Here is a 230686-nt window from a genome sequence, read left to right as displayed (position 1 = left end):
GTGCGCGGACCACGTCCCTGCTCCGAGCGGCGCCATGGCGGCCCACGCTCCCACGACCGGGGACCGAGGAAGCACATGCCCGGCATCGACCTGAACTACTTCATCCGGCAGGCGAACAAGCTCACCGAGAAGATCGAAGAGCGGAAGAAGCAGCTGGCGGAAGAGACCGTCGAGGCGAAGTCCGGCGAGGGCCGCGTGACGGTCGTCGCCAACTGCGTGCAGGAGATCCGCAGCATCAAGATCGACAAGAGCGCCATCGACCCCAACGACCCGGGGATGCTCGAGGACCTCATCACCGCCGCCGTGAACGCTGCCCTGGCGAACAGCCGTCAGCACATGAACGCGGAGCTGGCGAAGATCTCCGGCGGCGTGAAGATCCCCGGCATTAATTAAAGACGGATGACCCCCGATCCGCTGAATCGCCTGGTCGCCCAGCTCGCGAAGCTGCCGGGCATTGGTGAGAAGACCGCCCAGCGCCTCGCGTTCCACATCCTGCGGGCGCCGGGCGAGTTCGCCGTCGACCTCTCGCAGGCCATCCGCGAGGTGAAGGAGAAGGTGCACCTGTGCGTGCGCTGTTTCTCCCTCACCGACTCGGAGCTGTGCGGCTTCTGTCGAGACAACCGCCGCGACGAGCGCGCCCTGTGCGTGGTGGAGACGTACTCGGACCTGATGGCGCTGGAGCGCACCCGCGAGTTCAAGGGCCGCTACCACGTGCTGCACGGCGTGCTGTCCCCGCTGGAAGGCGTGGGCCCGGAGCAGCTGCGCATCAAGGAGCTCTTGCAGCGCCTCAACGACAGCCGGGTGGAGGAGATCATCCTCGCCACCAACCCGGACATCGAAGGCGAGGCCACCGCGCTCTACCTCACGCGCCTCCTCAAACCCATGGGCCTGCGGGTGACGCGCATCGCCCAGGGCCTGCCCATGGGCGGCGACCTGGAGTTCGCGGACCAGGCCACGCTGGCCAAGGCGCTGTCCGCCCGACGCGACCTGTGACGGCTGCGCCCTTCCATCCCGCGCGCTGAACGCGGGACGGGGCGCCGCACAGCGGCTACTGCGTCACCTTCCACGAGAACGGCATCAGCACGGTGACCTCCTGGTCACGATGCGCCGGGAAGTGCAGGTTCTCCGCCTGCGTCTCCAGGCAGCGGCCCACCGCCGTGGACGCCAGCGGCCCGCGCGTGCCCGCGCGCACCTTGCCGGAGGACACGATGGTGAGCTGCACCTGCACCTCGCCCGAGGCCGCAGGCAGGTCGGACTTGTAGCGCTCGAAGCAGCCGGTGATCTTCGAGCGGCCGCCGGACACCACGCGCTGGATGTCGTCGATGTCCAGCGTCACGGGCCCCTTCACCGCCGGCTTCGTCCCCTGCTTGCGGTGGCGTGTCCGGTCCGTCCCTTCGTCCACGGGGGGCGCATCCGTCGCGGACTTCGCCACCGCGTCACCGCCCGGCGTTTCGTCCTGCACGTTGCCCGCGGGCGTCGTTCCCGCGGGAGGCAGGGACTCCACCTGCGTGGGTGCGCCCTCCGGCGTGCCCTGCGCCGCGACCGCCGGAGTCTGCGGTGGGGGCGTCGGAGCCGCGTTGGCCACGGGCCCGGGAGGTGGCTGCGCCGGGACGTGAGGCGTGACGGTTGCCCCCGGCCCTCCGGGCTTCGCGATGACGAACGCCGCGCCCGCGGCCACCAGGGCCACGCCGCCCACCACTCCCATGAGCCAGCGCCGGGACGCGGGCTTCGCGGCGGGCGCGCCCGGCACGACCTCCGGCACGGGAGCCGGGGCCTGCACGGGGGCCGCCGGGTGCTGCTGCGAGGTCAGCGCCTTCACGCCCGTGCCGCTCGGGCGGGACACGTGCTGCCCGTAGGCGTTCGTGCCAACGCCGGCGACAGGCGGCACGACGGCCGTGGAATCGGGGTCCACCGGACGCGCGGCGGAGAGCGTGGCCATCGTGGGGATGCGCGTCTTCTCCGTGACGCGCTCCTCGCCGAAGTGGTTGCGCAGGAACGTACCCAGCGCTGGGGCGCCCGCGGCGCCGCCCTGGAAGCCCTCGGCGAAGGACTCCAGCGCGAGCGCGAAGTCCTCCGCCGTCGCGTACCGGTCCTCCTGCTTGAAGGCCATGGCCTTGAGGATGATGTCCTCCAGTCCCTGCGGCAGGTCCGCCCTCAGCGCGCGCGGCTTCTCGAACTCGCCCTGCAACAGCGCGTTGAGCACCGCCAGGTCGTTCTCGCGGGAGAAGGGCCGCACGTGCGTGACGGCCTCGTAGAGGCTGACGCCCAGCGAGAAGACGTCCGCGCGAGGGTCGACCTCCTTCCCCTGCGCCTGCTCCGGCGCCATGTAGATGTACTTGCCCTTCACCACGCCGGTGCGCGTCTGCACCAGCCGCGACTCGGCCTTGGCGATGCCGAAGTCGAGCACCTTCACCTGGCCCTGGTACGTCACGTACAGGTTGGACGGGGACACGTCCCGGTGCACCACGTGCAGCGGCTGGCCCTGCTCGTTGGTGAAGGTGTGCGCGAAGTGCAGGCCCCGCGCCGCGTCGATGAGCACCCGCAGCACCACCGGCAGCGGCACGTACTGGCGACGGCGGCCCGCGAGCCGCAGCGTCGTGGAGAAGTCCTCGCCCGCGAGGTACTCCATGCAGATGTAGTAGCAGCCGTCCGTGAAGCCCAGCTCGTGGATCTGCACGATGTGCGGATGCGACAGCTTCGCCGCGAGCCGCGCCTCGTCGCGGAACATCTCCACGAAGTCCGGGATGGCCGACAGCGAGGGCAGCATCCGCTTGAGCACCACGTTGCGCTCGAAGCCATCCGCGCCCAGCAGCTTGGCGAGGAAGATCTCCGCCATGCCGCCCTCGGCCAGCTTGCGCACGAGCACGTACTGCCCGTAGGGCTGGAGGAGCGTCGCGGTGGACGCGCCGGCGGGATCCGGAATGGGAACGTTGGGCTGAGCCATCCCTCAAGGTCCTCGCGCTTTCAGGGTGCGCACCGTGAGTACGTCCGGGGCACCGGGGCGCGTCATCTTAAACACCAGCAGGGGGGGCATTCCCATGGGGGGCACCCACGTATCAAAGCGGTGCTTGGCGTCCAGGGGCACGTCCCGTCCGTTGATGGACAGGCGAGCACTCACGGGCGCCACGCCCGAGGCCCGCACCTTCTCCGCCGCGACGGTCCCCTGCCGCGGGCTGTCCACCACCAGCCCCACCACCGAGTTGTCGTAGACGAGCTCCAGCTTGTTCATCCGCCCGCCCTTGAGCGCCGCGCCCGCCTGCGACAGCGGCGTGACGGACCACAGATAGCTGCCCTCGCCCAGCGCGCCCGCCTCCAGCGCCGCGCGCGGCTCCGACACCGTGCGCTGAATCACCGGCGTCGTCAGCGAGCCCGCCTTGTACACCGCCACGCGATAGGTACGGGCCTGCGGCTCCTCGCCGTAGGTGAACGTCACCGCGGGGGGCTTGTCCTGGTAGAAGATGGTCGTCTTCTCCGGCCCCTCCGGCACCACGTTGCGCACGCGCGCGAGCGCGCTCGTGGGGGACTCCGGAGCGAAGCGGATGCTGCCCGCCCCCAGTTGCGTGCCGTCGTCCTTGCGCGCCCGCCAGTACAGCGTACCCCTCGCCAGCGCGGACACGTTGACGGACGCGCGGTGCACGCGGCCCCAGAGCACCGGGCGCTTGAAGGCCGCGTCCTGCGCCGCCTCCACCACCGCGTCGCCCTCGCCCGGCCAGGTGAGCGCCACCTCCGAAAGGCCCCGATGGAAGATCTCCGTCCCCTCGCCCGGACCCACCGCCACCACCGCCTCCTCCAGCGGCTCCACCTTGGCGTTGCCGTCCGTGCCCACGGTGGCGCGCTCACCGGCGCGCAGCTCCTGGCGCGCCTCGCCCCGCCGCAGCGTCACGTCGCCCGTGTGCGCCGCCACCTGCATGCCGGCGTCGGTGCGGCGCACCTCCAGCCGCGCGCCGCCCCCGGACTCCACCGTCATCTCCGGCAGCACCACGCGGCTCTCGCGCCCCATGGCGAGCTGCACGGCCAGCAGGCCATGGAGCAGTTGGACGCGAGCCTCGTCGATGGAGCCCTTTTGTCCCGCGCTCTCCAGCACCGCCTCCGCGCCCGGCGCGAGCGTCAGCACCGTGCCGCTGTCCTTGAGCGTCAGCACGGTCTCGCCGCCCTGTGTCCGCACGCCGTCGCCGAAGGCCAGCACCTCGCCCTCGCGGCGCACCTTGCGCCAGCGGTTCGTGTCCTTCGGCTTCACCTCCGCGACGCCGGACGACGCACGCACCGTCACCGGGATGGGCGCCAGCTCCACGATGCGCGGGGCCGAAGGCGTCACCTGCGCGCGCTCGCGGGTCAGGTCCACCGCGTCGCCCTGCGCCGCGCGCAGCGTCTTTCCATCCTTGGAGACCAGCTCGATGGCGCCCAGCTTCACCTCCACGTGCGCCGAGTCCTCCGCCACCGCGACCTTCACCTCCGACGGCTCCGGCCCCACGCGCGTGAGGCCGAAGGGGGTGAGGATGTTCAACGTCACCTTGGAGCCCGCGCTGTCGGCCTTCGCCCCCGCGGGCACGCGCGACAGCACGATGCCGCGCTCCACCTTCATCACCACGCCCGTCGCGTCCGAGCCCAGCGCGAACCGGCCCTCGCTGCCCACCTCCACCGTCCGGTCGCCCGGGAAGCGCACCGTCGCGGAGCCGTGCTCACCGGTCTCCACCGCGTCGCCCGCGAGCAGCGGCCCCTCCACCGCCGGCCCCACCTTGCCGCCGCGCTCCAGGCGCACGTCGCCGGACAGCCCTTCCAGGCGACCGATGGGGACGACGGCCCCCGCATCCACCTCCACCGCCGCCGGTGGAGGTTTCGGCGCCTCCTCGCGTTCACACCCCGAGCAGCCGGAGAGGAGGACGAGCAGCGACAGCGCCAGGATGCGGACAGGGCTCACTGAAACCTCGACGACGGACGGGCGTCGCGGCACTGCCGCGCGACTCACCGGCCCCTCGGGAACAAATCGACGTTGAGAATGGCCTGCTCACCTTCGCGCACGGTGACGGTCTTCACCTGGGGCCGGTGCCCGGGGGCGGACAGGGTGATGCGGTATGTGCCGCCGCGGACGCGCGCGGTGAAGGCGCCGCTCTTGTCCGTGCGCGTGCGCACCCTGGCCTGAGGGATGCTCACCGTCGCCACCAGCGGCTGGCCGCTGCGGGCGCTGCGCACCTGGCCCACCAGCGTGGCCTGCTCGCCCTTGCGCTCCTGCGACAGCACCACCACCAGCTCCGACGTCTGGCCCGCCACCACCACCGCCGCCTCTTCCGTGGCGCGGAAGCCCGGCGCGGACATCGCCACGGCCACGGGGCCCGGCGCGAGCCCCTCCAGCAGCACCTCGCCCACCATGTTCGTGCGCAGCCGCGCGGTGCCGGAGACGACCTGCACGTCCGGAACGGGAACGCCGTTCTTCCCCTGCACCACCTTCACCTTGAGCGAGCCCGTGGTCGGAGCCTTCTTGTGCAGGCGCAACTGGACGGGCGCGCTCTCCGAGCCCTCCACGCTGACGGTCGCGGTCTCCGTCGCATCCTCATAGCCGTCCACGCTCGCCTGCGTGGGCTGCGCGCCTTCGGGCAGCAGGACCCGCAACTGTCCTTGGGCGTCCGCGACCAGGTCCTCGTTCGTGCCCGGCGTCTTCAGGGAAGGCACACGCACACGCGCGCCAGGCAGCGGTGCGCCCGTCTCCGCGTCCACCACGCTCAGCGCGACGAAGGCCTGGCGCGGCCCTTCCACGGGACGTGCCGTCCGCCCCATGCCGCCCAACGCCACCTCGAAGCCCAACCCGATGCGGCGCATCCGCTGCTCGGAGCGCAGGCCGCTGTCCTCCAGCTCCAGGGTGTCGTGCGCCTGCTGCACGTCCAGCAGCAGCCGCCCCGTCCAGCCGTTGCGCTGCACCACCGGATACAGCAGCGCCGCGCCCACCACGTAGCCGGACGACGCCGCCTTCAGCCCATCCGCCGCGTGCGCGGACACCGTCAGCGGCACCTCACCGCGCGCCTCCAGTTGGAGCTTCGCCGGCAGCGACACCAGCACCCGCCCTGAAATCAGCGCCGCGTGCCGCACGCCCCGCTGCAACACCGGCGCATACGAGTACCCGCCGAACAGCGGCAGCTGCGCGAAGCCGTAGCCCACGCCCAGCTCCAGCCGCGCCGGCCCCAGGAACAGGCGCCCGCGCGCGCCCACCGAACCGCGCACCAGGCTGCCGCCCGTCACGCGCGACGACGCGCCCGCGTCCTTCAGGTCGAACGCCTCGCGCTGGAGCTCCACCTGCCCGCCCAGGTGTTCGCCCGCCCAGCCCATCAACGACAGCGCCAGGTCGTTCGGCGTCAGACCGGAGTAGGTGAGCCCGGGCCCTACATCCACCTGCTCGCCCTGCCGCGAGGACAGTCCGTAGCGAAGACGCAACGATGCGCGCTCGGGCTCGAGGACCTGTGCACGGGCAGTCCCAGCGCAGGCGAGTGCCAGGACGAGGACGGTGAGGCGCGGGAGGATGGCGGTGAGGGGGCTCGGGCGGCGCAAGGCCCGGGAGAGTATAGAGAAGGTGGGCAGGTGTCCCAACCCGCGATCCCGTCATTCCTTCAAGAACCGGCGCGGATCACGGCTGGCTTCTTGCTGGAGTGGAACTGCTTTGCTAAGCATGACGGCGGTCGGTAGCGCCTCGTCTAACCTCCGGGATTCACTCCAGAAACATCGGAGCGCCGCCGTGCGCGGGGCGAGCGAACGCTGAGGAGCGCATACGCCCATGGGCACGCAACTGGTGATGTACGAAGAGGAGTTCACCAAGATCAACGCCGTTTGCGACCGGCTCACCAAGGACGCGAACGCGAAGGTGGTCTTCCTCGTCGACAAGAACGGCCAGCTCATCTCCTCGGCCGGCCAGACGCAGAACATCGACACCACGTCGCTCGCGTCGCTGACGGCCGGCAACGTGGCCGCCATGGGCGGACTCGCGAAACTCATCGGGGAGAATGAGTTCCCCAACCAGTTCCATGAAGGGGCGAAGGACAGCCTCTACATGACCATCGTCGGAAGCCGGGTGGTGCTGGTCGTCATCTTCGACAACCGCACGAGCCTGGGTCTGGTGCGCCTGCGCATCAAGAAGGCCAGCGACGAGCTGACGAAGATCTTCGAGAGCCTCGTGAAGAAGACCGACAGCCCCGGAGCCGGTTCGCCGTTCGCCGAGATCTCCGACGACGATATCGACAACCTCTTCAGCGAGTAACCCGGGAAGCCATGTCCTTCATCAATTACTCATCCCGCGAAATCAACTGCAAGATTGTCTATTACGGGCCGGGCCTCTGCGGGAAGACGACCAACCTTCAGTACATCTACAACAAGACCGCGGCGGACACGAAGGGCAAGCTCATCTCCCTCTCCACGGAGACGGACCGCACGCTCTTCTTCGACTTCCTGCCGTTGTCGCTCGGTGAGATCCGCGGCTTCAAGACGCGCTTCCACCTCTACACGGTGCCCGGCCAGGTGTTCTACGACGCCAGCCGCAAGCTCATCCTCAAGGGCGTGGACGGCGTGGTGTTCGTCGCCGACAGCCAGATCGAGCGCATGGAAGCCAACATGGAGTCGTTGGAGAACCTGCGCATCAACCTGGCGGAGCAGGGCTACGACCTGAACAAGATTCCGTACGTGGTCCAGTACAACAAGCGCGACCTGCCCAACGCGGTGACCGTGGAGGAGATGCGCAAGGCGCTCAACCCGCGGAACATCCCGGAGTACCAGGCGGTGGCGCCCACGGGCGTGGGCGTGTTCGACACGCTCAAGGCCGTGGCCAAGCTGGTCCTCACCGAGCTGCGCAAGGGCGGCTGAAAGTCCGCCTGCTCCCCTGCCCGGCGGGTCATCCCCTACCGGGCAGCCCCCCGCAAAGGATGGTATGACCTCGTGCCGTCGGGCAGAGCCGCCTTCCGAGGTCGTACCGTGCGAGTCGCATCCGCCACTCTCCGTCTCCTCGCGCTCTTGAGCGCTGGCCTGCCCGGGTCGGTGCTCGCGCAAGGTGCGTCCCCCTCCCCTGCTTCCGCGCCTCCGGCCGCCGCGGCCCCGGCCGCCAGCACGCCGCGGGCCTCCCCGGCCGCGCCCGCGACGCCGGGAGAGCAGACCGCGGACGAGGCCTTCACCTCGCGCGTGAAGACGCTGGAGGAGCAGGTCGTCGACCTGAAGGAGAAGATCTACCGCTCCAAGGCGCGCCTCCTGCTGCTCCAGGAGTCGGTGATGGGCGGCGAGCTGTCCACCGGCGCCCGCGCGGTGCTGGTGCACAAGAACGAGATGGGCAATGCCTTCCAGCTGGAGTCGGTGGTGTACGCGCTGGATGGCGCGCCCATCTTCACCCAGGTGGACACGCAGGGAGACCTGAACCGGCACCAGGCGCTGGAGGTCTTCAACGGCCGCATCGTGCCGGGCCAGCACCAGCTCGCGGTGCGCCTGGTGTACCGGGGCAGCGGCTACGGCGTGTTCAGCTACCTGGAGGGCTACAAGTTCAAGGTGCAATCCAGTTACACCTTCAACGCGGAGTCCGGAAAGGTCACCACGGTGAACGTGGTGGGCGTGGAGAAGGGCGGCCTCACCACGGACCTGAAGGACCGGCCCGCGGTGCGCTACGACATTGAAGTGGCCAAGGACACGCGCGCGAACCGGCCGGCGGGTCCCAGCGTCGTCCCCGGCGCCGCGACGGAAGGCGCTCCGGGCATGCCGGCTCCGGCCACCACCTCCAGCGAGCCGAAGTAGGGAGCGCCAGGCCGTGACCGCGACGCTGCACGCCCTGGCCCTCGCGCTGTCCCTCGGGGCGGCGCCCGCACCGGCGCCCGCGCAGGCCTCCAAGCCGGGGGCCGCGCTGCCACCCATGCCCGCGTCGTTGAGCACGCGCGCGGCGTCCGTGGAGGCGGTGGAGGCGCAGCTGCGCGCGGCGGAGCAGTCGCTGCGCTTCGTGGAGACGCAGTTCACCGAACGCCCGGAGCCGAGCAGCACCGACTCGCAGCTCAAGCGCTTCTCCGAGGGCGAGGTGTATTCGCTCTTGGGGGACTGGGCCGCCGCGTCGGTCCTCTTCTACGACCTGGTGAGCGATCCGGACTTCAAGGCGAACCCTCGCTACCCGGAGGCGGTCTTCTACCTGGCGGACGCGCTCTACCAGCAGAAGAACGACATCGGCGCGCGGGTGTACCTGCGCGACGTGCTGTCCCTGCCCCTGACGCCGCAGCGCTACAAGGAGGCGGTGAGCCGCTACCTCGCGGTGGCGGGACGGCTGCAGCAGTTCGACGGCATCGACGCGTACGTGGAGAAGGCGCGGGAGCTGTCGGGCGGCGTGCTGGCGCCGGACATCGCGTACGTGCACGCGCGCGGCACCTTCAAGCGCATGGACCTGACGCCGGAGGAGCACCAGCAGCGCTCGCGCGCGCTGTTCGCTCCGCTGGCGCAGGTGCCCGGCCCCTTCCGCGCGCAGGCCGTCTACCACCTGGGCGTCTTGAGCGTGCAGAGCGGGGACTACCCGGCCGCCATCGCCGAGTTCCAGCGCATCGTGAGCACCGGTCCGGACGCGGTGGTATCCACCGGCATTCCGGAGGCGGAGGCCCAGCGCTTCCGCGAGCTCGCGTTCCTGTCGCTGGGCCGGCTGATGTACGAGACGGGCCGCTACGACGAGGCGCTGGACCACTACGGCCAGATTCCGCGCGAGAGCGACCGCTTCCCGGAGTCGCTGCTGGAGGTCGCTTGGACGTACGTGCGCAAGCAGGACTTCACGCAGGCGAAGAACGCCACGGACATCCTGCTGCTCGTCGCGCCGGACTCGCAGCTCGCGCCCGAGGGGCGCATCCTCCAGGGGCACCTGCTCCAGAAGCTGCACCAGTACGACGAGGCGCTGGAGACGTATGACGGCGTGGCCAACATGTTCAGGCCCGCGCGCGACAAGGTGGACGCGCTCCTGCGCGTGAACCACGACCCGGTCGCGTACTTCGACAACCTGCTCGCGCGCAACGAGCGCTCGCTGGACGTGAGCACGCTGCTGCCCCCGCTGGCGCTGAAGTACGCCTCCACGCAGAAGGAGGTCGCGGACGCGGTGCGGATGGTGGGCGACCTGGACAGCGGCCGTCAGGGCGCGGGCGAGGCGAAGGCCATCGCGGAGCGCATCCTGGAGGCGCTGGACGCGCGCGGGCTGGAGGCCTTCCCGGAGCTGCAGGAGGGCTACGTCCGCTCGGAGGCCGTGGACACCGCGCTCACCGCCGTGGAGCAGTCGCTGGTGCAGGCGGAGGCCCAGCTGGTGGAGGAGAAGCTGACGCCCGCCGAGCGCGAGAAGCTGCTCGTCGCCCAGGGCGCGCGCGAGGCCCAGCGGCTGCGGTTCGCGGCGCTGCCCACCACCAACAAGGAGCTGGAGGAGCGCCGAGCGCGCATGCAGGCGAAGGTGGACGCGGTGGACCGCGAGGCCTTCCGCGTGGGCTACGAGCTGCAGAGCCTGCACGCCAACGCCGCCGCCATCCGCAAGTGGGTGGAGGACACGCGCGACGAGCGGCAGGCCGACCCCGCCGAGGAGCGCGAGTTCCTGGTGCAGCTCCAGGCGGAGATCGCCACGCTGAGGGACTTGCAGGCGGAGCTGGACCGCACCCGCGCCCGGCTCGCGAGCGAGCGCCAGTCCACGGACACGTCCCTGGAGGGCGAGGCCGCCATCCGCGCCCGCTACTCCGCCGCGCTCCAGCAGGAGCACGCCGTGCTGCGCGCGGGTGAAAGCCGCCTGTCCGGCGAGGACACGCGCGTGCTGTTGCGCATGCACGCGGTGCGCTCGCGCATCGACTCGCTGCGGGGCCGCGTGGCGGTGGCGCGGGTGGCGCTGCGCTCGCGGCTGGAGCACCGCGTGAAGTCCATCCGCGACAAGGTGCGCGCGGAGCAGGTGCTGCTCCAGGGCTACGAGCAGGAGGTGGCCGCCGCGTCCGGCGACGCGCGCAACCTGGTGGGCCGCATCGCCTACGACAGCTTCCGCCGCGTGCGGCAGCAGTTCTACGACCTGGTGCTCAAGGCCGACACCGGCACGGTGGACGTGGCCTTCAGCCGCACGCAGGACAACGCCGCGAACATCCAGAAGGTCGCCAGGGAGAAGGCGGACGCGCTGCGCGCGCTCGACCTGGAGTTCAAGGACGTCCTGTCGTCGGAAGGGGGGGACTGAGAGCCCATGCGACGCCCCGCCCTCGCCCTCCTCCTGGCCCTCGCGCCGCTGGCCTCGCACGCCGCGAAGGCCAAGGCCCCCAGTCAGGCCGTGAAGAAGGCCCCACCACCCGCCGCCCCCGCGAAGGCCCCACCCGCGCCCACGGCTCCGCCCGCGCCCACCTCGCGCTACCTGGATGGCCTGGGCCACACGCCGGAACAGGAGCAGCTGCTGCGCGACGTGAGCCGCGCGCTGGAGTCCTACGAGGCGGAGTCGCGCGACTTCCACCGCGAGGTGAAGCAGTTGGTGGAGCGGCGCTACCAGCAGAAGCGCGCGGCGCTCAACAACGCCTACGAGAAGACGCTCACCGCGCTGGAGTCGCAGGAGCGCACGCAGCGGCTGGACGCCATCGCCCGCTTCGAGGACTTCCTGCGCCGCTACCCGGACGAGCCTCGCGCCACGCCGGACGTGATGTTCCGGCTGGCGGAGCTGTACTACGAGCGCTCCGCGGACGAGCACCAGCTGGCGCGCAAGGACTACGCGGAGCGCGTGCGCACGCTGTCCGACGAGGCGCTGGCGGAGCTGCCGCCGGAGCCGGAGGTGGACTTCACGCCGTCCATCGGGCTGTACCGCACGCTCCTCTCGCGCTTCCCGGACTACAAGCTCAACGACGGCTCCCTGTACCTGCTGGCGTACTGCCTCAACGAACAGCACAAGGACGAGGAGAGCCTCGCCACCTACCAGCAGCTCACCACGCGCTATCCCCAGAGCCGCTTCGCCACCGACGCGTGGACGCGCATCGGCGAGTACTGGTTCGAGGACGAGTCCGACCCGGAGGCGCTGCGCAAGGCCGCGGACGCGTACACCGCCGCCACGCGCGACACGGAGCACCGGTTCTACGACAAGGCCCGCTACAAGCTGGCCTGGACGTACTACCGGATGGACTGGTTCGAGGAGTCCGTGGACAGCTTCCTGCTGCTCCTGGACCACTACCAGTCCCACCAGCAGTCCGGCAGCAAGGCGGACGAAGGCGACCTGCGCTCGGAGGCGCTCCAGTACATCGCGCTGTCGCTGGCCGACGAGACATGGGGCGGCGTCGCCAAGGCCCGCGACCTCTTCGCGAAGCGCGGCGGCCGGCCCTATGAGGCCGAGGTGTACCGCCGGCTGGGGAACGTCTACTTCGACCAGCTCCGCAACGAGGAGGCCATCGCCGCGTACCAGCAGGTGCTGGCCACCGACCCGCTCAGCGCGGACGCGCCGCGCCTGCAGCAGCGCATCGTCCAGGCCTACGAGCGCGACCGGCGCATGGACCTGTACGCGCTCGAGTCGGAGAAGCTGGCCAACAGCTACCTGCCCGGCGGCGCCTGGTACGAGAAGAACAAGGACGACCCGAGCGCGCTGTCGCACGCGCAGACGCTCGCCGAGCAGAGCCTCTACTCCGCCGCCGCGTACCAGCACCAGCAGGCGCAGACCTTCCAGAAGGAAGGCAAGGACGCGGAGGCCAGGGCCACCTACGCCTCCGCCGCGCACACGTATGGCTCCTACCTGGAGCGCTTCCCGCGCAGCAAGACCGCGTACGCGATGCGCTTCTTCCACGCCGAGTCCCTCTTCAACTCGGACGCGTACGGCGCGGCGGCGAAGGAGTACGAGGCCGTCCGCGACTCCAACCAGGACAACACCTACCGCCACGTGTCCGCGCACAACGCGGTGCTCGCCTGGAAGGCGCAGCTGGACGCGGACGTGAAGGCGGGCCGCGTGCCGGAGCGCAAGCCGCTGCGCGCCAGCGAGCGCCCCAAGGACAGCCCGCATGCGCCCGTGCCCCTGACGGAGACGGAGGCCGCGCTCGTGAAGGCGTCCGACGCCTACGTGGCGCTGCTGCCCGGGGAAGAGGCCGCGCCGGGCATCGCGTACCAGGCCGCGGAGCTGTTCTACACGCACGACGACTTCGCCCAGGCCCGCCCCCGCTTCGAGCGCGTGGTCCAGACGTATCCGCGCAACCCGGTGGCCGGCTACGCCACCAACCTCATCATCGAGTCCTTCCTCATCGACCAGGACTGGAAGAGCGTGGAGGAGGTCAGCGCGCGGCTCGCCAGCAACGCGCAGGTGGTGGATCCCTCCAGCGAGCAGTACCGCGAGCTGATGAAGTTCAAGCTCGCCGGCCGCTTCAACCTGGCGGATCAGCTGGCCACGCAGAAGCGCTACGACGAGGCGGCGAAGAAGTACCTTCAACTGGTGGAGGAGGCCCCCCGCCACGAGTTCGCGGACAAGGCGCTCAACAACGCGGCGGTGGCGTACGAGGAGCTGCGCCGCTTCGACTCCGCGATGAAGCTCTACGAGCGCATCTACCGCGACTACCCGAAGTCGCCCTGGGCGCACACCGCGCTGTTCCGCGTGGCCCTGAACGCGCAGAAGTCCTACGACTTCGACAAGGCCGTCACCAGCTACCAGAAGCTGGTGAAGGACTACCCCAAGGCCGAGGAGCGCGAGGCCGCGCTCTACAACGCGGCGTCGCTGCTCGAAGGCCAGCAGCGCTACGCGGAGGCCGCGGCCGCCTTCCAGCGCTGCGTGGAGCTGTACCCCCACGGGAAGAACGCGCCGCAGAACCAGTACCGCGCGGCCCGCATCCTGGAGAAGTCGGGCGACACGAGGGGCGAGCTCCAGGCGCTGGAGGCCTTCGTCCGCAAGTTCGCCACCAAGGCGGAGCAGGTGGAGCTGGTGGTGGACGCGAAGCGCCGCATGGGCGACGCGTGGAAGAAGCGAGGCAACGCGAAGGAGGCCCAGCGCGCGTACGCCAGCGCCGCGGATGAGTTCGACCGCCGCAAGCTGAAGCCGGACTCGCACCCGCGCGCCGCCGAGGCCGCCGCCTACAGCCGCTTCCAGCTGGCCGAGCTGGAGTTCCAGCGCTTCGACGCGATGAAGCTCAGCGGCGCCGGCAAGGCGCTGGAGAAGAGCTTCAACAAGAAGACCGAGGCCGTGAAGGCGGTGGATGCCGCGTACGCGAAGGTGCTGCCGTACAAGCAGCTGGAGTGGTCGCTCGCGGCGTTCTACCGGCGCGGCTACGCCCTGGAGCGCTTCGCCGCCACGCTGCTGGACGCGCCGGTGCCCCCGGAGGTGAAGCGCCTGGGAGACGACGCGGTGCTGACGTACCAGGACATGCTCACGCAGCGCACCGTGGCGCTGGAGGACCGCGCGGTGGAGAGCTACGCCGCCACGCTCAAGGAGGCCCGCAGCAACCACGTCTCCAACGAGTGGACGCGCCGCACGCTGGAGTCCCTCAACCGCTTCCGCCCCAAGGAGTACCCCGTCCTCAAGGAGGCCCGGGGGGCGCTCGCGACGGAGGCCGTATATCCGGATGGCCTGCTGGGCAGCCTCGCGGCCCCCGCGCACGTCGAGCCCGACAGGGCGCCCCAGCTGACGGAAGGGGGCACGCCATGAACGCGGGCCGCGGGTTCGCCCTCACCGGGCTCGTGCTCTGGCTGTCCGCCTGCGCCTCCGGTCCGGAGACGCGCAAGGACTCGAAGCTCACCGGGCCGGAAGCCGGACCGGCCACCGCCGTGAGCGCGTCCCCGAAGGCTGGCGGCGACGCGAAGGCCGACGACGCGAAGACGAAGCCGGAGCTGGCTCCCGTCGCGAAGTCGCTCGCCGGACCGGAGCGGGACTTCACCCGCGCGGTGGAGGTCGCCCGGCGCGGCGAGCTGACCATCGCGGAGACCGCGCTCAAGACGCTGCTGGAGCGGTCCCCCAAGCTGGGCCCCGCGTGGACGAACCTGGGCATCGTGCAGGAGCGCCAGGGCCGCTTCCCGGACGCGGAGCGCTCCTACCGGCAGGCGCTCGCGCTGGAGCCGGACCAGGAGGCCGCGTGGGACTGCCTGGTGCGGCTGTCCGCGCGCACGGGCCGCGCGGCGTCGCTGGAGGCGGAGCTGCGCGAGGCGCTGGCGAAGCAGGACTCGGTGGCCCGGCGCACGGCGCTGGCGCTGAACCTGCTCTTGCAGAAGAAGCACCCCGCCGCCGTCGCGGAGGCCCGCCGCGTGCTCCAGGTCCGTGAGCAGCACGTGCCCGCCATGCAGGTGCTCGCGCAGGTGTACGCCCGCGAGGGCAAGTACGAGCTCGCCTCCATGGTGCTGGGCAACGCGCTCGCCATCGACGCCGAGGACGCGGCCACCCTCAACGCCCTGGGCCTGGTGCACCTGGGCCTCAAGGAGCGCCCCCAGGCGCTGGAGCGCTTCCGGCAGGCCATCGCGCTCCGGCCGGACTTCGCCGAGGCGCGCAACAACCTGGGCACCCTCCTCAACGAGGGCGAGGACTACGCCGGCGCCCGCGGGGAGCTGGAGGCCGCCGTGCGGGCCGCGCCGGACTTCGCCGCGGCCCACCTCAACCTGGGCAACGCGTACCGGGGCGAGGGCGACTTCCCCCGCGCCCTGGCGGAGTACGAGCGCGTGCTCCAGCTCCAGCCCGACACGAAGGACGCGTACTTCAACCTGGGCCTGCTCCACCTGGACCTGGAGCCCGCGGGCATGGACACCCTGGAGCGCCTCCAGAAGGCCGCGTCCTTCCTCCAACAGTACCAGGCGAAGGGCGGCACCGACGAGCGCACCGCCCAGTACCTCAAGGACGCGCAGAAGGGCATCGACCGGGAGACCCGCCGCCGCGAGCGTGAACGGAAGGAAGGCCTGAAGAAGCCCGCCGAAGCCACCAAGGCCCCCGAGGCAAACCCGACCCCTGCTCCGCCCCCAGGGCCCCCTGCCCCGCGGCCGGGGGCCTCGGGTAAGGTGTCCCAAGACGTCCGGTAGCCCCGACCTGAAGCCATGCGCCCCGCCCTCTTCCTGCTGCTGCTCGCCGTCGCCCGTCCGTCCTGGGCGGAGGACTCCGCGTCCACGAAGAAGGCGGCGGACGGCGCGACGCCAGCGCCCCAGGCTCCGGCGACGAAGAAGCCCGCCAGGGCCATCCGCCTGGAGGCCATCAAGGTCGAGGGGCGCATCCAGAAGCCGGAGGCCTTCTATTTCCTCGACCGCTCCAAGCCGAGCTTCGACGACCTGAACCGCACGGAGAGCTTCGTGCCCAAGGTGGTCCAGAGCGTGCAGCAGGACCCCTTCTAGTTCCATGGCCCTTCAAACCCGCCCCAAGCTGCTGCGCGTCGGCGTCATCCAGGACGGGCGCATCGTCGAAGAGCACCACCTGCTCCACGACTCCGTCACCATCGGCGAGGACGCGCGCAACACCATCGTCCTGCCCCCGTCGCAGGAGCGCCCGCCGCGCTTCAAGGTGCTGGAGAGCCGCGGCCAGCAGTTCCACCTCATCATCGACGAGCACATGCAGGGCCGCGTCCACCTCGGCTCGTCGGACGTGGACTTCGACGCCCTGCGGACGCAGGGGCTCGCCACCCGCCGCGCGGACGACACCTTCGACCTGCCCCTGCAGGAGAGCGCCCGCGGCAAGGTGGACCTGCCGGAAGGCACCCTCTTCTTCCACTTCATCCCCGCGCCCCCGGAGGGCGCGAAGCCCGCCCTGCCTCCGGAGCTGAAGGCCAGCCCGTGGCGTACGGTGGACCGGCTCTTCTTCGGCATCCTGCTGACGATGCTGGCGCTCTACGTGCTGAGCGTCGCGGTCATCGCCGCCCAGCCCGCGCCGGTGGAGGCGGAGGTGGAGCTGGACCAGTTGGAAGACCGCTTCGTGCGCGCCATCATCCCGCCCCAGCCCGCGAAGGTGGAGGAGCCCAGGAAGGAGCCCCCCAGCGCGGAGAAGAAGCCGGACGAGGCGAAGGCCGCCCCGAAGAAGCCTGCCTCCGCGGACCCGTCGCCCGCGCCCGCCAACAGCGCGGAGCGCCGGCAGCAGGTGGAAGCGAAGGTCGCGGGCACCGGTCTGCTCAAGCTGCTGGGCGGCAGGGGCCCCGGCGGCGGGGACGCCATCGCGGACGTGCTCGGCAACTCCGGCAGCGGCGCCAACGTGGCGGACGCGCTCAAGGGCGCGACGTCCGGCGGCGCCCTCGCGCTGGGCTCCGGCGGCGGCAACGGCATCGCCAATCCGCAGGGAGACACCGGCGGCAAGGTGGCGGCCATCGGCGCGACGCAGACGTCCGGCGCGGGCACCGTCGACACGGGCCGCAAGCAGGCCGTCAAGGCGCCCCAGGTCGTGGACGCGGTGCCGGAGGTGGACAGCTCGGAGGTCAACTCCAAGGCGCTGGCCCGCTTCATCCAGGGCCGCAAGGTGACCATCCAGCGCTGCTACGAGAACGGGCTCAAGCGCGACCCCTCCCTCAAGGGCAAGGTGATGGTCCGCTTCAACCTCACTCCCGAAGGCCGCGCCAGCGACGTGGAGGTGGAGGAGTCCACCCTGCGCTCCGAGGAGGTCATCAGCTGCATAAAGACCACCATCCGCGGCTGGACGTTCCCTTTCAAACCGAGCAGCGAAGTCTCCGTCAGCTACCCGTTCATCTTCTCGCCAGGGGAATAGGCTCGACCTCCCGGACCTTCCGGAGGCACCGGAACCGCGGGGAGCACATGGAGAAGCTGGCCGTCATCGCCACATCCCCTCTCTTCGAAATGCTGGCCCCCGCCGAACTCGCCCGGCTGGCGGAGCTGGCGCGGCTGTACCGCTACGCCCATGGCGAGGTGGTCTTCGAGGAAGGGGACCTGGGCGACAGCCTCTTCGTCATCGTCCGCGGCCAGGTGGAGGTGGTGCGCCGGGGCCCTGGCAGCGTGGTGAGGCCCCTCACCGTCCTGGGCCCGCCGGAGTTCTTCGGGGAGATGGGCCTCATCGACAAGGACCACCGCTCCGCCACCGTGCGCGCCCTGGGCGAGGTGGAGCTGCTCCAGCTCACCGCGCAGGATTTGCGGACCTTCCGGCTGGCGCACGCGGACGGCTTCACCTTCATCGTCGTGAACATCGCGCGCAGCCTGTCCGCCCGCCTGCGCGAGGCCAACGCCCGCCTGGCGCCCCAGGAGTGAGCGCCGTCCCCTGAAAACCGGACTCCGGGGCGGTGGGGCATTGCGTTGACACCCCCCTGCCTCGCTCCTACGCTCGACTCTCGAAGATTGGGAAGGGGCCGGAAGGACTCGTGAGGCGCATGCGCACCCTGGGAATGCTCGCCGTGGTCGGGGGACTCGTCACCTCCGGGATGGCGCTCGCGCAGACGCCCGCGCCGCTGCCCCGCCCCGCTCCGCCCGCGCTGGACAAGGCCGGTGACGTGCCGGACAGCCAGAAGCTGGAGCGCAGCACGCAGGCCCTGGGCGGCATGCGCGAAGCGCTCCGCCAGGTCTTCGAGAAGGTCGAGGAGGCGCGGCGCACCAAGGACGTGGTGAAGCTCAACTGCGCCAATGAGAAGCTGACGCAGATCAAGGGCCTGCTGCGCATCTCCGAGCAGGCGGACGTGGCCCTCCAGGAGGCCGTCAGCAAGAGCGAGGCGGCGCCCGGCGAGCACGAGTTCACCAAGGTGATGATCGCCCAGCAGAAGGTGGGTCAGCTGCGCTCGGAGGCCGAGGAGTGCATCGGCCAGCTCGCCTTCCGCACCGACGAGAACCTCTTCGTGGAGGTGGAGGAGCCCGACAACCTCCCCGGCGGAGACCCCACGCGGCCCCCGCCGCCGCCGAACCTCCTTGTCCGGCCTCCGCCCGCGAGCCCCGTGGACTGAGTGGCTGCCGCCCGCCACCTCCCGCGGTCCCGCCCCTGGACCGTTTGTTCCGGTGCGGGAACCCGCGTGCTATGCCGGCCGTCACACCACCTGGAGTGCTTCTGACACCATGACGCAGCCTGGGACATTCCGTCTGGCCCTCGGGGCCCTGGCGCTCGCGGCGCTGCTGCCGCTGACGGCGTCGGCACAGGCCTTCGTGGGCGGACGGGCTCCGGGCGGCAATGGCCTCAAGGTGGGCAACGGGCGGCTGCACCCGACGCTGGATCTGGAGACGCGGCTGGACAGCGGCGTGGGCTACTTCCGCGACGCGGGCTCCGGCCCCCTGTCCCCGGACCTCTCCGGAGAGCTGGCGCTGCACATCCGCCCCGGGCTGATGCTGGACGTGCCGTCGCCGAAGCTGGCCGTCGCGCTGCGCGGCAACCTGGACTACGTGGCCTACACGGGCCTGCTCACCGCGGGCTCCGGCGCGGCGTCCCACCTGGAGGGCGCGGCGGACCTGGCGCTGCGCTTCGACCAGGAGAGCACGCTGTCCGTGGAGGTGGGCGACGAATTGACGCGCTCGGACCGCACGCGCACGGCGGCGCTGGGCGCGGGCATCCTCAGCCTCTTCAACGAGGCGCGCGTGAAGGCGCAGTGGAAGCCCGGCGGCGGCGCGCTGGAGGTGACGCCGTCCCTGGCCTACGCGATGGAGTTCTTCGAGCCCCTGGGCGGCACGACGCCCGTGGGCTGCACCGACGCGGCGTGTGATCCGCTGGCCGCCAGCCAGTTCAACTACGGCAACCTGCGGCTGGGCGCGGAGGGCCGCTGGCGCTTCCTGCCCAAGACGGCGGTGGTGGTGGACACGGGCCTGGAGTACCGGGGCTACTTCAACGACACCACCACGCCCAGCGCGGCGCTCCTGCACGCCATGGCGGGCGTGTCCGGCCTCGTGTCCCCGCGCATCACCCTGACGGCGAAGGCCGGCTGGAGCCAGAACCTGGGCTCGGGCGGCGGCGGCACCATGGTGGGCCAGGTGGAGGGCACGTACCTCTGGGGCCCGTCGCTCACGGTGAAGGGCGGCTACCTGCGCGCCTTCGAACCGGTGGCCGCCTACGGCACCTTCCGCGACGACCGCGTCTACGCGGAGGGGCGCTCCGTCATGGGCGGCCGGCTCGCGCTGCACGCCACGGGCGCGCTGGACTTCCTCTCCTTCGCGGGCGGCCGCAGCGACACGCTGGTGACGCTGGACCTGGGGCCCGAGTACCAAATCCGCCCGTGGCTGGTGGGCGCGGTGGGCTACATGCTGGGCACCCGCTCGTCGTCGCTCGGCGCCGCCGGCCTCAACTACACCCGCCACGAAGGCTACGCGCGGGTGTCCGTCTCCTACTGAGGCTCGCGCCCATGCGTCCCTCGCGGCTCACGCTCCTCGTTCCGGCCCTCCTCGCGGTGCTGTGCGCGTGCCACGCGGACACGCGCCCGCCGCCGCCTCCGCCCACGCCGGCCTCGTCCACGGAGGCCGCGGCGACGTCGGGCGGCAACCTGGGCCCTGGCGACGTGGTGGAGGTGCGCGTCTTCCAGGAGCCCGAGCACTCCGGCACCTGGCGCGTGTCGCCGGAAGGCACCATCGACTATCCGCTGTGCGGCAAGGTGGCGCTGTCCGGCCTCACCGCCAGCGCCGCGGCGGATGCGCTGCGCGACTGTCTGGCGCGCTACCTGCGCCGCCCGCAGGTGTCGGTGCTGGTGCGGGAGTACAACTCGCAGAAGATCTTCGTCTTCGGCGAGGTGCAGAAGCCCGGCACCTTCCCCGTCACGGGTGAGGTGTCCATCATCCAGGCCATCACGCTGGCCGGGGGCTTCACCAAGCTGGCGGCGAAGAACAACACGCTCGTCACGCGCGTGGTGGACGGGCAGGAGCGCAAGATTCGCGTGCCCGTGGAAGACATCGGCGTGGGCCGTGAGCGCAACTTCCTGCTCCAGGCCGGCGACATCGTCTTCGTGCCGGAGAGCTTCTTCTAGTCGCGCGACGTCCAGCCGATTTCGTGCAGGAAGCGCTGGGCCTGGGCCATGAGGTGGGGCGCCAGGTTCGCGCCGCTCGCCAGCACGTCGCCCTTGCGCACGTCGAAGGGCTTCCCGTCGATGTGCACGATGACGCCGCCGGCCTCCGCCACCAGCAGGCCGCCCGCGGCGATGTCCCAGGGCTTGAGGCCGAACTCGAAGTAGCCATCGAAGCGGCCGGCCGCGACGTACGCCAGGTCCAGCGCGGCGCTGCCGGTGCGGCGCATGCCCTGCGCCAGGAGGATGAGCTGGGTGAAGAGGCCCACGGGCAGGTCCGGCCGCTCGCGCACGTCGTAGGGGAAGCCCGTGCACAGGAGCGCCCGCTCCAGCGTGTCCGTGGGGCTGGCCTTCAGGGGCACGCCGTTGAGCGTGGCGCCCTCCCCCTTCGCGGCGGAGAAGAGCTCGTCGCGCATGGGATCATAGACGGCGCCCGCCACGGTGCCTCCGGGCCCCTCCACCGCCACGCTGACGCAGAAGTGCGGCACCTGGTGCGAGTAGTTGGTGGTGCCATCCAGCGGATCCACGATCCACCGGAAGGTGTCACTGCCCTGCGACGCGCCGCTCTCCTCGGCGAGGATGGCGTGGCGCGGGTGGCGCGCCCGGATGAAGTCCAGGAGCGCCTCCTCGGAGGCGCGGTCCGCGTCCGTCACCAGGTCGATGCCGCCCTTGAACTCGATGGTGCGGTGCTGGGGGAAGCGCTCCCGGAGGAGGCGGCCCGCCATGCGCGCGCCCTCCTCCGCGGTGCGGCGCAGCGCGGCGGGCTTTTCCGGGTCCAGGGCCATGGTCGCGTGTCCTTCGGTGCGCTTCAGGAGGCGGGCTCGGCGAGCAGCTTCTCGATTTCCGTCTGGAACTGCTGGAGGAACTCCTCGGCGAAGCCCTCGTGCACGTGCCGGATGACGCCCTTGCGGTCAATCAGGAAGGTGGTGGGCATCAGCCGCACCTTCAGCAAGCTCTCGGCCACCAGCGCGTTGGAGTCCAGGAGGACGGGCAGCTCCACCTTCGCCTCCTCCAGGAAGGGCGGAATGGCGCGCACGTCCTCGTCCACGTTGAGCGCGTAGACCTTCAGCCCGCGCGCGCCGTACTCCTTCTGGAGCTGCGCGTACATGGGCAGCGCGTCCCGGCAGGGCTCGCACCACGTGGCCCACACGTCCAGCAGGACGACCTGTCCCCGGTCGCTCTTCAGGTCATACGTCGAGTTGTCCGGGTAGCGCTTCACCTGGAAGACGAGCGGCTGTCCCGGAGCCTGGTTCGACGACTTGAGGGCGGAGGCGCTGGAGCGCGGAGCGTCGCTGGTGCGGTCCGTGAGCGGCGGCAGCGACGAGGAGGACGGCATGGCGCAGCCCAGGGTGAACGCCAGGGCGCCCAGCGAGAGGAGGAACGGACGGCGCATGGCTTCAGGCCCCCTTCCCCGCCCGGGTCTTCAGGGCGGTGAGCAGCTTGTCGATGAAGCCCCCGAAGGAGCCGTTGCTCATGACGAGCAGCACGTCGCCGGCCTTCGCCTCGGAAGCGACGCGGTCCACCAGCGCCTGCACGTCGGTGGCGCCGTCCGCGGCGATGCCCTGGCCCTTCAGCGCTTCGATGAGCCTGGGGACGTTGAGCTCCTCGCCCTCGGGCACCTTGTCGTGGCGCTCGGGCACCTTGAGGCTGGCGCGCGTGGCGCCGGGGAAGGCGTGCGCGTAGTCCTCCTGGTGGATGTTGCGGCGGCTGGTGTTGGAGCGCGGCTCGAAGATGGCCCACAGGCGCCGGTCCGGGTAGCGGTGGCGGATGGCGGCGATGGTCTCCCGCACGGCGGTGGGGTGGTGCGCGAAGTCGTCCACCACGAGGATGCCATCCACCTCGCCGCGCACCTCCTGGCGGCGCTTCACGCCCTGGAAGGTGGACAGGCCCTGCTGGATTTCAGCGAACGTGAGGCCCAGGCCGCGCGCGGCGGCGATGACCGCGAGCGCGTTCTCCACGTTGTGCGCGCCGGACAGGGGCAGCGTCACGGCGCCCAGGTCCTGGCCCTTCTCGATGACGTTGAAGCGCGCGCCCTTCGGGCCGAAGGCGAGGTGCTTCGGCGTGTAGTCCGCGTCCGCGCCCTCCCTGGCCACGTAGGTGACGACGGGCGCGGTGCCCCCACGCGCGATGCGCACGGCGTTGGGGTACGCGGCGCAGACGACGAGCTGGCCGTCCCCGGGCACCAGGCGCACGAACTTGTCGAAGGTGGCCTCGTAGTGGGGCAGGTCGCGGAAGATGTCCGCGTGGTCGAACTCCACGCTGGTGACGATGGCGGTGCGCGGGCGGTAGTGGAGGAACTTGGAGCCCTTGTCCCAGTAGGCGGTGTCGTACTCGTCGCCTTCGACGACGAAGTGCGGGCCCTTCCCCACGCGGTAGTTGCCCGCGTAGTTCTGGGTGACGCCGCCCACGAGGAAGCTGGGGTCCCTGCCCGCGGCCACCAGCACGTGGGCCATGAGCGAGGACGTCGTCGTCTTGCCGTGCGTGCCGGCGACGACGACGGAGTGCGAGCGGTCCAGGAAGAGCGTGCCCAGGGCGGCGGGGAAGCTCATCTGCGGGAGGCCGCGCTCGCGCACGGCGGTGGCCTCCGGGTTCACGCGGCGGATGACGTTGCCGATGATGACCAGGTCCGGCTTGGCCGAGTCCAGGTTGGCGGGCGCGTAGGGCGTGCTGACGGGGATGCCCCACGTCCGGAGCATGTCGCTCATGGGCGGGTAGACGTTCTCGTCGCTGCCGGTGACGTCGTAGCCGGCGGCCTTGAGCATGCCGGCGAAGGAGCCCATGCCGGTGCCGGCCACACCCACCAGGTGGATGCGGCGCACGGACTTCGGGTCGAGGGTGTCGAGGACGTTGCCGTTGTCGTCAGCCATGCTGCGGTTTCCTCAGGGGAGGACGTGGAGGTCGAGCGCCTCCACGACGAGCTCGTGGAAGGCGGGGCGGAAGTCGCGGATGCGCAGGTCCTGACGGCCCTGGACCACGCGGTTGGTGATGAGCGCGACGACGAGCGACCGCCTCAGGTCCACCCAGAGGCTGGTGCCGGTGAAGCCCAGGTGGCCCACCGCGCCCGGAGGCGTGTCGCCAATGAAGCGGCCCGCGCTGGAATGGCCCTTCGACGGAGAGTCGAAGCCCATGGAGCGGGTGCTGCCCTCCACCAACGGGTCGGTGGCGAGCGCGCGATGCCACAGGGGGCCAGGGGCAATCGCGGAGTGCCGGCCCGCGGCGCCCTCCAGCACGGCCTGTCCGAAGCGGGCCACGTCCACGGCGGTGCCGAAGAGGCCCGCGTGTCCCGCGACGCCGTCCAGCACCCAGGCGTTGTCGTCGTCCACTTCGCCCGGGCGGGACGGCTGGGACGGCACGTCCTTCCACAGCGACTCCTGGCCGGGAGCGGGCTCGCGAGGGCGCATGGCGCCGGTGGGCGCGGTGGTGCCGTCCGCGGGGAAGTCGGTGAGGCGGTGGAAGCGGGCCCTCAGGTCCAGCGGCTCCGCGACGTGGCGGTGGAAGAGCACGTCCAGCGGGGCGCCGCCGGCGCGGGCGAGGATGTCGCCCAGGAGGATGAAGCCCACGTCGCTGTACGCGGACTTCGTGCGGATGGGCGCCTCCAGCGGCGTGGCGGCGGCGGCGTGGAGGACCTCCGCGTGGACCTGGGCGCGGAGGGACGCGGGGCAGGCCGCGTCGAGCAGCTCCGGGTGGGCCTTGAGGGCGTCCGCGAAGAACGGGACGAAGGGGGGCAGGCCGGAGCGGTGGTAGAGCAGATCCGCGACGGTGACGCCCGCATCGCCCGCGGGCGAGCCGGGGAAGTAGCGGGACACGAGCGTGTCCGGGCCCACCTTGCCCTCGGTCCACAGGCGCAGGAAGAGCGCGGTGGTGGAGAGGACCTTGGTGAGGGACGCGAGGTCGAAGCGCGTGTCGCCCTTCGCGTTGCCAGCGACGCCGCCGAAGACCTGCACGCCCTTGTGGAGCACCACGGCCTGGGCGGCGGGGAAGATGCCCAGCTCCACGCCGTCATCGAGCACGGCCTGGAGGTTGGCGATGGGGTGTTGGCTCATCCGGGGCTCACCGCGCCTTCGAGGAAGGTGAGGCGCGCGGCATCCGCGTCCAGGCGCACGTGGGTGCCCAGGGCGACGGGGTAGTTGATGGGGCCATGGCCGATGGGGAAGCCCGCGGCGCAGGGCAGCTTCGCGTCGCGAGCCAGCTCCCGGAGCACGTCCGCGCTGGAGTAGTTCGCGTCCTTCTCCTCGCACGCGGTGAAGTCCCCCAGGACGATGCCGCGCACGCGGGAGAAGACACCGGCGAGCCGCAGGTGGGTCCACATGCGGTCGATGCGGTAGGGGCGCTCGGTGACGTCCTCCAGGAGGAGCACGGCGCCATCGAGCGGCGGCAGGTACGGCGTGCCCAGGAGCCGGGAGAACACGGACAGGTTGCCGCCCACGAGCGTGCCCTCGGCGGTGCCGGGGACATAGGTGGCGTTGCCGGTGAGGGGCGGCGGGGCCTCCGGGGATTCGAGCAGGCGGAAGAGGGAGTCGTGGACCTGGGACGACTGGCGGCCCAGCTGCGTGAGCACGGGCGCGTGGAAGGACACGCGGTGCAGGGCCTGGAGCGCGCAGTGGATGGACGTCAGGTCGGAGAAGCCGGTGAAGGAGACGGGCCCGGCCTTGTCGAGCGGCAGCTCCGGCAACAGGCGCGCGCTGCCATAGCCGCCCCGGGCGCAGAAGATGGCGCGGGTGGAGCGGTCGAGGAACGCCTGGGACAGCTCTGCCTGGCGGCGGGCGTCATCTCCGGCGAGGTAGCGATGCGAGGCGCCGATGTCGGGTCGGACGACGGGGGCGTATCGCTCGGAGAGGATGCGCAGGCCGGCCTCGAAGGGAGCCTGTTCGAAGGGGCCCGCGGGGGCAACGACCTGCACCGTGTCGCGGGGACGGAGCGGAAGGGGCTTGAGCCAACGCACGAGCGCTTCATAGCACCCGACACAGGGGCGACACGGTGTTTCAGGGAGCCTGGGGTCCGAAGCGTTGAGTACCGCAGGACGGGGGAACGAGGCTCCGTGGAGCGCTCGTCCGCCCGCTGGCCACCCTACCCTTCCGCGCTGCGTTCGAGCACCGCCGCGAAGAACCCATCCGTGCCGTGCCGGTGGGGCGTGACGAAGAGGAACCCGTCCTGGAGGCACGCGTCCGGAAGCCATCCGGAGCCCGGCCGCACCGCGCGGAAGCCAGGGCGGGAGCGAAGGAAGTCCGCGACCACGTCCTGGTTCTCCGAGCGGTTGACGGTGCAGGTCGCGTAGACGACCCGGCCGCCGGGGCGCACCACGTCCCCGGCGCGGGCCAGGATGTCGCGCTGGACGGAGGTGTACCGGGAGAGCGAGTCCGGGGTGAGCCGGAAGCGGAGGTCCGGGCCGCGGCGAAGCGAACCCAGCTCCGAACAGGGCACGTCCGCGAGGACTCGGTCGGCGTTGAGGCCCGGCGACGGAGGTGTCCGGATCACCTGGACGCGGGTGAGCCCGGCGCGGGAGGCGCGTTGCAGGAGCCGGTCCAGCCGCTCCGCATCCGGGTCGTAGGCGAGCAGCCGGCCGGAGTCCTTCATGGCCGCGCCCAACTGGAGCGTCTTGCCCCCTGCCCCGGCGCAAAGGTCCAGCACGGTCTCGCCGGGCTGGGCGTCCACGAGGAGCCCCAGGAGCTGGCTGCCCTCGTCCTGGACCTCGAACAGGCCCTCACGGAGGGAGGCCAGGCCATAGAGGTTGGGGCGGGGCCCGTCGACATGAAGGGCCAGCGGGCTCCAGGAGCCGGGGCGGGTCGCGACGCCCTCGGAGGCAAGGCGAGCGGCCAGGTGCTCCCGGGAGGTGCGGGCCGGATTCACCCGGAGCGTGATGGGCCCCGGGACGTTGAGGTGGGCGCAGAAATCCTCCGCCTCCGCTCCCAGCTCACGGGAGAAGTGGTCCGCGAGCCAGTCCGGCAGCGAGGCCCGGAGCGCCAGCGACGGAGGCTCGCCAGTGCGCAGAGGCACCGGCGCCGGGAGCCCGGCCCAGGCTGCGGCGTCGGCGGCGGGGACACCCACGAGCCCATGCAGGAGCGCGAAGAGGAGCTGGGAGGGAGGCGCATCCGGCGAGTCCAGGAGGAACCCCAGGCGGCGGCGCCAGAGGCCCACGTTGAAGACAGCCTCCTTCAGCGCCTGCCGTCCCTCACGGGAGAGGTCGCGGTGGGCGCGCAGGGTCCGGTCGAGGACGCGCTCGGCGGGGTCGCCCGAGAGGACGCGGTCAAGCGCCCCGGACACGACAGGGCTCAGTCCCTGGAGCGCGGGCCAGGGCTGCGAGATAAGGCGAAAGATCGGATCGAACAGGACAGTTGACAGGGCAGGCTCGGTTCTCTAGAAGTCGCATCCGTCGCGGCAACGCACCGCCGTGACGGGACATATTCCCCGATAGCTCAGCTGGTAGAGCGGGTGACTGTTAATCACCATGTCCGTGGTTCGAGTCCACGTCGGGGAGCCATTCAAGCGGGGTCGCGGAAACGCGACCCCGCATCTTTTAACAGCGGCCCCTGAGAGCAATCTCCGGGGCCGTTGTCTTTTCTCCCCTGATTCCCCGAGGGTTTGCGCGACGGCGAGCATCGCGCGCGCCGGGACGGCGTTCGCGCTGAGAGCGCCGCGAGCGTGAAGACGAGCGCGTCGAGCGCACGCGGGACGGCGTTCGCGCTCTCTTCTCGGGCCCACGGGGAGAGAGAAGCCGAGACGCGGTTAACAGCCGACCCTCGGTTTCCGGGACAGTGACCGGGCGATCAACTGTCCACGCGGGGGTGGGACTGTTGATCATCGGGGCGCGGTCAGGCGCGAGCTGCGCGTCAGCGGCGTTCAAGCAGTGCCTCCAGCGCCGCCGACGTTCTCGAGTCGACCGCGACAGGTTCCTGCTCGAGCCACAGGCCGCGGCTCGCGAGGTCCCGCACGAGAGCCGGCGATTCGCCGAGATCGAGGTCCTCGGGCCACACACCCGGCAGCCCCTTCGCCTCAACAAGCTCGTTCCAGAACTCCGGCACGAACCACCGCAGGTCAGAACGGAGCGCACGGAGATGCCGAAGGATGCGGACGCCGTTGGGGTCGAGGTCGCCGAAGTGGACGACTGGCACATGGACGAGGCGCTCGAGAAGTCGAGCGACCGTCGCCGTGTCCCATCCAGGCACGTGCACCAGCAGCCAGCCATCGACGGCGCGTAGATCGCAGAACGCGCCGAGGTTCTCGACGAGCAGCGCTGCGCGGATCGTTCCTTCGAGAGCGAGGCCTGCGCTGAGGGCACGTTCCGGGATCGACACCTCGCCGAGGACAGCCGCAACTGCCGCGAGGTCGACTCGCCCCTGTGGCGTGAGCGCGATGAGACCCTGCGGTGGTCGGAGCCGTACCGAACCATCGTGCGTGGCCTCCGCGTCGCCGAGCGCGGCCAGGCGGCGACCCGTGAGTGCCGCCTTCGAGTGCGGCGCGACGAGTGCGGCCGCCGTTCGCCGGTTGAGCTGGTCTGGAAGCTGCGGCAGCCCCTCGGCGCGCTGCGCGTCTTCGAGCTCGCTCCAGCCGTCGGGTGTGGGCGCGAGCCCGCGCGCCGTCAGCGCTGCGAGCACCTCGCCCCATTCCGGCCAGACGCGCCCGAGGAGCGCGACGAGCTCGTGTCTTCGTTCCTCGACAAGGCCGACCTCGTCACGTCGCCCCGTGCGGCGGGTCCAAGGTAGTTCGTCGAGGGCATCCCAGGCGGATGATTGCGCGCGTCGTCGCTTGAGCGAGCCGCGAACGAGCAGCTCCAAGAGAGCGAGACGGGCTGCGTCGGATCTCCAGTTCACGCCTCGGCCCTCGTTCGCCGGCCGCTGACGAGCACCTCCTCACGCCCGTCGGCGGTCATCTTGCGGACGAGCCGATAGGTGGTGTTGCCCTCTGCGCGAGCGACCTCTGGCGCGGCGATGAGGAGCTGCAGATCGAGCGCCTGGCACAGGTCAAAGAGCACGCCGAGGTTGTCGTGCGAAAGGCGGTTGGCCTCGTCGAGGAACAGGAAACGGAGTGAGCCGTGCGACTTCTTGCCCCGAAGGAGCATGGCATCGCGTTCCCACTCCGTGAGGACGACCATCATGAGCGCAGCGCCGACGCCGATCGCCTCGCCCGTCGAGAGTCGGCCGGGGTTCGCGATCTCCCAATCGGCGCCCGCCTTCCGACGTACCTCGACCTGCAGGTGAACATACTCGCGATAGTCGAGCAGCTTCTGACCGCCGGTGCGTCCTCCACCGAAGCGCTGGAAGATCTGATCGAGCGCGTCCTCGATCGGCATGTCGGCCTGGAAGAGGAGCGTCTGAGCGGCGCCGTCGCGAAGCGCTCGGAGCACCTGCTCCATCTTCTCGACCGCGTTCTGACGGACCCGAATTCCCTGGATGCTGCCGAAGCTGACGCCCTCGAGGTTCTTGTTGAGGCGGTTGACCTGCGTGCGCGCCTTACGAATCTGCACGTCGATGCCGCGCGCGACGTCCTCGCTCGCGCCACGGAGGACGGTCTCCTGGCTCTTGAGCCGTTCCTCCAACGCCGAGAGCTGATCGCGCAAACGCAGGAGCGCCTCGCGAGGGTCGTCCACTTCGGCGACCTGCGCCGGCAGACGGCGACGAAGCCAGTCGCGCACCGTGAGCCACAGGTCGAGGACGCCCGCGGCGAACTCGCCCTCCGAGGGGGCGCGAAGCGTCTGCAGTTCCGCCAGGAGCTGCGCGCCACCTTGGGCTCCGCGCAGTCGCTCGACGAGGAGCTCTCGCCAGGTGTTGGCCTTCTGCACGAGGTTCACGTGGCCGCGGACATCGGCGAGGTCTCTCGGTGCTTCGGTGAGGAGGACACCAACGACCCCGAACTTCGCCGCGCGCTCGCGAAGATCGTCCCAGCGCTTCACGGCAGGCTCGGCCTCGCCACGCTCCTTGGCGAGCTTCTCCTCGGCCTCCTCAAGACGGCGGGCAGTCTCGCTGACGCTGCCCTCCTGACGACCTTTCGTGGTCAGCAGCTCCCGGTGCCTGGTGTCGTGACTCCGATGTTCTTCGTCGAGACGCGCGACCTCCTTCTCCGCTACCGCAAGCGCTTCGTCGCTCGGATCAGGAATCCTGAGCCGGTCGAATCGCTCTACCGCCTGCGTGTGCGTGTGCGTCGCGGCAAGCCGCTTCCCGTCGGCATCTTGGAATGCGGTGAGTGCGGCATTGAAGCTCCGTTCCGCGTCCTTCGCTTCGCGCTCGACTGCAGCTCGGTGCTGCTCGGCCTCCTGAAGCTGCTGCTTGATCGCAGGAACGAGAGCCTGCTCCTTGGCCAGCCGCGCGGGCGCGTCCTCCCAGGCCAGGGCCTCAACGTTCGACTGCACGTACTCGAGCGCATCGATGCCCTCCTTCAGTCGCTCGCGCCGATTCGTGAGCTGCTGCAGTCGCTCGCGCAGCCGGACCACGTCCTCGTTCGTAAGCGGCACCTGTCGCAGAACGGTCTGATGACGGTCAACGAGCTCGGCGTTCGCCTTGTGTCGAGCCACTAGCTCCTTGGCCACCCGAGCTGCGTGAAGATCGTGTTCCAGCGACCGGGCGCGTTCAGCGAAATCAGGTGGATCGAGCAGCAGCGCTTCGCCGAGCAGGACGCGTAGACCGTTCACGCGAGGTCGCACCGTTCGCGCTGCCTCCGCGTGCCCCACACTGGCGGCACGATGAATCCCGAGCTGGGCCTCGGCCTCGACGATCGAGCGCTTCACCTCGGCCAGCGCAGGAGCCGGATCGCCAGCGAGCCACACCGCATGGCCCGCCAACAGCGCCTCGCCGTCGGCAACAAGGCGTTCGAGATGTCGGCGTCCGACCCTCACTTCTTCGAGCTCGCGAGCCTTCCGATCCGCTTCACGATTGAACTCGGCGGCACGGGCCTCACGAGCTCGGCGCCCGAGCCGTGGATGCGAGGGGATGCGCGAGACGCGGAGGGCGATCCCGTCCTCCACGGCGACGTCTCGGTCGCCAACGTCGATCGGGCTGGTTGCCGAGGCGAGTTGCTCAAGGTCCGCGTCACGCGAGACGAGCAGTACGTTCGCAAGCGCGTCGGACCTCACGTCGAGGGTGCGGGCTGTCGCCTTCGGATCGTCGACTACGAGCGCCTGGGCAAGAGGGCCCAAACGCGCCTCCAGACGTCCCGCTTCGTCCAGCCCGACATCCTCGAAGCTCCCCGCCACCAACTCCGCGCCGAGCTGATCCTTCAGCTTCAGCAGCTCGGGCGCGAAAGGACCACCTTGAGCCAGGAGGTCGCGAGCCTGCCGTAGCAGCGCCTCGTGCTCCTCGCGCGCGACGTCCTCGGCCTTTCGCGTTTCCACGAGTCGTTCGCCGAGTGTGGCGCGGGCGGTATCCAGCGTGGCCCGGCTGTCCACCGGGGTGCCAAGGTGTTCGGCGAGACGGGCCGCGCGCTCCGCGAGAGCGCGGAACACGGGCTCGCGTTCGACGAGGGAACGACGGCGCGACTCCAGGTCCTTCAGGTCTCGTTCGAGCTGCTGGGCGGAAGCCTTGACGGCGCGCTCTCGATCTTCGTGGTCCTTCAGCTCGGTTTCGGCTTCGCCAAGAAGTCGCTCGACGAGCTGGCCAGCGGGTTCGTTTCCGACGACGACCTCAAGCGCCTTCGCGCGTTCGCGCACGCCCGACTGTCGCGTGGCCTGCCTGCGTGCCTCCGCGAGATCGTGCTCGAGCGAAGGAAGCCGGCCGGCGAGCTCCGAGCGAGCTCGGTGTTCCTGGAGGGCTGAGAGGGCAGCCTCGTATGCCGCGTCCAGCGCGACATCGCCGTCGACGAGGGCTCGCAGTGCGGCCATCACCTTGGAGTGTTGCGCTCGATGAGCTTCCGCGTCGTCGAGGCGCGTCCTTGCATCACGGCGCTCGTCGTCGACCACGGCCAGCTCGTCACGAGCGCTGGAGACGCGCTCCTCTAACGTGTGCACAGGGATGAGCACACCACCAAGGCTCTCCTCGGCCTCGCGCAAGCGGCGGGTCGATTGACGATAGGCGTCGGCGCGGCGGTGCAGCTCCTCGAGCCCCTGCTGGAGGTCTGCGAGACCTCCAGCGGTGCGCGTGTAATCATCCTCCGCGCGCCGAAGCGCATCCCGCTTGGCGCCGCGCTCTGCTTCGGCCGCGTCGCGCTTCGCGCCAGTCGTCTTCGCGAGCTCTTCTGCCCGCGTGAGCTGGGCGACACACTCAGCGAGATGCTTCGCCGCAGCGAGCGCTTCGCGCAATCTCACGTGCCAAGCACGGGCCGATTCGAGGACTTGGCCGATCTCGCCCCTCCGACGCTCGAGGGCATCGATCGCGTTGAGGGTCTGCGCGAGGGCCTCCTTGGCGTTATCGTGCGCCTCGGCGGCGGCCGCCTGCGCGGCTTCAGCCTCTTCGACGCGACGGGTGAGCTCCTCTGCTCGCTCTCGCGTGGCGATCAGGGCCGCTGCAAACATCGTCTGGCCTGCCTCGAATACCCCACCGATCTCCTGCTCGAGGCGACGCGCCTCCTGGACCTCGGTCCGCGTGCGCCGGCATGCGTCGAGGTTGGCGCGCATGCGCTGGAGCGTGTCGGCGAGCCCGCCCTCTTCCTTGAGGAGGAACGAGCGCAGCTCCGAGGTGAGCGCTCGGGAGATGCCGCCGGTCATGCTGGTGCGGAGCATCTCGTTCAGCTTGTTGCGCTCCTCGTCGGTGCCGAGACGAAGCGGCGTGACCCCCTGATCGAAGAGCGCCGCGAAGTAATCTCGCGCAGACGTGAAGGACTGCAGTCGGCCGCCGAGGCGCACCGCATTCTCACGAAGCTCCTGCAGCTCGGGCACGGCCTCGTTCTCGCCCTGCTTCACGAGCAGCAAGTCCTGGAGTCGAACGTCGGCTTCCAGACCGGAGACGATGAACGGTGTCGGCTCGACGGAGGGCTCGCCCTTCCTCTCGAGGTGGACGCCCGCGACGAGTCGACGCTTGCCCGGCAGCGCAAACTCGACGACGGCGTACGAGGGACGTCCCGATTCTCCGAGTCGGCCCCAGATGCCCTTGTCGCCTCCGGTCGCTCCGGTCTCGCCGAGGTTGGTGAACCGCAGCCGCGACATGTCAGGCAACAGCACGACGTAGGCCGCGATCATCACCGTCGTCTTGCCGGCGCCGTTCGCGCCTTCGAGCGCGGTCACATGTCGATCGAGCCCGTATCGGGCGTAAAACACGCCCTTCCAGTTGACCAACGCCAGAGCCTCGGCGGTCGTTCGTGTCATGGCGTCGGCTCCTCATCGAGGCTCGCATCCTCGTCGGACGCCTGTTCGCCGTAGTCGAGGACAACTTCGCCGACGCCTACGAGCCGCTCGAGCGCGACGCTCCGATCGCCGAGACCGCGCACCGGCTCCGCGAAGCGCATCAGCGCGGGGCGAAGACGCAGGCGTGTGTCATCGAGGACGTCGACGAAGCCCAGGTCGGCGAGGCGGCGCAGGGCGTCGCCGACCTTCGTCCGCACGGCCTCCGCTGCAATGCGCTCATCGTACTTGCCCCTGCGAGCCCTTCGCGGGTCGAGGGTACGCACGAGGACGTCGGTGCCGAGCAGAGCCGACAGGCGTTGGAGGAGCGCCTCTCGCCCGACGATGCCGCCGTGCTGGAGCGTCGCCGGATCGAGGTAGAGCAGCGCGAGAGTCTGCCCGACCAGCATCTCGCCGGCCGAAAGCTGGCGTCGCCCGAGCCGGTCACCTGACGGCAACAGGTAGAAGTACCCGTCGCTCTGCTGGATCAGCTCACAGCCGAAACGCCGGTAGAACGCCTCGAGCAGCGCTTGGGCGTCGACGAGGTACTCGTACATCGTGCCGTCGTCGCGTCCGATGTGTCGCCCACGCCGCAGCGCGAGGTCGACCTCCGGGTAGTGCTCGTCATCGAGCGCCTCCTCGAGCGTGTGGAAAGTCGTCGCGCTCAAGGCGTATCCCTCCCGTCGACCGTCCAATCCTCGACCTCGAGCCGCGAAAGCACGGGTGCCCACGGACGCTCGTGCTCGCCATGAACGCGGGCGAGGCGACCGACAGCGTCGGCGACGCGGCCGGCCGCGGCGTAGTGCAGCGACTCTGGCAGTTTGGGCAGCACCCGCGAGGACACCTCCGCGAGCGTCGATGCACCTGCGTCGATGGCCTGCGCGACCAGCGCCTCGATGTCGGCGTGAACGTTCTCGGGCTCGACCCACTCGGGATCGGCTTCGCGCTCCGTGCGCGGCCTCGCGACCGGCGGACGCTCGACGCGTGCCTCGAGCGCACGCAACAGCCGAATCGAGGGCGCGTGCGCGACGAGAAGGAAGAACGGGGAAGTCGGCCAAGCGGCGGTCTGATCTCGCAACCGCTGGCTGAGCGCTCGGTCGGGATCGAGCCGCACGACGTCGCGCAGATACCGGTGGACGTACTGGTAGTACTCCGACCATGCCTGCTGCCGCGCGCTACCCCACGCCGCAATCCGATCGACGTGCTCGATGACGCGCTGGACGGTCTCCTCGGCTTCGCGGTTCTCGGCCGCCGTGGCGAGCCCCTGGATCTCGAGCAGGAGCGCGACGAACAGGTGTGTGTCGCGCAGGAGGATCTCATTCAGCTCATTGAGCGTGCTCGTCGTCGTGTCCAGCAGGAGCTGGCAGCGGTCGACGGCACTGAACCAGTCCGACTGGAGCAGCTTGGCGATCTCGGCCTGCACTTCCTCCTGCTGCGCATCGAGACCGCGCTGCCGGCGCTCGATGCCGGAGACGAGCTCGGAGACCGTGACCCGGAGCGGTCCAGACACCTTGCTTTTCCACGTCTCCGTGTCCGTGGCCTTCTTCGCGGCCGCGAGCACCTCCGCGAGCTGCGCGCTCAACGTGCCCGTCAGCAGGGTCAGGCTCTCACGGGTCAGGGCCTCATCCGTCAGGAAGTACTGGACGACAGCCGCCGCGAGTGTCGTGAGCGCGTAGTCGCCCGCGCGCACAATGCCAGCGCCATCGACGCGCGCGAGCATGCGCTGCTCGCGGAGCCGCTGGATCGCGTGCGTCGCCCGCTTGCGCGGGTTCTCGGCGCCGGGCTCCACCACGTCGCAGACCTGCTCAAACATGTCGATGAGCACGTCCTCCTCGAAAGAGGCCAACGCCGCCTTGTCGGCGCGCAGGTACAGTCCCGCGAGGAAGCAGAGATCGACCGTCTTGAGGTCGAGGTTCACCTGGTCGCGTGCGAGCGACGCGATGACGCGGTTCGGTTCGTTGGAGGGGGGCGCGGCGGTCACGAGTCCCCCTTCGGCAGAGAACGCGCGGCCCACAGTGGCGTCGTCGTCTCGCTCATCGCGCGGACCTCACTCCACCAGCGACTTGAAGACGGCGTCCGACGCGTCCTTGTAGAACTCGATGTTGATCTTGGTCCACAGCTCGTCGGGGAGGTCGTTGAGCTGGCGCCGGGCCGCGACGGGCATGAGGAGCGTCTGCGCCTGCTTGTCGACCGCCAGCTCCGCAATCCTCACCGCGTTGGGGATCATCTCGATGGAGCCGCCGAGGTTCAGCGCACCGACGACGATGGTTCCGCCGCGCGTGTTGCGCCCGAGAAGCGCGCCGCAGAGGGCGACGAGCACCGGGACGCCGAGGCCCGCGCCGGCCTTGTCGGCGTCGAGTGCACGCATCTGGATCGAGAACTCGTGCTCGCGTGGGTTGCGGTCGCCGACGAGCTCCTTGGCGCGCGTGTAGAGGTTCTGCTCGCCGACCTTCACGCTCTCGCGGAACGCGGGTGGCGTCGGCTGGTTGAGCACCTTCACGCCTGCGCCTGGTCCGCTGGCGACCTCGAGGCGGTAGAGGCCCGGGCCAGCGTCAGGGCTGGCGGGGCTCACTGCCCAGACCTGGCCGGGCGGGAGCGGATCGCTCTCGATGGCCTCGTCGCTGTGCAGCTCGGGCGTCGAGACGAACTGCTCCACGCCTTCGGGACCGACGATGTAGCTGAAGTGCGTGTTGCGGAACTCGCTCTTGAAGCAGCGCTTCTGCTGCTCCTTCACGCGCCGCCGCGATTCGAGGGCGACGCGCACGATCCACTCGAGGTCCTCGTCAGGTACGGGCGCTTCGGGATCGGGGAAGAGCAGCTTGGTCAGCCCGCTCACCGTCTTGTTCACCGCCTCGATGTCGCGGCCGGAGAGCGCGCCGCCGAGGTGCACGCGCCCTTGCATCACCGAAACGCGGTTGCCCGAACGCAGCTTGCTCCAACACTCGCTGAGGAAGTCGCTCACCAACCCGAAGTGGTCGGTGAAGTGGTCGTTGGGGTTGAGCTTCGGGAAGTCCCACCCGGGCACGAAGGCGTGCAGGCGGTCCATGAACGCCGTGTCGTTGCGCATCTCCGGCGGCAACGGGCTGAGCAGGTGCGCCACGCGCTGCTGCTGCTCGACGTCCACGTCGAAGTTGCCGACCATGACGATGCCACCTTCGGCGCGGATGTTCTCCTTGCCCCGGCTGAACTGCCCCGAGGCCATGTAGCCCTTCATGATGTTGACGCCGTCCTTCTGGTCGAAGGAGACGCCCGACACCTCGTCGAAGCAGACGACGTCGTACTGGCACACGAGCCCGCGCTGGCCGCTCGCGTTGTTCACGAACATCTTGGCGACCGTCGCCTTGCCGCCCGAGATGAGGTGCGCGTAGGGCGAGATCTGCTGGAAGAGGTGGCTCTTTCCGGTGCCGCGCGGACCGAGCTCGACGAGGTTGTAGTTGCGCTCGACGAACGGGACCATGCGCAGGATGGCGACGCGCTTCGCGCGCTCGGAGAACGAGGCAGCCTCGAGGCCAATCGAACGAATCAGGAAGTCGATCCACTCCTGCGTCGTGAACGAGCGGCGCGCCTTGGCCAGCACATCGAGCACGTCCGACTTCGACATCTGGATCGGGCGCATCGACTCGATGGAGAACGGGCGGCCTCCCTGCTCCTGCGCGGCGACGCCGTCGTAGGCGAGCGTGACCTCGGCGTAGAAGCCGTCGGTCAACATGCGTTCGTTCTCGCGCACGAGCTGGTCGTCGATGAGCACGTCGCGCAGCGCGAGGCTCGGAAGCTCGGCGAGGAAGCGGTCGTTCTTCGCGTCCAGGCGCGCCTTGATGATGTCGATGAGCTTGACGCTGCCGCTGTCCTTCGCGCGCGCCTTGAACAGCTCCTCTTCACCCGTGCGCACCGTGCGGTCGCGGAGCTGCTTCTCGACGATCTGGAGTCCCTCCGCGATCTCCTTCTCGTCGGTGCTGGCGCAGTAGCGGCCGAGGAGGAACTCGACCACGTAGGTCGGCACCGGGTACTGGCGCGCGTACTTGCGAACGAGGTCCTTGCGAACGAGGTAGCCGTCGAAGACCGCAGCCGCCTGCTGATCGAGATGGTCGAGGGTCATGGTCATGATGCTTCTCCGACGGTCGTCGTCTTGCGGTCGAGCACGTTGCCGGCGCCATCGACAACGACGATCGTGGCGGCGTGGCCCTCGTGAGCGTCATCGGCCACTGCGAGGCTCGCTTCGCCGGCTGGGCCAACCTCCTTGGACGACGCGGCGATGCTCGTGTTCGCCTGTTTCCAGTTGGTACGCAGGTCGACGCGCACGGTGGGATCGTTCGTCGTGACCGACACGCGGCAGCGCATGCCGCGCCAAGTGATGGCGGTGATCAACGCGGAGGTGCCGCCGCCGCCACGCTCGACGATGAGCTCGGGGACGATGCACTCCTGCGGGCTGATGCCGCCGTGCGAGTACTCGGTGTTCGGGGCAAAACTCCCGACTCCCGGCGGCGACGCGATGCGGACGTGCGTGTTCCAGTGCCACGCGTGGACGGGCACGGACGGCTTCGCGTCGCCCTTCACCGTGGCCGCGCGCGACCACTTCGTCGTCGTGAGATGCGAGGGAACCGCGACGTGCGGGAGGCCACCGGGCATGAGCAGCCAGCCGTGGTCCGTCACAATGCGGAGCCGCGTCCAGCCGGCGTCGATGAGACCGGTCACCTGGTCGAGGAGCATCTCGAGCTCGTTGTCGATCTGCCCGGCGAGGCGCGCACCGAGCTTGTGCCCGAGCTCGTCGAGCTTCCCCGTCTCCAGCCATCCGCCCGTCGTCCCTTGCTTCGGCGGGCGGATGTCCTCGCCAAGCAGATCAATTCCTCGTCCCGCCATGTCGTCGCGCAGCCGCTGCGCGGTCGCGGCTTGGGGGCTGTTCTTGAAACGAGGGTTGAAGTCGACGATGTCCTCGCCGCCTTCGAGCTTGTCGTGAGAGAGCGTCGCAAACGGCTTCGCCGTGGAGGTGACCGTGGGCAGCGGTGCGAGGCGGTGATTCAGTCGCACGCGATAGCCCTTCGCTTCGAGCCGCTCGGCCAGCATGCCGGCGACGTCGTAGCGGAGGCCGTCGGCGAACATGAGGCACGCGTCCTTCTCGTGCTGGCTCCCCGTGACCTTTGCGCGCACGGCGTTTTCCGCGCCGTCGATGAGGCCCTGGAAGTGGCGCGCGGAGGCATCGAGCCACGGGAGGTAGAGCGCGCGCACGACGTTCTGGATGAGCGCCATATCAGCGGGCTGCTTCACCGAGGCGAGGGCTTCGAGCGCAGCGCGGTCGCAACGCCAGCCGTCGTTCACGTAGGCGGTGACCGCGGCGTCGATGGTGGCGCCGCCCAGCGTGTTGGCCGCCGCCGCGGCGAGCTTCGCCAGAGGCGCGAGGGCACAGGCCAGCGGGCTCTCACCGAGCTCGGCCCAGACCCACTCGCGCCGCTTGCCGTGCGCGGCTTCGAGTGCGGCCACCTCCGCGAGCGCAGTGGCGTGGGGCTTGTTCGCGAGCGCCTCGAGGCCCGCACGTAGCGCCTGTTCGGACTTGGAGTTGCCGCCCGCATCGCGCTCGCTCCCGCGATAGAGGAGCGGCGTGGCGGTGTCGCGCAGGAGCTTGGCGACGTCGGGATAGAGCTTCGGAGCCTCCTTGAAGCGCTGCCAGACGTTCGCCCACTTGCCGCTACCCTCCACCAGCGCGTTCGCCGCGTCGGCGGGTGACTTCTTGTCCGGGTCGAACTTGAAGTCCGAGTTGCACACGCCGCAGAACGCCTTCCAGCGGGCTTCGCCCTCGGTCTTGCGAAGCCCATCGCCGATGCCCATCCAGCGCAGGAGGTCGCGGGTGGGATCGCTGACGGCGAGGCGATCGAAGTCGTCGGCTTCGAGGCGATGGCCGCGAAGTCCGTCGAGCGGCATCTCGGCGAGGAGCGGCAGGCTGCGTTGCGCGGCCTCGCGGGTCTTGGCGTCCTGGGCCACGTCGAGCTGGAGCCCGTCCTCGGAGACGAGGAAGGCCTCGACGGTCCAGTCCCGCCCGTTCTTCTGGTGCCAGACGCGGCCTCGGTACTGGAGCTCGACGACTGGCTGCAGCTCACGCGGGCACTCGTCGCCTGCGCGCAACGACTGACGTGCCACGCCGGGCAGGTAGAGGATCGGCACGACGCCGGGCTCGAGCGCGACGTCTTCCAGAACGCGGTCGACCACGCAGCGCAGCCAGATGGCCGGTCCCGTGCGCTTGGCGGCGTCGTAGGTGCCGAGCACGAACAGGTGCGGCAGTGCGGTCTGCAGGCGCGCGACGAGGGCCGCCCACTGCTTATCGGCGTCGGCCCAGAGCAGCGCAGCCGGCGCGGCCTCGCCCTCGCCGCTGCGCAGCGCGTGAAGAAAGGACTTCTCGAGCTGGTCGAGGAGCCCCTTCGCGTGCGGCGGGGGGCTGGTGCTGCGACGGCGAGAGGTCGAGGAGGTCACGACTTGCCTCCCTTGGCGCGCGCACGCGCGGCGAGCTTCGCGGCGCGCGTGTAGTGGAGGTCGTTCCAGCGAACGCCGTCGAACTCCTTGCTTCCGAAGAAGTCCGAAGATTGCCCGTCCCATGACCACAGCCACGGGAAACTTTCCTTGTCCCTTTGAGATTCATTCCCCTTGTCACGTCCCCAGCGCACAGCGAGAGCGACTCGTAGAATGCATGCGTCCTTCGCTCGCGCCCCCAGTGGCCTCGCCGTCACAAACGGGCGCAGGTTCACGCGCACGCCATCGTCCATGTCCGGTTCCCAGCCCACGGGCTGCTGGTGCAGCGGCTTCCAGCGGACGAAGAGGTCGTAGGGTGGTTCGCCTTCGAGGATCTTCTCCAGCTCGCGCTTCAGGTGCTCGGCGGCGGCGACGCGCCCGTCGGCGCCCTCGACGCCCTCGACGCCCGCCTTCTGATCCGCGCGCTGCCGATCTAGCCAGTCGCCGAGGTAGGTGTGCGTGAGCTTGTCGAGGATGCGGCGCCCTTCTCCGTTCGGGGCCGCGAGCTGGTGGTAGTTCACGAGCGCGGAGAAGCCGTCTTTGCGACCGTCCCAGATCTGCCAGACGAAGGGCCGCTGTTGAAAGAGCGTGCAGTGCTGCTCGAAGAAGCCGTCGCGAAGCCAGTCCTCAATCGATCTGCCCGTGAAGTTCGCTTCGGCGAGTAGCTCGTTCAGCTTCTGCGCGGACCACTCTGCTCCGAAGGCATCGGAGAGGAGCGCTCGCACCCGCTCCGCAGCAGCCGCCTCCCCACGTAGCGACGGCAGGCAAACGATGCCGTCCTCGTCGGCGTGGCGAGAAATAGCGTCCTGGTGAATCGGGTCTGCATCGGGGAACGCAGCGCCTCGCATGCGAGGCCACTCGTACCCGACGAGGCGCGCGACAGCGACTTGCAGTGTTGAACGAGAGCCTCGCGGATGTCCGTCATGAAGCCACTGTGTCGGGTCGTCAGTTGATGGCTTGGGAAGCCCAAGAGGAAACCTCGCGGCGGCTTCCTGCTTCCAGCGCTCCAGTTCGAACGGCACCTTAACGAGCGTGCCGTTCGCCACGATGACCTTTCGGTCCAGAAGGCGAACCTTCGCAGCGAACTCGTCGCTCGTCACGTAGCACCACATCGCGGGAATCAGCTTCTCGTCTTGAGGAACAAGGGCTGCTACCGACTTGTCGTGCTTCTCTCCGGTGTACAGCGTGCAGCGAAGCTCACTCGAAAGACTCACGACGATGCCGCGACGTCCCCATGCCTGCTGGCCACTCTGATCTTGGTTATGAATCTGATCGCGATCGGCCTGAGTCATGCCGCGCACGCGGTTGATGCTTGCGTCCCAAGCCACGACGTGTTCACGCCCAGTCCAGGGCCTGGTCTCCTCGACACTGCCCTGTTGATACGCCCACCGTGCGTCGGGCCCCGGCAGCTCCCAAAACTGCCGTCCGTAGCGAGAGTAGTCGCCGGTACCCAGCCCGAGGAACGAGGCTGCACAGCGTCCGAGAAGCGGCAGGGAGTCGTGACGTTCTAGGGTCAGCCGTGCATCTGGATTTGCAAGCTGGTCCTTTTGCGCGACCAGAAACACGGGATCGGCCTGAATGGCCGAGGCCTTGTCCTTCGGCTCGCGCCGCTCTGCGGCGTCGAACGCCATGAGAGTATCCTCAGTCACCGGTGCTCGAAGCTCGACACCTGCGAGCACAACATTGACGACTTCGCCGCCAATCGTCTCAAACGCTCGAGGACCTAGCGCGGCGAGGAACGCCACTCGCGACTCGCGAAGCAGGTTCTCTCGAAAGCGCTTGTAGCTCTTGAGGAACATCCAGTTCCGCGGTGCGACGATCGCTGCCGCACCGCCGTCTTCGGTGAACTTAGCGATCCGCTCAATGAAGCACGTCGCCAGATCAGCCTTGGCTGCCGAATGAAAGCGCTCGCAGTATTCGGCGAGCTGCGGCACCTGATCTCCACGGCCAAGGTACGGCACGTTCGTGGCTACCAACGTGTAGTGCTCTGCGAGGAGCGATGCCGCCTTGGCGATCCCCTGCGCGACGACCGCCAGCTCTGCGTCGTCCGACTCCTCAGACGCAAGCGCCGACGAGAGTAGCCCACGGATCTTGTCAAAGTTCGCGACGAACAATTCACCGCCGACGCGACTCGGGTCGATGAGCGAACCGAGCGTCGGCGCCTGGCGGAACAGCTCGTAGAGCTGCTTCATCGCGTTCTCGGCCGAAGCGTCGCCTGCCGCCAAAGCCGTCCACGCGGAGACCGGAGCATTGATGCCGAGCCCCGCACACGCGAGGTTCAGCGCGGGCAGCGGCCGGTAACCCGCGAGCTTCCACGCCGTGAGCCCGACGTTGAACGCGGCGATCTGCGTGCAGCGCGGGTCGAGCTCGAGGCCGAAGAGGTTGTCGCGCAGCACGGCGTCGACAGCCTCTGCGACCGAGAGCTTCTCCTCCTCGCGTCGGAGCGCCACCAGCATTGGCAATGCGAACGCGAGGAAGTGCCCGCTGCCCATGCACGGGTCGAGCACGGTGAGGTCCTTCGCGGCCGTCGGCCAGCCTGGGAACGTGCCGGCAGCGGGCCGCCAGACGTCGCCCTCGCGCACGAAGCGGAGGAAGTTCCACTCGATGCCCTGCACCGCACACGCGGCGCGAAGCTCGTCTTCCGACGTGGCCGAGCGCGCGAGCTCGGGCTTCGCCGTCAGCACCTTGCCCGCCCACCACGCGCCTAGCGTGTTGTGCAGCAGGAAGAGGACCATGTAGTCCTCGGTGAAGAGCTGCGTCACCGCCGGCAGCTCTTCGGAGCCAATCTTGTTCGCAGACGCGTTGACGGTGTCTTTCTGCTCGGCCTGCCAGAACTGGTAGACCCAGCCGAGGCTGTCGTCGGCGATGAAGACCTCGCGCGGCAAGCCTTCGAGGATGGCCTCCAGTTCCTGCCGCTTCTCGGGCGGCAGCGCCACCTCGAGCACCGGGTCGCCCGCGCGGAAGATCTGCGGGAGCATGCGCTGCGCGAAGTCGCTCGCGAGCACCAGCCAGTCCTTGCTCTGCTCGCGCGCCAGCTCCCGGCACTCGTCGAGCGAGAGCGCCATGCCCGACTCGGGCTCGACGAGCAGATCGTTCTCGGCGAGGAAGCGCGCGAACAAGAGGCGATGCCAGTGCTCGTACGCGCACTCGCCGGCGAGCCGGTCGATGCTCTGCGTGCCCTTCTTCTCGTCGAGCTTGTCGCCGAGCTGGCGACCGTGCGCGCGCAGCCGATTGCGCAGCTTGCGCTGGTCGGGCGAGAGCGCCGACCACGGCTCGTGGTGGCCCACGGCGAGCTGCTCAACGGCCTGTCGCGCGCCGGCCTCCGCCACGCGGCGGGCCTTCTTCACGGCGTTCTCGAGCTCTCTTCGGAGGTTGCGGTCGAGCGATGCCATCTGGATTCCTCAGCTCACGAGCACGGGGCCATCCTTGATGGCGACGACGAGGGACTTCTTCTGCCGCTCGAGCCAGGCGTCGACGTCGGCCTCGGTGGTCAGGGTCGAGCGCTCGATGGAGATGGCGCGCACCTTCGGCTCGAGCAGCTTGGCGGCCTGCTCCAGCGCCTTCTGCACGCGGCCCGGAACGGCATCGGCCTCGGCACGACGCGACGACAGCGACTTCGTGTCGAGCGCCGACGCCAGCGCTTCATCACTCGGCACCGACAACTGCCCGGCGGGCGTGAGGCCAACGCTCGCGAAGATCGCCAGGCGCTCGGAGTCCGAGAGACTCTGCCAGACCGAGCTCGCCTTCAGCGCGGTCAGTCCCTTGCCGAGCTCGGTCTCGTATGCGGCGTGGGTCTCGAGCAGCGCCTTGCGAAGCGCGTCGGCGAGGCCGGAGCGAAGCGGCGCCACGGGATCAGTCGGCGCGAGCAAAAGCCGCTGCGCGCATACTGCCTCGACCTGCTTCAAGAGGTCCTCGGCTGCTGCGAGGCCCTGCGCGTGCTTCACGAGCCGTCCGACGAGCGCCCACGTGGGCACGCGCGCGTCAACGAGCTTCTTGGTGGCGGTCCAGTCGGCGATGCGCTTCTCGAAGGCCTGCGCGTTGTCGCGGATGCCCGCGAGCTGGTCGTTGCCTACGCGCGCGCGGATATCCTCGATGTCGGTGACCGATGCGGGTGCGGGCAGCGGTGCATCACCGCCGGTCGCACGGCCGAGGGCGGCGAGCTGCTCGAGGAAGACAGGAGCCTTCGCCAGCTCCTCCCCCGCCTTGCAGCCCACGCCGAGCGCCTGGAACACCTTACGGATGGCGAGCTTCTCGGTGACCGAGAGCGTGATCTTCTCGACGCGGAACTCGGCCTTCGAGATCTTGTTCTGGTCGAGCTGCCCCGGCGCGAGCACCGCACCGTTCAGCGTGGCCGAGACGTGCTGCGTGCGGTGCAGCGCAATGAGGGCCGCGTCGATGGCGTCCTGCGGCCAGCCATAGGGGCTCGCGCGCAGCACCTTGCGGACATCGATGCCGACCTTGCCAGAGCCGATGATCGAGAGCACGGCCTTGCAGACTGGGTGTTCTTCCGTCGCGACGGTGTGGCCCACGGGCTGGAGCGGCTGGTCCGCGCCTTCCTTCGCGCGCTTGATGACCGTCTCCCACGCGGCGTGGTCGGCCTCCTTGAACCGCGGGAAGAGCCGCACGAGCGCGGCGTTGATTGCCTCGCGAACGCGCTCCTCGAGCGTGGCCTGCAGCAGTTCGGAGCCGCCGCCCTGGAACACCTTGGCGTTGGCGACCACCTGCTTGATGAGCTCGTCACGCTGGCGGACAGCGGCGTTGCGGCGGCTCTCCATGCTGTGCTTCGCCTCTTCGCCCTCGCGGGTCGTGGGCGTGCCCTTGGCGTCGATGGTCTGCTGCGCCGCCTCGGCGTCGACGATCAGCTTACGCAGCTCGTCAGCCGCCTGGCGCGGCAGGAAGACGAAGACCGTGGGGCTGTCGGTGCCCGCCGCACGCGCGGCATCGAGCAGCTCCTTCTCGCTGGCGGACCAGCCGTCGCGAATCCACAGCGGCACGCTCTCGCCGTTGCCGGCGGGCGGCGTCTGGTCACGCGAGACGACGACCTGGCGGGCCTCCTTCGCGGCGCCCTGCACGACCTTTACCGTGCGGATGACGCGATCAGCTTCAGCGTAGATCTGCTGGTCACGACGGATCTGGATGTCGGCGTCGTCGTTGGCGAGCTTGCCCTGGCGGCGGCGGAACTCGGCGTCCCACTCGGCGCCCTCCTTGGTCTGGAGACGGTACTCGTCACCGACCTTCATCAACGCGCCGCTCGACGCCAGCTCCTCGAGCAGCGTCTCGACGGTGCTGCGCAGCTTGCCGTTGTCGGCGAGAAGGTCGTCGACGAGCAGATCGGCGATGTGCTCCTTCGAGGCACGCACGCCGATGTCGGAGCCTGCCTCGCGCGGCAGCCGGCTGATGAGGAACACGAGCCCGCAGATCCGCCGCGCGAGCTTGCCCTTGTCGGATCCGTCCTTCGAGAGATTGATGATCCGCTCGTTGATCTCGCGAAGCAGCACGCCCGTGTTGACCATCTCCGGGGCGAGCGCCTCGAACAAGTCATCGCCCGGAATGGTCGCACCGAGACCACGGTCCGAGAGCCGCGCGACGGCGTCGTGGATGATGCGGAGCTGCGAGCGGAGCTGGCTGTGCGTTCCGGCCGCGTCGACCGCGCGGAAGCAGTGCTCCCAGAAGCGGCGCCGCACCGGCAAGAGCGGGTAGTCGTCGACGATGACATCGCGGTCCTGCGCGCTCTCACCGATGCGCGTGCCCTGGAGCTGGCGCGAAACCTCGCCGCCGTGCTTCTCCAAGAAGTCCTTCACCGTCGAGATCGATGCGGCCTTCTTCTGCAAGAGCACCTTGCGAATGACGGCCTCGACGTCCTGGTCGGAGAGCTGGACGCGGATGGTGTAGCGGTCGGTCAGCTTCTGCAGCTTAGGCGTTGCGGTGAGCGCGCTCTGGCCCGAGGCGACGACGAGCACGTGGCTATCGAGCTGCTTCGAAAGCGCTTCGGTGACCTCGGTGACGAGGGTGGAGCGGTCGTTGGAATCGCCGATGTACTGCTGTACCTCGTCGAGGACGAGCAGCGTGCAGGGCGTACGTCCGTCCCGGCCGACGAGCTTCAGCACGCGCTTGATGGCGGTGAGGAACTCCTCGGTCGTGATGTCGGTGCTACGCGGCGGGAACTGCGCCTTCAACGTGTTGCGCGCCTCTGCCTCGGTGGACGCGAAGCCCGGGTCGCACGTGAGAAGCGCGTTGGCGATGTGCTTGCTGACGTAGAGGTTGTTCAGCTCGGACGGCCACTGCTTCCCCGCGCCTTCGACAGCGCCCTTCACCTTGTCGAACCAGCCCTGGTCGTGGAGCCACAGGCAGAACTGCGCCTGCGGGTACTGGTCGGGCAGGCCGACGCCGCGCAGGAGCACCGCGAGGATCGTCAGGCGAACGTGATCGGTAGTGCCGCTCGGGAGGGCGCCGGCCGCCGCGAGCAGACCGCCCGCGCGCTTGCCCGCGGTGTCGAGCTCGCGGAGCAGCTCACGCAGCTCGTCCGGCATCGACGGCACGAGGCTGCGCGCCGTGGCGCCGTCGGGGAACTTGGTGTCCTGCCAGAGGTGGCAGGCCATCTTCAGCAGGTGAGACTTGCCGCTGCCGAAGAACCCGCTGACCCACGCGGCCTTCTGGCTCGTCGACGTGAGGTTCGCGAGGAACGACTTCAGGATCTTGATGATGCCTTCGGCGTACTGGCCCTCGCACACGAAGGTGGAGAGCTCGCCACGCAGCTCCTCGAACACCTTCTCGTTCGACTTGTCGGCGATGCGCGCCTGGCCCTGGTTGACTAGCGGATGGGTGGAAGGGTCTCGCTGAAGGACGTCTTTGATTTTCATGCTGCACCGCCGGCGCTGTGGATAGAGATCGGGACCGCCATGTAGTTCCAGCCGTCACGAGCATCGAGCAGCCGGTAGTTGTTCTGCTCGAGCGTGCCAGGGAAGAACACGACGAGGCGCCCACGCACGTCGCGCTCGACGCCCTTCAGCACCTCGGAGACATGGGTGAAGCCGTAGAGCGAGCCCGCGCCGAACACTGCGACGACGGAGGTCTCGGTCACGTCGGGCGACGTGAGCACCGCGCGAATGCGGCCGGCGACGTACTCGGGGAACTCGCCGGTGAGCTTCAACTGCAGGTCGTCGGGCGACTCGAAGTACGCGTCGCGGTACTCGTCAGCGGCGAGCCATGAGGCGAAGGCGTTGGTGAGGTCGACCTCGTGCCAGTCGTGGCCGGCGGCCTTGGTGCGCGTCTCGAACTCGCCCTTGCGAGCTCGGAGCACCCGCTCGAGCTCTTTGTCGTAGGCCACCATGACCACCCGCTGCGCCCCCGCGACGGTGCGCTGCCAGGGCGTTGCGATGTGCTGGCCGTAGAGATCTGCGAGGTCTTCGAGTCGCGCCATGCGGTCACTTCCTCCCGAGTCCTGGGTCGAGCCGGTCGAGCCCGAACTCGACGACGTCCCCTGCGGTGCGCAGGTCGATGAGCCCGATGCGCTTGGCTTCGAGCGCCAGCGTACGAGCAGAGGTGGCCGTGCAGTCGAGCGCTGCGATCCACCCCGTGGTGAGGAGTTCCTCGCCGCGGAAGCCAGCGGCGTTGCCGAGCCACAGCGCGAAGGCGACCGCCGTGGGCGGCGCGCTCACGCACTGGCGGTGCTTGAAGGTGCGGCCGGTGAGGTGGCCGGTCTGCGTCCAGGAGCTGGAGACGTTGCGCACGACCTTGTCGAGCGTGTCGTCGTTCATGCGCTCGCCGACCAGCTTGCGAAGCGCCTCGCGAATGGGTGCTCGCTGGATCTCGATGCCGGCGTGCTGCGAGAGGACCGGGCCGGCCGACGCCATGAAGAGCGGATCGCGCGCGAGTGCGGCGAGCATGGCGAGGAGCGGGCGCGCATTCGGGTCTACGTCCCAGAGCCCACGCAGCACGCGGAACACGACGACGAAGGGATCGAGCGCGTAGAGTTCGCCGAGGCGCTGGTTGGACAGGCGGCGAGTCGAAGCGGTGGGCTTCTCAAGGCAGTTGCCCTCGATGATGGCCGCCGCATAGGCGGCGCGGTCGGCGGCGCCCGGAGCAGCAGCGAGGACGGCCTCGAGCTCGGTGAGCATGAGGGTCCGACTTGAGTGGGTGCCCTTGTCGCCGAAGCGGAAGCCGAGCTTCGCCGCACCCGCAGGCAGCCCTGCCGGTGGGAAGAACTCGATCGCTTTGACCTCTGCAAGGGACATGGTGAACCCGCCGGCAAACTTGCCGGCACTGAAAGTGACAGAGTGGTGTTCTGATGTCAAGACATGCCTCCAAGCTCGCCGGCAAGTTTGCCGGCGAGAACTTAAAGAGTGTGACGCGGCCTGTCATGGCAAGCCGAGCGCGCCTGAAATCGTGAGGAGTTACCCGCGTGAGGCGCCGCTCAGCTTCGCCCACGCCGCCCGCTGCTCGGCCCACGTCCCCGCGTGGGCCACCGCCCGGAGGGTACGCTCGGCCATCGGCTCTGCGCCGTCCACGGCTTCGAGGGCGAGCACGGCGTCGTGGAGATCAGGCGCCAGAAGCAAGAGGTCGAGGAGCTGGGTCACCCGCGCCCGCGTGAGCCCCAGCTTCCGGGCCACGTCGGCCCGGTCGGCGACGGCGCCCCGGTCGATGGCGGCCTGCAGGTGGTGCGCGAGGGCAAGCTGCTGGGCGACCTTGGCCGGCCGGCGCACGGGCTCGGGCTTCGCGGGCGGTGGCGTCGCGGCGAGCGTGACGCTCCGGCCCTTGCGGCGGAAGAGCGGCTTCTCGATGACGTGGAACTCGTCGCCCTCGGCGTCCGTGTTCTTCCTCGCGGAGTTCCCCGTGCTCTGGGCGTCGGTCATGCGGCCTCCTTCGCGCTCGCGGCGACATCGAAGTTCACCAGCTCGACGCGGCACATCCCGGTCCCCTCGTCGACGCTGACCTTGGCGACGAGCGCGCGCAGCAGGCGCCCCTGGTTCTCGGGCGTCATGTCGCCCCACACCTTGCCGAGGTTGCGAAGCGCCCCGACGAACCACTCCCGCTGGCTCTCCACCAGCTCGAGGTTCAGGGCGTCATCCTCGAGCGCGCGAAGCTTGCGCTCGCAGTCGTCGAGTCGCGCAGCTTCGTCGCGCAGCTTGGCCTCGACGAGCTCGCGCGCGCGCCCCTCGAGCCGCACCACTTCGTCGGTCAGCTTCGACGCGGCGGCCGAGGCATCGGCGATGTGCGCCGACAGCGCCTTGCGCACCTCGACGAAGGTCGAGCGCTCCTTCGCGACGCGCGCCGCCAGCTTGGCGTGGATGCGCTCGGCCAGCGTGCCGTCGGCGGTCGCCTCCATGAGGCGCTCCACGACGAAGTCCTCGAGGGCGAGCGCGGGCAGCGGCCTCGCGGAGCACCGGTCCGTGCCGTACTTGTCGCGCGTCGAGCATCTGTAAAATCGGTACGTCTTCCCGCTCTTCTTCGTCGTCGAGCCCGGGCACATCGCCTCGCCGCAGAGCCCGCAGCGCAGGAGCCCGCGCAGCACGTACTCGGGGTTTGTGCCGGTCACGCGGAGCTCGCGGCCCGCCATGCCGAGGAGCTTCTGAGCCTGGCGGTAGGTGACGTCGTCGATGAGCCGAGGATGCTCGCCCTCGTACAGCTCCTCGCCGTACATCATGCGCCCCGCGTAGAGGGGGCTCCGCAGCACGCGCGCGATGCTGTCCTTGCTCCAGAGCGGGCTGCCCTTGCGCCCATGCTTCGAGGCACGCGGCAGGAGTCCGCGCTTGTTCAGCTCGCGGGCGACGATGGCCATCTGGCGGTGCGCGAGGAAGAGCGTGAAGGCCTCGCGCACCACGTGGGCCTCGGCCTCGTTCACGACGAGCTTCTTGTCCTTCGCCGAGTAGCCGAAGGGCACGGGTCCACCCGTCCACTTCCCCTTGCGGCGCGCACCGGCGATCTTGTCGCGCGTCCGCTCGCTGATCATTTCCCGTTCGAACTCAGCGAAGGACATCAACATGTTCATCGTCAGCCGACCCATGGCGTCGGCCGTCGAGAAGTTCTGCGTGATGGAGACGAAGGACGCGCCCGCGGTGCTGAGGCGCTCCATTACCTTCACGAAGTCGAGCAGCGAGCGCGAGAGCCGGTCCACCTTGTAGACGACGATGACGTCGACCTTTCCGGCGTCGACGTCGGCCAGCAGCCGCTGGAACGCGGGGCGGTCGATGTTCGCGCCGGTGAAGCCGCCGTCGTCGTAGCGCTCGTCGACGAGCGTCCAGCCCTGCTGCCGCTCGATGTACGCGAGGCACGCCTCGCGCTGGGCATCGAGGGAGTTGAACTCCTGCTCGAGGCCCATCGTCGTCGACTTGCGCGTGTAGATGGCGCAGCGCTTCGTCTCCGGTGCCGGCGCGCTCGCTCGCTGGCGCTGCTTGGTCATCGCGGCTCCTTCGACGGTTCCGGCGTGGGCTCGCCCTCGTCGGGCTTTGCGGCGTCGCGCTCGACGACGGCGAGGAGCCGCTCGAGGTTCGCGTTGAGCCGCGCGAGCTCCCGCACGAGCGACGGCATCGTCGACTCGTAGAAGCGGTGGCCCATCTGCGTGCGGAAGAAGTCGCTCATGCCGCGGACTCCTCGCGCGCCGACTCGCCGCGCTTCTTGAGCCCGAAGAAGAGGAACCCGTTCCAGCGCGTGCCGGCGATCTCCGTGGCGATGGCAGACAGCGACTTGTACCGCTGCCCCGCGTACTCGAAGCCCTCCGCGCAGACCGTCACCTCGTGGGCCTTGCCGTCGAAGACGCGGCGCAGGACGGTGCCTACGGGCGGCACGCGCGGGTCCCGCGGCTCGGTCGGCTGCACCACCTGCAGCGCCTCCGTCGGCGCGGGCGCGTCGCTCGCGGCGTGGCCCTGGCTCCGACGCATGCGCCAACGCTCCGGCATCTGGTCGCCGAGCTGGTGGATGCGCGCGAGCGCGCCCTGCGAGAGCCCGCCCTCGGCCAGCTCCTGGATGCGCCATGCGAGGCGCTTCTTCAGGTAGTCCTTGTTCCGCGTGCGCGTCGGCTCGCCGTAGAGCTCGCGCCACTTCTCGGCGAGCTGGCCGACGCTCATCGTCTCGAGCGCCGCGAGCTGGGTGGGGACGTCATCGAGCTCGCGCATCGCGGCTCGGGCTCTGGCGGTCGTCTTGTTGGTCATCGTGCCTCCGTCGTTCGCGCGCGCACCGTGCTCGCGCGTCGTCGGCATGACGGCTTCTTCCCCGGTAGAAGACAAGGCGAGAGCCGGAGAGAGCGCGGACGTCACGACGCACCTCCGTGCGCGGCCGCGCGCCGGGCGCGCTGCTCCTTGCGCCACATGTCGAGGAGGGCCTCAGCGAGGATGTCGGCGGCCTCGTCGAGGCGGCGCTCGACGTCGGCGCGGCGCTCCTCGGCGCTCTCCGTGACGGCTAGAGCCGCGTGCGGCGGCGTCGTCGGGGTGGTCGCGTTCACGGGTGGGAAACGCGGGCCTGGCGCGTGCGGTGGGACAGGGAGATCGTCCAGCGAACGATTGCCCCCTTGACTGCCCCTACCTGTCTAGTATTTAGGCAACAGTACATCAGGCCCTACTGCTGAGGTGCTGAGCGAGGACACGTGAAGGAACGCTTTGGAGAACGCATCCGCCGCAAGAGGACTGAGCTGAAGCTCGGTCTCCGCGAGACAGCCACAAAGGTCGGCATCTCGCCCACGTACCTGTCGCGCATCGAGACGATGGAAGAGAAGAGCCAGCCAGCCGAGGACGTCATCCGCAAGCTGGCGACGCTGCTGAACGACGACTTCGACGAGCTGATGACGCTCGCGGGCCGCGTGTCCGAGGACGTCGAGAAGGTCATCAAGGCTGACCCCACGATGCCGGAGTTCCTGCGCACCGTCGGCGAGAAGAACATCTCCGGCGCGGACCTGATGAAGCTCCTCGACGCACAGCAGAAGAAGGGGAAACGGTGATGTCGACCAAGGTCCCGTTCCTCTCGGACGCGCAGATCGAGAGCGCCGCTCAGGAACTGCTGCGCCGGTACGCCAAGTGGAAAGGCGAGGCGCCTCGCCCGCCAATCCCGGTCGACGCGATCGCCGAGGGTGTCCTCGGGCTCAGCCTCGAGATGGGCGACCTCCGCACGAAGCTCGGCAAGCCCGACGTGCTCGGCGCGACGTGGCTCGACGACGCGCTGGTGGTCATCGACTCGTCGCTTGAGGGCAACGAGGGCCGCTACTGCTTCACCCTCAGTCACGAGCTCGGCCACTGGCAGCTCCACCGCCCGCTCCGCGAGATGGACAAGGTCACGTTCCCGCTCTTCTCGCGCGAGCCCGGTGCCAAGGCCACCGCCGCCATCGTCTGCCGCGACGGCCAGCGCGACCCGGCTGAGATCCAGGCCGACAAGTTCTCGGCGTTCCTGCTCATGCCCGCGAGCGACGTACGCGCGGCGGTGAAGCACGTGAGCGGCGGGCCGCTCGCCATCGACAACCTCCTCGCCCGCAAGAAGGCTGACGAGCGCATCTCCGAGCTGCGCGACTTCGCGTCCGAGGTCATCGCACACGGCGGCTTCACCAACGTGTCGAACCAGGCGATGCAGATCCGCCTGGAGACCCTGAAGCTCGTCGTCGACGGCGCGCAAGGACGGCTCTTCTGAAGTGTGGGGGGAGCGGTTTCGTTCGCTCTCGATGTCCCCTGTTTAGGCAACAGTCACCCATCCGGAGAACGCATGGCCAACCGCGAATGGAACCCGAAGTCCTTCTTCCGCCACCTCACCCCCGACGCCCTCGAGGTCCTGCTCGAGTGGGCCGCCGTCGAGCTCGTGCTCGATGGCCAGGGACCGGTGGGGGAGCAGGTCTATCGCGCGTGGAAAGCGCTCCCCGAGACCGAGCGGGTGGCGCTCGAGACGAAACTCCTGCCGGTCAACGATCTGTGCGGGCCTCACGCGCGCCCCTACCTCGAGCGGCTCGCCTTGCAGGTCTGGACCAACGGGCACTCTCACCTTGTCGAGGAAAGCCGCGCGTGGTCGGCGCAGGATCTCGCGGTGCGCCTGTTCGTGGCCGATGAGCCGCTCTTCCTCGAGGCGCACCAAGCCCACGTTCTCGACATGATGGAACACCTCACGGAGTTCCACGGGCGCTACGCGGTGTCGCTGAAGCCGACCGCGCAGGCCAAGGCGGACATGAAGGCAGCGATGGCGAGCCACTTCCGCGAGACCGCGTTCGGCGCACGCTGCCAGGTCGAGGATTTCGCCAACGACGAGAAGTTCGCGCTCTTCATCTACCACGAGGACGAGGTCGCCCCCTTCGATCGCTTCAACGACAAGGGCGTGGTGGAGCCGGACTGGCAGCGGCCTGTTGTGCGGCTCGCGGCTGTCTTCCAGTTCGAGACGTCGACGCTCCTCGTGAAGGCGCCGCGCGTGGCCGAGCGCGAGAAGCTGCGCGACCTGTTCGCCCAGCTCTTCATCGGTGACACGAGCTACTTCGAGGACACGACCAAGAGCCCGAAGTTCTCGTTCGACCCGCTGCGCGACGACGACTTCGACTTCCCGGTGCGCGGCTTCGACAAGATCGAGGAAGTCTCAATCGTGCGCGTGGTTGCGAAGCCGGCGAGTCGCGACGTCAAGCGCGTGACAGTGGAGATAAAGGCGGGCTTCACCGTGCTGGGCGTGCGCTTGCTCCTCGAGGAGCACGGCGTGAACCTCGCGAGCGACGAGATCCACGGCGTCCGGCTGCAGTTCCGCTTCGAGGGCAAGGGCCGTCAGAAGTACCGCACGGTCAGCCTCTTCAACCCGAACAGCTCGAACCTGAACGACACGGAGCGCGACCGCGTCATCCGTCGCTACCTGAAGGAGTGGGGCATCGATGCCAGCGGACGACGTTCTCCCCTGGACGCTGCTGCTGTCGAAGCTGCGGCTCAGTGACGACTCGCGCGTCTCGTACGCCGAGGTCATGGCCGCAGGCGCGGAGCCGGTGCTCTGCGTCCGCGAGCGCGTCCTCGAGTACGGCAAGGACGACGACTACGAGCCGCCCGGCTGCGAGCGCGGCTGCCTGCCGAACTTGAACTACGACCTCCGCGCCTCGGAGAAGCTCGTCGGGGTGGCGTGCCCCGAGGAACCGCCCTGCTGGCCGGGCTGGACCTGGGTCGAGCGCACCGAGGTCGAGGGGCTGCGGTGCCGCGCGAAGGACGTCTTTGCGAAGCTTGCCGCCCAGAACGGCCTCGCGCCGCTCACGGGCAAGGTGCCCAAGCCATTCCTCGGCGTCGGGCTCGTGCGCCGGCGTGGGCTCAACGTGGCCGTCGTCTGGCTGCGCGCACCGAAGCTCGGCTTCGAGCAGCTCTGTCGAGGCACACGCGCCGAACTGGGCGTCGACGGGATGATCGTCCTGGTGGCGAAGAAGCCCCCGACGGCGCTCACCACCGTCGATAGGATCGTCCCCTTCGAGCTCGCCCTCGACGCGCGCGGAGGCATGGACCTGGCCCGCGCCATCGACGAGCTGACGCCCGAGTACCGCACGCAGGTCATCGAGGACCCGATGCTCGACCTCGACTACGTGCGGCTCCGGCTCGCGACGCGTCCGGGCGATCGCCACGTCGTGGAGATGAACGGCCACGACTTCGGCGGTTTCCGCAAGAGCGACCTGAAGTTCCTGCGCCTGCTGCTGCTCGCGGCGGCCCGCAAGAACGGCAAGGACGACGGGTGGATCGACAAGTCGCGCCTGCGTGACGGCAGCGACAAGGACCCGGCGCTCAACGACCTGCGCGCGGACCTCGGGAAGTTCGACATCCCCGGGCTCGGCGAGGAGGAGCGCAAGGCCCTGCTCCGCGTACAGCGCGGCGAAGGCCTCGTCCGCCTCGGCATCCCGCCCGAGAACATCGAGCTCGACGAGTCGCTCGCGCAGCTCGAGTTCGTGGCCACGACCACGACGAAGAAGAAGGACGGCACGAAGGGCAAGGCGACGAAGAAGCAGGAGGAGGGCCTGCAGAACGCCTCCACCCTCCTCCGCGACTGCCGCCGCCTCGGTGCGCCTGGGGACGCCGAGGCCGTGAAGACCCCGGCTACGAGTCGTCGCGCCAGCCGTGGCGGGACTTGAGGGTCTCGCGGAGGCCGCCGCCGCCCCCTTCGTCGGGCGTCGGGAAGTCGTCGGCCGTGACGACCTTGGTCTTCGCGAGGTCGACGAGCACCGCGCGGCGGCGCCCCTCGCGGCCGTCGAACAGCACGCGCTCGCTCTCGACCAGGACGAAGCCACCTTGCTTCTTGTTCTCGAGGATGAGGCGTCGCAGCGCCTTCAGGTCGACGACCTCTCCCTCGTAGTCGATGCGCTTGCAGTGCGCGCGGAACGCGTCGTACGCGCTCTCGAGGTGGATGGCGAGGTTCCCCGCGTCGAACACGTAGTGGACGCGGTGCTTGAGGTGCCCCTGGACGGCCATCACGCCCAGCATCTCGAGGAAGTGGTCGAGCGCGTTCTTCACGCCCTGATCGGTCTCGAGGACGTCGTCGAGCACCGCGTTCACGGCGGCCTCGACGCCGAGGTCGTCGGGCAGCTCGCAGCCGCAGTGCTTGGCGAACTCCTCGAAGAGATGCACGCCGAGCAGCATCGCGGTGAGGTTCTCCGCGATGCGCACGGGCACCTTGCGTCCGTCGAGCAGCGCCTTGGCGACGCCGAGCGCCACCGCGAGGTCAGCGTCGAAGTCGCGCCCGAGGCAGAACTGGATGTACCTCGGCGCGAAGAGCACGAGGTCTACCGAGCGCAGCTCGCGGTAGGCCTGCTTGTGGCCAGTCTGCTCGTCGAGCGTGGTCTTCTCCGGGTTCGCGGCGATGATGCGCTCGAGCAGCGCGGCCTCCGTGGGGCGCGTCTCGCCAGCGACGCAGACCGGCGCCTGCAGGTGGTAGCTGTTCACCTTGAGGTCCGGGCGCCCGCGCTCCTCGGTTTCGCCCCGGTAGAGACGGCGCAGGTAGCGGTGCAGCGTGTTGAGCCGCTGCCGCTGCATGTCGTAGGGCTTGTACTCGTCGATGAAGATCGGCACCGAGCGCGTCGACGTCAGCAGCTTCAGCAGCGCGAACTCGGTCTCCGTCGCGCTGTAGGGCTCGGCGTCGCGGATACCGAACAGCGGCCACATGATGTCGATGCAGAGGCTCGACTTGCCCGAGCCCTGCGTGCCCCACACGAACAGCGTCGGGAACGCGCCCACCGCCTTCATGAAGCTCGCCTTCATCGGCGTCGCGAAGAACCAGCCGAGCACCGGGAGGATGACCTCGGGCTTGTTCACCTGCGGCAGGCAGCGGAAGACGACGGCCGCGACCTCCAGGAACGTGTCCTCGTCGCTCTTCACGTAGGAGACGCGCTTGTCGAGCGACGCGCCGCTCGGGACGTAGATGACCGGCGACGGCTCGAGGAAGCCGTCCTTGCCGATGGCGCAGTCGGGGCCGAGCCAGACGTGGTGCTCGCCCTTCTTGTACTCGCCCAGCATGTTCGAGCCCGGTCGACGAGGGACCGGTCGCCGAGCGAGCACCCGGAGCAGACCCTGGACGTTGTTGTCGCTGCCGGTCCACTGCAGGTCAGCGGATGGGAGCTGGCGAATGAGGTCGCGCTTGCTGTGGAACGCCGTGAGCGGCAGCCGCAAGCCCGGAACCTTGCCGCCCTTGTCTGTGAGCGCGTCGCCGAGAATGAGCTCGCCGTCCTCGGTGACGACGCGCATCGTCGGCTCGATGGTGAACGACGAAATGACCTTGGTCTCGCCGCGCGCGGTCATGCAGTAGTAGCAGGACGCGTCCTCGAAGATCGCGCCCTCCATCTCCTCGTCGCTGCTCTCGGGCTCGGCGCGCTCATCGTCGTCGCGCGCCGGCGCGGTAGTCACGCGGGCGACAGCCTTGCGCAGGTCCTTGGCCTTGAGCCCGAAGCGCTTCTCGACGACGCCGAGGTACTTGCTCTGCACGGATGGACCGCGGTGCGCGATGGCGTCGAGGATGGGCTTCAGGCGGTACTCGAGTTCACGCGCGGGCGTGTCGCTCGGTACAGCCTCGATGGCCTTCTCGATGTCGAAGACGACGTCGTAGAGCTCGCACCGCGCGGTCGGCTCGCGGTTCACGCGGCAGTAGCCGAGGTTCTGGAGCGAATGGCACGGCGGGGCGATCGAGCCGTCCTCGCGAGCGGTCGCGAGCACCTTCTCGTGCGCCTTCTTGATGTACGCGACACCGTCGCGGCCGCGCAGCTTGCCCAGGCCTCGCCGGTCGTCCTCGAGGACCAGCTCGGTGATCTCGTCGAGGCCCAGCCCCTTATGCGCGAAGAAGCGCACCATGTTGAAGATGGCGACGCTCCGGTCCTCGGCGCCCTGCTCCCAGAGGCGCTGGACCGGGCCGCACATCTCGACCGGGTGCTCCCAGTCGTACTCGCCCTCCGGCGTGCGCTTTGCCTTCGCGGAGCCAGGTGCCGGCGCGTTCCCAAACACCGGGAGCGTCAGGCGGGCTGCGGCGGCCGGCAGCTCGAGCGCGGGGTCGACGTCGAGGCGGGCGAGGAGGGCGGCATCTGCGACGCGCTCGAAACCGGAGAGCCCTGCGCTGACGCGGTGGGGACGGTCGCCCAGGCCGTCGCCCTTGTGGCTCACGGTGCCGATGACCTTGATGATGCGGGCGACGTCGTGGATGGAGTCGACGTGGACGGCCTCGCTCTGCACGCGCTCGCGAACCGTCGCCTCGAACGCCTTGAGCCCCGCCTGGAGCCGGTCACGGCGGTCGCCCTCCAGCGCTGTGGGCGGCAGTGCGAACCAGAGCTGCGCGCCGTTGCCGCTCATCATGAGGCGCGGGCGCACGAGCCCCTCGGCCTCGCACCACGCCGAGGCCTTCTCGGCCGCAGCGATCGCCAGCGCGAGCTCGGCGTCGGTGCTGGCGGTGTCCTTCGGGCGCACCGGATCGAGGTCGATGACCGTCGCGGTGATGACCTCGATGTCCTTGCGGCCGACGCCGGTCTTGAGCGGGCGCACGACGTTCGGCGCCGCGTCGAAGAGGCGCCTCGGGCGTGGCTGGATGCCGACGTAGACGTTGCCGGCCGCATTGGTGCGCACGCACTCGCGGACGAAGGCGTCCTCGTCGTCAAAGAAGCCGATGCCGATGATGCCGCCCGCTGGCCGGATGACGCGCACCTCGGAGACGCCGTGCGCGCCGTGGGCGAGCCAGCGCCAAGTCGACCGGATGCTGCTCTCGTCGGGAGCGAGCGCGCTCATGCGGCTCCCTTGCGCGTGCCGAGCTTCGACGCGGGCACGCCCAGGACCTCGGCGTAGAGCTTCCGCCGTTCGAGGTGGTGGCGACGTAGCAGAGGCACCTTGCGGTCGACGAAGTCGAAGAGCGCGGCGTCCGTCTTTTCGGCGTGCGGGCGCATGAGGCGGCCGAGGCGCTGCACGGTGCGCCCGCGTGCCCGGCCCGGGTACGCGAGGAACACCCGCGAGAGGCGCGGCAAGTCGAGCCCCTCGTCGGCGAGGCTGGTGGCGACGATGACGGGCAGCTTCCCGGCGCGGGCCTCATCGAGCAGCTCCTTGCGGACCGCGCGTTTCACCTCGCCGGTGAGGACGGCAGCCGCGACGCCCTGGGCGGCGATGGCGTCGGCGAGCGCGTGGAAGTGGTCGATGCGACCGGAGAGCACGAGGCAGACGTGGCCTGCGCGGGCCTCTGCGACGACCGTCTTCACGATGAGCGCGTTGCGCGCCTCGTCGCTCGCGACGGCGGCGAGCATCGGCGCGTAGTCCTCGGGGCCCGTGTAGAGAAACGAGAAGCCCGTCTCGATGCTGTGGATCTCTGGGACGGTGAGCACGCCGGCCGCCACGAGTTCTTCGTGCGTGACCGTGACGAGCCGCGCGCCGAGGAACAGGTCGAGGAGCGCGGTCAGCCCGTCCTCGCGCTCGGGCGTCGCGGTGAGCCCGAGCCGGTAGCGCGCGGGGCAGCGGTCAACGACCGAGTGAAACGTGCTCGTGGCGACGTGGTGCGCCTCGTCGAGGATGAGGAGGCCGAAGCCCGCGAGGAAGGAGTCGAGCTTCGCCGGTTCCCAGCGCACGAGGGCCTGGATGACCGCCACCGTCACGGGCGCGGGGTGCGCCTCGCCGTCGCCGATGAGGCCCGCGTCGAGGCCGAGCTTGCCCTTCAGCTCCCCGAGCCACTGCTCGGCGAGGTCGAGGGTGTGCACGAGGATGAGCGTCGGGGTTCGCAAGCGCGCGATCGCGCCCATGCCAACGCGTGTCTTGCCGCCGCCGCACGGGATGACGACCGTCCCCTGCGTGACCTTGGCGAGCTTGTCGACGGCGGTCGACTGGTAGTCGCGCAGCGGGGAGTCTCGCGCCAGTTCGAGCTTTGCCTCGGGCAGCACGCGCGCGTCGTCGCAGGCGACGATGAGCCCGTCCTGCGCGGCCGCGCGTCGGAGCGCATGGATGGCGCCGCGCGGGAGGCGCAGCTCGCCAGCTCGCTGCTCCACGAAGCACACCGTCTCGAGCTCGGCGCCGGGGTTGAGGCCGAGTCGCAGGCGATCGAGGTAGGCGGGGTTCGGGAAGGACAGCATCCGTCAAAGGCGCTCGACGACCTTCGGCGGCACCTCTCGGACGTCCAGCGTCAGCGCCGCATCAACTCGCGCGCGCATAGGCGGCCTCCTCGAGGAAGCGGGAGATGTTCTCGACGTGTCGGGTCGTGAGCATCGGCGGCAGGCTCTTGAGGAACTTCCGGCCGTAGCCCTTCTCAGCGATGCGCTTGTCGAGGATGACGGCGACACCGACGTCCGTCTTGCAGCGGATGAGGCGACCGACGCCCTGGCGCAGAGCGATGATGGCGAGCGGGACGAGGTAGTTGTCGAAAGCGCGCGGGTCGCGCTCGCAGATGGCGTCGATGACCGGGTCATCGGGCGGCGGGAACGGCAGCTTGTCGATGACGAGGCCAGTGAGCGCCTCGCCCGCGACGTCGATGCCGGTCCAGAAGCTCTCGGTGCCGAGCAGGATGGAGCCCGTGTCCTCCTTGAAGAGGCGCGTGAGCTCGGCGCGCGGGAGGCCGCCCTGGCGCAGCACGCGGTGGCGACCGCCATCGATGCGCTCGTAGACGGCGTTGAGGTTCCGGTACGACGTGAAGAGGCCGAGCGTGCGTCCATCGCAGGCCTCGACCACCTGCTGGAAGACGTGCGCGGCCGCGTCGATGAAGTCAGCGTCGCGCGGGTCTGGCAGCTTCTCCGGCACGACGAGCAGCGCCTGCGACTGGAAGTCAAACGGCGTCTCGGCGATGACCTCGAGCGCGCCTTCGGGCACGCCGAGCTCGCGGCGCACGAAGTCGAAGGTGCCGGAGGTGGTGAGCGTCGCCGACACCAGCGACACCGACGGGCAGCGCGCGAACAGCTCCTCGCGCAGCAGGTCGCTCACGTCGATGGGCTTGGCGCGCAGCTTCGCGCGGCCCTTGGAGTCCACCTCGAGCCAGTAGACCTTCTTGCCCGCGTCCGTTTGGCTGAGCCCCTCGGCGAGGCGCGCCCCGGCGATGATGGCGTTCTTTGCCACGTTGCGCGCGGTGGCGCGCTCCTTCTTCTCTGCGAGCTCGTCCTCGGCACGCGCCGTGGCGAGCGCCACGAGCTTGCCGAGGGAGCGCTGGAGGCCCGCGTCCGAGGCGAAGCCAGGAGCCTTGAGCCGCTTCTTGTAGCGGGGCGAGCGCGCGTAGTCGGCGAGCGTCGCGAAGAGGCGCTGCGCCTCCTGGCGAAGCTCCCCCGCGAGCTGCTTGTTCCCGAGGTCGGCGGCGGCCGACGCGAGCCGCCCGAGCGTGTGCTCGGAGACGGTGAAGCCGAAGAACTCGCGGGCGATCTCCGCGGCCTCGTGCGCCTCGTCGAGCACGAGCAGGTCGAAGGCGGGCAGCACGAGGTCCTGGCCCGTCGCCTCGCGCACGGCGAGGTGCGCGAAGAGCATGTGGTAGTTCGTGACGATGATGTCCGCGCCCTGCGCCGTCGCCTTGGCGCGCTCGGCGAAGCAGTCGCCACGAAACGGACACCCGTCGCCCTTGCACTCCTCGGAGCCGACCGAGAAGCGCGACCAGACCTGCGCCTGCGGGATGAAGGCCAGCTCCGAGACGTCGCCCGTCTTCGTCGCCTCGGCCCACGCGAGCACGTCGTCGACCTGCCGCTGCTGGTCGTCGTAGTAGAGGCCACGCAGCTCGCCGCGCGCCTCGCTCTCGGCCATGCGGTCGAGGCAGAGGTAGTTGTTCCGCCCCTTCAGCAGCGCGAACGTGAACGGCCAGGGCAGCACGCTCGCGAGCATCGGCAGGTCCTTGCGGACGAGCTGCTCCTGCAGCGCGATGTTCGCCGTCGCGATGACGACGCGCTTCTTGTCGTGGTGCGCGTGCCAGACGGCCGGCACCGAGTACGCGACGCTCTTGCCGGTGCCGCAGGGACCTTCGCCGAGGGTGTGGCGCCCGCCGCGCATGGCCTCGTCGACCATGCGGGCGAGCGCCACCTGGCCCTCGCGCATCTCGTAGCCGGGGAACCGCGAGGCGAAGAGCCCGCCGTCCCCGAAGACCTCGGAGAGGTAGTCATTCATGGGTGGCTCCTCGCGCCGCGGCGCTCAGGCGAACGGGTCGACCTCGGTCTCGTCAGCGGCAGGCGCGGCGGACTCCGTCTGGAGCTGCTCGACGAACGCGCGCGCCTTCTCCACCTGCGACGTCGGCAGTTCCTTGATGCGCTGGATGCCGAACTTCTGGAGGAAGCGGTCGGTGGCCTCGCGTGGGAGAGCCTTGAGCGCGGTGACGATGCCCTGCGCGACGTTCGGCGAGATGGTGCCGTCACCCTTGGCGTCGGCCTTCTTGTCGAAGCTGTCGAGCGAGCTGCCCTTGTCATCGCCCTCGCCCGAGTAGAGCTTCGCGAGGTCGTGCTGCGGCAGCGCCTGGAAGGCCTTCTGCTGCTCGGCCGAAAGCTGGTGCTCGGGCAGAATGCTGTAGGTCGTCTTCGGGTCCTTCGCGGCGCCGTGGCGCTGAATCTCGAAGGCCCACTTCTCGAGCCCGTACTTCTCGCGCACGCGGACGAGGTCCTTGAAGAACATCACGCCCTGCTCGAGGACCTTCACCTCCTTCGAGTCGAAGAGCGCGACGTTGAGCGCGACGCGCAGCGAGGGCTTGAGGCCCTGCGCCTTCAGCTTGTCGTCGAACTCGACGTACTTGCCGTCGACGAAGCAGACCTCGCGGGGGTGCGGCTCACCCAGGAAGACAACGACCGCCTTGTCGCCGTCGCCTGCGAGCTTGAGCCAGAGGCTCCCGCCCTGGTCGTGCTTCTTCGCCAGCTCTTCGGTCTGCTGCCACATGCTCGGTGCCATTGGTCACTGCTCCTTCTTCGGGTTGGGGTTGCCGCTGCTCGTCGTCCGCTCGCGCCGGTACACGGCGAAGAGCGGGGTTCCGTCGGAGGACTCGCCGGCCTCCTCGAGGTGGAAGTCCACGCCGGGGTCGACGACCTGCTCGATCTCCCAGCGGCGGAAGAGGCCCGGCAGACGCACGAAGTCGTCGTCGGTCGGGCTGGGGATGGGCTTCGCGTGGTTCATGTCGGCGGGCTCCTCCGGGTGGTTCAGCGGTTTCGTGGGGGGCAAACGCGGACCTCGCGACCGGAGTGGGACATCGATTTCGCGAGGTGCTCGCGGAGGCGACCCAGCGCGCGCTGGAAGCGCTTGCGGGCGGCGTCGTGCGAGAGCCCGAGGCGCTCGCCGGCCTCGCGCTGCGTCTCGTCCAGCACGAGCACCGCGAGCAGCAGCTCGGCGTCCTCGCGGACGATCGGCTGAAGCCAGGCGCGAAGGACCGCGAGGTCCTCGTCGAACGAGAGGCTGGGGACGACGTTGCCCGACGCCGCCCACCGCTGGAGCGACGCCCTGTCGAACCAGCTCGCGCTGAAGATGTCACCCTCGAGATCGCGCAGCGGCTCGTTCGGCTCGCCGTTGAGCTCGTGCGCGTCGTCGGCCCACGCGCGCTTGCGATGCTCCATCACGTCGCGCTCGGTGCTGCGCACCAACGTCGCTGCCACCCGGTGAACGGCATCGAGGTCGAGGCGCTCGACCAGCTCGGTGAACGCGCTGGCCAAGTCGGCGACGAGCTCGTCGAGCTCGCCGGAGAAGTGCCGGAGCCGGCGCCGGTAGATGGCGTCGAGCCCCGGCCAGAGCCCGAGCCAGAGGAGCGCGATCGCGAGCTCGTGGTGCTCGCGCCGCTGCACCAGCGTGACGAGGGTGCCGAGGATGCGGTCCTTCTCGTCAAGGTCCCCGAGCTTGCTCGTGAGGTGCGCGAAGAGCTTCTTGGGCTCGTCGAACCCCGCGAGCGCGGGGTACTGCTGCTTCGCCTGTTGAAACGCCTGGTCTGCCTGAAGAGTACGAAGGGAACGATCGAGGCCCGCGTGCAGAGCCTCCCAGCTTGCGCGCATGACGCGCCGCCTTTCCGGCGGGCGTCAGGCGCTCCTTGGGGCCGTGGTTAGGGCGTCATGCGCTCGGTGGACTTGGAGGTGAGGGACGCGGCCGCGAGCTACGCGGCGGTCGCCCTCGGGAGCGCGGACGCGGGCGACGGCGTGGTCGGCCTGCGCGACGCGAGCACGTTCAACGTGCGGCAGCGGTCGCGGTAGCAGGTGACCGACACGGTGCTGTCGCCGGTGACGACGATCTGCATGTCGCCGCGACGGATGGTGAGGCTGTCACGATCGAGCTTGGCCAGCAGGGCGCCGCAGGCCTTGCAGCGGCAGTCGGTGGTGGTGGACTGGGTCTTCATGGGCTGTCTCCTCGCGGCCCACCGGGCATCGGCGGGTACGGGAGCAGCCTCGGTGGCGAGCCCATGGGGGGATCGAGGGTGGGAATGCGCCGCGACTCCGGGATGGGTTCCCCCCTCCCCTCCTGGCGCGGCTCCTTGGCCCGGTCGGGATGGGCGCCGCCGGGACGGCGTTCGCGACGCTGGACGCGTCCCGGGTCAGTCTGTGATCCTACGTCGTCACCACCGCCTGAGGCCCCGGATGGAAGCGCGTCCTAGCAAGATCACAGAGTTTTTCGACGGCACGAAGCAGATGATGGTGCCGCTGTTCCAGCGCTCCTACGAGTGGACCACCAAGGACTGGGAGACGCTCTGGGCCGACCTCCTCGAGCAGTACGAGCGGAGCGAGGAGGACACGGTCGCCACGCACTTCACCGGCGCGATCGTGACCGCTCCCGCGCGCTCGGTGCCCGTCGGCGTGTCGAAGTTCCTGGTCATCGACGGCCAGCAGCGCCTCACGACGATCGCGGTGCTCATCTGCGCCATTCGAGCGTTCCTCGACCCGGAGTCGAAGGAGTACCGGCGACTGACGAAGCTCCTCATCAACGAGGACTACGACGAGCTCGACTACTTCAAGCTCCTGCCGACGCAGCCGGACCGCCCTGCCTTCCAGTCGCTCGTCAGCGCGAAGCCCCAGCCCGGCACGCGCTTCACGGAGGCGTTGGAGTTCTTCAAGAAGAAGATCGCGGGCACGGACTCCGACGGCGAGAAGCTCGACCTCGACCGGCTCACTAACGCCATCCAGAACCGGCTCACCGTCGTCGCGATCCACCTCGGCGACACGGACGACCCGTACCTCATCTTCGAGAGCCTGAACGCCAAGGGCGCTCCGCTCACCCAAGCCGACCTCATTCGGAACTACCTGCTCCTGCGCCTGCACTCGAACGCGCAGCAGAAGTCCTACGAGGAGGCGTGGCTCCCGATGCAGGCGCTGCTGCCCGGCGAGCACCTCACCGAGTTCATGAGGCAGTTCCTCATGATGACCGGCGAGGAGGTCGCGAAGTCGGCGATCTACAGCGTCCTCAAGAAGCGGCTGCTCTCGGTCTCGGACGCCTCCATCGCCGCCGAGTTGCAGCGCATGCAGCAGGCCTCGCTGCTCTACGCCGAGATCGTTGGACTCAAGAAGCCGATCGACGAGAACATTGCCACGGGGCTCGGTCGGCTGCGGCGCTGGGAGATCGCGACCGCCAACCCCTTCATCCTGAAGCTCCTCGAGGCGAAGTCGAAGGGCATCGTCTCGGCGGTGGACGTCGCGAAGTGTCTCGCGACGATCGAGTCCTTCGCGGTGCGCCGCACGGTCTGCGGCGTCCCGACGAACCAACTCAAGCGCATCTTCCTCTCAATCGCGAAGGAGATGCCCAACGCCGACATCCCCGCCTGGCTCAGCAAGACGCTCGCGGCGGGAACGAGCGGGCGGCGCTGGCCGAAGGACGAGGAGTTCAAGGAGTCGCTCCTCCGCTACCGCGCGTATGCGCAGCCGATCGACCGCTGCAAGTTTCTGCTCGAGACGCTCGAGGAGCACCACGGCCACAAGGAGCCCGCGACCTTCGAGAGCGCGACGATCGAGCACGTGATGCCGCAGACGCTGAACGCCGAGTGGCGGACGATGCTCGGCGCTGGCGCCGACGACATCCACGAGAAGTGGCTCGACCTCCTCGGGAACCTCACGCTCACGGGCTACAACAGCGAGCTCTCGAACGACCCGTTCCCGAAGAAGAAGGCGCTCCTCAGCGACAGCCACTTCGAGATGAACAAGTGGATCGCGGCGCGCGAGCGGTGGACCGAGACAGAGTTGCGCGAGCGGACGGATCTGGTCTTCATGAAGGCGAAGGCTATCTGGCCGCGCCCTGAGTGATGGCGTGGGTCGCGGGCGTCGATGGGTGTAAGACGGGCTGGGTCGTCGTGCTGAACGACCTGGCGCTCAACACCCGCGTCGCGCGCGTCGTGCCCGACTTCGCGGCGGTGCTCGCGCTGCCGGAAGCGCCGTCGGTGATCGCCGTCGACATCCCCATCGGCCTCCTCGACATCGCGGTGGCCGGCGGACGAGCATGCGAAGTCGACGCGCGGCAGCTCCTCGGATCGCGAGCATCGAGCGTCTTCTCGGCTCCGACCCGCAGCGCCGTCGCGGCGTGTCGCGCCGGCGGCGACTACGCGACGGTGTCGAGCGCCAACAGAGGGAGCAACCCAGGCGCGCCCGGCCTGTCCCAGCAGGCCTTCGCCATCGTGCCCAAGATCGACCAGGTCGACGCCGCGCTCACCCCGAAGCACCAGCAGGTAGTACGCGAAGTCCATCCCGAGCTGTCCTTCGCCGAAGCGAACGGCGGCAAGCCGATGGTTCACTCCAAGAAGCGCAAGGCCGGGCGGATTGAACGTGAACGCCTGCTGGCGCGCCTTGGGCTCGCCACCCCCCTGAAGCTCCTGGGGCCGCGTCTCCCGGTGGGCGTGAAGGCCGACGACCTGCTTGACGCGTGCATCGCGTGCTGGTCCGCCGCCCGCATCGCATCGGGCGTGGCCGCTGTCATCCCTGCGTCGCCGCCGGTCGACACGCGTGGGCTGCGGATGGAGCTCTGGCGCTGAGCGTCGCCGGCCCCTCCGCGCCTCCCCGAAGATCGTCACACGTCACAGCTCGCTGCTCGAAGCTGAAGGCGTCGGGACGGACTTCGCGCCTGGGACTGGTGGACAGCAGGTGGACAGGCCCGGACACGTCGCTGTCCAGCCGTTTCTCTTCTCTTCTTCAGTGGTTACGTAGCTCTTCTCCCTGTGGACAGCTTCGTTCGAGTAGCTCTACTCAGAACGACTTCGCGATTTCTCGGGGGGCGCCTTCGAGCCTTCGGCGCTTCGAAGAAGGTCCCGCGCAGCGCATGTGCTGCTACCCACCGGACGGCGTCCGCTGTCCAAGTCGCGCCAAGCACCTGTCATTGCTGGAGAAAGCGGTGGACAGGTACGGCGTTGGTCAGCCGAGGCCCTGTCCTGGGGTCCCGGGCGCGAACGCCGTCCCGGTCACAGCCTGCGAGGTCGCTGTCCCGTTCCATCGTTCAGGGTCGCTTTTCCCCACCCATGAACGACACCGCCACCGACCACGACGCCTCGAACGCCCCGCTCCCGTTCCCGACGAAGGAGGAGCGCGACGCGCTCATCCTCGAGTTCCAGCGCCTCGCGGCGCGGCTCACGCAGGCCGGGCTCATCTCGCGCGTCTCCTCGGACCGCCTGATGCGCTCGATGAACCGCGAGCGCCGGTACGCCGAGGACGAGCGGCACGCGCTCCCCGAGCTGGTGCTCAACATCCTGCTCGGCATCGAGGAGGGCACGCTGAAGGAGCGCGAGCACTTCATGCGGCTGAAGGACGAGCACATCGCAGTCCACCTCGCGTCGGCGGGACCCGCGCTGTTCAAGGCCGGACGCGGACGGCTCACGCAGGCTGAAGCCCGGAGTCTCTTTCACTTCGGGTGGCTGCACTTCCGCAACGTCGTCGTTGCCCGCTCCGAGCGCGCGCGCTTCGGCCCCGAGGAGGACCGCCGCCGCGTCGTCGTCCTCCATGTCCCCTCCGCGTACGAATTCGTCGGCGCCCGTCCGAAGCCTGTCCCATATCGCTGAGCGAGTCCGCGTTTCCCCACCCACCGACGCCGCTCGAAGGCGCCGGCCAGGAACGCGATGGCTCTCAGGGACCTCATCAGACCAGCACCGCCGCCGCCCACGCCGGCCGCCGAACGTCCGCCCGGCATCACCTGCGAGAAGTACACGCGGGGCGAGGGCAAGCGCTGCCTCCACTTCCAACAGGGCGGCACGTGCCTCCTGCCGGACGAGTTCGTCTGCACCGAGTGGCAGAAGCACAACGGGCCCAACAAGCGCACGCTCCCAGTCGTCGCGCCCGCGCCCGTCCTCGAGGAGCCCCCCGCCCCGAAGCCGGTGGCGCGCGACCTGTTCGGCAACCCGTTGCCCGAGGTCGCCACGCCCGCACCGGCGCCGAAGGCGTCGCCGCCCGCACCGATGACGGTTGCTCCGAGGTCCGACGCCGACGCGACGCCCGCCGTCGACGTCGACCAGCTCCGCGGCTTCACCACCGACAACATCGAGTCGTTCAAGGCGCTCGGGGTCGAGGTGCTCCTGCGCTCGGAGACGTACGGCGACGTCTGGCTGGTGCCCGCTTACACGGGCCGGGACCGCAAGGAGATCACACCCGAACACGCCGCGACGCTCGCGCGCGTCATGAGCGTGTTCCCGGGCTCGCACATCGTCTCGTTCGAGAAGATCGAGAAGACCAACCCCAACAACCCTGAGCGCCCAGAGCGCCCTTCGAGGCGCTCATGACCAACGCACCGTTCAAGAACCAGCACCTCTCGTACTCGCGGCTTACGCGATTCGAGCAGTGCCCCCTCAGCTACCGCCTGCACTACATCGAGAAGAAGCAGGCCGAGCCCGGGCTGGCGCTCCGCTTCGGCAAGACCATCCACGCCGTCCTCGAGCGGCTGATGAAGGAGGTGCTCGACGACGAGCGCTCGGGCCCGCTCTCCGAGGAGCGCGCCATCGAGCTCTATCGCGAGGCGTGGAGCGCCGAGCAGCTCACCGGCATGGACGTGTTCGCCGAGGGGCTGCGCATCCTGCGCGACTTCATCCGCGACCAGGGCGTCGTCGACCACCGCGACGTCCTCGCCATCGAGAAGGAGTTCCGGCTGCCGGTGGGGCCGTTCACGGTCCTCGGCTTCATCGACCGCGTCGACTGGGTCGATGACGAGACCGTCGAGGTCATCGACTACAAGACCAACCACCAGCTCTTCACGCGCGACGAGGTCGACACCTCGCTGCAGCTCTCGCTCTACCACGTGGCCGCGCAGCGCCTCTGGCCCTGGGCGAAGAAGGTGAAGTTGACGTTCTGGATGCTGCGCCACGGCGTCCGGCAGGAGACGACGCGCACCGAGGAGCAACTCGCCGACGAGCTCGCCTACGTCGAGACGCTCGGACGGCAGACCGAGACCGCGACGGAGTACCCGGCGCGCCTCAACGCCAACTGCACCTACTGCGACCATCGCAAGCAGTGCCCGGCGTACGCCGACGCGCTCAAGGGCAAGCGCGAGTTCCTCTGCGAGGACCTCGCGGACCTCGAGGCCGTCGCGCGCGAGCGCGAGGAGGTCGCCCGCCTCGCCAAGGTGCTCTACGCGCGGAAGGAGGAGCTGGAGGACATCCTCAAGGCGCACCTGACGGAGCAGGACGAGCTCGTCCTCGGCGGCGTCCGCTACCGGATGTTCACCACGACGAGCCTCGACTACCCGCTCGATCCGACGCTCTCGCTGCTTTCCGAGGCCACGGGGCTCTCGCGCGACGAGGTGCTCGGCAAGCTCGGGACCATCGACAAGAAGGCGCTCGACGCGCTCCTCAAGTCGCTGGGCAAAAAGCTCGACAAGCCCCGCGTCTCGCTGCTCAAGGCCGAGCTCGACGCGCACGCCAACAAGAAGGTCTCGCCGCGCTTCTGGGCGAAGGAGGTGGCGTGATGCTGCTCCCGCCGCCCCTCGACCCGGCGTCGGCAGACGCCGCGCCCATCATCCCTCGCTACGTTCCGCGCCTGGAGCGCCGGGCGCCGAAGACGACCGTCGCCTTCGTCGACCTTGAGACGACGGGGCTCGATCCGTCGCGCCACGACATCGTCGAGATCGGCGTCGTCCGCGTCGACGCGCGCACCCTGGAGGTGCTCGACGAGTACGAGACGCTCGTCGCGCCCGAGCGCCTCGGAGACGCCGAACTCGAGGCGCTGGCCATCAACGGCTTCTCGACGGCCGCGTGGGAGCACGCGCTCCCTCTCCGCGAGGCGCTGCTCGAAGTGGCGCCGCTCCTCGACGGAGCCCTCATCGCCGGCCACAACGTCGGCTTCGACTGGGCCTTCCTCGATGCTGGCTTCCGACGCGCCGGTCTCGCCCTGCCGAACGTCGACTACCACCGGCTCGACACGGCGAGCCTCGCGTGGCCGCTCGTCGTCACGGGCGAGCTGCCGTCGACGTCGCTCGACCCGCTGGCGAAGCTGCTGGGCCTCGAGCGTCCGCACCCGCACCGCGCGCTCGCCGATGCGCGCTGCGCGCTCGAGGTCGCCCGACGGCTGGTGGAGCGCATGCGCGCGGGCGGACTCATCACCGGGCTCCCGGCGGATGAGCGGCAGATCTGCGACGCGCTCCTCGGTCGTCTCGCGCAAGGCCGACGTCAGTACGGTCCGTGGCGCCTCGACGACGGGCGCGACTACCCGAGCGAGGCCTACGCCGAGGTGCTCGACGGGCTGCACTACACGACCGCAGAGCTGGTGCGCCATCGTCGGCTCGAGGCCGGTCGCCGGCGACGCGTCTACGTCTGCCACCCGTTCGCCTCCGACCCTGCCGGCAACATCGAGCGGGTCCGCGCGATCAGTCAATTCCTCCTCGACGACGGCGTGCTCCCCATCGCGCCGCACCTCTACCTGTCGCAGCTCGTTGACGAGGCCACGGGTCGAGAGCAGGCGCTCGCGCTCTGCCTCGAACTGCTCGCCACTTGCGACGAGGTTCGCATCTTCGGCGAGCTCGTCACCGAAGGGATGGAGCGCGAGCTGCGTGAGGCGAAGCGGCTCGGCATCCCCGCGCGCTTCGTTCGGGAGGTGCGGGCATGAGCGGCGCGCACTCTCGGCGGAAGGGCGCCGGCTTCGAGCGCGAGCTCGTCCAGCGCTTCCGCGAGGCCATGCCGGACGCGCAGGTCCGCCGCGGCCTTCAGTTCCGCACGGGCGAGGAGACGCCCGACGTCGACTGCCCGGTGTTCTGGCCCGAGGCCAAGCGGGGCAAGCAGCCCAACGTCCGAGCCGCGCTTCGCCAGGCCACGGACGCGGCCCCGCCCGGACGCATCCCGATCGCCATCATCCGCGACGACCGCGCCGAGCCGTTCGTCGCGCTGAGCCTCGACGACTTCCTCGAGTTCGTCGCCGAGTGGTGGGCCCGGAGGGACAAGTGAAGAGCGCCCTCCGCACGGTCATCGAGCGGCTGCGCCGAGAGGCGCTCGTCGCTCCTCGGCGCGTCTTCGAGGCGGGCCGCATGAGGCAGGCCGCGCTCGAGGCGCACCCCGACGTGGCCTCGGTGCTCCTCGCGCTCGACGACGACGCGGAGAGCACCTACCCGGCACGGGAGGCGATAACGCGGGCGCTCATCGGCGAGCACCGTGCGAGCAGTGCCGCGCTCTGGGCGTCGATGCTGCTCGTCGCTTTCTCGCCGATGCTGGTGCGTCTGCGGAACCGCCTCGTCAGCGATACGGTCCCGGGCAACGAGCTCGACCAGCTCGTGGTCACGTCGTTCCTCGCGGCGCTGACGGAGCTGCCGCTCTCCGAGCGCACGGATCGCGTGGCGATGCGACTGCGTCAGCGGACCGAGCGCCAGGTGTTCGCGTTCCTTCGCAAGGAGCGCGATCACCGGCACCCGAGCCTCGACGTCGAGGCGGTGGCCGAGGCCGATCCCGAGGCACTCGCCCCGCGCCGGGCCTCGACCGACGAGAAGCTCTACGACCTCGCGCTGCTCCTTCAGCGCGCCGTCGAGGAGGGCATCTCGCCGAGCGGGCTCGACGTCGTCGAGGCGACGGTGCTCCGGCGCGAGCTGCTGCGTAGCTATGTCGAGCGCCTGGGACCCGATGACGACCTCGAGCGCGAGCGCATGTACCAGCGGCTGAAGCGCCAGCGGTCGCGGGCGCTGCGACGCCTGAAGACGCTGCTCGGGGCCTCGTCCCCGCTGCTGCTCGCGAGCGGCTTCTGAGGAGCACGATGGCAAAGAAGAAGGCCCACGGCGGAAGGCCCACGAAGGACGAAGGGCCGAAGCTCTCGCAGCCGGAGGAGGTCGAGCGCCTGCTCGTCGAGGGCGAGGTGGTACCCGGGCCCGATGGCGAGGCGAAGCGCGTGTGGCTCACCCAGCGAGACGTCGCCGCGCGTTTCAACGTCTCGCCGAGCCTCATCGCCGAGTTCGCGAAGAAGCATCGCACCACGGAGCACCGCGCCGAGTTGCGGGCGAAGCTCGACACGCCGAAGCCGCCACCTCCGAAGGTCGAGGAGCCGGACGCGAACGCAGAGGACTCGCCCGAGCCCACCACAGACCCGCCCGACGCGCCGAAGGAGAAGCGCAGGCCCGGTCGTCCTCGCCGGCAGGACGCGCCGCTCATTCCCTTCGAGGAGCTGGACCGGCTGCTCGTGTTCGGCGAGGTGCAGATCCTTGACGACGGCAAGACCACGACGGTCTACCCCTCGTACCGCGCGCTCGCCGAGAAGTACGGTGTCGTGCCCAGCGTCATCGCCGAGTACGCGCGCAGCCACAACACGATGAAGCGCCGCAAGCTCGCCGCGATGCGGATCGAGGCGCGCAAGGACGAGAAGCTCGTCGAGCTGCGCTCGGATGCGCTGGCGGTCGGCGAGACTCGCCTCGTCGCGATGATTGACGACTTCCTCGTGAAGTTCGAGGAGGCGCTCAAGGATGGCCGCGTCCGCACCGACAGCCCTGCCGACGTGAACACGCTCGTGCGCCTCAAGCAGTTCATCATGGGCGGCGCCGACTCGCGGCAGGAGGTGCGGAACATCCTCTCGCTCGAGGCGCTGCAAGAGCGCTACGCGCGGATGATGCGCGAGACCGAGAGCGCCACGCCGGCGATGGCCGGCGTCGTCATCGACGTGCGCGCGGAGGAAGTGAGCAACGAAACCGAGCAAGCGCGCGCGGGGAAGCAACTGAGCGCTCGGTTTCCCCCCGGCCCCTCGCTCGAAGGAGCCGACCAGGAACCGAACCTCTCCCGCGACCTCCGCCCCGCCTTGCGCGACCTGGTGAACCTCGCGCGCGAGCTCGCCGAGACGATGGGCGCCGACCCGGACGACCACGAGCTGATCGAGAACCGCGTGCTGCGCGCCGTCGAGCGCGTCGAGGCCGCGCGGGCCCCGCACGACGCCGCCGACGTTGGCCCTCGTGGCGCCGAAGCCGAGGAGGACGAGGGATGATCGCCCCCGGCGCCGCCGCGCGCCCACGCGGCCAGGACGACGCGACCAGCGGAGCCGCGCAGAGGCGCGCCCACCAAGCTCACAGCGAGCAGGAAGAACACGCGCGCATCGCGCTGCTCGCGGGATTCCGCGGCCTTACGCCGCCGACTAGCGACGAGCGCTCGAGCAGGACGAGCTCACCTCCGGGCGAGCCGGAACACGCGGGCGCCCACGAGTTCGCAGTCGCCGCCGCCGAGACCGGCCTCGCCCGCGTCGAGGGCGCGGATCCACGGAAAGCGGCCATTGGCCTCCGCGTCCGAGGCGCCGACGAGGCGCCGCAACTCCCCAAGAACGCGCAGCGCGCCGGGTGCGAACCGCCGCTTTTCTCTCTTAGCGGCGGTGCCGATGCGCCCCCGCTGCGCGCGCCTACCATGCCGATCCCTGGCGTCGGCGGGCCGACATCAGCTTACGTATGCCTACAACCTACCGAAAGGGGGGAGGGGTCGGATTTTCGTGAGGCCGCGCGCCCACCCCAGGGTGCCTGGGGCCGTTTTCGAGAGGGCCAGTTTTGGGAAACTGAGCAGCCCTGGGATTCGAAACCGAGCGCCACGCGGGAAACCGAGCACGCGGGCGCGTTCGGTTCTGCTCAGAAAGTAGGTCGCGAGGCGTCGCCTACGCGGGTGTGGACAGCCGCGAGCCCCGCCCGCTGTCCCGCCGTGCCCTCAGCAGACCAGCCCCTGGACCGACCGGAGCAGTTCCTCGTCCGAGGGGTGCGTGTAGATGCTGGTCGTCACCACCGACTTGTGGCGGGCGAAGCGCTGCGTGAGCCGGAGGTCGCGGCTCGCACGGTAGACGGCGGTGCAGGCGCTGTGGCGCAGGCAGTGGAAGTTGAAGTGCCGGTCGAAGCCCGCGCGTTCCTGCCAGACGCCGAAGGCGTGTCGAAGTTGGCGCGCGGACAGGCGTCGCCCGAGGCGGCTCACGAAGATGGGCGTGCTCGGCATGATGGTCTCGCCCGCGCGCTTCCTCGCGGCCAGCAGCTTCTCGAGCTTGGCGCGCACGACGTCGGGCAGCAGCACCTCCTGCGGGGCCGGGTCCTTCGCCGAGCGCTTGAACACGCGGAGCGCGACGCGGCGCTTGGCGCGGCCGGCGTCATCGAACACGTCGCCGACGTCGAGCGCGAGGATCTCGTGCTCGCGCAGGCCGGTGCCCATCGCCAGCGAGTAGATGCAGTGGTCCCGGAAGCCATCGACGTGTTGACCCGTGACCTTCAGGAGCAGGCGCTGCTCGCTCTCGGTCAGGGTGCGCGCGGGGCGCGAGATGGTGTCGGCGTAGGCGGTCATGGTCGCTCTCCTCGTCGTCCATGCAGGCTTCCTTTCCGCAGGAAGGCAAGGTCGCTCGCGACGTCGCGGAGGGCTGCATGACGCTCGGGATCGTCAAGCGCACCGAGGAGGAGTTCGCCGAGTGGCTCGTGACGGAGCCCGGCTTCGTCACGGGGCTCATGGCCTACGACGACGAGCCCATCGTGCTCGAGGCGTACCAGCGCGAGTTCCTCAACAACCGCTCTCGCTTCCGGTGGGTCACGAAGAGCCGCCAGATCGGCTTCTCGTTCCTCTTCGCGCTGGAGGCGCTCGCGCGCTGCCACCTGCGCGAGAAGCACACCGCCGTCTTCGTCTCCTACAACCTCGACGACGCGAAGGAGAAGATCCTCATCGCGCGCCAGGTCCACGAGGAGCTGCCGCTTGCGTACCAGAAGCGGCTTGTCGTCGACTCGAAGACCGAGCTCGCCTTCGAGTCGAACGGCGCGACGAAGAAGCTCTCGCGCATCCTCTCGCATCCGTCGAAGGCGCCGCGCGGAAAGAAGGGCGACGTCTACCTCGACGAGCTCGCGCACTACGTGAACGACCGCGAGGTGTATCGGGGCTCGACGGCGCTCATCCTGCGAAGCAACGGGCAGCTCACCGGCTGCAGCACCCCGCTCGGCCGGCGCGGCATCTTCTGGGAGATCGCCAACGAGGAGTTGCGCAAGTACCCGCACCACACGCGGCAGCTCGTTCCCTGGTGGCTGTGTCGGTTCTTCGCCACCGACGTGCGCGCGGCGTCCGCTGTCGCGCTCGACCTGCCGACGGAGGAGCGCGTCGCGCGCTTCGGGCGGCCGACGCTCATCGAGCAGTTCGACTCGCTGCCGCTCGAGGACTTCCAGCAGGAGTTCGAGGGGAAGTTCGTAGACGAGACGTACAGCTACTTCCCCTACGAGCTGATCCTGCCGTGCACGAGCGACGACCTCGTCCTCTACGACGAGCCGACGAGTGTGCGCGCGCCCGAAGGCCGAATCGTCGCGGGCTTCGACGTCGGCCGCACACGTGACCGCTCGGAGCTGGCGGTGTTCGAGGAAATCGAGGGCCGCTTCACATGCCGCATGTTGCGCAGCTTCGAGGGGACGCCCTTCGCCGAGCAGGAGGCCGAGCTGCGGCGCCTGCTCGGCACGCTGCCCGTCGCTCGGCTCTCCATCGACCGCAGCGGCATCGGCATGAATCTCGCCGAGAACCTGTCGCGCGACTTCCCGCAGGTCGTCGGCGAGAACTTCACCAACGAGGCGAAGGAGCGCTGGGCGACTGACTTCAAAATCCTCTTCCAGCGGCGTGACGTGACGTTGCCACGCGACCGCGACCTCGTCGCACAGGTCCACGCAATCAAGCGGCGGGTGCTACCCTCCGGGAAGGTCAGCTTCGATGCCGAGCGCAATGCGCGAGGCCACGCCGACAAGTTCTGGGCTGTGGCGCTCGCCTGCCAGAAAGAGCGGGCGCCAGAGCGCCCGCTGGCTGGCAACATTGGGGTTCGCGTGCTGGGGTGAAGCAGGCGTGCGCCTACGCGGAGTCCTCCGAGAATGTGCCACGCTCCCTCAGCGCCGCCACCCAGAGGCACTCGAGGAGGGCCACCAGCGTGTCCTCGAACGACAGTTGCGCCTGCACCATCCGCTCGCGCACGTCCCTCGCGAGCGCCTCCCCCGCCTCGGAGTACACCACCGTGCCCCTGCGGGCGCGCGCCTGAGCCTCCGCGAGCCCGTACTCGTACCCCACGTCGAAGAACGCCTCCTCCCGGTCAAGGGAGATGTCGCTGCGCAGCGACTCCAACTCCAGGAAGCCCGCCAGATTCTTCCCGAGTTGGGCCCCCACCTGCTCCTGAAGCTCCAAGAGGCGCTTGCGCTCAGCATCCTGAGGGAGGCGCTGCCGAACAGCGATATCGACAGGGTGGCTGTCCTCCCCCGGAGGCTTCATCTGGCAGTAGTAGCTGGGCCTCGGGGAGAGGGGCTGGGGATTGTGCGGCGGGTCTTGCTTCGATAGCTTCTTCATCGGTGAGCCTTTCGTTTCAAGGTTTACCCACGGGCCCGGACGTTCGCGCGTCGCGGGCCCACTTACGCACTACGGCTCCGTCGCCCGCCTGAAGGCAACCCCCTCGTAGCGAGAAAAGGCGCCGTCCCCGAACCAGGCCACCGCGCCGCTTTGCTCCCCCCGGAGGCGAGGCGCGCGGTCCAGATGCTCGGTGCCCAGATGGACTGCCTCCTCGCAGGCTGGCCAAGCGCCTCGCCTCCGCTGATTCGCGGAGTCCACCATGCGGCGCACCCTCAAGACCTTCGTCGTCCCGGCCGGCAAGCCCGGCACCCCGCCCGAGCCCGGGCCTGACGTCGAGCTCGAGGCCGCCAGCGAGGACGGGCTCCTGGCCACCGCCCACGAAGCGATCGCCAAGCGCGGGCTCCGGGCGCGCGCGGTGTCGTTCACGCCGACCGGACTCGTGGCGTACGCGGAGGCCGCGCGGTGACGACGCCCGACGCCGTCTACGACGCCGAGCAGCGGCTCCAGACGATCCTCAAGGCAGTCGTGGTCGGCGCGCGGGTGCAGGACCCGGCGAGCCGTCCCGCGGGCGAGGACACGACCAGCGCATTCACCTCGGCCGGCGCGCTGCTGCCGCCCTACGACCCGGAGACACTCTGCCTCCTGGTCGAGCACTCCAACTCGCTGCGCCAGAACGTCGACGCCTACGCCACCAATATCGACGGCAACGGCTACCGCTTCGACGCGGCCATCGACTTCGACGCCGAGGACGCGCGCTCGAAGGTGGCCGACGCGATGACGCTCGAGCGGCTCGCCGCGCGCGACGCGGGCACGCTGCCCGAGGGCGTGGGGCTCACGCCGAGCGCCGAGGAGCTCTCGGCGCGCTTCGCGGAGTTGCGCCAGCTCGCGCGCGTCGAGCGGGCGCGCCTGGACTCGTTCTTCGACTTCGCCTGCTTCGACCACTCCTTCGTCGACCTGCGCCGCCGCACGAGGCAGGACCTCGAGGTCACCGGAAACGCCTTCTGGGAGGTGCTCCGCGACGGCAAGGGCGACCTCGCGCGGCTGGTCTACGTGCCATCGTACACGGTGCGACTCCTGCCGCTGGACCGCGAGGCGGTCGAGGTCCGCGAGCGTGTGCGCGTCTCGCCGGTGAGCTTCGACACCGTGAGCGCGCGCCGCCGCATGCGCCGCTACGTGCAGGTCCAGGGCACCGAGTGCGTGTACTTCAAGTCGTTCGGTGATCCGCGCGTGGTGTCGCGCTCGACCGGCCGCGTCTTCCCCGACATCGCCGCGCTCAGGGCCGCCAAGCCCGACGACGGCCCCGCCACCGAGCTGCTCCACTTCGCGATCCACTCGCCGCGTTCGCTCTACGGCGTGCCGCGCTGGGTGGGCACGCTGCTGTCCGTCCTCGGCTCGCGGCAGATGGAGGAGGTCAACTATCTCTACTTTGAGAACAAGTCGGTCCCGCCGATGGCGCTGCTCGTCTCGGGCGGCCGGCTCTCCGAAGCCTCAGTGCCGCGCATCGAGCGCTTCATCGAGGAGAACCTCAAGGGCAAGGCGAACTTTCACAAGATCCTCATCCTCGAGGCGGACGGCGCGGGCACGGGCGACGGCGGCCGCGCGAAGATCGAGCTGCGCCCGCTGACCGACGCGCAGCAGCAGGACGCGCTCTTTCAGGTCTACGACGAGCGGAACATCGACAAGGTCGGCAGCGCGTTCCGCCTGCCGCGCCTGCTGCGCGGCGAGAGCAAGGACTTCAACCGTGCGACTGCCGAGAGCGCGCTGCGCTTCGCCGAGGATCAGGTCTTCCAGCCCGAGCGCGACGAGTTCGACTTCCTGATGAACCGCAAGCTGCTCGCCGACATGGGCGTGCGCTTCTGGCGGTTCCGCTCGCAGACGCCGGTCACGCGCGACCCGGAGCGCATGACCGAGATGGTCGAGCGGCTCGTGCGAGTCGGCGTGCTGACGCCCGAGGAGGGCCGCCTCCTGGCCGGCGACATCTTCAACCGCGAGTTCAGGAAGATCGGCGACGACTGGACCAAGCGCCCCATCACGCTGACGCTCGCCGGCATCCAGACCGGCGTCGAGGACCTGAAGCCAAAGACGGTGGGCGGCGAGTCCCTGCTCCCGAGCGCCAAGCAGCTCCTCGCGCTGCGCGAAGACCTGCGCGCCGAGGAGGAGCGGCTCGCGGCTGGGCGGCTCGACCTGGCGCGCCGCTACCAGGACGTCGAGCACGTGAAGGTGCCGCGCGACGAGTTCGCGCGCTGGTTCGGCGAGGTGCCCGATGCGCCCTGAGCATCAGCGCGCGTGGGTACAACAGGCCCAGCTCGACGCCGAGCGCGGCGTCATCGCCTGCCGCATGTGCAAGCGTCACGCGGGCCTCGATGAGACGACCACGCTCTGGCGCAACGGGCTGCTCGTCTTCGCCCTCTGCGACCGCTGCGCGGCCTCGCACGACGTCATGTTCTCGCCCACGGTGGCGGGCGTCGAGGTGCGCGCGAAGCGCCGAGATCCACTCGTCGTCGGAGGCGGGCAGTGAAGCTCGTGCCCTCGTCGAAGCGGCCGTGCCGCCTGGAGCGCGGAGAAGTCCGCCGAGTACCGCAGGACCGCACGAACCTCCTCGTAGGCCACCACGTCTGCTGCCCGCGCTGCGCGTTCAACACGCCCGCGCTCGCCGGCCACGACGACGTGAACATCGCCGAGGGCGACGAGCCCGACGACTTCACGTTCTCGAAGGCGCTTCGATGCACCTTTTGCCGCGTGCTGATGCACGTGCGCCACGGCGAGCTGCGGCTCGAGGAGGACGCTGATGTGCGGCACATCAGCTTCCGCTGATCGGCTCCTCGTCGTCCACGAGGCCCGCGTCGCCGCCGACGAGCTCGTCGAGCGCTGCCTCGGTCTCCCCGTGGCCAAGGCCATGAACCTCGCCACCCGCGCCGGGTTCGACCGCGCCGTGGCGCTCCTGGCCGCGCGGCTCCGGCGCGCCACCGGCCGGGCCGATGCCAACGCCGTGCGCGAGGCGATCGCCGTCCTCGACGTCGACTGGTCCCGCACCACTGCCGCCGAGCGGCGCCGCATGGTCGCCGAGGCAATGAGCGCAGCGGGCCGCGCGACGGCGCTCGTCCCGGCGCGCATCGCGGCGCCGTTCAACAATGCCGCGCAGGAGGTGGTCGCCGCCACCCGCGCCGAGGCCCGACGCGGGCAGCGGCTCGCGATCGGCGCCGAGTTCAACGCCCTCGACCAGCGCGTCGTCGCCCACATGACCCGCTCCCAAGGCAACTTCGTCCGCGACGAGTACGGCCGCCGCATCGAGGGCTTCGGCCGCATCGTCGCGGCCGGGCTCGAGGAAGGCCTCGGACGTGACGACATCGCCGCGGGTCTCGAACGGGCCGCCCGCGCGGCCCTCGTCGATCGCGCGCCGTTCTACTGGGAGACGGTCGCCAGCGCGTTCATCGCGCAGGGGCGCTCCTACGCGCAGATGAGCAGCTACGCCGAGGCGGCCATTCGGCAGTACCGCATCGAGGCGGTGCTCGATGAGCAGACCACGAACATCTGCCGCTACCTGCACGGCAAGACGTTCTCGGTGGCCGATGCCCTCCGTCGCTTCGACCGGATCGAGCAACTCGAGGACCCGGAGGCCATCAAGCAGGCGATGCCCTGGGTCCGGGAGGCCCGCGACCCCGACACGGGCCGGACCCGGCTCTACGTGGACGGCGGCGCCGGCCGGACCGACCTCGCCGAGGTGGCGCGCTCGGCACTGGGCATTCGTGATGACCGCGGCGACTTCCGCGCGCTCGCCAGCGACTCCGCGCTGAACGAGGTCGGCATCGGCTTCCCGCCGTACCACGGGCTCTGTCGAACCACGACGATCGCAGTTCTTTGAACTACCCACCGGACCACATGATGATCTCGCCGGGGATGTACTCGGCGCCGAGACACGCGTGGAGCGGTGCCAGGTTGAGAGCGTCGAGCACGTCGCGAGGCACGGGGCGACCACCAGGCATCTGGATGAACGCTTTTGGGGGGAACCCGTCGTGGTGGAAGCGCATCGCGTCCACCACCCCATCGGCCAACGGCTTCTCCCGCGTGGCCCGCAGGAGCTGGTGCTGGTGGCGAACCACCGCGATCCCATCGACATGGGGATACGCAACAGCCGTGCCGTCTGCGCTGCGATGGAACGACTGGTTCGTGAGGAGGCCCGACACCGGGCTCAGCAAGGCCGAGATGGGTTCGTTGCAGAAGTCGTCCCAGACGATGAAGAGCAGCCGAAGCGCGTCCGCACGATGCGCCTCGTAAACCGTGAACTTCGCCTCCGCTGACACCAGGAAGTCCTTCACCGGGTTGTCCCGAGGGGGCGTGAGTTGGAAGTCCTTCGTCGTCTCTCGAGGAACGCGTGCCGTGACCTGCCAGGGGTTCGACGAGCGCTGCCGCGCATGCGCGATGAGCTTGGGCGTCTTCACCTCGATCGCGCACCACCTGCCCGCGATGAGGGCTTCGCATTCCGGGTTCTTCTTCCCGGCCGGGCCAGGTTCATGGACAACTTGCGGCGCCGCCCCCTCTCGTGAGGCGGCAGCAACGACGCCCTGCGTGACGTAGACCTCGGCGAGGATCTGGAGGACCGCCTCGTACTGCTCTTCCCCAGTTCCCGCGATCTCTGCGAGTCGGTCGACCATCTCGGCGGCGTATCCCGGAGTCGCTGAGTCGATCTCGGCGAGCGTTCTGCAGAGGCCTACGGTGAACGGCAGCACCACGCCGCGCGCCGCATTCGCAGCGAAGTAGCAGAGCATATGCTTCGGGTACTCCGTCGGGACCTTGTCCACGACCAGCTTCAGCGCCTCGTCGAACTGCACAGGACCGGACCTCCGTGAGTCGCCACGTTACCACAGGCGACGTGACGTGTCCCCTCCGCGCGAAGTCGGCTGCTTTGCCTCTGCGGAGGCCGACGCATGTCCGACACGAAGCCGCGCGAGTCCGAGAGCACCGGAGTCGGGACGCGTCCGTCTGCGCCTAGGCGGCCCGGCGACAAGACAGAGAAGCAGGACGCGCCCGTCGTCTGGCCGCGCGATCTGAACGCGCCCTCCACCGACCAGCCCACGTGGGGCTCTGACCCGGAGGCGCTCCGCGATGCGTGACCGCCGCGAAGCCGCCATCGCCTACGCGCGCCGCGTCCTCGCAGCCAGCCAGGGCGCCCGGTCGGAGAGCACGGAGGTCGAGAAGACCATCTGGGGCTCGCCAGCGGGCAAGAAGCGCCTGGCAGATCGCCTCGTGGCGATGCTCCCGGCGCACAAGACCTACGTCGAGCCGTTCGCCGGCAGCGCGGCGGTGCTGTTCGCCAAGGAGCCCTCGGAGGTCGAGGTCATCAACGACGCCGACCCGGAGATCGCCGACGCGTACCGCCTGCTGAAGAAGCTGACGCCCGAGGGGCTCGCGCGCCTCAAGAAGCTGCCGTGGGTGGGCGACGAGAAGACGTTCAAGCGGCTGCTCGATGAGGAGCCCGAGGACGACGTCGAGCGGCTTCACCGCTTCCTGTACCTGACGCACTTCTCCTACGGGAAGATGCGCGGGCGCAGCTTCAGCCCGACGGTGGTCGGCGTCGAGGCGACGACCATCAAGCGAATCGAGAAGTTCGCGCCGCGGCTGAAGAAGGTGAAGGTGTACGGCGGGGACTACGAGAAGGTCGTCCGCAAGTACGACAGCAAGGACACGGTCTTCTTCCTCGACCCGCCGTACCCCGGCTACAACGTCGACGTCGGCGAGTCGGTGTTCGACGAAGAGCGCTTCTTCAAGCTGATCAAGTCGCTCAAGGGCCGCTTCCTCATCACCTACGGCATCCGAGGGAAGTTCCCCGAGTTGGTGAAGGGTTCGGACTTCTGGGTGAAGCGCATCCGCACGCCGCGAACCATCGCGGCGATGCGCGGCGTCGGCGGCCCGTCCGTCCTGACGCAGCTCCTGGTCGCGAACTACGAGCCCGCCATCAAGGGGCTCGACGACTCCATCGCCGTCGAGGACTGGGACGGCACGCTCGACACGGGCGGCGACGATGTCGAGAAGGCCCAGCCGTTCGGCACGTTCGGAGGCTCGTTCCACTACGCCAAGCGGATCGTCCCGCTCATCCCGGCGCACAAGACGTACGTCGAGCCCTTCGTCGGCGCGGCCGCGGTCCTGCACGCAAAGGACCCGAGCGAGAGGGAGGTCATCGCCGACCTCGACGACGACGTCGTCTTCCTGCACCGGAGCATCAAGGAGATGACGCCCGAGCGCGTCGCGGAGCTGCGGCGCCGCTTCGAGTGGACCGTCACGCAGGAGAGCTTCGCCAAGGCGCGCGACATGACGCCGAAGGACGACGTCGCGCGCTTCTACAAGCTCGTCTTCGTGCGCACGCACGCGCGCGACTGCCGCCCCGACGGCACGCACCCGGCGCAGCAGCACCTCGGCTCGACGACCAACCCCGAGAAGTACCTCAAGGCCGCCGAGCGCCTGAAGGACGTGACCATCCTCCGGCAGGACTACAGGAAGACGCTGCAGTCCTACGACTCGCCCGACACGTTCTTCTTCATCGACCCGCCGTACCCCGGCGAGTGGTTCGACAAGGACAACGTCATCGACCTCGGCGAGTTCATCGACGCGCTCGCCAAGGTGAAGGGCAAGTTCATCGCGGTCCTGAACCCGACGCCGGAGAACGTCGCGGCGTTCAAGAAGGTCGGGCATGTGTTCCGGCTCAAGGTCCGCGAGGCCTCAGGGCGCGGCGGCGCGAAGCAAGCCATGCGCCTCTTCGTCGCCAACTTCCCCGTGCGCAAGGCCGAGGAGTTCGAGCTCGTGGCCAAGTGCGAGCACCTGCCGCTCCACCCCAGCGTCGATGCGCTCGTCTTCGACAAGACCACGCAGCTCGTGAAGGGCCTCGATCCGAACGACGAGCGCTTCGTACTCGGCATCGTGCTCGAGCCCGAGGTGGTCGACGCGCAGGGCGACATCTACTCGGCCGACGAGATCCGGGCCGCCGCCCACCGGTTCATGGAGGACTTCGGCGGCCTCGGCCTGATGCACCGCCTCCGCGTGAACGGCCAGGTGAAGGTGCTCGAGAGCTACCTCGCGCCCACCGACTTCACCGTCGGCGAGCTCGCGGTCCGCAAGGGCACGTGGCTCCTCGCCGTGCGCGTGCTCTCCGACGAGCTGTGGGAGCGCGTGAAGTCGGGCGACCTCACGGGCTTCTCCATCGGCGGCTCGGCGCGTCGCGTGCCCGAGCCCGCACCTATTCCGACGTCGGAACAGTCGCCCACCGAGCCGGAGCCCTCGGCTCCTGAGCCCACCGAAGACGCCACCCCCGAGACGGAGGCCGCCGCATGACGACCGAGGTTCGCAAGGGCGACGGCGTGCACCGCCTCGTCGACATGGTCGTCGAGGAGGTCTCGCTCGTCGACCGCGCCGCAAACAAGCACCGCTTTCTCATCGTGAAGAGGGACGAAGCAATGGACGACGACAAGCCCCAGAACACCACCCCGGCCGAGCCGTCGCCGCCCGCTGCGCCCACGGCGAAGCTCGACGACAACTCGGCGCTGAACGCCGCGCTCGCGGCGCTCGAGAGCCTGACCGGGCTGGTCGAGCTGCTCGGCGACCTCGGCGCCGACCAGGCCGACGCGCGCCTCGCGGGGCTCGCCGAGGAGCTGCGCAGCGTCGCGATGCAGCTCCTCGAGCGCACCACCGACGACGAGAGCGAGGAGGACATCGAGGCCCGCGCGAAGCAGTCGCCGACGGCCGTCGAGGCTGCGACGTTCGCGAGCAGCCTCACCGCCGCGAAGCAGGCGCTCGCCCGCATCCGCGAGGCGGCGAGCAAGGTGCCCGCCGCGAAGACCGAGACGCCCGCGCCGGCGCCCGCCACCACCGAGCCCGCGCCCGGTGTGAACGAGTCGCTGGCGAAGCTCGCCGAGTCGTTCCGGTCGCTGTCGGAGACCGTGAAGGAGCAGCAGCAACGGCTCGGGCGCGTCGAGAAGCAGTTCGGGCTCCCGAACAGCGCGGCGCCCGCCGAGCGCGTGTCGAAGGTCTCCGTCGAGGACGTGGGATGGCCGCTCGATCTCAACAAGCCCAAGGACCGGGAGAGCGTCGACAAGGCGATCTCCTTCCACGACCTCTGACACCCCGCCGGAAGGAGACCCTCATGAGCCACCTCAGCAACCGTTCCATCCTGGAGAAGGCCGATCTCGCGCTCGCCGATCTGACGGCGGGCGGCGGCATCCTCCAGCCCGCGCAGGCGCAGAAGTTCATGCGCCTGCTCATCAAGCAGTCCGTGCTCCTGCAGCTCGCGACCGTCGTCCCGATGGCCTCGCCGAAGCAGCAGATCTCAAAGCTGAAGTTCGGCGCGCGCGTGCTGCGGCCGGGCCAGGAGGGCACCGCGCTCGGCGCCGCCGACCGCGTGAAGCCCGACCTGTCCGACGTCGAGCTCGACGCCAAGCTGTTCAAGGCCGAGGTGCGCCTCTCCGACGAGGTGCTCGAGGACAGCATCGAGCGCGGCGAGCTGCGCCAGACCATCATGGAGATGCTGGCTGACGCCATCGCGCGCGACATGGAGGACGTCGCCATCAACGGCGACACGGCCTCGGTCGACCCGTTCCTCGCGACGATGGACGGCATCCTCAAGCAGGCGACGAGTAACATCGTCGACGCGGCGGGCACGCCCATCACGAAGGACCTGCTCCGCGACATGCTCAAGACGCTGCCGAGCGAGTACCTGCGCGACAAGAAGGCGATGCGCTTCCTGTCGAGCGTCGACGCGGACCTCGGCTACCGCAACACGCTGGCCGACCGCGCGACGGTCGCGGGCGACCGCTTCCTCGAGGACGACACACCGGTCCTCTACTCGGGCGTGCCGCTCCAGCCCATCCCGCTCTTCCCCGAGAACCTCGGCGTGGGCGGTGACCAGACGGCCATCGTGCTGTGCAACCCGAAAAACGTCCACGTCGGCATCTGGCGGAACATCCGCTTCGAGTCCGACCGCGACATCTCGGAGGGCACGCTGAAGATCGTCGCGACGCTCCGCTTCGACGTGAAGTTTGCCGAGGAGCCGGGCGTGGCCAAGGCCATCGACGTGCAGCTCTGAGCTGAGGAGAACGAGACATGACCGACACCCTGCTGGTTCGCCTCAAGCCCTACGATCCGCGGCGCGGCTTCGTGCTGCGTCGCTTCACCTACGCCGGCATCCGCTTCCAGGACGAGCGGGGCTGGTACCGCGTCGAGCGCAAGGTCGGCGAGCACCTGCGCGCCGTGCGCACCGTGCCCACCGACCGCTACGCTCCGCTCGCGTTCGATGTCTGCACCGAGGCCGAGGCCAAGGCGCTCGACGCCGGCGAGAGCGAGGCCGCGAAGGTCAAGCGCAGCGCCACCGACGATCTCAAGGTCGTCCCCGCGCGCGGCACCGTCACGACCGACGACCTGCCGAAGACCACGCCTCCGGCCTCCACGCCGCCGCCCGCGAAGGACGACGACGCACCCAAGCGCGGCAAGCGCGAGCGAGAGTGACGTGTACGCCTCGGTCGTCGACCTGCGCGCCGAAGGCGTGACGGCGGCCGAGGCGAGCGACGCCCGCCTCGAGCTGCAGCTCGACGAGGCCTCGCGACTCATCGACCGCGTTACGGGCTGGTTCTTCGAGCCACGCCTGCTCACGCTGCGCCTCTCTGGGCGTGGCGCGCCGAGCATCGAGCTGCCGGTGCCGCCGATCCGCCTCGATCGCCTGGTGCTCGGCACCACGGAGCTGCCGCTCGATTCGAGCCAACTCCTCGTCGTCGGCGCGCCCATCCAGTCTGGCTTCGACGGCCCGCGCCTCACCCGCCGTCACGGGCGCACCTTCCCGCGCGGCCACGGCAACGTCGTCGCCGAGGGGCTCTGGGGCTTCACCGAGGACGACGGCACGCCCACGGGGCGCACGCCGCCCGCGATCCGCCGCGCGACGATGCTCCTCGTCCTACGCTCGCTCGCGCCGCTCGCCGACGACGCCTCGTTCGAGGCGCGCAGCCGCTGGCGCATCATCGAGGAGCGGACGCGGGACCAGAGCTACAAACTCGACCCAGCGAAGGCCGCGAGCTCGGCGTCGCTCACCGGCGACCCGGAGATCGACGCGCTCCTCGCGCTCTACGTGCGGCCCACGCCGCTCGGAGCGGCGTGATGCGCGGGCGGCTCATCTTCCCGTTCGTCGCAGAGCTGCATCGCCTCGACACCCAGGCGATGGCACCCGACTACGACGAGGACTTCAAGGAGCCGGTGCTCATCGACACCGACGACGACGGCGTCGGCGAGCCGTTTCGTCGCGAGCACCCGCCCGTGCGCGTCCCCTGCCAGGTGGAGCCGGAGGCTTTTGAAGCCTTGCGCATGGCGACGTCCGGGAACACGCCCTGGTCGAGCTTTGATCTGGTCTTCCACTTCAGGGATCTCGAGCGGCTCGGCCTCGTCGACGCCGCTACGGGCGACGCCCTGATTCGCCCGAGCGACAGGCTGGGCGCGCTCTACGCGCGCGACGGCCAGCTCGTGCAGGCCGTGCGCACGCCTCCTGGTCTCTACGTGACCGAGGCGCGTCCCATCGGTTTCGGGCTCCACCGGCGTCGGCCCAGCCGCAACCTGCTGCTCGTCTCCTTCCAGGACCGGGCGGCCGCACGGAGTGGAACATGATGAAGGCTCTCGCACTCACCACGCTCGCCGTGGTCTGCCTCGGCGCGCACTGCCGCCCCATCGACGGCTGCGTCCTCGGCGCCACGCGCTGCACCGGCAACGCCGCCGAGATCTGCGACGCGGACGGCGGCTACCACGAGCTCGCCGACTGCGACAACGTGAGCGAACGGAGCGGCGCGCCCTTCGTCTGCGCGCACGTCGACGAGACGACCGAGGACGGCCACATCACCGGGCACACCTGCGTGCCCGCCAGCGACGCCGACGCGGCGGCGGGAGGTGGGCGATGAAGGGCTACCTCCAGTCGCTGCCGGTGGTCGGCAAGATCTTCCTCGACGTGCAGCCCGAGGAGGTCTGGGCGTTCTGGCGCTTCATGCAGGACCACTTCCGCACGAGCGTCATCAACAAGAACAGCGCGCTCGAGATGCAGCTCGTCGCGCGGGGGATCGAGGCGCTCGGCATCCAGAGCAAGGACCGCTTCCTCAAGAACTTCACGACCACCATCGGCCGGCGCATCTACACGCCGTTCGAGGTCGGCTCGCCCAAGGGCGGCTGGGACCTGTGGCACCAGATCGTCATCTGCGTCCACGAGCACCAGCACGTCGAGCAGCACGATCGCGAGGGGCTCTCCTACGAGGTGAGCTACGTCGCCGACCGCGCCGCGCGCGCCCGATGGGAGGCCGAGGCCTACCGCTCGAACCTCGAGATGGCGTACTGGCGCACGGGCACCACGCCCTCGGCGCAGCGCACAGCCTCGGTGCTCGCGGACTACGGCTGCCGGGACGAGGACATCGAGGTCACGGCCAAGTCGCTCGCGCTCTCGGCCATTAGCGTGAAGCAGGGCGCGGTCATCAACGAGGCGACGCACGTGGCGCTCGGCTGGCTCAACGAGCACGTGCCGCGTCTGCGCTTCAAGCAGGGGTGAGCCGATGGCGGTCTCGCGCACCGGAGACTGGGCACGGGCGCGGCGACTCCTCACCGCCGCGCCGCAGCGCCTGCAAGCGGCGATCGGCACCGCCGTGCGCCAGGAGGCCCACGCCCTGCGCAACGAGATCGTCCAGGGACTCACGAGCCAGGCGCCGGGCGGCGAGCCGCTGAAGCCGCCGTCGCCGCTCACGATCGCCGCGCGCCAGCTCGAGGGCTTCGGCGGGACCAAGGCGCTCATCGTGCGCGGCGACCTGCGCAACTCCATCACGGTGTTCGTCCACGGCGACGAGGCCTTCATCGGCGTGTCGCGCTCGGCGCGCTCGAAGGACGGCGCCTCGATGGTGGACCTCGCCAAGCTCCACGAGTTCGGCGGCCCGCCCGTTATCATCCCGATGACGCCCAAGATGCGCCGCTTCCTGTTCGCGATGCTCCGGCAGGCTGGCAAGGAGCCGACCGGCGGCAGCGGGCGCGGCGTCATCGTCGTGCAGGTCCCAGCGCGGCCCTTCCTCCGGCCCGCGTTCGACAAGTTCCGCGAGGGCGCCAGCAAGCGGTTCCTCGAGCGCGTCGCCAAGGAGCTGGGCCTCGCGCCCTGAGGTGAAGGGGCGCGTCCCCTGAGCACCAGGCCCGGTGGCTTTGCCTCCGCGTGGCCCTCCCGACCCTCAGCTCCGTGCAGCCCGCAGCCGGTCCTTCGAGCGGCGGCGATCTCGTGCGGCTCGTCGGGATTGGCATCGCCAACCGGGTCCGCGTGCTGTTCGGCGGCACGCCCGCCGAGGTGCTGTCCGTCCGTGACGAGGCGGGACTCCGCATCGTCGATGTGCGCACGCCGATCCACGCGGTGGGGGTCGCCGACGTCGAGTTGCAGAATCTCGACGCGGCGGGCGACCCGGTCCCCGGCGAGTCCGTCGTCGTCGCGGGCGCGTACCGCTTCGCGCGCCCCACCGTCGCCCGCGAGGCGGACCTCACGCGCGTCATCCGCCAGCTCCTGCGCGAGCTGAAGCGCCAGGTGCTCGCCAACGTGAGCGCCACGGTCAGCGTCGACTACGACGACACGACGCTCGACGGCCTCAACGTCATCGCGATGGCGAAGGTGCCGTCGCTGGTGCTCTCGGGCCCGACGCTGCGCCCGAACCGCTTCTACTCCGCGAACGTCGCGCACGAGGACGTGGTGGGCGGCGTCTCGGGCCCCGAGCTCGTTCGGCGCAAGCCCCCGTACACCGTCGACCTCGTCTTCACGCTGACCGCAGCATCCGAGCGGACCGCCGAGCTGTTCAACCTGATGGCTGCTGTCGCGACGTTCCTCAACCGCAACCGCTGGCTCGCGCTGGCGCGCGACCCCGCCGACGCCTCGCACGGCACCGTGCGCTGGGAGCTCGACGCCGACGGCGAGTTCCGCACCCAGCTCGCGGGCAAGGACGACATGCGCGCGTTCACCTGTGGCTTCGTCGTGCGCGGCTTCGACGTCGACGAGGGGCTGCCCCTCGACCTCGGCAAGCGCGTCACCGAGCCCGAGCTGATCGCGACGCAGGCCATCGCTCCCGGAGTTGCTCCATGACCGTTTCGCTGACCAACACGAGCGGGCGCTGCCTCGTCTTCGTGCTCGCGCACGAGACCTACTGCAAGGCGCTCGGCGAGTGCCTCTGCGACGTCGAGCAGGGCCGCCGCGCGCGGCGCACGGCGCGATCGCTCACGCTCGCGAGCGGTGTGACGAGCCCTGCGCTCGACGACGCCGTGCTCGCCATCCCCGACGTCGTGCGCGCGGTGAAGCGCGGCGACCTCGCCGTGAAGCGCCACGTGCCAGAGCTGCCCAAGGCCGCCGTGGCCCCGACTCCCACTCCCACTACGACCTCGCCCGAGGTCAGCCGCACTGACGTGAAGGCCCCCGAGGCGAAGAAGAAGAACAAGCGAGGTGCATCGTGAGCGGACAGCTCCTGTCGTCCAAGGTCGTCATCGTCGAGGAGGAGCCGAAGGTTCGCGGCATCCCCTCGGCACCCACCTCCGTCGCGGGCGCGGTCGGCATCACCGAGCGCGGCCCCATCGGCGAAGCCGTGCTGTGCACGTCGTTCGACGACTTCCAGACCAAGTTCGGCGGCTTCACGCCCGACTCGGACCTCGCGCTCGCCGCGATGGGCTTCTTCGAGAACGGCGGTGCGCAGCTCTGGGTCGTCCGCACCGCACACTACAGCAACGTCGCCGACCCGGCGACCGCCACCGCCGTGCGCGCGGCGGGCTTCCTCGTCGCGGGCGGCGGCCCCACGCCGGGCATCCTGCTCGGCGCCGCGCCCGGGCCCTTCGTGCTGCACGAGGGAGACCTGATCCGCCTCGCGGTCGACGGCGCGCCCGAGGTCGATGCCGTGTTCCTCGGCTCGCCGGCTGCGATGGCGGCGGGCGGCGCAGGTCCGTACGCGCTCGCCGACGGCATGGAACTGCTCCTGCGCGTCGACAACGGCCTCGAGCAGACCGTGCTGTTCTCGGCCGCCGACTTCGCCGACATCGCCAACGCCACGGCCACCGAGGTCGCCGCCGCCATCAATGCCATCATCGTGGGTGGGCGCGCGACCACGCCGGGCGGCATCGTGCGCTTGGCGAGCGACACCGAGGGCACCGCGAGCCGCATCCAGGTCACGGGCGGCACGGCCAACGCGGTGCTGGCGTTCCCCGGCGCGGCGTCGGTCGGCGGCGGCAACGTCGCGAACCTCCGCGCCGTCGAGGTCGCCGAGGTGAAGGCGGTCGTCGAGGCGGCCATCCCGAGCGTCACCGTCGACGCGGGCGTGGGCGGCGTGCTCGATGTGCGCACCGTCGCCACCGGCCCTGGCGCCAGCGTGCAGGCCAACCCCGCGACGGCCGCCGCCTTCGGGCTCGACAACGCGCTGCACACGGGCGCGGCCTCGGGCACCGCCAACGCGGTGCGCGTCGAGGGCAAGGACCCCGGCGCCTACGCCAACCGCGTCGAGGCCGAGGTGCGCGCCGCGACCAACGGCTCGGCGAGCGCGTTCGACCTGCTCGTCGCGGAGGACGGCGCCTACCGCGAGACCTTCCCGAACCTCTCGATGAACCCGGGCGACGCCCGCTACGTCGAGGCCATCGTCAACGACGCGCGCACCGGCTCCGTCTACGTGCGAGTCATCGACCAACTCCTCGCGGGCGCGCCCGTCCCGCCGCCGCAGACCGTGGCGCTCGCGGGCGGTGGCGACGGCCTCGTGGGCCTCGACGACGCCGACTTCATCGGCAGCGAGCCCGCCAAGACGGGCCTGCGCGCGCTCGACCAGGTGCAGGAGCTGTCGCTGCTCCTCGTGCCCGGCCGCGCCACGCCCGCCGTCCACAACGCGATGGTGCGCTACTGCGAGGTGGAGCGCGACGGCGCGGTGTTCGCGGTGCTCGATCCGCCCGCGAACCAGAGCGCGACGGACATCGTCACCTACGTCGCGACGACCGCCGCCCTCGAGCGGCTCTCGGAGTTCGGGGCCATCTACTGGCCCCGCGTGAAGGTGCTGAACCCGGCCAAGAGCGTGCTCGGCTCGGCGGACCAGATCGTGGTGCCGCCCTCGGGCATCGTGGCCGGCGTCTTCGCGCGCACCGACTCTGCCCACCCGGGCGGCGTGTACGACCCGCCTGCAGGCATTGAGGCGGGCCGCATGTTCGGAGTGCTGGGCTTCGAGACCGACGAGGTCCTCGAGGAGAACAAGCGCGACCTCGTCTACCCGCACCGCATCAACCCGCTGACCACGGGCCCGGGGCTGCCGCGCTACATCGACGGCTCGCGCACGCTCAAGGGCGACGGCAACTTCCCGTACGTCGCCGAGCGGCGCGGCGTCATCTTCATCGAGCGCTCGCTGAAGCAGGGGCTCCAGTTCGCGCGCCACAAGAACAACACGGAGGGGCTGCGCGCGCAGGTGCGGCGCACCATCACCGCGTTCCTGCTCGCGCAGATGAACAACGGCGCGTTCCGCAGCAAGACGCCGAGCACCGCGTTCTTCGTCGACGTGAGCGAGCAGCTCAACACGCCCACACAGATCTTCGCCGGCAAGCTCATCGCCCGCGTGGGCCTCGCCACCAACAAGCCCGCGGAGTTCATCGTCCTCCGCATCAGCCAGGACACGCGCGCGCTCGAGGCCGAGCTCGCGGCCGCAGAGGGATGACCATGCCGCGCGGTGTTCCGAAGAACGGGCTGTGGCGCGGCCAGGAGAGCGTCGCGTCGTGGGTCGCGCAACAGAAGCCGAAGCCGTGTGACTGCGGCTGCGGGAAATTCGTCATCCCGCAGCCGTGGCACCGGTCGAAGGGCGTCCCGCGCTTCGTGCATGGCCACCATGCTCGTGTCGAGCACTGGAACTTCAAGAATGTCGCCGCGTGGGTCGCGGAGCAGCAGGGGCGGCACCGGTGCCACTGCGGCTGCGACGGCCCGATCGTCATCCTGAAGAGGCACAACGCGACGGGCATCCCGCAGTACCTGCAAGGGCACCAACCGGCACCGAAGAACCCGGCTGGCCCTGAGCATCCACGCTACGTGAAGGATCGCTCGACGATGAAGCCTCGCGCGGCCGCGACGTTCAGCCTGGAGACCAAGCGCATCATCTTCGACGCGCACGGCGGGCGCTGCGCATGGTGTCGTTGTAACGACGCGCTCCAGTTCGACCACATCGTTCCGGTCGCCGAGGGCGGCACCGGCGAGCCCGACAACGGGCAACTCCTCTGCGCCAACTGCCACCGGTGGAAGTCGGGCGTCGCCCTCGACTACCGCGATCGTCGCCGCGCGCAGAGGCCCCAACCGAAGGAGCGTGCAGCATGACCGTCATCGGCAACCCCAGAAGCTTCCACAAGAAGTTCAAGTTCGTGGTGGAGGTGGACGATCTTGGGCACTCGGGCTTTCAGAAGGCGAGCGAACTCTCCGTTGAGGTCGCCAACGTGCAGTACTTCGAGGGCGGCTCGCTCATCCCGAACAAGAGCCCTGGGCGCCTGACGTTCTCCGACGTCACGCTCGAGCGCGGCGCCACGCAGGACCGCGACCTCTTCGACTGGTTCCAGGACGTGGCCATCACGTCGAGCGGTCTCGGCCTCACCGACGTGAACTACAAGCGCAACCTCGACATCGTGCAGCAGGACCGCGACGGCCTCACGCTGCGCCGCTGGTCGCTCTCGCGCGCGTGGCCGGTGAAGTTCGTCGCGGGCGAGTGGGACAACGAGAGCGACGAGAACGTGATCGAGTCGGTCACGCTCACGTACGACTTCTTCGAGCTCATTCAGTGAGCGCGAGGAGTCACAACTCGGAGGCCCACTGGTACACGTAGGTGTCGATGTCGCGGGCGGTCGGCTCCAGCCCTTCGCGCTGCCAGTCGTCAGCGACCAGCGCGATGCGTACGCAGTGTTGCCAGTACGCCTCGTCCACCCCCTGCGGCGTCGGGTGCGCCTTCGACAGCGCGCGCGACCACGGATACCAGTCACGAGCGCGGAGTTGGACGTTCACGACGCTGTCGTAGATGGGGACGACGGGTGCGTGAAAGTGCATGTACTTCGACACGAAGGAGCGCACCTGATTGCCGTTGCGGGTGTGGTTGCGGATCTCCTCTGCGAGCCTGCCGTGAAGCACGGCGATCTGTGGGAGCCTCTCGTGCGACGGGACCGGGGCCATCTTGCGAAGTCGCCGGAGGCCAGGGTCGAGCCATTTCGCTGAGCCTCGCAACGCGGCGACGATCGGGCCAAGGCCATCGGCGGCATGCCGCTCGATGCCACTCGCGTAGGACCGACCGATGATCCAGACCTTCGCCCAGATCGCGCCCTCGTCGGTGTGCGACGGCATGCGCTCGCACATATCGTAGAGGACCCCGTTCAGCTTGCGGGACGTCTGCGCGTAGTTGCGCAGGTACTGCTTGTAGTGGGGCCAGGCTGACGTCACGGCGTGCTCCTCAAGATGAACCTACGGGATCGGGAACGGCTCGCCATCGCGGAGACGCTGCACGTTCTCGAAGCCGTCGAGGTGCTCGTCCCACGTGAAGCTGTGGATCGGCACGAGGCGACGCGGGGCGATGCGGCGGGCGAACTCCTCGAGGTCGTCGCGCGAGGCGTGACCGCTCGTGTGGATCTGCGCGAGGGTCGCGCCCGCCGCGTCGAAGGTCGCGCGCACCTGCTGGTACTCAGGCGTCTTCAGGTAGCCCGACCACATCGAGAACGCCCAGGCGTCCTCGGGCCCGAGCTTTACGCCCTTGTTGGTGAAGTCGCGGAGCAGCGAGGACCGCAGCATCACCACGGCGTCGCGCATCTCGCTGAGCTTCGCGGCGCCCATCGCGTGGCCCGACGTCGCGACGCGCTCGACGAAGGCGGGCGCGTTCATGCGCTCGGGGCTCTCGTACATCCACTTCATGCTCGACGCGATGACGGCGCGCACGAGAGGCCAGCCGAGCCGAGGGAGCGTGTCGCGCAGCGCCGACAAGCGCTCCATGACGTCGACGGTGTAGAGATCGAGGACCAGCGTGCGTCCGGCCTTCTTGCAGGCCCGGTAGATCGTCACGGTGCGATCGATGTTCTGCGCGGACCACGTGATGAACACGCGCCCGGACGTGCGCTGGAAGAGCGCGACGAAGTCCTCCTCGAGCTCGGCTTCCATTGGGAACGCCTCCGAGCGACCGAGCGTGGTCCCTTCGAGAAGGAGCACGTCGACGCCGGGCGGCGGGTTCTTCATGAGGCGATCGACGAGGGCGGCCTTGCGCCCGACGCGGCGGAAGTCGCCTGAGTACAGGACCCGCTTACCACCGACGTCCACGAGCAGCATGTGCGCGTCGAAGGCCGAGTGGTCCGTGAGGAACGGCGTGATCGTGAACGGGCCGACGCTGAACGGCTCGTGCGGGCGGTAGGTCTGGAACCGCTGCTCGACGACGGCGCCCGAGAGCGACGCGGTCATCCGAATCAGCGTCTCGGACGCGGCGCCGCTCCACACCGACCACGACGCCGGCAGCGAGCGGAGGAGACCCCAGTGGTCCTGGTGCGGGTGGGAGATGACCAGGCCCGCGATGCCCTTCGACGTGTCGAGGGTACGCGGGATGGCGCCATACGGATCGGTCGCTCCATCGCCCGCCAGCGGGCTCCCCGCGTCGAGGAGGAGTCGGTGCCCGTCGTGCTCGAGCTCGATGCAGTTGCCGCCGATCTCGTCAGCGGCGCGGTGGATCGTGAGGACGGGGCCTGTGGTCATCAGAAGCAGGCCTCGAAGCGCGCGAGCGCCTCGTCGACCGGGAGGATCGCGGGCTCGTAGAGGCCGTACCCGAGCAAGCTGCCCGTGGCGATCCGAAGCTCGGCATGCGGGCTGGGCGGCAACGAACGAAGAAGCTCTCGCAGCCGGGACTTGTCCGGGTCGTGGTTGACGAGGACGAGGAGCAGCATCGGCGCCTCCTCGCTGAACGCGACGAGATCCTTCTCGCAGTCGATGAGGCGCAGCGCGCGCTTCTGGTTGAAGACGCGGAGCATCTCCTGCTTGAGCGCAGCGAGGTTGCCGGGCGCGGCGAGGTAGGCGTTCACGTCGTTGATGTGCGCGTGAAGTCCTGCGGTCCCTTCGAGCGCTCCGTCCCCGAACTTCACCTCGCCGAGCACGAGGCGATGGCCGCCCTGCCTCTTCCGCGCGGCCGGAGTGGAGGGCCAGCGGACCGCGACGAGATCGAAGCGCCCGTGGTGGTTCGCGTACTCGATGTCGCAAACGTAGTAGTCGGTCGAGCGCGCGACCCCTCCGACGTTGTTGTCACGCAGGATGAGCTGCTGGACCTCTCGCTCCTCGCCGGGCTGCGTGAGGTCCATCGCCTGTTTCAGCGTGGGCAGTGCGGCCAGCCAGGACGCGACGTCCGAGGCTTCGCGCAACCGAGGCTCGGGCATCGAGAGGACCGAGCCTTGGAAGTACTTGGTGTCGAAGAACGCCGAGTAGCCACCGTCGGCCCGGGACACGCGCATCACGTTCCCGCCCCGGTAGTAGACGTTGATGTAGTCCTCGCGTAGCTCAAGGCAGAGGCTCTGGTCCCGCACGACGCGCTCGCGGATCGGCGCAAGCAGACCTCCTTGGAGGTCCGCGAGGAACTCGGGGCTCAGCCCCCTGCGCGCGATCGCGGCCATCCTCACCACCATACGCCACGGGCGCACATCACCGCGAGGGTTGCTGTCCCCCGCGCGCTTCCCGGGCGGCTTTGCCCCCGTGGAGGCAGCGCATGGCAGATGTCATCACGTGCCCTTCGGGGCTCACTGGCCGCGTTCGCGGCATGAAGGTGCGCGAGGAGCGCGTCCTCGCCGACCGCAAGCTGGCCAAGAGCGGCGGCCAGGTCGACGAGCTGCTCGCGGCCTGCTGGGAGGAGACCCTCGACGCCGGGCCCTACGCGCTCGGTGAGGGCGGCAAGCTCGATCTCGGCAAGGTGCTCCAGGGCGACCGCTTCTTCGCGCTGCTCATGGTGCGCGCGCTGACCTACGGCCCCGAGTACGCCTTCGGCGTCTCGTGCCGCAACGACAACTGCCGCGCGCGCATCGAGTGGGAGATCGACCTGACGAAGCTGCCGGTGCGGAAGCTCTCCGAGGAGAGCCGCGCCGCGTTCGTTGGCGGGAACCGCTTCGAGACTACGCTGCCCGACGCCGGCAAGAAGGTCGCGTTCAAGCTGCTCACCGGCGAGGACGAGCGGAAGCTGCCCGCGCTCCAGCGCTCGGCGCCCGACAAGCTGCTCTCGGCGGTGCTCGCGTACCGCGTGCTCGAGATCGACGGCGTCGAGCCGAGGGCCAAGCGCCAGTTCCTCGAGGAGCTGACGATGCGCGACGCTGACTTCCTCGTCGACGAGTTCGACCGCGTCGACTGCGGCGTCGACACGACCATCGAGATCGAGTGCCCCGAGTGCGTCCAAACGCAGGAGGTGGAGCTCCCTTTCGACAAGGGGTTCTTCCTGCCGGGCAAGGACAGGACGGCGAGGCGGAAGGCCCGGAGCAGCTCTTCCCCGACGTGAACATGGAGACGTGGCGCGAGGGACTCTTCCAGCTCTGCTGGCAGCAGCACGGAGGCTCGGGCCTCGCAGTGACGGTGCACGACGCCCTCGAGCTGCCGACGACCGACCGCGACTGGCTCATCGAGCGCATCGGCAGGCAGCGCGCGCGGGAGGCAAAGGAGCTCGAGAAGGCCGCGAAGCGGAGGTGACCGATGGCGCTCAACAACCTTGGCCTCGGCTTCGTCTTCACCGCGCGCGACCTCGCCTCGGGCGCTATCGGCAACCTCGAGCGCAACTTCATGAGCCTCGACCGCCGGGTCGGGCTCGGCACCGAGAACATCCAGAGCGCGTTCCAGCAGCTCGGCGTGGGGCTCGCCGTCTTCACGGCCGGCGCCGCGACCGTGGGGGCCGCGTTCTCGCTCGCCAACGCGGCGGGCCGCTTCGAGCAGGCCGTCGCCTCGGCAGGCGCCATCGCGGGCGCGACGGCCGAGGAGCTGACCCGGCTCCACGACGCCGCCATCGAAGCGGGCCTCGCCACGCAGTTCTCGCCGACGCAGGCGACGCAGGCGCTGCAGGACCTGGCCGCCGCCGGCTTCAACGTCACCGAGTCGGTCCGCCTCCTGAACCCCGTGCTCGACCTCGCGGCGGGCTCGCTTGGCCAGCTCACCCCGTCGCAAGCTGCGGGGCTCGCCTCCCAGGCGATGAAGGCGTTTGGTCTGTCCATCGACGAGGCGTCCATCTCGGTCGACCGGATGCTGCAGGCGGTCAACGTGTTCGCGCTCGATGCGAGCGAGCTCCCGCTCGCCCTCGGCACCGCCTCGCGCGGCGCGCAGGCGCTCCATCAGTCGCTCTCCGAGACGCTCATCTCGCTGGGTCTCGTGAAGAACGTCGTGCCCGGCGTCGAGCGCGCCTCCACCGCCGTCGCGGTCGCGATGGAGCGGATGGCCGATCCCCGGGTGCAGCAGGCGCTGCGCGGCGTGGGCGTATCGGTGACGGACTCGCAGAACCGCTTCCGCAGCTTCCTCGACATCCTCGGCGACCTCGCCCCCCAGCTCGATCGCATGAGCGAGGCGCAGCGGTCGGCGTTCCTGCTCTCGACCTTCGGCCGCGAGGCGCTCGGAGGCGTGAACGCCATCCTCACGCAGGTCACCAACGGCGTGCGCACGAACACCGGCGAGACGCTGCGCGGCGCCGCGGCGATCGCCTACCTCCGCGACCAGTTCCAGAACGCCGGGGGCACGGCAGCGCGCTTCCGCGAGCAGATGCTCAACACCTTCGAGGGCCAGAAGCAACTCCTCGCGGGCTCGCTCGAGACCCTCGCCATCGTCGCGGGCGAGCCATTCGCGCAGGTCTTCAAGCCGATCGTGACGATCGTCGTCGACGTCGTGAACGCCGTCCTCAACGCGTTCCGGCAGCTCCCGGCACCGGTGAAGCGGGCTTTCGCGGCCTTCGTGGTGGGCGGAGGCGCCGTCGTGGCGCTGGTCGGCGCGGTCATCGCCGCCAAGGCTGGGGTCGCGCTGCTCGTCATCGGGCTCAAGGCGGCGGGCATCACGCTCGGCGGGCTGCTCGCGACCATCCTGCCGGCGGTGCTCATCTTCGGCGTGCTCACGGCCGTGGTCGCCGGCTTCGTCATCGCCTTCCGAAACAACATCGGCGGCATCGCCGACTTCGCCGCGCGCGTGTGGGAGCGCATCAAGCTCGCCTTCCGAGGGCTCGTGCAGCTCTTCGAGCAGGGAGGCTTCTCCGGCGCCGTCCGGGAGGAGCTGAACCGCGCGGAGAACGCAGGTCTCAAGACGTTCCTCATCCGCGTCTACCAGATCGCCTTCCGCATCCAGCGCTTCTTCCAGGGCATCGGTGAGGGGTTCAGCGCGGCGATCGAGGCCGCTCGGCCCGTGTTCGAGGCCTTCGTCGGCGCGCTGCGCAGGCTTGGCGAGGCGCTCGGGCTCGTGTCCAGCGAGGGCGCCAACGCGGCCGCCGCCATCCCCTCGGACGACTTCGCCGCGTTCGGACGCATCCTCGGGCAGATCGCCGGCGTCCTCGTCGAGGTCTTCGTCGGGGCGCTCACCTTCGTCATCGATGTCGTCTCGAGCGCCATCAACGCATTCCGCTCGGCGATAGCGCCGCTGACGCCCATCTTCGACGCGGTCCGCAATGCCGTGGGGCTCGTGTTTCAGGAACTCGGCAAGCTCGGCGCGATGTTCGGGTTCACGTCCAGCGCCAGCGGGCAGACGGGCGGCGCGCTCGACGCCCTCCGCTCGATCGCCGAGTTCCTCGGGACGGTCATCGGCTACGTCGCCGCCGGTATCGCGGGTGCGATCGGCGTGATGGTCCAGTTCGTCGTCAACCGACTTGCCGTCATCATCGCGGCCTTCCGTTCGGTCGTCGGCTTCATCGGCGGCGTCATCGACATCTTCGGCGGGCTCGTGACAGGCAACTGGGCGCAGGTATGGGTCGGCTTCAAGAAGGTGGTCCTCAACGCCATCAACTTCCTGGCGCAGCTCCTGCTCGGCTTCGTCGAGACGATCGCTGGCGTCATCGACACCATCGCGGGCATCTTCGGCGCCGACCTCGGAGGGGCAGACGCGATCCGCAGCCTACGCCAGGACATCGAGCGCGGGCTGCTCGAGGGCGTCGACGAGGTCACGGCAGGCGTGCAGCTCGCGCCTCAGGGCCAGACGCTCGCCGCCCTCAACGCGGCCACCTCGACCATGCCCGCCGTCGCCGCGATGACGCCTGCAGTGCCCGCGTCGTTCCCGATGACGCCCGCCGCGCCGCCCGCGTCACCGCCCATCACGGTCAACCTCCAGGTGGACGGCACCACGCTCGCCACCGCGGTCCATCGAGCGGACCGCGACACGGCCACCCGCTCGTTCTCGCCGGTCCCGGCGTACTGAGGAGGCCGACGTGTCGTTCGACGGAGCCCTCGCTCGACCGCCCCGGTGCATCCTCGTGAACGTCGCGAGCGGCGAGTCCATCGAGTGCCTGTTCAATCCGACGCAGCTCTCCGAGAAGCTGCAGGTGAACTGGAACCGCCTCGCGGTGCCCGGGCTCTCGCACCAAGTGCTGCAGTTCCAGAGCACCGCGAACCGCCAGCTCTCTGGCGTCGAGTTCTACCTCGACCGCTTCTTCGCCGCCGAGCAACCTGGCGACGTCAACGTCCTCGAGTTCCGATCCTTCCTCCGCGCGCTCACCGTGCCGCCCGACGGCACCGAGGACGTGGCCGCGACCGCGCCGCCGCGCGTGCTCTTCATCTGGCCGGAGGTCGTGACCGTCGAGTGCGTCGTGGCGAGCGTCGAGTTCACCTACAAGCAGCTCGCCGTCGACGGCACGGTGCTCGTCTACGCGGCGAACGTCACGTTCGAGGAGATCCTCGACACGCGCATCACGAGCGAGCAGCTGCGCGAGGCCGAGCTGTAGGCCACGTCCCCGAGGGACCGTCTCGAGGAGCTTTGCCGGAGCATGGCTCCGCGCACCGGCTCCCGGCACTCCTTCGCGCTCGGCGTCCCCGACGAGCTCGGGAGGCGCTTGCTCACCGAGCGCGAGCCGTACCGCTTCAAGGACCACACCGACACCCGGGTCCACGTCGTCGCGCAGGGCGACACCCTCGAAGGCCTCGCCGGCCGGTACTACGCGCCGCTCCCGCGCGCATGCGGCTTCTGGTGGGTGCTCGGCGATTTCCAGCCCGACCCGATCATCGACCCCACGCTCGAGCTCGAGGCCGGCCGACGCCTCTTCGTGCCGAGCCTGCGCGTGCTGACCGACGTCATCCTGAGTGAGCAGCGTCGGAGGTTCGAGTGACCGTGGTGGACCGCAGCGGCCCCGGCGTGCGCATCACGCTGCTCGAGAACGAGCGCGCGCCGAGCGGCGAGCCCCTCGACCTCGCCGGGCGAATCCTCGGCTTCACGTACGAGGACGCCGAGAAGAAGGCCGACCAGGTCTCGCTCCAGCTCGACAACTTCGACCTCGCGCTGTTCGAGCGCGCAGAGCTGGTGGGCGGCGCGACGCTCGAGGTGTCCTGGGGATACCCGGGCAACATGGCGCCGCCGCGCCGGGTGGTCGTGAAGAAGCTCAAGGGCTTCCAGACGCTGACCATCGAGGGCCAGGCCACCAGCGTGCTCATGAACCGCGAGGCGAAGACGCGCTCGTGGGCGAACAAGTCGCGCAGCGACGTCGTGAAGGAGGTCGCCGCGGAGTACGGCTACGAGGGCGAGTTCCTCGACGTCGAGGACTCGGGCCAGGTGCTCGACACCATCAACCAGAGCGCCGAGACCGACGCTCGCCTCCTCCGGCGCCTCGCCGCCCGCGAGGAGTTCGAGTACTTCGTCGACGACGCGGGGCTGCACTGGCGCTCGCGCGACCAGGCGAGCGCGCCGACGCATGTGCTCACCTGGTTCTCGGACCCGGGGCGCGGCGACATCATCTCCGTCAACGTCGAGAGCGACCTCTCGCGGCGCACCGGCCGTGTCGAGGTGCGCGGGCGCGATCCGCTCGCGAAGACGACCATCGAGTCGCGGGCGTCGAGCGCCACTGTCGAGCGCGCGACGCTGAGCGACGTCCTCGAGGTCGTCGACCGTGAGACCGGCGCAACCTCGCTCCAGGAACGCAACGCCACGACCAGCGTGCATCCGACCTCGGCGCCGACGCCTGCCGCTGCCAAGCGCGAGTCAGCCGCGCGCTACCGCCGCGCGGAGCGCGAGACGGTGAAGCTCGCGTTGCAGGTCGTGGGCGACCCGACCCTGCGCGCGAAGCAAGTCGTCGAGGTGCGCGGTATCTCGAGCCTGCTCTCCGGCAAGTACTACGTCACCGAGGCGAAGCACGTCATCTCGTCGTCCGGGTACGTCGTCGACCTGAAGCTCACGCGCGACGGCACCGGCGCACGTCGCGGTGCTGGCCCGGGCGCCCGTGGGCAGGCGCAGGGGGGCGAACCGAATCGAACCACCCCGGCCTCGGGCGGCGCGCTGACCGAGCTCGAGCGCATCGACCCCGAGACCGGAAGTTCGGTCGTGGAGTACCGGCGCGACGGCCAGGTCATCAGCGTTGAGGACCCTGAGGCCGGCGTGAGCGTCATGCGCTGAGGAGGCCCACGATGAGCACCTTCGACGACGACATCCACACGCACGACAGCCGGCTCCTCGGCATGTACGTGGGCTACGTCACCAAGCGCGACGACGAGGAGCAGCTCGGGCGCGTACGCGTCTGCATCCCCGGCGTGCTCGAGCCCGAGAGCGCTTGGGCCTGGCCGCTCGGGACGAGCGGCGGCGGCTCGAAGGATCGAGGCTTCTTCGCGGTGCCCGAGGAGGGCGCCGAGGTCGCGGTCTTCTTCAACCAGGGCAACGTCGACGCTCCGTACTACCTCTCTGCGCACTGGGGGAAGCCGAACGGCGAGAGCGAGGTCCCCGAGGAGGCGCGGAAGACCCCGCCCGACAACCGCGTGTTCTCCACGAAGACGTTCCGCATCGAGCTCGACGAGTCGAAGGACAGCCGGAAGCTGAAGCTCACCAACAAGAAGACCGGCGACCACCTCGTCTTCGACGCCGAGGAGAACACCGTGACGCTCGAGGCGACGACGGCGCTCACGCTGCGCGCGGTCGGCGCCATCGCGCTCGAGGCCACGCAGGTCACCATCGCAGGGCGGGTGGTCCGCCCCATCGCAGACCCCATCTGAGGAGGACCGCCGTGGCGCTGCCCATCTGCCTCGAGATCCCCGAGCTCGGCGATCCGCCGCTCATCACGCTGCCCGGAGGCGTGAGCATCCAGCAGTACAACCTGATGGAGGCGATTCAGCCCGCGCTGACGCCGCTGATGCCGCTCTTCGACATCATCGACACCGTCGTCGCGGTCTTCAATTGCGTGAAGGCCATCCCGGACTCGCTGGGGCCGCCGCCAGACCCGACCGCGCTCGCGGCGTGCATACCGGAGCTCGCCGAAAAGGTGGCGAAGCTCCTGCGGCTCATCCCGCAGCTCTCGCTGCCGTACACCATCATCGGCATCATCGACCTCGTCATCGACACGCTCCGGCAGGCGCGCAGCCAGCTCGTGCACCTGCAACAGCAGATGGTGCAGATCCTCGGCGCCATCGACCGCGCGACGGAGCTCGAGGACGCGGGGCTGATGGCCATCACGAGCTGCGCGCAGGCGAACGTGGCGCAGGAGGCTGCGAACGTCGGCAAGTCGCTCGCGAGCCTCGGCAAGCTGATCGGCATCCTCAACATCTTCCTCGGCATCGTCGGCGCGCCCGAGGTGCCCGACCTCTCGAACCTGGCCGGCCGTCCCCTGGACGACGTCCTGCCGCCCATCGACGCCATCATCGAGTCGCTGCAGACCGTGCGCAGCGCGGTCCCGGTGCCGTGAGGACCAGACCATGAGCCGAGAAGCGCAGAACCTCCTCATCCCGTTCCGTCGCGACAAGAAGCATGACTTCGCCGTAGGCAGCGGCGAAGCGCTGCTGGGCTCGAAGGTGCGCCAAGCGCTGCTCACGGAGGGCGCCACCGCGCGCTCGTCGGGGGAGCTGCCCTGGCGCACGAACTTCGGCGCGGGGCTCGCCCTGCTGCGCCACCAGCGCAACGACGCGGCGCTCAAGGAGCTGGCGCGCGTCTACGTGCGCGACGCCCTCAAGCGCTGGGTCCCGGGCGCCCAGCTCCTGGCCCTTGCAGTGGACCAGGACGGGCCGGCGCTGACGCTGCGGGTGCGTGTTCGTGAGCGGGAGACCACGGCATCCGTGAACCTCACATTGGACCGAGCCTGAATCCTGCGCGCGTCCCTGCCAGCCAGCCAACGTCGCGGTGTCACGGATCGGGCGACACGGTTGCGAGGCGTTCGCGGAAGGCTCCTCCGTTCACGCTCTCGTAGATCGACGCCACCCAGCGTTGAATCGAGGGTTCCCAGTCAAGGACGTTGTAAGAAACCGGCGAACCCTCAGCTCCCAACGAACTTCCACATCCGATAGCGGTGAGGTTGACCTCGGTCTGGTCGCTGCGCCGGACGCTGCGCTCCACATATCGCGCCTTGTGCTTGTGACCATGAAGGATCGTCCGGATATCCCAATCGGCGCACCACGTGTGAAGGTCGCTCGCGTTCACCATCTCTAGGAAGCTCTCCTCGCGCAGCCCGAACATCCGCAAGGCCTTCTGGACCCACGTCTCCGGCGCAACATCGAAGGAAAACGGATGGTGGTGAACAAGAACCAGCGGCAAGTACCGCTTCAGTTCCGGCCTCGCGGCTAGCTGGGTTCGGTACTCGCCGCCAAGCGACCTAAACTGAGAGACTGGAATCTTTCCCCGCGCGAAGCTGCCGCGTTCGGACGAGTTGAACCCGACGAATATCATCTCGGAGTCGTCATCCACGACCACCCTTCGGGAGCCCATCCCGGCCACCTGCTCGAAGTCACGCCCGACGTTCCCAAGTACGCGTTGGTCATGGTTCCCGGGCACCACGATTGGCTCCCGTCCTCGCGCGACATGCGTCAGGTTGTTCTTGAAGGTCGTGAACATCGTTGCGAACTCGGGCTTCGGACTGTCAATGAGGTCGCCCGTGATGACGACACGGTCGACCGTCTTCACCACCTCTCGGAGCTCGGCTTCCAGCAGTGACTGGTTCTCGAGCGCATGGTTCGTCCCGAAGTGGAGATCGCTGATGTGTAGCAAGCGACGAGACGGCTCACGCGCCGCAGCGGCGTGGCGTCTTATCACGTCGTCAAAGCGCCCAATGAATCCGAACTCCGGCCACGGTCGGCGCCGCGCGCGTGGTTCCTCAGGCACCCTTCGGAGTTCCTCCACGAGTTCATCGACGCCATCGGATGGAGCAAACGTGCTGACGCCACTCGTTGTCCAGAAGAGGAACCCTGGCCACTGCCGTAGCGAGTGCAGCGCGTGCGAGAAGACCGGCACGGGGTCGAGCACTTCGAAGTTTCGCCGAGAGCCCTCTTGAGGCGGAAGCGGAATCAGTACAAGCATCTGGCCGTAAAGCGGTAGCTCCGCCAGCCGGTGAGCTTGTCGGCGCAGCCGTTCCCCCGCTCCAACGGCGAGGGCATACAGCGGGTAATCCGCGAACTCGGTACGCAAGGCCGTCAAGACGCGCTCGACGCTCGCGGGCGCCACGGTTTCTTCCCGCTGATCGCCAAGTTGCTCGAGCGCGCGCTGCGCCACGGCCGAGATCTCCTCGGGCCAGCGATCGAAGTGACGCTCCGGAATTAGGTACTCGCGCGGGTTATACGCGAGCATGGACAGGAACTCGCGTAGGTCATCGCGCAGCAGGCGCGGCGGCGCACTGGACCACGACGTTACATAGGCCATTATGTTCGCGTGCTCGAGCCGGAACTGTGCGCCCATGGCGCAGTAGTGTAGCTGCCCACCAGCCCAGAGTCACCCTCGGCAACCGTCGGCGCGGATCGGACCGCACGGCCTTTCTGAAAAGGTGTCCCCACGAGCGCTTCAGGCCCTGCTTTGCCTCCCCGGAGGCTTACCGCCGTGGCCACGCTGCCGGAGTCCGTCGACTACACCGACAAGGATTTCGACGCCCTTCGGGCGCGCCTCATCGCGCTCATCAAGAGCGTCTTTCCGGACTGGACCGACTTCGACGTCGCGAGCTTCGGCAACCTCCTCGTCGAGCTGTACGCCTTCGTCGGCGACGTGCTGACGTTCTACCAGGACAACCTCGCCCGCGAGTCGCGCCTCGTGACGGCCACGCAGCGCAAGAACGTGATGGCCCTCGCCAAGATGCTCGGCTACCGCCTGCAAGGCGCGCAGGCGGCGACCGCCGAGGTGTGGCTCTCGCTCGCGCGCGTACCTGTCGCCAGCGTCACGATCCCCGCGGGCACCGTCCTGCGCACGCAGGAGGTCACCGAGCCGGTGCGATTCCAGCTCCTCGCGCCGGCCGTCATCCCGGCCGCTGCGGATCCGCCGCGCATCCTGGCAGTCGTCGAGAACTCGAAGACCCATACGCAGCTCTTCGACGCGCGCGGGCTCGCGGACCTGGAGCTTCACCTCGACTACACGCCGTACCTCGACGGCTCCGCGAGCGTGACGACGCCGCAGGGAGCCTTCGTCGAGGTGGACAGCTTCCTCGACTCGCGCCCCAACGACCGTCACTTCGTCGTCGCCGTCGACCAAAACGACCGCGCGACGCTGCGCTTCGGCAACGGGGTGAGCGGCATGCCGCCGAGCGGCACCGTCTCGGTCACGTACAAGACGGGAGGCGGCAGCGCGGGCAACGTCGACGCCGAGCGCATCGCCGTCATCGAGGGCGCCTTCAAGGACGCCTACGGCAACGCGGTGCAGGTCTCCCTGAAGAACCCCGCGCCCGCCTTGGGCGGCGCCGATCGGCAGACCGTGGCCTCGGCGAAGCTGCTCGCGCCCGAGAGCCTGCGCGCGCTGACGAGGACCGTCGCCCGCGAGGACTTCGAGATCAACGCGCGGCGCCTCTCCGGCGTCGCCCGCGCGCTGATGCTCACCTCGAACGAGGACCCGACCATCGCGGAGAACACCGGCATCCTCTACGTCATCCCGCAGTCCCAGGCGCCCGGCGCGATGCCCACGCCTGCGCTGAAGAACCTCGTGCTGCGGCAGGTGACCGAGGTCTACCCGTGCACGCTCACGTTCCAGGTCAACGTGCAGGACCCGGTCTACAGGACCATCGACGTCACGGCGCGCATCTTCCTGAAGCAAGGCTTCGCCGGAAACGACGTGCGCGACCGCGTCCGCGCGAACCTCGCCGCGTACTTCCGCGTGAGCGAGCCGGACGGCACGCCAAACCCGCTCGTCGACTTCGGCTTCAACATCAAGGACGCCGAGGGCAACGCCGTCGGCGAGATCGCCTGGAGCGACCTCTTCAACGTCATCCGCGACACGCCGGGCGTGCGGAAGATGGGCGACGCGCGCCTCGACCTGACGCTCAACGGCCTGCCCGCCGACGTGCGCCTCAACGTGCGCGAGTTCCCGGTCCTCGGGGTCGTGACCCTCCGCAACGGCGACACGGGGGAGCTGCTCTGATGGCGCTCCAGAACCCGAGCTTCGAAGACGCGGGCGCGCTGCCGGGGGAAGCCGAGCACTGGACGCTGACGGCGGCCACGAGCCTCGAGGTGCTCGCCGGCTTCGGCGCCGCGCCGGAGGATGCGTGGGAGGACTTCGAGCGCTGGTACGCGCTGCTCGACTCGCTCGACGACGTGGTCGTGGTCCTCGCCTTCTTCGACAGCGCGCTCAAGGGCTACGAGGAGTTCGAGAGCGGCTGGGCGAACGTCGTCTACCTCTACGAGCTGCCGCCCGCGCAGCTCGTCACCTGCGCGTTCGGCGGCGGCGCGGTGGAGGACTGCGAGGGCGGCTGGAGCAGCGTGCCGTACCTCCGCGACTGGGCGCTCGTCACCACGGCGACGGGCGTATTCGACGGAGAGCCGCGCGAGGACTTCGAGGACCAGTGGCGCAGCAACCAGTCGTACGCGTGGACGTGGGCCGCGGTCACCGCCAGCGCCGCGCTGTTCGACGCGGGCGTGCAGGCCGTCGAGGACTTCAACAACGGCTGGACGACCATGACCACCCTGTGAGGAGCGACCGATGGCCGAAGCAGACTGGACCTACTTGAACGACGGGCTCGACATCGCGACCGTCGACCGCGGCGTGACGGCTGGCATCGCGCGCCCGCCAGGCGGCGGCAGCTTCCTCTACGCCTTCAACTCGCTCGCCGCCGTGAACGGCGCGGTGGCGCTCTTCGCGAACCTCGCGAGCTTCGCGCCCATGGCGAAGGGCGGCTCGATCCGCGGCGTCGTGCAGCGTGGCCCGGGCGGCGGTCCCACCGGCTTCTCGCCATTCCTGTTCCTCTGCTGCCAGGGCAGCTCGGTCAACGACAGCGCGTACCTGCTCGGCCTCTCCGACGACGACCCGCACCGCATCGTGCTCCGCAAGGGCGCGGTCACCGTGGGCCTGCCGACGGCGGACGGGCCCGGGGTGTTGCTGAAGTCCGCGGCGTCGTTCGCGCAGGCGACATGGCTGCACCTGCGGCTCGACGTCATCGTGAACACGAACGGCGACGTCGTGCTCAAGGTCTTCCAGAGCGACCTCGCGCTGCATCCGCTCGGCACGCCGCCCGACTGGCAGCCCGTCTCCGGGATGGTCGAGTTCATCGACGATCACCTCGGGATCAACTCCGGCAGCCAGCCGCTCACCTCGGGGCGCGGCGGCTTCGGCTTCTCCGTGAAGGACGTGACCCGGCGCGCGTTCTTCGACCACCTCGAGCTGTTCCGGCAGGTGTGAGCCGATGGCGCTGACCGCGTTCACGAGCCGCCTTGGGCGGGGCCAGGGGCGCCTCCTGACGCCGAAGGCGACGGGCGGCGACTACGCCTTCGTGCTCGGCGATGCGGAGCCGGGGCGCTTCTTCGAGCTCGCGCCGGGCGACCACGCCGAGGTCACCCAGAGCACCGACCTCACCGGGGTCATGCTCGTGCGGGCGTTCCTGCGCCTCTCGGTGCCGGCGAGCACTCCGACCGGGCTCGCGTGGGAGGCGAGCATCACGGTCGACGGCGCCAAGCTCGCCAGCATGCGCTCGAGACTGGGGCGCGAGCGGCTCGTCACGGACCTCGCGGCGAACGTCTCGAAGCTCTCGGGCACGCACACGGTCGGTGTGCGGCTCGAGCTGGTGAGCGCATGAGGAGCGCGCCGTGAGCAGCGTCGAGCTCCCCGCGCTCTACGTCGACAGCGTCGCGCTCCTGGTGAGCACGCCGCGGCTCGTCCTCGTGAACCGCGACCCGAGCCCCGGCGAGACCGGCGTTCCCGTCGACGCCGCGCTCGCGCTCGAGCTCGTCGAAACCGGCCCCGATGGCGTCCATCGGGCGAGCGCGCGCGTGTGGATTGACGGTGTCCTCGCGTTCGAGGGAGGCGCGCCGACGGAGATCGCTCCGGCCTACGCGGGGCCGCTCGCCGCCGTCGTCCAGCCCCCCGACACGCTGCGCGTCGTGCTCCATCCCGTCGTCCCGCTCGCGAGCCTGGCGACGGTCCACGTGCGTGTGCTCGCGCAGACCGTGGGCGGCGCGGCCTCGCTTGACGAGGTGTACTCGTTCGTCGTCGAGGATCGGACCGCGCCGCGTGTCGTCGGAGCGCAAGCGCTCGCACAGCGGACCGTGCGTGTCGCCTTCGACGAGCCGGTGCTCGTCCCGCCCGGCGCCACGTTCGCGCTCACAGCGCTCGGAGCACCCGCCGTGCCGCTCGTCGCGGTCGCAGCCCTGGTGGACGGCAGCATCGTCCTCCTCACGCTCGACACGGAGATGACGCCGGACGTGACGCACGAGGTCGTCGCGAGCGGTGTGACGGACCTCTTCGGCAACGCCGTGCTCGGCCCGTACGATCGCGCAATCTTCACCGGCTTCCGTCCCGCGCGCCCGGAGCGACGCCGCTTCGACCTCTGGCGGATGCTGCCGAAGCACAACCGCCGCGACGACCAGACCGGCGACCTCTTCCGCTTCATCGCGTGCCTGCAGGAGGTGACCGACCTCCTCCTCGCCGACGTCGACCGCTGGCCCGACATCTTCGACCTCGAGCGCGCGCCGGAGGCCTTCGTCGAGCTGATCCTGCGTGACCTCGGCAACCCGTTCCCGTTCGAGTTCGACACGATGGGCAAGCGCCGGCTCGCGTCGGTCCTCGTCGAGATGTACCGGCAGAAGGGCACGGCGAAGGGCATCCAGAACGCCATCCGCTTCTTCCTCGGCATCGACATCTCGGCCATCACGCCGTTCAACGCCGACACGCTCTTCCTCGGCGAGTCGGAGCTCGGCGTCGACTGGGTGCTCGGCCCCTCCGACCGCTTTGCACGGTACGCCTTCAACATCGAGGTCGCGCGTACCCTCACCGACCGCGAGCGCCGCCAGTTCCGCGCCATCGTCGAGTACCTGAAGCCCGCGCACACGCACTTCGTGGACCTCGTCGAGCCCCTGCCGCCAGTCCTGCCGAACCACTGGGAGCTGGGCCTCAGCGACCTGGGCGAGACGACCGATCTCCACTGACGGTATGCTTGCGCGACGCTGCGATGAACAAGAGCGACGAGCAGGAACGAGCGGCCCTCCAAGGGCTCATGACGCTTCTCCTACAGCACACCGTGGTCCTGATCCGAACGGACGAGGCGCCGGAGGGAGAAGGCGTCCGAGGTAGCGGCTTTGTCATCCCGTGGGAAGGCGGCATCCGAATCGTCACTGCCCGCCATGTGATTGAGAAGGGCCACTGGGCGGTTGAAGCCGGCGATCCGGCACGTGGAAGCGATGCGCCCCCGCTGACGGAAGGCGAGCTGTGGAACGTGCCGCCTGCCAAGAGGAGGACGCTACTCCTGCGCATTCAGGTGGACCCACGATCGCTTGACGCCGTGGGCGACGACATCGCGTGGGCCAACCTCGACGTGGACCGCGACGCCCTCGCGAACGATCCCGAAGCTCGGTTTGCTTCCTTGCCGATCTACACGGGCCCCCTCGACGCGACTCCGAAGACGGGCGAGGTCTACGCGTTCGCAGCCGTGAATCGTGACGAGCACCACGTCGACGCGAAGGCGATGCTCCGAGAGGTGTCGTGGGAGGCGTACATGACGCTCTCAGCGCTTCAAGCCTCCGAGGTGGTGCTCGCGCTCGCGCGCAAGCACCAGGGGCACGGATACTACCGCGGTGCCAGTGGGGCCCCGATCGCCGATCGGTCCGGCGCCATCGTCGGCGTCCTTGTCGGGGCGGGAACGCAGCAGAACGAACTCCGGGCCGCGAGCCTGGAACGATTCATCAGTGCCATGCGTCGCATCGAGTCGGGACGGTGAAGGGACTCTACGCGGCTCTCTGACTGGCTCGAGCCGCTGTCCCCGACCGCCGTGTCGGCCGGCTTTGCCTCCCCGGAGGGCCCCGTGCGCTCCGAGGCAAGGACATGGCCGATCGCGTCGATTTCTACTTCCGCCAGCGTGTCACCGAGGCCGAACTCGACCTCGCGTTCGCCTTGCTCGAGAAGGCCGACCGGGACCTCGCCGCCGACCTGAACATCTACGGCATCGTCGCGGGCGCCGTCCCCGCGCCGCACTCGCCGGTGCCCGACCTGACGGTGGACCTCACCGCGCCCGGGCGCGCCTACGACAACCTCGGCCAGCGCATGTTCTTCGGCACCGGGCAGACGGTGGACTGCGCGGTCGACCTGGTGGGCATCCCGACCGACGTGGCCACGGTTGGCAACGAGCGCTGGCTCGGCATCTTCCTGCGCTTCAAGCGCCAGCTCGCCGACCCACGCACGGACGGCAACTCGCAGCAGGTGTTCTTCCGGCGCGACGAGTCGTTCGAGCTCGTGGTGCGTCAGGCGCCCGAGGGCGCCATCGGCGTCGCGCCGAAGCCGGCGCTGCAGGCCGACGAGCTGCTCGTCTGCGATGTGCGCCGCCGCCCGGGGCAGACGCAGATCCTCGTCGCGGACATTGACACCTCGCGCCGGCAGGCCTTCATCTTCGCGCAAGGCACCTCGGTGGCCGTAACCACCGGGACCTGGAGCATCCTCCAGCCGCTCGCCGCGACGGTGCAGGCGGCGTTCGACGAGACCGACGCCGAGCTGCGCGACCACTTCACGGCCGTCGCCCGGCGCCACGCAGCCAGCGCCATCGACTACACGCCCCACGGCTTCGTCGGCGCCGGCAACGTGCAGGCCGCCGTCGACGAGCTCATCGACGACCTGGCCACCGGCGCGGTCGGAAGCTCCGGCGCCACGCGCGTCGGCGTCGACGCGGCGGCGGGCGCGCCGAACGCGCTCCCTGCGGGAAGCGTGAAGAGTCAGCTCGCGCAGCTCCTCGGCTTCCTGAACACGCACGTGAGCGCGCCGACCGGCGCGCACAACGCCGCCGCCATCGCGGCGACGCCTCACAACAACGTCTCCGCCACGAACGTGCAGTCGCAGCTCCAGGAGATCGTCACGGACCTCGTCGCCACGAGCGCGGCTGCCCCCGGAGCGGGGCTCGTCGGCGTCGACGCGATCGCGGGCGCTCCCACTGCCATCGCCGCGGGCACGCTGCGCGCAGCGCTCGTGACGCTGCTCGGCAGCCTCAACGGCCACGTGAACCAGGCAGCCGGAGCGCACGCCGCGAGCGCCATCTCGGTCGCCGATGCCGGCAATAACCTCAACGCGGCGAACGTCGAGACCGCGCTCGCCGAGGTGCTCGACGCGTACGAGGGCGACCACTTCCGCGGCAATGAGGCGAATCCGGGCCAGCACCGCACGATTCGCCAGCCCAACCTCGGCGGGACAAAGGCGTTGCTCTGGGACGCGCAAGGTAACGGCGGCATCGGTGCACGGCTTCGCGTCTACGCCGACTCCGACAACATCTGGTTCACGCTCAACGCTTCGTGGAACGGGAGCGCGTGGGCTCGCGACAGCACCAGCTACTTCGCCGGAGGCTTCCGCTTCTCCCGCCTCGACTTCGAGTTCATGCATGAAGACAGCTTCGCGGCGACGTTCACGACGTGGACCCGGAGGTGGGTGCTTCCGATGAGCAGCACCGTCAACTCCGCGTTCGAGCTGACGGGCTCGGTGCAGGAGACCGGACGACTGGGGCTCGAGTGGACCAACGCCGACACTGCGCTCCACACGCTCGCGCTGGGTGGAGCGGTGACGTTTCGGAATCGGTTCCCGGCTGCGCCATCGTCGATCACGCTGACACCGAGTTCAGTCGGGGGCGGCTTCAGTGGCAATCCGTCGACGTTCTCCGTCGATAGGGATGGCTTCGGGTTCTTCAGCTTTCAATCGATGACCGGACTGCAGAACATGTACTGGTTCGGCAGATACACGGCCGTCGCGTGAGGTACAGCATGAGTATTCGCGAGGTCACTGACACGGACGTTGTGCAGCAGTGCGGCCACTGCGGCGCAAGCACGCGAGTCCAGATCGACGCGCTCGAAGTGGGCGTGGCTCGCGACGATCAAACCGACGCGAGCGTCGTCCCGTTGCCGGCGTGTCCGACGTGCCGCTCGACGGAGTTCCTCCTTCGCTCGCCGGAGGACGAGCCGCCGCATCCCGCACCGGGTAGCTTCGGTCACCTCCACCGGCTCCTCGTCGATGAGGTTCACGCCGCGCTGGTGAAGCGGAAGAAGGTCATCCCGCTGCTCAAGGACAAGCAGGGGCGCGTCGACCCGAAGCTCGCGAAGCCCGTCGCCGCCGAGGAGCTCGCCCGCTGGTTCCCGCGAGGGTTGAAGATCGAGCCTCGGGTCGCAGAGGCCGTACGCGCGAAGGAGCCCGGCCAGTGAGCGGCTTCATCGTTCGCGGGGGTCCGGCGCCCGAGGTCGCCGACCTCGCCGTGCGCACCTTCGCGGACGGCGAGGTGCGGTTTGCCTCGAAGGGCAGGCGCACTCGTGTGACGGAGCTCGTCATCCACGAGACGGTCACGCGCAGCGTCGAGTCGACCCTCAGCGTGCTCAGGAAGTGCGGCCTCAGCGTCCACCTCGTCCTCGGCCCCGATGGCCAGTTCACGCAGCACGGCGACCTCACGAGCGACGTGCTCTGGCGCGCGGGCCCGGTGCACAACGAACCTTCGTTCGGCGTCGAGGTCGTGAACCCGTACTACCCGCGGCTGCTCCGGAAGGGCCTGCCGTGGGAGCGCACCATCAAGGCGCCCTGGGCGCACGAGGGGCAGTACGTGCTGCCGACCCCGGCGCAGGCCGAGGCGGTCGCGGCGCTCGTGCGCTGGGCGACGAGCGCGCCCGCGCCGGGCATCGAGGTGCCGCGCCGCTGGCCGGGGCTCCGCGCCGGCAGCTTCCAGTTCGGGCCGGTCGCCGAGGCGCAGAAGCCGCTGCCCGGCGTGCTCGCCCACCACTACTTCGGACACGCCGACGGCGCGTGGCTCGTCCTCTACGCGTGGCTGCGCATCGAGGCCGGGCTCACGCCAGACGTCGCGTTTGAGGAGGCGGTGAAGCGCACGACGGGCGTGTGCCGCGCCGATGTTCGAGATCTGCTACCCACGCCCGCCGCGGCCTGACGAAGAGGAGAGACGGATGGACACCTTCACCAGCGTTGCGACGTGGCTTCAGGCGACGGGCCCCTACGGGCTCGTGGCCGTGCTCGGCTGGGCGTTCTGGCGCGTGAACGAGAAGAAGGACGCGCAGCTCCGCGAGCTGTTCGACAGGGTGGACGAGATGGGTCGCGTGCAGACCGAGGCCGTGACGAAGGTCGAAGCCGCGCTCCTGGCGCTCAAGGACGCCACTGAGGACATGCACGACAAGGCGGCGTGACGGACCACGCGCGGAGTTCTCGTGAGGTAACGCGGGCTTCCGAGCGCCGGTCGATTTCTCGCTTCTTCGCCTTGGAAGGTCGCCGAAAGGAAGCCTGTATGTCGTCGCGAACGGGGCGCACCGCACGCCCCCCCCGCGACGGAGAGCGACGACATGAAGGTGAGCGAGCTGATCGAGCTCCTGGAGGAGCAGGACCCGGACGCTGAGGTCCTCATCATGAGCCAGCAGAACTGGCCGTTCGAGAACGCCGTCGCCGGCGTCGCGGTGCGCGAGGAGATGCTCCGCGCCGATCGCGACGAGGACGGCGATGACGACGACGCGGAGGAGCCTCGCTACGAGCGCGGCACCGCGCCGAACGACGTGTTCCTCGTCGAGGGCGAGCAGCTCCGCTACGGGTCGAAGACCGCGTGGCAGGTGGCGGTGCGCTGATGCGCGGAGGCGGTCCCGAGAGAGGTCGATTCTTCACGGAACGACCTTGCTCGGGGCGCGAACGGAAGCCTGTATGGCGAAGCGATCCACGCGGAGGCGGCCGATGACTACGACGAACAAGCAACCCCAGACGCCGGGCGACGTCCTCGCCGCCATCGCGCGCGAGAAGCTCGGCTTCGAGACGCTCGACACGCGCCACAGCGACTCGCTCGACTTCCGAGACGTCGCGGTCTGGTCGGTGAAGGACGCGCTCGAGGCCGCGTACCGCGCGGGGCTCGCCGCGGCGAAGGGGGCCCGCCGATGAGCATCCTCGGCACCACGACGACCTACGTCGGCAGCGAGCACGGCTACCTGCGCGGCTACCGCGTCCGCATCGTCGCGGTGCTCAAGGCGGACGGGAGCTACGTGAAGGACCACGACGAGCTCGCGCGCGTAGGCGGCGTGACCGCAGACGACCGCATCGAGGTGCAGCCCTGGCTCGAAGCGGAGAGCCGCTTCAGCTTCGTGACGAGCGATCCGCGCGCAGTCGACCTCGAGTGCTTCGCGCACCTGCGGCGCTGACGACCTGACCGGACTCGCGCTCCGTCCCGGAGCGCCCACCCGACACGTGAGCGCGGGCGCGCGCGTGAAGGGCGACGTGTACCCAGCGCCCGACGAGGAGAGCAGTCATGAGCACGAAGACGAAGGCCAAGACCAAGCGGACGAAGAAGAACGACCTCGAGGGGCTGCGGCTCCCTGAGCTGTGGGAGCGCTTCAAGGAGGCGACGGGCGAGAGCACCAAGAGCCCGAACCGGAAGTTCCTCATCCGGCGCATCGAGGAGGCGCTCGCCGCGCGCACCGAGGAGCCGCCCGCGCCCTCTGCCGACGAGGCGCTGCCCCCGGCTCGCCGCAACGCGCGCTCGGCCGAGCCCACCCCGGAGACGAGCGTCGAGGGGAGCGCAGCTCCGAAGCAGCGAGGGCGCTTCGCGTCGATAACCATCCAGGAACTGCAGGCGAAGTACCTCGAGGTCGTCGGGCGCTCGACGGGCAGCGACGACCGCCGCTACCTCATCTGGAAGATCCGCGAGGCCGAGAAGGGCCGCATCAACGTCGGACCGCGCAAGACGCGCGCGCGCGACGGCGAGCCGCTCGACGTGAAGATCCTCCCGCTGCGGCTCGAGGCCGACGTCGCCGACAAGATGGACGAGGCGTGGCGCTCGCGGGGCATCAAGAACCGCATGGAGTTCTTCCGGGGGGCCATCGGCCACTACCTCGCGCATCTCGGTGCGCGCGACGCAGCCGCGCTCTTCGCGAACGCGGGCGCCACGGGCTCGTGAACGCGGGCGGAATCGGAGGGGCGTCGGCAGGCCTACAACCGCCTCCGACGCCCCATGTCCGCGGAATCTCGCGGCTATTCCAACCGCCTGAAAACACACGAGAAATCGACGTGTTCGACCTTGCTAGGGGCGCGAACCGAAGCCTGTATGTCCCTCGCGACGGGCACGGAGCCCCGCGCAGAGCGCGAGGACGACGATGAGCACGACGACGAAGAACACGCAGGCGACGAAGACGGTGAGCCAGGGCGAGAGCCGCTACGGTAGCCCCGAGCCGCAGATCGAGATCCGGCTCCCGAAGGGGACGAGCCACCGCTTCGTGAGCGCCGCGCTCCACAAGCTCGCCGCCAAGGTCGAGCTGGCCACGCCCGAGCGCGAGCGGTGGGTGGTGCAGACCGAGAGCTTCTACGACGCCCGCGGCCGCGTGTACCTCGAGCTCTCCGACGCGACGCCGGCCGAGGCCGAGCGCGGGATGGCGCTCCTCAAGAAGCTGCTGGGGTGACCGCCGGACGACGCCGCCCCGGCGAATAGCCGCTTTAGCCGAAAAGCGGCTATTTGAGCCCTACGCGGCGGTGAGCGTATCCCCACGGCTGTTCAGCGATGCAGCTGTCGCATCTTCCGGGGACGCGACAGCAAAGCAGGTGATGCATGCCGGAACAACCTCGTCGCAGGGTTCCTGGCCTTGCCCCCGCAGCGAGCTTGAGCGCATGCATGAGCCTGTCCCTGGCACCGCCATGAAGGCTCCCCGCTGAACCAGTCTCTCCCTCAGCCCCTGTGCCGCTCGGCCACGCGGTACAGTTGGGTGAGGGAGTAGTCCAGCAGTGACTGGCAGGAGCGCATGTACCGGTGGGCCCTGACGAAGGGCAACCAGACGCGATTGCCCACGAGCACCTGCGCTTCCTCCAGCTTCTTGCGCGGTACCCACTTGCCACCCAGGTTTCTCACCAGCACCTCCCCCAGGTAGGCACCAATGGCGGGCACCGCATGCGCGTCGATTTTCTCCCGCTCGAAGACTCTCGGGAAGTCCTCATGCCAGAATTGGTAGTCCACGTCCGTAAGTGACTCGGGCGTCTCCTTGAAGACGGAGGGCACCTTCGTGTGCATCAGCGCCACGAGGTGCTCGGCGAGGTAGCTGTAGTGCTGGAGAGCGCGCTCCGAGTCCTCCACGTCCGCAGGCAGGGCGGAGTCGGCGGGGCGCCACTCCTCGGGCTCGGGCGGCCGGTACTCGTTGAATTCGGCAATCTTCCGCTGGCGCTCGTGAATGGCGACGCTGTCCACCACGCGCGCGAGGAGCGGTGCCACGTCCGGATGGAAGCGAGGCTCCACGGGGGCAAGCGTGGCGCTGCGCTCGCGCAGGGTGCGCAGCACGGTGTCATAGTCGAGGTCGGCCCGCAGGTGGACGTGGGCACGGGCCTGGGCACGGCGCGCCTCCTCGCTGGCGAAGTCCGCCGCGGTGGGCCGCGTCACCAGGAGGACCGAGCCGTTGGGCAACTCCTCCACCCGGTGGGCCGGTGTGGACAGCATGCGCTCGCGGCCTACTGTTTCCACCAGCTTCGGGCCGAAGACGTTGAGCCAAGACACCTCGTAGACCTTGTCGAAGCCGTCTCTGCGTCGAGTCTCGTCGTCGCGGCCGAAGTCGGGAGCGCCAGACAACTGGTCGTCAGCCTTGCTGTGGGCCGCTGCATGAGTGACTGGATAGCGTGAGGCCCAGGCGCGCACCATCTCCACGAAGTTCCGACAGCGCTCCTCCTCCGCAAAGAAAGAGAGCGGCTTAACCTCGAGCCAGATGCGCAACTCAGGAGGAAGCGGGGGGAAATTGAGCCTGGGCCACATGTACAACGCGGGCCACTTCGTTCGACCGAGTTCAATGGACGCGGTCCTTTCGCCGCGCTTCTCCTCCAGTGCTTTCAGAAAGGAAGCGCGGGAGTACTTCCGTCGTCGCTTGCCTTCAACGACGTCCGGCATCCACCCGCCTGCATACTCCTCGAGTGCCTGGAGGAGGGTTTTCAGCTCACCATCTAGTGCCGCCTGCGGCTCGAAGGCACCTTGGAAAGTGAGCAGAAGGCTGTCTTCCGCCTTCATGTCGTGAACCTGCAACACCTTCATTGGAACAACACCTCCACTCCCGGAACTGCCTCCTTGGTTGCGTCCACTGCTGCCTTCAAGTCGACTACGTCCGTAGGCTTGAGCTTACCGCCCTCATAGACGAGTCGGACCCTTGAAACCGGCACCTTGCTGCCCTCGCCTAAGAGGGGCTGGAGGGAGGGACGGCGGATGTCCAGCGTCTCGCCGTATTTCGACAGGGCCTCCGTCGCGTCCGCAATCATCTGGGCCGCCAGTGCACCGGGCTTCAGCCCCGAGAGGTCGCGGCTCTTGAAGCTGAGCGTCTCGACGCGCGGTGGCCGTCCACCAAGCTCGCCCTCTTCGATGATGAGCACATCCGCGAAGCGCAGGCCGGTACCCGGCTTCGACACGCCCACGTACTTCTCGATACGGGGCTTGATGAAGTCCCCGAGAAAGCGGCGCTGAGCCCGAGGCAGGGCCGCGTCTGCCTCCAGCAACTCCACCATGATGCGCTCGAAGGCCAGCCCCCGAGCGAACCACGCCCGCAGTTGCTCATACGCCTTCCAGGGCAGCGGTCCCTTTTTCGTCTGGCCCTTCTCTATTTCCGCGAGGCGGTTCTCGAAGTAGCTGACGTACTCACCCCAGCGTGGATTGCCTTCGGCTCCGGGTTGCGGAGCGTCGCTGGTGGGACGGTGCTTCTCCAGCACCGCCGGGTCCGCAGGCAGGCGCAGGCCCGTGGACTCCAGTTCCGCTGCCGCCAGCTTGGCTTCCACCACCTCGTGGGAGAGGCCCGACTGCTCATCCACCAGGGAGGCCATGCCCCCGGAAGCCTTGTCGGCACCTGCCCGGCGGGCCTTGTTGGAGGCAGGACGTGTGGCTTCGTCCGCCACGGCGGCCGCTTTGTTGGAGCTCTTCGCCGTCCCACCGCTCGCAGTAGGGGCACGCGCTCTGTCGGGCCTGGCCTGGGACAGCATCGGCCTCGCCTTGGCCACGTTTCCCCGGGCCTCGTACAGGGCAAGGGCCGCGTCCACTCCCCCCACGGCCACGAAGCGGCCCGCCTCCCGGCTGGCCCGAATGTAGCTGACGAGCTGCCTCAGCCCATCCACCCCCAGCAGCAACTCCAACTCGCGCACCACTGCCTTGAGGGCTTGCAACCGCACCTCTACCCCCATCAGCCCTCGGAGCCGTGGCACGCCCACACCCGGTACACCTCGGCCCTCGGAGAGAGCGCGCACCCCCTTGCCGCCCGCGTACAGGCCTACCATCAGCGCCGCGGGCGCCAGCTCCCTCGAGGCCTGCTCGTAGCGGCCGTGGTACAGCGAAGACACTCCATGCCCCGTCCCCGCCGCCAGGTAGTAGAAGCCCAGCGGCACGCCGAACGTCATGGAGTCAAAGGTGCCCAGCGCCACGTGGCCCGGAGAGAAGTGCTCTCGGGTGAGAGCCTGGAACGTCTCGTCGAAGGCCTCCTGGTAGGGCGGTGGCAGGTCGGCTCGCGCGCCGAACACTCTGGTACCGTTGGCTCCATCCGCACCGGGAATCGTGGCGCCCACGTCGTCGACAGCGCGGCCCAGGCCCCGCACCACGTCGCTGAGTTGCTCCTCCCGGTCCGGGTAGTCCGAGAGCTGGAAGCCCCGCCTCTCCAACGCCTCGCGCACCGCCTCCATGTGCCCCAGCGTCTGTTCCAGTTGCTTGTCCTTGGACAGCAGCACCAACAGCTCGCGCACCTCGTCATCAAAGGCCGTGTCGAACAGGAAGAGGGTGAGCACCTGGGCGTAGGCCCCGTACCTCTGGGTGGCGGAGACGAGGAATGAGAAGCGCTTGCGCTGGAGCACCTGCGCGGCCGGAGCCTCCATGGGCCCCAGCGCGCCGAGCCTCACGGCGGACCAGTCCTCCAACGCATCCACCAGCCGGGGCATGTCCACCCTGTCCTGCAAGGTGAGGAATTCCGCGGGCGAGGTGCACATGAGGAAGGGCTCGAGCAGTTCCCCATCCCACCAGGTGGAGTAGTCCGGCCAGCCCTCCGGCACGGCCTGCCCCCCGCATGTGGGCGGGCCTTGTGGGGCTGTCCCCCCTCTGGCCACCTCGCTCGGGCTCGCCTCATCCGCGCTCCCCTTGGCCACCTCAGGGCCCAGCCCACGGGCACCTCGGCGCCGGTGCAGCCTCTCCTCCTCGTCCGGCGCGCTGGAAGCGCTCCGCTCCTGCTCTCCCGGCTCCGTGGAGGCGAAAGCCGAAGGCGTCTCGAGTTGGGCACTCCCGGCAGCTGTCGCTCGCAAGGCCGACATGGCGCGCGGGCCTTGGGCACCGCTCCCCACTTGCGGCGACACCAGCGTGACGCAGCCGCTGGTGAGCACGGCCACCCCCACCAGCAGCAGCACCGCCCACCTGTACACCAGAGGCTCAGCGCGCATTGTCTACCCCCAGCCCCACCGAGGCGTAGGCCCCCGGCCGGAGTGTCCCTACCTCCTCTGGAAACAGCTGCGTCCCTCCCGTGCCCAGCGCGTACAGGCGCCCCCCGAGAAAGCGCCACCGCATCTCCGCCGCTGCAAGGTAGCGCACCCCAGGCTGTCCCAGGCCCACCGCCAGCCCCTTCACGGCCACCTCCACGTTGCGGCCCCACACCTGCACCGCCACGCGCCCGTCCACGTCCAAGCGGCCCCAGGTGAAGGCCTCCGCGCCCAGCGACAGCTGCAAGTGCCGTTGCAGCCCGCCGTAGTGCACGGCATCCCAGCCAACCACCGCCTCGCCGTAGACAGAGAAGCTGTCCGGAAAGGACGCCTCGGCCAGAGGCACGCCCTCGGGGCCCGCGGCCCGGAAGCGTGCCAGCTCGTAGTCTGGGCCGAAGAAGCCTTGTCGGAAGCCGCCGTGCTGCCGGCGCACCTCCAGCCGCAACTTCGTGTCCAGCGTACTCGTCACCGCGTCCGCTCCCACTCCCGCCACCAGGCCCCACGCGCCGCCCACTCCCGGCCGCCCGCCCCAGCCGGCCAGCAGGTGCGCCTCAAAGCCCCGGCGCACCACCACCACCGCTGTCCCGTCCAGGTGCGCCAGCGTCACCGGCGGTGACTTACCCCCGGCCCTGCCCCACTCATGCACCGCCGACAGTGCCAGGGTGTAGCGCCCCCGCTGCCTCGGCGGGCCGGTGAAGACGTGCGCCACATCCAACTCGGCTTGCGCCCCCATGAGGCGCGCGCCCAGTACGTCCGAGGCGAAGGCCTCCACATACAAGGGGCCCACGGCACCCGTGAGGGAGGCTCCCGCCGGGTGGTAGTCCGGGTTGGCCCGGTTGGAGTAGCGCCGCACCAGGTGCCCTGAAGCAAGGCTGTAGCTGTCCAGCGCTCCCACCCACAGCCCCACCGGGGACTTGTCCGAGCCCAGCTTCAGGGCGTGCACCAGCTGCCCCCAGTCCGACAGACTGTCCCAGTCCTCCTCGCGCACCCACCCTGCGCTCGCCTCGCCGCCCCACAGCCGCAACCTCACGGGAGCGCCCACGTTGACTCCAAACTCCTCGCCTCCGTCCACCAGCAGCATCGGGCTCAGCTGCGCATAGCCCACCTGCTCTCCCGCGCCTCCTCGTGCCTGCAGCACCAGCGTGCTCGTCTCCAGGCGGATGAGGTACTCCCACCCTCTTCCCTCGCGCGTTGCTGCGGGCGGTGTTTCCACTCCCAGCTCGGCTTCGGCCGGAGTGGCCAGGGGCTCCGCCCCTTCGACCGGCCCGTCCACTCCTGGGGCTTGTGTCACCAGCAGAAGCACCATTCCCCACACGGATGTCATGGGGTGTACCTCGCCTTCTGGTGCGTACCCTCCGAAGAATCAGCCCTTCCCTGTCTCGCCACGGCCTCATGGACTCTCGAGAGCACGTACACTCCTCTCGGCGGTGGGGCGACCCGACACCTCGTGCAACCGCCGTGACTCGCCAGCGTAGGCTTCCTCTCTGTCATGGGGCCCGAGGGCATGGGAGTGCTCCACCCAGCGTACCCACTTCCTCTGGTGCGACAAAGGCCCACCGGGCAACGGTGAGCCAGGGCGAGAGCCGCTACGGTAGCCTCGAGCCGCAGATCAAGATCCGCCTCCCGAAGGGGACCAGCCATCGCCTCGTGAGCGCCGCGCTCCACAAGCTCGCCGCCGACGTCGAACTGGCCACGCCCGAGCGCGAGCGGTGGGTGGTGCAGACCGAGAGCTTCTACGACGCCCGCGGCCGCGTGTACCTCGAGCTCTCCGACGCGACGCCGGCCGAGGCCGAACGCGGGATGGCGCTCCTCAAGAAACTGGTGGGCTGAAGCTCGCGGGACCCAATCGAACGCCCCGGTTGACCAACGCGTGCGGTAGGATGCGCTGATGTCGACGCCGACCATCGCCGACGAAATCGAGCGCTACGTTCGCACCGGCGACGCCGACATGGACGCCTGGGCATGGCCCGGTGACTTCATGGAACGCGGCCGCCGCCAGCACGCCGACCTTCGTGGCGCGCTTGTCGAGGAGGTCCGTCGGCTCGCGAAGGGGCGCTCCCACGAGCCGGTGCCCGCAAACGTCGGCGTCGAGTTCACGCGCGCCAAGGTCGAACCGATGGTGCGCGGGCTCTTCGCGCGCGCCGAGCAGGACATCGTGCTCGCGACGTTCGAGAAGTCCGTCGTCTATGTCACGAGCGACACCATCGAGCCGATCATCCTGAATCACAGGTGGGAGCGCTCCGCGTGGGACCTCGCGAACCTGTTCCTCCTCAGTGTCGGCGCGAAGCTGCTCGGCAAGAAGGCCGCGCGCATCGTCGGGATGAGCGAGGAGACGACCTGCTACGTCTCGCCGGAGTACTTCGCCGAGGACGATCCGTTCGCCGACTTCATCGTCCACGAGGCCGCGCACATCTTCCACAACTGCAAGCGACGGACGATCGGGCTCCGCGAGACGCGCAGGAAGGAGTGGCTGCTCGACATCGAGTTCGGGCAGCGCGAGACGTTCGCCTACTCGTGCGAGGCCTACGCCCGCATCTCGGCGCGCGCGAAGAGCCCCGCCGAGCGCCGGGCGCTGGCGGCCGAGTACGGCTCGAAGCGGCGGATCTCGGAGGAGCGCGTGGACCCGGCCGAGGTGGCGAGCATCATCGCGGAGGCGGCGAGCGTGCGGAACGGCTGGAAGGCGATCCTGGCGCGGTGCGCGCCGACCAGGAAGCCGCGCTCGGCGCTGCAGCTCCCGCGCGAGATGATCGCCGCCCGGGACCGCGCCGGCCGCATGTGACGCGCTGCTGCGAATAGCCGCTTTTGCGTCAAAGCAGCTATTCGAAGTCCGAGGCCGAGCGACGGCGCTTCCCGCCGTTCACGTGCGTCGAAGCAACGGCCCACTTCTCCATCTTCGCGTTGTAGGTGCGGGCGTTCATGCCAAGCAGCGCGGCTGCCTTGGCGCCGCTGCCGCCGACCGCGTGAGCCGCCACAAGCAGCCGTCGCTCCCACTCATCGACGGCCGCCGGTCCAGGGAGAACTGTTCCGGCGTCGCGCACCTCGCGGAGATAGTCCTCGCAGCGGGCGACCGTGGGCAGTTCGTCGACGAGCGTGGTCGCAGGGCCGGCCCCCTGCTCCGCGTCCGCGCGCTCGTCCTTGCGGAGGCGCTCGAGCTCAGTGCGCACGAGTTCCTCCTTCAACGAGAGGAAGCGGCCTCGCGCGAGCCCGCCGACGAGCAGACGCCGAGCAAGCTTCTCGAGATCGCGGAAGTTGCCTGCGAGCCGCATGGCGCTGATGGCCCGCTCGATGCGAGCGTGGTGGGGCTGGAACTCCGCGACGAGATCGTCGACGCGCGCTGCGCCAGTCCCTCGGCCGATCGCGCGCGCTGGGTCGCGCTGCACAAGTTCCTCACACGCGCGCCGCACCACGGACTTCCAGATGTCCCCGAGGTCCTCGCGGCAGTCGCGAAGCTCCGGCAACTCGATCACCAGGTCCGAGATGCGATCGAGGAAGTCGGGGGTCAGCTTTTCGCGCAGGACGTTGCGCGGTTGGTTTGTCGCGGCGACCAACCGGAACTTCGCCGGGATCGGCTCTTCGCCGCCGAGTCGACGGAAACTCCCGTTGCGCTGGAGCGCGACGAGGAGCAGTCCCTGCGCCTGCGGGTCCATCCAGTGGATCTCGTCGAGAAACACACAGTCATCGGCCGCCTTCTCGAAGAGGCCAGCTTCATCCTTGAACGCCTGACTGTGGACGCCCTTCACGTGCCCGAACAGCGCGCTCCTCAGCATGTTCGCGTCACCGCGGAACTCCGCGCAGTTGAGCTTGAAGTGCCACTCGGACTCGGATGGAGACTGCACGAGCGACTCGCGGAACCCCCTGCGAAGCCGCTCGGCGACCTCGGTCTTGCCGGTCCCTCGCGCGCCGATGATGAGCACCGGGAAGGGGACGCCTCCGTACTGGCTCACGAGCGCAGCTACCTCGCGGAGGCGAGGTGAACGCGCGTGCTCGAGACTCCACGCAGCGGGTCGCGTGCTCGCGTCGTTGATCTCCGTGGGCGTCGCCGCCAGTTCGGCGAGCAGGTTCCATGGGACCTCGCGGACTACATCGTTTGGGTCGCGACGCTTGTCACGAGGGGTTCCTTGGAAGGCCCGCACGTTGTCACCAGCGAGCCGCGCCTGCAGGGCGAGGAGCATCACCGTCTGCGCAGCCGGCGTGCCAGGGCTCAGGTTCACGACCAGGTCCGCTCGCGGGTTCTCTCGCCGGATGTCGGCGAGGGCCCTTGCGGTGAACACGAACAGCTCTCGATGGTCGGTGGGTGGAGCGTCCGTGTCCCACCACACGATGCTCACCTCCGGTGCCCCCTTCTGCTGCTCGAGCTCGGTGACCAACGCCTCGACGACGTCGGACTCCCGAGGATCCACACGCCGTTCGCCTGGCTCGGGACTCCGAGGACGACGCACGAGCAGGTAGTGCTTCTTGACGCGGCCGGCGACAGGCGATGCGGCGTTGAAGAGGAACTCGAGCGTCGGGCCCCGGGTCTTCTCGCCGTCCCGCTCGCGGTACCTGCCGTCCTTCTCTCGCTCGTAGGGGTCGTTGTTGAACGACACCCACGACACACCGATCGTCGTCATCGGCGCCGTCCTTTCGATCTTCTACGTTGTTGCGGTTGTTGCTGTGGCGGTCGGCCTTGCGAGGGCGGTGGTGGCGGCGCAGCGACCACGTGAAGCACGGTGGTCGCGAGCCATCCCTTGCTCCGGCTCCCCATGAGCCCCTCGACGCGCCGGGTCCGCACAACGTCGATCCGTCGGCTCGCCTCGTCGACGCGGATGTCGAAGAGCATCTCGTCTCCGCACCTCAGTACGAGGGCGCCCTGCACTTCGAGCAGTTCGACAGGGTTCCGGGAGAGCACCTGCGCGGCAGCGGCTTTCTGCGCACCGGCGGGCAGCTTCACGGTCCACTCGCCGGCCAGGGCAGGCGGCTGGCCTGCGTCCACGAGCTCGCGCACCGTGGGCGTGTTCAAGGCGAAGTGCGTCGCCCGCCGCATGACGTCTCCCGTCCAGCCCACCACCGCCGACGCGACGCCGGCGTCCTCGACGAGTACGCCGACCTCGATGCCGTTGTCCCAACCGTGCCGGGCCTCGAGATTTCCCGTCCACAAGAGCGCAGCCTGGCCGTCCGCGACGATCGATTTGGTGTGCGTGCGGCGATGCCCGTAGAGCCGCACCCGCTCCGGTGCGAGCCCGACCAGCCACGCCAGGGACGCTCTCTGCGCATCGATGTGGTTCCGAGGCTGGACGAGCAGGTCGAGCCGAACATTCCTCGCCAGTGCTCGCGCCAGAGCAGCCCCAATTGGATGCTCCTCCACTCCCATGAAGCTGTACGTCGCGATGGCGAGATGATCCTTGGCGCGATCGATGACCTCGATGGCCGCATCGCGAAGCGACGCCTCCTGGCTGCGGAGGGTCGTTACCGGTCGTAGTGCGTCGGCGCCTGCCAGCGCCCGCCACTCGAGTGCGCGCGCGCTGGTGAGCGAGCGAACGTCGAGCCTAGCGCCGGGCGTTGATTCGAGCGTCGAGAGGTACTGCCAGACGTGCGCGAAGAGGCGCCCGAGTTCCCGAGCGGCCTGTGAATCGAGGACTATAAGTCCGTCCTCGGGGTTCGACTCGTAGGCCTCCTGCGTCGCGTTGGCAGAGGTGACGATCGCGCATGCATCGTCGACCACGCAGAACTTCGCATGGCAGTCCTCGGCGCTCCGCAGCCACACGCCCGCGTGTGCGAGGCGCTGCAGATGGTCCTCGTGACGCTTCGCGCGGTCTTGGAGTTTGGCTGTGTTGGCATCGACGTCGGAGTTCGGCTCGAGCACCTCTGCGCGCAGGTGCTTCCCGAGCGCGGTGAGAACGTAGACACCGCCGTGAAGGCGCTCCGCAGCCTCGCAAAGCGCGCGCACGATCTCCTCGTCGACAAAGAGGAAGCTGCAGAACAGGACCTTCTGCTTCGCCTCGGCGATCTGCTCCACCAGCGCTCGCCGGATGTGCGCCGTTCGGGTCAGGTCGTCGGTCGAAACGTGGAGGACGTCTCGACGCCGCGTGTCGTGGAGGCGATGCGGAGCCGGTTGCGCAGCGGGCGCAGGAACGAAGACCACGCCCTTCACACGCTGCTCGCCGAGGTAAACCCTCGTCGCGTCGCTCGCGCTCGCGGGCGTCTCCCGCTGGGCCGTCATCTCGTCGTTCATCGGGCAGGCTCCATGGGCTCATACGGGGCAACAAGGTCGCGATGGCGTCGACGCATGCAGAGAGCAGCGCGGAGCTCGGCTCTCACCCACAGGTTGATCGCGGCCTCGTCGGCCGAGGGAAGTCCGGGGTTCTCGCCCCAGTACGAGATCAGGTTCGTCGCGACCTCCGCGCAGGTGCCATCGAAGTCGCGTCGGAGGTTGGCGTCGCGTCGACGAAGGAAGTCGTAGAAGGCTGCGCGCCCCGCATGGATGTCGGTGGGCGATGCGTGCGCGCGAACGCCGACCCACCAGCCTGGGGCCAGCGCCGGAAGGAACGTGTCGGCGGGGCGGTCCGCTTCGCCGAGCAGGCTCGGCAAGAGAGTCTCATCGCAGCGGAGATCGAAGGCGCCGTCGCCACGAAGCCCTGCTTGAGTCGGAAGCGCTCCATCGCCCTCGATGACGCTCAGGAGCGACGTGAGCGAGCGCAGGTCCTCGTGAAGGAAGCAGGCGGCGTCGATGTGCGGGCAGTCCTGCGTTTGATCCTGCTGGCGCAAGTACGCACGCCAAGTGAGCCCGTCCGCGTCGGACGAGGGGAACGCAGCAAGGACCAACAGCGCCATCTGCGCCTCGCGCCCCTTGTTGCTCCGGCGCTCCATCTGCCGGACCTCCCACTGAGCGCCGGGCACGATGCCGACGAACTGACCCGAGAACCCGCGTATGTTCGCCTCGATGCCGCAGGCTCCGAGCCGCTCGCTCGGGGGCAGCGCGAACGTCGCGTCGAGCACCTGGAACGCGCCGGGAACGCGCTCGGGCTCGAGCGCGTTCGGCCGCCGATGCTGCGTGTGTCGCTGGCGCTTCTCATCGACCACGCCCAGGAAGAGGAGCGGCTCGGCCAGGAAGAGCAGGCGTGCGGGCCGCACGCGACGCTGTGCAACTGCGCCTCGCTCAAGCGCCTGCGCGCCACCGGTGCTGAGTCGGCACACCGGGGTACTGGATGCGCGAGACTCGCGTAGCTTGCGCGCAGCCGTTTGCACGCGGCTTGGCGGCGCGACGGCTTCGACGGGATGCGCCGTCGAACCGCCGAAGAGGCGACGGAAGAAGCCACCGATGCCGGAGTCCTCCGCGGGCTTCGCCGCCTGTACGTGCTCGTCGGCGCGTTCTTCGATCAGCCCTTCGTCGAGCAGGCGGCGCACGAGCCCCTCGGACACAGCCTCGCCGAGCCCGAGGTACGCATCTACATCAGCCGGCGACAGCTCGCCGAGGGCGCGGGCCAACGCGAGCGCAGCCCAGTTGCTCGACGGAAGCTTCGCTTCCTCAGCGAACTCAAGCGCCGCGAACTCGACCTCGAAGAGCGGCACCTCACGCGTGAGCACGACGGTCGGCAGTCCCGGCGCACCTGCGTCCCCGAGCGAGGCGGCGATGGTCTTCAGCTCGGGCGCCTTCACGATCGACCTCCCAGCGCGCGTCCCCACTTCTTCTTTTGCTCGCTGGTCTCGTACAGCCGGACCAGCAGGTCCCCGGGCCGCCTGCGGCGACCGTCGCCTTGCCCTGCGAGCGTCGTCGAGTCGCCGATGACGATGCGCTTGTGCCGAGCGCGAGTGACCGCGACGTTCAGGCGGTTGAGATTGTCAACGTGCCCCCGACGGCCCTTCGGGTTGCTGCGCGTCGTGCAGAGGATGATGAGATCCTTCTCTCGCCCCTGGAACCTGTCGACGATGCTCACGTGGATGTCGATGGGGGCGCCGTTCGCAGCAGGGCTCTTCCATCGCCGGCGCCACGGGTCGGTGCCGCTCGCGAGCCTACGAAAGATGGCATCGCGCAGTTGGAGCGCCTGCTTCAGATAGAAGGACGTAACGCCGATCTCGAACGGTGCGTCGGCGCCGCGACCGCGCTCGCGAGGATCGCCGCGCCAGCTCTGGACGGCCCACGTCGCGCAGGCCTCCACAAGCTCCTCTGCGACGTCGACCTCGAGGGGGTTGATGTAGTCGCCGCCCGACCAGTCTCGGTCTCGAGGGTGCTCGTAGCGGCGCGCGGCGGGCGCATACGCAGTGTCGATCCAGATGGCTGGAGCTTCGAGGCTCGGGATGTCGAGACCGAGCTTCGCGGTCTCCGGCGCCGAAGGATAGTCGCCGCCGTACACCAGCTCCGACGAGAACGATGCCAGGGCCGGCGCCATTCGGTGCTGGAAGTTCAAGCGCACGGCCCGGCTCTCAGGGAGGCGCGTGAGGTGCTCGAACACGCTCGGGAGCGCGAGCGCCTGCAGTTCGAGGAGCTCGGCGCCGAGACGAAGTACCATCGCTCGTTTCGTCGCCCCCGCATCGCCGCTGGAGCGGGATGCCGCGCGAGAGGCCTCGCGCCACTTGTCGGGGTCGGCTCCTAGCGCCACGAGCTCGTCGAACGTCGGGTCGTCGATCTCGAACCGGTGGGTCAGCTCGTCGACGAGGTCACGCCATGCGTCCGCGACCCGCTTCGGTTCTGGGTGCATGCGGTTGTCGAAGTGCTGCCGGAGCCGCGTGCTGAGTTCGCGCACCCAACTCGCATCAGGCTCCTCGACACCGGCGCGCTTTACCCGCTCCGAGACGACCGCCTCCAACTCGCCAAGGTCGACGTACGGCGCGAGCTGCCGATGGTCCCCGACCAAGATCCACTTCCGCGCGCGCGCGGCGGGCACGAGGAAGTCGGTGATGGTCGCCTTGCTGGCCTCATCCAGAATCATCACGTCGAAGACGACCTCGACCTCACGGAACTCGCGCGCCATCGCGATGCCGATGGGCGTCGCGCACACGAGGTTCGCGTTGAGGAGGAGCAGCGTGCCGGCCTCCTCGTCATTGGCGATGCGCCCAGCCCACTCACGTTGAACGGCCACGACAGGATCATCCGACGGCGCCTCAGTGGTGGCCGCACGGAGGTCCTTCGCGAGATGGCGGGTCAGATCTCGGCTCCGGTGCTGGAGGAGGAACCGATGGGCCTGCTCCTCGACGTTGTCCGGTGAGCCAAGGCGAATCGCCGTGACGCCGGATCGATCTCCAACGCGCTCGAGAACGTTGTCGAGCGCGACGTGCGTCGGCGCGACAAGGAGAACGCGCTGGCCACGCTTCACGAGTTCCTCGACGATGCCGCAGATGACGGTCGTCTTCCCCGTGCCGGGCGGGCCGTGGATGAGCGCGATCTCCGGCGTGTTCAGAGCCAGGTCCTTCGCCTGCTGCTGACGAGCAGTCTGTTCGTCGGCGGGCGCGTTCTCGGAGCGAGGCAGGTCTTGCAGCGACTCGGGGTGGGTCAGAGCAGCGAGAAGACGCCCATGCGCCTCGTCGGTACCCATCGCGATCATGTCGAGTGCCTCGCGCATGCGCCGGAGGGAGTCATCACCGGGCCGAACCTTCAGCTCTCCCTGCTCGAGCAGCTCGCCGCGCTCGTCGTCACCGTCCATCGTGAGGACGTCGCCGTCGTCGGAGACGTCGAGGATCGGCAGCGTGCGAACCTGGTCGGGTCCCGTGAGGATCTGAAGCAGCGTCCCGGGCCGCGTGAACGCTCGGGGCCACGCATCAGCGTCGAGCGTGCGGAGTCGAACCGGAGCGCGTTCGACGAGCTTGTACTTCGCACGCGGCGTCGAGGAGACGGCATGGTTTCGGAGCGCCTCGAGGTATCGACGCACGCCGGTGATGAAGTCGCGGTCGTCGTTCGCCTGACGCTCGACCTCTCGCTGATCGACGCGTACGCGCACCCGCGTCTGGGACGCGACCAATGTGCACATGCCCTTCGTGTCGAAACTGGCGTCGGCGCCGTCGCCGAAGGACGCGACCAACAGCCTGGCGCACGGTGCACGGCGAGGCTTGAGCACGCCCAGAACGAGGAGGCCGCTCCCGTCGCGGGCCGGTACGCAGCGCAGCGACCAGCGAGCCGTCGAGAGGAGGACCGAGAAGCCCTGCGAGGGGAGGTCGCCCTCGCTGCAGCGAGCGAGCACGTCGGGCTCGTCACCCAGCTCCGGCCAACGCCATCGCCCCTCGGCACCGCGAACCTCGAGCCACGTCCAGACGTGGGAGGCGCTCATGGCGTCGATGAGACCGGCGCGCGCGAGGCCAGGGTCGACCTCCGCGATCTGCTCATCCGCGCGTTGCGTGAAGATCAGCGGCACCGGTCGGGTGACCCGGATGGTCCCGGACAGCCCGAGGCGCGTCTGGCCTGCGATGCGAGGCAACGGGATGCCGAGGCGCTCGGCGAGCAGGGCGATGCGTTGGACGAGCATGTCAGGCGGCCCTCCTGGAACGCCGACGCGGGCGCATATGGCTCTTGCGGCGAACGAACCGCCACGCGTCGTTTCTCCGATAGCAGGTGACCAGGGAGCCGTCGTCGCCAGCGACGACGATCCAGCCTTCGGCTCGAACCGCTTCCTCGCTGTCCTGCAGGTCGACGGGCAGGTCGCGCCGGACCAGCGTGATGTGCGTCGCGCCGGCGGCGCGTATCTCGGTCCCCCACGTCATCAGGAACTCCTCGACGTCTGAGCGAAGTGCGCGTTCGGCAGCGCGGGCCTTGTAGTGCTGCGTCGGTCGACGATCGGTTTCGTAGGCGAGCATGGCGAACCTCCGCAGCCGCCCATCTCAAGGACGGTGCCAGCCAGCGAAATCGCCGAAATTCCGCCACTTGGCGCGCTCGCGAAGGTCACGTCGGCATTTTACTGCTGATATGTGGGCAAAAACATGCCGATTGAGCAACCAGGCGGAGAATTGCTGATGCACCAGCACAAACCGGCGCATCGCAGCCGCAGTCGTTCGCGTTCCGCCAGCAATATCAACAGGTTGCAGCACACCAGGCGCTCGGCACGGAGCATGCGAAGTGGCTCGTCGGCTGCGATGGAGCAGTCCCCCGAGAGGAGTCACCCGCCATGCCGACGAACAGCAAGACCACCGCTTTGACGACGAACCAGAAGGTCCACGGCATCGTTCACACCGCCGCTACCGCCGCCGCCGCCGTCGGTGCGGGCCTCGCGCAGATCCCCGGCTCGGATGCGCCGGTCCTCGCGGGCCTCCAGACGACGATGATCATCGCCATCGCCCACGAGCATGGTGCGGCGATCACCAAGGCCGCCGCCGCCGACCTTCTGCTGACGTTCACCGCGACGCACGTCGGGCGCGGCATCAGCCAGTGGCTCGTCGGATGGGTGCCGGGCTGGGGCAACGCGATCAACGCATCGACGGCTGCTGCGCTGACGGAGGCGGTCGGCTGGGCGGCGGACGCGTACTTCGGCGAGGAACGGGCTGCGGCCTGAGGGGAGGACACCATGAGCAAGCACAAGGCAAAGATCGCGGGTTTGGTTGCGGGCGGCGGAACGGGCGCGAGCCTCGTTGGCGCGACGGCGGCGCTGTCGGGCCCCGCCGCGAACCTCGGGGGCTACGCGGTGGCGCAGATGCTCGCGGGCTCGGTCGGCCTCGGCGGGCCTGCGCTGTCGGTGGGCATCGCCGCCGTCGGCGGTCCGGTCGTGGCAGGCGCGGCCGTCACTGCCGGCGTCGGGTACGGCGCGTACCGAGTCGCCAGGTCGATCTTCGGATGAAGGAGAACGAGCACATGCAGAAGAACGAGCTGACGAAGCACGCGGAAGAGGCGCTGCAGCATGTACCCGAGGAGCACCGTCGTCGCGGAATCTCGGCGGGCGTCGGCGCCACCATCGGGGGCGTGGTGGATTCGGTCCTCGGTGGTCCCATCGGTGCGGCGGTCGGAGCGTCTATCGGGGGCGCCGTCGAGGGCGCCGTTGGCGAGAAGTCCGGGAAGGGAGGCGCGCGATGAGCAGCCTCGCGCGCTGGTGGGACCGGCGGTCCGATGGCGAGAAGCTTGCCCTGGGCATCGCTGGCGGCATCGCGGTCGTCGCGACCGGAGGTGCGTTGGCCTGCGCCATCGCAACCGAGGGTCTCATCGTCGCGAGCGGCGGGACCCTGGTCGTCGTCGGGAAGGCCGCGACTTCGATGCTGCGCGGAAGGGCGTAGTAGGGTTGGCGAATGAAGCTCGGCGTCTACACCGGCTCGCTCGTCGACCCAGCCATCGGTGCGCATGCCGTCGTCAACGCCTCCAACCCGAGCGTCGCCCTCGGAATCGGCGTCTCGGGCGCGCTCCGCGAGGCCTGCGGCGGTGCCGCCTTCCAGCAGGAGCTTCGCGAGCGGCTCGAGGAGGACTTCGACGCGGAGCTCGAGCCGGACGACTGCCTGGTTACGTCAGCGGGCACCAGCACCGCCTTCCGCTGGGTGCTGCATGTGCCGGCAGTCGACTATCGGAAGCGAGACCCGGAGACCGGAGTCCTCTCGGGCCCGCGCCGCATTGGTTCCTGCGTGCGCGCATTCCTCGATGCGGCCGCATCGCTCGCCACCGAGAACGACCTCTCGGGGCAGTTCATCCTGGCGACGCCGCTCCTCGGAGCCGGCGCCGGTGGCCTGGGGCCGGTTGCTTCGGTGGACGCCATGATGGGCGCCGTCCACGAGCACCTTCGGGCCAGGTCGCCGGAGCAGCGCGACGCCCTCGCAAAGCTCGTCTTCGTCGTCCTCCGGCCGGAGGACGCTCGCGTCGTTGAGGGCGGCGCCGCCAAGCACGGCTTCCCCCTCGAACGGGAGGCACGGTGACCGGGGCCGCGACGCACGGACCCCGCGTTCCTCGCGGGACAGTGCGAATCGGCGAGAGGGTCCCGGCTCGCGTCGCCGAACCACCTAGATTCGCAGGCGTTCGCATTTCCGGGACGGTGCGAGCGGAGCGAACCCGTCCCGCCGAGAGCGCCGCGAACGGGTTGGCGAACAGCGACGAATGCGGAGCAATAAAGAAGGCCCTGCCTTAACCCGGCAGGGCCTTTTTGCTTTTCGCGGGCCTTGCGAAAACCAGCGGCGCCCTCGCATCCCGTGCCGGGAAGCGGATCCGCCTGAGGCATCCCGCACCCATCCGCAGCGAATCACGACGCATCTCATGGCCAGTTAGCAGCAAGCTCACCGACTGCAACACCCAATTGGAGGCTCCTTCAATTGAGCTCACGCAAGCGAGATGCATCAGCCAAAGACGAGACTGAGTGGAAGCACTTCGAGATGTTCCGGCAGAAGCTAGCTGACTTCCCAATGGGACAAGTGCAGAAGGTGCCTCCGCCTGCTGCTGACTTCCGAGTGGATACCCCTCAGGGAGCTCTCGGAATTGAGCTTGCTCGGATTATCGACGGTCCACTTCGCGAACAGGAAGTCCTGAGGGAGATGGCAGTTGAGGCTGGCCGCCTTGAGTATATGCGGCGAGGGCGGCCCAACGTTGAAGTGCATTTTCTTTGGCTCAACTCTCCCAACAAGGGGGCTGAGTGCAGGCCGTTAGGACTGCGCTTCGCCAACCTCGTTGAAGCACACATTCCACCGGACACAGGCAACGTTGAATCCATTGAACTGACGTGGCTCGAACTGCGTTCAGCAGACCTCAGCCGTTTGGTTCATTCGATTCGCATCATCCGATTCCCCAATGTTCCCTTGATGTGGGCATCTTCCGAGGGAGGATGGTTCGATGCACGGGCTGATGTCGTCAATGGCGTAGTTGCACAGAAGACCCTGAAGCTTCCAGAGTATCGCCGCAGTTGCCCACAGGTATGGCTTCTGTTGGTTGCTGATGGCGAAGGAATCTCGGGATTTGTCGACCACGAAGACGTTGCAGCCCTGGAAGTAGAGTCAAGCTTCGACCGGGTCTACTTCCTCGATTTCTGGAGCGCTCATCTCCACCAACTTCGTGCGTCGCGGCCGGCAGACAAATAGCCCCAACCAATTATCAGGACCAGAGTAACGAAGGAGTACGAGGCAACATCATCCTGCGTCGGCCGTATCCGCATGCAGTGATCCTCCGTCAGCAGTAGGCATCGAGAGCGCGGCCGGTGACAATCCCACAAGGAGGGTCGGCGTCAACCGTGAACGTGGTGGTGGACGCAGGCCCAGAGCGACCACAAGTCCTCTGCACCTCCAGCGGACGATGTCGCGAAGGTTGCTTTGTGCAACAGGGTCAACTGGACTCCCGGGCACGTAGCCTCCAGGCCGAAGCCCTCTTTGACCTACCGAAGAGAGCCCGGCAGCGTTTAACCGCGAGCCGAGGCGGACCTGGTCCAGGACTCCTTCGAGCGTGCCCTGCGCAGCACGGCCGTGGCCCCACCCTACCGAGGAGCACTGCCGCGTCTGGCTCCCTTCCATCCTCAAGAATCTGTTCGTGGACCGCTATCACGCCTGCGGGTCCAGGCACGGCGCGAGGAGCCGGTTGAGTCCCAGGTCGAGAAGTCCTGCATGGCTGCCGAGCCCGGCCTCGAGCCGACCTGGGCGTCCATCACCCGCGCCCAGTTCCACAGGGCGCTCGGTGGGCTGAAAGGGGGGATTCCACCGCCGCGCGTACGAACTGCATGAGTTGGAGGGACTGCCCCACGAGGAGATCCCCTATCAACTCCAAATCGCGCGACCCACCGTTGGCACGCGCCCTGTCCGCGCCCGTCAGAGGTTGCGAACGGTGCTGGCGCCATGCGTGTCAGTGGAGGATGGGCTGCTTCGCCAGGAGAGCAAGGATATGCCATGATGCGGGTCTCGCAATTGGGGACACGCAACATGCTATCGCTTCGCCAAGGGCTGACCATCGCCGACCAATACCGACTCCTCAATATCCTTGGCAGTGGGGGCATGGGCGAGATCTGGGCCGCCTACGATGAAGCCAACAAGCGCGGCGTGGCCATCAAGTTCATGCAGACGCGCCCGTTCATGGAGCGCGACAAGCACTCCCTGCGGTTCCAGCGCGAGGCCCAACTCCTCGCCGACATCAGCCATCCCCACATCGTCCGATTCCTCGACTTCGGCTGGATGGAGGGTATCCCCTATCTCGTAATGGAATTGCTCGTGGGCGAAGACCTCGCCTCCCGACTCTCCCGTACGCGAAGACTGGCGGCCTCAGAGGTCGTCACTCTGGCCAGGGGAATCGCGTCCGCGCTTGAGCGACTTCACAACACAGGCGTCATCCACCGCGATATCAAGCCAGGGAACATCTACTTCGCGGCCAATGGCACCATCGAGACCGTGAAGGTGCTCGACTTTGGGGTGGCGAAACTCGTCCAGGGTGATGATGAGGCCACCTTGGAATCCGCTCCCATCACGCAGGAGATCATCGGGACGCCGCTGTACATGGCCCCCGAACGGATTCGAGGTGAGGTAGTAGACCGCCGCAGCGACATCTGGTCGCTGGCCGTCGTCCTCTTCGAGGCGAGCCTGGGGTGGAGACCGTTCGGGGACAACACCTCGGACTACCTGAAGCAGCTTTACGATGCCTCGCAGGCTGCGGGGTTCATCGGCGTTACCCTGCCGCGGGAACTCTTCGAGTTCTTTCAACGCGCGCTCGCATTCGAGCCCGATGAGCGATTCCAGAGCGCCCGCGAGTTGTGTGACGCGTTCCTTCCCCTGGAGAAATCCCTCTCGCTGCTGTCGTCTGCTTCGTCCCCATCGATCCAGCCACAGGGCCACTCGGCAAACCTCGTCGCGCTCGCACCGAAGGACACGAAAAGCGTCTCGCCGCGGACGGAATCGTTCCTGAAGTCCCAGCCCATTGAGGCAGCGATGGGCCCATGGGTCGGACTGACGGAGCGCCTTCCGCCGAAGCTAGCGGGACACGCGGTGCCCATCGCCTTGTTCTTCGACAAGTTGTTCACGGGCTTCCAGTGGATGACCCCCAACGTCATCAAGCTCGAAGGGGCACACTTCCCGCGGAGCGACGCCCAGCCCTTCTTCGCGGTCTTCGCGACGGGAGAGGATCACCGCCTCGCCACGCAGGCCTTCAGCGGCTATGTGGACCCGCTCGAGCATCATCTCACAGTACTCCAGTCCGTCGCGCGCAAGGTCGTCATCGCCATCGTGGACGCGACCGAACTGGGTGGCGGGGTTAGAAGCCGGATCTTCGATTTGCAGAAGAACTTCGGAGCCATCGTCCTGCCAGTCCACGTGGGGGAACTGGTCGATGCGCTCCGGGACAGCACGCCCTACGACTTCCTGCTGGACCGCTTGACGGACTTCCACACGCCGCCGGACGTCTTCTCCCGGACCGAGCGCACGGTCGATCGCACGCGGATGTTCGGCATGAGCGCCCAGGTGAATGAGCTGACTCGCCTGCTACAGCATGGCAACCCCTTCGTGCTTCTCACGGGGCTGCCTGGCGCCGGGAAAACATCGCTCCTGGAGATGGTGCGCGACGGACTAAGCAACACCCGGTTCGTCCGGGTGCGCTGCATCGAGTTGGTGGACAGGAAGGTCGAAACCGTCGCCGGTGCCGTGATGAAGGCATTGACCAATAGGGCCCGGGAGGAACCCGCGGCCGGTGCGGACCTCCATCAGCGGCTCTCACAAGCCTTCCTCCACGCCGTCAGGCGGGCACAACGCAAGGCGGAGCGGCTCGTCCTGGTCCTCGATGACGCAGACTTCTGCATCGCAGCCTTCACGGAGGCGGGGATCTCGGAACAGGAACGGAGGGATGCACGAGTGTTCTGGGCGTCGCTCGCCGAGCAAACCCGCACCGGGAACTGCGCGGTGGTCGTGACGAGTCTGGCTGGCAGTCTGCTGTCCAGCACGGTGATTGACGGTTGGGCCAACCCCCTGGCCAACCAGGCTCGAGTGGTGCGTGTAGGGCCGCTGGAAGCGGGCGACATCCGCAAACTCTGTGCAGAGCTAGGACGGCAGATCAACGTCACCTTCAGCGCCTGGGCACTCGCCCGCATCGTGGGGCTCTCCGCCGGCAATGTCTCCGTCGTCCGTAGCCTGTGTGGCACGGCCGTGCGGTCGCGGCGACAGGCTGACTCCGCGAACATGCTCCAGTCCGTACATGTGGGGTACGCGGACGTACAACGTGCGGCGCAACAGCTTATCCACACGGGCGATGACTTTCGCAGCAGCCTCCTGCCATGGCTCGGGCCGATTGAGCGCAAGCTGATGGAGCTGGTGGCGAGCCAACGCCCCAGGACTCCCGCGGCGCTCCGACACTCCTTCTCGGATTCCCCCGAGCAGTGCGACGCAGCGTTCGCCCGGCTGCGACACATGGGGCTCATCGACTATCGGGATGGCCGCTTGGCGCTCACCATCCCATTGCTCGCAATGTGGGTCCGCCACAACTTCGAGCCCACCGCGCCGGAAGCCCAAAGACGATTGAACCGGAGGATTGGCATCATCTCGCTCGGGGCCACCGTGAGCCTTGTGCTCTTTGGCGGCTACTACCTCTCATCACAACCGGGTGAGGTGAAGTGGAAGAGTTCGAAGTGTCAGGGCCAGATTTTCTACCAGAGCCGAGCCATCCCCGGGCAGGAGGAGCCCCTGTTCCTCTCCCGGGAGTGCGCCACACCGGACGACACCGAACCTGTGCACCTCGTGGCCAGCATGGGCACCTTTGCCCGGCTGGGTAAGGCCGACACCTTGATGATTCTCCAGGGGCCGGGCCGGCCGGAATCCATCCCCGTCGATTGGCGGCGTCTGGAATTGCCGGTGACATTCGGGGATGTTGGGCGAAACCACTTCGAGTTGGAGCTTCAGGTGGCGCAGAAGGGCGTGGCGACGCTCGTCATCAGAAAGGATTGGATGGCCGAACTCCCCGAGTACATGAAGGCACTACTCGCCTTAGTGGGAGCAATCCCTGCCCTGCTCGGGCTCGTCATCTCCTTCCACCAAGAGGTCGTCTCCAGCGTGCGGAGGTTGTTCCCAGACGCTCGAGCCAAGACGGCGCCACAGCCGCCTCCCTCTGGCTAGAAGAGAAGCGCCCATCCAGTGTCCCACTCCGGCTCAGACATGAAGCGGGCGACGACAAGCGGATCTCGGCCTACGCAGTGCCGCAAGAGCCCCCACCGGATTGCCGCGAGCTTGTCTGGCTCGCGCCACTCATGTGCGTGAGTATCAGCGGGTTCGAATCCGACAGGGGTGATATCGCTGCGCGAGCGGCGGCAGCGGCTACCTAGCACGGGAGGAGTCGGAGTCGGAGTCGGAGCCGGAGCCGGAGCCGGAGCCGGAGCCGGAGCAGTCGAGATGATCTGAAGTTGCCCCGGTTTCGTGCCTCTCCCGCACTTTGTGTGATGCTCCTCGGAGGAGTAAGCAGACGCGGCAGGCCGCCGGTGAGGCGACTACATCCCGGGAATGGAAACGCTGTACTCCCTTCCCGGATGTCGAGTGGAGCGGGTGATTCGCGCCGGCTCGGAGGATGTCGTCCTTGTGGTGCATCCGGAGGGCACTGGTGCCCGATGTCCCTCCTGCCAGACACCCAGCAACTCCGTGCACAGCAGCTACGTCCGCCACCCCGATGACCTGTCCTCCGCCGGGAGCGCCGTGAAGCTGGCAGTGCTGGTGCGCCGCTTCTTCTGCCGAAATGCGCAATGCCCGCGCCGCACGTTCGCGGAGCGGCTGCCGCGGTTGCTGTCGCCTCAGGCCCGCCGGACGCGACGCCTTGCCACCGCCCAGTGCGCCGTCGCCCTGGCAGCCGGTGCGGAGGCTGGGTCCAGGCTGCTCAAGCCCCTGGCCATGCCGACCAGTGCCGACACGCTCCTGCGTCTGATACGTCGAGTTCCGCTGCCAGCGCCTCGAAACTCACGGGTGGTGGGCGTGGACGACTGGGCACTGCGCAAGGGGCGCACCTACGGGTCCATTCTCGTCGGCCTCGAAGCGCACTGCGTCGTCAATGTATTGCCCGACCGTTCGACGCCGACGCTGACCGCATGGCTGCGTCGCCACCCTGACATCAAGGTCCTCTCCAGAGACCGCTCGACCGAGTACGCACGTGCAGCGGCACTCGGTGCTCCCGACGCTCAACAAGTGGCGGACCGCTGGCATCTACCCCTCAACGGGCGGCAAATGGCGGAGCGCTGGCTGGAGGGGGCGCACTCGCGCCTGCGCGCCCTGCCGGGCGTCACGCGCGTGAGCGTCTCGCCAGCGTGTCGACGCACCTCGTTCCCACGCACTCACGCCGAAGTCCGTGCCCGTCAGGAGAGCCGAGCGAAGCACGTTGCCACATACGAGGAGGTGCGGCGCCGTTCCCTCGCCGGGGAGCCCCTGGCGAGAATTCACCGCGCCTTGCGGCTGGCACCGAGCACGGTGCGCAAGTATGCCGCCGCCGAAGCCTTTCCGGAGCTCTCGGCGCGAGTACCCGGTCCGAGCATCCTCGACCCCTATCTGGGGTACCTCACAGAGCGCCATGCGGCGGCCTGCGAGAACGCCTGCGCGCTCTGGCGGGAGATTCGCGCCCAGGGGTTTCGTGGCACGTCACGGCAGGTCCACCGCTGGCTCCAGACGCGCCGCACCGCTCCGGCGCACACGAGGCCGCGCGCGGATTCCGGCGGCGACTGGTGGTCCACGGGCAGGAGCTCAGACCCGCTCGCCGCCCCGAAGCAATTGGCCTGGCTGTGCGTCAAGACACCGTCCGAACTCACGCTTGATGATGCAGCAACCCTGGCGCGCATCCGGCAGGACAAGGAAGCCGCGCGTGTCATGAAGTTGACCCAACGCTTCTGCGAAGTGGTCCGCGCGCAGGGCGTTACGCATGGGGCAAGGCCGCGCAAGTCCTGTAGAACCTTCGAGGTGTGGCTGGGCGAGGCACGCCACTGCGGCGTGCGCGCGGTGGAGACCTTCGCCGAGGGGTTGAAGCAGGACGGGGAAGCCGTCCGGGCTGCGCTGACCACGCCCTGGAGCAACGCCCAGTCGGAGGGACAAATCACGAAGCTCAAACTCCTGAAGCGTCAGATGTATGGCCGCACCAGTTTTGACCTTCTGCGCCGTCGCGTGCTGCTCGCCGTCTGAGCCTCTGCGTCACGCAAAGTGAGGGAGAGGCGCGAAACCGGGGCAACTTCACCAATGGGAATCCACAAGCCCAGCGCTACATACATCGCGGTTCCACGAGGAGCGGCCCAGACTGGAAAAGACCCAAGCAGACGAAGAAACTCTCACTCCTCCGTTCAGAGAAGGGAACACACACATGCAACGGCGACTCTTGTTGATGCTCGCAGGAATATTGGTGTCTTGCGCCTCCTCGCCTGGACCCAACGTCCCTCTCGGGAACCCTGTGCCGGGCCCCGGCCGCCCGCTCGCGCTACCAATACGGTTCAGTGAGGACCGCTTCTTCGTGCAACCCGTGACTCGCGACGGGCAGACGCTAACGTTCTTCACGGACACGGGAGGCAGTCTCTTCATTCAACGAGATGCCGCGATGCGATTGGGACTGCAACGGGTTGTCATGAAGGCAGAGAGCGGTGAGCCCGAGGAATGGGTGCTGCTTCCCAAGTTCCGAACCGAAGCATGGATGCCAGGGCTTGACTGGACCGAGGGGCGGATTCCAGTAGCACCAGGATCAAACCGCGGGCTCGAGGCTGGGGATGGAATACTCGGTCAGGCTTGGTTCGCAGGACGAGTTTGGACGTTCGATTACCCGGGCAGAAACCTCTGGCTGCGTGCAGAGGGTGACCTTCCAAAGGTGGCTCCTCCGCACCGCGTGACACTGGGCTTCCCATCCGATTCGGCAGGAAAGCGGCAGGCGAACTATCCCCGCATCCAAGTGCGGGTGAATGGGGAAACGCTCGACCTGCTCTTCGACACTGGAGCGACTCTATCGCTCACGGAATCCGCCCAGAAGGCACTCGCGGATGAGCGGCCGGCCATCCGCGCCACGAGCTTCATCACTCGTTCCACCTATGAGCGCTGGCACCAGCGTCACCCGGACTGGCGGGTCATTGAGGATGGTGACACCAACGTTCCGGGCTCGACCCTCATCGAGGTCCCCTACATCGAGGTCGCGGGCCATGAGGTCGGCCCCGTCTGGTTCACCACTCGGCCTGACCCGAACTTCCGTGAGTTCATGTCGCAGTTCATGGACGAGCCCGTCGAGGGCGCGCTGGGGGGCAATGCGCTGAGGTTCTTCCGCGTGACGGTCGACTACACCCAGGCGGTGGCCGTATTTGAACTCGTCCCCTGAGAGTGCCGGGGCGTCAGCGCCCTGATATGGCTAAGGGAGGCACTGCTTGCCCCATTTGACATGCCGTCCTCCGCCCCAGTATTTCCTGAGACACCTCACGAGGGGATAGCCTTCCCCTCGTGAGATGGGGTCGTGACGCGGGGCCCGCGGAGGCAGGGCGGCCAGGAGGAGCCCGCCCCTGCCTCCAGTACAGCACGGAAAGCGAGGCACTCCCGCGTCACCGCTCGAGTCACATCAACGGCGACAGCGCGGCGACCGGGGAGACGACCCGTCGCGTGTACTCCGTCGGCGTGAGCACCTTCACCGTCCCGGAGTACGTGTACAACCGGCCCCGGAAGTCCACATACGACAGCTGGAGCGGATAGGTCCCCGCCAGCAGGGACATCGACAGGGTGCTCGTGGTGCTGACGTTGACGCTCGACAGCGTCCAGAGGAAGAAGGGCGCGGAGAAGCTGATGTCCGCGCCGCGCGCGCCCCACGCCGACGTGAGGAACAGCGGCTCCGTGGTCCGGATGACCGTCCGTCCCCACAGCTCCGCGACGGGCGTCGGCTCCGGGTAGAGGATGTGCAGCCCCAGCCGGTCCAGCTCGGACAGCCCCGAGTGGCCATAGTTGCCGTCGATGCCGCACGCGGGGAACTGGTAGTTCATCACCGAGTAGCGGTCATACACCGTCAGGTGCCCGCTGCCGTTGCCACCGCCGAAGTCCGGGTCGCTGCACGCCACCGCGGCGTCCGCGTCGTCGCGCCGGTGCTCGTGGGTCAGGCCCATCGCATGGCCGAACTCGTGGAGGGTGTGGTTCTTCCAGGGGACTCCCTGGGCGTCGGCGTCATCCCCCAGCTTCATGTTGTAGCGGCAGCCCCGATTCTCCTCGAGCGAGTTCGGGCCGTTCGACCAGCTCTTCCCGGTGTTGTTCTCCCCCGTGTACTGCCCGTTTTCGTCGAGGAACATCGGGCACCCCACCCCGGGCACCCTGCCGAGGAAGGGCACACCGGTGCCCCTCAGGAGCACCCGGATGTCGCCGTCGTGCCACTCCGTCCCGTCGGGGAGCACGATGGGCGCGGGGCACGTCCCCAGGTACGTGAAGCGGATGTTGGCCGCGCGCTCGTAGTCCTGGATGTAGCCGAGCACCTGCTGCACGCGGTCGGGACGCGAGGTGAGCGCGTCCCCCACGAAGCAGACGGTGGGCGTGCCATCGCGGATGCCCTCGTTCCAGGTGGCCGCCCGAGCGGAGAGCGCCGCCAGCGCGGAGGCCAACAGCACCAGCCCTTGTCGTGTCTTCATGTGTGACCTCCGACCCGACGCTGTCAGAACAGCATCGTGTAGTTGATGAGCCGGCAGTCGCTCGACAGGCAGCCGATGGCCGTCCCCGCCGTGGAGGACGGGTTGTAGTCGATGGTCATCGAGCGCCCACCCACCAGCGCCGAGGTGAGCAGCGACAGCATCCGGTTGGCATGCGCCGCGTCGGCCGTGGACAGCGCGAAGTACCAGATGCCTCCGGCCACCGAGGCCGTGCACCGGACATGGATGCGGTTGGACAGCACCGCCACGTGCGACGGCGTACACGCCGCGGTGTCCGCGAGCGCGCTTCCACTGGAGAGGCACAGCGCCAGGGCAAGGGAGGGCAACAGGCGGGAGAGTTTCATCGGGGGCTCCTGGAGAAAGACGCGGCATGCGTCGACGCACGGGTTAGCACGGCCCATGCCAGTCCCCTCTCCCGCGGAGGCCCGCGTCACAAGGGAGGGGGCGCCGGGCCTGCCAGCAATGCTTGCATTCCCTCCATGCAAGCGTTGCCGCCCCTCCATGCAAGGGTTGCACTCGCGGCGAGGCCCTGCACCTTCGCGTGGCCCGTCCAGCGACCATGCCCCTGCGTCAGGGTGCGCCGCGCCCCATCGCCGCTCGCTTCCGCGGGCGCTCCGTTGGAGCTCACTCGGCGTTCGGCCCTCAGAGAAACGCCGAGAACGCGTTCGCGCAGGGCTTCACTCGGGGACGCGGCACGGCCGCCCCGACGCGACGATGCGGAGGCTGCCGCACAGGCAGCCTCCGGTGAAGCGCTCGGGTCCTTCCACGCTCATTCCGCTTTGCGACGGAAGTGGAGCGCCTGTACGCCGGACTTGAACCGCTGCGTCGAGAGGAGCTCGAGATGCCGCGCACTCGACAGGCCATGAAACAACGTCGGCCCGCGGCCACTGATGATGGGATGAACGACGATGCGGTACTCGTCGATGAGCCCCAACTCCTCGAGCGCAGCCGCGAGCTTGGGCGCTCCGACGAGGACACCCCGCTCGGTCTTCGCTTTCAGCGCTGAGATCGCCTCGCGAAGGTCACCCTCCACCTTGATCGTGTTCTGCCACGGAAAGTCGCTCCGCGAGCCCGACACGACGTACTTCGCCTTCGCTTCGAGCTTCTGTGCCCACTCGCGCATCGCGCGCGGCGCCTTTTCGTCGCGTGCCACCGCGGGCCAGGCTCCCTCCATCAGCTCGTAGGTGTTGCGCCCGAAGAGCATCGCCCCGTTCTGCTCCATGAGCTGCCTCCAATAGTCGTGCAGCTCGTTGTCCACGATTCCCTGGGTGTGATCGATGCACCCGTCCAAAGTCACATTGAGACCGAAGGTGAGGAGGCCCATGGCGTGGGATTCTACGAGTAGCGCGCCCAGCGCGCAGCAGCCCGCTCCCATCGACGCAATGCCCCATCCCCGGTGGGTATCGGCGCGCAGAAACTCGATACCCGCCAATCCATCCCCTGCTTCCAAGGAGGACGAGGCAACATCTCAAGATGGGGGAGACCGAAGTAGACGTCGTCGCGCACGCAGCACGTCAGCAATCCAGACTCCGCGGAAGATATCACCAAACATTCGCAACTCGGTTGGTGTAGGCCCTTCATTCTCCGCAGAGAAGGAGATTGCGTGTTCGAGGCCGTCCTCCGCCTCCGACACCTCGACGTAGGCGTCCCGGGCACTCGCGACGCTCCGCGCGTGGTACAGCCCCGGCGCTGTCACCCGCACCATGGCCGTGCCGCCGCCCTGACGGTTGAGGTCCGACGTCCCACGCAGCCACCGCACGCGCCACTCAGCGCCCGCGGGATGGAGCTCAGCGACGCCGCCGCGTCGCTCGTGGACGAAGACATCCACCATCAGCTCCCGCTGGCCGTCGTCCTCCTGCTCCACCCCCCGCGTCAGCCGCATCCGCATGTGGCTTCTCCGTGCGTAGGAGGCGTCCGGCGCGCGGGCAAGGCAATCACTCAAGGGAGGTAGGGGTCAGCGGTGAACGTGGTGGATACAGGCCCAGGGCATCCACGGCTCCCCTGCCCCTCCGGCGGACGACACGGCAACGATGGCCCTGCGAAGCGGGGGCAACTTCACTCCTCGGGTACGTGGCGACCCATCGACTCATCTACCAGCCGCCCCCGGGAGCCCCCGCCTCCGCCCCGTGCTGTCGAGCACCGGGCGGGAGCGGGAGACTCGCTCTCATCTCGAGGAGTGGAACGAGTCGACCTCTTCCTCGTGCCCGTTGTTCTTCCCTTCGCGGTGGTGCTCCACCCCTTCGTCGGCCTCCTCCGCGTGGCTCTTGAGGAGCTTGCCCTGCTCATCGAACACGAGTTCCGACGTCCCGCCGTTCTGCTCGACAATGACCTCGTAGCGGATGGTGCCGTTCTTCCTCTCCTTCTCCGCTTTCTTGACGCGCGCGGAGCCGAAGGACGACGCCGCGAGTCCGGCCCTCACGGCTGCCGGGAGCGCCTGGGCGTCAAGCGTTTGTTCCTCGGAGAGGACGGTGCCGTCCTCCGCCAGGTTCACCTCGAGCATGCCGGCGCTGGAGGTCAGGTCTACCTCGTAGACCGTCTTCCCCTGCTTCGTCTCCTTCGTGAAGCGCTGGGCCTTCGCTTGCGGGTACTTGGAGGCGAGGGCGTCCCGCACCGCCCCGGGAATCTGGGCATGCGGGAGCTCGGCGTCCTTCGCCATTGCGGGTCCGCCGAGGCCCATCGTCATGAGGGCGCCCATCACCGCTGCTTTCCAGGTCTTCATGGATGTGTGCTCCTATCGTGGGGTGGACCATCCACCTCCGTGTCGCGATGAAGGAGATAGTGAGCGTTCATGAGATGACTGTGAGAACGCGGCACCCAGCCGCCGGACAGCCAGGGCGGCGGTTGCCCTTCCGCTCCATTTCCAGAGATTGAAGGGTGAGCCCGCGCGGCGTGTTGATCCAAACGATGCGTGTCCTGGTGATCGAAGACTTCGCGCCGCTCGCGCGCGCCATCGTGCAGGGACTGAAGGAGTCCGGCTACGCCGTGGACCGCGCGCAGGATGGAGAGGAGGGACTGGCGTCCGCGCAGGCCTGCGCCTACGACGTCATCCTCCTGGACATCATGTTGCCCAAGCTGGACGGGCTGGCGCTGCTCCAGCAGTTGCGCAAGCAGAAGCACCCGGCCGGCGTGCTCCTACTGACCGCCCGCGACACGGTGATGGACCGCGTGACGGGACTCGACCACGGCGCGGACGACTATCTGGTCAAGCCCTTCGCCTTCGAAGAGTTGCTCGCGAGGGTCCGGGCGCTGGTGAGACGGCGCTACGCTCAGCGGGACGGAGTGCTTCAGATAGAGGACTTGGAGGTCAACCCCGTCTCGCGGACGGTGAAGCGCGCGGGGCGTCCCATCCCGCTCTCGGCGCGCGAGTACGCGGTGCTCGAGTACCTCTGCGCACGCAAGGGCCATGTGGTGACGCGCACGGAAATCTGGGACCACGTCTACGACTTCGCAACTGAACCCTCCAGCAACGTCATCGACGTCTACATCGGGTACCTGCGCAAGAAGATCGACGCCGAGCATGAGATGAAGCTCATCCAGACGCGCCGGGGGCAGGGCTACGTCCTGGGAACGCCCGAATGACTCGGCGGCCCTCCCTCCAACGTCGGCTCACCCTGGCGACGGCCGGAGTCCTCGGCGTTGCGCTGTGCGCCTTCTCGCTGTTGCTGCACACCGCATTCACTCGCGCGCTGTCCCGACAGTTCGACGACACCTTGGCGGCGGAGGCACGTGGAATCGCGGGCCTCATCGAGCTCTCGGACGATGGGCGCTGGGAGGTCGAGGCGTCGACTCTAGCGCAGTTGACCCGGGGCCGCGGGCTCACATGGTTCGAGGTCCGAGGGCCCGACGGCTCGCTCATCACGCGCTCTTCGGGACTTGATGACGGCGTGTTCCCTCGCGGGACTCGAGACACCAGCCCGGGCAACCGCACGATCCTCCTTCCCAATGGGGAACGTGGACGGCTGCTCGAGGTGCTCGTCCCCGTTGGAGGCGAAAAGGGGCACAGCGTGCGGGTGTCCGTCGCCGTGGCGAAGGAGACCGAGGACATGGATGAGGTCTCCTCGCTGCTCTGGGGCGTGCTCGCGCTGTCGGGCGTGACGACGCTCGTGCTGGCCACATTGGTGGGGCTCGTGGCCACCCGGCGGGGACTGCGTCCACTCGGAGCCCTCGCGTCTCGCGTGGAGGAGATTGACGGCGCGCGGCTCGACCTACGGCTGCCGGAAGAGGGCGTTCCCGAGGAATTGCGCCCGGTGGTGTCCCGGCTGAATGGACTGCTCGCGCGGCTGGAGGCCGCCTTCGAACGGGAGCGTCAGTTCAGCGCGGACGTGAGCCACGAACTGCGAACGCCTCTCTCGGGATTGAGGACCATCTTGGAGGTTTCCGCGATGCGCGAGCGTCCCGCGGCGGAGTACCGCGTGGCGCTCGCCGAAGCGTTGGGCGTCGTCGGGCAGATGCACGGGCTGGTGGAGCGGTTGCTGCTGCTCGCGCGATTGGAGGCAAGGCAGGTCCCGGTGGAGACCGAGCCCATCGCGTTGAAGGAGCTCGTCGACACGTGCTTCGCGGCTGTGGCCGCACGCGCGAGTGAGCGAAGCCTGCGCTTCGAGAACCGCGTGGCGGAGGCGGCCGTCGTGGCCTCGGACCGCGAAAAGCTGCGCCTCATCCTGGGAAACCTGCTCGGCAACGCAGTGGAGTACACGGAGCGGGGCGGCTCCATCCAAGTGTCGAGCGACCTCTCACGAGGGCTGCTGCTCGACGTCGAGGACAGCGGCCCGCCGATTCCGGAGCCCGCGCTGGAGCGCATCTTCGAGCGGTTTTATCGCGCAGATGTCTCGCGCACCGGAACCGCCGAGCACAGCGGGGTAGGCCTCGCACTCACGCGCTCGCTCTGCAATGTGATCGGCTCACGAATCCGGGCGGAGAACCGCCTCGGAGGTCGGGTGGCATTCGTCGTCGGCCTCGCGCCTGGCGCCCGCTGAAGTGAAAACACCCCGCCGCCGCAAGTGCCATGGGGCCCCTTCCGAGGGACGCTGCCCCCCAATCCGCGATCCCCATTCGGACCCCGAACTTTCCTGACTTCACCCAACCCCACGATGTTTCTCGTGTTTTCCGTCGCGGTCTCTAGAGAAACGCCGAGAACGAGTTCGCTCAGGGCTTCATTCGGGGAGCAAAAAAAGAAGGCCCTGCCCTAACCCGGCAGGGCCTTTTGCTTTTCCAGGGCCTCGCGATGAACGTCGCGGGGCCTTCGTGCTTGGGCCCCTGAATCACAAGGGATTCTGGCTTGCGGCGATGAAGAGAGCCTTGGGCGTGATCCGCTCTCGTGGACAGGTCGACGATGCCGCTGCCCGTTCGAACTCGGCAGGCGCAGCGTAACCGATTGCCGAGTGCTTGCGTTGCTGGTTGTAGAAGACCTCGATGTAGTCGAACAGCTTCACCTTCGCGTCGCTGGCGCGCCCGAAGGACTCACCCAGCTCGTTCTTGAGCGTGCCGAACCAGCTCTCCATGGCCGCGTTGTCGTAGCAGTTGCCCCGAAGGCTCATGCTGCAACGCAGGCCGTGCTGTTCCAGGACACGCTGGCAGTCCTCGCTGGCGTCGGTGCAGCCCTGGTCCGATTGATGGAGAAGCCCTTCTTCGGGACGCCGTCCGCGAAGCGCCATGTCCAGAGCCTTGAGCGTCAGGTGGCGGTCGTTCATCGCACTCAACGCCCTCGAACTTCACCCGTTCTCCTTCGCGGTGTAGGCCACCCATTTTTAGCAGTGTCCGCTCCATCTCCAGTTCATGCACCTGCTTGCGCAGCTTCGTGAGCGCTTGCCGCTCCGCACTCGTCAGCGCCCCCGGCCTGCCCTTGCCCGCCCGCCTGTGCCTGGTCAACCCGGGTCCGCAGGGCCGACAGCGTCAAGTCGAGGTCCCGGGCCACCTGGGAGACGGGCTTCCTCTCCTCAACCACGAGCCGGACAACCCCGACCTTGAACTCGTCCGTATCGCTGCGCCGCGGTCGGCGTGGCTTCTTCTCTTCCACCATGTCGGACACCGTATTTGCCTCTTCGTTGGTGTCCACTGAAGCGGAGCACGCCCAAGTCGAAGAACGGAGGCAGACGATGAGCCACTTCTCTCTTGAGCGGGCTTCCAAACGCCGGCGAACGTCATTGAGCAGGTGACGCTCACGCACGACTTCTTCAGCCTGATCCGATAGGCGGCGGCTACGGCTCGTCTGCTTTCGCGTTCCGCAGCACGCCAGCCAGAAGCGTGTCGAGCGCCCACGAGAAGCGCTGGCCGCCTTCACCGCTCAAGAGCTCGGCGCGCGCGGCGTGAATGCGAGGAAACTCCTCGCGCGAGACGTCAAACACGGCCTTCTTGACCGGATTAAGGGTGCGCGCCACCTCGTCGGGCCGTCCGCCGTGCTGAGCGCTGATGGCCGTCGCGTACAAGAGGAGCAGGTCGACGGCCCATGCGGCTGAGGTTCTGTCGACGCCCCCCTTCGCGAGGGCGTCGAGCATCGCCTCGATGATGCGAAGAGAGTTCGGCCCCACCGCGATGCTCGTCAGCCCGAGCCCCGCGAGGCCCGGCGTGCCCATGAGCACCTGCGTGTACGAAGTGAGGACGAACTTGAGCGCCGCCTTCCAGTCCTTGCGCGTCGCGGGCCTGGTCTCGACGGCCGCGAGCGCGCGATCGAGCACCAGGGCCCGGAGCGAGTCGAGGTCGTCGACGTAAGCGTAGAGCGAAGCGGGGCCCGTTTCGAGCGCGGCTGCGACCTTGCGGAGGCTCATTCCCTCAGCGCCCTCGCGAGCGAGCAGGCGCAGCGCCTCATCGATGATGCGCTCGCGGCTCAGCGGCTCCTTGACCTTACCGCCGCGACGGCTCTTGACGTCGCGGGCCTCGAACGGGTTTCGCGCGCTCATGCCCACCATGCTCGCGACGAAACACGAATCGTCAAGATCGGCACCCTTGACGAACACCGTTCGTTACACATAGTGTTCGTCAAATGGAGTCAACCATGACGAAGCACGACACGGAAGTCTTGGTGGTCGGAGGGAGCCTCGTGGGGCTCTCAGCGGCGGTGTTTCTCGCCCATCGCGGGGTGAAGGTGACGCTGGTGGAGCCCCATGTGGGGAGCCACCCGCACCCGCGCGCGGTGGGGTATACGCAGCGCACGATGGAGCTGTTTCAGACCGTCGGCCTCGGAGGAAAGATCCCCGAAGCGCCGAAGGACTTCCGTCTCAAGCGCGCCGTCGTCGAGAGCCTCGCGGGCAGATGGCGCGAGGGCTCCGAGTGGACGCCGCCCAAGAAGGAAGGGCCTCCCGCGCCGGTCATCGAGCACTCTCCCCACTCCGGCGCCGCCATCGCGCAGGACATCCTCGAGCCGACCCTCCGCGAACGCGCGCGAGAGTCAGGTGCCGACCTGCGCCTCGGCAGCAAGCTCACGAAGTTCACCCAGGACACAGACGGCGTCACCGCGACCATCGAGGTGAAGAACGGACGCAGCTACGAGCTCCGGTCCGCGTACATGATTGGTGCCGACGGCGGGAAGAGCCTTGTGCGTGAAGCGCTCGGCATCGGTCGGCAGGGCCCTGGGCACCTCCAGACGGTGCGCAGCGTGCTCTTTCGGGCGCCCGAACTGGATGTGTACTTGGAGAAGAAGGTCCACCAATTTGAAATCGAGCAGCCGGACCTGCGCGCGTTCCTTACGACCTACGGCAACGGCCGCTGGGTGCTCATGTTCCTCGACGAGAAGGAGCGCACCGAGGACGAGCAGCGCGAGGCGCTTGTGAAGGCAACCGGACGGCCCGACATCGCCTTCGAAATCATCACCACGGGGCGTTGGGAGCTCGGCGCACTCATCGCGGATCGCTTCCAGGAAGGCCGTGTCTTTCTCGCGGGCGACGCCGCGCACGCCCTGCCCCCCACGCGCGGTGGTTTCGGCGCGAACACGGGCATCGCGGACGTCCACAACCTCGCGTGGAAGCTCGAAGCCGTTCTGTGCGGGAAGTCGTCGCCGGCGCTCCTCGACACCTATCAGGTCGAGCGGCGACCGGTAGCGTGGACGCGCATGGAGCAGACGTTCGCGCGCCCGGACTACGCAAAGTACGCCCAGGGCTTCGAGCACGTGACAGTCTTCGACGACGCCGCGATGGAGTTCGGACAAATCTATCGTTCGGCGGCGATCGTCGGCGCGGGCGAGGACCTGCCTGCGGCGGCCGCGCCCGACGTGTGGAAGGGACAGCCCGGCACGCGCGCGCCGTACGTTCCCTTCGCTGGACAATCGCAGCGTTCGACGCTCGATCTCGTCGGTCAGCGCTGGACGCTCATCGCCACGGACTCGCGCTGGGCTGCGGCTGCGGCGGGGCTCCCGATCGACACGCCGTCAATTGCCACCGACGACGCACGCGCTATCCGCGCGGCGTTCGGTCTGAACGACAGCGGTGCAACACTCGTCCGGCCCGATGGCGTCATTGCCTGGCGTGCGAAGGAACTCTCTAAGGACGCGCGCGCCGAGCTGGGTGACGTCTTCCACCGGGTAGCCTTCACCACCCACTGACCGACGGCGCTCGAAAACCTCGGCCTCGGCTTCGTCTTCACCGTGCGTGACCTCGCGTCCGGGGCCATCCAGAACCTCGAGCGGAACTTCATGAGCCTCGACCGCCGCATCGGGCTCGGCACGGAGAACATCCAGGCCGCCTTCCAGCCGCTCGGCGTGGGGCTCGCCGTGCTCACCACGGGCGCCGCGACGGTGGGCGCCGCTTTCTCCCTCGCGAGCGCGGCTGGCCGCTTCGAACAGGTCGTCGCCGCAGCAGGCGCCACCGCCACCGAGCGTACCCAACTCCGAGACGCGGCCATCGAGGCGGGCCTCGCGACGCAGTCCTCGCCGACCGAAGCGACGCGCGCTGCAGGAGGGCAGGGTCGATTGAGCCGGCTGGATGATGGACGCCGGAATCCCGAGGCGGCTCATGGCCCTACGGCCGCCTGACGACGGTGCCCTCCGGGCAGCCTTGAGGCGCCTCGTGCTCCGGCGCATGCTGCAACCGGCGATTCCCCAAGGGGAATCGCCGCAAGACGTGCCCATCATCGGCGGTGACACCCGGTCGCGCACGCTCGTGATGGACTCCATGGGTTTCGCGAGGTTCCTGAAGGTGCCCATCAACGAGCCGGTTCGTGGAACGCCGTGGAACCATCAATGACGCGGAGCACGAAGGCTTCCGAGATTGTGCTCATAAGCTGTCAATGAGCACGGGGCGGTTTGCAGTTACCACATGATTTCGGCCAGGCAGAGACATGCCAATCTATCCAGTCCTATGACCGGGTGAAGTTTGTGGGTTGTTAATGGAACTTCGCTCGGGCCTTCGGCACGGTGAATTGCCAGCGAATCCGGATTCGGTAGCGGTTGGCCCACTTCTTCCACCGGGCCAAAGGACTAGGGCAGCATGGTGATGCGATTGAGCGCGGGGGCGGGCAAGGGGCTCGCCTGGCTGCTGTGCGCCTTCAGGTATGCCTCCAGCGCGTCGCTGTCCACGGCGCCCCCCAGCCGGTTCGTCCCCTCGGCGAACACCTGAAAGCCATCACCCCCACTCGCGAGGTAGTTGTTCGCGGTGACGCGGTAGTTCGCCGCCGGGTCCACCGTCACGCCGTTGATCCGGATGGACGCCGGGTCGACGCGGCTTCCGACGGGCGCCGACGCGCTGAACGCATAGGTGAAGCCCGCCGACGGAATCAGCATGAGGGTGGCTCCCGACGGCCGCCACTGCCACTCCAGCAGTTGCTCGATTTGCGCGCCCGTCAGCGTCAGGGTGACCAGGCTGTTGCCGAACGGCTGCGCGGTGAAGGCCTCGCCGTAGGTGACCTCGCCCTGGGCGATGTCCGCGCGCACGCCGCCCGGGTTCATGAAGGCCACCTGCGCCCCACCCAGGTTCGCGGGCTTCGTCGCCTCCAGCTGCGAGTCCGCGATGACGGAGCCCAGGGTGGACTGACCCGCGGCGTCCGACTGGGTCCTGAGTCTCTGCGATACCCAGCCGATGACCCGGTTGGCCCTCGGCGCGGCGAGCCCCTGGTACTTCGCCACCAGTTCCTTCACTGCGCCGACCTCCGGCACGTCGCGAGTGACGATGACGTTGTTCGCGCGCGCCTCCACGACGTCGCCCGTCGCCTTGCTCAACGTCAGGTCGATGTCCGTGACGAGCTGCCCCATCGACGAGGCGCTCGTGACGACCTTGCCATCGATGACGCAGTTGTAGGCCTGATGCGTGTGGCCGCTGACGATGACGTCCACCGCGTCATCGAGGCCCTTGGCAATGCCCACGATGGCACCTGAGATGCGCCCGTCCGCACCCGCGCCCTTGCAGTCGTTCACCAGCGAGCCCGAGGTCGGAATTCCGCCCTGGTGCACCACCACGATGATGGCTTCGATGCCCTGCCGCCGCAGCTCCGGCACCAGCGCGTTCACCGTCTGCACTTCGTCCTTGAAGGTGAGCCCCGCCACGCCCGTGGGTATGACGCTTTCCGGCGTGGCCTCCAACGTCATGCCGATGAAGGCCACCTTCACGCCCTCGAACTCGCGCACGTCGTAGCGGGGGAACAGCGTGCGGTCCACGCCCGTGGCCACGTTGGCCGCCAGGAACTTGAACTTCGCGCCCGGGAAGCCATCCCCGTCGATGCAGCCATCCACCGGGTGGCAGCCGCCCGACTGCATGCGCAACAGCTCCGTGCTGCCCTCGTCGAACTCGTGGTTGCCCACCGCGACCAGGTCCAGGCCAATCAGGTTCATCGCCTCGACGGTGGGCTCGTCGTGGAAGAGCCCGGACAGCAGCGGGGAGGCGCCGATGAGGTCTCCCGCCGCTACCACCACCGTGTTCGGATTGGCGGCCCGCAGGGCCGCGATGTGCCGGGCGAAGTACGTCACGCCGCCCGCGTTCACCCGCACCGGTCCACCGTCGGGGGCCACGCCCGCCAGAATCTGGCCCGCGGGCTCCTCGAGCTGCCCGTGGAAGTCATTGAACGCGAGCACCTGCACGCTCACCGTCGTGGGCCCCGAGTCGGGAGTCCCCGCGTCGGATCTCCCCGCGTCGGGCGTCCCCGCGTCCGTGCCGGAATCCGGGGGCGGCACCTGGACGGAATGCTGCACACAGCGCTTGTCCTCGCAGACCCACTCCGTGTTCGAAGCCGGCGGTCCCTTGTCTTCACGGCAGTCGGCGGCGTCCTGGCACTCGTCACCTCCGCAGCCGCCCTGGGCGAAGAGGAACATGCCGGTGACGAACGCTCCGGCGAGCAGGAAGACGCTGGGACGCGCTCCCAGAAGTAACGAGCGCGGTGTGGCTTGTGGCATCGACGGAACTCCAACGAACAGGGAGAGCGAACCTACCCTGGTTCGTGGACGATGGCGCGACTTCATCCTGTTGTTCGACGTGCTAGCGGCCCTGCATGGATTCGACCCCGTCAAAGAGGGGCGCCAGCGCGCGCTCCATGGCGTTCGCGGTCGCATCGCCGCTCTGGTTGGTGATGATGAACACCCCCAACTGATACTTCGGCACGAGGTAGAGATAGCATTGCGCGCGAGGCACGCCGCCGTGATGCACGTAGTGGGTGCCCAACTGGCTGCTCTGGCCGATGTTCCAGAAATAGCCAATGCTGAAGTCGTCCGCGAAGCGCACCAGCGGCTTGTGTGACTCTGTCACCGCGGGATGGTTGCTCAACTGCAAGCGCAAGTACTTCACCATCTCCGGCATCGTCGCCTTCATGGCTCCCGCCGCGCCCCAGGGCAGGAGTGCCATCTGCGTGGTGCCAACGGGGTTGTCGCTGTGGTAACCAGGAGCCAGGCGGTTGGCGTCCTGGGCACGCAGGCGCAGCCACGTGTCGTGCATACCGGATTCCCGCGCCAGGAACTCCGCGAGCAACGACTCGTAGGGAGCCCCGTGGATCTTCTCGAGGGTGTGCGCAACCAACTCGGTGCCGGCGCTCGAGTAAGCATAGTCCTTGCCGAGCGGGCCCTTGATGCTGACGGTGTGCAGGTCCTGCCAGAACTGCGGCTGCCCGTAGTCCGCATAGGCGGCATTGAGCTTTGCCGGGGTGGCATGCGCAGTGAAGTCCCCCCTGCGTCAGCGCCATCCGCATGGGCACTCCTCCGCCAGCAGTAGGCGTCGGAGGCACTGGCGGGAGCAATCCCTCAAATGAGGTAAGCGTCAGCAGCCTACAGGATGGGCTCAGGCCCAGGACGTGCCTACCCCAAACTCAGTCGGTGCGCCATGCATGCGTCAAGTCCACGAACAGCAGCGCGTCGCTGCGAGTGAGCGAGGAGCCATCCTTCCGCCCAGGGCGATGATGCAACTGCTATCCCGCGAACCCTCACGAGCGGTAGCCAACTCAGATGAACAGTGAATGTCCTGCTGGTAACGCACTGCGACCCGCGCCAGACGGCAGGGGCGGGCCGCAGTGGCGACGCTGGGAATCTTAGCAGCCTGCTTAGAGACAGGTATTGCAGTCCTGCTCGACGATTCCAGCGAGGTACCAAGTGCCATCAGGCTTGCGGCATCTGAGTTCCTTGTAGTTGCCCTTGTAAGCACCGCAGGCGCCGCAGAGCAAGAAGGTACGCGCGGTCTCTCCTGGCTGGCAGGTTGGGGCCAAGGCACTCTCTTGTGTGTCCACCGCGTCTGCTGCGAGTCCATCATCGCCGACGCCTCCGCAGCCGAGCGCCAGGCCAACTGCCATCAGCACACCGATGGTGATTCTGTGCATGCGGACCTCCACGTTGGTTGGCTGCCTTATGCAGCATCGTCAGGATATCACGGATTCCTCACCTAGGCGAGCTTGCTGCGCCCAGTCTGCATAACCGTCCGGCCAACGACGTGCCGTGAGGGATTGCCGGCGTAGTGGTGCGCAGCGAACGCTTCCGGGCGTGGCGAAGCAGGTGGAGAAGCCAGAGTGGATGCGGATTGCAGAATGGGCGTCAGTCCGTGGCGAGTCGCACGGTTGCGGACGGACACAGCGTCGAGGACAGCGTGCCCGGCAAAGAGGAGCCCAACGCGGTGACGTCTAGCCCGATGAAGTACTGCTTCTGGCCAGTGGCCACGACGTGCGACTCGAAGCCGGTGTCCGTGAACTTCACGTCGCACGTGTAGTCCCCCTCCCCCTTCGAATCGAGGCTCATGAGCGGCACGATGTTCGGGCGCCGGTAGAGCGTGTCGTGGTCTCGAAAGAGATTGGGGCGATCCTGCTCCCCCGGCTCCAGAAGGAAGGTGCAGCCCGACACGTAGGTCGCGAAGTATGGGATGTAGCATTGCTGCGTCACCCACAGTTCCGCGTATGGCGTGTTCCACACCTTGTTCTTCTCCGCGGCGTTCAACGAGGGCATGAAGATGGACAGGCCATTGGCATCGTGTGAGCCCAGGTTCCGAAGCGTGGAGCGGACCTTCGCCTCCACCTTCGCCGGAGTAGTCAGCGTCGCGTCACTCGCGATGAGCGCCGCAGCGAGCCCAACCACGTGCGGCGCGGCCAGCGAGGTCCCAGAGACGTAGGCGTATGACGAATACGTGGTCGTGCCCTGCTGGTTGGTGACGTCCCCGACCGAGGTGAGCACTGCGTCCCCCGGGGCCCACGCCTCGACGCAGGCGCCGTAGTTCGAACCGGACTGATGCAGGGGGCCCGCCACGTCCTTCCAGAAGCCTGGCACGCCGTTGAGGGGCTTCACGGGTTGGCCGTGGGCGTTGATGGCGCCCACCACGAGCACGCCGTCATTGGCCTGCGTCGGGGTGTAGGCACTGGCGCAGGCGTCCCGATAGAAGTTACCGGCGGACTGCACGAAGAGGGCGCCGGGCGTCATGTGCGTGACGGCCTGAATCTGCGCGAGCAACCCGGTGGGCACCTGGCTGCTGTACGACCAATTGAAGGAGAGGTTCACGACACTGGGGCGCCCAGTGTTGTTGGTGGCAAGAATGTTGTTGCCAATCCAGTCCAGCGCCTGCGCGACATCCGCCGAGTTGGTGAGCGGGCCCGACACGCAGCCGTGGGCGCCGGTGGGGGGCCGGTAGAGCGACACCGACACGATGCTCACTCCTGGGTAAACACCGCGCGTGCCGCCCTGCGCGTTCGACGCGCCGACGACCCCCGCAACCATCGTCGCGTGGCTATAGCAACCCACCACGTTCGCGAGCTGCGCGGCGGTGCAGGCTGACAATCCAGGGCGCGAGCCGCAGTCATTGCCCAGGGGCACCACGCCGTTGACGCGCTCGACTACGTTGGGGAGACCGGTGTGCAGCCCGGTGCCGACATCGAGCACGTACACGACGGGGCCATTGGGTACGACGGCCGGGCTGGCGCTGTTCACGGCTCGCTGTCCCCAGGCTTGCATGGCCGGGAGAGAGGGAAGCACCAGCTTCCATTGCGAGTAGGGCGGCTCGGCAGTGGTGTTCGCGGAGTCGCGCCAGACAGCGGTGGTGTCCGTGGGTGGGGTGCTCGGGTACATCAGGATGGCGGGGGTGACGGCCACCACGCGGGGGTCGATGGCGAGCGCCTTGAGTTGCGCCTCCGTCAGTGGAGCGGTGAAACTCAGACGCGTGACACTGGTCATCTGCCGCGACTGGAAGCCGTACTGGGCCTCCAGGGACTGCACGAGGTTCACGGCCTGACCGGACAGGTATGGCGCGAAGCGCTCGCTCGGGGTGAAGTCCTGAGAAAAGTCTTTCTGAGCATCCGCCCGCAGGTCCACGGTGTAGAGCCTTTGGCCCAACTCGTCTCGGGCGATCTCCGCGTCAGCGGGACCGAAGGCGTCGGGCAGCGCGAGCGCTGCACCTCCCATCCCCAGACCCACCGCCACCAGCGCCGCCTGCCCAAGCGCGCGCAGGCGCGTCGAGATTGCATATTGTCGTCTATCCATGGATGCTCTTCTCCTACTCAAGTTGGAGGCCAGGACTATACCGAGACGCCCTGACGTTTTGGCCATGATGCGCCTTTGAAATACAGAACCCTGCTTTCGCGGCGCCGAGCCCCCTGCCTACCCGAAATGCGGTCGCTGCGTCATGGGGGCGCCAAGGCCCCTTCAGGCATTGCGTCAATTCGAGTGAGCGAGGTGCACGAGGGGCGTCAGCTCGGCCTGACTGCAGAGAAGACGTCTTCCCTGATGCTGGGCTGGGGGGACTCTGAGTTCCAGGAGTACGAGACCTGAGCGATCCCCTCATTTGAGCTGATTGATCGCCAGCCGCCTGTCTGCCAGTCGAGTGCAAAGCGTGGTGGTGCGGTACAGGAGGAGAGGCCATGCTGGGACGCAAGGTGGCCATCAACGAAGAGCAGATACGGGCGCTCTTGGAGGGCTTGTTCGAGGAGGACCTGCACGCCAAGAGGGTGCTGTCGCTGGCGTACGCGACGTTGGGCGTGGTGCACGCCGCCTCGTTGTCGGCGCACGCCATCGGACAAGCGTTGGCGTGGGCGCGAGGCGGAGTGCAGAAGCACGGAATCAAGCAGGTGGACTGGTTGCTATCCAACGAGGCGGTGGACGTCTGGAAGTTGGCGGCGCGGCGGGTGCCGCACGTGCTGGCCGAGCGCACCGAGGCCCTGGTTGCGCTGGACTGGACGGATTATGAGGCCGAAGACCACACGACGCTGGTGGCCAGCCTCGTCACCACGCATGGACGCACGACACCCCTGCTGTGGGTGACGCTGCAGAAGAGCGCTCTGGCGGGCAACCGGGCCCAGGCGGAGGACGCCGTGCGGCTGCGGCTCAAGGAGTGCGTGCCCGAAGGGGTGAAGGTGACGGTGCTGGCGGACCGGGGCTTCGCGGACCAGCGGTTGTACGCGCTGGTAGCGCAGGCAGGTTTTGAGTACGTGGTGCGCTTTCACAAGGACGTGCGGGTGGAAGCGGCTGGAGGCTCGCAGCAACCGGCGTCCGAATGGATGCCCACAGCGGGCATGCGGAGAAGCTGACGGGCGTGCGCGTGACGGCGGACCGCACGCCGGTGCCGGCGTTGGTGCTGGTGCACCAGCAGGGCATAAAGGAGTCGTGGTGCCTGGCCACCAGTCTGGCCGCGGCCAGCGCGCGTCAGGGGGTGGCCCTCTATGCCCGACGCTTCTCGTGCGAGGAGACGTTCCGGGACGTGAAGGATTTGAGATTCGGCATGGGGCGGTCCGCGGTGCGCGTGAAAAGTCCCGAGCAGCGGGACCGACTGCTGCTGGTGAGCGCCCTGGCGCAAGTCCTGCTGACACTGCTTGGCGCCGCAGGGGGAGAGTCTCGGGATGGAAAAGGGCTTGAAGGCCAACACCGTCAAGACGCGCACCTATTCGCTCTTCCGGCAGGGCTGCATGTATTACCAGGACATTCCCAGGATGAACGAGGAACGACTGCGGCCTCTTATCGAGCGCTTCGCCGAACTTCTCCACTCCCGCCCTGTCTTCAAAGAAGCGCTTGGCTTCATATGAGGGGATGACTCAGGGGTGCGGTGGGACCGCTATCGCGCCATGCGAATCCAGCCGTCAAGACCCCGTGCGAAGGCACTGACGCGTCAGGAGGAAGGGCTGACACGTCAGCGTTCCGATTTGACAGGTCATGGAGGACGCGAAGCACTGCCTCTCATCTCTGAATCCCTCGCAATGCCTCCAGGCGGGACATTGGCATCCCCGCTGCAACCTTCTTCGCCCCATGCGCCGCCACACACCGCGGCACATCTCGCCCCGGGAAGGAGACGTACACCATGCATCACCCCCGTCTGTCCTGCACGCATTGTGGTTGCAACAGTCCCTTGGTGGAGCGGCTTAGCAAGGAACTGCTGGCCAGCAAGCACTTCGACACCGTCACCAAAGTACCCGTGGAGTCTGGTCCGCAGTTACCTCCGAAAGGCCTGTTGATTTACGGGGGCATCATCCGCCCGATGATCGACGGCTCGACTGAGGAGGTGGAGGCCATCGGCTTCCATGAAGGTAAGGTCGTCGCCACCGGCCCGCGAGCGTACGTGGAAGAGCAGATGCAATCGCGCAGCGTCTCGTTTGTCCGGGCCCAACTGAACCCCACCGACACCCTCTTGCCAGGGCTGATTGAGCCGCACGTGCACATTGTCGCCTCGGCAATGATGTCGGAGTTCACCGACATGGGCGCTATCGATGGGCAGTCCCTGAGGCCGGGCTACAACATGCAGTGGCTGACTGATAAAATCCAGGCGGAGGCAGACGCCATCCGCACCGGCCACAATCGGGATTTCTGGGTTCTGGGCCGCGAAGTCGATCCGGCGATGATGCCGTTCATAGAGAAACCGTCGGACCAATTGAGCAAACTGACGCAAATCGATGCCAAAACTCTCGACAATTGTGTCTCCGACATCCCGGTCGTGCTGCTGAGCGCGTCGCTGCACACTGCCTACCTGAACACGGCGGCCCTGAAACTCACCTACGATCACAGTCCGCACTTGCAGAAGGAATACGGCACGTTCCGCAAATGCATGGATCAAACCAAAGGCCTGCTTCAGGAAATCCCAGAGATGCAGGAAGTGCTGAATGCCATTCCCACTCATCAGCATAAAGACATCCAAGAGAAGCTAATACCGAACCTGACTCACCTGTTCGACGCTGCAGCGGAGCGCGGTGTGACCATGCTCTATGATGCGGGTCTGACCGACAAGCAGCTCGAAATCCTGAAGGCCTACCTGAAGGTCTGCCGACCGGGTGTCCGAATTGGCGGTGCACTGGCGGTCGAAACGAAGGACGATGTCGAAAAGCTGGATCCATACAAGGAGGTGGACCACTACGAGGACCTCTATATCGGACACCTCAAGGTGATTTCCGACGGGTCGAACCAAGGCCTGACCGGATACCAGAGCAAACCCTATTGCTGCGAAGCGGTGGACAAGTGCGGCAACTTCAACTACCCCATACCGGGGAAATCGCACCCGGACATCCTCCCTTCTGAGTTCGCTGAGGTGGTCCAGACGGCAGTCAGCAATAACTGGTCGATGATGATCCACGCCAACGGCGACAAGGCCGTGGAGTTCACGACACAGGCTTATGCCGCTGCGCTGAAGACGCTGACGCCGAAGCAACGGAAGGAACGCCGCGACCGGATTGAGCATTGCGCGTTGCTCAGTCCTGACCAGCTGAACACCATGTCCACATGGGGCGTCACCCCCAGCTTCCTGATTGGCCACGTCGGGTACTGGGGCTTCGTCTTCGACAGGGCAATCCTCGGGCAGGAGAAAGCCCAGACCCTCGCCCTGTGCAAGTCGGCGCTGAACAAGGGAATGCGCATCAGCCTGCACTGCGATTACGCCGTCACCCCGCTCGGACCGCTGCGGGAGATGGAGCAGGCGATTACTCGAATCATGGAGGCAGACCCGGCCCTGAATGCCCTGAACGAGGACGAATGCCTGACGCCGGAGCAAGCCCTTCGAGCAATCACCCATGATGCTGCCTGGCATTGCCGGGCCGAGAAATGGTTCGGGTCGCTGAAGTCCGGCCACCATGCAGACTTCGTCATCCTTCAGCAGGACCCACTGACCATGGGGCAGCAGTCGCGTGGGCGAGGCCATGGTAATGGTGGAGAGCAGCCGCCCCTCCGGGAAGCCATCTACCAGCGCATGCGCGCCATCAAGGTGCTGTCGACCTGGAAGGGCGGCGTGCAGGTTTACGCGGCGAAGTCCTGAGCCGAGCTCATCCCCGGCCGGACTGACCTCCGGCCGAAGCCACGGTCCCGAGCAGCTTACCAACCGGTTTCAGCCCTCTGGAGATGCCTCGCAGGGGGTCTCTCGGGGGGCTTTGACTAGAGCGTTTCCGCAAAATAGGTCGAGGACGCCCGGCATTGAGCAGGCATGAGCCGGGGAGAGCTGACCGACGCGCAATGGAAGAGACTGGCCGGCCTGCTGCCACCACAGCGGCCGGCCAGGGGACGCCCCAATAAGGACCATCGCCTGGTACTGGACGGCATCTGCTGGGTGCTGCGCACAGGCGTGCCGTGGCGAGAAGTCCCACGAGAGCGCTTCGGGCGATGGAAGACGCTCAGCAGCCGTTTCTATCGTTGGCAGGAGGCGGGCATCTGGGCGCGATTCCTGCGTCAGTTGCAGGCCGAGGCGCATGAGGACGGGCGGCTGGATTGGACGCTGCACTATGTCGACGCCAGCGTGGTGCGAGCGCACCAGCATGCGGCAGGTGCTCGGGGGACACCGAGAAAAGGGGAGAGGCCGAAGCGCTCGGGCGCAGCCAGGGAGGCTTCTCGACCAAGCTCCACGTCCGGGCCGAGGGCCAAGGTCGCCCTCTCGTCTTTGCACTGACGGCGGGCCAGCGGCATGAGACGCAAGCCTTCCCGGCGTTGATGGCGGGCGGATGCGTCCCGCGTGCGCGTACGCCGGGGGCGCCGCGCCGACTGCCGGATGCCCTCGTGGGAGATAGGGGCTACAGCTACAACAGCCTGCGCGACTGGTGCCGTGAACACCGGGTGCAGGCGGTCATCCCCACTCGTGCCAACCAGCCGCGCCTTCGCTCCTTCCGCCATGCGGCCTACCGCAAGCGCTGCCGCGTGGAGTGCCTCTTCAATCGCTTGAAGCAGAACCGGCGGGTGGCGACGCGCTACGAGAAGCGCGCCGCCAACCACCTGGCGATGGTCCTCATCGCCTCCATCCGCCTCTGGCTCTAGTTTGCGGACACACGCAAGCTGTGCCTTCCCCCTTGAGGAGGACATATGGAGGGCGCATTGACACGTCGATAGCGGACGCTGACGCGTCAATTCCCCCAGGGCCCACCAGCCCGCCTCCGTCGTGCCCCTCGCGGACAGGCACTTGGCGCACACCGCGCCAAGTGCCTCGTCCACGGGTGTCATCGTCTGGCCGCGCCCCGCTATGACTTCGTCGTAGCGCCCGAGGAGGCGGCGGCGTGCTTCTCGCTGACCTCTCGCATGTATTGCTCCGCGTCGGCGCGCGTCCGTATCGCTCGCACCCGGGCGAGAATCTCCGGCCGCTGCGCAGGTGGCGACAGTTCCAGGTCGGTGCGCAACACGAGGTGCAAGAAGCCAGGCAGATGACCTTCGGTCACCACATCGGTCGGCTCCAGGAGCTTGCCTGGCTTCGCCTCCTGTCGAGGCGGGGGCGCGAGGCGCTTCGGATCCGGCAGGACATCCGGGCAGTCCGACCTGGGCTCGGACAACGTGGCGAGCGACAGCAGGTTGTTCGCGTTCGTGTCACGCAGCGTCATGTGCTTCAGGCCAAAGGCGGCCGCGACCGTCGCCGGCACCGAGGCGTGGTCGTACAGTCGATGGTCAATGACATTCTTGGGGATCCACGGCGAGATGACGACGGCGGGGACCCGGACACCGTATTGATTGAAGGGGAACCCGTACCTGGTGACGGCCGAGGGCATCAGCCGCGTGTCACCGGGCTTCGGTGCCGATGGCGGCGTCACATGGTCATAGAAGCCGCCATGCTCGTCCCAGGTGACGATGAGCAGGCTCTCCTCCCAAACAGGCGATTGGCGAATGAACTCGTAGACCTTCTTGATGAGTGCCTCACCATTCAGGACGTCGTCTCGCGGATGCTGCGAATTGCCATTCGCGTAGGAGTCATCCCACACTTTTCCATACGTCGGCTCGATGAAGGTGTATTGGGCGACCCGACGCGCATGGAGGTCCGGCTTGAGGTCCTTAAAGTGGCGGACCTCCGAGGTACGAACACCGGCGCAGGCTTTCGCGATGCAAATCAGGGGGTCCCCCGTGTAGATCACCGAATCGAGGTTCGGAGTGGTGAGGAGCGAGCCGTTCTCGAACCTGAAGCCACCATCCAGGTGCTTTTCCCATTCAAGGGTCTCCTCGAGGTTGGGGCTGTGGTCGAGTCCGCCGGCCGTCGCCGCGTTCACGAAGAACCGGTTGGGCCAGGTGGGGCCTGGAAGGGAGGAGAACCACTGGTCGCAGACGGCGAACTCCCGGGCGAGCGCGTTGAGCACCGGAAGCTGCTCAGGGGCATAGCACTTCATGACCTCGCCCGGGTCATACGACCCATCCTTGAAATTCGCCGCCCTCGCCGCGGCGACATAGCTCTCGACGAAGCCCGACATCTTGATTTCGGGATAATGCATGACGGGCTCGTCCTGCGGCGTCAAGTCACGCCCCGTGAGCTGTAGGAACACGTCCGGGAAGTCGTGATGGGGCCCCACGGGCATCACGTAGTCCGCGGGGCTGCTCACCGGATACCGGACTTTATCGAAGGTGTTGAACTCGTTTCCGGTCAGGCCGTTGAGCAGCGTTTGCTGGCCGGTCTCCGCGTCAGTGCCCGAGATACCCGAGAACCCCAACATATGGTCGAACGAACGATTCTCCATCATCAGGACGAAAATGTATCGAATGGGCGCAGCCATGCGGGGACTCCTCGCCAAGGTCTCCCATCGAATTGCCATTTCCACCAAGACACGTCAACACCACACCAATCCAGCTCCCTTACCTTCCGACTGACGCGTCAGGAACTGCGCCTGACACGTCAATGATGCCGTTTGACACGTCAAAACCAAAGGCCCTCCACATTCCCCTCCGCCGGGCGCGGCATGAGGCCTGCAATACACGGTCCCCTACCCACCACCTGGGGTTCCATCATGCGAACCAAGTACCCGCGCGTCTTCGATCACGTCCTCGTGATCATGCTTGAGAACCAATACCGCAGCTACGTGATGCAGAACCCCTACTTCAAGAAGCTGGCGCAGCAGGGCATCTGTCTGAGCAATGCATTTGGTGTCATGCATCCATCGCAGACCAACTACATCGCGTCGATTGCGGGGGAGCTCTGCAACGTGACGTTCGACCTCGCGCCCCCTCCGCTCCCTCAACGGACCATCATCGATCTCATCGAGGAGTCTCCCCAGGGGCTGACGTGGAAGGCGTACATGCAGGGCTACGACCCGCAGGGCACGCCGTGGTCGTCCACGCTCAAGCCGCTGGATGCCTACCCCTACGTCATCAAGCACAACCCGTTCTCGTCCTTCGCGAACATCCAGGAGAGCAGCGCTCGCTGGGCGCGCATCCAGGGGGAGGAAGCCTTCTGGGAGGATATCGAGCGCGGCGCCCTGCCGAACTACGCCTGGTTCACACCCAACATGTGGAATGACGGCCACTACACGCAGGGTACGAAGGAGGAGCCGGAGGACCGCGCTCCCGCGCTGGTCGACCAGACCGCGAAGTGGCTCGAGTCCTTCCTGGGAGACCTGCGCTTCCCCGGACCGGGCTCGCGCCTGCCTCCGCGAACGCTCGTGGTCATCACCTTCGACGAGGCGGACTTCAAGAAGTCCTACGAGAAGAAAACCTACGACCAGGGGAACGTGGACGTGCTCGTCTATGACGGGCCCAATCAAATCTACACCGTGCTGCTGGGAGACATGCTCCAGCCGGGCGAGCAGCCCGAGGCATACAACCACTACAGCCTCCTACGCACCATCGAGGAGAACTTCCAGTTGGGGACCCTGGAGAAGAATGACGCCTCCAGCAACTGGTTCCAGTTCCTCTGGGGCAGACATTTCTGGTGGGAGGATGCGCCCCCCACGCCCGTCTCCGAGGCGGCCCACTTTGCGCTCGCGGAGTTCGCGGGGGTGCTCCATCTCGTGTACGCGAACCAGCAAGGGGAGCTGCGCGCCCGCATATCTGAGGCATCCCGCTGGTCGGCGGAGCGCTCCCTCGGTGTCACGGGAGGTGGAGCGCTGGCCCTCGCGGCCACCGCGGAGCGGCTGGTGCTCGCCTACGAGACGCGCGACGGCACCGTCAACTCCCTCTCCTATCAGGTCGGCTCCGGCTGGTCCTCGAGTCCCACACAGGTCGCCACCAGAGCGCGTGGCGCGCTGGCGCTCGCGGCCCTCTCGGACGGAAAGCGCCTCATGCTGGCCTATCGGACCGAGGAGGGAGCGATTCAGTCGCGCATCCACCAGCAAGGGGCGTGGGGAGAAGAGGTTCGGGTACCTGGAGCCTCCACCGAGGGGCCCTTGACGCTGGGCGTCCTGGGGCCGTCGCTCTACCTCATCTGCAGGCCCACGGGCGAGAACACCTTGTCTGTAGTCTCATACAATACCGCCCCCTTCAACGTGGTCCGCACGCCCCCCGTCGAGCAGCTTCCGGGGGTGGATGAGAACACGACTCGCGACACCTGGTCCCCCAGTCAGTTCCCTGTCGCCGCCTTCACCCGCCATCCCGGCAAGGACAGCGGTGCCGAGCCGGAGCCTTGGAACAGGCCCTACAAGGCGGGCAATCCCCTTGCCATCGCAGAGCTGGCGGGAGTGCTCCACCTCGTCCACCCGGTGAGCTCCCAATTCTCGCTCATGACGGAGACCTTCTCCCTCAGTGGAATCATGACACCCGCGAAGCCCGTGGAGTACAACACCACGGACTACGCCTCCTTCAACGATGGCTTCGGCACCCTCGCGCAGGCCGGCTGGAGTCCGCAAACCCCCATTCCCGGGACGCACTGCGCGCCTGGCGGGGGGCTCGCAATGGCGCGCGTGGGCGATGAGCTCATTCTCGCGTTCCAGCCGGAAGCAGGAGGAGGAATCCACCTTCGCAAAGGCCGGTACCACTTGCTTCCGGTTTGACCTCGCTTCGCCAAGCTATCCAGGAGCACAAGGAGTGAAGTTCGCGGAGACTCAATCGGGCTCCGAACTTTCCGGACCTCACCTAATACTACTTGATCAGATGCGTGACGGCCCTCGAGGAGGCGCGCGAGCGCCGAGCCTGTGGAGGCACAGCGGACAATGGCCGAGGCGGCGCAGCAGCAAAGCACTGCTGCAGCCGCTGGCGCATCGCCTCGATTTCGCCCGCGTCTTCCATCAGCCGGGCCGCCATCGGCTCGATGCTTTTGCGCTCCCCATCCAGCAGCAGGCCCGTGACGTAAACCTCCATGGCCCGCCGTCTCTCCAGCCGCCCCATGCCGGCGACCATCTCTTCAAGATAGGCGCTCAGCATAGGCGCTCAGCGCCTCGTCCAGCTTCTTGAGTTGCCCGGGTGTCATCCCGACCGTAGATGACACCGACCACCTGGATTCAAGTGACCGGGTAGCACCAGGGAGCTGTCGACGCTGCCAGTGCTGCAATGCGCTCGGACAGGTCCTCTTCATGGGCGCGACTTGCTTCTGCCTTCTGCCGCGCCTCTTCGATGGAGGCCGCCGTCGCAGCCTTCTGGCGCGAACTCTCGTTCCCGTTGCTGATGGCTCCGAAAACGACAATGACAGAAGCAATTGCGCCAATAACGGCAGCGCTGCGGTGCTGGGAGTCCTTCTTCCTGAAAATTGCGATGGCCCCCGCGAGGGCGCCCACCCCCAACACCGCTCCAGGGTATCCAAGCCTCATGACCCAGCCCATGAAGGCCAGCACGAAGCAGGAGCCAACGAGAATGGCCGGGACGATCATCACCTTCGACGGCGGCGACTGCGGAGGCGGAGGAGCCGACGGCAGGGGGTGATGCTTGGCTGAGCGGCAGGCGCAACGGGAACCCGCGCGCAGCACCGCGTAGGCTCCCAGCCATTCCCGCGACGCTGAAACAACGCACGCGAGCTCAGAGGAATGTCCCCCACGGCTGCCCTGCTCGACGTACCTCGCGCCCTTTCACAGCGTCGACACGAAAGCCGTCCAACCTCACGGGCGCACCGCGCGAGCGCCGACTCTCAAAACTCAACCTGCATCACGTCTCCACAAGAGCGTATATGTCTTTCGCAACGAGCAACGCCCCTCCCCATCTGAGGCATCCCCTCAACTGAATCAGATAAGCCCGAAGGCATCGCGAAACACGGCGTTTTCGTGTACCCACTGCCCCAAGCGCTCCACCAGCGGGCGCAGCCGCTCGTCGCTCAAGCCCCCATTCGACAGCAGTCGGTCCACATGCTTCACGGAATGCTTGGAGGCGACATCCGTGCCCCGTGCCAGTCAGCCAGTGCCTGGCAATGCCGCGATTTTCGAGTCCGTGCCGGGGGACCGTGGTTAGCCCGCGGAGCTTCAGGCCAGCAGCGGATTCCTCACGTGCCAACGCCCGGGGCATCGGAGCCCGAGGCGTCAAGCAGGCCCGGTATATTCCAGCGCGTTCAGCGGGGAAGGAGCACCACGGCCTCGCGCACGTTGCGGTAAATGGCCATGCCGCTGTTCTGCTTATAGTTGAAGACGGTGCCGTTTCGCACGATGCCCATGTCGCTCCCATACGGCGACCTGCCGTACTGCCAGCCGTGCCGGGTCTGGAACACCACGGCCCCCTCGGGAATCTGTCCGTTTTGTGCGGCCCGCTGAAACGCAGCCCCCGTCAGCACGTGTGCCTCCACACGTCCGGCGGGGCTGTCGATGGTCCGCACGGACGAACCAGGGATCGCCGCCGACTGCCAATGGTTGCTTCGGAGCATCTGCACCATCGTCCCCCGCGAGTGGTTGCCGTCGCCGCCGCTATTGGACGGTAGGCCCCTCATGCCCGCACGCTCGAGGTTTGCGCGCGTGGTTCTAACGCATGATTTGTTGGCCCCGGCGCGTAGAGGCGTCGCGTTGATAGCGTCCAGCCTGGGGTTACCCGACGAGAATGTGTCCCGGGTCCCACGTGAAGCCGCCGCCGCTCCCGCTGTGCTCGGTGCACGAGTGGTGCGTGATGCCCCTGGGGCCCGGACGGTGCCCGATTCGAAGGTATCTCGCGCATGAAGCGGCAGGCGCTGGGGGGCCGCTGCAGGTCGGGCCTGCGTCGTCGGACGTTGGCGGAGGGAAGCCTGAGGGGGGACTGACGGTCGGGCCTGCGGCAGTGGCTGCTCTCGCGGGGCTGATGGACCTGGCCGAAGGCGGGGGCCGCTGTTGCTGGAAACGCGTTTCGTCATGCTGAGTGCCTCGACGGGAAGTTGGTGAGCCGATTATCGAGGTTGCCGGGAGATGGTTGCGGAAATGCTGCGACATACAGACACGAACGAACTTCGTTCCGTGCATGACTCATTGCATCGAAAGGTCGCGGTTATTGACAATGTGGGTTCGCGCAGCCTCCCTCAGCAGCCGGGCGCCGGAGGGAGGTTCCTCCGGCTGAACCAGCGGACGCGGTGGAGGGAATCCGCGTCGGCACATCTCGCTAGGGGCTGCCCCTGATTAGCGCAGCCAGAGAAGCATGGATGCGACGTGCAGGACGGCGAGGTAGCTGGTCGCCGTCTTGTCATAGCGGGTGGCGACAGCACGAAAGCGCTTGAGGTCGTGGAAGAAGCACTCCACCCGGTATCGCAGCCGATACAGGGTGCGGTCTAACGGCAGCGCCCGCTTGCGGCTCGGGTTCGAATGGGTAACAGGCTTCATCCTGAGCTTTCGAACGTTGGCGCGAATGCGGTCGGCGTCATAGCCGGTATCCGCGATGAAAGCGGCGCCCTCGGCGTGCACCAGAAGTTCTTCGGCCATTGTGGACTCGTGCTGCTGGCCGGGCGTCAGCGCGACATGGAGCGGCTTACCTCCCGTCGTCGTGACGGCGTGAACTTTCGTTGAAAAACCTCCTCGAGAACGCCCCAAAGCATTGCTTCGGATCCCCCTTTTCCGCCCGCGGCGTCCTGATGCGCCCGGACGACCGATGCGTCAGCAAGGGAGCCAAGCTCATCTACGTCGAGCCGCAGCGCCTTGAAGATGGCTTCCCATCGCCCAGTCTTCGCCCAGCGGTGGAAGCGGTTGTAGACCGTCTTCCAATGACCGAACCGCTCGGGCAAGTCCCGCCACTGCACCCCGGTCTTCACACGCCACACCACTGCGTTGATGAAGTCACGGTCCCCTCGCTTCGAGCGAGGGCCGCTCCTGGCGCCAAGCAGGGGTTCGATGCGGCTCCACTCGGCATCACTCAGTTCATGTCGGCGCACAGCCCGCGTTGATCATACTTGGCCCCAGCTAGCAATTCGGACTCGGGGCCCAGCCCCAACGTGCCGGAGCACCGGCCCGTCGGGTCGATTCGTGAACACGAGCTCAGGGACAGCCCCTAGCTCCCGTGGAAGCGAAGGCGGCCGGAGTCCGCCTAACGGCAACTCTTGTCGAGCACGTACCCAACGTACGTGGAGGTGTTCGCACTATCCACCACGAGTCCGCGGAGGAAGCCACTTGCGCCACAGCCGAAGGAGTACTCGGGCAGGTTGCCCACTTTGCAGCTAGTGTCCCCCCCGCCCACCTTGGGAATCGCCGTGAGTTTCCCTGTCTTGAGATTCCTGCACGACAGCACAATCGTCGACAGGTTGAACTCACTGCACCATGGTTGATTCTGCGCGCTCTTTGCCCAGCCGTTGATTCCGGTGACCTTCTGAACGACTTCTCCCGGCGCACAGTCCTGGGTAAAGAGGTTGCCGCCCACGCCGCCAATCGAGGGGGCGCTTGTGGTTGCACCGATGATTTGTCCGGAGTCGAAGCGGGCACAGCGCATCCCAAGCGCATCCAACCATTCGCCTGCTCGCCCGTGGATTCCGACCGCCACCTCGTCCTCCCCGCAAGTGAGTAATTGGACAGTGTCGTTCTTCACGCACTTCGTCCCCGCGCCGTCTCGCAGATACCCGGGCTTGCACGTCCAAGGACAGGTGGCCTGAGCAGCCGTTGGGCTCGTATAGTCCGCGTTCGCCGGAGCATTCGTGCAGACATTGCGGGCATTGGAGTTCGCGGGCGACCAATACCCAATACCGACGTCAACACAGACTCCGTTGGAGAGGTACTGGCCCGCGCCACAGAGGAACGGCACACAGAAGCGAGGACTGGTCGACTCGTCACACATCAACCCCGCGGCGCAGTCTTTCTGCTGGAGACACACCTTTCCTTGAGAACAAGGACCACAGGGCCCCCCGCAGTCCACATCAGACTCATCCCAGTTCTTCTCCCCGTTATCGCACTGCGAGGGAAGGCAGATCTGACCGAGCAGGGCGGTTTGAGCACAATACATGTGATAGCTGTCCTGCCTCAGCACACAGTCGGAGTTCTGCTTGCACTTCTTGCCGCTCCCGCAGCGTGCACAGACGGGACCGCCGCAATCCACGTCCGTCTCGTCACCGGATTTCGTGCGGTCCTTGCAATAGCTCGGGACACAGAAGGTGCCGTCGCTCACCCCGGACGCGCAATCTGCCCCCACCGCGCATCGCGCTCCATTCTTGCACTTCTCGCAGACTTTTCCACCACAGTCGACACCACTCTCGTCAGCGTCCCGGACGCCTGATACGCAGTGATTCTGGACACAACTTCCAAACTCCACGCCGCCCTTCGTCTCCTTCCCGCAGTACCCGGATGCGCAATCCTCGGGACGGCTGCAGCCCTGCTCGTTCCCACAGGGCTTGCATTTCGCGCCGCCGCAGTCGATTCCCGTTTCGTCTCCGTCCACGACGCCACTGGCGCAGTGGTCCGCGGCTGAGCACTTGCCCGCGTTGCAATACCCGAGCGCGCAGTCCGAGTTGACCGAGCAGTTCTTGCCCGCAGCGCAAGCGCCGCAGGAACCGCCGCCACAGTCCACCCCCGTCTCACGCCCATCTCGTTTCCCGTTGCCACACGTGTCCGCGCAGAAGCCCAGGCCATCATTCAGGCTGAACTTCTTGTTCTCCACGAGGGGAAACTGATGGGTGGCGACCTCGATGGGGCCAATGTCCCATCCCAAGCCTACCCCGGAGGACTTCGCAAAGCTGGTTCCCGGGGGCTGGACCCGCCCGCCCACCTGGACACCGAGATTGGCGTCGAGCCCCAGGGTGATGTCCGCCTTCGCCTTGTTCCCCTCGCAGCGTGACGCATACTTCGCGCTGGCCACCAGTGACGCGCGGACACCGGCATTCACCCCGAGGGCGTCGTACACGTACACATTCAGGCGGGGGATGAGCCCGCAGACGACCACCAGGCTGCCTTCGCCAGTCACCGTGACAACGGTGTTCTTCGCATTGGTGAACACAGGCTCGTCGTTCTTCAACGCTCCGTTTTCGTAGCTGGCCGCAAACTTGAAGGTCGCGTTCTGCTCATACGTCACATTCGCCTTGATGCCCGCCTTCGCCTCGAATCCACACTCGAGGTCCACCTGGAGGGTCTGGGTAAAAACGACCGGCACGGGCCCGACAAGGACGGTCTGCACGGCTGGCTTCGTAACGAGGATGTTGCGCTTCCAGCCTCCCGCGGGCCGCATGTCCGGATTGCCCAGGTACTTCTGCTTCGCCTCGGCGAGGGCGTCCTCGGCGAACTTCGTTCTCTCCGCGAGCTTCTTCGCGAGTTCGTTGCCCTCCAGCGTGCCCACGGATGCGACCTTCGCATTCAGAATGGCCTTGAGGTCGAGCTTGAGCCTGGCATTGCTGTCCACGTTCAGCGTCATTCGGGTCGAGTCGCGCCCCCCAAAAACACCGGGCACGTGCACTTCCACCTGCGCGCCTGGGTTGAAGGTGTACTCCACTGCCGCGCTTCCACTGCCCGAAATGGAGAGCGTGTACGGAGTCTTACCTGCCTCGTTGAAGGTCTTCTTGTATTCCTTGAGCGTGAACAAGGGGCTGGAGTAGTTGTTCTTGATTTCGGGTTTGATTTCCAATCCCTTGGTGATTCCCTCGACCGTCACGGCCTTCCAGACGTCCACCGCCGCGTCAGCCACCGCCTTGGCGGCTCCGCCTATAACCTCGCCCACCAACTTGATTGCGTTCCAGATTGAGCCCAGGAAGGGGTCTCCCGGCTGGCTCGGGTCCCACTCCTCCTCGACTTCGGGTAAGGGCTCGTCGTCGGGATTACCCTCGACGCTGGGGGACATCACATTCGCATCGACGTACAGGTGGCTGGCGGCCCATTCGAGGTCGAGCTTCGAGATATCCACGGTCTCCATGTTCGAGTAGTCGAACGTAAGCCGCAGCTCCCCCGAAACGATGTCCTCGAGGGCCGCGGCCTCCGTCTCCACGACGAGGGTGTCATCCACCTCGGTGACGGAGACGACCCTCCGGGCGAAGCCCAGGGGATTCGCGCCCGGGCCGTCACTCGGTGCCGACACCACGACCTTGCCGGCTTCCCACTCCAACACCTCGGGGTTCTCCGCCTTCGGGAAGATGAGCGCGTCTGGCCGGACGACGACGGTGCGCGCCTGCGTCTCCGTGACGACCTCCACCCAGGGCTGGGGTTGGAGGTTGTTGTAGTCGGGCTCGAACTGGGGCTCCCACACGACGCTGTCGAGGTCCTCGTGAGGGCTCTCCGCAGTGAATTCCGCCGGAGTGTCATCCTCGGGGAGCGTCTCCGCGCACGACCCAGTCAACAGGAGACAGGCGAGCAACGCCAGTGCCGGGGGCCGACAGCCATTCGTCCAGGGACGCCTCGAACGCCTTCGCTTGAACATGGGGACTCCGGGGGGAAAACTTTTCAGGGCCCAGCAAGCGCCGTTCCACAGCCAACCGCAGCGACTTCCCTCTCTAAAGGGGGCATGAAGAACGGGGTTGACGTGTCACGGACACAGCGTTGACGTGTCAATGGCGCGGACATGGCCGCCTCGTCCCCTTCCAGAATCCGGCCGCTGAGTCCTGGGGACGTCAAGGCGGCATTCGGTAGCGCGTCAATGCGGGAGAGCGGGGCGCTAAGCCATCAGGTGTAGCGCCTTGCGTCCCCTTCGTTGGCGAGCAGGAGACATCACGCGTCGGATGCATCCTGGGCGGAGCCGCGGCTCCAGGAGGTGGATAACCGTAGAATGGAAGTCCTCCCGCCGCGGCGTCAGCATGCGATGGAAGGACGCCTCTCATGAGGATGACAGCGGAGGAGTTCGGCGAAGCGCTCCTCCTTCAGCGCGGCGGGTGCCGACTCACGCGTGGCCTACTCATATGTGTCCTGCGCCAGCGAGTCCGCCCCGTGCCCTTCCCTGCCATCAGGTGGTAGAAGCCCATCGGCGCACCCTCGGTGAGGTCACTTCCGCGGAGGGCCAGTCGGGCATGGCCGCCACCACGTCTCCTGTTCTTCACACGCTCGGAATCATCCTGGTGACGACGCACGTGCTGGCGGCGCCCCCTCCGGCGGCCCCCTCACCTCGCGCGCTCGTCTTCGCCCGGAATCCCATCCGGACGCCCCTCCCCAGTGAACAACCGCTCCCGCTCCCTCCCACCAGAGGACGCCTGGCGCATCCCTGGCTCGAGGTCATGTCCTGTGTCATCCCCGAGGCCCGGCCCCCCTTCACCGAGGACGCGCGCTTCCCGCCAGAGCGCGTCTGCTCGCTCCAGGCCACCGCCCGGCCCGACTCGCGGGGCGACTTCACCGCGAGGCCCCGCCAGCCCCCTGACGAGGCCGCGCCGGAGGCCTTCGCGGAAGCCTCGCTGTTCTTCCACGCGGCCACGACCCTCCACTACTTCCGTACCCTGGGATGGGAGCGTCCCTGGCCCGAGGGAAAGCCGCCGCTCCGCCTCGTGGCGAATGTGCGGATGCCCTCGCGGGACGGGAAGTCTCTTGTGCCCTGGGGGGACGCGCTCTACGTCCCCGCCCACGAGGCGGGCGCGCCCGAAACCATTTGGTTCGGGCACGGCCCCAGCGTGAATATCGCCCATGACGGAGACACCATCGCGCACGAGGTGACCCATGCGCTCCTGGAGCCCTTCCTTCCCCGGAGCCCGTGGCGGCTCGATGCCTTCGGGGCCGATGGCTCGCCTGGCGCCATCGACGAGGGGCTCGCCGACTATTTCGCCGCTGCTATCTCGGGAGACCCGTTCATCGGCGAGCATGCCGTACGAGACGCCGAGCCCTGGCGCTCGCGAAACATCCACACCCTGACCCGATGCCCCGAGGCGCTCGTGGGCCAGCGCCACGTGGACTCCCTCCTCCTGTCCTCCGCGCTCTGGGCCCTCCGGGAGCCCTCGCCCCCTTCCCAGCAGGCGGCCCTGGACCGCGCCGTGCTCATCACACTCCAGTCCTTCCACCCGACCTCGGCGCTGTCCCTTGAGCGCTTCCTGGCGGCCCTCGTCACCACGCTTTCCCGCGAGCACCCCGAGCTCGTCGGTCCCGCCCGCGAGACCTTCTCCTATCGGGGCCTGCTTCCCGCCTGCCCGCGCGTGCGCGCATTGGAGCCGGAAGAAAGCCTGGGTGGAAGCAGCGGAGCCTTCGTCGCTCCGGGAGGGCGTACCCTCGGCGTGCAGGGGCTGGCGCCCGGCTTGCTCCAGTTCCACGTCCGGGTCCCTCCGGGGACCACGGCCCTGTCCTTGCGCTTCAGGAGTGGCGCCCCGCGGCCTCCTCGGGACCTGGAGGTGACGCCATTCCACCCCGTGGTCCTCGTCAGGCGCCACCAGCCCCTCCAGTGGCACCCTGACGGCTCCCGCAACCACGCCAGCGCGGACATCACCCTGGACCTCCCGCCTGGGACGTCGAAGAGCGCACGCATTGAGACGGAGGGCGCCTCGGACGTCTTCCTCCAGGTCGCCAACGCGGGAGAGCTGGATGGCTGGTACGACCACCTCTCCGTCACGTTCGAGAGCGCCGCTCCCTCGCCAGGGGCCACGCCCGAGCCAGCGCCTCGCCCCCCCTCCTCCTGCTGGGGTGGGCTGGGAGGCGCGGGCGCCGGGCTGGGCCTCTGGCTCTGGTGGAGACAGAGACGACCGGAGGGAGCCTAGCCACAGCGCAGGTCGAGCAGGTAGCCAACGCACGTCGAGGTGTTCGCACTATCCACCACGACGCCGCAGACAAGGACCTCGCTGCCGCATTTGAAGGAGTACGTCGACCTCCGAAGATTGCAGGACGAACCGCCGCCCACCGCAGTCAGCGAGTCAACCCCACCTGTCTTCAGGTTCCTGCACAACTCCTGTACCTCCCCCAAATTCGGTCGCTGCGTCATGAGTCCATCAAGGCCACAGATGGTAGCGCGCCATGGAAAGTAAGCGATGCGCGCGCGGCAGAGGCGTCAACCTCGCTGACATAAGGGGCCTCTCCTACAACGATGGCTTCGGCACCCTCTCGCAGGCGGGCTGGAGTCCGCAGGCCCCCATTCCCGGGACACACTGCGCGCCTGGCGGGGTGCTCGCCATGGCGCGCGTGGGTGATGAGCTCATTCTCGCGTTCCAGCCGGAAGCAGGAGCAGCAATCTACCTCCGCAAGGGCCGATACCACGTGCATCCGGTTTGTGCGCGCGGCGGCTTCATTCATTGGCCGTGAGTCGGGGCAATCAGCCCCCGACTCACGGCGCCCATCCAGCGGGACGGCAGCTCCGTATCCGCCGGACGGAAGCTCAGCACCCTCAGATGTTGATGCTCTGGGGGATGGCCGAGGGGATGAAGTAGGGATAGGGGAAGAGGCGCGTCGTGTTGCGCTGCTGGATGAGGGCACCGATGCGCCCCAGGTCCTCCTGGAAGACCTTCAGGTGGCCCTGCACGTGCCGGTTCTTGAACCACGTGGGTGCGTAATCACCGAGCTTCGTATGGTGCACAGAGCCAAGCAGGGCGAGGATGTCCATCTGCTGGGCGGCCATGTCCATCGGCGGGTACTGGTCGAGTCCCATGTTGAGCGCGGCCTCGGCGCGGGTGGTGGGCGCGGAGCGGTAGGCAGCGCCGGGCGCGATAGGCACGAACGTCATGACCCCAGTCTGGGCGAAGTTCACCGCCGCGTGCTGTGCGCTGCCCGTGAAGATGACCATGGTGAGCGCCTGGATGAGGTAGTCCACCGTGGTCAGCTTGCCCGGGATGCCGTCCTCACCGAAGCCCTTCACTCGGCCGCCATCCTTCGCGGCCACCTCGGCACTCCACTTCTGGAGCGCGACGTCCTCGGTCACCGCTGAGTCCGTGCTGTAGTAGACGCCCACGTACGCGCGCACCCAGTTCTCGATGGCGCCCCACAGCAGCCGTGCATCATCACGGTAGGGGTAGTCCAGACCGGGCTCGGTCATCCCACGCTGCCGCAGGGCGTGGGGCAGCATGCCCTGGTTGAAGTCGAATGACGCATCCTCCAGCAGCGACTCCACCGCGACCGTCCGGCTGGACTGGATGGTGCCACCCAGCATCTGATCCACCTTCCCACCCGGCGCGATGAGCTTCTCCGCCGCGGACTGGTTGATGCTCAGCGTGCCCTCGAAGTGCGGCCGCAAGAGCAGGCTCACCGGGTGGTCATCCGGAAGATTGCGATGGGTGGCGACCACGAAGGGCTCCACGAGCAGGTGCGTGTGCGCCAGATGCGAGATGAGCTCGTGGTGGTTCACGTCCGCCACGGAGACGACCGTCTTGGCCTGCATCCAGGCCTCGCCGTCCGCAGGAGTGAAGAGCGGGTAGGCGCTCGCGTCCTGGCCGCAGCGGATGCCCAGGGGACGCAGCCGGCGAAGACCACTGCCCGCGGGCAGGCCGAAGAGGGCACGGGGCGCGAAGCAGTACTTGGGGCCGTCCGGGAAGTTGCCGTTCGTGACCCGGGCGAGCGCATGGTAGTCCGCGAGATACAACCGTCCCTCGCCGAGCGCGAGCTGGACCGTGTCATCCTCGCCGAGCACGGCGCGCAGGGACGCGTCCGTCAGCCCGAGCGTGTCCTCCAGCACGCGGGCCTTGCGTAGCACGAGCGGGTTGAAGCCCGCTACGCGCAGCCAGGCGAAGGTCGCGTCCTCCTCGTAGCTCGGTGCCACCGCGGGCAGAGGGAGGGTGGTGAAGAGATTGAAGTAGTCGAGCATCGAGCTTGGCCGGCCTGTGGGTTTGCTCGTAATGGCCTCCATCACCAGCTTGAACACGTCGAACACGCTGCCCAGCTCGTGGTTGAAGGCCTTGCGGGCCAGGAGCGCGGCCTTCGCGGCCAGTTCGGCGGCCTCGCCGAACTCGTGGAACTCGCCGAACAGGTTGCCCGCCATCGTCGAAGACGGGGGAAGAGCCTTGATGTGGCTGAGTTCCATCCGCCCCACGCCGACATGGGACAGGTCCACGCTCAACGACGGGGTGGTGGGCGCCGCGCCCCCGTGCGTGCGCTGCTCCTGCTCGTGAATCCAATGCAGGCGGTTGTTCGCGATGTGGAGGAGCTGCACGATGACCTGCCCCCACCACTCCAGCGAGGGACGCTGACTCGCCGGGACGTCCTGGGCCAGCGCGAGCGGGGCGACGTAGGTGTAGTTGTATTGATACTCAGACGTGGCTGAATCACCGCGAGACGATGCGGCTTGCGCGGAGGCCGAGGATTCACTGCGCGACGACACGATTGGCGTGGTGGACATTGTCACTTTCCATGGAATAGCGGAGCCATTTGACCTGCGATCCGCGCCGCACGCCTCTGCAAAGCCAATACCAGCCATCTCCATACAGAGGCATTCCTACTCGCCGGGTATGTCGGGGGCTCCACGTGCCTGCAGGCCGGTCGCGCGAGCTGCTCCCTCGCCAAGGAAAGGTCATCCATGGACTTGCCCAGGTGGCTGAGCATGTTCAGAGCGAAGAGCGGGAGGGGCCGCAGGAGAACGTCGGTCGGCGGGCCGCTCGCACCTCCATCAGAGAATGGACTTGAGACTGGAAGCGCTGCCCTACAGCATCGCCGCGCCGTAGGGCTTCCCTGCGCATGCTCCAGAGCGGAGGGGTAGGAATTGCCGTCTGACCTGAGACATATGATGGGAACAGGCATGACGCGTCATGATGCGTCGCTGACGTGTCAATGGCGGGTGGGCATGTTCCGCTGCAGTGGACACCAACGAAGAGGCGGATACGGTGTCCGACATGGTGGAAGTGAAGAAGGAGCGCCGTCCCCGGCGCAGCTACACGGAAGAGTTCAAGGCCGGGGCTGTCCGGCTGGTACTGGAGGAAGGGAAGACGGTCTCCCAGGTGGCCAGGGACCTCGACCTGACGCTGTCGGCGTTGAGGACCTGGGTCGAGCAGGCTCGGGCGGATAGCGGTAAGGGGAAGCCCGGGGCGCTGACGAGCGCGGAGCGGCAAGAGCTCACGAAGCTGCGCAAGCAGGTGCGCGAGCTGGAGATGGAGCGGACGCTGCTAAAAAAATGGGTGGCCTACACCGCGAAGGAGAACGGGTGAAGTTCGAGTTCATCCGTGCGCAGCAGGCCCACTTCTCCATCAGCTTGCTGTGCCGACTGCTGGGGGTGTCTCGCTCCGGCTTCTACGCGTGGAGAAGCAGGCCACCGAGCTCTCGGAAAAGAGTGGATGAGCGATTGAAGGTGCTGGTCCGCGGAGCACATACGTTGGGGCGTCGGGCCTATGGCAGCCCTCGGATTCATCGGGCCTTGCGCAACCAGGGCGTCCACGTCAGTCGCAAGCGCGTCATCCGCCTCATGCAGGAGGAGCGCCTGGTGGGCCGAGCCCGTCGGCGCTACCGCTGCACGGCAGAGGGCGCGCCCGGGCAGCCGGTCGCCGCAAACCTGCTTGAGCGGCCCTTCACCGCGCAGCGGCCCAATCAGCGCTGGGTGGGCGACACCACGGAGCTCACCACGCCCGACGGCAAGCTCTCCCTGGCGGCCATCATCGACCTGTACTCGCGCTTCGTCGTGGGCTGGGCTCTCAGCGCGATGAACACGCGCCACCTGGTGCTCCAGGCCCTGGACATGGCGCTGCGCAGGCGGTGTCCACCCGAGGGGCTCCTTCACCACTCCGATCAGGGCAGCACCTACGCCAGTGAGGACTCCCAGCGTGTCCTGGCGCGGCACGGCATCCGCCGCAGCATGAGCCGCCGAGGGAATTGCTACGACAACGCCGCGATGGAGAGCAGGTTCAGTACTCTCAAGAACGAGTTGGGGGAGTTCTTCGAGAGCGCCAGCAGCGCGAGGGTCAAGCTCTTTGATTCCATCGAGGTCTTCTACAACCAGCAGCGCATGCACTCGGCAATCGGCTACGCTGCGCCGGCCGAGTTCGAAAGGGCAGCGGCTTAGTCAACCTGTCCACGAAAGCGGATCACGCCCACCGGCGCAGGAAGGGAGCGCCCAGGCTCCGCACGTCCTCCTCGCGCCGCAGTCCTCCTCCGGCTCCGTCAGGTCATCGTGAGCCGCATCAGAGCTCGCGACACCCGACTCAGGGGTGCGCACCAACGATGAGGTCGATGCCCCTGGCAGCCTCGGCGCGCAGCACCTTGGCGTGCACGGTCTGGCCCACACGCTCCGGAGGCAACTGCGCGACCAGGTCAGCCACCTCTCGCAATGGCTGCCCCTCGAGCGTGAGCAGCGTATCACCCGTTTGAAGCCCCGCCTTCTCGGCCGGGCCATCCGGATCCACGCTCGCGACCTTGAGGCCGCGCTGGGTGCCATGGGCCTTCGCAAGCCTCTCCGGCAGCCGGACGGGGAGGGCCCCCATCCCGAGGTAGCCGCTCGGCTCTTGTGCGGGCGCCTTCGTGGATGTGGCCTCGGTGCTGGGCGGCGACTTCTTCACCCCTGGCTTCGCTGCCCCTCGAGCGACCTCGCGCGTTGTGTCCTTCATCGCCTTGCGCGCGCCGCTCGCAACCTCACCGCCCTCGCGCGCTGCGCCCCGGGTCGCCTCTGCGAACGCGCGTGTTGCACCCTGCGCCCTCTTGGTGACCTCGTCGAAGGCGCGTGTTGCGTCCTGGGCGCCCTCGGCGACGTCTCGCGCCACTTTCTTCGCCCTCACCGCGGGCTCTCGCGGCTCTCTCTCCTTCACGTCGCGCTTGCGTGGCGCCCCCTGCTTCGGCCCTCCAGCCTTCTGCAGGCGCAGGCGCGTCGCGGCCGGTGGCCGACCCACTCCACCACCATGGGTCGACATGGATATGCCTTCGCGCAATCGCTCCTTGAAGCCCTCGGCCACTCCTCCCTGCTTCGGCGCTCCACCCGCTCCACCCCTCAGCAACCGCTGACGTGCGGCGGCTGGGGGCCGCCCCACTCCACCATGGGTCGCCAGGAACATGCTCTCGCGCAATCGTTCCCGGAAGGTCTCGGCCCCGCCCTTCTTGCCCCCCTTCTCCGCCATCTTACGAAGCAGCCGCCCGGCGAGCAGTCCAATGCCCAGCAGCCCGAGGAAGGAGCTCCCCGGCCTCTCCTGCAGCTTTTTTTGCGCGTCGCGGAGCCACTCCTCCATCGACCCTTCCTGGAGATAGAGGGTGGTGTCCTGGAGAACGCGGCTTACCCCCTCGAGCACGGGCCGCGTCAGCACGGTCGGCAACCGCCTGGCCGCGACCGTGAGGAGCCTCGCTCCGGACTGCGCAACGTTGGCGATGAGCGCCTCGCGCTGCGAGTGGAACCGTTCCATTTCCTGCGCCTGTACATCCTGGGGGAGCGTCTCTTGCTGAACGCGCTTGCGCGTGTTCCCCCCGTTTCCAATTCCTTTGACCGAGGCCATGGGTGCTCACACCGCTGACGCACACACGTGCCGGACGCGCATGCGTTGTCCGTAGAAAACGTAGACACGACAGGCGGCGAAGTTCAGGGAGGTGAGGCGGCCCCACCCCTCCCGCCCCTGCCAGGTCGACCTGCCACAGCCCGGGCGATGGGCAGGGGGTCGCCATGCCTGCCGAACTCCCTCAGGCGATGCGCCGATGCCCCCCACTGACCAGGCATCACCAGCCGGCCCCTATCCGTGCCGCTCCTCGCTGGGCATGGGGCGGGCGGAACCCCGACCTTCGAGTCTTGCCGCTGTGCATGGAGGGAGGGATGCCCCAGCTTTGAATCACGGCAGGTGGAGCATGACAGAGAAGACCGGCATCAGCGGTGGAGGGTTCCTCGAAGGAATCACCACCCTCGTCACGAAACTGGCGGAGCTCGCGGAGAAGGGCGAACAGCTCCAACGCTCCGGAGAGTTCGGAGCCTCCGACAAGGGGCTCAGGGGCGTCTATGGCTTCAACGTGCGGATCGGAGGAGGCGCACCCGGTCAACCGAGCGACATTCCGCGCGTGGAGCCCTTCGGGAACATCCGCCAGGATCGCCAGACCGGCAAGGCGGTCGTCCACCCCATCCGCGAGCCCCTGGTGGATGTCTTCGAGGAGGGGCCGGGCGTGCTGGTGGTGGCGGAGCTGCCAGGTGTCGACCGCAAGGACATCACGCTGGAGCTCCGCGAAGACATCCTGACCCTGCATGCCGAGCACGGGTCGCTCAAGTACCACAAGGAGGTCCTGCTCCCCAGGCGCTTCACCCGCCGGCAGATGCACACCAGCTGCCGCAACGGCGTCCTCGAGATCCGCCTCACAGCCCGGGAGGCGAGCCGCTCATGACCGTCGCGACACGGGAACGGACACAGACGCTGCGTGCCGCCGAGGCCCTCGGCAAGGACCTGGGCCGTGGCCTCGCCCGCCTGGACCCCGCCGACATGCAGCGGCTGGGGGCGCAGATCGGCGACATCGTCACGCTGTCCGGCAAGCGCCGCAGCGCGGCCAGGGTGATGCCCTCCTACCCGGACGCCCGGGGGCGCGGAATCCTCCAGATTGACGGTGTGACCCGGGCCAACACCGGTGTGCAGTTGGACGAGCCGGTGAAGCTGACCCTGGCCCCTGCCCGACACGCCGAGAAGGTCGTGCTGGCGCCCCTGGAGTTCACCCCCGCGCAGCGTGACCTGGCCTACATCGGCTCGCTGCTGGACGGACTGCCGGTGGTGAAGGGAGACCGGGTCCGGGCGCTGCTGTTCGGCAGCCGCACGGCCGACTTCCGCGTCGTCAAGACCGCTCCTGTGGGGGCGGTGTTGATTCACCCCAACACCATGCTGGAGGTCGCCGAGGCGCCGGAGAAGGAGAAGGAGAAGGTGACGCACGAGCGGGCGCGCGCCGTCAGCTACGAGGACGTGGGTGGGCTGAAGCGGGAGCTGGGCCGCATCCGCGAGATCGTGGAGCTGCCGCTACGGTATCCGGAGGTGTTCGAGCGGCTCGGGATCGACGCCCCCAGGGGGGTCCTGCTGTATGGCCCGCCGGGCTGCGGCAAGACGCTGATCGCCCGGGCGGTGGCCAACGAGACGGCGGCCGCATTCTTCACCATCACCGGCCCGGAGATCATTCACAAGTTCTACGGAGAGAGTGAGGCCCACCTCCGGCAAATCTTCGACGAGGCCCAGCGCAGGGCCCCGGCCATCATCTTCGTGGACGAGATAGACGCCATCGCTCCCCGGCGCGAGAACGTGCAGGGCGAGGTGGAGAAGCGCGTGGTGGCGCAGCTGCTGTCGCTGATGGACGGCCTGGCCCAACGCCGGCACGTCATCGTGCTGGCTGCCACCAACATCCCCAACGTACTGGACCCGGCGCTGCGTCGCCCGGGGCGGTTCGACCGCGAGATCGCCATCTCCATCCCTGACCGCACGGCGCGCAAGGAGATCCTCGCCATCCACAGCCGGGGCATGCCGCTGGCAGAGGACGTGGACCTGGACCATCTGGCGGCCGTGACTCATGGCTTCGTAGGCGCAGACCTCCAGGCCCTGTGCCGCGAGGCGGCGATGATCTGCCTGCGCCGGCTGATTCCCCACATCGACTTCGCTTCGGCCGAGATTCCCTACGACAAGCTGATGCAGGTCCAGGTGACGATGGCCGACTTCCAGGCGGCGCTGCACGAGGTGGGGCCATCGGCGATCCGCGAGGTGTTCGTGGAGACCCCGGACGTGGGCTGGAAGGACGTGGGCGGACTGGGGCAGCTCAAGCAGCGGCTCATCGAGGCGGTGGAGTGGCCGCTCCGGTACGCCGAGGAGTTCGCGCGGGCCAAGGTCCGCCCCCCCAAGGGCGTGCTGCTGAGCGGCCCTCCCGGCTGCGGCAAGACGCTGATGGCCAAGGCCGCCGCCCACGAGAGCCAGGTCAACTTCATCTCGGTCAAGGGCCCGGCGCTGCTCAGCAAGTTCGTGGGGGAGTCCGAGAGGGGGGTGCGCGAGACCTTCCAGAAGGCCCGTCAGGCGGCCCCCTGCATCGTCTTCTTCGACGAGATCGACTCGCTCGTGCCGACGCGCTCCGCCGGGGGGATGGACGAGCGCGTCACAGAGAGGGTCGTCAGCCAGTTCCTGTCCGAGATGGATGGCATCGAGGAGCTTACCGGCGTGCTGGTGCTCGCGGCCACCAACCGTGCGGACCTGCTCGACCCTGCGCTGCTGCGCCCGGGACGCTTCGACCTGCTCGTCGACGTGCCGCTGCCGGACCGCGAGGCGCGGCGCGAAATCTTCCAGGTCCACCTGCGCGACAAGCCGGTGGAGAAGGACCTCGACCTGGACGTGCTCGCTGCACGCAGCGAGTCCTTCTCCGGCGCCGACATCCAGGCCGTGTGCAACCAGGCCGCATGGGATGCCGTGCGTCACGTCATCAGCGGCAAGGGAAAGCGCCTTGTCATCACATCCGAGAGCCTGCTCAAGGCAATCCGTGGGCACAAGGAGGCACGCCGGTCATGAGAGCTCACGGCCATCCCGATGTGCGGAGGCGCCGCAAGGGCCAGCAGGCCCTGTACGTCTATGGATTCACGCGGGCAGGGGCGGTGGAGCGCTTCTCCGTTCCCGGTGTCAGCGGCGCCGCCGACGTGCGGACGCTGAAGCTGGGGAACCTTGCCGCCATCTACAGTCCTCTCTCGATGGAGGAGTTCCTGGGGCCGGAGGGCGCGGACCACACCCAGGACCTGGAGTGGGTGGCCCCCCGGGCGGTCAGGCACGAGCGCGTGCTCGATGAGGTGATGCAATCCTCGCCGGTGCTTCCGGTGAGCTTCGGGGCGATCTTCTCCTCACCGCGAGCGCTGTCCAAGGTGGTCGATACCCATCGGCAGCAGATCTCCAGATTCCTCGACGACATCGCCGACAAGGAGGAATGGGCAGTCAAGGTTTACGCCAACGCCCAGCGCCTGCGCGCGCATCTGGAGCGAGCGCCCGAGTTCCGCCAGCGCCTGCAGCACCTCCCCGAGACTCCCGGCGCGCGCTACTTCCACGAGAAGAAGCTGCAGCGCGAGCTCGACGAGCGCAGCCGCAACGAGGGACAGAGCCTGGCGGCCCACATCCGCGAGGAGCTCGCCCCGGGGGCGATCTCGTTGAAACCCCTGCGCCTGGCAGATCGCGGGATCTCGGGCCGGCAGGACGACATGGTGCTGAACTCCGCGTTCCTGGTGCGCTCCGGGCAGGTGCAGCGGTTCACCCAGCGCGTGCAGAAGCTCGCGGCCCGGTACCAGCCGCAGGGATTGACGGTGGAGGCGACCGGCCCCTGGCCTCCGTACAGCTTCTGCCCCAGCCTGGAGGAGCGGCCGTGAAGTCCATCGTGTACGGCATCCTGGACGCACGGCAGGCAGCAAAGGAGGCGCTGCCGCCGGGGCTGAACCAGGCGCCGCTGATGGCGGTGAAGCACGGCAACCTGGCAGCGGCCATCTCGCCGGTGTCGGAGGAGCTGGCCTCCTCGGCCGGCATCGAGCAGGCGCTGGAGTACGCCCGGGTGGTCGAGCAGCTGCACCGCCGACTGGCGGTGTTGCCCATGCGCTACGGCTGCTTCGTCCATCGCCCCGAACAGGTGGTGGAGTTCCTGCAGCGCTACGAGCGGCAGTTCTCGGACGCGCTGGCCCAGGTGAAGGGCTGTGACGAGATGGGTCTGCGCATCCTGTTCCAGGAGTCGGACGTGGCCGACCCCCCGGAGCAGACAGGGGCGCCCACCGAGGCGGACGCCCAGCCCCGCGGACGGGCGTACCTGGACAACCGGCGTCGCTTCTACGCGCAGCAGACACGTGTGGACCGCGCTGCCCGGCGCATGGCGGAGCGGGCGCAGGCGGCCTTCTCCGGGCTGTTCGTCCGCTGCACCTGGGACCATGCCGCTCGCCCAGACGGGCAGCTGCTCTCCTTGGCCTTCCTGGTGGAGCGCCCCAAGCTCGCCGAGTTCCGGAGGGCCTTCCTTCGCTTCCAGAAAGACTGCCCCGGCAAGGTGATTTGCAGCGGCCCGTGGCCCCCCTACGGCTTCGTGGGAGACCTGGCCAAGCCTGCCGTCGCAGCCCTCGCCGATCTGGAGCACTTCCAAGAGAAAGGATGAATACGTTATGGCAAACGTCTCAACTTCTACCGGGACGTCCACACTGGGCGACGTCATCGACCGGATCCTGGACAAGGGAATCGTGGTCGATGCCTGGGTGAAGGTCTCGCTGGTCGGCATCGAGGTGCTCTCTATCGAGGCACGCGTCGTGATCGCTTCGGTCGAGACCTACCTCAAGTATGCCGACGCCATTGGCCTCACCTCCGCAGCGGCTGCGCCTGCCGCGGTCTGAATCTCCACCTGAGCGGGAAAGGACAACGTCATGCCACGCGCCAAGACTCGACACGAGAAGTCCACCCCAGAGGGACGCTACCTGTACGCGGTGGTTCCGATAGAGGTGGTCGACTCGCTGAACCTCGACACTCCCGGCATCCAGGGTGCAGACGTGCACCCGGTGACATCCGGAGAGCTGGCGGCCATCGTCAGCGATATCGAGCAGCAGACGCTTCGGCCGGAGCGCAAACACCTTAGCACCCACAGCGCAGTGCTGGGCCACGTGATGGACCAGGCGCCGATGCTGCCGGTCGCGTTCGGCATCATTGCCGGCAGCGAGCGGGAGGTCCGGAATCTGCTGGCCGAGCACGCGAACGACTTCCTCACGCAGCTCCGTGCGGTGAGAGGGAATGTGGAGCTGGGCCTTCGGATCCGGCTGAGCGACCCCAATGCGTTCGAGTACTACGTCAACGCCTTCCCCGAGCTCAAGGCGATGCGGGACGACCTCTACCGCGAGAGGGAACCGTCGCGCGAAGAGAAGATCGAGCTGGGGAGGCACTTCGTCGACCAGCTCAACGGCTTCCGTGAGGCGACCGCCGACAAGGTGCTCGATGGAATCAAGTCCGTGGCCAGGCAGACCGTGGTCAACGAGCCGCGCAATGAGTCGGAGGTGGTGAACCTGGCCGCGCTGGTGCCCCAAAAGAAGGTCAACGCCTTCAACGCGACCGTGGAGAAACTGGGCGCGACGCTGCCCGAGAACTTCCAGGTGGACGTGACCGGCCCCTGGCCGCCGTACAACTTCACCCATCTGCGAATCCACTTCGAGCAGGTGGAGGAGCCAGCGCAGGGGGCGCCATGATCATCCTGGACGACATCCTGATGGCCCCTGTCCGGAGCATCGCGTGGATCTTCCGCTCGGTGCACAAGGCCGTGCAGGACGAACAGGCCAAGGAGCAGACCGACCTCCGCACCCGCCTGAGCGACCTGTACCAGGAGCTCGAGCGCGGCGAGATCACGGAGGAGCAGTTCAACGAGCAGGAGTCGCAGCTGCTCGACCGCCTGGACGCGGTGAAGGGAGCGCAGGAGGGGGCAGGGCCTGCGACTCCTGAAACAGGCCCTGGAGGTGAGAACAGATGAACGGGCCGGCGAATACACCCGAGGCACAGCAGGAGCGCGCCTCGGTGTTGGAGTTGCTGGACCGGGTGCTCAACAAGGGCGTGGTCATCAGCGGTGACCTGGTGATTTCGGTGGCCGACGTGGACCTCATCTACCTGGGCCTGCGGCTGCTGTTGACCTCGGTGGAGACGGCGCTGGAGGTAGGCACCCTTCCCGAACATCCGCAGCGCTTGCAGTGAGGCAGGTGGAGGACCCGCCCACGCGCGGGATGGGAGACGAGGTGAACGATGGCGGTCGAGGGCACACCACAGGCGGTGGAGGAGTTCTCTCGGGCGTTGGAGTCGACGAAGCCGCCCAAGCTGGAGCTGGACGAGGAGAACGTCCAGGCCGGGCTGGTGCGGCTGGTGCTCGCTGTCGTCGAGCTCATCCGCCAACTGCTGGAGAGGCAGGCGCTGCGCCGGATCGACGCCGGCACACTGAGTGAAGAGCAGATTGAAAGGCTGGGCGTCACCTTCCTGCGCCTGCAGGAGCAGATGGATGCCTTGAAGAATCAATTCCACCTGACGGACGAGGACCTGAATCTGGACCTCGGGCCGCTGGGCACGACGCTGTGAGACTGGCCAAGCAGCGGACAGAGAGCGAGGAGCCATGGCCCAAACCGACGATCACGTGACGACGCCCCCACAGCGCAACTACCCGCCCGCTTCGACCCGCAGCAGCTCCGTGGCCGACATCCTCGAGCGGGTGCTGGACAAGGGCATCGTCATCACCGGGGACATCAAGATAAATCTGACGAACGTCGAGCTGCTGACCATCCAGATTCGACTGGTCATCTCCTCGGTGGAGCGGGCGCAGGAGATGGGCCTGGACTGGTGGACGACCAACCCCAACTTCAGCTCCCGTGCGCGACAGCAGCTCCCGGAGGCCCAGGCGCCCGCGGCGGTTCCGGTCCCACGTGCTACACCCAAGCCCTCCACCGCGACCAGGCGCGCGCCCAAGGCCAGGAAGGTGTAGGGAGGGGCCGCATGCGCAGGACTTGCGAACGCTCACGGACAGGCGACCGGGCGGCGCTGAAGGCCATCGTCTTCGTGCTCAAGAGCGGAGCCCTTGGGGGATGCTCCCGCGCAATGCGCCGCGGGGCTCCTTCCTCTCCCGTGGGCCTCAACGCAGCCAGTTGCGCGGCCGCTGCGTCTGCCGCCACCTCTCGTAGCGTCGACAGGGCTTCCTCAAGGTGCCCAGGAGCATCCAGGCCGTCGGACAAGCCCCGCGCTTTTCCCGCGGCATGCTTGTCAGCGCCGCGCTCCAGCTCCGAGGCTGGCAAGAGCAAGGCCGATAGGAAGCCCAGGGCCAGGGCGCCAAGTCCAGTCCTCACGGGATGCTGACGCATCACCAAATCCCAACAGCACTCCAAACGTCGCAGTCGGAATGACAAAGAAGTCCATCTTCTCACGAAAGACTGCGAGTCGCTGACGAAGAGCCAGGTTCTCCAGCACCCGATCCTTCACGACGAATCGTGAATCCCGCACGGCCCTGTACGCAGCGAGTGCCGCAGCACACGCCTTTTGATCTAGGACGGGCGGGCCCTCGCGAGCAGGGTCGCCAGACGCCCCAACCGCGTCAGCCCCTGCTCCAGTTTCGTGGACCAGACGTTGCCGCAGTTGAGCCGGATGTAGTGGCGGTAGAGGTCCCGCGTGGAGAACAGCGTCCCCGGAGAGAGGGAGATGCCCTCCGCGAGTGCCCGGCGGTACAGCTCCACCGAGTCCACCCGCTTCGGCAGCTCCACCCAGAGCACGAACCCGCCCTTCGGCTGCGATGTCCGCGTGCCCTCGGGGAAGTGGGCCAGGAGGTGCCGGGAGAAGCGCTCCACCTGCACCGAGCAGTGCAGCCGCAGCTCCCGCAGGTTCCGCTCGTACTCCTTCGAGGCCAGGTAGGTCGCCATCACCCGCTGCGACACGGGGCTGCCTCCCATGGAGGAGGCGAGCTGGAGCGCCTGCACCGCCTCCAGATGTCGCCCTGGCGCGAGCCACCCCACCTTGAGCCCCGGGGAGACCGTCTTGGAGAACGACGCGCAGGTCAGCACGCCGCCCCGGGTGTCGAAGGCCTTCAGCGCCCTGGGGCGCAGTTGCTGGAACGACAGCTCCGCGTAGATGTCGTCCTCGATGAGCGGCACGTCGTGTCGCGCGAAGAGCGCGACGAGCGCGGCCTTCTTCTCGTCGCTCATCAACGTCCCCATGGGGTTGCTGAAGTTGGGCGTGAAGAGCCCCGCGGCGATGCCCCGGCGCGCGAGGACCTCCTCGACCTGCTCCAGCCGGATGCCCTCGACCGGGTGCGAGGGGAGCTCCACCACCTTCAGCCGCAGGTGCTGGAGCGCCTGGAGGATGCCGAAGTACTGCGGTGACTCGATGAGCACCGTGTCGCCCGGCGCACACGTCGCGCGCAACGCCAACCCGAGCGACTCCATGGCGCCATTCGTGGCGACGATTTCGGCGGGCGCCACGAAGGTGCCGAACCGCTCCAGTCGACGGGAGACCTGCCGGCGGAACTCGAAGTCCCCTGGCGGCAGTGAATAGCCGCCCACGAGTCGGGGCTGCTCGCGGACCACCCGGCGCGTCATCCGGTTGATGGCCTCGTTGGGGTACAGCTCGGAGGAGAGGCAGGCGGCCCCCAGCGGGAGGATGTCCCGGTCCTTCGCCGACTCGAAGAGGGTGGAGACCAACTCCGGCACCTGCACTGCCTGCGGGACGCTCGGACGCATGGGGGGGGCGGTGACGACGTCCGGGGCCGAACGAGGCCCCAGCACGTAGAAGCCGGACTGGGGCTTGGACACGATGAGCCCCCGGTCCTCCAGGAGCGCGAGCGCGCGGACCGCCGTGTTCAGCCCCACCCCCTTCACGCGGCTGAGTTCGCGAACGGAGCTCAGTCGCTCGCCGGGCTTCACCAGGTTGCTGGAGATCTGCCGCTCGAGCTCGGCGGCCAGTCGCTCGTACTTCGTCCGGGCCATGGGCATCCCCAACTGTATCCCATGGGATTCCGTTTTCTGCATCTGTATCCATCTGGCGGACAGCTCTACCTTGCGGCCATGACACTCGACCTCGACCTCTTCCGCTTCCGCCAGTTGCTGGAGCGCTCCTGTGAGCAGGTGCTCTCGCTCTATGCCGGCCTGGAACAGAAGCGGGTCACCCACTCCAGCTCGCCCCGACTCGTCGCGGACCAGTTCTCTGGGCCCTTGCCCACGGAAGGCCGCGCCCCCGAGGAGGTGCTGGCCCGGGACATCCCTTTCATCTTCGAGCACTCCACCCTGAACATCAGCCCGCGCTTCTTCGCCTACGTGATGTCCGGTGGGAGTCAGGTGGGCATCCTGGCGGAGCTGCTCTGCGCCGCGCTGAACGTGAACCACGCGAAGTGGCACCTCGCCTCCGCGGCGGCCGAAATCGAGCGCACCACCCTGCGCTGGCTGTCGGAGTTCATCGGCTACCGGGAGGACGCGGGGGGCGCCCTGGTGAGCGGCGGCAGCGAGGCGAACCTGTACTGCCTGCGTGTCGCCCGGGACGCCCAGGCCCCCGAGACTCGCGAGGAGGGCTGCCAGCAGGCCGGACGTCCGCTGACCCTCTATGCCTCCGCGGAGACCCACTCGTGCGTCATGAAGTCCGTGCAGATGCTCGGCCTCGGGAGCCGCTCTCTGCGGAAGATTCCGGTCGACGCCCACTATCGTGTCGACGTGGCGGCGCTGGAGGCACTCATCCTCCAGGACCAGCGCGAGGGTCTGCGCCCCTTCTGCGTGGTGGGCAACGCCGGCACCGTCAACACCGGGAGCGTGGACGACCTCGACGCGCTCGCGGACGTGGCCTCGCGCCATGGCCTCTGGTTCCACGTCGACGGAGCCTACGGCGCGGCGGCGGCGTCAGTGGACCTCACACGGGAACTGTTCCGAGGCATGCGGCGCGCGGACTCCATCGCGCTCGACCCACATAAGTGGCTCCAGGTCCCTTTCGAAGCAGGCTGTGCCCTCGTCCGGGACTGGACGAGCCTGCGGAACACGTTCGGCTACGCCGCGCCCTACCTGCGCGCGAAGAGCGACAGCGAGGAGCGCTGGGATTGGATGGGCCACACGTTCCAACTGTCGCGCAGCTTCCGAGCCCTCAAGGTCTGGATGCAGTTCCAGGTCTACGGCAGCCACAAGCTGGCGGCGGTCATCGAGGACAACGTGCGGCTCATGCGCCAACTCGCGGCGGACATCGAACAGTCCCCGGACTTCGAGCTGATGGCTCCCGCCCCACTCTCCATCGTGTGCTTCCGCTACGCCCCGGAGAAGCTGCGCGCCCTGGGCGAGGACGCGGTGGACGGGCTGAACGACCGGCTCCTGGAGGAATGCGAGCGACGAGGGACGTACTTCCTGACCGGGACGAAGCTGAAGGGACACACCGCGCTCAGGGCCTGCCTCGTCAACCACCGAGCCACGGCCTCGGAGACACAGGGGTTGCTCGCCCACCTGCGCGCGCTGGGAGAGGAGCTCTCCGGCTGAGGGCCCGCCCGGCCCAGGGCGTGTCCGCGATATAGGTTGAGGGCGCCCGGCGTTCATGAGGCTGGGAGAACTGACCGACGCGCAATGGGAAAGACTGGCCGGCCTGCTGCCACTACAGCGGCCGGCCGTAACCGTCCGGCCAATGACGTGCGGTGAGGGATTGCCGGGGTAGCGGCGCGCGTCGGACGCTTCGGGGCATGGCGAAGCAGGTGGAGAAGCCGGCGTGGGCGCGCGTCGCTGAAGCGTTCGAGGCGAGTGGGCAGACGCAGCGGGAGTTCGCGTTGGCGAATGGCGTGCGGCTGAGCACGTTGCAGTCGTGGGTACACCGGCATCGGCGGAGCGCGGCGTCGCGAGCGGAAGCCGTGAGACTCTTGCCGGTGCAAGTGGCGAGGAGTCCCGCGGCGACGGAAATGGTGCTGGAGGTGGTGGCCGCGAGCGGAGCGCGGGTGCGATTCGCGGTAGGCACCGACGTCGGTTACGTGGCCCATCTCGTCGCGGCGCTGGGACGGTAAGCCGTGTTCGCCCTGCTTGCCTCGGTGCGCGTGGTGCTGGCAGTGGAGCCGGTGGACATGCGCAAGTCGATTGACGGCCTCATGACTCTGGTGCGCACGGCGTGGGGCGAGGACGTCTACTCGGGCCACCTCTTCGCCTTCGTCTCGCGAAAGGGCGACAGAGTGAAGGTGCTGACGTGGAGCCGGGGCAGCTTCGTGCTTCTCTACAAGCGGCTGGAGACGGGCCGCTTCCGGCTGCCGCGGGTGGACGCGGACACGAAAGCGGTGCAGTTGGAGGCTACCCAGTTGGCGATGCTGCTGGACGGCCTCGACGTGGCGGACGTGCGACGCCCGCCGGCCTGGACTCCGCCCGGGCGCGCGGCCTCCTGAAGGCCCGGCGGGGGCGCGAAGGCTGACAGCGCGGAATGGGCACCCGGTGCCCCGCGAGCTTCCCCAGGACCATTTCTGCCCGTGGCGGGAGGAAGCCGAGGAGCTGCGCGAGCGGATGACGTCGCTGGAGTCGAAGATGGCCGCGCTGGAGCGGCGCGTCTTCGGCCGCAAGGCGGAGAAGCTGCCCCTGTCGCCGAGGAGCTCAGAGGCGAGTCACCCAGCCCCGAGGCCGAAGCGTCACGGACGCAGGCGGCCCTCGCGAAGCGTCGCGAGCGGGCCGCGCTCAAGGCCCAGCAGGCGCCCACGCGCGAGGTACGGCACCTGGTGTCACCTGAAGCGCGCCACTGCCCCGCGTGTGGGAGTGAGGATTTGAAGGCGCCCGCGCCCGCCAGGGTGGTGGACCGGGGCGAGTACGGCCCAGGTTTCCTCGCGCACGTGGTGACGTCCAAGTGCGCGGATGCCATGCCCTTGCACCGGCTGGCGCGAGCGCGTGGAGCGAGGCGGCGTGCCCATGATTCGCAGCACGCTGACGGACCTCTTCCACAAGGCCGCCTCGGTGTTGCTGCCTCTTTCGCAGCACCTCTTGCAATGCATTGCGTCCGCGGACGTGGTGTGGGCCGACGAGACGCCGCTGCGCATGCTGGACGTGAAGAAGACGAAGCGGGGCTACCTCTGGACTTTCCTCACCCAGAATGAGGCGGGGCAGTGGCTCATATCGGTGAACTGCTACCCCACGAGTGGATGCGGCGACGCACCGCCGACCCGCCCGCTTCGCCCCTCCAGCCCAGTCCCTGAACAGCTCGCTCCTCGCGGCGCCCGCCGTGCACGGTCGTGGTCCGTCTTCAATCCTTCCGGCACGTCACTGGCCGGACGGCTACGTCCTGCTCGAAGTCCGTCCAGTCCAGCGCGATGACGGCCTCGGTCCGCTCCGACAGTACGAAGGACACCCAGGCCGCGAAGAGCCTCCACACGTCGAAGCCCCCATTGGACAACAGCCGGTCGACCTGCTTCACCGCGTGCTTGGACGTGACGTCCTCTCCACGCGCCCACGCCATGGCCTTGCCGATGGCCGCTACCGACAGGCTCGTCGCCTGCACCGCCCCCAGCGGCGCGTGCGACAGGGACAGGATTCGTTTGACGTGCAGGTCCTCCTCGAACACTTCCGTCAGGAACGCCCGCACCTGCACTTCGTCAATGGCCACCTTGCGCGTCAGGGTGACCGCCTCTTTGCGCTGACACCAGCGCCTTCGCACACAGCCGCCGACCAAGCGTGTGCTGATCAACTCGCTAGACGAGGGGATTCTTCAGGTGCACATCACATATCAATGAATTCAGCCATTCAAGATGCGGTTGCCCTGGGCGCCACCCCACCCTCATCCCCCTGGCCTTCGGGCTTGTCTTTTTCAAACCTATCCATGCGAGAGGTGTTTCCAAACACCCAATCATTGCGACCCACTTCACCTTCAGGAGTTCTAACAAACGCCTCAACTCGAATTGCATCAGGGCGATTCGTCGACGCAGAAATGAACTGTGGCAAGATCCTCACCCGAATCGAATCCCCCCCGCCGAGACGCTTGGCCGAGTCCATCTCAAGCTCATGCCAGTTGAGAATGTAATCACGATCCTTGGGCGGAATCACGTCTCCATTCGCGTCCTTGCGAAGGCGGGGGTCCCACGGCAGTTTGGTCACCGAGCCATTCTGATACCGGGTCTGCGGAACGTAAGTGATGAATTCCGCCGGCCCTCCAAATTGCGCGCCGATGAGATGCCCACCCTCATCGTGTGGGTACTTCGATGGCTGCCCCCCCGCGCCACCATCCATGAGCGGAACCCGCGTCCCGGACTCAGTGTAGAAATACAGCTTGTTCGCTTTACTCTGGTCGCGGCTCCGGACCTGTTTTTCCACGAGGTAGAGGTCGCCTTCCACGGAGGCAACTCGTCCCCTGCTGTCCGTCACGTAAAGGTACCTTCCATCCACCCAGTACGCGGTATTGGGCTCAGGGGAACGCAGATTGTCATTGGGCTTGCCCGTGGTGACTTTGCTCGCCTCGATCCTCAAGGCTCCCGGCTGAATGTGAGGCGGAATCGCCCTGGCAACCCAGGGAGGTACTCCCTCCGGCAGGCTGCCTATTCTCTCGCGATTCACAACAAACTCGCCCATCCCACCAGAATCTATCACACGCAGTGTTTCACCATCCCAGTGCGCTCCCGGACCGGGGGCCGGAGGCATCCCCGCCACATGGACCTTCACATCTTTCGGCTTGATGAGGGGAGGGAGGACTTCGGACACCCAGGCATCAACGCCCCGAGGCAGCCGCTCATCCGGATCAACCACGGGCGCAACTTCGTCCTCTCGTGCCACATAGCCCCTCCCCTCCACCAGGGAGTCCACTTGCGCCGCATGCGTCCGAAATTGGCTCTCCACGCTGGAGATCTGGCGCTCCAGCTCTGCCCGCTGTGCGGCCGTGGCCGTCGTCAGCATGTTCGTCGCCCCCTTGATGCTCTGCTCGAGCTGCGCCCGCATGGCCTCCAGGTCCTTGAGGATGCTGGAGAGCTTCTTGACCTCCAACCGTGACTCGAAGCCCTGGCTCCCATAACCCGGCATCCCCGTGATGGCCTGCTTCACCTTATCGATGAGCTGGCGCACCTTCCCCATCGCCCCCTCATAGCGTTGGAGGATGCGCGCCGTCTCCAGGTGCGCCTGGATGTCCTCACGCGTCGCGCCCGGACCCGCCTCGATTCGGACCTTCCCATCGTCATAGCGCACTCGCGTGGTGCGGCCCGGGAGCTGGGGATTGCGCACCACCGGCACGGGCGGGCGCCCCGTGTTGTCGGTCGCCCGCTCCGGCGTCGCCGGCCGCGCCTCCGTCGTGGCGGGCCGCTCAGCGCGAGGCTGCTGCGACCCCGGCGCGAGGATGAGCTGCCCCGTCGCGGGATTCACCCGGTACGCGTTCGGAGGCAGCCGGTTCGCTGGCGGGCGCGCGACCTGCTCCGGAGTCGGAGCGTTCGCCATCGTCCCCGGCTGCTGTCCCTTGCCAGTCGTCGCGTTGCCCCCGGGCTTCGAGGACGCGTCCGTCCCTCCCGCGCTCCCCGAGGGCTTGCTCCCCCCAGTGGGCGAGTTCCCATCGCTCCCCTTGGAGCCACTGCTCCCCGACGTCCCACCGCCGCCGCGATTCTTCTTCGTCTTGCCTCCACCCTCGCCGTCGCCCCCCGCGCTGACCTTGGGCCCCGCCTCTCCACCGCTGCCCTCGGCCGTCATGTCGCGGTGCCGGGCGTTGATTTCGAAGTCCACCACGCCGAGCTTCGCGCCCACGCCCACCTCACGGTCCTTGTACGAACCGGAGGTGGTCTTTGACTCGTATTGCACCCCGTCGAAGGCCGTCTCGAAATCACCGGCCATCATCTTCTTCGCGACCCCCTTCAGCTCCTCACCGCTCAGCCCGCTGAGCTCGGCCGTGAAGAACTGGCCCTCCTTCCCCGCGTCCACCGAGCCCTCGATGGAGATGGTCGTCTCCGCTGAATCCACCAGGGCCGCCGACACCGGGTTGTGGATGAACGACATCACGTCCGTGGCGTCCACCTTGCTCGCGTCGAGCGGAATCCGGGTCTCCAGGCTCACCGTCCCCGAGACTTCACCGCCGAGCTCGACGCCCACCTTGCCCTTGAAGCCTGCCGCGAGGATCGCCGCGCCGGAGCCCTCGACCTCCACCGTGCTCACCAGGTGCGTCGGCTTGCCCTTCTCGAACTCCACCCGGTAGCTCTGCGTCGCGCCAATGCTCGCGGACAGGTCCGCGTTGAACGGCCCCACCTTGCCTTCGAGCCCCGCCTCCGCCTCGACGCCCAGGCTCACCTCCATCGCGGTCAGGTGGTCGAGCATGAACTTCTGGTCCTTGCCCCCCGAGGCAATCGCCGCCGGCCCCTTGCCCAGGATGATCGCCGCCCTCGCCGCTTCCTCCGGCGTATCGAAGGTCATCTCCATACGGCCACCACCCGACACGGACGCAGACCCCACCACGCCCACGCCCACGTCGCCCGTCACCTCGGCGGACAGCTGGTACTTGCCATCCGAGGTCATCTCGACCTCGATCTCGCCCCCGATGCCCCCTTTGAGGCCGACCTTCGCGTCGAGGTTGCCGCTCAACGTCAGCGCATCGCCGGGGCTGTTGAGCTGCTTGATTTCATCCGCCAGCCGGTCCTCGACCGGCCCGGTCATCTGGTCGATGGCCGCATCCACCGGCTTGAGCAGCTCCTCCTTCGCGAAGCTCAGCGCGTCCCGGGCGAGGTCCCCCGCCGCGTTCGCCAGGTCCTTCAGCCCGTCAACGGCCCAGTCCTTGATGTCCTGGAGCAAGGGAAGCTGGCGCTCCTTGTCGAGCTTCTTCGGCTCCTTGCCCTGCACCGGCTTGCCATTGCCATCCACCTCGAAGCTGACGTGGTCGTACTTCCAGCGGTTCTTGCCGGCCTCCTGGAGGCTCTTCACCTCCAACGGCTCGTGCTTCAGCTGGACCTGACCATTCGCATCCACCGTGCCCGACGCCTGCGACACCGTCTGTGTGCGGCTCGCATGGCCCTTCTCGAACGTGGACCCATCCGGGTCATACGACGTGGCCGTGGTGCGACTGCTCATGTGGCCCGGCGTCCCAGACGACACCGCGGGCAGCGAGTCGGTGGAGGTCGCGTCCTTGGGGCCGCGCGTCACCTCCTGCTGGCGGCGCACCACCTGCACGCCATTGCCGTTGGCATCCTTGGGAGCGGGCTTGAGCTCCACCGAGTCCGTCTTCTGCGTGGACACGGCGGGTTCGCCCTTGGCGTTGTAGCGCGTCTCCTCCGTCAGCGTCAGGCTGGACTCGCCCGGCTTCAGGGACGTGGCGGGGTTGTTCGCCTTGTGGTGGTCCGCGCCCTTGGAGGCATCCCCCAGGGCCTTCCCCTGCGAGGCCTCGAAGTCGTTGACTGCGCCCGCGTTGTAGCCTTGCGTGCGCACCTCGGTCGTCTTCGTCTGCTTCGTCGGCAGGCCCCGCGCGTCGAACTGCGTCTCCGTCTTCACCGTCGTCGGGCCCTGGGGCGTGCCTGGCTTCTGGGCGAGCGCCGCCGGAGGCCTCTCCATCCGCATCTCCTCCGTGCGCGACTGCGGCACCGGAGGCGACCGGCTGGCGTCGTAGGTGGTGGTGGCGGACGTGGTGGTGGCGCCCGTCTCCGGGTGCTGCTCGGTGGACGTCTTCCGCGACTGGAGGCTCGTGGCGTGGCCCCGCGCGTCGGACGACTTCGTCCAGGTCGAGTCCACCGTGCCACCGGACTTCGTCTTCCCCTGCGACGTCACCGTGGAGGTGTAGCTGCCGTCTGGCTTCACCGTGACTGTATTTCCGTTCTTCGCGTCGGACAGCACCGTGTCGCCCGTGGTGGCGTCCTTCTTCACCTGGTACTTCGCGCCGCTGGACGGGTCCGTGTACGTCTGTCCATCCGCGAGCTTGAGCGCGGCCTCGATGTCCTTCGGGTCCACCGCGTCGAGCGCCGCCGGAAGCTTCTCACCGTCCACGGGCTGCGAGGTGGCGACCGGCTGGGTCGACGGCGGTGCGACGGTGCCGAGCAGCTTCTCCAGCTCCCCTCGGCGACTGGTGCCCTCGAAGGCGGAGACCAGCTCGTTCTTCTTCGGCTTGACGCTGTCGAGGTCCTTCTGCGTGAAGGGCGGCGTCTTCTTCTCCTGGGTGGCGGCCATGTTCGCCTTGCCCATGGCCTCCTCGGCCTTCTTCGCCGCCAGGGCCACCTTCTCCTCGGCGGCCTGGAGCCCCTTCTCCGCGTTGGCCAGCTTGTCCTTCGCCTGGGTGTTGGCGGCCACTGCGGCATCCGCAGCGGCCTTCGTCCGCTTCGCACCCTCGGGTGTCTGTCCTTGCGCCGCCGCGGCCCTCTGCGCATCCGCGGCGGCCTTCTGCGCGGCGGCCTGTTGCTGGCGCGCGGCCGCCACTCCCTTCTGCGCCGCCTCAAGCGCCTTGCGCGCGGCCTCCGCCGCCTTCCGCGCGGCTTCCGCAGCGAGGCGCGCGGCCTCAGCGGCCTGACGCACGGCTTCGGCTCGACGCGCGGCTTCGCCCGGATGGATTCCAGAAATGCCTACCCCACCGCCTGTGGGTGAAAGCCCCATTGAACATCCCCTTTTTGGAAGCGAATTCTCATGGATTATCGGAAGGGGGATCGAATCAGTCCCGGCCATTTCCTCCTGAACTCCAACTACTTTCCGCGTGATGCCTATCTGACCATGCCCACCCAAGTCGGTGGCCGGGCAAGCAGGTGGAGGGACGACCAACCTCCCGAATTGATTGCAATCCCTCCCATGACATCGGCCCGGGTCGCAGTCCCGCCCACGGCAGAATTTAAAGAGGATTTGCAACGGGACGGCCTGACTGGAACCATTCCCGCGCATTGGACTCACGAGGCCGCCTCCCCCAAGTGTCGCCATCCTCACAAAGCAAGAAGCCGGTGACAGGGCCTGCGAGCGCGAAGTTAGACGTCAGGCGAAGGCGCATCGGATTCGGTGAGCGTCAAGGTAGTTGTCGCATGAGAGGGTTCAGCCGATGTGCTTCATCTCCTGCACTGCCGGGACGAGGTTCGGCGCGGGGCCGAGACGCACGGGGCCTGTTGGCGTCCAGTCGCGGGGGTCACGGCTCCAGCGCTCGGGGTGACGGCCCCGGGCACGCAGGGGCGGATTCAAGCGGTCGTCGCAACACTCGATGCCGAGGAGTTGCGATGGGTGCAAAGAATCGTCGACGCTCAGCCAGAGCTGGCCGCCCTCCTATGTCGTCGCCCGGTCGTCCCTCCGTGGGACGGCGTGAGCACCGGCAACGTTTCTGGGGGGCGATCGCCCAGGGGCTGTCGAGCGAAGATGCCGGCAGAGCGGCTGGCGTGTCGCCGGTGGTGGGATGCAGGTGGTTTCGCGAGGGTGGCGGAATGCCCTCCTGCAAGCTGGCCCCGTTGACGGGGCGGTACCTCTCGTTCGCCGAGCGAGAAGAAGTCGCGATTCTCCACGCCCAGCACCTCGGAGTTCGTGCGATTGCGCGTCGGCTTCGACGTTCTGCCTCGACCCTCTCGCGGGAGTTGCGCCGCAATGCCGCGACCCGTGGTGGGGGCTTGGAGTATCGAGCAACAACGGCCCAGTGGCATGCGGACCGACGCGCTCAGCGCCCGAAGGTCGCGAAGCTGGCCGCGAACAACGTGCTGCGGCGCTATGTGCAGGAGCGCCTGGCGGGGACGCTCACCACGGATGATGGGACAAGCGTGCCTGGCCCAGAAGTGCGTTGGAAGGGGCGCCGCCAGGGCCCTCGAAAAGACCGACGTTGGGCGACCTCCTGGAGTCCCGAGCAGATTGCCAACAGGCTTCAGGTGGACTTCCCAGCAGATGCCTCGATGAGGCTCTCCCACGAGGCCATCTTCTGTGACCCACGCAGTCCATGGCACCGGGGCACGAACGAGAACACCAATGGCCTGCTTCGCCAGTACGTTCCAAAAGGGACGGACCTCTCCCGGTACTCCCGTGAAGAGCTCGCCACCGTCCGAGGTGCTGAACACTCATCTCCGTTCACTTCAACCAAGAGGCGTTGCGACGACCGCTTGAATCCGCCGTCTTCACAAGACCGAGCCGGCAGGGCCGAACCGTCGCTGCGCCGCGTAGGTAGTGCCAGTCAGCACGAGCAGTACGCCAGCGGGCAGACTACTGACGATGGTGTCACGGGAGGCTACGTGAGAGATGATCGCACCGCTGAGATCGAAGAATAGGCCTGCAAACGCCCATTCCTTCAAGCGCGGCCAACGCGAGCCGAACACCAAGGTGACTGCGGCGAGCAGCTTCCAAACTCCAAGGATCGTGGCCAGGTAGCTGGGGTAGCCCAGACGCGCCAGGATCTGCATCACGTTGGGCTGGTGAGTGACGTTGAAGGTGCCGGACATCAGGAACATCGCCGCCAGCAAGCCGGTAGGTATCCAGTACAGGAGTTTCGTTCTCATGGCCCCTGCCTACGCCTTCGCGCCGACCTGAGACAACTATGCAAAAATTGGAATGATTGGCTACGATTTGCTCCAAATGGACGACTTACCGGAAACAGCCGAGCTGATCGCCTTCGTGCGCGTGGTCGACACGCGCTCGCTCTCACGCGCCGCGAAAGAGCTGCGCCTGCCACGCTCGACCGTTGGACGGCGCTTGCAGCGGCTCGAAGAGCGCCTCGGCATACGCCTCCTCAAACGCACGACGCGAAGGCAGGCGCTCACCGACGCGGGCGCCGAGTTTTACCAGCACGCGCGCCACTCAGTCGAAGCACTCGAGCGTGCGCGCGCCACCGTGCAGCGCCCGAGTGGCAAGGTAGAGGGCCGGGTGCGCATCTCAGTTCCTACCGGAGCCCCCGACTCCCTGGGGGAGCTCTTCGGTCAATTCTCGTTGCGCCATCCTGATGTTGTATTGGAGGTGGACTCCAACAATGCGAACGTCGATTTGATTCACGGCGGATTTGACCTCGCGCTGCGCTCTGGTCCCGTTGCGTCGGCGCCGCTCAACCTGGTGTCACGCACGTTGGGTACGAGCACGCTGGTCTGCGTGGCGACGCCTGCGTATCTGGCAAGAGCAGGAACTCCCAAGCGCGCTACGGACCTGCGCAGGCACGCTTGCTTGAGTCCGTTCGTGCGCGGAGAAGCCCCCTCGCTGAGCTGGCCGCGCCTCAAGGGGGGTAGCGTCCGCATTCATCCGCGCATGACTTCCAACGACATGTTCGTGCTGCTCGGCGCTGCACGCGCCAGCCTTGGCATCGCGCTGCTCCCTGATTTCCTGGCGCAGGCAGAGGTTGCCTCCGGCGCGCTGGCGCGGGTTCTCGCGACGCAAATCGGCGCGCAGACGCTCCTCTCGGTTGTCTACCACGAGCGCGAGCTGATGCCGCTCGCCGTGCGCACGCTCATTGACTTCATCGTCGAAACGGGGCTCCCCACCCGCCAATGTGGAGAGGCAGGTGTCGCGCACGCGAAAGACCCGCGGCGCCCAAAAAAGAGTTGAACGCGTCGGCTGCGACTGGAGCGGGAGATATCAAGAAATGGGGTGGCCATCTTCGCGAAGGAGATGAAGTGAAGTTCGCCTTCATCGACGCGAAGAAGGCTCTCTTTCCAGTCGCCACGCTCTGCCGTCACCTGGGCATCTCGCGCAGTGGCTACTGCGCCTGGGTAAAGCGTCATGAGCAATCCGAACGCACGAAGAGCGACCCTGCCCTCTGCGTCGAGGTGCGGGCCGTGCACCAGGAGAGCCGGGGCACGCACGGTGCACCGCATATTCATGCGGAGCTCAAGGCGCGCGACCGGCGGGTGGCACGCAAGCACATGGCTCGGCTGATGCTCCAGGCTGGCTTGCGCGCTCGTGCCCGGCGTCGCTCCGTGCGGACCACCGACTCCGCGCACCGCCCCCCGTGGCTCCGACTGCAGCGGAGAGCAACTTCCAGCCAGGCCAGCCCGAGCGAGCCTGGGTCGGCGACATCATTGTCGCACCGGGTGAACCTGCCGGGTGCTGGGCCCACGCCATCATGACGGCACCATCACCACGGACAAGCCGAAGAGCACTGATGCCGCCTACACCGCGACGACACAGGAGGACGAGGCCGTAAGCGCTCAGGGGGTGGGGACACCGTCCTGTCTCATGAACACAAGCGCGAGCAGAGGCGCCCTGAAGGAACGGTCAACCTGGACCATCGCTCACGAAGCGAAGGGGGAATGGGTGTCACGGCGGACTGACCGGCCGGCCATCCACTCCGCACGGAACACCGCAGGCCCCTGGCACCTGAGGGCCTCTATCGTGGCGCCCGCCGTTCCCTCAGGGTCGTGCTTCACGGAGCCCCGGCCTCACGGCCGCAGGACTCTGGGGAGAAAGACATGCGAAGAACCTGGGTGTGGTGTCTCGCGGTGCTCACGGTGTGGGGGGCGGGGTGTGGCGCAGGAAGCGAAGGCGCCTCGGACGCGGTGCCGGGCGCGTCCGGACGGGTGAAAGGACAGACAGCCACATCCCAGGCCCTGTCCGGCGGAACCCTGCGGGCGCAGCGGCTCACGGGGCCCAGTGAGGAAGCCGCCGTCAGCGTGGAACATGATGGAGACGGAAACCTCTTCGTCGCCGCGAACTTCAAGACCCAGCTGTCGGATTCGCAGGGCACGCTTGGCACGTCCGCGACACCAGCCTCCATCCTCACGAAGTACCGCCCCGATGGGCAGCGCGCCTGGACCCGGACCGTGCCCGCGCGGGTGACCGCGGTCACCACCAACCGGGCGCGGCATGTGATCATCACGGGCATGTTCAATGGGAGCGTCGACCTGGGCGGTGGCCCGCTCACGGTGGGAGAATTCCTGGCCGGTGTCTTCCTGGCCGAGTTCGACGCCAGCGGGCGCCACATCTGGTCGCGGGCCTTTCCCCTGGAGTACTTCAGCAGCTTCGCCGCACGGAAGATGCTGACGGACAGCCACGGCAACATCGTCATCGCCGGACTGCTGTACGGCGCCCTCTATCTCGATGGGGGAACCATCGCGGCCGACTTCGGCCCGGTCCTCCTCAAGCTGTCCCCGCTGGGAAACTACCAGTGGAGCTACATCGAAGAGCCCTACTTCGGCGACGCGGGCGGCGTCGCCTTGGACGAGGACGACAACCTCTACATGGCTGGAACCATCGTCACCGACTTCTATCCACCGGTAGAGTACATCCCATTCGTGAACAAGTTCTCCCCCACGGGGACGCGGCTGTGGCAACGGCGGCTGGACACCCGCTTCGGCTATGGGCACCGCGTGGGCGTGCACGGCAACCGCGTGGTGCTCACCGGCAGCTTCTCGGAACCCCTCACCTTCCACGGGCGGACGTTCCTCCCGAGGCACTCGGAGGATGGCTTCATCATCGCGCTCACCCGTGCGAACGAGGAGCGCTGGGCGAAGCAGCTTGGCCGGGAGGTGCTGGACGTGGCCCTGGACCACCGCGACGACCTGGTCGCCGTGGGCAGGTACGAGGACGGAGATGACCTGGGCCTGGGACCCGTGGCGGGCGTGCCTGGGAGTGACACCAACCTCTTCGCCGTGAAGTTCGACCGCGTCAAAGGCACGCCGCGCTGGACGCGAGGCTTCCCCATGGCGCATCCCACGGGCGTGTCGACCTTCTACGAGCGCTTCCGCGTGTCCGTGACCGAGCAGGGGTCCGCGGCGTTCATGAGCGGCTTCGTCGCTCCGCTGGACGTCGGTCCCACGACGCTCGTCCCCTCGGGCGTCCGAGACCTGTTCCTCCTGGAATTGAACCCCTGACACCTCCGATCCGCCGCCCTGGGCCGGGAGACGCGGGGGCACACGTCGGCTCACGGGGGGTGAGTTCGCGCGCCACCAGCCGGGCCTGGACCTCCGCATCGCTCAGTCGCGCCTCGTAGAGGGAGCGCGAGACCAGCGTCGCGGTGATCACCGCGAGCAGAAGCGGTGCGATGAACGGAGGCAACCCGGGCCGGAGGAGCGCCCTGGTCTCCCCAGCACGCCGCCCAGCCAGGCCCCAGCGGCAGGGACGGGGTGAAGAGCCCTCCGGGAGTGCCACTTCCCAGGCACAAGCAACGAGGCCAGGGATTTGAGCAACAGCAGGAGCAGCCCGAACGGCCCCGCATCATGGGTGAAGAGCCGTTCGGAGAGGTCCCGGCCATTGCCAAGCAGTTGCGTCAAGGCGCGCGAGCGCGGCGCGTACGGCCCACCGGGTTCCTGTAGCGGCGAAGACGGGGAGGTGGAGCAATGGGGAGGCGGCCTCGGGACATGCCAACACTCTCTCTGAGTCGTCTGCCCACAGACACTTGTGCATGGAGTCCACCCCGGGGATGAACAGGCCCGTGTCCCAGTCCAGCTTGAGGATCTGTAGGCCCTCGTCTTCGAGCGGCACTCACTTCACGGTGCGGCTGCCAACGATGAAGTACCGCGTCGAGTCGTCCCCCCTCTCCGAAGCCGTCATGTCACCCCTCGCCGGGTTCCAGCCTCTCGTGTCGGGGCGGCAGGGTGGCCGTCCCCACCTACCGCGCCTCGAGACGCGAGCGGCTGACCTGCTCCAAATTCGGTCGCTGTGTCACAGGGGCATCAAGGCACGTGCGCGGCGCGCGGAACTGTTGAGTTCCTGCGCCGACGAGGCGTAGGCGGGGGTCGCCAACGGCGCAGGGCAACATTGAGGGTTGGGTTCCTGCTGGAAGTGGAGGCCATTCACCAGCAAAGCCGAGGTACTTACGGCAACCCCCGTGTCCATGCCGAGCTGCGCGCGCGGGGCCTCCGCGTCTCCGCGAAGCGAGTTGCTCGTCTCATGCGCCAGGAGGGCCTGGCGGCCCGCCCAAAGCGCCCCTTCGTGCGGACCACCGACAGCGGCCACGCCCATCCGACTGCCCCCAACGTGCTGTCCCGGGACTTCCTTCCCCGCGACCCCAATCGCACCTGGGCGAGCGATGCCGTACCTCCTGAACCTCCGGCTGGGCCTGGTCGCGCAGCGCCTGCGCGACGGAGAGGACTCCATTGGCGAAATCGCCCATGCGGCGGGGTTCGTGAGTCAGTCCGGACTGAACCGCGCGTTCCATCGGCACTTCGGCCAGACCCCCTCGGCCTTCCGCAAGGCCAGGGCGCCCGTGAAGACATCCGCTCCGTGAGCGCGTCCACTTCACCCGGTCATAGGACCAAGCCATCCCGACCAATTCCGTGGATGGGTTGGTAGCCAACTGGAGATCCTCAAGCTGAGCGCCAACGGCAAGGTCCAGGCGGGCGCCACGCCGGTCAAGGCCGGTGGCGAGATTGGCAGTGAGGTCGAGGTGAAGCGGGGGCCCAACGGCACCTACGAAGTCACCGTCCTCAACGAGGGGAAGCTCACCGCCGAGCCGAGTACGAACAGCGCCGTGAATGGCTCCGCGGAGCTCGGGGCCGGCGTCTCCCCGAAGTTCGAGTTCAAGCCCAAGGAGGACGCCCTGCGCGGCCTGGGCATCATCGCGGCCGCCGGCAACGAGTCCGCGCTGGGCGTCGCGGCGAGCTACGCCGTGGATGCCGGCGCCAAGGTCGGCGACAAGGTCTCCGGCTTCCTGGCGGGCGCCGCCAAGGCGGTGGGCGCCGACGGCCTCGGCAAGTTCTTCGACAAGGCGGGTGACGCCAACCGGAAGCTGGACTCGTACGTCGGCACGGACGCGCAGAAGTTCCTCGGCGACCACCTGAAGGGCTTGTCGGTGAAGGGCACCCTGGCCGGGAAGCTCGCGGGGGACCTGCCGCTGCCCAACGTCTCGCTCGCGGGCGAGTTGAAGGGGCAGCTCGAGACGAAGGTCGACATCGAGTTCGGCAAGAACGGCCTGAAGCCTACCATCACCGTGGAGCAGTCCGGGCAGTTCGAGGGCAAGGGCTCCGTCGTCAACGGCACCGGCTTCACGAGGGAAGTCGAGGGCACGGGCTCCATCACGCTCGCCATGCAGAGCAAGTTCGAGGTCGACGGGAAGCTGGACCTGGCGGCGGCGCTGCAGGGCCGCTCCTCCGGGCTCCAGGTCAACCTCGTGGACTCCACGCTCTCCGCCGAGGTGGGCGTCTCCGGCAAGAGCGGCGTGGGCCTGGCCACGCCGGAAGGTGCGCAGACGGAGGCCAGCCTCAAGGGCGACACGGGCGTGTCCGGCAAGCTGAAGCTCACGGGGAAGACGGTGGACGTCGCAGCCGCGTTGGCGGACCCCAAGGCGCGCGAGGCCCTGTCCAACGGTGACTTCGGGCCGCTGGCGAAGAAGCTGGGGAAGGTGCCCGTCACCGTGGAGGGCGAGCTCGCGGCGACGGCCGGCCTCACCGGGAAGCTGTCGCTGGACGCGGGGCGCGCCAGCGGCGGTGTCTCCATCGAGGGCTCCCTGAGCGACGTGTTCCTCAAGGAGAAGCGGGACCTGAAGGGCGAGGAACTCGCCGCGCAGTTCAGCAGCATCGGCGCCTGGCTCCAGCAGAAGCTCCACGCCTGAGCCCCCGTCCCCGCGACGTCAACCCCCTGTGCCTGCCCGAAATTCGCTCGCTGCGCCATGAGCGCGTTGAGGTGAAAGGCTGAGCACTCGTGATGGAGGGAGCGCCAGGCCGGCCCTGCCGACCGCCAGCCCATCGGGGTCCGGATACGAGAGTTCGTGGCCCCCGACTCGTGTTTCCCGTCGCAGTCTCTGGAGAGAGCGCCGAGAACGAGTTCGCGCAGGGCTTCATTCGGGGAGCTACTTGAAAGGCCCTACCAACCGGTAGGGCCCTTTTTTGTTTAGCACGGGCCTCGCGATGAACATCGCGGGGCCTTCGTGCTTGAGCCCCTGAATCACAAGGGATTCTGGCTCACGGTGCTGCAGCGGGCGCGCTCAGCGCTCCGCTCCGCAGACCGAGATGCCCCCTCTTCTCCGCCACCGATTGGGCCTTCTGGACCGCGCTTTCGCCCGTTTTGGGGAGAGAGAGGCCGAGAGCGAAGTACCGCACCGGATTGTTGAGACACCAGGTTGGTCGTAATCAGGCCACCTGCGTCGACTGCATCAGCTCCCGCCGGGCCTGACTTGGCGAGAGGCCGTACGCACCGAGCGAGGCGAGCGTACGCCTCATGGTCGCCACCGATGCCCTCGGGCAGGGCCTTCTCGCTCTCAGGCCTTCTGCGCACACAGAGCCGAACGAACCTCGGTTGAGCTCAAGCTCGGCGCAAATAGGCGATGACGAGGCGTTGGTCGTCCGCCCATTTGGGCTCAATCACACGCCGCCAGATGACGTATTGCCCGGGCGCAAGCCCGAGCACGACACCGCCATCGTTTTCACCGAAGCCCACGACCTTTTCATTCGTGGTCTTCTTGGCGGCTTTCGAGGCGGATTCCAGGCTCTCGTTCGAATCAAAAACAACCAGCTTTCCAGACGAAACGAGAATCGTTCCCGCACGCTTCTCTTTTCCGACCTTCGGGGTGCTGCTGAGGGCGTCCGTGAAGAGTTGTGCAACCTCGTCCTTCCGTCCTCCGTAGTTGTCCTCATCGTCCCACCAGTCTCGGGGCGGTTCGATCAACGCGAGAGTTCCATCCTCGAGACGCCGGATTTCAGCTTCGCCGGTCACGCCCTCGAGACTGAGGACGAGGGCCTTGCCATTGCCGACCTCGAGTTCCGCGGAGACGAAGTCTTCGTCCTCAAGGAGTTCGGTGACCTTCTGCGGGTGCCCGCCGATGTCGTCGCCTTCTGGCTCTTCATCCAGGGGTTCCCATTGGGAGATCTGCTCGCTGTCCAGAAGAACGAGCGTAAGCAATGCATTGATTGAGCTGATCGTTCCGAGTGGCTTTTCACGTTTGCCCATTTTCGGACGATACCGATCGTACGAGTCGCGTCCCTATGCCTGTGTAGTCGGCGAGGAGGCCGAGGAGTTCCCTGTCGTGGACGATACCGAGATTGCCGCCCCCCTCGCACGAGGAGGTGCGCACCGATATGCGCGCGCTCTTCCTGGGAGCCATCCGCCTGACGTTGGAGATGCTGCGGGAGGAGGGAGAGTCCGTCGCGGAAGTGGCCAGAGACCTGGACCTGACCGAGACCGCCTTCGACAGGTGAGGGAGCAAGCCAAGACGGACAAGGGCCACGGCAAGCCGGGCGCCCTCACCAGCGAGGAGCGGGCGGAGCTCTCCGAGCTGCGCAACGTGCGCGAGCGACAGGCCCAGCTCTTCGCAGACCGCGCCACGCTGGAGCGCTCGGAGGCGGGCGGAGGTGTCCGCGTCGTCGGGTTTCCCGCCCAGGACTCGCTCCCCCATCCTCAACGAGGAGGCCCATGACGTCACCGCTGCGCGCGTTGCTTGTGGATGACGAGTGACTCGCGAGGGTCGAGCTGCGCGAGCTGCTGGCCCCACCCCCGCTCGTCCAGCGCAAGAAGTACGAGTCCGGAGGCAAGGGCGAGGCCTGGGCGCACCGCATGGCGCGAGCCGCCCTCGCCGCGGACCCGTCTCAGCTGCCGACGCCGGCGGACCAGCGCTGCGTGAGATACAGCTCCTTGAGCTGCGCGGCGGTGAGTTCGTGCTCCTCGCCCACCGTGGTGCGCTCGGTGGTGACCCCCACCTCGGCGCCGACCGCGCCGGCGTGCCCCCCGACGCCGATGTCACCGTTCACCGTGGTCCTGTCCTGCACAGTGGCCTTGATGTCGACCTTGCCGCCAAGCTGCGTCACCGCCTGCCCCACGTCGCCGTTGGCGATGCTGGTGAACGCGCCGCTGTTCACGATGTCCTGGAGGTTGCCGCTCATTTCCATATTCACCTCGCGGCCCATGCTCCCGCCCAGGCCGAGCGCCTGCGCGGTACCCTGGCGCGAGTCGGTGAGCGTCACCTTCGCCTCGCTCGCCTGGAGGACCGTCTGGCCCAGCTCCTGCGCGGCGCTCTTCGGGTCCCGCAGGAAGTCGTCCAGCTTGAAGTTCTCCGACAGGTCGATGCACTGCTCCAGCTCCACCTTGAGCGACCCCTCGACTCCGGCCGAGGCATTCGTCGGCAGCGACGCGCTGGCGTCGCCCTGGCTCGGAACCCCCAGGCCCACGCTCGCGCCCGCGTTGGCCGAAATCTCCTGCGACTGGATGAGCGTCAGCGACGTCGGCTTGCCCCCCTCCATCTCGATGCGCGCCATGGTGGACTGGTTGATGTCCACGCCCGCGCTCGCGCCCGTGCTGAGCACGTCCTGCAGGCCCTGCATGCCCAGCTCGGCCGCGAAGCCCCCCTCCGCGCCCAGCTCGAATTCCACCGCGCTCACCTTGTCGCGCAGGCCCTCCAGCTCCGACCGCGGGTCGCCCAGCACGACGTTCAAGCCCAGGCCCAGCAGCGGGTTGCTCCCCGAGGCGCCCGACACGGCGGCCGTGGCCGCGATGATGCCGGCGGCGCGCTGGGCCTCCTCCAGGGTATCGAACTGGTACTCCACCTTGGCGCCCGCGGTACCGAACGCGCTGGCGCTCGCGTCCGCCGCCCCCTTGCCGCCCATCTTCCCGATGATGCCCGCCCCCACATCCCCGCTGGCGGAGACGGTGTAGCCCCCGCCGTCCTCGGCGCTACGGCTGACGGTCAGGTCACCCTTGCCGGTGATGCCGACGGCGTAGACATCCACCTCGGCATTGAGGCCCACGGAGATGCTCTCGCCCGGCTTGAGCTGTTCCACCTGCGTGTTGAAGTCGAGCGCGTCCTTGACCGCGCCCACGGTCTTCGCCGAGTCGCGCACCACGCCGGCCGCTCCCCGGAGGACGCCCCCGACGAGGTCCTGGGCGAAGTCCTGCAGCGGATTCCGCGCCGGCGCGCCCTGGATGGCCTGCCCCAGCTGGTCCAGCCCGTTGGCCACGACGTCCGTCGCCTTGTCCAGCTCCTCGCCCACCTTCTGGGCCGTGTCCTTGAGCGCGTCGCCCGCCTTGGTCCTCAGGTCCTCGAAGAAGTCGCCCACCGTCCCGCGGTCCTTCTGCTTCACGTCGCGCCCGCTGTCGCCCGGCGCCTCGTGTCGCTCGAAGACGTCCTGCGTGCGCTTCTTGGCGACCGACTCAATCGGCTCCATGGCCTTCTTCGCCGTCGCCGCCGCCTCGGGGGCCTTCTTCTCGGCCGCCTCCGCCACGCGCTTCGCCGCTTCCGCCGCGCGCCGAGCGGCATCCGCCGCGCCACCGATGATTCCGCTGATTCCCATGGGATGTCCTGGTTGGGGCGGGCGGCCGCGTCCTCCCGCTCCTCACGGAGTGACGCGGGCACCGCCGGTTCACTGGGGTTGGGGTGGGAGTGCGAGGTGCGTCATGAAGCACGTCGCCCGTTCGCGCGGAAGTGCGAGGCACGCCGCCCCGACGCGCCCTCCTCGAGCTTCAGCAATGGCCTTCGTCCTCTAGACGCAGGCGGGTTCAGCACCATGGACTGAGGCCCCCCGCGGGATACGAGGACGTGGACCACGACATCGAAGGATCCTGCCTCGGGAATGGGCATTCGCATCAAGGAACTGCCTACATTTTCCTGAGGTTGCGGCGAATGTTTCTTCGGTTCTTGAGAATTCGGCGGCGGGCCCTGTGGCTCTTTGATCCCCCGCCGCGGCCCAGCGGAAGCGCGCCCCTGCCCCCCCTCGCACAGGACGGGGCGAGGGAGCTTGCACGGCGAAGCGCGCGATTGCCGCAGCAGGGGCGCATGCGGACCGCTCGGGAGCGACCCCATTGAAAGGAGCGCACCCGTGGACGTCATCGACCTGTTGATTCAGCAGCACCGCGAAGTCGACGCGCTGTTCCTGGCGTTCCGCGACGCCTCGGACGACACGAGCCACAGGGAAGGGAGCAGCAACATCCAAGGAAGCGGCGCAGTCGACCTATCCACCGAACAGGCTCAGGCCCAAACCTGGTGCCTCAATAGGCCGGTGCAGCACTGCAGGCCCGTTGCCGTCACGAGCGATTGAGCGACGCCAGAGCAGACAATCAAGCTCTCCATGCCAACCTGGACCATCCGGCCCAGGCGAGCCTATTGTCGCGACGACTGGGCCGATTGCCCGCGGCGGTTTCACCGCCAGGGGCGGGCCACAGTCCGTAACAAAGCAAGCGCAGTCTTCGCCGCCTCTACCTCTCCCCATTCTCCTTGGAGGTTCTGATGTCTCCCGAGTCCCGAACCCCTCGCCAATTCTCCCGGCGCTCACTTCTGCGAGCCGGCAGTGTCGCGGTTGGCTTTGCCGCCGTCGGTAGCTCCGGCCTGCTGGCTGGCACCGCCCACGCCGCCGAGACAATCAGCAACCCGTTCGCGGGTTACGCCATCTCAGATGGGTGGTGGGACCACGTCAACCGCGGCTCCCTGGGCGGAATCGACTACGTCATGGGTGTTGGCACGCCTCTACCAGCCTGCGCCTCGGGACAACTCCTCATCGACTGGAATAACGGCACAGGTGGCTACACTGCTACCATTGTCATGGCCAACGGCATGAGGAGCCAGTACCTCCACCTGTCTGGATTCAACGGCGGCGAACGCTTTGTCCAACAGGGCGAAATCGTCGGCTACTCCGGCGGTGCTGCCGGTGCACCCGGCTCCGGGTCTTCGACGGGCCCTCACCTGCACTGGCACATGGTGACGGCCGGCGGCACCCGGGTGAACCCGCTCGACTACGTTGGCTCCGGCAGCGGCGGCACCGGCGGTGGCCTGCCCCTGGAGGATAGACGCCTCGGTCATCTCGGCGCCGCAGGCGGCTGGGCCCACATGCTCAGCAACCTCGTCCTGCCTGGCAACACGACGTACGGCGCGTTCTCTCCGGGCCCTGGGCAGTCGCCGCGCGCCATGGCGAATGTCGACGGCGTCATGGTGCTTGTCTATGCCGGCAGCAACGGTTGGACGACCATGAGCAGCGGCCTGGCGATGGCCCCGGGAGCTCCGCTCAACGTGCTGCGGACCCCGGCCAATCCATCGCCCCAAATCTTTACCCTCGAGGCTGGACGACTCTGGCACACCTTCGACGCCAACGGCTGGAAGAAGCTCCCATCATCCGTGACGGTGTCGGGCAACTGCACCTTCTCGATGACGGCCAATGGGACGGACCTTCATGGCCTCTTCAACGACGACGGCCGCCTGTTTCATGTTTGGGCTGATAACTCCGGCTGGCACAAGGGCGACACCGGGGTGGACTTACAGCCCGGCGCAGACTTGGTCGCCGTCATTCAGCCGGACGGCACCCTACAGGGCCTGTCGCTGGAATTCAGCCGGGTGCACCATATTTTCGGGGCGAACGGGAAATGGAACCGCATCCCGACAACGGCCTCCCTGCCAACCGGTATTCCCATCGCCGGCCGCACCGCCTACGGCTGGCCACAGTTGGTCGCAAACAACAACGGCTCTATCACCCACGTCTGGGGCACCTCGTCGGGCTGGATGTGCGTACCGACGGGAATGACGACGAACCCGGGACGGCGGCTCAGCCTTGTCCCGGATGTCGCCTCGGCCCCGGTGGTCGGCCTGACTCTCTGAGCACCCTATTTTCTCGACCCTGGGCCTCCTGAGGCACGCGCAGATTGCCCCTGGGCTCAGTCCAGCGCGGACTGGGCCCTCCAGGGGGCTCGCCTCGGAGATGCCGCTTGCGACGCAGGACCTGCGCGCCGCAGAGGAAGCCCGCTGCATGGCCCTGGGGGCGGCGGAGCGCGCGCAGAGGCCACGCTCCCCAAGGGCCTCGCGGATGCGCCGCAGGACACGAAGGTGCTGGGCGCCCTCCCCCAGACAAAGCAGCTCGAGCAGGTCGCCGAGAAAGCCACTCAGCGCGCTGACGAAGCGCTCACCGACGTGAACATGCGACACAGCAAGGCCCCCGGCGAACACCCCGAAGAGGCAGCACGCCGTTCTGCACCCTCGTCGTGGCGCGCGTGCACGGAATGACGATTCCACGCAACTCGGCCAGGGATGTCGCGAAAACAACCACCGGAAACTTCATGTCCGAAGCCAGAGCCTGTGTGCCACGGGCGTCAGCCGAGCCCTCAGCAATGCCTTGGGCATTAGGACTCCTATCCGAAGTGACGCGTCACGCCCGGCGGACCGCGCCAGGTGAGATGCCCATGAAGCGCTTGAAGGCGCGACTGAAGGCCGCCTCGGACTGGTAGCCCATGCGCGCCGCCAGCTCCGCGAGGCCCGGGCGCTCCTCCTTCAAGCTCGTGTGGGCCACGGCCATGCGCCAGCGCGCCAGGTAGTGCATGGGCGGCTCGCCCACCAACCGCGTGAAGCGCGCGGAGAACGCCGAGCGCGACATCGCGACCTCGGCCGCGAGCGTCGCCACGGTCCAGGCCCGCGTCGGCTCGCGGTGGATGAGCGTGAGCGCCCGGCCCACCTCGCGGTCCTGGAGCGCCCCCAGCCAGCCCGTCTTCGCCGCCGCGTCCTGGGCCATCCACTCGCGCAGGGCCTGCACCACCAGCACGTCCGCGAGTCGGGTGATGACCGTCTCTCCTCCCGGGCGCAGCTCCTTCGCCTCCAGGGCCATGAAGCGCAGCGTGCCCTGGAGCCAGTCCATTCGCGGTGAGTCCGACGGCTCGATGCGGATGATGGCGGGCAGGAGCGAGACGAGATGGCGCGCGGCCGGATGGTCGAGCCGCACGGCACCGCAGATGAGCGTCGTGGGCGCGCCGCCTCCCCCGTGACGCAGGATGGAGTAGCGCTCGCTGACCAACTCCTCCGGGAGCTCCTCCAGGCGCCGCGTGGCTCCACCCCGCTCGCTCGTCAGCCGGTGCCCCTTTCCGTGCGGCAAGAGCGCGAACATCCCTGGCTGGAGCAACAGCGGTTCGCCGTCATCGACCTCCAGCCAGCACTGGCCGGACGTCACGACGTGGAACATCAGGCTCCCCTCCATCACCGGGAGCGCCAGCCCCCACGGCGCCGACATCTCCGACCGGCAATAGAACGTTCCGGTCATTCGCAGGAAGTGCAGTGCTTCACCGAGCGGATCGACCGGCGGCATGAAGTCCGTCATATCCCCGAGTATCGGCCCCGCCCCATGCATCGTCCAGGCGACCTGGACGAATGAGCATGAACCAGCGACTCCCCATCATTGAAAATCCCACTCCCCGCGCCGATATTGGATTCCAGGCAACTCACTGCCGAGGGGACGTCCCCTGGGAGGAATCCATGTTGGTCGTGATGGGAGCGAACGGAAACACGGGGAAGAAGGTCGTCGAAATCCTGCGCCGACAGGGGCAGCCGGTCCGCGCACTGGGACGCTCGCCGGAGCGCCTCGCGCCGCTGGCGGAGTTGGGCGCGGAGGTGCTCACGGGCGAGGCGCATGACGCAACCTTCCTGACACGGGCCTTCCGCGGGGCGGACGCGGTCTACACCCTGCTCCCCATGGACCGCGCGTCGACGGACTACCACCGCGAGCAGCAACGGAAGGGAGAGGCCATCGTCAAGGCGCTCCGGGACAGCGGCGTCCGGCACGCGGTGGCGCTCAGCAGCCTGGGCGCGGACCTGAGCGAGGGCACGGGCCTGCTCGCCACGCTGCATGCCCAGGAGGAGCGACTGAAGACCCTGCGAGACACGCACGTACTGCTGCTTCGCCCGGTGTCCTTCTTCGAGAACCTCCACGACGTGCTGGGGCTCATCAAGCACCAGGGCATCAGCGGCGACTCCGTCGAGCCGGACCTCGCGATTCCCATGATCGCCACGCGCGACATCGCGGAGGTCGCGGCCCGCGCGATGGTGGCGCGGGACTGGACGGGCCATGTGGCGCGAGAGTTGCTCGGCCCGCGGGACCTGAGCCTCCGCGAAGCCACCCGCCTGCTGGGCGCGAGCATCGGCCGTCCCGACCTCGAATACGTCCGGTTCCCCGACGCGGACATGGTGAGAGCCCTGGTCCAGGCGGGGGTATCGGAGACCTTCGCCCACCTGTATGTGGCGATGACGCGCGCCTTCAACGAGGGACGGGTCCAACCCCACCACGGCCGCACGCCAGAGAACTCCACGCCCACGCGCTTCGAGGACTTCGTCGGAGAGCTGGCCCGGGCCTACGCGGCCCTCTGAGAGAGGAACAGGGCATGCTCGAAGCCACCGTGAACACGCTGACGTGGCTGGCCGCCGCGGGGAGCGCGCTGCTGGCGGGGACCTTCTTCGCCTTCTCGTCGTTCGTGATGAAGGGCCTCTCCCGGCTCCCACCCGAGCGCGGCATCGAGGCCATGCAGGCCATCAACGTCGCGGCGCTCGAGCGCGGCCTCATGAGCGTGTTCTTCGGCACGACGGGGGTCTGCCTCCTGCTCGCCATGGCCACCCCGTGGACCTGGAGCACGACGCGGGCGGGCCCACGCCTCGCCGGCGCCCTCCTGCTCCTCGTGGGTGGCTTCGTCGTGACGGCCGCGTTCAACGTCCCCCGGAACGAGCTCCTGGCGGCGCTGTCCCCCACCAGCCCCGAGGCCGCGAGCCAGTGGAGGAGCTACGTGGCCACCTGGACGGCGTGGAACCACGTCCGGACAGCGGCCTGTCTCGCGGCGGCGCTCCTGCTCGCGCGCGCCACGCGTTAGCGGATGAGGCGACGCGGCGCGGCGCTCACAGCGCGCTGCAAGCCCAGACCTTGGTGGGCATGCAGTAGCAGTTGGGATTGGGGTGACCGATCAGACAACAACTGCGCGTCGCCCCCACCGGCGAACACGCCGTGCCCGCGAGCTTGCCGCAGCGATCATTCAGGCCGCAGATGGGCGTGGGCGTGAAACAGATGTTGTGGAGTCCGTCGCACTCGACCGAGTCCTCGTGGACCGTGCAGGTCGTCCCGTCACAGGCCACCGTCGACCCGTTGGGGCAGACCTTCTCACAGTGTTCGAGAGCGCTCGACGCCTCGCCCAGGACCGCGGGCGCATCACCACCGTTCGCGGCTCCGTCTTGCGTCACACCACCAAAGGCCACCAGCACCGGGACGACGAGGACCGTCAACACACCCAGGAAGCTCTTCATGGCATGTCTCTCCTCGAGAGAGGGAGCGGGGCATCGAACCACACCCCGCGTGACTCCCGACATGGAGTTGCACCTGGACGTCTGTCAGGAATCACACCTCAACCGCGCACCAGCTCATGGACGGGCTGTCCCTCCGGACCCACGCCATCCAGCCGCACGAAGTCGACGGAGAAGGGCCAGGACGTCTTCACGAAGACATGCTCCAACTGGGTGACGTCGCGGCCGACCCGCGTCCAGGCCAACACCTGGCATTGTCCATTCACCAGGGTGGAGGTGATGTCGATGGGGCGCGAGGGAAAGGCACGCAGCTTGATGCGCACGCGCCACCCGTCCGCCGTGGCCTCGACGGCCTGCGAGTCCTCGAGGCCGTACACCGGCTGCTCGACCGTGAGGAGCGGCTCCACCTCCGACTCACCGCGCTCCAGCATCCGCCAGTAGACCTGCACGGGGCTCGTCCCCACCGGGCGGCAGGCCTCGTCCAGCCTCACCGCGTAGTGCACCTGGTTGCGGTTCTCGCTGCGGGACAGGAAGAACGCGGAGGGGGCCCGGGTGACGGGCTCCGCGGCGGAGGCCCACGCGGCGAAGGCGCCCACGGCGAGGGCGACGAGTCGGCTGATTCCGGTCATCGAAGACACCTGGGATACCCTTTCAGGGCGGAGTGACGGCGGTCGCCCGCCAGGAGCGCTGGGAGGATGAACACCTCCGGGCTCCGGAACTGTCACTCGGTGCCGCCCGAAGGCTGTCCCCACCCCGCACGGCCGTCGCGGCAAGGGGTTTAGAGCACCTAACGAAAGTCAGGGCAGAGGCGGCGCAGAAGCATGAGGCAGCAACCGAGGACGAGGAATCCGAAGTGGACATCGTCCCTGCGTTCGTCGCGGACTCGAAGCCGGCGGAACTGGTTCTTCCATGCCTGTGTTCGTTCCGCGACCCAGCGGTAGGGACCGAGTCGCTCCCTGGATTCGACGCCCGGACGGGCAATGCGCGAGGCGATGCCGCGCAGGCGCAGTCCATGCGCTTGCCGTCGAAGTGGGTCTTCTCGACGAACGCCCAAATCGGTAGCGCGGGGCTGTAGAGCCAGACCGGCGAGCCGAGGTAGACGGTATCGAAGCGTGACAAGTCCAGCTCGCTCGAACAACTGCGCGCCAAGCCGGTTGGCGATGTGGCGCGCCACGAGCGCGGTATTTCCGGAGCGCGTGAAGGATACGATCGCCACCCCTCCCAGCTCTCCAGTCAGTGGCCTGACATAAGGCTCGAGCCCCCGCAGCGCGCGCATGGCGGCGCGGGAGCTGCTCGAGCCGCACCTCGCCGAGTTCCTGGCGCGCTATCCCAAACTCGCAGTCGAGCTCGTGATGGACGATGGGCTCTCCAACATCATCGCCGCCGGTTGCGACGTGGGCATCCGAATCGGCGAGCGCCTCTCCGAGCATGTGGTGGCAGTACCCATCACGCCGATGTTGGAGATGGCGGTCGTCGCGACACCCGCGTACTTCGCGCGGCACGGACGACCGAGCACGCCAGCCGACCTGGCCCGGCACAACTGCATCACCTACCGCCAGAACAGCGGGGGCTCGCTCTTCGCATGGGAGTTCACGGACGCCAGCTCGAAGCGAGACTTCACGGTCGAGACGCGAGGCAGCCTCATCACCAACGACGATGAGGGAATGCTGCGCGCCGCCCTCCATGGGCTCGGCCTCATCCAACACATCGACTTTGCCGTAAGGCGACACCTCGAAGAGGGCAGGCTTGAGCGCGTACTCAAGCCGTGGTGCTCGCCATTTCCGGGGTTCTATCTCTACGTGCCGTCTCGAGAGATGCCCTTGAAGGTTCGTGCGCTCCGCGACTTCCTTCTCGAGAAGAGGGACGACCTGAAGTCTTCGGTCAACGCCCCGCGTCGTGCGAGGTCATCCCAAAGCCGACGTCGCTGACGGAGTCGCGCAAACGCCTTCGCCAATGGGCTTGGGCGGCGACGGCGCACAGGTTTGGGGTTCGGGAACCAAGCCCCCCTGAAACCCGCGCAGCAATTGCTCCATGCCTCGTTGATGCCGCTCCGAATGAAGTCCTTCCGTCCGTTCATCTGGCAGGTGCGGAACCCGACCCCTGCGTCGCCGTGGAAGCGCGACTCGACGGGTACGAGTGCCGCGCTGCGCTCCCTCAACGTGCGTAGCACCGTGTCGAAGTCGGCGTCCGGCCGCAGGTGAACATGGGCTCAGGCTGAATTCTGGCCAACCTCAACGGTGCAGAGGCATGAAAGAGAGCGCCATGATGCTTGCGGCAGTCGAGGCAGTGGCACATGCCGACGGTGCACGGCTGTAACGACGCGCCGATTCGGACGCTGCCGCACAGGCAGCCGCCGGTGAAGCGCTCGGGGCCATCCACGCTCAGCCCGCTTTGCGACGGAAGTGGAGCGCCTGCACGCCGGATTTGAACTGCCGCGCCGAGAGGAGCTCGAGCTGCCGCGCACTCGACAGGCCATGGAACAACGTCGGCCCGCGGCCACTGATGATGGGATGAACGACGAGGCGGTACTCGTCAATGAGCCCCAACTCCTCGAGCGCAGCCGCGAGCTTGGGCGCTCCGACGAGGACACCCCGCTCGGTCTTCGCTTTCAGCGCTGAGATCGCCTCGCGAAGGTCGCCCTCCACCTTGATCGTGTTCCGCCATGGAAAGTCGCTCCGCGAGCCCGACACGACGTACTTCGCCTTCGCCTCGAGCTTCTGTGCCCACTCGCGCATCGCGCGCGGCGCCTTTTCGTCGCGTGCCACCGCGGGCCAGGCTCCCTCCATCAGCTCGTAGGTGTTGCGCCCGAAGAGCATCGCCCCGCTCTGCTCCATGAGCTGCGTCCAATAGTCGTGCAGCTCGTCGTCCACGATCCCCTGGGTGTGATCGATGCACCCGTCCAAAGTCACGTTGAGACCGAAGGTGAGAAGGCCCATGGCGTGGATTCTACGAAAAGCGCGCCCAATGCGCAGCAGCCAGAGTCATTGACGCAATGCCCCATCCCCGGTGGGTATCAGCGGGCAGGAACTCGACAGCATCCAATCCATCACCCGGCCCTGCTGCGCACTGCGCGCAGAAACCAGGCCCCATCGCGGGCGATTCGTCGAACGGATACGAACTTCCAGCAGCAGACAGCGGCCGCTGTTTGGAAGTAGCGCCGCCGGCTCGACATCCGGACGGCCCGAGAAGTGGCCTCATGCGGGGCCGGACGCGCTCGTCGACATCCTCCAGGAGACTCGCCCGCTGGCGTTCCGCTTCGGACTCAACGGGCGAATCGAAAAGCTGGAGCTGCTGCTGCTCGCGAATCATTCGACCTGGCGCACCATGGGGATGGCTCACGTTCATCTCCCCGAACTCGCCAAGGGAGGACATCGGGCGAAGGCCGAACCTGCGTGCAGGCCCGTTGCGGATCCGCGCCCATTCCTTCCATCCCTCGGCAAGCCACTCGTCCTCCGATGCGCGGACGGCACCACGCGTCGGTGCGGGGTGTTGATCCCCAAGAGGGACTTCTCAGCAGCCTGCTAGAACGCGACGATGGACGGGGGCGTGGTGCTGGTGAAGAAGTCCGGGTAGGTGGCGACGTAGTTATTGCCGGAGCCCGTCTCCCCGAGGATGGGCCAGTTCTTGATTCCAGAGACGGTCAGCGTCGTCCCGTCCGACTCAATGACCAGGTCTGCGGAGCCGATGGCGCCCAGGGGGCTGGTGGGGCCCAGGCCCTCAGTCCGGACGACGGCCAACGTGTCCGGCGACAGGTGCTTGAGAGACACGGAGCCAGCGTACTTCCCATAAGTGTACGCCACCGCCACTCCCAGCTCATTCGCCGCCAGGGACACGGTGGGCTGCCGGGCACTGGCGGTCCCCACCAACACGCTGCCCGCCCCCCAGGCGCAGGTGCTGCTCGCGTAGCGGGTGACCGTCACGTCAAAGATGGGAGGGAACGGCCCGGACCTCTCCGCGGAGGACACCTTGAACAGGCAGCCCTGTGACGTCCCCGACACCAACGCTGACTCCTGCGTGCCGAGACCGCCCTGCTCCTCCACCCCACCACACGCCGTGACCGCGACGACCGCAACAAGGGAAACAACGGACTTGAAAAGATGCATGGCATTGCCCTCCAGGGGTTGGACCGCGCCATCCCTATAAAGGCGATTGCCAGACGTGAAAACTCTTCTCTCAAACCGTTGCATCTTGCATCGATGGGTGCGCGGCCACCCTCGGAATCCCCTGCCCCTGCGAGCGCCGCAGCATGCCGCGCAGCAGCTCCAGCGCCTCGGCCCCCCTTGACAGAGGGGTGTCGCAAGACACCCCAGACCTCAAGACGCTTCCGGAGGTTGTGATGGAAGCGTTGTACCTCCCCGAAAGTCGGTCGCTGCGTCAAAACGCGCGTCATGCCGGTGAACGATGCCCCCGGGGCCCTCCTCTCCTGCTCAACACCCAGGCCAGGGTTTGAGCCATTTCGCCAGTCGAGCCCATCGTTCGATGAAACGGGCACTTCGATTCGACTGCCTTGTCTCCACGCATGTTCTGCGCCCCTCGTTTCAGTTCCGGCCAGGGGTCACAGCAGGGCGACGACCTGCTCCGCCGCCGCCTTGGCCGACCCTGGATTCTGCCCGGTCACGAGCCGGCCGTCGGCGACGACGGACGAGCGGAACGGCACGAGCCCTTTGCTGTAGAGGGCACCCTTCGGGGTGAGGATCCTCTGCTCGTACCCATTCGAGGCGAAGACATGATGCGCATGGTCAGCTCCGACAGCCCCAAGCCCGTCGGTTCCGACGGGTCCGCGTAGTGAGCGACGTTCGTGACGACGTGAAGGATGCGCCTGGTCATGTCGAGGTGTTCCCGCGTGCTTCGTCCCGAATCGCGCTCAGCCCCTGCTGGAAGGTCGTGACCCGAAAATCGGGGAAGCGTGACTTGAACTTGTCCGAGACGAAGATGTTGTTCGCTTCGTAACGAGGCAGCAGCTCGGCGGCATCTCGCGCCTGCTTGCTCAACACGCCCGCCAGCGCGAGCTGCCAGCGCTTGAGCAACGTGTAGCGCCCCTCGACGCCGAAGATTTCAGCGGCCAGTTCGATGAACTGTCGATAGGTGAGGCGGTCGTCGTCGCAGGGAAGGTGCCAGGTTTGACCGTACGCCCCGGGCGAGTTCCCGAGCAGCGCCATCGCGCGACTGGCATCCGGGCTGTAGATCAGGCTTCGCAGCGTGTCGTCTCTCAGGAAGACCTTCGCCGTTCTTCCGGCCCGCAGGTTGTCGATGACGGTCGAGTTGGTGATGCTCTGCGTCTTGCCTGGTCCGTAGAACTCAGGGGCGCGGCAGATCATGGCCTGAACGCGGCCTCGTTCCATCGAGTCGAGCAGCTCGCTAGCGATTGCAGCTCGGACCTTCCCCTTCGCGCCATACGGCTGAAAGGCGGTGTCCTCGGTCTGCGGATCGCTCGTCTGCGGGTACATGTACGTGTTGTCGAAGAAGACCAGCCTGGCGCCATTCGCGGCGCAGGCATCCAGGACGTTGCGCATGATGATCGGCCACTCGACCACCCACCTCCTGGTGTCCATGGGAAGCCCCGCGGTCAGGTATGCGATCTCCGCGCCCTCCACCGCGCGAAGCGTTTGCCCTGCGTCGAGCAGATCCGCGCTCTGCAACTGATCTGTGTCATTGACCTTGTGCGGACGGCGACTCACGAGACGAATCTCGCTCGTGAACTCGCGCTTCAATTGGATCGCCAGCTCGCGACCAATCTGCCCGCTGGCTCCTAGTATCACTTGCATGTTCAGCAGCTCCTAGACGACCGCTCACGAATCTTGTCGGCCCGGAGGGTAAGCAGGCACAGGCGGAGGAAGGAAGGGGCAGGAGTTCGCATCGTTCGCCCTTGTGCGCGCAAGAACCGGATCATGAGGCGAGCCCTGCCTCAGGTCATGGCCCATCGTTCTCCTTGAAGCTCGTCTCTGGGGCACGGAGTGAGAAATAAGCAGCACCGGCACGTATTCACCCAGCGTGACGCTACTTTTCGTCCCGAGGGACGACGCCACTGGGAGACCCGATGTCGCTGCACCGTGGGGTGATGGTGTTGATGCTGTGAGCCGTGCCCGCGCTTGCGGAGCCGCCGCCCGTGATTCCCCGGGCGCTGTTGTTCGGCAACCCTGTCCGGGATGCTCCCTCGCTGTCGCCGGACGGAGAGAAGCTGGCCTGGGTCGCGCCCGATGCGAAGGGCGTCATGCAGGTCTGGGTGCGGACACTGCAAGGCAAGGATGACACCCGCACCGTCACGAATGAGCCCAAGCGGGGCGTCCGGTACTAAGAGTGGTCGCAGGACTCGCGCCCCCTCCTCTACCCGCAGGACTCCGACGGCGACGAGAACACGCATGTCTACGCCGCCGACCTGTCGACCGGCGTGGTGCGCGACCTGACGCCCTTCCAGGGCATCCGTGCGCGGATGCTGGAGTCCTCGCCCACCGCGCCGCGAGAGCTCCTGGTGACGATGAACCTCCGGGAGCGCACGGGCTCGGACATCTACCGCGTGTCGCTCGACACCGGCGCCATCACGCTCGACACGCAGGACCCGGGCGACGTGATGAGCTGGACGGCGGACTCGCAGCTGAACGTGCGCGGAGCGCTGGCGCAGAAGCCGGACGGCACCACGGTGCTGCGCGTCCGGGACTCCGTGCGCACCCCGTGGCGGACGCTGCTGGAGGTGCCCCTGCGGGAGAACGTCTTCCCGCAGTACATGGGGTTCATCGGCTTCTCGCGCGACGGCGCCAAGGTGTACCTGAAGAGTCCGCATGGCTCCAACACCTCTCAGTTGGTGGAGAAGGTGCTGCGCGCGGGCGCGGAGAAGGTGCTCGCGGAGGACGCAGGCTCGGACGTGTTCGACGTCCTCTTCCACCCCGAGCGCAAGGTGGTCCAGGCCGTGGCCTTCAACACCGACGGCCACGTGCGGTGGAAGGTGCTGGACGCGAGCCTGCGCGAGGACTTCGAGGTGCTGGGCCGCATGGCCGACGGGGACTTCGCCCTGGTCAGCCGCGACCGCGCGGACCGCCGGTGGGTGGTGGCCTTCGAGCAGGACGCCGCGCCCTTGCGCGATGAAGTCCCGCGACGGCCTGACGCTGACGGGCTACCTGACACGGCCGGTGGACGCGCCGCAGGGCCCGCTGCCCACGGTGCTGCTGGTGCACGGCGGCCCATGGACGCGGGACACCTGGCGTTTCAGCTCCATCGAGGTCTTCTACAACCCGCAGCGCATGTACGCGGCAATCGGTCACGCGGCGCCGGCCGAGTTCGAAAGGGCAGTGGCGGCGTCAACCTGTCCACGAGCTCGGCTCACGCCCACTGGCGTTCTGGGGCTCTCCCGCTTCTTGAGGAGGTCGGAGCCGCGCGGGGCCTGCGTAACAAGCCCCGCGCGGTCCTCTACGACGCTGGCGAGCTGACGAACCCTGAACGTGAGGTGATGGTGCGCTCTCACTCGTTGCCACGCTGAGCGATGACGCCACGCCTCGCTCCTCAGCCCTCGTTGGCCATGAACCGCAGGATAGACGCGTCGGCTACTGACGCACGAAGCCGCGTGGGTGACTGCGCGCGGTGCTCGTGGGCCGCAGATTCGCGGACTCGAACTGCTCGTAGCGGAAGCCGGAGCCCGTCTCGAAGACGCTGGCGGTCACCTCCCAGGCCGTACCCTGGCCGCTGGGGGCGGGCCTGCTCGGAGCCAGTGTGCTGGGCTGCGGGAAGTCGAAGTCGTGGGCACCCGCCTCTGCCTGCGAGAGATACACCCAGTCCCACGACATCCCTCGCGCGCCCCGACGCACGGAGATCAACTTCGTGCCCGCGGGCGCGGTGAGCTGATACGCCCCCTCCGCGGCTGTCGGCACCGTCCCGGTGCCGCATTCACTCATCCCCGGAGAAATGCCCCGGATGCCATCCGGTAGTGCCACCGCGCCGACAGCACCCGCGGGAGGATTGTAGATGCGGGTCGTCAACGTCTCGCAGAGCGCTGCCCCCAGCACCGTCGCCTCGAGCGAGACGGCCTGAGTGGCGGGTGCGGACGCTGGGATGTAGGTCGCGGAGAACGTCCTCGACGTGCCGCTCGTGCTCTCCGCGGGGCCATTGGGCTGCGCGGGAAGTCCTGACTGGAGGCGAACCCCTCGCGCATAGCGGGCGTTGATGGAGGCGGGCCAATCCGCGGGAGGCACGACGGAGCCTGTCGTCGTCGTGGTCGTCACGGGGCCTGGCTCCAGGGCGATGTCCAACGTCGTATCCGCGACCAGCGGCCCCACCTCCCCGACGTCCTTGTGAGAATAGAGGCCACCCGACTCGTAGTAGGCATAGACGGAGAGCGGGACGCCCGCCGGCACCCCCGCGAGCTTGTAGCTGGCGACCCCACCCGTCAGAGCGACGTAGAACGTGGTCGCGCTGAAACCGGTGGGCGCGACCACCCAGAGGGTGGCGCCACTGAAGCCGCTCGTCACTCCGCCCGAAATCGTCCCCGACAGCGTGAAGGTCTCCGTCGCGGACGACGAAGTGGCTCGCTGCTGCCACGCCGTTCCGTTGAAGGTCCACACCGCCCCTGTCCCCATGATGAGGATGAGGTCGCCTGTCGTGGGGTCCGTCTCGAGCTTCACTCCACCACTGCTTGGAGGACTCCCCGCCGCGCCCTGCGCGGTGACCGTTGTCCACGCTCCCGCGCTGAACCGGAGCAGATCATTGCGAGCGGCACCGTTCGTCGTTCCTCCGAAGAGGTACATCCCCGCACCGGGCCGATAAGCCATCAATCCACCGCGACGGACCGCCGGCAGCGAGGGCGCGCTCGCCCAGGCATTGGTGGAGCGGTTGTACGTGGAGCACGTCGCCAGGTCGGCGCCGCTGGGCGCGCTGTTCGCACCGCCGCAGATCCACATGAGCCCGGAGCTCGTGTCGAGCGCGGCGGCGGCGAAGGCGCGAGCGGTTGGCAACGTGCCGGTGGGAGACAACTTGCCCCACCCCTGGGCATAGGTCCAAAGCTCGTTGTTGACGATCTGGCCTCCCTGCGAGCTCGTCCCGGAGGTCCCCCCGAACAGCAAGATGCTGCCCGAGACCGGGGAGGCCGTCACCGCCGCGCCCGAACGCACGGAGGGCCCCGGCGCCCCCACTTGCTGCCAGGTCCGAGTGGCCGAGTTGAACTGCCACGTGTCCGACAGCTTCGACCCCGTGCAGCTCTCTCCCCCGAAGAGCACGCTGATGCCACTCCCGCGATACTGGAAGGCACCACCAACCCGCGCCGGAGGCGCCGCGGGCGCCGAGAGCCCCGGGACGCCCCACTCCTCCCAGGTCCCGCTGGCGACAGAGGTGAGCGCCACCGTGTCGTTGAGACACCCCGTGGGCTGGTTTGCACCCGAGCCCCGTCCGCCTGTCATGATGAAGCCTCCCGCCTGGGCATCCCAGGTGGCGCTCGCGCTGCCGCGCGGCAGGGGCACCGGGTAGCCGGGGACGAGCAGCGTCACCAGCGAGGCATTCACCCGCGCCATCGTGGCGTTGGAGAGTCCCGTGCCGTTGGCGGTCACGTCCACGGTATCCGATACGCCATCCAGCCCCAGGCCGGTGAAGTAGGCGCGCCCCTCTGCGTCCGTGAGCGCTTCACGCGCGGGCACATACTCCATGCCATTCTTTCGCACCCGGACCCCCACGCCCGCGCGCGCGCGCCCATCCTCTCCAATCACGAAGACGGTCAGCGCATCCGTGATGGGGCTGCCCTCCGGCTCCACGCCCACCGTGCCGCTGGAGCCGAGCGCCCGCGGAGCCACCACCTCCAGCGACAACGTGGCCTGGGCTGTCTGCCCGTTCGCGTCCGTGACGACGACGTCCACTGCGTGGCTTCCCGCCATGCCGGGCGCGGGGATCCCCGAGAGGATGCCGGTGTCCTCGTCGATCGTGAGACCAGACGGGAGTCCGGTGGCGCTCACCTGGAGCGGCGCGGTGCCACCCGCCGCGAGGATTGCCTCCGCGACACCGGGAGCACGGCGGTACGTCACGCCTTCCGTGGCCTGGGTGAGCCCTGTCGTGAGGATGGCGAGGTCCGCGTCCAACGAGGCGGCGGAGATGTCTTTCTTTGGGGACGCGGAGAGGTCGGGAGAATGAACAGTGGGGGATTCCATACAGCCTTGGCTCAGCAATGCGGAAAGAAAGCCAAGGCCCAGGATGCGAGCGGTGGTCATGAATGCTCCAGGTCACGAGGGACCTCTCTCGGCCAGGCCCTCCAACCCGAAGCACTCCGAATCGGGTTGGCCAGCCCACCCAGGAGAGGATTTGAAGCCGACGCAGGGTGGCGGACCGGACGAGCAGCGTCAATGCTGATGGACTTGCATCAAGGCCCGGTTCAGGGATCGACAGGGCACGGCTGCGCGCCATCCATGGGACACGGCATCCCGGGGCCGCGCCGCGCTGAAGTTCTCTCCGAGCAGCCGTTCGTACGTGGGCAAGCGATAGCGCCGCATCCAGTCCGCCCATGTCCTCGACGCAGTCGAGCCGTGGGAGTAGCCCGGTTCCGCAGCCCCCCGAGACGCGATGGAGGGAGTCCAGGATGTCCACGAAAGAGGAGAAGCCGAATGAGCCCTTGGGTTGCCCGAGACTTGGACCTGACGGAGTCAGCGCTACGGCTGTGGATGGGGCAGACGAAGACGGACCGGGGCGAGGGCAAGCCCCGTATTTTGACGACGGCGGAGCGCGAAGAGCTCTCCCGGCCGCGCAAGGAGCAGCGCGAGCTGCGGATGGGCCGAGAGCCGTTCGACGGAACCACAGAGGATCCACAGAACCACGGACCTGGGTGGGGCCGCTTCGGCAGCGGCGATGATTCTGACCTTCGCGGAGCTGGAGCCGCGCGGCTGCCGCTCGGACACGGAGAGCCCGGCGGGCGTCACGCGGCAGGCTTCGTCTTCGCCCCTCTGCGATCCCACAGGCTCGAGCCGCCAATGATGGCCGCGCCCAGCCACTCCCAGATCGCGGCGCCGAAGAAGGCCCCGGGGCCCTTGCCCGTGAGCGCCAGCGTCGCGAGCCCTGCCCCCATGAGGGTCCGCGCCGCCACGGCCCAGAAAGAGAAGCCGGACCCCCGCTTCGCGGCGCCCATCAGGCAGAGGACGGCCGTGTTGCTGGTGGCGAGCGAGGTCATCACGAGGAGCGTGGCGGTGTGGTCATCGGGCGACCTCGCGGCGACCGCGAAGAAGCCCATCATGCGCGCCTGCCGTTCGGGGTCGAGCAGCCCGAACACGCCCATCGCGAGCGCGAATGCACCCAGGCCTGAGATGACCCACTTCGAGACCGATCGCGAAGCACCCATGGCATCCCTCGAAGGGAGCGCACCCGCGCGCGGCTCATGGAGGCCGCGAAGGTGGCGTTCTCCAAGGTCGGGTGCGCGAAGGCCAGCATCCGCGACATCGCGGCGGAGGCCGGGATAACGGCCGCGCTGGTGGTGCGTTACTTCGGGTCCAAGGAGAACCTCTTCGAGGAGGCCGTCGCCGAGGCTTTCGACCTCAGGGAGACGCTCGACACGACGGAGCGAGGCAAGCTCGGTGAGGCCATGGCCGCGCTCATTGGCGGGAGGGATGCGGAGCAGCGCGCCGCGATGTTCCTCTCGGTGGTGACGGGGCTCTGGTTCTATCGGTTCAAGCTGCCGCTGAAGCCGCTCTCGGGGCGCCCTGCCCCTGAGCTCGTAGGAGAGGTCGCTGCCATCCTGCAGAGACTCATCGATGGCGCCGACTGACACACCGGGCAGGTTTCCATTCAGCTCCTGGTGACAGGTGGAAGGAGGCCTGCCTTGATTCTTTCGACGTTGGGCCGTCTCCATGGAGCGGTCCGTGGCCTGGACCAGGGCGCCCTTGGCAGTGGAACTGCTCCGAGCAGGATGGTGTCTTCCCGAAGAGGACGGGCGCGGTGCATTCCCTGGAGGGCTCGGCTGCGCTGAAGAGAACCGAGTCTTTCATTTGTGTAGTCATTGTCCTCTCCAATGCGGGTCACTGTTTGGGGGAGCCCGGTTCCCTCTGAAGGCTCCCCTCATCCAGTGAGTGGATCAGCACACACTCACTCGGCGGCCGCGTGCGAGGTGCTGGTATCAGCGCAAAGGGACAGTCATCCCCGCAAGGACCAGCGGCGCTGGGTGCACCTCGATGTCACAACGGGTCAACCCGCTCGTCGTGAAACAGCAGCGCGATGCGGGAGACGGTGGAATCCCCCCGGATGGGCGTGTCCCCCTGCGCGTCCATGAAATCAAAGAGAAGCTCATGCGTTCCATGTGACACCGCAAGGATGACGGAACGGGTGGCCTGTAGCGATTCAGGGCCATCCGGGAAATCCATCCTTCCACGCACGTTCTTTTCGAGGGAGCCCGGTGTCCTCGCTGCGCGAGGCGCCGGAGGGATGTCATGTCATTCGGCGTCAAAGGGACCGTCGCCCTGGGGTTGTCGCTGTGGAGTCTCGCGGCGGGCGCGGCGGTGGCGGGGCCGGAGGGGGAGCAGGTCCTCCGCGCGGTCAGGGCCATGGGGCCCATCCAGGTGGATGGAAAGCTGGACGAAGCGGCGTGGGCGAACGCGCCGGTGTTCGACGCCTTCGTGGAGCGCTACCCCCAAGCGGGACGCGTGCCGTCGGAGAAGACGGAGCTGCGCATCCTCTACGACGAGGACACCCTCTATGTTGGCGTGGTGGCGCGCGACTCGCAGCCGGCGCTCATCGACCGGCGGCTGGGGCGGCGCGACAGCGCGCCGTTCTCGGACGCGGTGCAGGTGCTCATCGACTCCGCGCATGACCACCGCACGGCGTACTCCTTCTCCCTCACCGCGGGAGGCGTGCAGAGCGACGGGCTGTTCTACGACGACCGCTACTACACGCCGGACTGGAGCGGCATCTGGAACGGCGTCGCGGGCAGCGTGGAGGACGGCTGGGTGGCCGAGTACGCCATCCCCCTGTCGCTGCTGCGCTTCCCGGAGGCCCCCGTGCAGACGTGGGGTTTCTCGGTGCGGCGGGACATCGCGCGCAAGAACGAGGAGCTGGAGTCAGTGGAGAACCCGCGCACGCACAACACCAATGTGTCGCGGCTGGGTCACCTGACGGGACTCGAGGACGTGCGTCCCCGCGGCCGCTGGGAGCTGATGCCGTACCTCGCGGGGCGCGGGCTGGTGCATCCGCAGTACTCCAGCGGAGCGCGTCCCTCGCCACGGCTTTTGAGTCCGTCGCTGGACGTGGGGCTGGACGTACGCGCGACGCTGAGCAGCAGCCTGGCCCTGGCGGCCACCTTCAACCCCGACTTCGGTGAGGTGGAGTCGGACGAGATGCTGCTCAACCTCAGCACCTTCGAGGCGTACTACCCGGAGCGCCGGCCCTTCTTCACCCAGGGTATGGAGCTGTTCCAGCCCGTGGGCATGAACGTGGGTGACGCGCCCCTGGCGCTGTTCTACTCGCGGCGCATCGGCCTGGACACCCCCATCCTGGGCGCGGCGAAGGTGACGGGCGCGGTGGGCGGCGTGCAGGTGGGCGTCCTGGATGCGCTCGTCACCGGCCCCTGGCAGGCGCGCGATGAGGAGCAACCGGACCGGGCACTGCACCTGGACTGGCGGCGGCCCATGCATGTGGGCCCGGGCGTGCAGCTTCCGGACACCCCCTCCGCGACGACGCACTACCTCGTGGCGGTGGCGCGAGGAAAGGTGGGCGAAGGCTCGCGTGTGGGGGGCGCGGTGACGATGACCAACCCGCTGTCGGGCACCTGCACCCTGGAGGACGCGCAGGAGGAAGGCGCCCAGCAGAAGGCCGCGTGCCGGGCCCGGGGGGGACTGGCCGGCGCGCTCGACTTCGACCTGAAGACGGCGGACAGCACGTGGGGCGTGTACGGGATGCTGGTGGCCTCACGCACGGAGGGCGGCCCACCAGAGCGGGTGCTGGCGGACGGCACGCGGTTGGCGCAGGGCGACTCGGGCGTGGGCGGCTACGTGCGCGCGGGGCGCTTCGGCGGCGAGGGCCTTCGTCCGGAGTTCGGCCTGGACGTGGCCACGCCCAAGCTGTCGTTGTTCGCCGCGGGGTTCCAGCGCTCGCAAAACGAGGTGGCCCCCCGGGCGACGCTGCGCTTCGCGAGGCCCAATGGGCTGGGGCCCTTCAAGGCGTTCTTCGCCAACGCCCATGTGGGCGCGCGGTGGTCGGCGGATGAGCGGCACGTGCACCGGGTCACCTGGCTCAACCTCAACGCCAACGCGACGCTGCCCACCTTCGACACGGTGGGCGTGGAGACCGGCGCGGACCTGAATGACTATGACGTGCGGGAGATGGTGGGGACGGGCGTTCCGCTGCAGCGACCGACTCGCGGCTTCTTCAGCGCCTTCGTCGAGACGAACCGCAACCGCCTCGTGTCGGTGGAAGCGTACGGCGCGGTGGGCCATCGCAGCCAGGGCGGGCCGAGCCCGGCCGCGTGGGGCTGGGGCTACGAGGTCAGCGTGTCGGTCCGCCCCCACCCGTCGCTGGAGACCCAGTTGAAGCTGGGCGCCGACAAGACGGACCACGGGCCGCGCTTCGTGGAGACGCTGGACGACGGCCGCTTCCTCCTGGGCTCGCTGGACGCCCGCTACCTGACGCTCACGCTGCGGCAGGAGTGGGTGGTGTCACCCCGCTTCACCGCGCAGGGGTATGCGCAGCTCTTCACCGCGTATGGCCTGTATGGGCCCTTCTTCACGGCCACGTCCGACGCACAGCGGACGCGGGTGCGACTGTCGTCGCTCGTGCCCATCGAGCACACGGACAGCAGCAGCTTCTACTCGACGGCGCTCAATGTGAACCTGGTGCTGCGCTGGGAGTACCGGCTGGGCTCCACGCTCTTCTTCGTCTACTCACGCGCACAGGCGGGACTGCCGACACCCGAGGACGAGCGGCCCTTCGCGACGCTGCGGCCCCGACGGCTGCTGGCAGGTCCGGCCAACGACGCGGTGATGCTCAAGTGGAGCTACTACTGGGACGCGTGACGCGCGCCGGGAAAAGCGAGCGCTGGGACCCGTCGGCGCCCCCAGGCAGACGACGGGTCCAAACCAGGCCGAAGGCCCGAACGAGCCTCAGCGAATGGCCGGTAGCAGCGCTGGCTCGTGCAGCTTCAACACATACAAGAAGTCCTGCTCGGCTCTCCCGCGCCCCAGGACGACTCCCTCCTGGAGGATGAGCACCTCCTCCATCTCGTCCTGGAAGTGGGCGAAGGGCGCGGGCTCCAGCTGGCGGTGGAAGGCAACGGGCCCCTCGCCCAGCGCCTCCCAGTACCGCCGGCGCACCACGTCCTCGGGCACCGCGCACCCGTCCAACTCCGCGCGCTGCGCGCCCGTGGCGAGGTCGAAGAAGCGCGTGCGCTGGTCGTCGGCTTGCGTAACCAGCACCTCATCGCTCAACGCCACCGGGAAGGCGGCAGCGGGATGTAGGAGTTCGTATCGAAGCGCGCCCGTGCGCGAGTCGAATACGCGCACTCGCTCATCCACGCAGCTGGCCGCGACGACTCCACCGCTCGCGGAGAGCCCCACCGCAATCACCGGAGATGCCCCGACGTGCAGAACCCGCTCGGTGCCTGAGGGCAGGTCGAAGAGTGCGACCTCTCCGCCTCGGCGGCCGACGGCGATACAAGGAGCGTCGGCCGCAGCGGCATAGGCGATGGCGGGGTCCATCACCACCTGAGACTCGAGGGTGCGAGCTCCGCCCTGTACGTCATGGAGCAGCAGCAGTGAGTCCTGCTCGTGGACAGACACCACGAATGCGCCGTCGGGCGTGAATTCCACACTGGATACAGGGCCCCGTGGACATTGGAGTCGGTGGAGCAGGGCCCCATCCTTCACGCGCCACACATGCACCGCTCCTTCGTGGAGGGCAGCCGCCAACAGTTGCCCGTCGGGAGAGAAATCCAGCGGCAGCGCCTTCGTGGAGATGCTCTTCGTGTCTGGCACGTCCTTGGCGGGCGCCGTCAGCGTGTGCGTGGGCGCGAGAGTCCGAGCATCGAAGAGTTGGACTCC

Annotated in this window: 198 protein-coding genes, 1 tRNA gene and 9 pseudogenes (1 of these 208 running past the window's edge); 126 read left to right on the top strand and 82 right to left on the bottom strand. The window is 68.2% G+C overall.

All coding sequences use genetic code 11. The annotated features are described in order from the left end of the window. Positions 1-75 precede the first annotated feature (75 nt). Complete coding sequence (locus KYK13_RS10075; RefSeq protein WP_120551982.1) at positions 76-393, top strand: YbaB/EbfC family nucleoid-associated protein; 318 nt, start codon at positions 76-78, stop codon at positions 391-393. A gap of 6 nt (positions 394-399) precedes the next feature. Then, entirely contained in the window at positions 400-993 is a 594-nt protein-coding gene (gene recR / locus KYK13_RS10070) for a recombination mediator RecR (protein WP_120551981.1), read from the top strand. Between the two features lie 55 nt (positions 994-1048). On the opposite strand, the gene KYK13_RS10065 is transcribed toward recR, so the two are convergent. From KYK13_RS10065 to KYK13_RS10055, 3 genes are read right to left on the bottom strand one after another with little or no spacing between them, the layout of a single operon-like run. Then, on the bottom strand, positions 1049-2944 hold the full coding sequence (locus KYK13_RS10065) for a protein kinase (RefSeq protein WP_223643856.1): 1896 nt from the start codon (positions 2942-2944) through the stop codon (positions 1049-1051). 3 nt (positions 2945-2947) lie between these two features. After that, positions 2948-4918, bottom strand: a complete 1971-nt coding sequence (locus tag KYK13_RS10060) for a hypothetical protein (protein ID WP_223643855.1) — start codon at positions 4916-4918, stop codon at positions 2948-2950. A gap of 44 nt (positions 4919-4962) precedes the next feature. Continuing rightward, positions 4963-6423 (bottom strand): carboxypeptidase regulatory-like domain-containing protein, encoded by a 1461-nt coding sequence (locus KYK13_RS10055; protein ID WP_223643854.1) that lies wholly within the window; start codon positions 6421-6423, stop codon positions 4963-4965. 337 nt (positions 6424-6760) lie between these two features. Here KYK13_RS10055 and mglB point away from each other — a divergent pair, with 337 nt between their 5' ends. The 12 genes from mglB (at position 6761) to KYK13_RS09995 (ending at position 20774) form a co-directional block, all read left to right on the top strand. Continuing rightward, positions 6761-7240 (top strand): gliding-motility regulator GTPase-activating protein MglB, encoded by a 480-nt coding sequence (gene mglB, locus KYK13_RS10050; protein WP_002637270.1) that lies wholly within the window; start codon positions 6761-6763, stop codon positions 7238-7240. A gap of 11 nt (positions 7241-7251) precedes the next feature. After that, positions 7252-7839 (top strand): gliding-motility regulator Ras-like GTPase MglA, encoded by a 588-nt coding sequence (gene mglA / locus KYK13_RS10045; RefSeq protein ID WP_014394794.1) that lies wholly within the window; start codon positions 7252-7254, stop codon positions 7837-7839. A gap of 108 nt (positions 7840-7947) precedes the next feature. Further along, on the top strand, positions 7948-8751 hold the full coding sequence (locus KYK13_RS10040) for a dihydrolipoamide acetyltransferase (RefSeq protein ID WP_223643853.1): 804 nt from the start codon (positions 7948-7950) through the stop codon (positions 8749-8751). A 13-nt stretch (positions 8752-8764) separates the two neighbouring features. Then, entirely contained in the window at positions 8765-11173 is a 2409-nt protein-coding gene (locus KYK13_RS10035; RefSeq protein ID WP_223643852.1) for a tetratricopeptide repeat protein, read from the top strand. 6 nt (positions 11174-11179) lie between these two features. Then, the gene (locus KYK13_RS10030; RefSeq protein WP_223643851.1) at positions 11180-14587 is read left to right on the top strand and encodes a tetratricopeptide repeat protein; all 3408 of its coding nucleotides are present in this window, start codon (positions 11180-11182) and stop codon (positions 14585-14587) included. Then, on the top strand, positions 14584-15942 hold the full coding sequence (locus tag KYK13_RS10025) for a tetratricopeptide repeat protein (protein ID WP_223643850.1): 1359 nt from the start codon (positions 14584-14586) through the stop codon (positions 15940-15942). Before KYK13_RS10030 ends, KYK13_RS10025 begins: the two co-directional genes overlap by 4 nt. Positions 15943-15957: 15 nt before the next feature. Continuing rightward, a complete protein-coding gene (locus tag KYK13_RS10020; protein WP_223643849.1) occupies positions 15958-16248 on the top strand; it encodes a hypothetical protein in 291 nt (96 codons plus the stop codon). Between the two features lie 4 nt (positions 16249-16252). Next, entirely contained in the window at positions 16253-17602 is a 1350-nt protein-coding gene (locus KYK13_RS10015; protein ID WP_223643848.1) for an AgmX/PglI C-terminal domain-containing protein, read from the top strand. A 47-nt stretch (positions 17603-17649) separates the two neighbouring features. Beyond that, complete coding sequence (locus KYK13_RS10010) at positions 17650-18096, top strand: cyclic nucleotide-binding domain-containing protein (RefSeq protein ID WP_223643847.1); 447 nt, start codon at positions 17650-17652, stop codon at positions 18094-18096. A 119-nt stretch (positions 18097-18215) separates the two neighbouring features. Further along, on the top strand, positions 18216-18779 hold the full coding sequence (locus tag KYK13_RS10005) for a hypothetical protein (RefSeq protein WP_223643846.1): 564 nt from the start codon (positions 18216-18218) through the stop codon (positions 18777-18779). A 109-nt stretch (positions 18780-18888) separates the two neighbouring features. Next, on the top strand, positions 18889-20148 hold the full coding sequence (locus KYK13_RS10000) for a hypothetical protein (protein ID WP_223643845.1): 1260 nt from the start codon (positions 18889-18891) through the stop codon (positions 20146-20148). Between the two features lie 11 nt (positions 20149-20159). Continuing rightward, positions 20160-20774, top strand: a complete 615-nt coding sequence (locus tag KYK13_RS09995) for a polysaccharide biosynthesis/export family protein (RefSeq protein WP_223643844.1) — start codon at positions 20160-20162, stop codon at positions 20772-20774. On the opposite strand, the gene KYK13_RS09990 is transcribed toward KYK13_RS09995, so the two are convergent. The 6 genes from KYK13_RS09990 to KYK13_RS09965 form a co-directional block, all read right to left on the bottom strand. After that, positions 20771-21589 (bottom strand): inositol monophosphatase family protein, encoded by an 819-nt coding sequence (locus tag KYK13_RS09990; protein ID WP_370645407.1) that lies wholly within the window; start codon positions 21587-21589, stop codon positions 20771-20773. The two genes, KYK13_RS09995 and KYK13_RS09990, sit on opposite strands and share 4 nt — an antisense overlap. Positions 21590-21618: 29 nt before the next feature. After that, positions 21619-22203: a TlpA disulfide reductase family protein gene (locus tag KYK13_RS09985; RefSeq protein ID WP_223643842.1), complete on the bottom strand. Its 585-nt coding sequence runs from the start codon at positions 22201-22203 to the stop codon at positions 21619-21621. A 4-nt stretch (positions 22204-22207) separates the two neighbouring features. Next, on the bottom strand, positions 22208-23677 hold the full coding sequence (gene mpl, locus KYK13_RS09980; protein WP_223643841.1) for a UDP-N-acetylmuramate:L-alanyl-gamma-D-glutamyl-meso-diaminopimelate ligase: 1470 nt from the start codon (positions 23675-23677) through the stop codon (positions 22208-22210). 12 nt (positions 23678-23689) lie between these two features. Next, positions 23690-24853: a serine hydrolase gene (locus KYK13_RS09975; RefSeq protein ID WP_223643840.1), complete on the bottom strand. Its 1164-nt coding sequence runs from the start codon at positions 24851-24853 to the stop codon at positions 23690-23692. Then, the gene (locus KYK13_RS09970) at positions 24850-25752 is read right to left on the bottom strand and encodes an LD-carboxypeptidase (RefSeq protein ID WP_223643839.1); all 903 of its coding nucleotides are present in this window, start codon (positions 25750-25752) and stop codon (positions 24850-24852) included. The genes KYK13_RS09975 and KYK13_RS09970 overlap by 4 nt, the downstream gene beginning before the upstream one ends. A gap of 125 nt (positions 25753-25877) precedes the next feature. Then, a complete protein-coding gene (locus KYK13_RS09965; protein WP_223643838.1) occupies positions 25878-27071 on the bottom strand; it encodes an RsmB/NOP family class I SAM-dependent RNA methyltransferase in 1194 nt (397 codons plus the stop codon). A 141-nt stretch (positions 27072-27212) separates the two neighbouring features. On the opposite strand from KYK13_RS09965, the gene KYK13_RS09960 reads away from it, so the two are divergent. Continuing rightward, positions 27213-27288 (top strand) — tRNA-Asn (locus KYK13_RS09960). A gap of 349 nt (positions 27289-27637) precedes the next feature. Here KYK13_RS09960 and KYK13_RS09955 read toward each other — a convergent pair. The 15 genes from KYK13_RS09955 to KYK13_RS09885 all read right to left on the bottom strand — a co-directional run bounded on the left by KYK13_RS09955 (position 27638) and on the right by KYK13_RS09885 (position 50983). Further along, a complete protein-coding gene (locus KYK13_RS09955) occupies positions 27638-28582 on the bottom strand; it encodes a Wadjet anti-phage system protein JetD domain-containing protein (protein ID WP_223643837.1) in 945 nt (314 codons plus the stop codon). 32 nt (positions 28583-28614) lie between these two features. Continuing rightward, positions 28615-33036: a chromosome partition protein MukB gene (mukB, locus tag KYK13_RS09950; RefSeq protein ID WP_223643836.1), complete on the bottom strand. Its 4422-nt coding sequence runs from the start codon at positions 33034-33036 to the stop codon at positions 28615-28617. Further along, complete coding sequence (locus tag KYK13_RS09945) at positions 33033-33719, bottom strand: chromosome partition protein MukE (RefSeq protein ID WP_223643835.1); 687 nt, start codon at positions 33717-33719, stop codon at positions 33033-33035. The genes mukB and KYK13_RS09945 overlap by 4 nt, the downstream gene beginning before the upstream one ends. Beyond that, a complete protein-coding gene (gene mukF / locus KYK13_RS09940) occupies positions 33716-35032 on the bottom strand; it encodes a chromosome partition protein MukF (protein WP_223643834.1) in 1317 nt (438 codons plus the stop codon). Before mukF ends, KYK13_RS09945 begins: the two co-directional genes overlap by 4 nt. A gap of 66 nt (positions 35033-35098) precedes the next feature. Then, positions 35099-37153: a protease Lon-related BREX system protein BrxL gene (gene brxL / locus KYK13_RS09935; protein WP_223643833.1), complete on the bottom strand. Its 2055-nt coding sequence runs from the start codon at positions 37151-37153 to the stop codon at positions 35099-35101. Then, positions 37150-39510 (bottom strand): BREX-1 system phosphatase PglZ type B, encoded by a 2361-nt coding sequence (pglZ, locus tag KYK13_RS09930; RefSeq protein WP_223643832.1) that lies wholly within the window; start codon positions 39508-39510, stop codon positions 37150-37152. Before pglZ ends, brxL begins: the two co-directional genes overlap by 4 nt. Then, entirely contained in the window at positions 39507-42938 is a 3432-nt protein-coding gene (locus KYK13_RS09925) for an N-6 DNA methylase (protein ID WP_223643831.1), read from the bottom strand. The genes pglZ and KYK13_RS09925 overlap by 4 nt, the downstream gene beginning before the upstream one ends. Before the next feature lie 9 nt (positions 42939-42947). Beyond that, positions 42948-46406 carry a BREX system P-loop protein BrxC gene (brxC, locus tag KYK13_RS09920; RefSeq protein ID WP_223643830.1) on the bottom strand — a complete coding sequence of 1153 codons (3459 nt, stop codon included), beginning with the start codon at positions 46404-46406 and terminating at the stop codon, positions 42948-42950. Continuing rightward, positions 46403-46966: a BREX protein BrxB domain-containing protein gene (locus KYK13_RS09915; protein ID WP_223643829.1), complete on the bottom strand. Its 564-nt coding sequence runs from the start codon at positions 46964-46966 to the stop codon at positions 46403-46405. Before KYK13_RS09915 ends, brxC begins: the two co-directional genes overlap by 4 nt. A gap of 4 nt (positions 46967-46970) precedes the next feature. Beyond that, positions 46971-47840: a hypothetical protein gene (locus KYK13_RS09910; protein WP_223643828.1), complete on the bottom strand. Its 870-nt coding sequence runs from the start codon at positions 47838-47840 to the stop codon at positions 46971-46973. Positions 47841-47939: 99 nt separating this feature from the next. Continuing rightward, positions 47940-48398 carry a hypothetical protein gene (locus KYK13_RS09905; RefSeq protein WP_223643827.1) on the bottom strand — a complete coding sequence of 153 codons (459 nt, stop codon included), beginning with the start codon at positions 48396-48398 and terminating at the stop codon, positions 47940-47942. After that, positions 48395-49945: a recombinase family protein gene (locus tag KYK13_RS09900; protein WP_223643826.1), complete on the bottom strand. Its 1551-nt coding sequence runs from the start codon at positions 49943-49945 to the stop codon at positions 48395-48397. The genes KYK13_RS09905 and KYK13_RS09900 overlap by 4 nt, the downstream gene beginning before the upstream one ends. Continuing rightward, on the bottom strand, positions 49942-50124 hold the full coding sequence (locus tag KYK13_RS09895; protein ID WP_169824406.1) for a hypothetical protein: 183 nt from the start codon (positions 50122-50124) through the stop codon (positions 49942-49944). The genes KYK13_RS09900 and KYK13_RS09895 overlap by 4 nt, the downstream gene beginning before the upstream one ends. Next, complete coding sequence (locus KYK13_RS09890; RefSeq protein ID WP_223646577.1) at positions 50121-50693, bottom strand: DUF2924 domain-containing protein; 573 nt, start codon at positions 50691-50693, stop codon at positions 50121-50123. Before KYK13_RS09890 ends, KYK13_RS09895 begins: the two co-directional genes overlap by 4 nt. A gap of 101 nt (positions 50694-50794) precedes the next feature. Next, positions 50795-50983, bottom strand: coding sequence for a hypothetical protein (locus tag KYK13_RS09885; RefSeq protein WP_223643825.1), 189 nt, complete (start codon positions 50981-50983; stop codon positions 50795-50797). 141 nt (positions 50984-51124) lie between these two features. On the opposite strand from KYK13_RS09885, the gene KYK13_RS09880 reads away from it, so the two are divergent. From KYK13_RS09880 to KYK13_RS09865, 4 genes are all read left to right on the top strand, one after another. After that, positions 51125-51475, top strand: a complete 351-nt coding sequence (locus KYK13_RS09880) for a helix-turn-helix domain-containing protein (RefSeq protein ID WP_223643824.1) — start codon at positions 51125-51127, stop codon at positions 51473-51475. Next, positions 51475-52155, top strand: a complete 681-nt coding sequence (locus tag KYK13_RS09875) for an ImmA/IrrE family metallo-endopeptidase (protein WP_223643823.1) — start codon at positions 51475-51477, stop codon at positions 52153-52155. Before KYK13_RS09880 ends, KYK13_RS09875 begins: the two co-directional genes overlap by 1 nt. 72 nt (positions 52156-52227) lie before the next feature. Beyond that, the gene (locus KYK13_RS09870; RefSeq protein ID WP_223643822.1) at positions 52228-53421 is read left to right on the top strand and encodes a hypothetical protein; all 1194 of its coding nucleotides are present in this window, start codon (positions 52228-52230) and stop codon (positions 53419-53421) included. Continuing rightward, a complete protein-coding gene (locus KYK13_RS09865; protein ID WP_223643821.1) occupies positions 53363-54589 on the top strand; it encodes a hypothetical protein in 1227 nt (408 codons plus the stop codon). The genes KYK13_RS09870 and KYK13_RS09865 overlap by 59 nt, the downstream gene beginning before the upstream one ends. Here KYK13_RS09865 and KYK13_RS09860 read toward each other — a convergent pair. From KYK13_RS09860 to KYK13_RS09830, 7 genes are all read right to left on the bottom strand, one after another. After that, on the bottom strand, positions 54555-57716 hold the full coding sequence (locus KYK13_RS09860) for a hypothetical protein (protein WP_223643820.1): 3162 nt from the start codon (positions 57714-57716) through the stop codon (positions 54555-54557). The genes KYK13_RS09865 and KYK13_RS09860 overlap by 35 nt on opposite strands. Next, positions 57713-59038, bottom strand: a complete 1326-nt coding sequence (locus KYK13_RS09855; RefSeq protein WP_223643819.1) for a DEAD/DEAH box helicase — start codon at positions 59036-59038, stop codon at positions 57713-57715. The genes KYK13_RS09860 and KYK13_RS09855 overlap by 4 nt, the downstream gene beginning before the upstream one ends. Positions 59039-59099: 61 nt before the next feature. Beyond that, positions 59100-61037: an ATP-dependent DNA helicase gene (locus tag KYK13_RS09850; RefSeq protein WP_223643818.1), complete on the bottom strand. Its 1938-nt coding sequence runs from the start codon at positions 61035-61037 to the stop codon at positions 59100-59102. 24 nt (positions 61038-61061) lie between these two features. Then, positions 61062-61805: a hypothetical protein gene (locus tag KYK13_RS09845; RefSeq protein WP_223643817.1), complete on the bottom strand. Its 744-nt coding sequence runs from the start codon at positions 61803-61805 to the stop codon at positions 61062-61064. Positions 61806-61808: 3 nt separating this feature from the next. Further along, positions 61809-62027 (bottom strand): hypothetical protein, encoded by a 219-nt coding sequence (locus KYK13_RS09840; RefSeq protein ID WP_223643816.1) that lies wholly within the window; start codon positions 62025-62027, stop codon positions 61809-61811. A gap of 23 nt (positions 62028-62050) precedes the next feature. After that, the gene (locus KYK13_RS09835; RefSeq protein WP_223643815.1) at positions 62051-62890 is read right to left on the bottom strand and encodes a sigma-70 family RNA polymerase sigma factor; all 840 of its coding nucleotides are present in this window, start codon (positions 62888-62890) and stop codon (positions 62051-62053) included. 98 nt (positions 62891-62988) lie between these two features. Beyond that, positions 62989-63228, bottom strand: a complete 240-nt coding sequence (locus tag KYK13_RS09830) for a hypothetical protein (RefSeq protein ID WP_223643814.1) — start codon at positions 63226-63228, stop codon at positions 62989-62991. 238 nt (positions 63229-63466) lie between these two features. On the opposite strand from KYK13_RS09830, the gene KYK13_RS09825 reads away from it, so the two are divergent. From KYK13_RS09825 to KYK13_RS09785, 9 genes are all read left to right on the top strand, one after another. Next, positions 63467-65119, top strand: coding sequence for a DUF262 domain-containing protein (locus tag KYK13_RS09825; RefSeq protein ID WP_169847374.1), 1653 nt, complete (start codon positions 63467-63469; stop codon positions 65117-65119). Next, the gene (locus KYK13_RS09820) at positions 65119-65841 is read left to right on the top strand and encodes a DUF429 domain-containing protein (RefSeq protein WP_223643813.1); all 723 of its coding nucleotides are present in this window, start codon (positions 65119-65121) and stop codon (positions 65839-65841) included. Before KYK13_RS09825 ends, KYK13_RS09820 begins: the two co-directional genes overlap by 1 nt. A 480-nt stretch (positions 65842-66321) precedes the next feature. Continuing rightward, positions 66322-66858 (top strand): hypothetical protein, encoded by a 537-nt coding sequence (locus KYK13_RS09815; protein WP_223643812.1) that lies wholly within the window; start codon positions 66322-66324, stop codon positions 66856-66858. Between the two features lie 57 nt (positions 66859-66915). Then, positions 66916-67572 (top strand): hypothetical protein, encoded by a 657-nt coding sequence (locus KYK13_RS09810; RefSeq protein ID WP_223643811.1) that lies wholly within the window; start codon positions 66916-66918, stop codon positions 67570-67572. Continuing rightward, positions 67569-68750: a PD-(D/E)XK nuclease family protein gene (locus tag KYK13_RS09805; RefSeq protein WP_223643810.1), complete on the top strand. Its 1182-nt coding sequence runs from the start codon at positions 67569-67571 to the stop codon at positions 68748-68750. The genes KYK13_RS09810 and KYK13_RS09805 overlap by 4 nt, the downstream gene beginning before the upstream one ends. Next, positions 68750-69886 (top strand): 3'-5' exonuclease, encoded by a 1137-nt coding sequence (locus KYK13_RS09800; RefSeq protein WP_223646575.1) that lies wholly within the window; start codon positions 68750-68752, stop codon positions 69884-69886. Before KYK13_RS09805 ends, KYK13_RS09800 begins: the two co-directional genes overlap by 1 nt. Continuing rightward, positions 69883-70221 carry a hypothetical protein gene (locus tag KYK13_RS09795; protein ID WP_223643809.1) on the top strand — a complete coding sequence of 113 codons (339 nt, stop codon included), beginning with the start codon at positions 69883-69885 and terminating at the stop codon, positions 70219-70221. Before KYK13_RS09800 ends, KYK13_RS09795 begins: the two co-directional genes overlap by 4 nt. Beyond that, entirely contained in the window at positions 70218-71009 is a 792-nt protein-coding gene (locus tag KYK13_RS09790; protein ID WP_223643808.1) for a hypothetical protein, read from the top strand. The genes KYK13_RS09795 and KYK13_RS09790 overlap by 4 nt, the downstream gene beginning before the upstream one ends. Positions 71010-71017: 8 nt before the next feature. Continuing rightward, positions 71018-72229, top strand: a complete 1212-nt coding sequence (locus tag KYK13_RS09785) for an AT hook motif domain protein (protein WP_223643807.1) — start codon at positions 71018-71020, stop codon at positions 72227-72229. 701 nt (positions 72230-72930) lie between these two features. Here the strand turns inward: KYK13_RS09785 and xerC are convergent. Then, positions 72931-73548: a tyrosine recombinase XerC gene (gene xerC, locus KYK13_RS09780; protein WP_169824386.1), complete on the bottom strand. Its 618-nt coding sequence runs from the start codon at positions 73546-73548 to the stop codon at positions 72931-72933. A gap of 77 nt (positions 73549-73625) precedes the next feature. On the opposite strand from xerC, the gene KYK13_RS09775 reads away from it, so the two are divergent. Beyond that, a complete protein-coding gene (locus KYK13_RS09775) occupies positions 73626-75059 on the top strand; it encodes a terminase large subunit domain-containing protein (RefSeq protein WP_223643806.1) in 1434 nt (477 codons plus the stop codon). A 13-nt stretch (positions 75060-75072) separates the two neighbouring features. Here KYK13_RS09775 and KYK13_RS09770 read toward each other — a convergent pair whose 3' ends face one another. Next, complete coding sequence (locus tag KYK13_RS09770) at positions 75073-75558, bottom strand: hypothetical protein (RefSeq protein WP_223643805.1); 486 nt, start codon at positions 75556-75558, stop codon at positions 75073-75075. 259 nt (positions 75559-75817) lie between these two features. Between KYK13_RS09770 and KYK13_RS09765 the strand changes: the two genes are divergently transcribed. Genes KYK13_RS09765 through KYK13_RS09745 form a run of 5 tightly spaced genes read left to right on the top strand, consistent with a single transcriptional unit; the run spans position 75818 to position 79420 of the window. Next, positions 75818-76024, top strand: coding sequence for a hypothetical protein (locus KYK13_RS09765; protein ID WP_223643804.1), 207 nt, complete (start codon positions 75818-75820; stop codon positions 76022-76024). Then, positions 76021-77832: a phage portal protein gene (locus KYK13_RS09760; RefSeq protein WP_223643803.1), complete on the top strand. Its 1812-nt coding sequence runs from the start codon at positions 76021-76023 to the stop codon at positions 77830-77832. The genes KYK13_RS09765 and KYK13_RS09760 overlap by 4 nt, the downstream gene beginning before the upstream one ends. Beyond that, the gene (locus KYK13_RS09755) at positions 77822-78076 is read left to right on the top strand and encodes a hypothetical protein (protein WP_223643802.1); all 255 of its coding nucleotides are present in this window, start codon (positions 77822-77824) and stop codon (positions 78074-78076) included. Before KYK13_RS09760 ends, KYK13_RS09755 begins: the two co-directional genes overlap by 11 nt. Then, a complete protein-coding gene (locus KYK13_RS09750; protein WP_223643801.1) occupies positions 78073-78372 on the top strand; it encodes a hypothetical protein in 300 nt (99 codons plus the stop codon). Before KYK13_RS09755 ends, KYK13_RS09750 begins: the two co-directional genes overlap by 4 nt. Continuing rightward, positions 78347-79420 (top strand): phage head morphogenesis protein, encoded by a 1074-nt coding sequence (locus KYK13_RS09745; protein ID WP_223643800.1) that lies wholly within the window; start codon positions 78347-78349, stop codon positions 79418-79420. The genes KYK13_RS09750 and KYK13_RS09745 overlap by 26 nt, the downstream gene beginning before the upstream one ends. 1 nt (position 79421) lies before the next feature. Here the strand turns inward: KYK13_RS09745 and KYK13_RS09740 are convergent, their stop codons facing one another. After that, positions 79422-80387 carry a hypothetical protein gene (locus KYK13_RS09740; RefSeq protein ID WP_223643799.1) on the bottom strand — a complete coding sequence of 322 codons (966 nt, stop codon included), beginning with the start codon at positions 80385-80387 and terminating at the stop codon, positions 79422-79424. A 274-nt stretch (positions 80388-80661) separates the two neighbouring features. Here KYK13_RS09740 and KYK13_RS39275 point away from each other — a divergent pair. The 14 genes and pseudogenes from KYK13_RS39275 to KYK13_RS09675 all read left to right on the top strand — a co-directional run. Then, a pseudogene (locus tag KYK13_RS39275) lies at positions 80662-81549 on the top strand (DNA adenine methylase); the annotation flags it as partial. Continuing rightward, on the top strand, positions 81532-82881 hold the full coding sequence (locus tag KYK13_RS39270; protein ID WP_370645406.1) for an XkdF-like putative serine protease domain-containing protein: 1350 nt from the start codon (positions 81532-81534) through the stop codon (positions 82879-82881). The pseudogene KYK13_RS39275 and the gene KYK13_RS39270, both read left to right, overlap by 18 nt. Then, a complete protein-coding gene (locus KYK13_RS09730) occupies positions 82835-84628 on the top strand; it encodes a phage major capsid protein (protein ID WP_223646573.1) in 1794 nt (597 codons plus the stop codon). Before KYK13_RS39270 ends, KYK13_RS09730 begins: the two co-directional genes overlap by 47 nt. A gap of 17 nt (positions 84629-84645) precedes the next feature. Further along, positions 84646-85047 carry a hypothetical protein gene (locus KYK13_RS09725; RefSeq protein ID WP_223643797.1) on the top strand — a complete coding sequence of 134 codons (402 nt, stop codon included), beginning with the start codon at positions 84646-84648 and terminating at the stop codon, positions 85045-85047. Position 85048: 1 nt separating this feature from the next. Continuing rightward, positions 85049-85690 (top strand): hypothetical protein, encoded by a 642-nt coding sequence (locus KYK13_RS09720; protein WP_223643796.1) that lies wholly within the window; start codon positions 85049-85051, stop codon positions 85688-85690. Next, a complete protein-coding gene (locus tag KYK13_RS09715; RefSeq protein WP_223643795.1) occupies positions 85690-86190 on the top strand; it encodes a hypothetical protein in 501 nt (166 codons plus the stop codon). The genes KYK13_RS09720 and KYK13_RS09715 overlap by 1 nt, the downstream gene beginning before the upstream one ends. Next, complete coding sequence (locus KYK13_RS09710) at positions 86187-86477, top strand: hypothetical protein (RefSeq protein ID WP_223643794.1); 291 nt, start codon at positions 86187-86189, stop codon at positions 86475-86477. Before KYK13_RS09715 ends, KYK13_RS09710 begins: the two co-directional genes overlap by 4 nt. Continuing rightward, positions 86474-87112, top strand: a complete 639-nt coding sequence (locus KYK13_RS09705; protein ID WP_223643793.1) for a hypothetical protein — start codon at positions 86474-86476, stop codon at positions 87110-87112. Before KYK13_RS09710 ends, KYK13_RS09705 begins: the two co-directional genes overlap by 4 nt. 4 nt (positions 87113-87116) lie before the next feature. After that, positions 87117-87707 (top strand): phage virion morphogenesis protein, encoded by a 591-nt coding sequence (locus tag KYK13_RS09700; protein WP_223643792.1) that lies wholly within the window; start codon positions 87117-87119, stop codon positions 87705-87707. 50 nt (positions 87708-87757) lie between these two features. Next, positions 87758-88666, top strand: a complete 909-nt coding sequence (locus KYK13_RS09695; RefSeq protein WP_223643791.1) for an IPT/TIG domain-containing protein — start codon at positions 87758-87760, stop codon at positions 88664-88666. After that, positions 88663-89031 (top strand): hypothetical protein, encoded by a 369-nt coding sequence (locus KYK13_RS09690; RefSeq protein WP_223643790.1) that lies wholly within the window; start codon positions 88663-88665, stop codon positions 89029-89031. Before KYK13_RS09695 ends, KYK13_RS09690 begins: the two co-directional genes overlap by 4 nt. Then, positions 89028-91250, top strand: a complete 2223-nt coding sequence (locus KYK13_RS09685) for a phage tail protein (RefSeq protein WP_223643789.1) — start codon at positions 89028-89030, stop codon at positions 91248-91250. Before KYK13_RS09690 ends, KYK13_RS09685 begins: the two co-directional genes overlap by 4 nt. Further along, complete coding sequence (locus tag KYK13_RS09680; RefSeq protein WP_223643788.1) at positions 91247-91897, top strand: HNH endonuclease; 651 nt, start codon at positions 91247-91249, stop codon at positions 91895-91897. The genes KYK13_RS09685 and KYK13_RS09680 overlap by 4 nt, the downstream gene beginning before the upstream one ends. After that, positions 91894-92355: a phage tail protein gene (locus KYK13_RS09675; RefSeq protein ID WP_223643787.1), complete on the top strand. Its 462-nt coding sequence runs from the start codon at positions 91894-91896 to the stop codon at positions 92353-92355. Before KYK13_RS09680 ends, KYK13_RS09675 begins: the two co-directional genes overlap by 4 nt. A 10-nt stretch (positions 92356-92365) precedes the next feature. Here the strand turns inward: KYK13_RS09675 and KYK13_RS09670 are convergent, their stop codons facing one another. Genes KYK13_RS09670 through KYK13_RS09660 form a run of 3 tightly spaced genes read right to left on the bottom strand, consistent with a single transcriptional unit; the run spans position 92366 to position 95196 of the window. Continuing rightward, positions 92366-93001, bottom strand: coding sequence for a hypothetical protein (locus KYK13_RS09670; RefSeq protein WP_223643786.1), 636 nt, complete (start codon positions 92999-93001; stop codon positions 92366-92368). Between the two features lie 21 nt (positions 93002-93022). After that, positions 93023-94291, bottom strand: a complete 1269-nt coding sequence (locus KYK13_RS09665; RefSeq protein WP_223643785.1) for an MBL fold metallo-hydrolase — start codon at positions 94289-94291, stop codon at positions 93023-93025. Beyond that, entirely contained in the window at positions 94291-95196 is a 906-nt protein-coding gene (locus KYK13_RS09660) for a hypothetical protein (protein WP_223643784.1), read from the bottom strand. The genes KYK13_RS09665 and KYK13_RS09660 overlap by 1 nt, the downstream gene beginning before the upstream one ends. Before the next feature lie 92 nt (positions 95197-95288). Between KYK13_RS09660 and KYK13_RS09655 the strand changes: the two genes are divergently transcribed. Genes KYK13_RS09655 through KYK13_RS09615 form a run of 9 tightly spaced genes read left to right on the top strand, consistent with a single transcriptional unit; the run spans position 95289 to position 102789 of the window. Further along, the gene (locus KYK13_RS09655) at positions 95289-96065 is read left to right on the top strand and encodes a hypothetical protein (protein WP_223643783.1); all 777 of its coding nucleotides are present in this window, start codon (positions 95289-95291) and stop codon (positions 96063-96065) included. A gap of 2 nt (positions 96066-96067) precedes the next feature. Then, positions 96068-96253: a hypothetical protein gene (locus tag KYK13_RS09650; protein ID WP_223646571.1), complete on the top strand. Its 186-nt coding sequence runs from the start codon at positions 96068-96070 to the stop codon at positions 96251-96253. A 3-nt stretch (positions 96254-96256) separates the two neighbouring features. Continuing rightward, complete coding sequence (locus KYK13_RS09645; RefSeq protein ID WP_223643782.1) at positions 96257-98938, top strand: phage tail tape measure protein; 2682 nt, start codon at positions 96257-96259, stop codon at positions 98936-98938. A gap of 10 nt (positions 98939-98948) precedes the next feature. After that, a complete protein-coding gene (locus KYK13_RS09640) occupies positions 98949-99461 on the top strand; it encodes a peptidoglycan-binding protein (RefSeq protein WP_223643781.1) in 513 nt (170 codons plus the stop codon). A 42-nt stretch (positions 99462-99503) separates the two neighbouring features. Next, on the top strand, positions 99504-99842 hold the full coding sequence (locus KYK13_RS09635; RefSeq protein WP_223643780.1) for a hypothetical protein: 339 nt from the start codon (positions 99504-99506) through the stop codon (positions 99840-99842). Continuing rightward, positions 99839-101119 (top strand): phage late control D family protein, encoded by a 1281-nt coding sequence (locus tag KYK13_RS09630; RefSeq protein WP_223643779.1) that lies wholly within the window; start codon positions 99839-99841, stop codon positions 101117-101119. Before KYK13_RS09635 ends, KYK13_RS09630 begins: the two co-directional genes overlap by 4 nt. Before the next feature lie 11 nt (positions 101120-101130). After that, entirely contained in the window at positions 101131-101709 is a 579-nt protein-coding gene (locus KYK13_RS09625; protein WP_223643778.1) for a phage baseplate assembly protein V, read from the top strand. 11 nt (positions 101710-101720) lie between these two features. Beyond that, positions 101721-102395: a hypothetical protein gene (locus KYK13_RS09620; protein WP_223643777.1), complete on the top strand. Its 675-nt coding sequence runs from the start codon at positions 101721-101723 to the stop codon at positions 102393-102395. 10 nt (positions 102396-102405) lie between these two features. Continuing rightward, on the top strand, positions 102406-102789 hold the full coding sequence (locus KYK13_RS09615; RefSeq protein ID WP_223643776.1) for a hypothetical protein: 384 nt from the start codon (positions 102406-102408) through the stop codon (positions 102787-102789). A 40-nt stretch (positions 102790-102829) separates the two neighbouring features. On the opposite strand, the gene KYK13_RS09610 is transcribed toward KYK13_RS09615, so the two are convergent. Then, positions 102830-104371: a metallophosphoesterase gene (locus tag KYK13_RS09610; RefSeq protein WP_223643775.1), complete on the bottom strand. Its 1542-nt coding sequence runs from the start codon at positions 104369-104371 to the stop codon at positions 102830-102832. 138 nt (positions 104372-104509) lie between these two features. On the opposite strand from KYK13_RS09610, the gene KYK13_RS09605 reads away from it, so the two are divergent. The 15 genes from KYK13_RS09605 (at position 104510) to KYK13_RS09535 (ending at position 115491) form a co-directional block, all read left to right on the top strand. After that, positions 104510-106030 (top strand): baseplate J/gp47 family protein, encoded by a 1521-nt coding sequence (locus KYK13_RS09605; RefSeq protein ID WP_223643774.1) that lies wholly within the window; start codon positions 104510-104512, stop codon positions 106028-106030. Beyond that, positions 106030-106578, top strand: coding sequence for a hypothetical protein (locus tag KYK13_RS09600; RefSeq protein ID WP_223643773.1), 549 nt, complete (start codon positions 106030-106032; stop codon positions 106576-106578). The genes KYK13_RS09605 and KYK13_RS09600 overlap by 1 nt, the downstream gene beginning before the upstream one ends. Before the next feature lie 10 nt (positions 106579-106588). Continuing rightward, positions 106589-107284, top strand: a complete 696-nt coding sequence (locus tag KYK13_RS09595) for a hypothetical protein (RefSeq protein ID WP_223643772.1) — start codon at positions 106589-106591, stop codon at positions 107282-107284. 4 nt (positions 107285-107288) lie between these two features. After that, complete coding sequence (locus KYK13_RS09590) at positions 107289-107678, top strand: hypothetical protein (RefSeq protein WP_223643771.1); 390 nt, start codon at positions 107289-107291, stop codon at positions 107676-107678. A gap of 10 nt (positions 107679-107688) precedes the next feature. Then, entirely contained in the window at positions 107689-109026 is a 1338-nt protein-coding gene (locus KYK13_RS09585) for a phage tail protein (protein WP_223643770.1), read from the top strand. Positions 109027-109049: 23 nt separating this feature from the next. Next, the gene (locus tag KYK13_RS09580; RefSeq protein WP_223643769.1) at positions 109050-109814 is read left to right on the top strand and encodes a trypsin-like peptidase domain-containing protein; all 765 of its coding nucleotides are present in this window, start codon (positions 109050-109052) and stop codon (positions 109812-109814) included. Positions 109815-109918: 104 nt separating this feature from the next. Next, positions 109919-111823, top strand: coding sequence for a hypothetical protein (locus KYK13_RS09575; protein ID WP_223643768.1), 1905 nt, complete (start codon positions 109919-109921; stop codon positions 111821-111823). Positions 111824-111831: 8 nt separating this feature from the next. After that, positions 111832-112266 carry a hypothetical protein gene (locus KYK13_RS09570; protein ID WP_223643767.1) on the top strand — a complete coding sequence of 145 codons (435 nt, stop codon included), beginning with the start codon at positions 111832-111834 and terminating at the stop codon, positions 112264-112266. Continuing rightward, positions 112263-112994, top strand: a complete 732-nt coding sequence (locus tag KYK13_RS09565) for an N-acetylmuramoyl-L-alanine amidase (protein WP_223643766.1) — start codon at positions 112263-112265, stop codon at positions 112992-112994. Before KYK13_RS09570 ends, KYK13_RS09565 begins: the two co-directional genes overlap by 4 nt. Before the next feature lie 16 nt (positions 112995-113010). Beyond that, a complete protein-coding gene (locus tag KYK13_RS09560) occupies positions 113011-113247 on the top strand; it encodes a hypothetical protein (protein WP_223643765.1) in 237 nt (78 codons plus the stop codon). A gap of 153 nt (positions 113248-113400) precedes the next feature. After that, the gene (locus KYK13_RS09555; RefSeq protein ID WP_223643764.1) at positions 113401-113676 is read left to right on the top strand and encodes a hypothetical protein; all 276 of its coding nucleotides are present in this window, start codon (positions 113401-113403) and stop codon (positions 113674-113676) included. A 103-nt stretch (positions 113677-113779) separates the two neighbouring features. Then, on the top strand, positions 113780-113980 hold the full coding sequence (locus KYK13_RS09550; RefSeq protein ID WP_223643763.1) for a hypothetical protein: 201 nt from the start codon (positions 113780-113782) through the stop codon (positions 113978-113980). Beyond that, the gene (locus KYK13_RS09545; protein WP_223643762.1) at positions 113977-114237 is read left to right on the top strand and encodes a hypothetical protein; all 261 of its coding nucleotides are present in this window, start codon (positions 113977-113979) and stop codon (positions 114235-114237) included. The genes KYK13_RS09550 and KYK13_RS09545 overlap by 4 nt, the downstream gene beginning before the upstream one ends. A 107-nt stretch (positions 114238-114344) precedes the next feature. Beyond that, positions 114345-114992, top strand: a complete 648-nt coding sequence (locus KYK13_RS09540; protein ID WP_223643761.1) for a ribbon-helix-helix domain-containing protein — start codon at positions 114345-114347, stop codon at positions 114990-114992. Between the two features lie 196 nt (positions 114993-115188). Beyond that, positions 115189-115491: a hypothetical protein gene (locus tag KYK13_RS09535; RefSeq protein WP_223643760.1), complete on the top strand. Its 303-nt coding sequence runs from the start codon at positions 115189-115191 to the stop codon at positions 115489-115491. A gap of 263 nt (positions 115492-115754) precedes the next feature. On the opposite strand, the gene KYK13_RS09530 is transcribed toward KYK13_RS09535, so the two are convergent. From KYK13_RS09530 to KYK13_RS09520, 3 genes are all read right to left on the bottom strand, one after another. Next, positions 115755-117095, bottom strand: coding sequence for a hypothetical protein (locus tag KYK13_RS09530; RefSeq protein ID WP_223643759.1), 1341 nt, complete (start codon positions 117093-117095; stop codon positions 115755-115757). After that, on the bottom strand, positions 117092-119080 hold the full coding sequence (locus tag KYK13_RS09525) for a hypothetical protein (protein ID WP_223643758.1): 1989 nt from the start codon (positions 119078-119080) through the stop codon (positions 117092-117094). Before KYK13_RS09525 ends, KYK13_RS09530 begins: the two co-directional genes overlap by 4 nt. 370 nt (positions 119081-119450) lie before the next feature. Continuing rightward, positions 119451-120821 carry a hypothetical protein gene (locus KYK13_RS09520; RefSeq protein ID WP_223643757.1) on the bottom strand — a complete coding sequence of 457 codons (1371 nt, stop codon included), beginning with the start codon at positions 120819-120821 and terminating at the stop codon, positions 119451-119453. A 242-nt stretch (positions 120822-121063) separates the two neighbouring features. On the opposite strand from KYK13_RS09520, the gene KYK13_RS09515 reads away from it, so the two are divergent. Next, positions 121064-121327 carry a hypothetical protein gene (locus KYK13_RS09515; RefSeq protein ID WP_223643756.1) on the top strand — a complete coding sequence of 88 codons (264 nt, stop codon included), beginning with the start codon at positions 121064-121066 and terminating at the stop codon, positions 121325-121327. A gap of 58 nt (positions 121328-121385) precedes the next feature. Next, entirely contained in the window at positions 121386-122276 is an 891-nt protein-coding gene (locus tag KYK13_RS09510) for a hypothetical protein (protein ID WP_223643755.1), read from the top strand. A 37-nt stretch (positions 122277-122313) separates the two neighbouring features. Here the strand turns inward: KYK13_RS09510 and KYK13_RS09505 are convergent, their stop codons facing one another. The 5 genes from KYK13_RS09505 to KYK13_RS09485 are packed head-to-tail and all read right to left on the bottom strand — an operon-like array spanning position 122314 to position 130258. After that, the gene (locus KYK13_RS09505; protein WP_223643754.1) at positions 122314-124107 is read right to left on the bottom strand and encodes a sigma 54-interacting transcriptional regulator; all 1794 of its coding nucleotides are present in this window, start codon (positions 124105-124107) and stop codon (positions 122314-122316) included. Beyond that, the gene (locus KYK13_RS09500) at positions 124104-125708 is read right to left on the bottom strand and encodes a phosphatidylserine/phosphatidylglycerophosphate/cardiolipin synthase family protein (RefSeq protein ID WP_223643753.1); all 1605 of its coding nucleotides are present in this window, start codon (positions 125706-125708) and stop codon (positions 124104-124106) included. Before KYK13_RS09500 ends, KYK13_RS09505 begins: the two co-directional genes overlap by 4 nt. Beyond that, positions 125705-127132, bottom strand: a complete 1428-nt coding sequence (locus KYK13_RS09495) for a hypothetical protein (protein WP_223643752.1) — start codon at positions 127130-127132, stop codon at positions 125705-125707. The genes KYK13_RS09500 and KYK13_RS09495 overlap by 4 nt, the downstream gene beginning before the upstream one ends. After that, positions 127129-129930, bottom strand: coding sequence for an AAA domain-containing protein (locus KYK13_RS09490; RefSeq protein ID WP_223643751.1), 2802 nt, complete (start codon positions 129928-129930; stop codon positions 127129-127131). Before KYK13_RS09490 ends, KYK13_RS09495 begins: the two co-directional genes overlap by 4 nt. Before the next feature lies 1 nt (position 129931). Continuing rightward, a complete protein-coding gene (locus KYK13_RS09485) occupies positions 129932-130258 on the bottom strand; it encodes a hypothetical protein (protein WP_223643750.1) in 327 nt (108 codons plus the stop codon). 308 nt (positions 130259-130566) lie between these two features. On the opposite strand from KYK13_RS09485, the gene KYK13_RS09480 reads away from it, so the two are divergent. The 10 genes and pseudogenes from KYK13_RS09480 (at position 130567) to KYK13_RS09440 (ending at position 140633) form a co-directional block, all read left to right on the top strand. After that, positions 130567-130950 carry a hypothetical protein gene (locus KYK13_RS09480; RefSeq protein ID WP_223643749.1) on the top strand — a complete coding sequence of 128 codons (384 nt, stop codon included), beginning with the start codon at positions 130567-130569 and terminating at the stop codon, positions 130948-130950. A gap of 12 nt (positions 130951-130962) precedes the next feature. After that, positions 130963-131232, top strand: coding sequence for a hypothetical protein (locus KYK13_RS09475; RefSeq protein WP_223643748.1), 270 nt, complete (start codon positions 130963-130965; stop codon positions 131230-131232). A 14-nt stretch (positions 131233-131246) separates the two neighbouring features. Next, the gene (locus tag KYK13_RS09470; RefSeq protein ID WP_223643747.1) at positions 131247-131465 is read left to right on the top strand and encodes a hypothetical protein; all 219 of its coding nucleotides are present in this window, start codon (positions 131247-131249) and stop codon (positions 131463-131465) included. Continuing rightward, entirely contained in the window at positions 131462-131662 is a 201-nt protein-coding gene (locus KYK13_RS09465) for a hypothetical protein (RefSeq protein WP_223643746.1), read from the top strand. The genes KYK13_RS09470 and KYK13_RS09465 overlap by 4 nt, the downstream gene beginning before the upstream one ends. 12 nt (positions 131663-131674) lie before the next feature. Continuing rightward, complete coding sequence (locus KYK13_RS09460) at positions 131675-132289, top strand: macro domain-containing protein (protein WP_223643745.1); 615 nt, start codon at positions 131675-131677, stop codon at positions 132287-132289. A 390-nt stretch (positions 132290-132679) separates the two neighbouring features. Next, positions 132680-133438, top strand: coding sequence for a hypothetical protein (locus KYK13_RS09455; protein WP_223643744.1), 759 nt, complete (start codon positions 132680-132682; stop codon positions 133436-133438). Positions 133439-134060: 622 nt separating this feature from the next. After that, positions 134061-134237: pseudogene (locus tag KYK13_RS39265) on the top strand (hypothetical protein); the annotation flags it as partial. Further along, on the top strand, positions 134234-137431 hold the full coding sequence (locus KYK13_RS09450; protein ID WP_223643743.1) for a serine/threonine-protein kinase: 3198 nt from the start codon (positions 134234-134236) through the stop codon (positions 137429-137431). The pseudogene KYK13_RS39265 and the gene KYK13_RS09450, both read left to right, overlap by 4 nt. A 381-nt stretch (positions 137432-137812) precedes the next feature. After that, positions 137813-139465 carry an ISL3 family transposase gene (locus KYK13_RS09445; protein WP_223643742.1) on the top strand — a complete coding sequence of 551 codons (1653 nt, stop codon included), beginning with the start codon at positions 137813-137815 and terminating at the stop codon, positions 139463-139465. 406 nt (positions 139466-139871) lie between these two features. After that, complete coding sequence (locus KYK13_RS09440) at positions 139872-140633, top strand: hypothetical protein (protein ID WP_223643741.1); 762 nt, start codon at positions 139872-139874, stop codon at positions 140631-140633. Between the two features lie 229 nt (positions 140634-140862). Here the strand turns inward: KYK13_RS09440 and KYK13_RS09435 are convergent, their stop codons facing one another. From KYK13_RS09435 to KYK13_RS09415, 5 genes are all read right to left on the bottom strand, one after another. Then, a complete protein-coding gene (locus KYK13_RS09435; RefSeq protein ID WP_223643740.1) occupies positions 140863-141915 on the bottom strand; it encodes a hypothetical protein in 1053 nt (350 codons plus the stop codon). Between the two features lie 23 nt (positions 141916-141938). After that, complete coding sequence (locus KYK13_RS09430) at positions 141939-142277, bottom strand: hypothetical protein (protein ID WP_223643739.1); 339 nt, start codon at positions 142275-142277, stop codon at positions 141939-141941. A 425-nt stretch (positions 142278-142702) separates the two neighbouring features. After that, positions 142703-143257, bottom strand: coding sequence for a dihydrofolate reductase family protein (locus tag KYK13_RS09425; RefSeq protein WP_223646569.1), 555 nt, complete (start codon positions 143255-143257; stop codon positions 142703-142705). 144 nt (positions 143258-143401) lie between these two features. Beyond that, positions 143402-143821: a hypothetical protein gene (locus KYK13_RS09420; protein WP_223643738.1), complete on the bottom strand. Its 420-nt coding sequence runs from the start codon at positions 143819-143821 to the stop codon at positions 143402-143404. A gap of 276 nt (positions 143822-144097) precedes the next feature. Then, the gene (locus KYK13_RS09415) at positions 144098-144652 is read right to left on the bottom strand and encodes a PepSY-like domain-containing protein (RefSeq protein ID WP_223643737.1); all 555 of its coding nucleotides are present in this window, start codon (positions 144650-144652) and stop codon (positions 144098-144100) included. Between the two features lie 185 nt (positions 144653-144837). Between KYK13_RS09415 and KYK13_RS09410 the strand changes: the two genes are divergently transcribed. Both KYK13_RS09410 and KYK13_RS09405 read left to right on the top strand, forming a co-directional pair. Further along, a complete protein-coding gene (locus tag KYK13_RS09410; RefSeq protein ID WP_223643736.1) occupies positions 144838-145512 on the top strand; it encodes a response regulator transcription factor in 675 nt (224 codons plus the stop codon). Continuing rightward, the gene (locus KYK13_RS09405; protein ID WP_223643735.1) at positions 145509-146906 is read left to right on the top strand and encodes an ATP-binding protein; all 1398 of its coding nucleotides are present in this window, start codon (positions 145509-145511) and stop codon (positions 146904-146906) included. Before KYK13_RS09410 ends, KYK13_RS09405 begins: the two co-directional genes overlap by 4 nt. A 285-nt stretch (positions 146907-147191) precedes the next feature. Here the strand turns inward: KYK13_RS09405 and KYK13_RS39260 are convergent, their stop codons facing one another. From KYK13_RS39260 to KYK13_RS09395, 3 genes are all read right to left on the bottom strand, one after another. Beyond that, the gene (locus tag KYK13_RS39260) at positions 147192-147620 is read right to left on the bottom strand and encodes an integrase core domain-containing protein (RefSeq protein ID WP_370645328.1); all 429 of its coding nucleotides are present in this window, start codon (positions 147618-147620) and stop codon (positions 147192-147194) included. Positions 147621-147703: 83 nt separating this feature from the next. Further along, complete coding sequence (locus KYK13_RS39255) at positions 147704-147949, bottom strand: transposase (RefSeq protein ID WP_370645405.1); 246 nt, start codon at positions 147947-147949, stop codon at positions 147704-147706. 178 nt (positions 147950-148127) lie between these two features. Beyond that, complete coding sequence (locus KYK13_RS09395) at positions 148128-148883, bottom strand: TetR/AcrR family transcriptional regulator (protein WP_223643734.1); 756 nt, start codon at positions 148881-148883, stop codon at positions 148128-148130. A 38-nt stretch (positions 148884-148921) separates the two neighbouring features. Between KYK13_RS09395 and KYK13_RS09390 the strand changes: the two genes are divergently transcribed. From KYK13_RS09390 to KYK13_RS38835, 3 genes are all read left to right on the top strand, one after another. Continuing rightward, complete coding sequence (locus KYK13_RS09390) at positions 148922-150463, top strand: FAD-dependent monooxygenase (RefSeq protein ID WP_223643733.1); 1542 nt, start codon at positions 148922-148924, stop codon at positions 150461-150463. A gap of 42 nt (positions 150464-150505) precedes the next feature. Further along, positions 150506-150892, top strand: a complete 387-nt coding sequence (locus tag KYK13_RS09385; RefSeq protein ID WP_223643732.1) for a hypothetical protein — start codon at positions 150506-150508, stop codon at positions 150890-150892. 88 nt (positions 150893-150980) lie between these two features. Beyond that, the gene (locus KYK13_RS38835; RefSeq protein WP_255654229.1) at positions 150981-151103 is read left to right on the top strand and encodes a hypothetical protein; all 123 of its coding nucleotides are present in this window, start codon (positions 150981-150983) and stop codon (positions 151101-151103) included. A gap of 233 nt (positions 151104-151336) precedes the next feature. Here KYK13_RS38835 and KYK13_RS09380 read toward each other — a convergent pair whose 3' ends face one another. The 4 genes and pseudogenes from KYK13_RS09380 to KYK13_RS09365 form a co-directional block, all read right to left on the bottom strand. Further along, complete coding sequence (locus KYK13_RS09380; protein ID WP_223643731.1) at positions 151337-153241, bottom strand: bifunctional UDP-sugar hydrolase/5'-nucleotidase; 1905 nt, start codon at positions 153239-153241, stop codon at positions 151337-151339. A gap of 82 nt (positions 153242-153323) precedes the next feature. Continuing rightward, a pseudogene (locus KYK13_RS09375) lies at positions 153324-153971 on the bottom strand (serine hydrolase domain-containing protein); the annotation flags it as partial. Positions 153972-154374: 403 nt separating this feature from the next. Continuing rightward, the gene (locus KYK13_RS09370; protein ID WP_223643730.1) at positions 154375-154647 is read right to left on the bottom strand and encodes a hypothetical protein; all 273 of its coding nucleotides are present in this window, start codon (positions 154645-154647) and stop codon (positions 154375-154377) included. 211 nt (positions 154648-154858) lie between these two features. Next, entirely contained in the window at positions 154859-156784 is a 1926-nt protein-coding gene (locus KYK13_RS09365; RefSeq protein ID WP_223643729.1) for a S8 family serine peptidase, read from the bottom strand. A gap of 377 nt (positions 156785-157161) precedes the next feature. On the opposite strand from KYK13_RS09365, the pseudogene KYK13_RS09360 reads away from it, so the two are divergent. The 3 genes and pseudogenes from KYK13_RS09360 to KYK13_RS09350 all read left to right on the top strand — a co-directional run bounded on the left by KYK13_RS09360 (position 157162) and on the right by KYK13_RS09350 (position 161515). Beyond that, a pseudogene (locus KYK13_RS09360) lies at positions 157162-158319 on the top strand (IS4 family transposase). A gap of 272 nt (positions 158320-158591) precedes the next feature. Beyond that, positions 158592-160529: an amidohydrolase gene (locus KYK13_RS09355; RefSeq protein ID WP_223643728.1), complete on the top strand. Its 1938-nt coding sequence runs from the start codon at positions 158592-158594 to the stop codon at positions 160527-160529. A 165-nt stretch (positions 160530-160694) separates the two neighbouring features. Beyond that, a pseudogene (locus tag KYK13_RS09350) lies at positions 160695-161515 on the top strand (IS5 family transposase). A 200-nt stretch (positions 161516-161715) separates the two neighbouring features. Here the strand turns inward: KYK13_RS09350 and KYK13_RS09345 are convergent. Further along, positions 161716-163224, bottom strand: coding sequence for an alkaline phosphatase family protein (locus KYK13_RS09345; protein ID WP_223643727.1), 1509 nt, complete (start codon positions 163222-163224; stop codon positions 161716-161718). Positions 163225-163455: 231 nt separating this feature from the next. Here KYK13_RS09345 and KYK13_RS09340 point away from each other — a divergent pair, with 231 nt between their 5' ends. After that, positions 163456-165432 carry an alkaline phosphatase family protein gene (locus KYK13_RS09340; RefSeq protein ID WP_223643726.1) on the top strand — a complete coding sequence of 659 codons (1977 nt, stop codon included), beginning with the start codon at positions 163456-163458 and terminating at the stop codon, positions 165430-165432. Positions 165433-165658: 226 nt separating this feature from the next. Here the strand turns inward: KYK13_RS09340 and KYK13_RS39250 are convergent. From KYK13_RS39250 to KYK13_RS09315, 5 genes and pseudogenes are all read right to left on the bottom strand, one after another. Continuing rightward, positions 165659-165778, bottom strand: a pseudogene (locus KYK13_RS39250) (transposase); the annotation flags it as partial. A 101-nt stretch (positions 165779-165879) separates the two neighbouring features. Continuing rightward, a complete protein-coding gene (locus KYK13_RS09330) occupies positions 165880-166245 on the bottom strand; it encodes a hypothetical protein (protein WP_223643724.1) in 366 nt (121 codons plus the stop codon). Between the two features lie 668 nt (positions 166246-166913). After that, positions 166914-167231 (bottom strand): hypothetical protein, encoded by a 318-nt coding sequence (locus KYK13_RS09325; protein ID WP_223643723.1) that lies wholly within the window; start codon positions 167229-167231, stop codon positions 166914-166916. 706 nt (positions 167232-167937) lie between these two features. After that, positions 167938-168656 (bottom strand): annotated as a pseudogene (locus KYK13_RS09320) (IS5 family transposase); the annotation flags it as partial. Between the two features lie 179 nt (positions 168657-168835). Next, the gene (locus KYK13_RS09315; protein WP_223643722.1) at positions 168836-172072 is read right to left on the bottom strand and encodes a hypothetical protein; all 3237 of its coding nucleotides are present in this window, start codon (positions 172070-172072) and stop codon (positions 168836-168838) included. Positions 172073-172922: 850 nt separating this feature from the next. On the opposite strand from KYK13_RS09315, the gene KYK13_RS09310 reads away from it, so the two are divergent. Further along, positions 172923-174380, top strand: coding sequence for a hypothetical protein (locus KYK13_RS09310; protein ID WP_223643721.1), 1458 nt, complete (start codon positions 172923-172925; stop codon positions 174378-174380). Between the two features lie 620 nt (positions 174381-175000). Here KYK13_RS09310 and KYK13_RS09305 read toward each other — a convergent pair. Next, on the bottom strand, positions 175001-176941 hold the full coding sequence (locus KYK13_RS09305; protein WP_223643720.1) for a lipoxygenase family protein: 1941 nt from the start codon (positions 176939-176941) through the stop codon (positions 175001-175003). Between the two features lie 490 nt (positions 176942-177431). Between KYK13_RS09305 and KYK13_RS09300 the strand changes: the two genes are divergently transcribed. Further along, a protein-coding gene (locus tag KYK13_RS09300) for an IS3 family transposase (RefSeq protein ID WP_223646566.1) occupies positions 177432-178591 on the top strand; the annotation gives its coding sequence in 2 pieces (ribosomal slippage) (positions 177432-177711 and positions 177711-178591; 1161 coding nt in all). Between the two features lie 139 nt (positions 178592-178730). Here KYK13_RS09300 and KYK13_RS09295 read toward each other — a convergent pair. Further along, positions 178731-180005 carry a PDZ domain-containing protein gene (locus KYK13_RS09295; protein WP_223643719.1) on the bottom strand — a complete coding sequence of 425 codons (1275 nt, stop codon included), beginning with the start codon at positions 180003-180005 and terminating at the stop codon, positions 178731-178733. Positions 180006-180348: 343 nt separating this feature from the next. On the opposite strand from KYK13_RS09295, the gene hsp20 reads away from it, so the two are divergent. Genes hsp20 through KYK13_RS09245 form a run of 10 tightly spaced genes read left to right on the top strand, consistent with a single transcriptional unit; the run spans position 180349 to position 186957 of the window. After that, positions 180349-180873 (top strand): archaeal heat shock protein Hsp20, encoded by a 525-nt coding sequence (gene hsp20, locus KYK13_RS09290; protein ID WP_223643718.1) that lies wholly within the window; start codon positions 180349-180351, stop codon positions 180871-180873. Further along, positions 180870-183011, top strand: coding sequence for a CDC48 family AAA ATPase (locus tag KYK13_RS09285; protein ID WP_223643717.1), 2142 nt, complete (start codon positions 180870-180872; stop codon positions 183009-183011). The genes hsp20 and KYK13_RS09285 overlap by 4 nt, the downstream gene beginning before the upstream one ends. Beyond that, entirely contained in the window at positions 183008-183850 is an 843-nt protein-coding gene (locus KYK13_RS09280; RefSeq protein ID WP_223643716.1) for a GvpL/GvpF family gas vesicle protein, read from the top strand. The genes KYK13_RS09285 and KYK13_RS09280 overlap by 4 nt, the downstream gene beginning before the upstream one ends. Continuing rightward, positions 183847-184614, top strand: a complete 768-nt coding sequence (locus KYK13_RS09275; RefSeq protein WP_223643715.1) for a GvpL/GvpF family gas vesicle protein — start codon at positions 183847-183849, stop codon at positions 184612-184614. Before KYK13_RS09280 ends, KYK13_RS09275 begins: the two co-directional genes overlap by 4 nt. A gap of 7 nt (positions 184615-184621) precedes the next feature. Further along, positions 184622-184846, top strand: coding sequence for a gas vesicle structural protein GvpA (gvpA, locus tag KYK13_RS09270; protein ID WP_223643714.1), 225 nt, complete (start codon positions 184622-184624; stop codon positions 184844-184846). Between the two features lie 30 nt (positions 184847-184876). After that, complete coding sequence (locus KYK13_RS09265) at positions 184877-185686, top strand: GvpL/GvpF family gas vesicle protein (protein WP_223643713.1); 810 nt, start codon at positions 184877-184879, stop codon at positions 185684-185686. Further along, positions 185683-185964 (top strand): gas vesicle protein GvpG, encoded by a 282-nt coding sequence (locus KYK13_RS09260; RefSeq protein ID WP_223643712.1) that lies wholly within the window; start codon positions 185683-185685, stop codon positions 185962-185964. The genes KYK13_RS09265 and KYK13_RS09260 overlap by 4 nt, the downstream gene beginning before the upstream one ends. Further along, positions 185961-186182 (top strand): gas vesicle protein, encoded by a 222-nt coding sequence (locus tag KYK13_RS09255; protein WP_223643711.1) that lies wholly within the window; start codon positions 185961-185963, stop codon positions 186180-186182. Before KYK13_RS09260 ends, KYK13_RS09255 begins: the two co-directional genes overlap by 4 nt. Positions 186183-186230: 48 nt before the next feature. Further along, positions 186231-186557 carry a gas vesicle protein K gene (locus KYK13_RS09250; RefSeq protein ID WP_223643710.1) on the top strand — a complete coding sequence of 109 codons (327 nt, stop codon included), beginning with the start codon at positions 186231-186233 and terminating at the stop codon, positions 186555-186557. A 34-nt stretch (positions 186558-186591) separates the two neighbouring features. Further along, a complete protein-coding gene (locus KYK13_RS09245) occupies positions 186592-186957 on the top strand; it encodes a gas vesicle protein (RefSeq protein ID WP_223643709.1) in 366 nt (121 codons plus the stop codon). Positions 186958-187510: 553 nt separating this feature from the next. Here the strand turns inward: KYK13_RS09245 and KYK13_RS09240 are convergent. Continuing rightward, on the bottom strand, positions 187511-188944 hold the full coding sequence (locus KYK13_RS09240; RefSeq protein ID WP_223643708.1) for a PLP-dependent aminotransferase family protein: 1434 nt from the start codon (positions 188942-188944) through the stop codon (positions 187511-187513). Between the two features lie 78 nt (positions 188945-189022). On the opposite strand from KYK13_RS09240, the gene KYK13_RS09235 reads away from it, so the two are divergent. From KYK13_RS09235 to KYK13_RS39245, 4 genes are all read left to right on the top strand, one after another. After that, the gene (locus KYK13_RS09235) at positions 189023-190465 is read left to right on the top strand and encodes a pyridoxal-dependent decarboxylase (protein ID WP_223643707.1); all 1443 of its coding nucleotides are present in this window, start codon (positions 189023-189025) and stop codon (positions 190463-190465) included. A gap of 197 nt (positions 190466-190662) precedes the next feature. Continuing rightward, the gene (locus KYK13_RS09230; RefSeq protein ID WP_223643706.1) at positions 190663-190977 is read left to right on the top strand and encodes an IS66 family insertion sequence element accessory protein TnpB; all 315 of its coding nucleotides are present in this window, start codon (positions 190663-190665) and stop codon (positions 190975-190977) included. Between the two features lie 3 nt (positions 190978-190980). Beyond that, a complete protein-coding gene (gene tnpB, locus KYK13_RS09225; RefSeq protein ID WP_223643705.1) occupies positions 190981-191346 on the top strand; it encodes an IS66 family insertion sequence element accessory protein TnpB in 366 nt (121 codons plus the stop codon). Positions 191347-191803: 457 nt separating this feature from the next. Then, positions 191804-192259 (top strand): transposase, encoded by a 456-nt coding sequence (locus KYK13_RS39245; protein ID WP_223643704.1) that lies wholly within the window; start codon positions 191804-191806, stop codon positions 192257-192259. On the opposite strand, the gene KYK13_RS09215 is transcribed toward KYK13_RS39245, so the two are convergent. Together KYK13_RS09215 and KYK13_RS09210 are read right to left on the bottom strand one after the other, a co-directional pair. Next, positions 192189-192548 carry a hypothetical protein gene (locus KYK13_RS09215; RefSeq protein WP_223643703.1) on the bottom strand — a complete coding sequence of 120 codons (360 nt, stop codon included), beginning with the start codon at positions 192546-192548 and terminating at the stop codon, positions 192189-192191. The two genes, KYK13_RS39245 and KYK13_RS09215, sit on opposite strands and share 71 nt — an antisense overlap. Before the next feature lie 137 nt (positions 192549-192685). Then, a complete protein-coding gene (locus KYK13_RS09210) occupies positions 192686-197398 on the bottom strand; it encodes a DNA/RNA non-specific endonuclease (RefSeq protein WP_223643702.1) in 4713 nt (1570 codons plus the stop codon). A gap of 680 nt (positions 197399-198078) precedes the next feature. Here KYK13_RS09210 and KYK13_RS09205 point away from each other — a divergent pair. Beyond that, positions 198079-198906, top strand: a pseudogene (locus KYK13_RS09205) (transposase); the annotation flags it as partial. Positions 198907-198954: 48 nt separating this feature from the next. Here KYK13_RS09205 and KYK13_RS09200 read toward each other — a convergent pair. Then, on the bottom strand, positions 198955-199332 hold the full coding sequence (locus tag KYK13_RS09200) for a DoxX family protein (RefSeq protein ID WP_223643701.1): 378 nt from the start codon (positions 199330-199332) through the stop codon (positions 198955-198957). Positions 199333-199384: 52 nt separating this feature from the next. Between KYK13_RS09200 and KYK13_RS09195 the strand changes: the two genes are divergently transcribed. From KYK13_RS09195 to KYK13_RS09170, 6 genes and pseudogenes are all read left to right on the top strand, one after another. Further along, the gene (locus KYK13_RS09195) at positions 199385-200365 is read left to right on the top strand and encodes a LysR family transcriptional regulator (RefSeq protein WP_223643700.1); all 981 of its coding nucleotides are present in this window, start codon (positions 199385-199387) and stop codon (positions 200363-200365) included. After that, positions 200308-200886: an IS3 family transposase gene (locus tag KYK13_RS39240; protein WP_223643699.1), complete on the top strand. Its 579-nt coding sequence runs from the start codon at positions 200308-200310 to the stop codon at positions 200884-200886. Before KYK13_RS09195 ends, KYK13_RS39240 begins: the two co-directional genes overlap by 58 nt. A gap of 543 nt (positions 200887-201429) precedes the next feature. Further along, positions 201430-202629: a hypothetical protein gene (locus tag KYK13_RS09185; RefSeq protein WP_223643698.1), complete on the top strand. Its 1200-nt coding sequence runs from the start codon at positions 201430-201432 to the stop codon at positions 202627-202629. 787 nt (positions 202630-203416) lie between these two features. Then, a pseudogene (locus tag KYK13_RS39235) lies at positions 203417-203674 on the top strand (IS3 family transposase); the annotation flags it as partial. A gap of 112 nt (positions 203675-203786) precedes the next feature. Beyond that, entirely contained in the window at positions 203787-203984 is a 198-nt protein-coding gene (locus tag KYK13_RS09175) for a helix-turn-helix transcriptional regulator (protein ID WP_223643697.1), read from the top strand. Positions 203985-204143: 159 nt separating this feature from the next. Beyond that, positions 204144-205307 carry a hypothetical protein gene (locus KYK13_RS09170; RefSeq protein WP_223643696.1) on the top strand — a complete coding sequence of 388 codons (1164 nt, stop codon included), beginning with the start codon at positions 204144-204146 and terminating at the stop codon, positions 205305-205307. A 689-nt stretch (positions 205308-205996) separates the two neighbouring features. On the opposite strand, the gene KYK13_RS09165 is transcribed toward KYK13_RS09170, so the two are convergent. Beyond that, on the bottom strand, positions 205997-206641 hold the full coding sequence (locus KYK13_RS09165; RefSeq protein WP_223643695.1) for a hypothetical protein: 645 nt from the start codon (positions 206639-206641) through the stop codon (positions 205997-205999). A 244-nt stretch (positions 206642-206885) separates the two neighbouring features. On the opposite strand from KYK13_RS09165, the gene KYK13_RS09160 reads away from it, so the two are divergent. Beyond that, entirely contained in the window at positions 206886-207107 is a 222-nt protein-coding gene (locus tag KYK13_RS09160) for a hypothetical protein (protein ID WP_223643694.1), read from the top strand. Between the two features lie 169 nt (positions 207108-207276). Here KYK13_RS09160 and KYK13_RS09155 read toward each other — a convergent pair whose 3' ends face one another. Continuing rightward, complete coding sequence (locus KYK13_RS09155) at positions 207277-208974, bottom strand: hypothetical protein (protein WP_223643693.1); 1698 nt, start codon at positions 208972-208974, stop codon at positions 207277-207279. Positions 208975-209499: 525 nt separating this feature from the next. Here KYK13_RS09155 and KYK13_RS09150 point away from each other — a divergent pair. Then, positions 209500-209718 (top strand): hypothetical protein, encoded by a 219-nt coding sequence (locus tag KYK13_RS09150; protein ID WP_223643692.1) that lies wholly within the window; start codon positions 209500-209502, stop codon positions 209716-209718. 188 nt (positions 209719-209906) lie between these two features. Next, entirely contained in the window at positions 209907-211265 is a 1359-nt protein-coding gene (locus tag KYK13_RS09145; protein WP_223643691.1) for a M23 family metallopeptidase, read from the top strand. 544 nt (positions 211266-211809) lie between these two features. Here the strand turns inward: KYK13_RS09145 and KYK13_RS09140 are convergent. Further along, positions 211810-212736, bottom strand: a complete 927-nt coding sequence (locus tag KYK13_RS09140; RefSeq protein WP_223643690.1) for an AraC family transcriptional regulator — start codon at positions 212734-212736, stop codon at positions 211810-211812. A 179-nt stretch (positions 212737-212915) separates the two neighbouring features. Between KYK13_RS09140 and KYK13_RS09135 the strand changes: the two genes are divergently transcribed. Further along, positions 212916-213791, top strand: a complete 876-nt coding sequence (locus KYK13_RS09135) for an NAD(P)H-binding protein (protein ID WP_255654228.1) — start codon at positions 212916-212918, stop codon at positions 213789-213791. Between the two features lie 14 nt (positions 213792-213805). Further along, the gene (locus tag KYK13_RS09130) at positions 213806-214285 is read left to right on the top strand and encodes a DUF1772 domain-containing protein (protein WP_223643688.1); all 480 of its coding nucleotides are present in this window, start codon (positions 213806-213808) and stop codon (positions 214283-214285) included. A 25-nt stretch (positions 214286-214310) separates the two neighbouring features. Here the strand turns inward: KYK13_RS09130 and KYK13_RS09125 are convergent, their stop codons facing one another. Together KYK13_RS09125 and KYK13_RS09120 are read right to left on the bottom strand one after the other, a co-directional pair. Beyond that, a complete protein-coding gene (locus KYK13_RS09125) occupies positions 214311-214712 on the bottom strand; it encodes a hypothetical protein (RefSeq protein ID WP_223643687.1) in 402 nt (133 codons plus the stop codon). 98 nt (positions 214713-214810) lie between these two features. Beyond that, entirely contained in the window at positions 214811-215338 is a 528-nt protein-coding gene (locus tag KYK13_RS09120) for a DUF4833 domain-containing protein (protein ID WP_223643686.1), read from the bottom strand. A gap of 645 nt (positions 215339-215983) precedes the next feature. Here KYK13_RS09120 and KYK13_RS09110 point away from each other — a divergent pair. After that, positions 215984-216637: a LysR substrate-binding domain-containing protein gene (locus KYK13_RS09110; RefSeq protein WP_223643685.1), complete on the top strand. Its 654-nt coding sequence runs from the start codon at positions 215984-215986 to the stop codon at positions 216635-216637. 453 nt (positions 216638-217090) lie between these two features. Here KYK13_RS09110 and KYK13_RS09105 read toward each other — a convergent pair whose 3' ends face one another. The 3 genes from KYK13_RS09105 to KYK13_RS09095 form a co-directional block, all read right to left on the bottom strand. Continuing rightward, a complete protein-coding gene (locus tag KYK13_RS09105) occupies positions 217091-217645 on the bottom strand; it encodes a dihydrofolate reductase family protein (RefSeq protein ID WP_223643684.1) in 555 nt (184 codons plus the stop codon). Positions 217646-218230: 585 nt separating this feature from the next. Continuing rightward, a complete protein-coding gene (locus KYK13_RS09100; protein ID WP_223643683.1) occupies positions 218231-218812 on the bottom strand; it encodes a hypothetical protein in 582 nt (193 codons plus the stop codon). 720 nt (positions 218813-219532) lie between these two features. Continuing rightward, the gene (locus KYK13_RS09095) at positions 219533-220474 is read right to left on the bottom strand and encodes an NAD-dependent epimerase/dehydratase family protein (protein WP_223643682.1); all 942 of its coding nucleotides are present in this window, start codon (positions 220472-220474) and stop codon (positions 219533-219535) included. Positions 220475-220788: 314 nt separating this feature from the next. Here KYK13_RS09095 and KYK13_RS09090 point away from each other — a divergent pair, with 314 nt between their 5' ends. Both KYK13_RS09090 and KYK13_RS09085 read left to right on the top strand, forming a co-directional pair. Continuing rightward, positions 220789-221004: a hypothetical protein gene (locus tag KYK13_RS09090; protein ID WP_223643681.1), complete on the top strand. Its 216-nt coding sequence runs from the start codon at positions 220789-220791 to the stop codon at positions 221002-221004. A 96-nt stretch (positions 221005-221100) separates the two neighbouring features. Beyond that, entirely contained in the window at positions 221101-222180 is a 1080-nt protein-coding gene (locus KYK13_RS09085; RefSeq protein WP_223643680.1) for a hypothetical protein, read from the top strand. A 64-nt stretch (positions 222181-222244) separates the two neighbouring features. Here the strand turns inward: KYK13_RS09085 and KYK13_RS09080 are convergent, their stop codons facing one another. Both KYK13_RS09080 and KYK13_RS09075 read right to left on the bottom strand, forming a co-directional pair. Continuing rightward, positions 222245-224827 (bottom strand): kelch repeat-containing protein, encoded by a 2583-nt coding sequence (locus KYK13_RS09080; RefSeq protein ID WP_223643679.1) that lies wholly within the window; start codon positions 224825-224827, stop codon positions 222245-222247. A 758-nt stretch (positions 224828-225585) separates the two neighbouring features. Further along, positions 225586-226005: a hypothetical protein gene (locus KYK13_RS09075; protein WP_223643678.1), complete on the bottom strand. Its 420-nt coding sequence runs from the start codon at positions 226003-226005 to the stop codon at positions 225586-225588. Between the two features lie 36 nt (positions 226006-226041). Here KYK13_RS09075 and KYK13_RS09070 point away from each other — a divergent pair, with 36 nt between their 5' ends. Then, positions 226042-226428, top strand: a complete 387-nt coding sequence (locus KYK13_RS09070; RefSeq protein ID WP_223643677.1) for a TetR/AcrR family transcriptional regulator — start codon at positions 226042-226044, stop codon at positions 226426-226428. A gap of 406 nt (positions 226429-226834) precedes the next feature. On the opposite strand, the gene KYK13_RS09065 is transcribed toward KYK13_RS09070, so the two are convergent. Then, on the bottom strand, positions 226835-227020 hold the full coding sequence (locus tag KYK13_RS09065; RefSeq protein WP_223643676.1) for a hypothetical protein: 186 nt from the start codon (positions 227018-227020) through the stop codon (positions 226835-226837). Between the two features lie 66 nt (positions 227021-227086). Here KYK13_RS09065 and KYK13_RS09060 point away from each other — a divergent pair, with 66 nt between their 5' ends. Further along, positions 227087-229663 (top strand): DUF5916 domain-containing protein, encoded by a 2577-nt coding sequence (locus KYK13_RS09060; RefSeq protein WP_223643675.1) that lies wholly within the window; start codon positions 227087-227089, stop codon positions 229661-229663. An 87-nt stretch (positions 229664-229750) separates the two neighbouring features. Here the strand turns inward: KYK13_RS09060 and KYK13_RS09055 are convergent, their stop codons facing one another. Beyond that, on the bottom strand, positions 229751-230686 hold the 3' portion of the coding sequence (locus KYK13_RS09055) for a WD40 repeat domain-containing protein (RefSeq protein WP_223643674.1). The gene runs 1554 nt beyond the window's last position; only the last 936 of its 2490 coding nucleotides appear in the window; the start codon falls outside the window, past its right edge — the gene reads right to left on this strand; its stop codon occupies positions 229751-229753.

The organism is Corallococcus sp. EGB, from assembly GCF_019968905.1.
GTDB lineage: Bacteria > Myxococcota > Myxococcia > Myxococcales > Myxococcaceae > Corallococcus.
This window is presented reverse-complemented; position numbering and strand designations above follow the sequence as displayed.

Coding starts and splice junctions, on each gene's coding strand:
- KYK13_RS10075 (WP_120551982.1), top strand. CDS start 76: ATGCCCGGCATCGACCTGAACTACTTCATCCGGCAGGCGAACAAGCTC.
- recR (WP_120551981.1), top strand. CDS start 400: ATGACCCCCGATCCGCTGAATCGCCTGGTCGCCCAGCTCGCGAAGCTG.
- KYK13_RS10065 (WP_223643856.1), bottom strand. CDS start 2,944: ATGGCTCAGCCCAACGTTCCCATTCCGGATCCCGCCGGCGCGTCCACC.
- mglB (WP_002637270.1), top strand. CDS start 6,761: ATGGGCACGCAACTGGTGATGTACGAAGAGGAGTTCACCAAGATCAAC.
- mglA (WP_014394794.1), top strand. CDS start 7,252: ATGTCCTTCATCAATTACTCATCCCGCGAAATCAACTGCAAGATTGTC.
- KYK13_RS10030 (WP_223643851.1), top strand. CDS start 11,180: ATGCGACGCCCCGCCCTCGCCCTCCTCCTGGCCCTCGCGCCGCTGGCC.
- KYK13_RS10025 (WP_223643850.1), top strand. CDS start 14,584: ATGAACGCGGGCCGCGGGTTCGCCCTCACCGGGCTCGTGCTCTGGCTG.
- KYK13_RS10020 (WP_223643849.1), top strand. CDS start 15,958: ATGCGCCCCGCCCTCTTCCTGCTGCTGCTCGCCGTCGCCCGTCCGTCC.
- KYK13_RS10015 (WP_223643848.1), top strand. CDS start 16,253: ATGGCCCTTCAAACCCGCCCCAAGCTGCTGCGCGTCGGCGTCATCCAG.
- KYK13_RS10010 (WP_223643847.1), top strand. CDS start 17,650: ATGGAGAAGCTGGCCGTCATCGCCACATCCCCTCTCTTCGAAATGCTG.
- KYK13_RS10005 (WP_223643846.1), top strand. CDS start 18,216: ATGCGCACCCTGGGAATGCTCGCCGTGGTCGGGGGACTCGTCACCTCC.
- KYK13_RS10000 (WP_223643845.1), top strand. CDS start 18,889: ATGACGCAGCCTGGGACATTCCGTCTGGCCCTCGGGGCCCTGGCGCTC.
- KYK13_RS09995 (WP_223643844.1), top strand. CDS start 20,160: ATGCGTCCCTCGCGGCTCACGCTCCTCGTTCCGGCCCTCCTCGCGGTG.
- KYK13_RS09985 (WP_223643842.1), bottom strand. CDS start 22,203: ATGCGCCGTCCGTTCCTCCTCTCGCTGGGCGCCCTGGCGTTCACCCTG.
- mpl (WP_223643841.1), bottom strand. CDS start 23,677: ATGGCTGACGACAACGGCAACGTCCTCGACACCCTCGACCCGAAGTCC.
- KYK13_RS09975 (WP_223643840.1), bottom strand. CDS start 24,853: ATGAGCCAACACCCCATCGCCAACCTCCAGGCCGTGCTCGATGACGGC.
- mukB (WP_223643836.1), bottom strand. CDS start 33,036: ATGACACGAACGACCGCCGAGGCTCTGGCGTTGGTCAACTGGAAGGGC.
- brxL (WP_223643833.1), bottom strand. CDS start 37,153: ATGACCATGACCCTCGACCATCTCGATCAGCAGGCGGCTGCGGTCTTC.
- KYK13_RS09925 (WP_223643831.1), bottom strand. CDS start 42,938: ATGGCATCGCTCGACCGCAACCTCCGAAGAGAGCTCGAGAACGCCGTG.
- brxC (WP_223643830.1), bottom strand. CDS start 46,406: ATGAAAATCAAAGACGTCCTTCAGCGAGACCCTTCCACCCATCCGCTA.
- KYK13_RS09915 (WP_223643829.1), bottom strand. CDS start 46,966: ATGGCGCGACTCGAAGACCTCGCAGATCTCTACGGCCAGCACATCGCA.
- KYK13_RS09905 (WP_223643827.1), bottom strand. CDS start 48,398: ATGACCGACGCCCAGAGCACGGGGAACTCCGCGAGGAAGAACACGGAC.
- KYK13_RS09900 (WP_223643826.1), bottom strand. CDS start 49,945: ATGACCAAGCAGCGCCAGCGAGCGAGCGCGCCGGCACCGGAGACGAAG.
- KYK13_RS09895 (WP_169824406.1), bottom strand. CDS start 50,124: ATGAGCGACTTCTTCCGCACGCAGATGGGCCACCGCTTCTACGAGTCG.
- KYK13_RS09890 (WP_223646577.1), bottom strand. CDS start 50,693: ATGACCAACAAGACGACCGCCAGAGCCCGAGCCGCGATGCGCGAGCTC.
- KYK13_RS09875 (WP_223643823.1), top strand. CDS start 51,475: ATGTCGACCAAGGTCCCGTTCCTCTCGGACGCGCAGATCGAGAGCGCC.
- KYK13_RS09870 (WP_223643822.1), top strand. CDS start 52,228: ATGGCCAACCGCGAATGGAACCCGAAGTCCTTCTTCCGCCACCTCACC.
- KYK13_RS09865 (WP_223643821.1), top strand. CDS start 53,363: ATGCCAGCGGACGACGTTCTCCCCTGGACGCTGCTGCTGTCGAAGCTG.
- KYK13_RS09860 (WP_223643820.1), bottom strand. CDS start 57,716: ATGAGCGCGCTCGCTCCCGACGAGAGCAGCATCCGGTCGACTTGGCGC.
- KYK13_RS09855 (WP_223643819.1), bottom strand. CDS start 59,038: ATGCTGTCCTTCCCGAACCCCGCCTACCTCGATCGCCTGCGACTCGGC.
- KYK13_RS09850 (WP_223643818.1), bottom strand. CDS start 61,037: ATGAATGACTACCTCTCCGAGGTCTTCGGGGACGGCGGGCTCTTCGCC.
- KYK13_RS09845 (WP_223643817.1), bottom strand. CDS start 61,805: ATGGCACCGAGCATGTGGCAGCAGACCGAAGAGCTGGCGAAGAAGCAC.
- KYK13_RS09840 (WP_223643816.1), bottom strand. CDS start 62,027: ATGAACCACGCGAAGCCCATCCCCAGCCCGACCGACGACGACTTCGTG.
- KYK13_RS09835 (WP_223643815.1), bottom strand. CDS start 62,890: ATGCGCGCAAGCTGGGAGGCTCTGCACGCGGGCCTCGATCGTTCCCTT.
- KYK13_RS09830 (WP_223643814.1), bottom strand. CDS start 63,228: ATGAAGACCCAGTCCACCACCACCGACTGCCGCTGCAAGGCCTGCGGC.
- KYK13_RS09825 (WP_169847374.1), top strand. CDS start 63,467: ATGGAAGCGCGTCCTAGCAAGATCACAGAGTTTTTCGACGGCACGAAG.
- KYK13_RS09820 (WP_223643813.1), top strand. CDS start 65,119: ATGGCGTGGGTCGCGGGCGTCGATGGGTGTAAGACGGGCTGGGTCGTC.
- KYK13_RS09815 (WP_223643812.1), top strand. CDS start 66,322: ATGAACGACACCGCCACCGACCACGACGCCTCGAACGCCCCGCTCCCG.
- KYK13_RS09810 (WP_223643811.1), top strand. CDS start 66,916: ATGGCTCTCAGGGACCTCATCAGACCAGCACCGCCGCCGCCCACGCCG.
- KYK13_RS09805 (WP_223643810.1), top strand. CDS start 67,569: ATGACCAACGCACCGTTCAAGAACCAGCACCTCTCGTACTCGCGGCTT.
- KYK13_RS09800 (WP_223646575.1), top strand. CDS start 68,750: ATGCTGCTCCCGCCGCCCCTCGACCCGGCGTCGGCAGACGCCGCGCCC.
- KYK13_RS09795 (WP_223643809.1), top strand. CDS start 69,883: ATGAGCGGCGCGCACTCTCGGCGGAAGGGCGCCGGCTTCGAGCGCGAG.
- KYK13_RS09785 (WP_223643807.1), top strand. CDS start 71,018: ATGGCAAAGAAGAAGGCCCACGGCGGAAGGCCCACGAAGGACGAAGGG.
- xerC (WP_169824386.1), bottom strand. CDS start 73,548: ATGACCGCCTACGCCGACACCATCTCGCGCCCCGCGCGCACCCTGACC.
- KYK13_RS09775 (WP_223643806.1), top strand. CDS start 73,626: ATGACGCTCGGGATCGTCAAGCGCACCGAGGAGGAGTTCGCCGAGTGG.
- KYK13_RS09770 (WP_223643805.1), bottom strand. CDS start 75,558: ATGAAGAAGCTATCGAAGCAAGACCCGCCGCACAATCCCCAGCCCCTC.
- KYK13_RS09765 (WP_223643804.1), top strand. CDS start 75,818: ATGCGGCGCACCCTCAAGACCTTCGTCGTCCCGGCCGGCAAGCCCGGC.
- KYK13_RS09755 (WP_223643802.1), top strand. CDS start 77,822: ATGCGCCCTGAGCATCAGCGCGCGTGGGTACAACAGGCCCAGCTCGAC.
- KYK13_RS09745 (WP_223643800.1), top strand. CDS start 78,347: ATGTGCGGCACATCAGCTTCCGCTGATCGGCTCCTCGTCGTCCACGAG.
- KYK13_RS09725 (WP_223643797.1), top strand. CDS start 84,646: ATGACCGACACCCTGCTGGTTCGCCTCAAGCCCTACGATCCGCGGCGC.
- KYK13_RS09715 (WP_223643795.1), top strand. CDS start 85,690: ATGCGCGGGCGGCTCATCTTCCCGTTCGTCGCAGAGCTGCATCGCCTC.
- KYK13_RS09710 (WP_223643794.1), top strand. CDS start 86,187: ATGATGAAGGCTCTCGCACTCACCACGCTCGCCGTGGTCTGCCTCGGC.
- KYK13_RS09705 (WP_223643793.1), top strand. CDS start 86,474: ATGAAGGGCTACCTCCAGTCGCTGCCGGTGGTCGGCAAGATCTTCCTC.
- KYK13_RS09700 (WP_223643792.1), top strand. CDS start 87,117: ATGGCGGTCTCGCGCACCGGAGACTGGGCACGGGCGCGGCGACTCCTC.
- KYK13_RS09690 (WP_223643790.1), top strand. CDS start 88,663: ATGACCGTTTCGCTGACCAACACGAGCGGGCGCTGCCTCGTCTTCGTG.
- KYK13_RS09680 (WP_223643788.1), top strand. CDS start 91,247: ATGACCATGCCGCGCGGTGTTCCGAAGAACGGGCTGTGGCGCGGCCAG.
- KYK13_RS09675 (WP_223643787.1), top strand. CDS start 91,894: ATGACCGTCATCGGCAACCCCAGAAGCTTCCACAAGAAGTTCAAGTTC.
- KYK13_RS09665 (WP_223643785.1), bottom strand. CDS start 94,291: ATGACCACAGGCCCCGTCCTCACGATCCACCGCGCCGCTGACGAGATC.
- KYK13_RS09660 (WP_223643784.1), bottom strand. CDS start 95,196: ATGGCCGCGATCGCGCGCAGGGGGCTGAGCCCCGAGTTCCTCGCGGAC.
- KYK13_RS09655 (WP_223643783.1), top strand. CDS start 95,289: ATGGCAGATGTCATCACGTGCCCTTCGGGGCTCACTGGCCGCGTTCGC.
- KYK13_RS09650 (WP_223646571.1), top strand. CDS start 96,068: ATGGAGACGTGGCGCGAGGGACTCTTCCAGCTCTGCTGGCAGCAGCAC.
- KYK13_RS09645 (WP_223643782.1), top strand. CDS start 96,257: ATGGCGCTCAACAACCTTGGCCTCGGCTTCGTCTTCACCGCGCGCGAC.
- KYK13_RS09635 (WP_223643780.1), top strand. CDS start 99,504: ATGGCTCCGCGCACCGGCTCCCGGCACTCCTTCGCGCTCGGCGTCCCC.
- KYK13_RS09625 (WP_223643778.1), top strand. CDS start 101,131: ATGAGCACCTTCGACGACGACATCCACACGCACGACAGCCGGCTCCTC.
- KYK13_RS09615 (WP_223643776.1), top strand. CDS start 102,406: ATGAGCCGAGAAGCGCAGAACCTCCTCATCCCGTTCCGTCGCGACAAG.
- KYK13_RS09610 (WP_223643775.1), bottom strand. CDS start 104,371: ATGGGCGCACAGTTCCGGCTCGAGCACGCGAACATAATGGCCTATGTA.
- KYK13_RS09600 (WP_223643773.1), top strand. CDS start 106,030: ATGGCGCTCCAGAACCCGAGCTTCGAAGACGCGGGCGCGCTGCCGGGG.
- KYK13_RS09595 (WP_223643772.1), top strand. CDS start 106,589: ATGGCCGAAGCAGACTGGACCTACTTGAACGACGGGCTCGACATCGCG.
- KYK13_RS09590 (WP_223643771.1), top strand. CDS start 107,289: ATGGCGCTGACCGCGTTCACGAGCCGCCTTGGGCGGGGCCAGGGGCGC.
- KYK13_RS09580 (WP_223643769.1), top strand. CDS start 109,050: ATGAACAAGAGCGACGAGCAGGAACGAGCGGCCCTCCAAGGGCTCATG.
- KYK13_RS09575 (WP_223643768.1), top strand. CDS start 109,919: ATGGCCGATCGCGTCGATTTCTACTTCCGCCAGCGTGTCACCGAGGCC.
- KYK13_RS09570 (WP_223643767.1), top strand. CDS start 111,832: ATGAGTATTCGCGAGGTCACTGACACGGACGTTGTGCAGCAGTGCGGC.
- KYK13_RS09560 (WP_223643765.1), top strand. CDS start 113,011: ATGGACACCTTCACCAGCGTTGCGACGTGGCTTCAGGCGACGGGCCCC.
- KYK13_RS09555 (WP_223643764.1), top strand. CDS start 113,401: ATGAAGGTGAGCGAGCTGATCGAGCTCCTGGAGGAGCAGGACCCGGAC.
- KYK13_RS09550 (WP_223643763.1), top strand. CDS start 113,780: ATGACTACGACGAACAAGCAACCCCAGACGCCGGGCGACGTCCTCGCC.
- KYK13_RS09545 (WP_223643762.1), top strand. CDS start 113,977: ATGAGCATCCTCGGCACCACGACGACCTACGTCGGCAGCGAGCACGGC.
- KYK13_RS09540 (WP_223643761.1), top strand. CDS start 114,345: ATGAGCACGAAGACGAAGGCCAAGACCAAGCGGACGAAGAAGAACGAC.
- KYK13_RS09535 (WP_223643760.1), top strand. CDS start 115,189: ATGAGCACGACGACGAAGAACACGCAGGCGACGAAGACGGTGAGCCAG.
- KYK13_RS09530 (WP_223643759.1), bottom strand. CDS start 117,095: ATGAAGGTGTTGCAGGTTCACGACATGAAGGCGGAAGACAGCCTTCTG.
- KYK13_RS09520 (WP_223643757.1), bottom strand. CDS start 120,821: ATGACATCCGTGTGGGGAATGGTGCTTCTGCTGGTGACACAAGCCCCA.
- KYK13_RS09510 (WP_223643755.1), top strand. CDS start 121,386: ATGTCGACGCCGACCATCGCCGACGAAATCGAGCGCTACGTTCGCACC.
- KYK13_RS09505 (WP_223643754.1), bottom strand. CDS start 124,107: ATGACGACGATCGGTGTGTCGTGGGTGTCGTTCAACAACGACCCCTAC.
- KYK13_RS09500 (WP_223643753.1), bottom strand. CDS start 125,708: ATGAACGACGAGATGACGGCCCAGCGGGAGACGCCCGCGAGCGCGAGC.
- KYK13_RS09490 (WP_223643751.1), bottom strand. CDS start 129,930: ATGCTCGTCCAACGCATCGCCCTGCTCGCCGAGCGCCTCGGCATCCCG.
- KYK13_RS09485 (WP_223643750.1), bottom strand. CDS start 130,258: ATGCTCGCCTACGAAACCGATCGTCGACCGACGCAGCACTACAAGGCC.
- KYK13_RS09480 (WP_223643749.1), top strand. CDS start 130,567: ATGCCGACGAACAGCAAGACCACCGCTTTGACGACGAACCAGAAGGTC.
- KYK13_RS09475 (WP_223643748.1), top strand. CDS start 130,963: ATGAGCAAGCACAAGGCAAAGATCGCGGGTTTGGTTGCGGGCGGCGGA.
- KYK13_RS09470 (WP_223643747.1), top strand. CDS start 131,247: ATGCAGAAGAACGAGCTGACGAAGCACGCGGAAGAGGCGCTGCAGCAT.
- KYK13_RS09465 (WP_223643746.1), top strand. CDS start 131,462: ATGAGCAGCCTCGCGCGCTGGTGGGACCGGCGGTCCGATGGCGAGAAG.
- KYK13_RS09460 (WP_223643745.1), top strand. CDS start 131,675: ATGAAGCTCGGCGTCTACACCGGCTCGCTCGTCGACCCAGCCATCGGT.
- KYK13_RS09450 (WP_223643743.1), top strand. CDS start 134,234: ATGATGCGGGTCTCGCAATTGGGGACACGCAACATGCTATCGCTTCGC.
- KYK13_RS09445 (WP_223643742.1), top strand. CDS start 137,813: ATGGAAACGCTGTACTCCCTTCCCGGATGTCGAGTGGAGCGGGTGATT.
- KYK13_RS09440 (WP_223643741.1), top strand. CDS start 139,872: ATGCGATTGGGACTGCAACGGGTTGTCATGAAGGCAGAGAGCGGTGAG.
- KYK13_RS09435 (WP_223643740.1), bottom strand. CDS start 141,915: ATGAAGACACGACAAGGGCTGGTGCTGTTGGCCTCCGCGCTGGCGGCG.
- KYK13_RS09430 (WP_223643739.1), bottom strand. CDS start 142,277: ATGAAACTCTCCCGCCTGTTGCCCTCCCTTGCCCTGGCGCTGTGCCTC.
- KYK13_RS09425 (WP_223646569.1), bottom strand. CDS start 143,257: ATGGGCCTCCTCACCTTCGGTCTCAATGTGACTTTGGACGGGTGCATC.
- KYK13_RS09420 (WP_223643738.1), bottom strand. CDS start 143,821: ATGCGGATGCGGCTGACGCGGGGGGTGGAGCAGGAGGACGACGGCCAG.
- KYK13_RS09415 (WP_223643737.1), bottom strand. CDS start 144,652: ATGAAGACCTGGAAAGCAGCGGTGATGGGCGCCCTCATGACGATGGGC.
- KYK13_RS09410 (WP_223643736.1), top strand. CDS start 144,838: ATGCGTGTCCTGGTGATCGAAGACTTCGCGCCGCTCGCGCGCGCCATC.
- KYK13_RS09405 (WP_223643735.1), top strand. CDS start 145,509: ATGACTCGGCGGCCCTCCCTCCAACGTCGGCTCACCCTGGCGACGGCC.
- KYK13_RS39260 (WP_370645328.1), bottom strand. CDS start 147,620: ATGAACGACCGCCACCTGACGCTCAAGGCTCTGGACATGGCGCTTCGC.
- KYK13_RS39255 (WP_370645405.1), bottom strand. CDS start 147,949: ATGGTGGAAGAGAAGAAGCCACGCCGACCGCGGCGCAGCGATACGGAC.
- KYK13_RS09390 (WP_223643733.1), top strand. CDS start 148,922: ATGACGAAGCACGACACGGAAGTCTTGGTGGTCGGAGGGAGCCTCGTG.
- KYK13_RS09380 (WP_223643731.1), bottom strand. CDS start 153,241: ATGCCACAAGCCACACCGCGCTCGTTACTTCTGGGAGCGCGTCCCAGC.
- KYK13_RS09370 (WP_223643730.1), bottom strand. CDS start 154,647: ATGCACAGAATCACCATCGGTGTGCTGATGGCAGTTGGCCTGGCGCTC.
- KYK13_RS09365 (WP_223643729.1), bottom strand. CDS start 156,784: ATGGATAGACGACAATATGCAATCTCGACGCGCCTGCGCGCGCTTGGG.
- KYK13_RS09355 (WP_223643728.1), top strand. CDS start 158,592: ATGCATCACCCCCGTCTGTCCTGCACGCATTGTGGTTGCAACAGTCCC.
- KYK13_RS09345 (WP_223643727.1), bottom strand. CDS start 163,224: ATGGCTGCGCCCATTCGATACATTTTCGTCCTGATGATGGAGAATCGT.
- KYK13_RS09340 (WP_223643726.1), top strand. CDS start 163,456: ATGCGAACCAAGTACCCGCGCGTCTTCGATCACGTCCTCGTGATCATG.
- KYK13_RS09330 (WP_223643724.1), bottom strand. CDS start 166,245: ATGATCGTCCCGGCCATTCTCGTTGGCTCCTGCTTCGTGCTGGCCTTC.
- KYK13_RS09325 (WP_223643723.1), bottom strand. CDS start 167,231: ATGGTGCAGATGCTCCGAAGCAACCATTGGCAGTCGGCGGCGATCCCT.
- KYK13_RS09310 (WP_223643721.1), top strand. CDS start 172,923: ATGTCCTGTGTCATCCCCGAGGCCCGGCCCCCCTTCACCGAGGACGCG.
- KYK13_RS09305 (WP_223643720.1), bottom strand. CDS start 176,941: ATGTCCACCACGCCAATCGTGTCGTCGCGCAGTGAATCCTCGGCCTCC.
- KYK13_RS09295 (WP_223643719.1), bottom strand. CDS start 180,005: ATGGCCTCGGTCAAAGGAATTGGAAACGGGGGGAACACGCGCAAGCGC.
- hsp20 (WP_223643718.1), top strand. CDS start 180,349: ATGACAGAGAAGACCGGCATCAGCGGTGGAGGGTTCCTCGAAGGAATC.
- KYK13_RS09285 (WP_223643717.1), top strand. CDS start 180,870: ATGACCGTCGCGACACGGGAACGGACACAGACGCTGCGTGCCGCCGAG.
- KYK13_RS09280 (WP_223643716.1), top strand. CDS start 183,008: ATGAGAGCTCACGGCCATCCCGATGTGCGGAGGCGCCGCAAGGGCCAG.
- gvpA (WP_223643714.1), top strand. CDS start 184,622: ATGGCAAACGTCTCAACTTCTACCGGGACGTCCACACTGGGCGACGTC.
- KYK13_RS09265 (WP_223643713.1), top strand. CDS start 184,877: ATGCCACGCGCCAAGACTCGACACGAGAAGTCCACCCCAGAGGGACGC.
- KYK13_RS09260 (WP_223643712.1), top strand. CDS start 185,683: ATGATCATCCTGGACGACATCCTGATGGCCCCTGTCCGGAGCATCGCG.
- KYK13_RS09255 (WP_223643711.1), top strand. CDS start 185,961: ATGAACGGGCCGGCGAATACACCCGAGGCACAGCAGGAGCGCGCCTCG.
- KYK13_RS09250 (WP_223643710.1), top strand. CDS start 186,231: ATGGCGGTCGAGGGCACACCACAGGCGGTGGAGGAGTTCTCTCGGGCG.
- KYK13_RS09245 (WP_223643709.1), top strand. CDS start 186,592: ATGGCCCAAACCGACGATCACGTGACGACGCCCCCACAGCGCAACTAC.
- KYK13_RS09240 (WP_223643708.1), bottom strand. CDS start 188,944: ATGGCCCGGACGAAGTACGAGCGACTGGCCGCCGAGCTCGAGCGGCAG.
- KYK13_RS09235 (WP_223643707.1), top strand. CDS start 189,023: ATGACACTCGACCTCGACCTCTTCCGCTTCCGCCAGTTGCTGGAGCGC.
- KYK13_RS09230 (WP_223643706.1), top strand. CDS start 190,663: ATGGCGAAGCAGGTGGAGAAGCCGGCGTGGGCGCGCGTCGCTGAAGCG.
- KYK13_RS39245 (WP_223643704.1), top strand. CDS start 191,804: ATGCCATGCCCTTGCACCGGCTGGCGCGAGCGCGTGGAGCGAGGCGGC.
- KYK13_RS09200 (WP_223643701.1), bottom strand. CDS start 199,332: ATGAGAACGAAACTCCTGTACTGGATACCTACCGGCTTGCTGGCGGCG.
- KYK13_RS09195 (WP_223643700.1), top strand. CDS start 199,385: ATGATTGGCTACGATTTGCTCCAAATGGACGACTTACCGGAAACAGCC.
- KYK13_RS39240 (WP_223643699.1), top strand. CDS start 200,308: ATGTGGAGAGGCAGGTGTCGCGCACGCGAAAGACCCGCGGCGCCCAAA.
- KYK13_RS09175 (WP_223643697.1), top strand. CDS start 203,787: ATGCCGTACCTCCTGAACCTCCGGCTGGGCCTGGTCGCGCAGCGCCTG.
- KYK13_RS09165 (WP_223643695.1), bottom strand. CDS start 206,641: ATGGGCAAACGTGAAAAGCCACTCGGAACGATCAGCTCAATCAATGCA.
- KYK13_RS09155 (WP_223643693.1), bottom strand. CDS start 208,974: ATGGGAATCAGCGGAATCATCGGTGGCGCGGCGGATGCCGCTCGGCGC.
- KYK13_RS09145 (WP_223643691.1), top strand. CDS start 209,907: ATGTCTCCCGAGTCCCGAACCCCTCGCCAATTCTCCCGGCGCTCACTT.
- KYK13_RS09140 (WP_223643690.1), bottom strand. CDS start 212,736: ATGCCGCCGGTCGATCCGCTCGGTGAAGCACTGCACTTCCTGCGAATG.
- KYK13_RS09135 (WP_255654228.1), top strand. CDS start 212,916: ATGGGAGCGAACGGAAACACGGGGAAGAAGGTCGTCGAAATCCTGCGC.
- KYK13_RS09130 (WP_223643688.1), top strand. CDS start 213,806: ATGCTCGAAGCCACCGTGAACACGCTGACGTGGCTGGCCGCCGCGGGG.
- KYK13_RS09125 (WP_223643687.1), bottom strand. CDS start 214,712: ATGAAGAGCTTCCTGGGTGTGTTGACGGTCCTCGTCGTCCCGGTGCTG.
- KYK13_RS09120 (WP_223643686.1), bottom strand. CDS start 215,338: ATGACCGGAATCAGCCGACTCGTCGCCCTCGCCGTGGGCGCCTTCGCC.
- KYK13_RS09110 (WP_223643685.1), top strand. CDS start 215,984: ATGGCGGCGCGGGAGCTGCTCGAGCCGCACCTCGCCGAGTTCCTGGCG.
- KYK13_RS09105 (WP_223643684.1), bottom strand. CDS start 217,645: ATGGGCCTTCTCACCTTCGGTCTCAACGTGACTTTGGACGGGTGCATC.
- KYK13_RS09100 (WP_223643683.1), bottom strand. CDS start 218,812: ATGCATCTTTTCAAGTCCGTTGTTTCCCTTGTTGCGGTCGTCGCGGTC.
- KYK13_RS09095 (WP_223643682.1), bottom strand. CDS start 220,474: ATGCAAGTGATACTAGGAGCCAGCGGGCAGATTGGTCGCGAGCTGGCG.
- KYK13_RS09080 (WP_223643679.1), bottom strand. CDS start 224,827: ATGGAATCCCCCACTGTTCATTCTCCCGACCTCTCCGCGTCCCCAAAG.
- KYK13_RS09075 (WP_223643678.1), bottom strand. CDS start 226,005: ATGGGTGCTTCGCGATCGGTCTCGAAGTGGGTCATCTCAGGCCTGGGT.
- KYK13_RS09070 (WP_223643677.1), top strand. CDS start 226,042: ATGGAGGCCGCGAAGGTGGCGTTCTCCAAGGTCGGGTGCGCGAAGGCC.
- KYK13_RS09065 (WP_223643676.1), bottom strand. CDS start 227,020: ATGGATTTCCCGGATGGCCCTGAATCGCTACAGGCCACCCGTTCCGTC.
- KYK13_RS09060 (WP_223643675.1), top strand. CDS start 227,087: ATGTCATTCGGCGTCAAAGGGACCGTCGCCCTGGGGTTGTCGCTGTGG.